Source organism: Robertmurraya mangrovi (assembly GCF_034427655.1).
Taxonomy (GTDB): Bacteria; Bacillota; Bacilli; order Bacillales; family Cytobacillaceae; genus Robertmurraya_A; species Robertmurraya_A mangrovi.
Window position 1 is genome coordinate 57,672 of the sequence record NZ_JAXOFX010000001.1, and the last position, 230,686, is coordinate 288,357.

Below are 230,686 nucleotides of genomic sequence, written 5' to 3' on the forward strand. Positions count from 1 at the left end.
ATCTTTAGATCCTGAGAGGGCTAGGGAATATCATGATGAAACCCTACCAGCTGAAGGAGCTAAAACGGCTCACTTCTGCTCTATGTGCGGACCAAAGTTTTGTTCTATGCGTATCTCTCAAGATATTCGAAATATGGCTCAAAGCGGAGAGAAAAGTGAAGAGGAAATTATTGCAGAAGGAATGAAAGAAAAGGCAAAGGAGTTTGTCGACCATGGCTCAGCCATTTATAAGTAATCATTCCCCTCATACGGTTAGTGAGCTTAAGGAAGAAATTAAAAGGCTGAAGGAAAATATTCAAATGCTTGAGTTGGAAATACAACATATTCAGAAGAACTGTAAGCATGTTTTCTTAGAGGAGCAAGGTTTTCGAAAATGTATGAAGTGTCATAAAATTGATGTCTATTACTATTAAGCTAACATTTAACCCTGCCGTTTGGTGGGGTTTTTACTATATTTAAATAGGTTAAGAAGTAATGATGGGATAAGAACGTGCATTCGCCTTTTAAAGGTGATAGAATGGTAAAAAAACGGTTGTGAGGAAAAAAATGAAGGAAATAAAATTTATACATACAGCAGACCTCCATTTAGATAGCCCTTTATTAGGTTTAAAATATCTGCCAATAGATATATTTAAAAGGCTGCAAGAAAGTACTTTTCATGCTTTAAGAAAAATAATTGATACTGCCATTGATCAAAAGGTGGATTTCATCATTATAGCTGGTGATATATTTGACGGTGAGGACAGAAGTATCCGAGCTCAAGTCCGTTTTAAAAAAGAAATGGAGCGCTTAGAAAAACATAATATTAGTGTTTTTGTCATTCATGGTAACCATGATCATTTAAGTGGGAATTGGACAAAGATTGAAATGCCGGAAAATGTATTTGTTTTTGGAGAGAATGTAGAAGTAAAGGGTTTCAGCACTTCCCATGGTGTTACAGCTAGTATATATGGCTTCAGTTATCCTGTGCGCCATGTATATGAACGGAAAATTGACTCTTATCATAAGGAAATGGATGCAGACTTTCATATTGGGATTCTTCATGGAAATTTAGAGGGTGGAACGGACCATGGAAATTACGCACCATTTCAACTTAAAGACCTAATGGATAAAGGGTTTGATTATTGGGCTTTAGGTCATATCCATAAGAGAACAATCTTATCTGAGCAGCCGCCTATTATTTATCCGGGTAATACTCAAGGTAGGCATAAAAAAGAGAGTGGCCCAAAAGGTTGCTATATAGTTACACTAAACGAATATCAAAGTGATTTAACATTTATTGAGACAAGCGATGTTATTTGGACGACTGAAAACATTGATGCAAGGGATTGTAAAACATTTGATGACCTATATAGACTTTGCCTACAAACAATGGACGGTTTACGTAAGGAAGGAGTTGGACAGTTACTGAACTTTAGTATAGTGAACTTAAATAATGAATTCTTAAACCTTCAATATTTAAAAGATGAGTTGCTGGACGCTTTACAAGAAGAGGAGAAAGTTGAAGATAATTTAATATGGCCCTATAACATCGAACTAGAGGAAGCGGTTGGTTGGAAACGAAATGAGCTTGCTTCAGAATCAGATTTTTATGAAGAAATCTTTAGGGTAATGGATGGATTGCAAAATATAGACGAAATGGTTGCTTCTTTATATGAACACCCAGTAGGAAGAAAGTTCTTACAACCACTAACTACAGAAGTAGTAGCTTCCGTTAAAAAGGAGGCAGAAAAAATACTAATCCAAGGTCTACTGAAGAAGTAGGGAGGGAGTTATAAGTGAAATTAGAGGAAATTCATATATACGGATATGGAAGACTGGAAGATGTATCTATAAAAAGTTTGGGAGATTTCCAAGTATTTTACGGTCAAAATGAAGCAGGTAAATCAACTATAATGTCATTTATTCATAGCATCCTTTTTGGTTTTCCAACAAAACAACAATCTGATTTAAGATATGAGCCGAAAAAAGGAACAAAATATGGTGGGAAACTAGTAGTAACTTCTAAACAGGGGAGAGCAACGATTGAACGAGTTAAAGGAAAAGCGGTTGGAGATGTTAGTGTTTGGTTGGACGACGGTACGATAGGTGGGGAAGAGCTTCTTAAAGAAATCCTTAGCTCTATAGATAAATCACTATATCAGTCTATCTTTTCATTTAACCTACATGGTTTACAAAATGTCCATCATATGAAGAGTGAGGACTTAGGTAAATTCTTATTTTCGACTGGGGCATTAGGGTCTGACCGTTTGCTTACGGTTGATGCTGAATTACAGAAGGAACTTGAATTGCGTTTTAAACCAAATGGCAAAAAGCCCCTAATTAATGAGAAACTTAAAGAAATAAAAGATGTATACAATGAATTGAAAAGAACGGAACAGATGAATGCACGTTACAATCAATTTTTACAAGAGAAGGAATCTTTACATAAAGAAATTTATAGTCTGAATGAAAAAATAAACAGATTAGAGAAAATGAAGAGTCAACTAGAGGAATGGGAGAAGCTGTCCCCAATTGTTAAAGAAAGCTTGCTGTTAAAAGAGGAATTGGACCAAACAAAAAAAGCCCCTTATCCAGTTGATGGAATATCTCGGTTAGATCAAATTAATCAAGTGATTACACCACTCACCGCACAAATGAAAACGATAAAAGAAAGAATTAGGAGTATTACAGACGAAATAAAGGCAAATGAACCTAACTATCATTTGATAGAAAACGAAACAGTGATAACTGCAGCGACTGAAAAAATGCCCTTATATGATTCTATCTTGGAACAATTAAATGAGTGGGAGTTAAAAAAACAGCAGCTAGAAGAAGAAATTAGATCAATAAGAGAGAAGCTACACATCCCGATTAATGAAGAAAATATTGTAAATGTAAACACAAGTATCTTCATGAAGGAGAAGACCGCTTCTGCACAAAAGAAGCAGCAACGTCTTAACGAGAAAAAGGAAGAGCTAGAAGAATTATTTAATTCTGAAAAAGCTGCTTTGGAAATGCTTGAAGGAAGAATGGAACAGATAAAGAATGAGCTTTTACCTAAATCTGAAAGAGAGAAGCTGGAGGAAAATGTTGCTAATATAGTAAAACAAGAATCATTAAATAGAGACCTTCAGGAGATTCAAGAGAAAATTCAATTCTACAAAAAGAGTAGAGAAGATGCTACAAGACGGAAAACACAAAACTTTAGGCAAGGGATCATGTTTGGGTTCATTTTTACTCTTTTAATTGGCTTTGGGATTTGGAAAACAGAGTTGCTGCTATCTGCATTTGGGGCAGTTGGAATTATATATGTCTTCAGTTTACTGTTTAAGAATAATCAATTGAATGAACTAAAAGATTTAGACAAAAAAATAAAATTATGCCTTCGTCAAGAAGAGGAACTAAAACAAAAGGCCAATATCAATTTGCCAAACTATGAGTGGATGGAAAAACAACTGAGAAGAGACAAGGAGTTGCAGGAACAGTTAACTTTGTTACATAGTAAATGGTCTCTTCAAAATGAACAGTATGAAAGAGTCATTAAAGGGTTTGAAAAATGGGAATTAGAAGTGACGGAGCATGAAACTTTTTTAATAAATTTAGGGGATGAATTATTTCTCCCTAAAGAAATAGCACTAAGACATTTGCATGAAGCTTTTTTACTAATTGAGAAACTAAAACATCTTATTAGTGAGCTTCATCGTATGGATGAACAAATCAAGAAGAGACAAAATGAATTATTGTCTATAACTAGTAAAATAGATGAACTAAAACAAAAATTCTTAAAACAGCAAAACTATGGCATTAAAGAGTCAGCGTTACTTTTAAAGGAGCAGTTAAAAGAAGAACTAGAAAAATATAATAAATATAGCGAATTGAAGAAAAAGTTGAACGAACTTGAGGAAGAATGCATCGTTGTAGAAAGTGATTTCAAACATATAAATGAAGAAAAGCAAGAATTGTTCAAATTAGCAAATGTAGAGACTGAAGAGGAATTTCGTATTGTAGGGCAATTAGAGGAAAAGAGAAAAAGTACTTTAGCTAGACTTCATGAACTGAATCGAAATGTACAGCTTTCCTCTCTCTCTGAAGATACAATCACTTTTTATTTGGACAAGGATGCTAACAGAGAAAGGCAAATTTTATTAAATGAACTATCGGAGACACAAGAAAAACGTTCAAGTTCGATTGAAAGGCTAGCAGAGGTAAAGCATGAAATCAGTGTCATAGAAGATGGGGGAACATACGCTGAAACTTTACATACCTATAAACAATTAACATTTGAATTAGAGGAAGAAGCTAGGGAATGGGCTACATATATGGTGGCTAAAGAAGTTATGTCTAAGACGGTTCAGAAATTTAAGGAAGAACGCCTCCCTAATATGCTAAAAAAAGCAGAAAGTTATTTACAGTATCTTACTGATGGACAATATGTAAGAATCATAACAAAACAGGACAGCAACGGGTTTCTAATTGAGAGGAAGGACCAAACCCTTTTTGAGGCGAATGAACTTAGCCAAGCAACAACAGAGCAAGTGTATGTTTCACTAAGGTTAGCGCTTGCTACAACTGTATATAAGAAATTTCCTTTTCCCATTATTATCGATGATAGCTTTGTTAATTTTGATCATGTAAGAACAGAAAAAGTAATTAATTTATTGAAGGAAATGACAAGTAACCAAATTTTATTTTTTACATGTCATAAGCATTTACTTACATACTTTACTAGCTCTGAGATCATTCATCTTGAGAAGAGTAAAATAATCCCTATTCAATCTTAACAGGATAGGGATTAATGTTTACTCTAACTAACTGAAAAATCAACCCCGTACAAAATTTATGATATACTAGTTTCATAGAAGGGAGCGTCGATTCTTAATGACTAAAGGAATCCTCCATTATGAAGTAGGAGAGCAAGTTGAGAAATTCCTATTAATAAAAAATTCTACTAAAGGAATTGCAAGTAATGGTAAGCCATTTTTAACGTTAATTTTTCAAGACCAAAGTGGGGATATTGAGGCTAAATTGTGGGACGCTTCTGATGAAGATGAGAAAAGGTATAGCCCGCAGAGTATTGTAAAGGTTCAGGGAGATATTCTTAACTACCGTGGACGTAATCAATTAAAGCTAAAACAAATACGTCCATCCACTCCAACAGATGCTGTTAAGTTAGAGGACTTCTTAGAGTCAGCACCTGTTAGTAAAGATGAAATGAATAGTAAGATTACTCAATATATTTTTGAAATGAAAAACCCTAACATCCAAAGAATTACCCGCCATTTACTAAAGAAACATCAAAATGCTTTTATTGAATTTCCTGCAGCAACGAAGAACCATCATGAATTTGTTTCTGGATTGGCGTACCATGTTGTGAGTATGTTAGATTTGGCTAAAGCCATTTCTGACTTGTATCCTAGCCTTGATAAAGACCTATTATACGCCGGAGTCATTTTGCATGACTTAGGAAAGGTGATTGAGCTATCTGGCCCAATATCAACCACATATACGGTTGAAGGCAATCTATTAGGTCATATCACGATTATGGTTACTGAAATTGGGAAGGCTGCGGATGAGTTAGGAATTAGCGGAGAAGAAGTCATGATCCTTCAGCACATCGTACTTAGCCATCATGGAAAGGCTGAATGGGGAAGTCCGAAGCCGCCATTAATTAAAGAAGCAGAAATCTTACATTATATTGATAATTTAGATGCAAAAATGAACATGCTTGATCGTGCTCTAGAAAGAGTAAAACCTGGAGAATACACGGAAAGAGTGTTTGCTCTAGATCAGAGATCATTTTATAAACCTACTTTTCATAAATAAAAATTCTTAGAACGTCTCGATGGTTGAGGCGTTTTTTTTATGAGCAAATAATTATTCATATTTCCTTATTTACTGAATACATTTTAATTAACAAGTGGACAACCTTATTTTTACTGGAGGATTGAAAAATGACTATTCCTATTTGGGTTTATATTATTGTAGCGGGGATCATGGTTAGTGCGGTGATGGCCATTAAAACAGGCAAAGAAGAAAGACAGCAAGAAAATGAAAGCATTGAGAAAGAAGGAGAAGTTTACATGCAAAGACTAGAGAGAGCGCGTGAAGAGCGCACAAAGGAGCGTTCTCTAGGATAATCATTCCTATAAGCATACAAAAAGGGTCCCACGTCGGAACCCTTTTTGTTTACTCATTATTGTTGGACTTCTTCTGTATCTTTCTCAAGAACGCCTTTTAAATCCTTGTCGTTAATTTTTACATTAGCATTTTTTAATTCACGTTCCATAGCTTCATTAATAATCGTACCATCAAGTTTAGACACTTTTACTTTATAAACAACTTCATCTTTCATATCTTCAAAAGATTTCTTTTCTTTTTTATCAGTTGTTTGGATGATATGGTAGCCATGCTCTGTTTTAACAGGTTCACTAATTTCGTTTACATCAAGTGCATAAGCCGTTTCTTCAAATTCAGGACTCATTTGCCCAGGACCAAACCAAGGTAATTCTCCACCTTGTGCAGCTGAACCAGGATCTGTTGAGTATTCTTTAGCTAAATCCTCAAATTTAGAACCGGTATCTAGTTTCGTTAACACTTCTTTTGCCGTTTTTTCATCTGCAACTAAAATATGACGAGCTTTTACTTGAGGCTTGTAATTATCATAGTATTCTTTAAGTTCTTCATCCGTAACTTCGATATCCTTTATAGCTGCTTTCTCTTGAAGAAGGCCTATTCTGAATGTTTCTCGTAGATCATCTTCACTATCATACCCATACTGAGCAAGAGCTGTTTCAAAGTTAGCACCTAACTGCTCTTTAAGTTCATTAATTTTCTCGTCCAGCTCTTTATCTGTCACTTCGTAGTTTTTAGAAAGAACTCTTTCATATACAAGCTCCTGAAGGGCTTGTTCACCGTACTTTTCCTTCATAGCTTCATATAGCTCGTCCTTTGTAATATTGCCCGCTTTAGACTCTACAACGGCTTCTGAGTTAGTGTCATTGTTACATGCTGCTAAACTGATAACCCCTGCTGCAAGAGTAAGGGAAAGTACCCATTTTTTCATGCTGAACATCTCCTAAACGTTAATTTCTTGGTTACCTTAAACCACAACCATTACTATATCACAACTTGAATAAAGAACAAAAACGATATCCATTGGTTAAGGAATTATTTTACAAAAATGAGCATTTAGTTTTAGATAGTCCTGTTTTTTCGAAAATCGTAGTTTTTGCATATAAACCTAGCCCGTTCCTTTCCGCAGGGAGGAAGTCAAGCCTCCTCGACGTTCCGTCTGTGGGGTCTCGACCTTTCCTCTATTTCCTGCAGGAGTCAAGTGCCTTCCGCTACAATCCACTCAGTGATTCAAATATTGCAAAAAGAGTCATCTATCATCAAATCTTCCCAAACAAAAAAAGAACACGGTTTATCCGTGTTCTTTAAAGATATGTACCTAGGTTTAAGCAAATAAAATTTCAATATATGAAGAGATAAGTAATATAGTGACAAGTATATTTATAGTCCTAAATACTTTTGGTTGACGCTCTTCAGGTATTTCCTTTTGTAAGCAAAGGGAATTAGTCATCCTATTAATATTGTATAATATAAAAATGGCAAAAATAATAAATATGGAGATCATCAACGAATCCCTCCTAATCGGCGATTTTTTCTCTAATATTTAGATTACCAAATATTTATAAAAAAAGAAAGTCAGAAGGGTTCAATTAAGACGGTCTACTAATCAATATTTCAAACCCTTCATCGTTTTCTTCAATAAAAGAGTGTCTAGGAGCAGTTAATATATTCTTAAAACAGATAAAGTCCGAAACACACAGACCAGTATGGAAAGCTATAAGTATAGTAAAATAATGTGCGTAATGTGGCAATAAAAAACATGTTGATATTAATACGGCATTAATAATGATAAAGGGCATTAATAAAGCAAAAATAAATAAATTCTTTGATATAGGTTCGCAAACTTTAATGTTTATTATTGGAAAAATAAATAATCTAAATTCAAATTGTTTTTTTACAATCTTACCTAAATGAGCAACAGGTAAGAAATGTAGAATTTTATGCAATGGATAAAGTAAAAATAAACCGATAAGAAAAAAAACAAAATGGTTATCGTAAAAGAAATTTTTAGGAATAATTAAATAAGTAACCGGTACATAAAGTAAAATAAATGCAAACAACGTTGTTAAGGAAGACAATACAAATAGTCTTTCTGTTCCATATTGTTTAGAAAAGTTAATCGTCTTCCAGCAATTCATCGTCTCAGCCTCCATAAGGAGAGAATAATTTTTGAGTTATTTTTGAGCCTATTCATAACTACTTATGATACTGTACGACGAAAGAATGAAAAAATCAATAGTAATTTACACGTGCTTTTCATTTCATTTTTAATGGATATTATGTAAAATGTTAGCGATAATGTTAAAGAGTTCGAGTGGAGCATATATAAGGAAATGGTTAAATTTGATTGATTGAAAAGAGGAACAATAATGAACTATGAAGAGTTACTGGAGAAGATAAAACGGTTAGAATATCACCAAACCTTATTAGCGCAGATGGTTTCAACAAATAAATTTGGCTTTTATCAATTAGTTATTGAAAAGTCACTACATAAAAATGAAGTAGAGGATTTTTATAAACTTTGTGAAAAAATGCACATAAAGTTAGAAGAACAGAAAGCGGAAGGATTTGTATACTTTCATCCGCTTTTAGAAGAATTCAAATCAAATTTACATCCAAATCTTCAAGCAGAAGAGGTAGTAGAAGTGTGTCTAAACCAACATTTATTCGTGCCATTAATGTTAGAGTTTAAGAAATATCTTTAAAAATTAGACAACTTCCTGAGATGAGTTCCTCTTACGAAGCTTACCATCTTCCTCAACAAACTCGCTATCAATGTTTGTAAAAGATTTCTCGAATATTTCCATAAAGTCATCACCATAAATATTACGAATGATTGCCATCATCTCAATAATATCTGGAAACTTTCCATACAGTTCTTTTAGTGGCATCGCACCGGAGAAAGCTGCATTTTTATCTGGCTCATAACTTTCCATTAATTTAAGTAAAACGCTTTCACCTTGTTCCGTTAACTGAATATAAGTATTTCTTTTGTCACTTTCTTTTTTAGAGAAATTCAATAATCCACGTTCTTCTAACTTTTTCGAAAAGTTAAAAGCAGTAGAGACATGCATTACTCCAAACTTAGCAACATCTGAAATAGACGCACCGTTTAGGTGGTAAGCGATCCAAAGAATGTGATGCTCATTAATGTTTAGATCAAAAGGTTTAATCCATTGCTGCCAATCTTTTTCTACTGATTTCCATAAAGCTTTACTTAATTGGGCAATCCTTTGGCTAAAAAGCATTGCTTCTTTCATTGAATACTGTTTTTCTGCCATCCCCTAATTCACCTACTTTTATTATTCAATAGACTGTTTCTTACTAATCTAGTTTAGTGTCTAGTAAGAAAATTTTTTTCTCTATTATCATTATGCCAATAAAACAAAAATTAATAAAGATAAAATTTACAAAATTTTTAGAAATTTAGAAATAGGTACGGTTAAGCCTTTTTTAAAAGGCTTATATGTTATATAAACTTTATAAAAGTATCGTACTCTATATTTAACATAATAAGTTTTGTAGCAAGAGATTAAGAAAAGTTACATCTAATTTTATTTATTAACTAATATACTCTGATCTGCTTGTATTTGAGACTCCAGTTCGTTCACAGTTTCTTGAATGGAGTTTAGTTCAAATTTTAATTGTTCTTGGTTAGGGTTAATATCTTCCTGCCAATCAGCTAGTAAGATTTTTACATCGGAAATAAACGTAGAGATAACCTCTTTCCCTTCTTTTGTGGCGGATGTAGTTGAATTTTTTAAATCCAATAGACTTATCTTTAAATCTAAAAGCTGGTTTCTCCACTGATTACTATTTTCCTTAATGTAATTTCTAGTTTCCTTACCTGAAGCAGGTGCAGATAATAGGGTTGTAACACCAGCTGCAATTCCCCCAACTATAAATCCAAGCAATAGAGTTTTTGTTTTCATCTAATCACACCTCTCATATACTAAATCTTTATATATAGGTTGAATTTATTTTATCCTAATAATATTTAAGTACAATCACTTTGAAAATAACTAGGAGTTTATAACATTCAAAATTCTACAAGAATCTTTAAATTCCTTTATTTTTGATTTGAAAATGATAAAAATATTTAAAGTATCCAGTGATTTTTTTCAGCGTTATTTTCCAAAGTTATTATTTTAATAATAGTATTATGTATATTTTCTAATTGAATAAGTAAAAACAATGTATCTTCATAGGAAATCACCATCTCGCATAGGATGTATTATTATCCGACTATTTAGAGTATTTATATGTATAGTGATACACTTAGAGGAGAAGGAGTGAAGGGAATGTCAGGAGTGACCTTCGCATTTTTTACAATCAGTATTGTGCTGTTTCTCGGAACATTTTATCATGTTATAGCCATTCAGAAACCTGGATTCTATCCTCCGAAGGTAGTTTTAAAAAAGAGGGCAAGTGCACTGGCAAGCGGTGGGGGAGTATTTCTTTTATTAGGAATTATCTTTTATAGTTTCCAGTGAAATTTTCATATGAAACAAAAAAAGAACCCAAATGGGTTCTTTTTAGCTATTAATTACTTGTTGATTAAGTTTAGTTCTCTTAGTGATAGTAACCGCAACTGGGTATAGAACAACCATTACGATTGTGTTAACGGCTGCTGTAGGTAAAACAACGCCTCCAAACAATGCTACAAAAGGTCCTGGAAGACCCACAATGAAGTAGGCTGAAGTTAAAAAGACGATACCAGATATAACGGTACCAACGGCAGTTAAAATTGCTACGCTAACAATGGAAGTTTGGAATTTTTTAAGAGCTAAAAATAGTCCAAAGAAAACAAATGCTGTTAAAGGCTTATCAAAAATATTTGGGAAAAGTCCTCCTGGGAATGTTGTAGTTATACCTGAAATTAGGCCAGTAACAAGTCCTAGCAGTAAAACATTCTTCTTTTCCGCAAAAAGGATAATACCTAAAAACATCATGGTTAGCATCATGTCTGGCTTCATTCCCAAAATTAAACCAGGCACCACCGCATGTAATACAGCACCCATTCCCACTAATAGTGAAAGTGCAACAAGATTCTTCGTATTCATTTCTCATCTCTCCTCTGCTAATCTAAGCTTTGACTCTTCTCGTGTCCACGAAAACAGCCAACTGTATGGGCTTCTCCTATAGTGCACTCATTGCCTATAGCGAAAAGCTTGAAATCATTATAGCATAGATTACTTTGAAACCGGAAGTTAAAAAATTCTGTCAATTTATTTTATTTTCAGCTACACAAAAATAATTTAGTAACCCCTCTTAAATTGTTCCATAAACTCAGCAAGCTTGGCAACATGTTCTAATGGAACGGCATTGTATATAGAGGCACGGCAACCACCTACTGAACGGTGACCATCCAATCCCACAAAGCCATCTTCTTTTGCTTGGTTTAAGAAGTCTTTTGTCATTTCTTCAGTGGGCAAGGTAAATGTAACATTCATTTTTGATCGACTGTCTAAATGGGCATGACCTTTATAAAAGCCGCTACTTTCATCTATGACATGATAAAGTAATCTAGCTTTTTTATCGTTTTTCTCAGCAAGTCCTTCAATTCCACCTTGGTCTTCAACCCAATCTAAAACGAGCTTCAGAAGGTAGATTGAAAAAGTGGGAGGGGTATTAAACAAGGAGTTATTTTTTCTATGTGTTTCATAATTTAACATGGTTGGAAGACTATTTTCTGAGCGTTCAAATAAATGATTCTTCATTATGACAACTGTCACTCCAGAAGGGCCAAGATTTTTTTGCGCACCTGCATAGACCATATCAAATTGATTTATATTTATGGGTGCACTTAGGATGTCACTAGACATATCCGCAATTAGTGGAACCTTTAATTGTTCTGGAAAAGAGTTCCACTGGGTTCCGAAAATGGTGTTATTACTTGTTATATGGAGGTAGGCGGCATTTTCGGCTATTTGATTCAAATCTAGGGAAGGGATCCTCCTGTAGTTTTCATCTTTAGAAGACGAAAGTACAGCTGTATTTCCTAGCTTTTTTGCTTCTTCTAAAGCCTTTTCAGACCATACCCCAGTTAAAACGTAATAGCCAACCGTATCTTCTGTGAGTAAGTTCATGGGAACCATAGAAAATTGGAGACTCGCTCCACCCTGTAAGAATAAAACTTCATAGTCATCAGAGATATTCATAAGCTTTCTTAATTTCTTGCTTGCTCCATTATGTATCTCTTCGTATTCTTTGCTTCGATGACTAAGTTCCATTACTGACATGCCTGTACCTTGGTAATTCAGTAAATCTTTTTGGGCCTCTAGGAGAACAGTTTCAGGGAGAGCGGCTGGCCCCGCATTAAAATTAAACGTTCGATTCATCTTTTCTTCCCTCCAAATATAAACTTAGTTTTTTATAAGTTTAGAAAATATAAGCTTCCTGAAGTTAGACTACTGTCTAGCTTCAGCGCCCAGCGACTAGTGGACTTCGCTCCTCTCCCTACGATAAGTCAACATCGAATCGCTCACGCTCTTCGTGTTTCCTTTATCTCAGTCGAGGCGCTCCAGTCCATACGTCGCTAAACAGGGCGCTTCCGCTTTTCTTATTGTGACGCGTCAAAGAAGTAAAGATATTAATAGTACTATCCTAACAAAAAAAATGAAACTGTAAATACTGAATTTTGAATATTTTGGTTAATCGTTACTAGAACTTTATGAAGAAAATGGAATTAATATTTATGAAGACTTCCTGAGAAAATAAGAACAAAAACAACAATGGAGGGTTTAACGTGAAAAAAGAAAATTATAAAGTTAACCAACCAAACATTTTAACAAAAAGAAAGGCTACGAAAGAGGAATTACTAGAATTAAGTTCGACTGGTTATGGATTAGTATCTGAAACTAATAAGAATGGATTTGAAGAAAGCGGACAGAATTCATCTTGTGGTGGTTTATAATAAAAGAGGCGTCTAATAAAGCTAGACGCCTATTCCATTTCTAACTAAATTATTCTTCTAAAGCGTCAATAGAAACAAGTCGCTTTTCATCATGTGTTCCACGGGCATGTACCGTTGCCATACTAGAAGTTTCATCAATGTTCTCAATCCAAACCGGGATTCCATGATAGTTTACGGATATTTCGTCGTCTGAAGCTAATATTTCCTTTACACGATTTAACTCCACTTATATCACCTCGGATACTAATATCCCCATCCTATACAAAAAACATGCTTTTCAGATTTTCTGAAAAGCATGTCCTTATTATAGAAGTTTTATAAAAGTGACTTTAAAAGCACTCTTAAAAGAGCCACTATGAGAGATTATTTTCAATATTTTTAGCGATCTCTTGTAGTTTTTCAGGTGTGTAATCACTTTGATTGGATTTCCAAACAGCTCCGAAACCATCACCCTCACCATAACGTGGGATTAAGTGCATGTGGAAATGAAAAACAGTTTGTCCTGCTTTTTCGCCATTATTGTTAACTAAATTCATTCCAGCGGGGTTAAATGCTTTTTTGATTGCATTGGCAATAGTAGGAGTTACTTCGAACAGGTTTTTTGCCATTTCAGGAGTTAACTCATATAAATTTTCTTTATGTACTTTTGGGATAATTAATGTGTGTCCTTTGGAAACTTGACTTATGTCTAGGAATGCTAATACAAATTCATTCTCAAAAACCTTTGCTGAAGGAATTTCTCCTTTGACAATCTTACAAAAGATACAATCACTCATGATTAAGACCCCTTCCACATATAATTAAACTTAATAGTGTATTTAGGATAGTTTACCATATATATGCCAATGTAAAAAAGAGAAAAGCAGGATTCGCAAGGAATCCTGCCGTTTCTGAAGGGGAATGCTTTTTCAATACGTCTATATCAGGTTACCCTCTTTTGCAAACACCTCATTTATTAAATGATTTGTGTTTTCTACAGAGTTTGTAAAATCGATCCTTTGTTCAAGCGTACCATCCCCTTATTGCTTTATAGGTTTCACAACTTATAAAGATTGGTGATAGTCTTTTACGAACACCTCATTTATTAGTAAAATGTGGTACGGATCTAGATCTTAGGCTTCAATTGCTTTGTGCAATGTCACCATCCCCTTATAGGAACGTCCTGAAAGCTTATTTAGAAAGGAAACTGTCTGCGATAGACACCTCATTTCAAAATTTAGATGATTAAATCATCTGTTGTTTCCCCTTCATAGATTAGAATGCCCGGTGTGAAGTTTTATATTCACAAGAAAACATATTTTGAAATAATTTTTTCGTTCATTGTTTTGATAGGCTATTTGTAGCATTTAGGTAGAGTGTAGAAGTGGCAATAAGATTTTTAAAGTCATTTGTAGTATACTCATAAAAATGATACTTTTAAAATTTGGAAATACATACATAGCAATGCTTAGGACAGAATTTGGGAAGGACGTTGGTTTATGACATTATTAGAGATTAAACATGTAACGGGTGGATACTCAAGGAATCCCGTATTGAAAGACGTTTCTTTTGATGTAAAGGAAAACGAAATTGTTGGTTTAATCGGATTAAACGGTGCAGGCAAGAGTACAACTATTAAGCATATTATTGGCCTGATGGAACCACATAATGGGGAAGTTACGATAAAGGGTAAAAACTTTCAAGCAGACAAAGAAGCCTACAGACGTGAATTTACCTTTGTTCCGGAGACACCAATTTTATATGATGAACTGACTCTAGATGAACACTTAAGAATGACAGGAATGGCTTATGGCATTGATGAGAAAACATACAATGAAAGAAAAGAACTTCTATTAAAGGAATTTAGAATGAGTAAGAGGCTAAAATGGTTTCCCGCTCATTTCTCAAAAGGGATGAAGCAAAAAGTTATGATTATGTGTGCCTTTTTAGTACAACCATCCCTTTATATTGTGGACGAGCCTTTCGTAGGTTTAGACCCACTCGGAATTCAATCCTTACTAGACCTCATGAAAAAAATGAAAGAGAATGGTGCAGGGATTTTAATGTCGACCCATATTTTAGCTACTGCCGAAAGATACTGTAATCGATTTGTTATCTTACATGAAGGTAGTGTAAGGGCAAAAGGTACGTTAGAGGAGTTAAGAGAACAATTTGCCATGCCAAACGCAACATTGGATGACCTCTATATTCAATTAACAAAGGAAGAAGATTATGTTTGATGCAAATAAGCTTTGGAAGGAAAGACTAGGTACTGCGAGTAAAGAGTTAGGGAAATATTTTCGCTATATTTTTAATGGGCACATTGTGATCGTTCTTGTATTTTTATTGGGAACCGTTGCTTTTTATTATCAGGAATGGGTAAAAACTTTGACACCCGAATTTCCAGCTGCCATCCTTATGGCTCTGTTTTTAGCGGTTCTGTTAACCTATAGCCCAATCTATAGCTTTCTAAAGGAAGCAGACAAAATTTTTTTACTACCTTTAGAAAATCGTCTAGAGCCTTATTTTAAATCTTCAATCATCCTAAGTTTTTTCATTCAAGTGTACTTTTTAGTTCTTGGTCTTGGCGTATTTATGCCAATTTATGCACAAGTGAATAATGGAGACTTCGGATCCTTTTTCATGTTTCTTCTATCTCTTTGTGCAGTTAAATTTATAAACATTCTCATTAAGTGGAGAGTCCAATATTATGTTGAAGTGAATGTACATCTTGTTGACTCCCTCATCCGTTACTGTTTAAATGGAGTTTTTCTGTTTCTGTTATTTTCAAATGCAGGATACTTATTTCTTGGTTTGATTTTTGTGATTTACTTATGTCTGTACTTATATTATCGCAGCCAAACAATGCTAAAAGGATTGAAATGGGAGTTCTTAATTGAACAAGAAGAAAGAAGGATGATGTCCTTTTATCGCTTAGCCAACTTGTTTACAGACGTTCCAAAATTAAAGGACCGAGTAAAAAGAAGAAAATGGTTAGACTTTATATCTGCTTCTATTCCTTACAAACAAGATCAAACTTTTTTACATTTGTTTGTAAACACCTTTATAAGAGGTGGAGATTACCTAGGTTTATTTGTTCGGTTAACGGTGATAGGAGGATTGGGCCTCTATTTAGTAACATTTGGTTATGGACAAATTTTGTTTGTTATTCTGTTTTTATATTTAACAGGATTTCAGTTGCTACCATTATGGAATCATCATCAAAATAAATTATGGATTCAGCTGTATCCTGTTAAAGACAAGATAAAAGGTCAGTCGTTCCAAAAGCTGATGGTTCGCTTGCTTGGAGCACAAGTCATATTATTATCGATTCCCTTGTTCTTAAAAGGTGAATGGGTAATAGCAGGATTATCAATCATAGCAGGTATGTTATTTAGCTTTTTCTTTGTTTTTGTATACAGTAAAAATAAACTTCAAATTTAAAACGATGGAGGTGGTTCAATAGAACTGCCTCCATTTTTAGCGTGATGAAACTATATGATTTTTGATTCGTATTATGTATCAAATGTATTTAAAGGAAGGGTTAACAATGAACGAATATGAATTACATGCCTATAAGGAAGTAGAGGATTGGAAAAGAAATTTACTAAAGAAACCAAGATTAATTAATCGGCTCTCAAAGAAAGCTCAAATAAAGATAAATGAGATGATACCGGAAAAAGCTCATCATATCGTAACTGAAAGCATTAGAAAGATGGTTCAAGCTACACTAGTTGGGTCAAATTTTATTACGAAAAAAGAGGAACGATCAGGTGCTACACTTGCTGATAGAGACAAGTTATTACAAGAGAAGATGAATATATACCGAAAAACGGCTGCAGTTGAAGGAGCAGGGACTGGTGCTGGAGGAATATTATTGGCATTAGCCGATTTTCCTTTGTTATTGTCTATAAAAATGAAGTTCTTATTTGAAGCAGCAACCGTTTATGGTTATGACACAGATGAGTATGAAGAGCGTTTATTCATTCTTCACATTTTTAAATTAGCTTTTTCTAGCGAGGAAAAACGAAAGGAAACTTACTATATTATTGAGAATTGGGAAGAGCACAAGAAGCAATTAGCCGATATGGACTGGAGGGAGTTTCAACAGGAGTATCGTGATTATATTGATTTTGTCAAAATGCTTCAACTAATCCCAGGCTTAGGAGCGATTGTTGGAGCTTATGCCAACTATAATTTACTTGATCATTTAGGTGAAGTAGCGATGAATTGTTATCGATTAAGGTTATTAAAAACATCCCCGAAGGCATTTTGATGCTTTGGGGATGTTGGTTATTAATCTCACTTTTTCTGATATTCTAATGCAGCTGAACCAAGTGTTTTTGCTGCCACTAAAAGCGACTTCTCGTCGATATCAAATTTTGGATGATGATGTGGATACGCAACTGGAACATTTTCTGGTCTAGCTCCTGTAAAGAAGAAAGTACCTTTTACATGTTGTAAGTAATAAGCAAAATCTTCTCCACCCATTTGTGGCTCTGTTTCTTCCACTACAGTAACATCAGGGATATTAGTAGCACATTGTACTAAGAAGTCCGTTTCTTCAGCATGGTTCACCACCGCTGGATACCCTTTATGATACTCATATTCAAAAGTGCTATTAGCAGCAAGACATGTACCTTGAACAATTCTTTCAATTTCTTTTTCAATGAATTCACGTACGTCTTCATTAAAGGTACGAACGGTTCCGATTAGTTTTGCTTTGTCGGCAATCACATTAAAAGCATTATCGGCAACAAAAGACCCTACGGTTACGACAGCAGAATCAACGGGATTCACTCTACGGCTTACAATTTGTTGTAAGTTCATTACTAGTTGTGAAGCAGTAACAATGGAATCCTTTGTTTTATGGGGTTGTGCACCATGACCTCCTTGGCCTTGAATTTCAATTTCAAAGCGGTCAGCAGCAGCCATGATCGGACCTTTGCGATACTGAATTTTACCTGTAGGTTCGCTTGCCCATAAATGAGTACCAAAGATGGCATCCACTCCCTCAAGACATCCATCTTCAATCATGGTTACCGCACCACCTGGGGCATATTCTTCGGCATGTTGATGAATCATTATATAATTTCCTTCTAGTTCCTCACGCATTTCATGTAGCACCTTAGCTAGTACAAGTAAAGTGGCTGTGTGGCCGTCGTGACCACAAGCATGCATGACACCAGGAATAGTTGATTTATAAGGTACATCTTTTTCGTCGTTAATGGGAAGAGCATCAAAGTCAGCACGTAAAGCAATAGTCTTTCCTGGTTTACCACCGTAGATTTTAGCAACAACCCCATTTCCACCGACCTTGTCTCTCACTTCAATTCCAAGGTTTAAATAATAATCTTTTATGTAATTGGGGGTCTTTACCTCTTGAAATGATAATTCAGGATGTTGGTGTAAATATCTTCTGATTTCAACCATTTCATCGTAGTAATTTTCTAGTTTGGTAAAAAGGTGTTGAAGCATATATTCTCTCTCCTTATTATGGTATATTGTTCATAATGTGATTTTATAATTTTCTGAAAAATATATTCACAAAAATATAAAAATGATTCTAAATAAATAGTATTATATCATTCTTTAGTTGTCTAAAGGAAAATGAAAGTTTTGGCTTTAAGGTTTTCACTACAGTAGAAAAGGAGGTTTTGTGATGGGAGTAAGATTATCATCTAAGTTAACAATGGGATTATTATTGATTGCTCTTGTTACGTCTATACTATTAACAAATATAGTATTAAGCGGTGAGGAGTTAACTGTAGATACGAAAGTAAGGGCACTAATCATATCCCTTTTTGGGGAATCTACCCAAGGATTTTTTAGTACCATAACTCCCTTAGGAGATAAAATTGGTGTAATCTCCGTAGGAATACTATTTTTATTATGGCTATGGTGGAAGAGTCGAGATTATATTGGTTTAGCCGTTGGTATAGTTGCTGTAGCTCTGGGGAATGAATTAAATAAATTTCTAAAAGCAACGATTGGGAGACCTAGACCAGAGATGGAATATCTAGATCATGTTGAGAGCCTAAGTTTCCCAAGTGGTCATGCAATGATTGCTATTATTCTTTACACATACATCGCTTATTTTTCTATTAAACAATTGAAAAAAACAGCTGTCAAATGGATTATAGGACTAGCAGCTAGTGTAGTCATTATGCTAATTGGCATTAGTAGAGTCGTTCTTCAAGTTCATTATCCTACAGATGTAATTGGAGGATTTGCCATAGGTTACATTTGGATTGTATTATTGCTCTTTGTTTATGAATGGGTAACGATGAAAATGAATGTGAAAAAAGATAGAGACATATCACTGTAGCAGGTAGTCTCTTTATATATTTATTGTAAAATAAGTTGTTCATATATAGTTGGTCCTATTTACAAAAGTCTAATAGATAAGATTATAAATTTATTTGGAGTGAGGGAAATGACAGTACAAGAAGGATATGTTGAGGTTACTGGTGGAAAGGTTTGGTATCAAATACATAATCGAGAATTGACTAATACACCACTAATCGTATTACATGGGGGACCTGGTTCGTCTCATTATTCATTACAAGGATTAAAAATTCTTGCTGAAGATAGACCAGTTATCTTTTACGATCAATTAGGATGTGGAAATTCGGATCGTCCTAATGAGTCTTCTTTATGGAATATTGATCGATTTGTCGAAGAACTGGCTCAATTAAGAGAAGCTCTTTCTTTAAAGGAACTACATATTTTAGGTCATTCATGGGGGACAACCCTTTTAGCTGCCTATTTGTTAGAAAAGCCAACTGGTGTTAAAAGTGCTATTTTCTCTAGTCCTTGTTTAAGTGCTCCCTTATGGGCGGAGGACCAAGATTATAATAGGACATTATTACCTGAAAGTGTTCAGGAAACGTTAAAAGAATGTGAAGAGAATGGCAAAACCGATTCAGAAGAATATAAAGAGGCAACAGCCGAGTTTAATAGACACTTCGTATGTCGACTAGACCCTTTACCTGAGTTTTTAAAACATGGTGCACACTATAGGAATCCAGAGGTTTATAATATTATGTGGGGACCTTCTGAATTCCACGTAACAGGAAATTTAAAGGACTTTGACTGCACTTCTAGATTAAATGAACTGTCTATTCCTTCTCTATATACATGTGGACGTTACGACGAAGCTACACCAAAGTCTACTCAATATTTTAGTGAACTAACCCCAAATGCAAAGTTTCATGTGTTTGAGAATAGTGCTCACATGCCATACATAGAAGAACCTGAAGAATATGTAACGGTGATTAGAGACTTTTTAAACGTAAATGACTAAATATAGTACTCGTTAAGCATATTTGGCTTAACGGGTTTTTTAATGCCCCAAAAAATGAAAAGCATATACTCCGTCTAGAGACGGATATAAAAACACTCTATAGGTTGTTCATTTCTCAAGGAAAATTGGTATGATTGTAATTAATAGATACTTTTAGTGAAGGAGAAATATACATTTCTCTAGAATACAGATTTCAGTATAGAAAGAAGGGATTTCCTTGAGATACCAGACAATCAATCAAGTTTTATTTGCGGGCTTATTATTAACGGTGGGAATAGTCCTACTGTTAGTGAATATAGGTGTCATTTCCTTGGAAATAAAAGATCTTTTTGTCGGTTTTTATCCATTTGTGCTATTAGTTTTAGGGATTGTAGGATTAATTAATTCCTTGAGAAAGAGAGAAGGAGTATTTGCTAGTCTGTTTTTAGTTATATTTGCAGGTTTATTAGTTTTAGATCGGTTAGCCATTATTTCTTTTGGCTTTTGGGATGTATGGAAGCTTTGGCCATATATTATCATCTATCTTGGTTTATCGATGTTATTTAAAAAACGGACGATTAAAGTTCACTTTGAAAAGGACCTACCTCTAGATACTTATAACGAAGAGACCTATAAGGATGTAAACAGAAAAATCTCTAAAAAAGGTTTTTCCATTGGTGATGTCAATTTAAAAAAAGCTAACTGGTCGTTAGAACCAATGGAAATCTACAATACGATTGGAGATTATTTTATTGATTTTAGCAAGGCTTATATTCCTGAAAGAGAGACAAAAGTAAAATTAAATGGCTGGATTGGAGATGTTAAAATGATTGTCCCAGAAGATATACCGGTCATGATTCAATCGCGTATAAAAGTAGGGGATATAAGAATTTTTGACAATCAATCTGAAGCGATAAATCGGACATTATTTTTTAAATCAAAGGGCTATGATGAGGCAACGAGAAAATTAAACATTACAGTGGAATTGAAAATTGGTTCCATCCGAATAGACAAAGTTTAGGAGAACAATTATATGAAAAAATACGGTATCCGTTTTTGGTTTATTCAAAGTTTCATAATGATGGGACTAATCTGTAGCTTAATTTTCTTTGTAGGACTCCAAATATACATTTTTAATACACAAAAGCCTTTACTAGACATCTCCATGACCTTTTGGTTAACGCTTTACATATTGGTTATTTTGCTACTTGTAGGAGCGTATTTTGGAATAAGAGGTAGCTATTTAATTAAAGGAAGATTAACGGATATCTACTTGTTTATTTCGACATTAAGAAGTGGCAAGCTGTCAGAAAGAATACCAAACTTTGAAAAAGATGAAATTGGGTTAATCACTGAAGAGTTAAATCATTTAGCTGAATATATTCAGGAACAAGTACATTCTATGCAACGACTAGCTGATGAGAAATCTTCCTTAGCTCAAACAGCACATACAGCAGCAGTTATGGAGGAGAGACAGAGATTAGCTCGTGACCTCCATGATGTAGTTAGTCAGCAGCTATTTGCTTTAAGTATGATGTCCTCTGCAACTTTAAGAATGTTTGATATAAATAAAGAAAAAGCACATGCACAGTTGAAAGAAATTTCTGAAATTGCTGCAAAAGCTCAAGGGGAAATGAGAGCATTATTACTCCATTTACGTCCTATACAATTAACAGATGATAGTCTTTGTGATGGGGTTATTAAACTCATTCAGGAACTGAAGGGGAAAACGAACCTTGATTTTCAAGCAAGCATAGATGAAATTGAACATATTTCAAAAGCCACAGAAGAGCATTTATTTAGGATTATCCAAGAAGCTTTGTCTAACATCTTACGGCACTCACATGCTACTAAAATTAAATTAACTCTAACGGAAAAAGAGAATTATATCTATTTGTTCATTGGTGACAATGGAAAGGGCTTTGATCCACAAATCGATCGGGTTGCCTCTTATGGGTTAAAGACGATGAGAGAAAGATGTGAAGAAATAGGGGGGATTTTTACGATCCGTTCCAAAGAAAACGAAGGTACATATATAGATATTAGAATACCAAGAACGGGGAGGGTATAAATTGATCAGAGTGGCGGTAGTAGACGATCATGAAATGGTTAGAAAAGGAATTATCTCATACTTAATTACAGAGCCTGAAATTGAATTAGTGGGTGAAGCTAGCAGTGGTCAAGATGCAGTTAAGCTTGTCTTAAAAGAAAGACCAGATGTAGTTTTAATGGATTTATTAATGGAGAATGGAACCGGAATTGATGCAACAAAAGAAATTCTAAAAGAGTATACAAATTGTAAGATAATTATTATTACAAGCTTTTATGATGATGAACAAGTTTTTCCTGCTATTGAAGCGGGGGCGTTTAGCTATATGCTAAAAACGGCAACAGCAGAGGAAGTGGTTCAAGCTATCAGGAAGGCAGCAATGGGAGAAGCGGTTATTGAACCAAAGGTAGCCAATAGAATGATGACGAAATTTAGAGCTCAAGAGAAAAAGCCCCATGATGATTTAACTGAACGGGAATTAGATGTTTTGAAGTGTATTGGCGAGGGCATGACCAATCAAGATATAAGTGAAGAGCTGTTTATTGGTATAAAGACAGTTAAAACCCATGTTAGTAATATTTTAAGCAAGTTAGGTGTAGCCGATCGGACACAAGCTGCTGTTTACGCAAACAGGAATGGAATCATAAAGGGAAGTTAAAAGTTAAAGATTATAAAGCAACTCGCTAATTCATGTTAGCGAGTTGCTTTAGTTTTATTCAATAGTTATCTGATACTTCGTCACATAAGAAGGTCTAGGAAAGATACTCTGCTTATCGATTCCTTCATCCGTTCCTCGTTTTTTATGTGCTCTTTCATAGGCTTTTGATTGTTGCCAATTTAAGAAATCACTCTCTGATTCCCATAAAGTTAGAATTACATAAGTGTCAGTAGAAAGGGGGCGTAAGACTCTAATGGCCGCAAATCCCGGTTCGCTGTCAATAAGGCCGGCACGATTTTTAAATCGATATTCGAACACAGGACGACCTTCATCCGTTACTGGAATGTTATTCAAGACAGCAAAGGAACCTTTACTTAAATCACCAGAGGAATCAATCGCTTCATATTGCCTCGGTTCGTTGAAAATAGTTTCTCCGTTCGTTTCATGTAAAAGAAGAGTGGTATCTTCATCTTGCATGAGGATTAAAGTTTCATTTGTGTACTTGTCCTGTAACTGTTTTAAATATTCGTATGTACCTGATGTAATAAATACGTTCATATTTTATTCACTCCCCCTAAAATGGTTCTTATACTACTTCCTATTATACCTTTCCATTTAATTTGGTGTATAATCCTAATGCTTTAGAAAGTTCTACTCTCTTTATGGAATAATAAAAACGTCAATTTTTTGACAGTTGGTTTGGTTATCTATACAACGATAGTAGAAAAGGCTATATTAGAAGAATGTACATAACTTGTCTGTTTTTATATTTTTGAGGTTTATATTAGAATAAGTTAAAGAAATGTCTTGAAAGGTGGAAAATGAATTCATGGTTAGAGAAATAAATGATACGTTCCTAAGAGCTGCTAGAGGGGAAAAAACGGATTATGTTCCTGTCTGGTATATGCGTCAAGCTGGTAGATCACAGCCTGAATATAGAGCCATTAAAGAAAAGTATTCTCTATTTGAAATTACACATCAGCCAGAACTTTGTGCTTACGTAACTAGATTACCTGTTGAGCAATATGATGTAGATGCAGCAATCCTATATAAAGATATTATGACTCCACTGCCAGCTCTTGGTGTCGATGTGGAAATTAAATCAGGAATTGGTCCAGTCATCGATAACCCTATTAGGTCACTTGCTGATGTAGAGAAATTAGGAGAAATCAACCCTGAAGAGGATGTACCGTACGTATTAGACACGATTAAATTACTTACTACAGAGCAATTATCTGTTCCTTTAATCGGTTTTGCAGGAGCTCCATTTACTCTTGCTAGCTACATGATCGAAGGTGGTCCTTCGAAAAATTATAATAAAACAAAAGCTTTTATGTATTCTGAGCCTAAAGCATGGTTTGCGTTAATGGACAAGCTGGGAGAAATGACAATCACTTATGTAAAATCACAGATTAAAGCAGGTGCAAGAGCCATTCAAATATTTGATTCTTGGGTGGGTGCTTTAAATGTGGAAGATTACCGTTACTACATCAAACCAGTAATGAGCCGTATTTTCTCTAGCTTAAGAGGAGAAAATGTACCTTTAATTATGTTTGGTGTTGGAGCGAGTCATCTGGCATTAGAATGGCATGACTTACCTTTAGACGTAGTTGGGTTAGACTGGAGACTTCCAATTGATCAAGCCCGTCAAATGGGAATTACAAAGACGGTTCAAGGTAACCTAGATCCAGCTATATTATTATCTCCATGGGAGGTAATTGAAGAGAGAGCAAAAGCTATTTTAGATAAAGGAATGGCTCAGCCTGGTTATATTTTTAACTTAGGTCATGGTGTATTCCCTTCTGTAAACCCTGATACTTTGAAAAAGCTAACGACATTCATTCATGAGTATTCGGCATCTAAATTAAGTCAATAACACCTAACACAGAGCATTTCAATTGGTAAAATGGATAACTTTTTGGCACAATAGGTGATTAGAAACGAAATTTAATGAGGTGTAATCATAAATGACAAAGAAAAAAATGGGTTTACTAGTAATGGCTTACGGAACTCCATATAAAGAAGAGGACTTAGAGCGTTATTATACGCATATCCGCCACGGGAGAAAGCCGTCACCGGAGATGCTAGAAGATTTAAGAGATAGATACGAAGCAATTGGAGGAATTTCTCCTCTTGCTAGTATTACATTAGACCAAGCTAAAAGTCTTGAAGAACATTTAAATGCTATTCAAGATGAAATTGAATTCAAGATGTATCTTGGGTTAAAACATATTGAACCTTTTGTTGAAGATGCTGTTAAACAAATGCATGAAGATGGAATTGAAGAAGCGGTAAGCATTGTTTTAGCACCTCATTTTTCAACATTTAGTGTTAAATCTTATAATGGTCGTGCGAAGGAAGAAGCTGAACGCCTAGGTGGACCTCAAATCAATTCTGTTGAAAGTTGGTATGATGAGCCTAAATTTATTCAGTACTGGGTTGATAAAGTGAAGGCAACTTTTGAAACGATGCCAACAGAGGAAAAGGAGAGTGCAGTTTTAATAGTTTCAGCACATAGTCTCCCAGAGAAAATACTACAATCAGGTGACCCGTATCCAAATCAGCTACAAGAAACAGCAGATCTAATTGCAAAAGGCGCTGGAGTTTCAAACTATGCTGTTGGTTGGCAAAGTGCAGGGAATACCCCAGAACCTTGGTTAGGACCGGATGTTCAAGATTTAACAAGGGAACTATATGAAGAGCATGGATATAAAGCATTTGTTTATACTCCAGTTGGGTTTGTATCTGACCATTTAGAGGTTTTATATGATAATGATTATGAATGTAAAGTTGTAACGGATGAGTTAGGAGTTAGCTACTACCGTCCAGAAATGCCTAATGCCGAAGAGTTGTTTATCGATGCAATGGCTACAGTTGTTTTAAATAAGCTTGGAAAATAATTTTTAAGGCTAGTTCAATAAACATATGGTTGTTTATAAAAAGTGAAGGAGGCACTTGTATTTTTATAAAGGGTGCCTTTCTTTCATAGAAACAACAAATGAAACAGGAACAGCCCATTTTTAATAGAAAAGAAGGCGATTAACAGTGGTGGAAGGTAAAAAGAAGGTTGTGATAATCGGGGGAGGAATCACGGGGCTAACAGCAGCATACTACTTGCAAAAAGAAGTACGAGAGAAGAGTCTACCTTTAGAAGTAACTCTCATTGAGTCAACACATCGTCTTGGGGGTAAAATACAGACACTTGTTAAGGATGGCTTTGTTATTGAGAAAGGGCCGGATTCATTTCTAGCGCGTAAACAAAGTGCTTCTCGTTTTGCTAAGGAAGTTGGAATGGAAGATCAACTAGTAAACAATACGGCAGGAAAATCTTACGTATTAGTAAAAGAAAGACTTCATCCAATGCCTGGTGGTTCTATTATGGGGATTCCAACACAAATTGCTCCCTTCATATCAACTGGTTTATTCTCTACCACGGGCAAGTTAAGAGCTGCTGCTGACTTTGTTCTACCAAAATCTAATCCTGCCGAGGATCAATCACTCGGGGAATTTTTTAGACGCAGACTGGGGGATGAGGTAGTAGAAAACTTAATTGAGCCTTTATTATCTGGTATTTATGCCGGTGACATTGATCAGTTAAGTTTAATGTCGACTTTCCCTCAATTTTATCAAGTAGAACAAAAATATCGAAGTTTAATCCTAGGTATGAAGAAAGCTACACCTGCACCTAAGAAAAGCCCTAATTCTACAGGTAAGGATAAGGGAATATTCCTTACTTTCAAAAAAGGTCTACAATCATTTGTAGATGAAGTTGAAAGAAGATTAGAACCAGGGTCGGTTATCAAAGGTCACCGAGTAGAAAGAATTCGTAAAACGGAAAGTGGATATGAATTGTCCATTAATAGTGGAGAAACGATGCGTGCGGACAGCATCATCGCTGCCACGCCACATCATGTAACGAGCGCGATTTTTTCACAATATGACTTTTTTGATGTGTTTGAACGTATGCCGTCAACTTCTGTAGCTACCGTTGCTTTATCATTCCCTAAAGAAGCAATCAAAAAAGATATTGAAGGTACAGGATTTGTTGTATCGAGAAACAGTGATTATACGATTACTGCCTGTACTTGGACACATAAAAAATGGCCACATTCTACACCGGAAGGTAAAGTGTTATTACGTTGCTATGTTGGTAGAGCTGGAGACGAAGCGGTTGTTGAGTTGTCAGATGATGAGATTGTAAAAATTGTTCTTGAGGACTTAAATAAGACGATGAATATTGAGATGGATCCGGAGTTGGTTGTTGTTACACGTTGGAAAGACTCCATGCCTCAATATACAGTTGGTCATAAGGATCGCATTGCGAAGGTAAAAGAACAGGTAACAAAGGAACTGCCTGGTGTATTTTTAGCTGGAAGTTCTTTTGAAGGACTAGGGTTACCAGACTGTATTGATCAAGGGGAAGAAGCGGTCAAGAAAGTATTGGACTATATCAGTAAATAATGATAATGAAAAGGAGAATCCAATTACTGGATTCTCCTTTTTGAATTTCTAGAAAAAAACCAGTCAAGATTCATTTGGCTGGTCGTAATAGATATATGAATATTCAGTCTTTTTGTTGTAAAAAATTAGATATCTGTTACACCCATGCAGCTGTCACATTGATTGCCGTAACACTCATGTTGTTCTTCAATCTTGTTGCCACATTTTACACATTCTTTTGGTGGTAAATTCTTAAAAAACTCAACGATGCTTTGAATCATAGCTTTTGACCTCCAATAGTTTGAGATGTTTTGTTATTACTATTATTGTATTATAACAGATTATAAAATGTCAATGTTTTTGTGAAACTGTTATAAAACACCTATTTTGCTGGAAATACGAAAATATTAAACCTAATTTTAGTAATTGGTTCGGAAATATTGCAATGATGTATTAGAAGGACAAGCAAATCTTTCGGAACCTGGTAAAAAGTTAACAAGATCCTTATCATAAAAAATGCAAAAATAGGCATAATCAAATATAGTTAAGGTAGAAATTTATTTATAGATAGTTAATTCTGCTTAATGATACAGAAGTGAAAATTAGAGGAGGTAATACAATGAAACTAATTACTATTGGGAGTTGGGGAGGGTACCCTAAAGCCAATGAAGCTAGTTCTGGTTACATACTTGAACATGAGGGTTTTCATTTATTAGTGGATTGTGGAAGTAGTGTCCTATCTAAATTGCAAAATTTCATACAGCCGGAAGAACTAGATGCAGTTATCCTTTCACATTATCACCCGGATCATATTGCCGATATAGGAGTATTGCAACATGCAAGGCTGATACAAGGCTTCTTAGGAAAGGAAATGGAGACTCTTCCTATTTATGCTCATACTCTCGATGAACCTGAATTCGCAAAACTTACATATAAAGATATTACAAAAGGAACCCCTTATGATCCAAATGGAACATTGACAGTAGGACCTTTTCAAATCCAATTTTTAATGACCAATCATCCAGTGCCTTGTTATGCAATGCGCTTTGAAGCGGCTGGTAAGTCCATTATCTATACTGCCGATACATCATTTAAAGAGGGATTTATCCCTTTTAGTAAAAATGCAGATTTACTTTTATGCGAATGCAATTTCTATTCAAATCAAGATGGGAAAAATGCGGGACATATGAATAGTCATGATGCAGGTCATTTGGCAAGCGAGGCAGCTGTAAAGCAGCTAGTTCTAACACATTTGCCACACTACGGTAATTTACCTGACTTAATTACTGAAGCATCTCAAAAATATAATGGATCCGTTTCACTAGCAGAGTATGGACAAACAATTGAACTGTAAGGAGAAATAAAGATGTTATTTATTGATAATAAAGGGATTACTAATCCAAAGATTAATTTAGCTATTGAGGAATATGCACTGAAAAATCTAGATATAAACGAAACGTACTTACTTTTTTACATAAATGAGCCTTCCATTATTATTGGAAAAAACCAAAATACGATTGAAGAAATTAATACGGAATATGTTGAAGAACAGGGCATTCATGTTGTCCGCCGCCTTTCTGGTGGCGGAGCGGTTTATCATGACTTAGGAAATTTAAATTTTAGTTTTATAACAAAAGATGACGGAGAAAGCTTCCATAATTTTCAGAAATTTACTGAACCAGTAATTGAGGCTTTAAAACAGCTTGGAGTAAATGCAGAGTTAAGCGGAAGGAATGATATATTAGCTGAGGGTAGAAAGATATCTGGCAATGCCCAGTTCTCCACAAAAGGTAGAATGTTCAGCCATGGTACGTTACTATTTGACTCCGAGATTGATAGTGTAGTATCTGCTCTTAAAGTAAAAAAAGATAAAATTGAATCAAAGGGTATTAAATCCATAAGAAGCAGAGTGGCTAATATATCTGAGTTTCTTACGGAAAAGATTACAATTGAAGAGTTTAAATCATTAATTCTACAAAGTATTTTCGGTGGCTTAGATCAAGTACAAGAATACAAACTTACAGAAGAAGACTGGAACAACATTCACAAGTTGTCAGAGGAAAGATATCAAAATTGGGATTGGAATTATGGGAAGTCACCTAAGTTTAATCTACAGCACTCACATCGTTTCCCAGTAGGACAAGTTGATATTCGACTAGAAGTAAATAAAGGTTTGATAGATCATTGCAAAATCTACGGAGACTTCTTCGGAGTAGGCGACGTATCCGATATCGAAGAAAAACTCGTTGGACTAAGATATGAAAAAGCAGAAATTGAAAAGGCACTAGCAGATGTCAATCTCAAACACTACTTTGGGAACATTGAGAAAGAGGAATTTATTAATCTTTTATACTAAGGTTTTATGAGGTCCGATATCATTAATTGATATCGGTCTTTATTTTAGGTTTTTGAGTAAGGAGTATCAAAAAAGTTTTTAATTACTGAGTGGATTGTAGCGGAAGGCACTTGACTCCAGCGGGATATAGAGGAAAGGTCGAGACCCCACAGACGGAACGTCGAGGAGGCTCGACTTCCTCCCCGCGGAAAGCAAGTGCCTGGAGCGGAAAGGAACGGACAAAATAAATGCACCAGCCGATTTTATTATTTAATATGTAATGGTTAGTGCTTAGAAGACTATATTAATAGAATAAATTTCTAGTTAAATATAGAAATACCATACAAAAAATTTAGAAAATTCATTTATGTATGCGTTTTCTCTTGAATACATAACTTTCTTTCAATATAATATATTTAGAAAATTTTTTATTATAAACTGAATGACTATTCATTCAATGCCAAAGGGGATGGGATGATGAATTTATCTTCTCAGTTACAAGAGACAGCCAAAAGGCTGCCAATGAAGCCAGCCTATTATTTTATGGACCAATCTAGTACATATGCAGAACTAGATGGGGCAATCACGAAGTTTGCATCTGGTTTAGAAAAATTAGGAGTAAAAAAAGGAGACCATGTTGCCCTACTATTAGGTAACTCTCCATACTTTGTTATTGGTATGTATGGTGCACTTCGCTTAGGTGCAACAGTTATTCCAATTAATCCAATTTACACTCCAGATGAAATTGGTTACATCTTAAATAATGGAGATGTAAAAGTAGTCATTGCTCTCGATTTATTAGTTCCATTAGCTGAAAAAATGCACAGCATGCTACCGAAAGTAGAAAATTACATTGTTTGTGAGACTCCTCAGGGGAAAGAATCTGGTGTAGATGTTAGTACACTATCTGTTTATCCTAAATTAAAAGCGTTTACACATGTTGTTGGAAGCGGGGATTTAAGCTATAAAGGCCCAGAACTAGATGATGATGATGTAGCCGTTATTCTCTACACTTCAGGTACAACTGGTAAACCAAAAGGTGCTATGTTAACACATAGAAATCTTTATAGTAATGCAAAGGATGTTGGAGACTACTTGCACATGAGTGAAGAAGACCGTGTCGTAACTACTTTGCCAATGTTCCATGTTTTCTGTTTAACGGTAGCTCTAAATGCTCCTCTAATGAATGGAGCAACCATTTTAATTGATCCAAGATTTAGTCCGCAAGAAGTATTTAGGTTAACAAAGGAATACAAGGCAACGGTGTTTGCTGGTGTTCCTACTATGTATAACTATCTATATCAATATGAGGACGGTAACCCTGAAGACTTACAATCTTTAAGACTATGTATTTCTGGGGGAGCTTCTTTACCAGTATCTCTATTGAAAAACTTCGAGAAGAAGTTTAATGTCCTTATTTCTGAAGGCTATGGATTGTCAGAGGCTTCACCGGTTACATGTTTTAATCCACTAGACAGACCTCGCAAAGCTGGTTCAATTGGACCTTCTATAGTCAACGTAGAAAACAAGGTTGTTAATGAACTAGGGGATGAAGTGGCAGTTGGCGAAGTTGGTGAATTAATCGTTCGTGGACCAAATGTGATGAAAGGCTATTACAAAATGCCTGAAGAGTCTGCTGTTGCTATTCGAGACGGTTGGTTATATACAGGGGACCTTGCAAAGATGGATGAAGACGGGTACTTCTATATTGTTGATCGTAAGAAGGATTTAATTATCGTAGGTGGTTATAATGTTTATCCTCGTGAAGTAGAAGAAGTTCTATATAGTCACCCTGATATCATTGAGGTTGCCGTTTTAGGTGTTCCAGACCCTAACTTAGGAGAAGCAGTAAAAAGTTATGTAGTAAGTAAGAATCCTGAGTTAACAGAAGAAGATGTCCTTCAATACTGTAAGGAACACATAGCAAAGTATAAGATTCCTAGTTCAGTAGAATTTTTAGAAGAACTTCCTAAAAACACAACAGGTAAAATTTTAAGAAGAGCATTAAAACAACAAGTTTTACAAACAAAATAATCGGCGTAAAAAAAGAAGATTCGGTTATGAATCTTCTTTTTTCTATATTAGCCTTCAAATTTCTGCTTTGGATAAACAGGTAGTTTTTTCGGTTTGACTGAGACACTTTTTGAATAAAAGCTATGCAACAGCATTCCAAGTGTAATAACGATAATTCCTACTATTTCAATGCCAGTAGGTAAAGGGCTAGAAAGTAATAGCACTTCTCCAACAATAACGAAAAGAACCTGAGTGGACTGTGTCGCCTCTACTGAAGCCAGTTTTCCTTGATGTTCCCGTACCCTGTCAGTTGCAATAAAGAATAGTGTAGTAGCGATGATTCCTGAACAGATTGCTACTATTAATGATTGAGTGATTTGATCGGTAGAGGGTGCACCTACCTTAATAAATCCATATATACTTAAGATAATCCAGAATGGGACAGTAGCCAAGGTCATTCCAAAAACGCGTTGAAAGGTATCGAGCCTTCCTCCACATACCTCCATCATTTTTCGATTTCCTAATGGATAAGCAAATGCTGCTAGGACAACAGGTAACACTCCAACTAACAACTGAGTAGCGGTAATATCTAAAGCTTTGTTATATTGAATGAGCACCACCCCAAATAAGATAATGAGTGAGATGCCTAATGCGGTGAAAGGAATCTTTTTCCGTATTTTAATTACACCGTTTTGAGTATTAATATTTTCAAAGAATAATGGGGCTAATAAAGTGCCGGCAACGATGGTCAATTGCCATGTTGCAGCAACTAGCCAGCCGGGTCCGTAGGCTGCAGCATATGTAATCGGCGCGTAAAATAACACGAATCCAATAAAACTCCAACCAATCCACTGGAAGGGATGTTTAGCCATTTCTTTCAAAACAACTTTTAAGTTTCTTCTAAAAAGTACAATGAGTAATAAGAAAGGTACCATGAATAAGAATCTAAGTGATGAACTCCAAATCCAGCTTCCACCTGAAAGCTCCATGGAACGATTCAATATAAAGGTAACAGCAAAGAACATAGAGGCTAATACACCAATGAGTATCTCCCTCAAGTACATCCCCTCCGAAATAAAATTATTTTTTTATTATAAATCATTTCTAACAATTATAAATATTTCGAATGATAAAATAAATATCTCTTTCATTATATTTGATAAGCCTAAATTTTGTTATAAAATATTTCTTTTTAAAATAAACTGAAAGGGTTTTCATGGGAAGTCACGAATTGAATAAGAGTGCAAAATAAAAGGATACATAATGAAAAGGGGTTGGAAACAATGAGTTCAATTTTATTTGAAGTGAAAGAGCATGTAGGAGTTGTAACCTTAAATAGACCTGATGCATTAAATGCCTTCAATTACGATACTCTAGTTGAATTACAAAATACAGTAGAGAAAATACGCACGGATTCAAGTGTTCGAGTCGTTATTTTTACTGCAGGTGGAGATAAAGCATTTAGTGTTGGTGCAGATCTTAAAGAAAGAAAATCTCTTTCACCAGAAGAAGTAAAAAGAAATGTATATAAAATTGGAGATGTATTTAACGCTATAGACCAATTACCACAGCCAACTATTGTAGCTATAAATGGTTATGCATTTGGTGGTGGAATGGAGCTTGCTCTGTCATGCGATTTCCGTATTGCTGTTGCTGGTACAACTATGGGGCTAACTGAAACAAGTCTAGCTATTATCCCCGGTGCAGGTGGAACTCAAAGGCTGCCTCGATTAATTGGTCAGGCGAAAGCACTTGAGTTAATTTTAACGGCTAAAAGGTTAAGTTCAGAGGAAGCATTAGCTTACGGTCTAGTTAATAGAGTGGTAGACAGAGAACAATTAATGAATGCTAGCTTTGAACTAGCGGGACAAATGTTAGCTAACGGTCCGATTGCCTTACAACAAGCAAAATTTGCTGTTAAGCAAGGAATGAATGCAGACTTACAAACAGGATTAAATATTGAACGTAAAGCATATGAAGTGACGATACCTACTGAAGACCGTGTAGAAGCATTGGCGGCATTTAGTGAAAAAAGAAAGCCAAACTTCCAGGGGAAATAAGAAGATTTAGAGATTTAAGAGACGGAGTAACTCTTTCTTTGAGGGTTATTCGGTCTCTTTTTTTATGATAGTTTTTTAAATTTTTTAAAAATTACTTGTATATCTCTCTAATCCCTTATATAATTCTATTAAAATAATTTAGCGCATAAAAGCTTAAAAGCGTTTAAGTGAGATAGTGTATAAAGGGGGATAAAGGGATGTTGAAAAAATTAAAGCAACTAGCGGCCGTAAGTATAATGGGGACATTGTTATTAAGCGGATGTGGATCAAGTGAAACAAATAGTGATTCCTCAAATGGTGGAGAAAAAACGTATAAGGTTGGAGTCACTCAAATTGTGGAGCATCCATCTTTAGATGCTGCACTTGAAGGATTTAAAAAAGCTCTTAAAGATGCAGGTTTAGACGTAAAGTACGACGTTCAATTTGCACAAGGAGATCAAAATAATAACCAAACCATTGCTAATAACTTTGTTGGTGATAAAGTGGATTTAATTTTTGCCAATTCTACTCCTAGTGCATTAGGGGCATTAAATGCAACGAAAGAAATTCCAATTGTGTTTACATCAGTTACGGATCCTGTAGGTGCTCAGTTGGTTAAAGCAATGGAAGAGCCAGGAAAAAATATTACAGGCACAACGGATACACATCCCGATGCTATCCCTAATATGGTGAATTTTATTAGTGAGCAAACAGAGGGTAAGTCAATAGGATGTATTTACAATTCAGGTGAACAAAACTCAGTTGCCCAAATCAACCTTGTAAAAAAAGCAACGGAATCTAAAGGATTGAAGCTAGTAGAGGCAACAGTTGCTAACTCTTCTGAAGTTAAACAAGCAGCTGAGTCCCTACTTGGTAAAGCTGATTCCATCTATATTATCACGGACAACACAGTTGTATCTGCACTAGAATCTGTTGTTCAAGTAGCAAATGATAATGACTTACCACTATTTGTTGGAGAGTTAGATTCAGTGAAACGTGGTGGATTTGCTGGTTACGGATTTGATTATGGTGATATCGGTTATGAAGCAGGAGTAATGGCAGCCAAAATTTTAAAGGGAGAAAAGAAACCTTCTGAACTTCCAGTACAATATCCACAAAATCTAAAGCTATTAATAAATAAAAAAGCAGCCCAAGAAATGAACATTACGATTAAAGAGGAATGGAATGAACTAGCGGAATTTATTGAGTAATGAGTTTGGGGCTACGACTTTTGTTTGAGCCCCTCTTATTTTAAATCGCCCTAAAGAGTCTCAAAAGTGCTTTTTGATAGAAAGGAAGATTCGATGTTTACTGCAATATTCGGCTCCGTTGAAGCAGGAGTTATATATGCCTTAATGGCTTTAGGAGTTTATTTATCTTTTAGAATATTAGATTTTCCTGATTTGACGGTTGATGGCAGCTTTGTAACGGGAGCGTCTGTTGCTGCAATCTTAATAGTTGGTGGTACAAACCCAATTGTTGCCACTCTAGCAGCCGTAATAGCAGGCTTTCTTGCTGGGTGTGTAACCGGTCTATTACATACAAAGGGAAAAATTAATCCTTTGTTATCAGGAATTTTAATGATGATTGCTTTATACTCTATTAATTTAAGAATTATGGGGAAATCCAATGTTCCTCTTTTACAAGAAGAAACGATCATGACGAAAATTACGAATCTATGGCAAGGCTTAAAGCTTGATGAAATGGCGGGGACATTGTTAAGTTCTGTAGGGCTCGCAAATTTTGTTCCTAAAACATGGGGAATCTTATTCATTATGACTCTTTTAGCCTTACTCATTAAAGGTATGATTGATTGGTTCTTAAAAACGGATATAGGATTAGCTATTCGAGCGACAGGTGATAACGAAACCATGATCCGTAGTTTTTCAGCTGATACAGACTTATTAAAAGTGTTAGGATTAGGGATTTCTAATGGCTTGGTTGCTTTATCAGGTGCGTTAATTGCTCAGTACAACGGGTTCAGTGACGTTGGGATGGGAATCGGTATGATTATTATTGGGCTGGCCTCCGTTATTATTGGTGAAGCAGTCTTTGGTGCTAAAACCATTATAAGAGCTACTCTTGCGGTGATAGGCGGGGCCATTTTGTATCGCATCATTATTACTTTAGCTCTACGAGTAGAATTTTTAGAAACAGGTGATATGAAGTTAATTACAGCATTTATTGTTGTTTCTGCATTAGTTATACCAAGGTTATTTGACCAACAAAAAGAGCGACAAAAAAAGAAAAATAGGTTACTAGCGTCTAAGAAGATACAAATTCCAGCAAATGAGAAAAGTGGTGAAAAGCTTGCTCCAGTTAAATCAAATATATAAGGTGTTTAATGAAGGTACGCCCGACGAAAAAATCGCAATAGACCATTTAAATTTATGCTTAAAAAGTGGTGATTTTGTAACTGTCATCGGAAGTAATGGTGCGGGGAAATCGACTTTAATGAACATTATTTCTGGAAAGATGACTCCTGATATAGGAACGGTAGAAATAGATGGACGTGATGTAACGGGAATGAAAGAACATAGGAGATCCAAATTAATTGGACGTGTGTTTCAAGATCCTATGGCTGGAACTGCGCCATCAATGACTATTGAAGAAAACTTAGCAATTGCCTATGCAAGAACGCAGACGCGTGGACTTACATTTGGAGTCTCTAGAAAAAGGAGAGAGTTCTTTAAAGAAAAATTAGAGATGCTACACCTTGGATTAGAAAATAGACTAGAAGCTAAAGTCGGGCTTTTATCTGGGGGAGAGAGGCAAGCTTTATCTCTTTTAATGGCCACGTTCACGGAACCAAAAATACTTCTTCTGGATGAGCACACTGCTGCGCTTGACCCTTCCCGTGCAGAACTCATTAGTGAACTGACGAAAGAAATTGTTAAAGAATTTAAGTTAACTACTTTAATGGTCACTCATAACATGCAACAAGCATTAGATTTAGGGAACAAGCTCATTATGATGGACAAAGGCCAAATCATTTTTCATGCTGATGAAAGTGAAAAGCCTCTGTTAACAGTAGAAAAACTCTTACTTGAATTCCAGCGAATTAGAGGGGAAAAGATGAGTAGTGACCGTGCTGTGTTAATATAGGTTGTTTTTGGATTCCAAATATAGTAAAAAACACATGGAAACATGTGTTTTTTGCTGGATCAAGGATAATACATAACTGCCTGATATGTAGTCATTCCTTGATTAATATTTTTGTATGTGTGTCTTTTATTGGCTAAGAAACGAATAGATTGACCGGTTGTTAAAATAAAATGCTCATCACCGATTATCATTTCTAGCTGACCGTTAGTTACCGTTACGTATTCCTCGACACCTTCATTATGTTTGTCGGATGTATGTTCTACACCCATTTCGAGTTCGACAGTAAATATCTCAAACTTTTTTCTTGGGTCAAATGGAAAAATTGGATAAACTCTATAATTTCCTTCACATTCTATAATCGGATTTATATTATTCTGTTTAACAACGAGTACATCGGAGGGTTCTTCTTTTATTAACGAAGAAAAAGAAACTTGAAGTCCTATAGCAATTTTCCATAAGGTAGTCACGGTTGGATTGGATTCACCACGCTCTATTTGTCCCAACATAGCTTTACTTACTCCTGTTAAATCTGATGCTTGGTCTAAACTAAATCCTCTTATTTTTCGAATGCTCCTCAAGTTTTCGCCAATATTTTTCTGAATATTTTCCATTTTTTCCTCCAAAGATATTGTTTAATATAACGCACGTATGTATAATATGATATATCAAATGAGTAGTATACTATACTTTTATTATATTATACTGTTTAAATGGAGCTAAAGAAAGTTGAATTTTCGGTAATATTCTTTTTTACTAGGGAGTTTTAATCACAAAAGTTAAAGGTGGTGGAACGTAATGAGTGAAGTATTAGCTAGAAAAGTGCCTTCTGAGTTTAGAAAAGGAATTCAAGCAGGAATTAGTATCGGAATTGGCTATTTTCCAATCGCTATAACATTTGGTTTACTTGCAAAAACAACAGGGTTAACGGTTGGAGAAACGGTGTTAATGAGCTTGTTAGTGTTTGCAGGAGCCTCTCAATACATTTCGTTAAGTTTACTTACACTCGGAACAGGAATCTTTGAAATTGTATTGACTACTTTTATAGTAAACATAAGGCATTTTCTCATGTCAGCTTCCCTAAATGAAAAGTGTGAGGAAGATCGAACACTAATTAAAGCGACATATTCCTTTGGAATCACAGATGAAACTTTCTCTGTAGCGGCACTTAAGGAAGGGCAAGTTTCAACTGGCTTTATGTTTGGAGTTATTTCTGTTTCCTATTCGAGTTGGGTGATTAACTCTGGACTAGGGCATATCGTAGGGGGGAGCTTACCGCAGACTCTTCAGGAAAGCATGTCTGTTGCTCTTTATGCAATGTTTGTTGGCTTACTAGTTCCATCAATGAAAAAGAGTACGAAGGTAGTGTTTTTAGCAGCTCTTGCAGCAAGTTTTAACACAATCTTTACTTTAACAAAAGTATTATCAACCGGTTGGGCTATTGTATTAGCCACCATTTTATCGGCTGTAATTGTGGAATTCATTTCTACAACGAAGAGAAGTAACCAAGGAGGGAAAGAGGTTGCATAGTGAAATTGTTTGGATGATCATTGGAATGGCAGTCGTTACCTATGTTCCAAGAATGCTTCCATTTGTCTTATTCCGAGGCAAAGAATTACCTCCGTTCATTCAAGGGATACTAAAAAATGTACCGTACGCTACATTAGGTGCCTTAATATTCCCAGGCATTTTATTTATTCAAGAAGATATATGGTACGGCCTCCTAGGAGCCGCAGCTGCATTCCTTGCTGCTTACCTAGGAGCGAATGTAATAGTAGTCGTTTTAGGTTCTATTACTGTTTTATCTATTTACTCTTATTTCTTTTAACCTATAAATACCCATGTTGATAATAGCACTGAGTTGATTGGAGCGGAAATCAACGGACGAAATTTAAAGTTATCCTAGTTATTTACAGTTTCCTGCCTGCTGGTTCTATAAGAATCAGCATTTTTTATTGGGAATTAAGAGAAGCTAAGATATAGTTCTAAATATCAATATTTTAACTAAAATAATTATAGGGTTGTACAAGCGTGAACCGAAAAAAATTTTCAGGGGGGAATAGGATGGCCAGAAAAATAGGCTTTTACGGCGTATTAGCATACGTTATATACGCACTCTTCATATACTGGTATTTGTTCTACTTCGCAAACACAAGCTTACCTTTTGAGTATGAAGGTTCTAAAGCAGATCCAGCAACATTTATGAATGGAAGAGAACTAGTCTTGAGTGAGGAATACTCAAAAATTAGAAATATTTTATTTTTCTTAGCAACACCCTTTGAGTGGATATTTTACTTGCTCATTTTGCTGTTTGGATTATCAAAAGTTTTTAAAGACTGGGCTGACAAGTCTACAAAATTTAAATTCCTTCAGACAACCATCTATGTAGCTTGGCTAACCTTTTTTTCATTTATAGCAACCTTTCCAATTGGCTACATTAGCTACTCTTTATCAAAAAAATATAATATTTCTACACAAACCTTTTCTTCATGGATGAAGGACGAATTAATTGATTTTTGGGTAAGCTTCGGTACGATGGTTATTGTTGTTTCTGTCCTTTATTGGATTATTAATAAAAGTACTAAGAGGTGGTGGCTATATGCTTGGCTAATTTCCATTCCTTTTACTTTGTTTATGATGTTCCTTCAACCGGTCGTTATCGATCCGCTTTATAATGATTTCTACCCTTTAAAAAATAAAGAGTTAGAATCAAAAATTTTACAATTAGCCAGTGAAGCCAATATTCCAGCTGAACACGTATTTGAAGTAAACATGGCAGAAAAGACCAACGCTTTAAATGCTTATGTAACAGGAATAGGTTCTAATTCTAGAATAGTTTTATGGGATACAACATTAAATCGCCTAAATGATAATCAAATTTTGTTCATTATGGCACATGAGATGGCACACTATGTTGAAAAGCACTTATATATCGGAATTGCGGGTTACCTACTCTTATCCTTACTGGGACTTTATCTGACAGCCCGTATTATGGATTATGTTATCGCTAGATGGGGAGACTCTTTTAAACTAACAAAGGTAAACGATGTCCGCTCTTTACCATTACTGTTAATGATTATTTCCATGTTAATGTTCATCTCCAGTCCACTGTCAAATACGGTTTCGAGATATCAAGAAACTCGAGCAGATCGTTATGCGATTAAGATGACAGACGATACGGAAGCAGCTATAGGTACATTCCAGGAGCTTTCTCGAGCAGGATTAAGCCAAGTGAATCCACCTTTGTTAGTAAAAATATTTAGGTATGGTCATCCCACTATGTTAGAGAGAATTTCAATGATTGAGGAATATGAATTGGAGCAGAGAAATAAATAGGATCTAATTAGAGCTGTTACTTTGTGACAGTTCTTTTTAGGTTACATTCCTTTACACAAAAATAAACCCCCAGATTCGGGAGTGAGGGGAAGTTGCTTCTTTTTCTATGTTCCAAAGCGCTTTGTTAGTTTTTTGTACTCATTTGAGAGTCGCAAGAATTCAGTTTTGTTGCGAAGGTCAATTGCTTGATCAATTTTAGCTGTAAGTTTTTCTTTTTCGGCTTTTAATAATGCTTCCGACAACACCATTTCAATGTACAAATCTAAAACATAAGATTCTTTTGCCTTTTTCTTCATTGCACCGGATTTCATTAACTCTGTATAAGATTTCTCCTTCATGGAAATCACCCCTGATGCTTTTTAATATTATATGGAGTTTTTTTGATTTAATCAACGGAATTTTTAAAAAAATCAGAAAATATTTTTCTATGAAGGTAAAATGTGAAAACTTTCTGAAAATTTATATGATTACCATGAAAAAAATGTAAGAAGTGATAATATAAAGAAGAAAAATAGCGTAGGAGGTAGAAAAATGGAGAAAAAGATTATTGAAGAGTATGAGATAAATTCAAGTACATTAATTATTTTTCCTCTTAAGTATGGTAGCAAGGTGTATTCCAAGATTATTGAGCTTGAAGAAGAGTTTATCTCTCCATTTAGACCAATTGATATCATAAAAAAAAGTTGTATCTTCTTTGGATGTAGTTATGAAGGAAGAAAAGAAGGAACAAGACAACTAATTGGAATTACCCACAAGGTTCCTATCTCAATATCCCCAACGAACTTCATATATTTTTTCCCAACCACATCCCCAGAAAATATCCAATGCATCTGGATTGCTCATGAGCATATTATTGATTTCAAAAAAGGTAGTAAAGACACAACGAATGTTACATTTATTAATAAAGCTTGTGTGGAAGTCCCCATTTCCTATACTTCTTTTCAAAACCAGTATTTACGAACAGTCTTATTGCGCTCAAAGCTTTCTCAAAGACTCGAGGAAACTACGTGGGAATTCTATACGAAAAGACAAAAGGCATCTGAAGAGAAGTCCAATTATCTTACAGCTGGTAATCGAAAGTGGCATGAGAGAAGTGGAAGCATATAGGAAATACCGCCGGTCGCAAAAGGCTTGAACTGGTTTAGTTGAGGAAGATATAACTTTAACTTTACAACAACTCAACTAAGCTAGTTTTCATTGTGAACCAGTTTAGAAAAAAACTTTATTTGTGGCGCTTATATAAGTAGTATTGCATTAATTCTTGTACTCTGTTTCTCAATCTTGGATTAAAGTAGTTATGGTGCTCCTCATAACCTTTATATAAAAAGGTAAACATGGTAAAAGCCTCATCTCTCTTAGCTTCAAATACTTTTAAATTATTTCTCTTCATATATTGCTTTACTTCAGCCAATTCCCTCTGAATTACCTTCATTGTCTCTTCAACTAATTCTAAATAGGGCTGTTTTAACTTAAAGGGACTCTCATGAATGACGAGTAAATCTTTGTTTAAAACGGTCAAAACCATCGGTAAATAAATAGCCTTTTCTAATATGTTTCGATCATCTTCCGGAATTCTAGTCATATGATCAAGCTCCTATATAAAATTAAACCAGAACATCTGTTCGATAATATAGTACAAAAAATGGTCATAATAATCAAGGTGTTTTTTCTAGTCTTTAGTCTTAACCCTAAATTTGTAAAGTTTGTTGCCTTTAACAACATTTGAACCACCGAACGGAAAGGAACGGGCAAGATGTTCTAGGCAACAATTTATTAACCAAAAATTAGCTATGAAAAATTTAAAAAATCGGAAGGAATAAATATTTCTAGTATCGAAATAAATAGGAGTGTACTAAAGGAGGATGACCCACATATGGAAAAGCAAAAGAGAACATTAACGGCAGAAGATTTATATCATTTAAAATCATTAGCTGATCCACAGCTAGCAAAGAACGGTTCCGATCTACTCTATGTTGAAACAACCATGTCTAAAGAGAAGAATGATTATGTATCCAACTTATATTACATAAATGTTGCTGAAAAAACGAATCCTGTTCAGTGGACTTATGGAGAAAATAAAAATCATTCCCCTCGCTGGTCACCTGATGGCAGCCAAATCGCATTTGTTTCAAATCGAACAGGAAAAAATCAAATATATATTTTGCAAAAAGATGGTGGAGAAGCTAGACAGGTAACCAATAGTACGAACGGGGCAAGCAACCCTGTTTGGTCACCAGATGGGAGTAAAATTGCTTTCAGTACCTCTTTAAAATCAGATGAAGCTCTACTTTTAGAAGAAAAGAAAGAAGAAGAGAAAGGGAATCTAGTTCCTCTTGTTGTTGATAAGATGAAATATAAATCTGATGCTTCCGGTTTTTGGAATGGAAGATTTACTCAAATAGCTGTCGTGGATGTAAATACAAAAGAAATGGAACTGTTAACCAGCGGAGAAAGAGACTACTCACTTCAAAGCTGGTCACCTGATGGAAATTATATTGCTTTAACGGCTGATTTCAGCGAAGAATTAGATCATTCGTTTTTATCAGATGTCTATTTATTAGAAGTCTCTACTAAAAATCTTCAAAAAGTTACGAACAGTACAGGATATTTTGGCAGTGTAACCTGGTCTCCTAACAGTAAATTTTTGGGGATGATTGGGCATGAGAGAGAATTTGAAAATGCAACCTTAAGCAAAGCTTGGGTTTATAATGTTGATAACAAGAGCCTTAATTGTCTAACAAGTGAAACAGATTTATTAGTTGGGGACCTAGCGATTGGGGATTTCCAACAAGGAGCTGTTACACCTGGACTATTATGGGGGGAAGACAACGAAAGTTTCTATTTCCTAGCAACTGACCATGGTAATACGGTTGTATATTATGGTTCAGTTAATGGCGAGTTATATCCGGCTTTACTTGACCAGCAGCATGTTTATGGTTTAACAACCGGTGGCAACATTAATCAAGCTGTGGTAGCTATTAGTAAAGCACAATCACCTGGTGAACTATTTTATTTAGATGTACCAACAGGAGAATTAACACAGCTTACAAACGCTAATGCTTCGTTCCTAGATGAGGTTCAATTAGCGAGTGTAGAGGAAATTGAATTCAAATCTAAAGATGATTGGGATTTACATGGATGGTTAATGAAGCCAGCTAATTTTAAAGAAGGCGAGAAATATCCTTTAATCCTAGAAATTCATGGTGGACCACATGCTATGTATGCAAATACTTATTTTCATGAGTTCCAAACCTTAGCTGCTGAAGGTTATGCTGTGCTATACATTAACCCAAGAGGAAGTCATGGATATGGACAAAAATTCGTTGATGCCGTTCGTGGGGACTATGGTGGCAGAGATTATGCAGATGTGATGGAAGCAGTTGACTATGTATTAGATCAATTTGACTTTATTGACGAGAACCGTCTTGGGGTTACGGGAGGAAGCTATGGCGGGTTCATGACTAACTGGATAGTTGGCCACACGAACAGTTTTAAAGCTGCGGTAACTCAGCGTTCTATTTCCAACTGGATTAGCTTCTACGGAGTAAGTGACATTGGATATTACTTTAACGAATGGCAAATTAAATCTAATTCCTTAGATGATATTCAAACATTATGGAAGCATTCTCCATTAGCATATGTTGATTCAGTAGAGACACCATTATTGATTCTTCATAGTGAAAAAGATTATCGTTGTCCAATTGAACAAGCGGAACAATTGTATATCGCTTTAAAACATAAAAAGAAAACGACTAAATTTGTTCGTTTCCCTGAATCAAACCATGAACTATCAAGAAGTGGAAAACCAAACTTAAGAATGGAAAGACTACACCATATTAAGAATTGGTTTAATGAGTATATTAAGTAACATTTAAAGTGGACCGCAAAAACCCTGTAAGGGGTTTTTGCGGTTTTTTAGTTACTAAAATAGGAGTTCGCTAAAAAAATTAGCTTTTCGCAAAATTAGTTGGATTTTAGCAAAAAAGATTCATTTTCACAAAATTATTGTGATTTTTGCAAAAAAATTAAATTTCCGCAAAAATGACTAAATCGCGCGTATATCCGAACTACTCATAAACAATAGCTGAAAAAAAATATTGATTTTGGTAATCTTAAGAAGATACGAAATACTGCTTAATACTACTAACCATCTCATACGTGAAAATTATGTATAAAGAGAAACTTTTTCTGTAAGAAATCAGTCTTATATAGCGAGTCTATATTGAATTTCTAGAAACGGAAGGTATTAACATGAGGTCAGAACGACAAGAATATCAAAAACAGAAGAAAAAGAACAGAAAGTGGAAAAGATTTTTCACAACGATTTTTATATTATTTGCTGCTGTCTTTGCATATGGTTTTTATCAATATAAGCAGGGGGTTTCTCAGTCAACAGAAAGAGCAAATGTACAAAAAGTGGATTATGAATTCAACGGTGATGTTGACCAAGAAGGCGGTACCAATATTTTATTATTAGGAAGTGACTCAAGAGGAGAGGAAAAGGCTCGAGCGGATACCATTATGGTTGCTAGGTATCATCCTGATAATGGAACTTATAAGTTAATTTCGTTTATGAGAGATACCTATCTTGAAATACCAGGTTATGGACAGGGAAGAATAAATACTGCCTTTCTTAAAGGGGGACCTGAACTAGTTAGGGAAACCTTGAAAGCTAATTTTGGGCTCGACTTACAATATTATGCAATCGTTGATTTTGAAGGATTTGTTCAATTAGTGGATGAAGCATTTCCAGAGGGATTAGAGATAGACGTAGAAAAAAGAATGTCAAAGAACATTGGTGTAACGCTAGAACCAGGTCTACAAAGGCTTGATGGAAAACATTTGTTAGGTTATGTTCGTTTTAGGCAAGATGCAGTTGGAGATTTTGGAAGGGTAGAAAGGCAGCAAAAAGTAGTAAAGAAGATTGCCGAAGAACTGACATCCATCCAATCGGTACCTAAACTTCCTAAGCTAGTAGGGGTAGTTACTCCGTTTGTTAATACGAATATGGATGCTGCAGACATGGTATTTATCGGTAAAGATTTTATTACAAGTGGCAATAGAGAAATTAGTTCTCTAAGAGTTCCTGTAGATGGAGCTTGGCAAAATGCAAATATTAATGGTGCTTCCGTTTTAGCAATAGATGTGCAAAAAAATAGAGAGGCCATTCAAGGATTTATTTCTAAATAGCAGTACTCCCCATTTACTTATAGATGGGGAGATCATTAATGTTCTCATATTGAATGATGAGGTGTAGAATAAAATAAGAGTATCGATAAAGAAGTATGATGTTTGCCGTGTGGTTTAAACTAACCATAAATAATCATCATGCACAAGTCGTTGTTTCTGATTCGAGGAGATATTAAATGGATTTAGAATTGTTTAGAGAATGGTTTTCACTAGAAAACATAATGGACTTAATAGAAAAATACCGTTCCTTTGGTCCATTTCCAGGGATTTTGTTACCCATGCTAGAAGCCTTTTTTCCGTTCTTACCATTATTCTTATTTGTGCTGGCTAATGCGAATGCTTTTGGACTTTGGCTTGGGTTCTTATTTTCATGGATTGGAGCTTCTATTGGAGCATTAATTGTTTTCCTCATCTTTAGAAGGTTCGGTCAAAAGAGAATATTGCTTTTTTTGAAGAGACATCCACAAGTACAAAAGCTTATGTCTTGGGTAGAGAGACATGGTTTTGGTCCACTTTTTCTTCTTCTATGTTTTCCTTTTACACCTTCTGCAGTAGTTAATATTGTAGCAGGACTGTCTAATATTAGAGTAGGGCAGTATATGTTTGCGGTTTTAGCTGGGAAAATGGTCATGATATTTACGATTAGCTTTGTTGGCTATGATATTCGCTCTCTCATTACGCAACCTGTTAGAACAGCAATCGTAGTTTTAATTATTGCGATATTGTGGTATGTAGGTAAGAGAATAGAATCTCATATAAATAAAAGTACGGAACATGAAAGGCAAGCTGGTTAATTTAATTAAAAGCAATAATCATTTTATTAAACTTCAAATTGTCTTCTAGTAACGTCCGTTCTTTATTGGCAATGGAGGAGATCACTTTTGAATGAAATAGTGAAAAAAGAAAGTCTAGAATGGGTAAAGGCTTTAGTAATAGGAATCATTATTTTCGTTTTCATACGAGCTTTTTTCTTCTCCAACTATGAGGTAGAGGGTGAGTCAATGATGCCTACCCTTCAAGATGGGAACAAATTGGTTGTAAATAAATTAGGTTATCAAGTAGGAGAGTTAAACCGATTTGACGTCATTGTGTTTCACGCAAACAAAGAAGAAGATTATGTTAAGAGAATTATCGGCTTACCTGGTGACAAAATCGAATATATAGAAGATCAGCTGTATATAAACGGAGAAGAAATTGCAGAACCATTTTTAGAAAAATATCGAGATCAATCATTAGACGGACGTCTTACAGGAGACTTTACTTTAACTGAACTAACAGGAGAGGAAACAGTACCCGAGGGTAGCTTGTTCGTGTTAGGTGATAATAGACTAGGTAGTTGGGACAGTCGCCACTTCGGATTTATCTCTGTTGAACAAGTAGTGGGTAAAGTAAACTTGAGATACTGGCCACTTGATCATGTGGCGGTTTCTTTTTAATAGGTTCTTTTCGTAAAAATTATTGCTTTTAAACATTGAATCATTGAGTGGAGCGGAAAGGAACGGGCAAAATAAGCGCAGCAATTTAAAAAATTACAAAAGACCTTATAAAAAATCACTACGACTCGAGTTAATTCGAGTCTTTTTTTATTTGTCATATGTTAAAATAATTAGAAAATTAAGGAAAGGAGGATGATGAGCGAATTATGTTAGTCATTAAGACAAAATTAATTGCCCCTAAAATTAAAGAAGATACGATAAGAAGAGCAAAATTAACAAAGAAAATGAAGGGGATTCCTAATCATCCTCTAACAATTATTCATTCTGGTGCAGGTTATGGGAAAAGTACAGCATTAGCTTTGTATGTATATGATCAGTATTCCTCTTGCTGTTGGTATTCAACTTCAGCAACAGACGACGATATCATTCCATTTCTAACCTATATCATATCATCTATTCAAACAGTATATCCGACATTCGGAACGGAAATTAAGTCATTTATGAACGAAATGGACCACTACATACGTGAGGAAGATTTGAGTTCGCTTTGCTCGTTATTTGTTAACGAGCTCTTATCTCTAGAGAAGAAGATTACATTGATTATTGATGACTATCATCAGGTTGAACATTCCTATAATATTAATCGTTTTATGGAAAGGCTTCTTGAACATATACCTGAACAGCTAAGTATGATTGTGTCTAGTAGGAGCAGACCACTATGGAAGCCATTAACAAAGATGAAGGTGACGAACCAACTTTTAGAAATTACGAAAGAAGATCTCTCTTTATCAATGGACGAGATAGAATTACTCCTTTCCGATAATTATGATTTGACTATTAATGAAGAAGAGTTAAAACAGATTTATAAAATTACTGAGGGTTGGGTTATCGCCCTTGGAATGATTGCTCAACAAATTCAACATACGGAAGATATTCATTCCTTCTTATCTAAGCCAGGAGGGTCTTTACAAGACTTATTTCAATATTTAGTGATGGAAGTGTTCTCAAAGCAACCTCCGTTAATTCAACAATTTTTAGAACAAACGAGTGTCTTAGAAGAACTAGATGAAGACGTGTGCGATGTCGTATTAGGGATTACTGGTTCCGCTGGGATGTTAGAGCAGTTACTCGAAAAAAACTTATTTATTCAGCGTATTGGTGAAAAGCAATATAGATACCATGCTCTCTTTAAGGAATTTCTTGAGAAACAATTTAGAAAAAATCAACCGCATAGTATACGGGTTTTACATGAAAGAGGGGCCAGGTATTATGAGAAGCTGAGAAACTGGGAAGGAGCCCTTTTACACTATGAAAAGATAGGTCATGTAGAAGCGATTGCTTCCATTTTGAATGATTATGGTATTACGATGCTTGAAAGTGGCAAGGTGGAAAGTTTATATGAATTATTGATTAACCTACCAAATCCTGAAAAAGATCGCTTTTATACTCTATGGTTTTTACAAGGAGAAGTACATAGATATCGCTCTCTATATAAAGAGGCTGAATTTTGTTATGACCAAGCTTTCACGGGGGCTGACAAAAAGGGAAATGCTTTAGAAAAGAGTAAGGCTTTAGAAGGTAAGGCAAAAATCTACTTGGATACGATCCAGCCTTATAATGCTGAAAGGTATCTGTACCAGGCAATTGAAATTCGTGAAAAGAGTGAATGGAGCTCTGAACAGGATACAGGAAAATTATATAGGCTTCTAGCTGAAAACTTGATTAATTCGGGGCATGCTATCAAGGCAGAAAAATGGTTGAAACGTGCAAGAGATGCAAGTGTAGACCTTGGTTATGGGAATCTTCAAGCAAGGCTATATTTAAGAACGGGGAGATTAGATGAAGCGAAGAATGTCCTTTTTTCCGCCAGAAAAAATCATTCTAATGGGCCAATCATTTCTAAACTTCCACAATCTCACCGAGAGACTGATTTATTGTTAGCTTTAATTGAAGCGCTTACAGGGAATGGAGTTGAATCTAAGAGTCTAGCACAGGAAGGTATTCAGAGCGGGGTTTCCTCTCAGTCTCCGTTCGTCGAGGCATGCGGATGGATTCGAATGGGCCATGCTGTTCAGCTGTTAGATCAATACGACCTAGCATTAGCGGAAAAATGCTATGAGACCGCCTTGGAAATTATGGACCGAATTCGTGTAGAGCGAGGAAAAGCGGAAGCCTTTATGGGTCTGTGTATTTTATATGGAAATAAAGGGGATTATGAAAGAGCCATTGAGGTAGGAATTTTAGGTTTACAAGAAACTGAAAAAGTGAAAGACATTTGGCTTTCTTCGTTAATCAAGCTATCAATGGGGATTGCCGCTATTTATAATAATCGATTGTCCGAAGCATCAATTTACTTGAATAAAGCAGAAACCATGTTTCAAAATTGTCACGATGAATTTGGAAAAATGTTAACTTATTTTTGGAAAGCCTATCTCTCATTTGTACACGAAGAGACTGAACAATTTGAATCATACATCACTCTTTTTTTAAAACAGGTTCAACTAAAAGGCTTTGAATTTATTTTTCATAAGAGAAGTATTTACGGACCGAGAGATTTAGAGATGTTTGCTCCACTACTAATAGAGATTCAGAAACGTAATATATTTCCCGACTATGTAACGAAGCTATTACAGCATAAAAGTATCGCTAACTTGGATTCTCATCCGGGATTTACTTTGAGAATTCAGACGCTTGGTCAGTTCAGGGTATGGTTAGGAGAAACGGAAGTAGAAGAACGAGATTGGCAAAGAGGGAAAGCCAAGGAGCTATTGCAATTATTTTTAACGAATCGAAAACACTTTTTTCCGAAAGAAGAAATCTTGCAGCTCATTTGGCCGGAACAAAATGAAACCAGTGCAGCAAGGGACTTTAAAGTAGCACTAAATGCCTTAAACAATGCACTTGAACCCCACCGAAAGCCAAGAGCCAATCCATTTTTTATTATGAGAGACGGAACCTCTTATGGAATTAATAATAAAGCAGGTATAGAACTGGATACAGTTATTTTTGAAGAATGGATAAGAGTGGGACTGGCAGAACAAGACATTGAGCAATCCATTCAATGTTTGGAGAAGGGGCTACGTTTATATAAAGGAGATTATTTACCTGACAGAAGGTATGATGACTGGTGCTTAAACGAAAGAGAAAGGTTACTTGTCTACTACTTAAGGGGTGCAGAAAAATTAGCACAACTAAGTGTTCGTAAGGAAAACTATGACCAAGCCATTCACTGGTGTGAAAGTATTCTTAAAAAGGATAAAACATGGGAAGAAGCTTATCGTTTAATTATGTATTGTTATTATCGAAAGAATAATCGACCGTATGCGATTAAATGGTATCAAAAGTGTTGTGAGGTTCTTGAAGAGGAGTTAGGTGTTTCACCACTAGAACCTACACGCCACATGTACGAAATGATTATGGAAATGAAAGTGAATGTATTGGACTAATGAATCGTATATACACACTTGACGAGCCTACAATTTTAACCGGGCTCGTTTTTTTCTAACTTCCTAATGATTTGTAACTCGTTTGTAACCACGAAAAATTATGATAAATCCACAAAGAAGTAACCAAATTTCAAGGGGGAAGATGAATGAGTTCAGTAAGGAAACATTTTGCTTTTATTTGCTTACTCGTTTTTATGATGGTTTTTGCTAGTGCATGTAGTTCTGATCAAACAGGAAGTTCTGATTCCGGCTCGAAGGATAAGGAAGAAACAAAGAATAGTGAACCTATTAAAATTGGGGTGCTAGCATCGCAAACAGGTGGACTTGAAGCTTATGGTAAACAAACATTAAGAGGATTTGAACTTGGTCTTGAGTACGCGACAGGCGGGACAATGGAAGTAGATGGTCGTAAAATTCAGTTCATTGTAGAAGATACTGAGACAAAGCCAGAAGTTGCGGTTCAAAAAGCTACTAAACTTTTAGAAGATGATGAAGTTGATTTCCTTGTTGGTTCATCTAGTTCTGGTGACACACTTGCTGTATTACCACTGGCTGAAGAGTATGAAAAAATTATGGTTGTTGAGCCTGCAGTAGCTGATAGTATTACAGGTTCTGAGTTTAATAAATATATTTTCCGTACAGCACGTAACTCTTCTCAAGATGCAGTTGCAGGCGCAGCAGCTATTGCGAAAGATGGAGTAAAGATTGCCACGTTTGCCCCAGATTATTCATTTGGTAGAGATGGGGTAGCTGCATTTAAAGAAGCGGCAGAAAAGCTTGGAGCAGAAATTATCCATGAGGAGTACGCTGATCCAGCTGCAACAGATTTTACATCTAATATTCAAAAAGTAATTGATTCAAAGCCAGATTATTTATTCGTAGTTTGGGCTGGAGCAAACTCTCCTTGGAACCAAATTGCTGATATGAAGGTTCAAGAAAAAGGAATAAAAATTTCTACTGGAGCACCTGACATTGCGGCACTAACAACAATGGAGCCATTAGTTGGCATGGAAGGTTTCTCTGTTTATTATCATGACCTTCCTAAGAACGAAATCAACGATTGGTTAGTAACAGAACATAAAAAGAGATTCAACAACGAGTTACCTGATTTATTTACACCAGGTGGTATGAGTGCGGCTATCGCAATTGTAGAAGCAATCAAGAAAACAGGTGGAGACACGAACGCTGATACACTGATTGAAGCAATGGAAGGAATGAGTTTTGAAACTCCAAAAGGAAAAATGACTTTCCGTCCTGAAGATCATCAAGCCCTTCAGTCTCTATATGCTGTTAGATTAGAAAAGAAAGAAGGCGTACCATATCCGGTACCTGTATTAATTCGTGAGCTTTCTCCAGAGGAAACGGCTCCTCCAATTAGAAATTAGTTCATTAGTTTGACACTACGTTAGTGATGTATCTTTGAATCCAACAAGATGACAAGATACGGTGTTGTAGGGTCTGGTAAAAATCTTAGCATTGATTTTTACTTGGCCCTTCTTTATTTAAAAGGTCAGAGCACATATGTATTTCTTAGAAGGTGGTGTTATTTTGAGCTTAATAGAAACAAAGGATTTAACGATAACTTTTGGCGGTCATACAGCGGTAGATGGAGTCAACTTAACCGTAAAAGAAAATCAATTTTTATCGATTATTGGGCCAAATGGAGCAGGGAAGACAACATTCTTTAACCTTTTAAGTGGGCAGCTTGCGCCAACAAAAGGGGAAGTATTTTTTCGTGGGGAGAATATCACAAAGCTTTCGCCTACGTTTAGAACGAGGAAGGGAATCGGCAGATCTTTTCAAATTACGAATGTTTTCCCGAACTTAACTGTGTTGGAGAATGTTAGATTAGCCGTTCAATCACAGGCAGGAATTCGTTATAAGATGTTTTCACATTTTAAGAAGTTTAAGAATCTAGAAGACCAAGCAGTAGAATGGCTTAAAATGGTCATGCTTGATAATAAAAAAGATACGTTAGCGCTTAACTTAGCGCATGGAGAAAAACGGAAGCTAGAAATTGCAATGTTACTAGCTTTAAACACAGAAGTTCTGTTACTCGATGAACCGACAGCAGGTATGTCATTAGAAGAAGTTCCCGCTATCCTTGAGGTGATTAAGAAAATTAAAGCTAAAGGAGATCGGACAATTCTATTAATTGAGCACAAAATGGATATGATTATGGATTTATCTGATTCAGTTATGGTGCTTTTTAATGGAAGATTATTAGCCACAGGGACACCAGAAGAAATAATGAAAAATGAAACTGTACAGTCCGCTTATTTAGGAGGTCTTTATGATGAGCGTGCAATTGAAGCTTGATCAGGTTGAAACGTATATTGGGCAATATCATATTTTACAAGGCATTAATTTTGAAGTGAGAAAAGGAGAAGTAACCGTTCTACTGGGTCGAAATGGCGCAGGTAAAACGACTACCCTAAGAACAATTATGGGCTTGAACCCAGCATCTAAAGGAAGTATTACTTATAACAATGAAGAAATCAAAAGCTTACCAACCTATCATATCGCACAAAAGGGAATTGGGTATGTTCCAGAAGATCAAGGGATTTTTGCCCAATTAACGGTTGAGGAAAATATGAAAGTAGCAATGAAGTCGGAAAATGATGAGACGAAGGAACGTCTAGCTTATATTTTGAATTTATTCCCTGATTTAAAGAAGTTCTGGAAAAAACATGGTGGTCTACTAAGTGGTGGACAGAAACAAATGCTTTCTATTGCAAGAGCGTATGTAAACGATAACGATATGCTCTTGATTGATGAGCCTAGTAAAGGTTTAGCACCCATCGTGGTGGAGAAAGTAATGGATTCCATTATGCAAATGAAAGAAAAAACAACGATTGTTTTAGTAGAGCAAAATTTTATGATGGCAAGCACGATTGGAGATCGTTTTTATATTATCGATGATGGACGTACCGTTCATGATGGTCCAATGAATGTGTTAAAAGAAGACGATGAAATGAGAAGAAAATATTTAGGGATTGCATAAGGAGAGGAGGATAGGAATGGAGCTGTTAATTAATTTAACGATTAATGGGCTAGCAACGGGAATGCTCATTTTCTTATTGGCTGCAGGTTTAACTTTAATTTTTGGATTAATGGACGTATTAAACTTTGCTCATGGTGGGTTATTTGCATGGGGCGCCTACAGTGGTACTTGGATTTATGCAACAACTGGTAGTTTTGTCATTGGAATTATAGGTGCCATTATTACTGGACTTATCCTGGGTGTTGCAACAGAAAGATGGATTATTAAACCGGTTTACGGTAATCACATACAGCAGATTCTGATTACACTTGGGCTGATGCTCGTGTTGTCTGAGATGTTAAAAGTAGTTTGGGGACCTAATCAGATATCCGCAACGGCTCCTAGTTACTTAGCTGGAAGTTGGGAGATTGGTAACGTCATTATTATTAAGTACCGTGCTTTTATCATTGTAGTAGGTCTTTTAGTATTCTTAGCTGTTCAATATATTTTAAAGAATACGAAAATTGGTTTGATTGTACGTGCAGGAGTTATGAATAAAGAAATGGTTCAGTCTTTAGGGATCAATATTCAAAAAGTATTTATGCTTGTCTTTATGATTGGGGCAGGGATGGCTGCTTTAGGTGGAGTGTTACTTGCACCATATTCAGGAGTAATATATGCAGAAATGGGACTCGAGTTTGCTATTTTAGCCTTCATCGTTGTTGTTATAGGTGGAATGGGTAGTTTCCCTGGGTCTATTCTTGCTGCTATCTTAGTTGGACTATCGGGATCCTTTATGGCTTATTATGTTCCAGATCTTGCTCTTGCTGTAAACATGTTATTAATGGCAGCGGTATTAATCTTTAAGCCTTCAGGATTATTTGGATTGAAGGGGTGAGAAGGATGAATGTACTAATGAAAAATAAGAAAAATGTCTTTTATACGCTTATTGCTGTACTGCTTCTAATTTACCCATTCATAAATGATTCTCGCTCCATGATGATTTTATTTACTCAAGTGTTTATCTTTGCGATTTTTGCGATGAGCTATGATTTATTACTTGGATATACAGGGATTGTTTCATTTGGGCATGCGATGTTTTTTGGTATAGGAGCTTATACGATAGGAATATTCATGAAACGGTTTGAACCGACGATTCCGTATTTAATGCTAGCGGTTTTGGTAACGATTGTTTTGACTGCATTGTTAAGTTATTTAGTAGGTTTACTCACTCTCAGATTAAAGAGTCATTTCTACGCCATGTTGACATTGGCATTTGCTGGATTGTTTCTCGTTTTAGCTGAAAAGTGGAGAACAATGACATATGGGAATGATGGATTTACTTTCAGGGTACCAGACTTATTTAAAGATAGATTTGATTTTTATCTTATTTGTTTAGTTAGTATGATTGTTGTTTTTATCCTATTAAATCGCTTTACGAATTCACCATTAGGGAGAGTACTGCAAGCGATTCGTGAAAATGAACAGAGAAGTGAGTCACTTGGTTATAGTGTTCTTCAGTACAAAATTATTGCAAGTGTCGTTTCTGGTGTGATAGCAGGGATTGCTGGTATTTTATACGCTATTTCCCTTCGATTTGTTAATACTAGCGTGTTTACAATGGATATAACGCTTGATGCATTGTTAATGACAATTATTGGTGGAGTGGGAACTCTAGTTGGGGCCATCATCGGAGCTGGTCTAATTGAATTTGCCCATCACTGGTTAACTGAGTTAGCTAAGGTTCATTGGATCTTTGAACGATGGATCATTTTCTTTGGAATTATATATATTCTAGCTGTTATGTTCTTCCCACAAGGGATTGTTGGGACACTAAAGAGCCTAAGAACGAAATCCTTAGTAAAAAGACAGCGAAACCTGGAACCAAAAGATAAAAACGAAAAGGCTGCTGGATAGGGGGAACCCAATTGGAACAAAAGCAAATTGCCTCATTTGTCATTCGATTTCAACTAGTTGACTTTGATACAGCAACAAAAGAAAAACAGTGGCGGATTAAAGTGACTCACGTTCAAGAGGATGAAGAGTTGTTGTTTGAGACATCGGAAGAAGCCTTGAATTTTATGAAACAAGTAGTGGGAGATTCTTAAGTAAGTAGGTGAATTTTTGTGAATATTGGAATCGTAAGTACAGGTACTTATATTCCTGAAGCGTTTATAACAGGGGAAGAAATTGCCAAAGAAGCAGGAATCCCGGTCCATGTTGTGGAAGAGAAGATGGGGATTAAGAAAAAGCCAGTACCTTCTGAAGATGACCATACATGTGAAATGGGAATTCGGGCGGCTAAAAAGGCAATTGAAAAAGCGGGAATTGACCCATTATCCATTGATCTAATTATTTATATCGGGGAAGAGCATAAAGAGTATCCTTTATGGACAGCTGGAATTAAGCTACAGGAGGAAATTGGTGCTCATAATGCCTGGGCTTTTGATGTAGCTCTACGCTGTGGGACTACAGTGATGGCCATTAAGATTGCTAAAAACATGATGCTGGCAGATCCAAGTATTAAGATTGTATTGCTGGCGGGCGGTTACCGAAATAGCGATTTTATAGATTACAAGAATGAAAGAACTAGATTTATGTTTAATCTAGGTGCAGGTGGAGGGGCTTTGCTTTTACAAAAAGACTATAACAAGAACCTCATTCTAGAAACAGAAATGATTACGGACGGATCATTTTCGGAGGATGTGGTAGTCGTTGCAGGTGGAACAAAAAATCCTCTTACAACATCTAATTTACATCTTCATAAGTTAGATGTGCTAGATCCGGTTGGAATGAAAAATAGATTAGAACAGAAATCAATGGCTAACTTTCTAAAAGTCATTAGAGAATCAGTTGGCAAAAGTGGATATAGAGAAGAAGATATCCGTTATGTGGGAATGCTTCACATGAAGAGATCAGCACATGAATATGTATTAAATGAATTAGGCTTGTCGAACTCCCATTCCATCTATTTAGAAGAATATGGTCACATCGGACAAATGGATCAAATACTTTCGTTAGAACTTGCTGAACAACAAGGGAAAATAAAAGATGGAGATCTTGTTGTTTTAGTTAGTGCCGGAATTGGCTATGCATGGGGGGCAACAACGATTCGTTGGGGAGAGTGAATGGTATGACTTTAAAAGAGAAAGTCCAACTCAAAAAGGTAGAAATACCAAACGGGGAAACGATTGCTTATCGTGAAAGGGAAGGGGGAACAAAAAACCTCCTGCTCATACATGGAAATATGACCTCTTCTAAGCATTGGGATGTATTAATAGAAAAGATTGATCCGGAATTCAAAGTGTTTGCAATGGATATGAGGGGCTTTGGAGAATCCTCTTATAATCAAGCAATCTATTCTATTAAAGAGCTTTCTGATGATATTAAATTATTTGTTGATGAAATTGAACTATATGGTTTTTCGATTGTAGGTTGGTCATTAGGAGCTCCTGTTTGTATGCAATTTGTGGCGGATTACCCTGATTACTGTAACCGATTAATCCTACTTGCTCCAGGTTCAACGAGAGGATTTGCAATGTATGCGCCGAGTTCGGAACAACGTTTAGAAACATTTGATCAAGTAAAAATCGATCCAACGAAGGTTGTACCAACAGAAACCGCTTATCGTAAGAAAGATCGAGCGTTTTTAAAATTTGTATACGATGCAGTAATTTATACAAAAAATCAGCCGGATCCTAACCGTTATGAAGAGTATTTGGATGACATGTTAACACAAAGAAATTATGCTGAAACGGTGCATGCACTAAACCAATTTAATATTAGTCATGAACATAATGGGTTGGTGCAAGGAAATGGCCTCGCTAGTAGTATAAATATTCCTACTCTTGTTTTAAGGGGAGACCATGATTTAGTCATAACCGAACAAATGACAAAAGAAATTTTAGATGACATAGGAGAAAACGCGAGATTTGTAGAATTAAAGGATTGTGGGCATTCTCCGTTAATAGATGATTTGGACCAACTGCTTGAAGTGATGACGGAATTTTTAGATTAAAGAGTAGTTGATTTGTCTTTGTGGAAATGTTTATTGAAATTTATTTAGGACAGGAATCTGAATTAATATCAGAATTTTTAGAGTAATGTGGAGGTTTATGAAATGAGATTAGCTGAAAAAGTAGCTATTATAACAGGTGCAGCAAATGGGATTGGATTTGCAGCTGCCGAAGTGTTTGCTCGTGAAGGGGCAAAAGTGGCGTTAGCCGATTTTGATTCGGATTTGGGTCAAACGAGAGCAAGTGAACTTAAAGATAAGGGCTATGATGTAGCTTTTATTCAAGTGAATGTTGCGGACCGTAACAGTGTAGATTCTTTAGTAAAAAATGTGGTCGACCACTTTGGTGGAGTAGACATATTGGTAAATAATGCAGGAATCACAAGAGATGGAATGCTAGCAAAGCTCTCTGTAGAAGATTTCCAGCAAGTTCTAGATGTGAACTTAACGGGTGTATTCCATTGTACGCAAGCCGTTTTACCAGCCATGTTAGCTAAGGGAAGCGGAAAAATCATTAACACTTCGTCTGTGTCAGGAGTGTATGGAAATATTGGTCAAACGAATTACGCCGCTACTAAAGCCGGAGTGGTTGGAATGACAAAAACATGGGCGAAGGAACTTGGCCGTAAGGGAATTAATGTGAATGCGGTTGCCCCAGGTTTCATTGCAACAGGCATGACGGCAAAGGTTCCAGAAAAAGTAATTGAGCAAATGAAGATGATGGTTCCACTAGGTCGTCTAGGAAATCCGGAAGATATTGCAAACGCTTACCTGTTCCTAGCTTCAAATGAATCCAACTATGTGAATGGTACAGTCCTTCATGTAGATGGCGGGATTATGATGTAATCACAAATAACAAAGTTTTTCCAATGAAAAAAGCAAAAAAAAGCGCTGACATTAGCGCTTTTTTGGCATTTACAAATAATTGAAAGTGAGGAATCCTCCATGAGAAATGTAGTAATAACTTCAGCTGTACGTACCCCAATTGGAACATTTGGTGGTGTTTATAAAGACCTACTACCAACCGATTTAATCGTACCTGTTATCCAAGAAGTTGTGAAACGTAGTAATCTGCAAAATGATGAAGTAGATGAAGTGATTTTAGGACATTGCATCCAGAGAACAGACCAGCCAAATACAGCACGCACAGCTGCACTTTTAGCTGGATTAGCTGATACGACGACTGGATTTACAGTACAAAGACAATGTGCTTCTGGAATGCAAGCGATCATTTCTGCTGCACTGCAAATTCAGTCTGGAATGTCTGATATCGTTGTTGCAGGCGGAGTGGAGGCAATGAGCTCCAGTCCTTATGTATTAAAGCAACATCGCTGGGGAGCTAGGATGCAGCATGGTCAAATTACCGATACCGTTTGGGAAATTCTTGAGGATCCTATCCATAACATCATGATGGGAGAAACGGCAGAAAATTTAGCTGATTTACATGAAATTAGTCGCGCCGAACAGGATGAAATTGCATTATTAAGTCATCAAAGAGCAGCCTATGCGATTGAAAATGGACACTTTGATTCACAACTGGTTCCTATAACGATAAAAACACGCAAAGGTGAAACGGTCATTGAAAGAGATGAAAACCCAAGACCTGATATTACTTCAGAAAAGTTAGCTAGTTTAAAACCTGTATTTCGTAAGGATGGGACGGTTACAGCAGGAAATTCATCCAGCTTAAATGACGGTGGAGCCGCTCTTGTTTTAATGTCTGAAGAGTTAGCGATGGAGAAGGGACTTACTCCTTTAGCTAAAATCGTTGGTTATTCCGTTGCTGGAGTAGATCCGAAAGTAATGGGGAGAGGGCCTGTTCCAGCGGTTAAAAAAGGGTTGCAAAATGTAAATTGGACTCTTGAAGAAGCAGATTTAATTGAAGTTAACGAAGCTTTTGCAGCTCAATACCTGGCTGTCGAAAAAGAGCTTGGTTTAAACCGTGAAAAAGTAAATGTAAACGGAAGCGGAATTAGTCTTGGTCATCCTATTGGCTGTACCGGAGCAAGAATCGTTGTAAGCTTAGTACATGAACTCAATCGTAGAGGTTTAAGTAAGGGAATTGCCTCATTATGCGTTGGCGGGGGCATGGGTGCTACTGTATTTTTAGAAACTTGTTAATGTGTGAGGGTTCTTTCACTCTTTGTGGTGGAGGAGCTCTTTTTTTTGTTTATGCAAGGTCCTTATTTTATTGTTGAGTTGTGTTTGTGAAGGGATTTTTGCGGAAATCTGATTTATTTTGCGAAAAAGTGATTATTTTTGCGAAAACCAAATTTATTTTGCGAAAATCAAGATAATTTTGCGAAAATCCCATTTTTTTTTGCGAAACTAAATCCATACAGGATCCAGATAAAAAAGAGGCATATTTTCCTCGAATATATTATCTGAATAGTCAATATATTTATTTAATGTAAGCGCTAACAATTTTATTTAAAAAAGGAGGTCATTATGTCATTAACTAAAAAGATTCTGTTAGGTATGGTTCTTGGGATTATTGTCGGACTTATTTTAAATCTGGCTGTACCATCGGCTTTTGAGGCAGTAAATTCTTACTTTTTATATCCATTAGGGAAATTATTTATCAATCTTATTAAAATGCTTGTTGTACCCATTGTCATTGTTTCTTTAATATTAGGAACAGCTGGAATAAGTGATCCGAAGAAGCTTGGGAGAATTGGTTTTAAGACCATTACTTTTTTCTTAGCTACAACTGCAATTGCTCTTGTTTTAGCAATTGGGATGGCGCTGTTAATTAAGCCGGGGACTGGAAGCTTCCAATTAGATGGGGCTACCTTTGAGGCGGCAGATGCACCACCAGTCGTTGATACACTATTAAATATTATTCCAACGAACCCATTCGGGGCGATGGTCCAAGGGGAAATGCTTCAAGTTATTGCCTTTGCCATTATCGTTGGATTTGGGCTAGCTCGACTTGGTGAGAAGGTTCAGGGAATCATGAAATTAGTAGAGCAGGCAAATGAGGTTCTAATGTATTTAGTTCAGGCAGTTATGAAGGTCGCTCCATATGGTGCTTTTGCCTTGATTGCAACAGCAATAGGTGGTCAAGGAATGGAAGCTATCCTTGCCATGGGTAAATATATGTTTGTTGTACTTTTTGTTTTATTATTACATTTAATTGTCACATATGGAGCATCTGTAAAACTTCTTGGAAAGATGAATCCAGTTAGTTTTATAAAAGGATTCTCACCTGCGATGGTAGTAGCTTTTAGTACTTCTAGTAGTTCTGCAACCCTTCCTGTATCAATGGATGCTGCCCAGAAAAAATTAGGAGTTTCGAAAAGCGTGAGCGGTTTTGTTCAACCGTTAGGTGCAACGATTAATATGGATGGAACAGCAATCATGCAAGGGGTAGCAACCATATTTATTGCTCAAGTATACGGTATTGACCTAAGTTTAACTCAGATGCTAACCGTTATTTTAACAGCTACACTTGCGAGTATTGGTACAGCTGGAGTTCCGGGCGTTGGACTAATTATGTTATCTATGGTATTAACATCCGTAGGTCTACCTGTTGAAGCAATTGCCCTTGTATTAGGAGTCGATCGATTACTAGATATGTGCCGAACAGCGGTGAATATTACGGGAGATGCGGCTTGTGCTGTCATCGTTTCTAAATCGGAGGAAGGAGAAAAGGCAGCAAGCTAAATTTTAGGTGAGGTGGTCCCGAGTTGAAAAGGGACCACCTTTTTCATCGTTTAGGAAATTATAAAATACTTCGCATTGTGGATAACTTTTTAACATTGAGTGTCCCCGTCCAGCTCCAGCGCTTTTGTTCTGTGGTTGTCTACATAATGCACCAAACGACCTGTAACTAACTTGTAACTCTCACCAATTAAGATAATCTCATTATAATTAAGGGAGAGATTATGGTGAGGTGGGAACTCGATTGGCTTGAAAATAGGGCGCGATTAGCACCAGATTCAGAAGCCGTTATTGATGCGGATATTAGCATGACTTGGACATATAGTGAACTAAATAACCGCTGTAACAGGGTGGCGAACTGGTTAGTTGAAAAGGGAATTAGAAAAGGAGATCGGGTTGCTCTTCTATCTCCAAATGATATATGTTACCTTGACTTATTATTTGCTTGTGGAAAAATAGGAGCCATATTCGTTCCGTTGAATTGGCGTTTATCTACAAGCGAAATTAGATATATCTTAGAAGATAGTACTCCTAAACTGTTAGGTTATCATTCTAGTTTTACAAAAACAGTGGCGGATTTAAATGAAATGAATATGGAACTTTTTAAAGTAGAAAAAGAGAGTTACTTTAAAGATTCAGGGTTTACTAGGGATATTCCTATATCAGAAGAGGATCCCTTAGCTATCATTTATACAGGAGGGACAACTGGGAAGCCGAAAGGAGTGGTGTTGAGTCATCGTTCTATCCTATGGAACGGGCTAAATACCATTCTGAGCTGGAACCTAACTAGTGAAGATACAACTTTAACTTATATGCCCATGTTTCATACAGGGGGGTTAAATGCCTTATCCATACCGCTTTTAATGATTGGTGGAAAAGTGGTTATTGCTAAGGAATTTGACCCTCATTCAGCCATTTGCTATTTAAACAAATATCAATGTACCATCGTTTTATTTGTTCCTACGATGTACCATATGTTGGTGGAGACAGATGAGTTTAAGGGGACAGAATTCCCTACCATAAAAGCCTTTTTATCTGGTGGAGCCCCTTGTCCACTAGAAATATATGAAGCTTTTAATCAAAAGGGGCTACAGTTTAAGGAAGGGTACGGTCTAACAGAAGCTGGTCCAAACAACTTTTTTATTGAAACCTGGATGGCAAATGAAAAACGGGGATCTGTTGGGAAGCCGATGATGTTCAATCAAATCCAACTTTTAAAAGAAGACGGAACGGTTGCAGAAAATGAGGAAGTTGGGGAAGTTCTAATAAAGGGGAAACATTCATTTGAGTTTTATTGGAAAAATGAGGATGCTACAAAAGAAACGTTAAAACAAGGTTGGCTTCATACAGGAGATTTAGCGAAAAGGGATAACGATGGCTATTTTTATATAGTAGGTAGGAAAAAAGACATGATTATTACGGGTGGAGAAAACGTCTATCCACTAGAAGTTGAACATTGGATTGCCGCACATCCCGAGGTATCTGAGGTCGCTGTTGTAGGTTTACCAGATTCTAAATGGGGTGAAATCGTAACAGCCTTTATTGTGTTAAAAAACAATGCGTCTTTATCGGTAGAGGAAATTAAAAATTATTGCTCCTATAAACTTGGTAACTATAAAATCCCTAAAAAAATAATTTTTATAAAGGAACTTCCTAAAACACATGTCGGTAAGATTGATAAAAATCAGCTTAAGCAGAGTGTGGAAGCTAAATAAATGAATTTAATGAAGCGCGGGTCATCCGCGCTATTATTTTTTTATTGAGAATTTCGTATACTACCTAAAAGTGTATATCCTGAAATTAGATTGAATAAGAACATTGCAAGAAGTAGAAGCATGACTTGGTGAAAGCCCAAAAAGACAACGACTAGAGGAGCTATACTTGCACCTGTCAGCAAAATAAATGAATAAAGCGAAAGGGCTTTTGCCCGATGCTGCCCACCTAATGTTCCAACTAGTGTAATAACGGTTGGAAGTAGTAAGGAAATGGAGGCGACAAAGAATACTGAAAAAATTATTAATCCAATGAGATTATTAAACAAATACATTCCAAGTAAACTACTTGCTGAGAGGGTAAAACCTGTGAACATGGTCTTTCCAATTCCATAACGGTCAATAAGTCTGCCTGTGAATAAGGATAAAATAGCGCCAATAAGGCCAACTGCTCTTAACGTAAAGATTTCTTCAACAGTCCCATTATAAAACCGCCCAATAGAATCATAGAGTGCTACGAAAGAAAAGAGTAAAGTAAAAGTAATTCCATAGCATTTGATAAGGTTCTTATTTTTTAATAACCGCCTAAAAATGTTGAAGATTCGTTGGTTTTGAACTTCGGGTGGCTTCGTTATTGGCAAAAAAAACATAGAAAGGACAAAAAGAATAAAGTAAATAAAAGCAAAGAAATAATAGACAAAGTTCCATGAGATAAACATAGTGAAAGTAGAGCTTATTAACTGTCCTAAAATTCCTGCAACTAAAAAGCCAGTATTAATGAACACTAATAGGAGTGTTCTTTTTTTGGGTGAAAATAGGTCGAAGGAATAAGCAAAAGCAACTGGTGCAAAGCTTCCAAGAGTGAAGCCTTGAATGGAACGAGAAATAAATAGACTAATTAACTCGTTGGATAAACCAACTGCTAACGTAGAAATGGAGGATGCTAAGAGACCAAATACAATCGTTCTTTTACGACCAAAACGGTCAGAAGCTGGCCCGAAAAATAAAAGTCCGCTTGCATAGAAAAAACTGAATAATGTACTAGCAATAACAATTTGGCTATCCTTCATTTGAAAGTCAGTTGCTACCACTTCGTATATGGGAATTAATGTATAGATGTTACTGGCTACAAAGATACCAGTGATCGTTAAAATAACGGAAGTTAGTGTAAGAACCCATTTAGATATCATTTCATCACCTTCCTCCTATACAGTATGCATCCGTTTTTCTTAAGGTAGGTTGTATCCATCTTATTACATTGTCTTAAAACTAATTAAAAACACTTGATTTTACTTAAGTAAAAAACTTATAATTACTTATAGGAAAAAGTCTTACTAAGAGTAGGTTGAAAAATGTACCAAGAAGAAAGACTAATCGCGATTTTAGATTATTTAAAAGAACATAAACGCATTTCAATTGAACAAATTTGCTCCCTCTTGGACGTATCAAGGGATACAGCAAGAAGAGATTTAGTAAGGCTAGAAGAAGAGCAATCAGTCATTCGAACGAGAGGGGGAGCTATTCTTCCCACTGCACATCTAGAAATAAAGGATTACTCTAATCGTTTACAAACCGTTTCTAATGAAAAGAAGTTAATCGGCAAAATGGCTTCTACATTAGTTAATCACACAGATTCAATCATTCTAGATGCCTCTACCACCGTTCAAGCTTGTGCAGAGCAGTTAGGAAATGTCCCTTGTACAGTCATTACCAACTCGATTAATCAAGCAGATATTTTATCGGTCAATTCAAAAGTTAATATTCATCTTTTGGGAGGAGAACTGCACAAAGAGCACCGTTTTTTATACGGTACCTCTGTTGTAGAAAAACTTTCCCACTTCTACGTTGACACGGCTTTTATTGGCGTGGTTGGAATTTCCGAAAGTGGTCTAACGATTGCACATGAGGAAGATGGGCAAGTAAAGAGGAAGATGATTAGTCAAGCAAAACAGGTCATTGTACTGGCAGATCATACAAAAATAGGAGTGACTGGATTCTATCGTTTTGCCGAACTAAAAGATATTGATTTACTTATCACCGATCAAACACCCGATTCTGCATTTGTGAAACTACTCCATGAACATCATGTAGAACTGTTAGTAACCGATAAGGGAGTGAAGTAAATTGGTAAAATTAATTGCCATAGATCTTGATGGAACTTTATTAAATAATGAAAATAAAATTAGTACAGACAATTTAGATGCCATAAAGCATGCTATAACCAACGGAATAAAGGTTGTAATTGCGACCGGGAGAGCGCATTTTGATGTTCAAACGATTTTTAAAGATACGGGGATTAGTACTTGGATTATTGCTGCGAATGGAGCGACTATTCATAATCCAGAGGGCGAGCTTGTACACGCTGTTCCAATTGAAAAGAATCTTGCTATTCCGATTTTAAAATGGCTGGAAGAAGAAGAGTTTTATTATGAGGTTTTTAGTAATGAGGCCATCCTAACACCTCAAAATGGCAGGGAACTTTTAGCAATAGAGATGGATCGGATAAAAAGTGCGAATCCGCATGCAGATATTGATAAATTACGAATGGCTGCAAAGAAACAATTCAGTCAAACAGGATTTCGTTTTATTGAATCTTATCAAGTTATTGAAGAAAGTAAATGGGATATCTATAATATTTTGGCTTTCTCTTTCCATGAAGAAAAACTTGAAAAAGGTTGGGGGATGTTTAAAGGTTCTGAAGGGTTGACGATTGTTACTTCAGCCAATCACAACTTTGAGCTTGAACATCATGATGCCTCTAAAGGAAATGCCATTCAGAAATTAGCTAAACAGTGGAACATAGATCTTTCAGAAGTAGCCGCTATTGGTGATAGTATGAATGACATGTCCATGTTGAAAGTGGTAGGAAGAAGTGTAGCAATGGGGAATGCTCGAAAAGAAGTGAAAGAGATTTGTAAAGAAATCACATTAACTAATGATGAAAATGGGGTAGCGCATTTTATAAATAGCGTAACTACGAGGGTAAAAACCATCTAAAATAACTAATAATAGATTGGCGTAACTTTTCCATTAGCGATAAGGCGTTACAATTCTTTTTATTATAAAAGAAGACTGATTTCTCTTAAATTGGGAAACCAGTCTTTTTACATTTACACTTATTTTCTTGTAAAACCTTCTTCTTCTAAATACTGTAAAGCCTCCATGTATGAAGAAAAGACATTCTCTAAATTTAGTCCAGAATAAATATTCCATGTATCTTCTTCACTAATTAGGATCAGGGTTTGGTTTTCTTCGTTTACCCATCGTTCTTCATCTGCATCTCCAATGATTGCTTCTTCCGCTGCTGGACGAGGGGAAAGAGATTCAATTGATTTTTCGATGATAGAACGTAATTCCTTCTCGGAGAAATCTCTAATATTAACAAACCCTTTTGCATCTGGTTCATATTCTTCTAAATATTCAGCGTATACAAATCCGTTTCCATTTGGATGAAGATGATAGACTACATTTTTCTTTTCCGTGACACTTTCTTCATAATGAAAGTTGATTCTACCTAATGAAACGTCTTTCCTTTGAAGCTGTGGAAAAGATTCAATAATCGCTAATTTTTGTTCAAAAGTTAACATATGGCCTCCAAAAAATAAGTAATTCTAATTTCTAGTTTATCTTTATATGTACAGATTATCCCATTATAGCATAGTAAAGGGGGACAGTCCCTCTTTATTCAACTAAAGCCCCCCAGAATGTAACAAAGCCTGATTGAATAATTTTGCTCCCTGATGTGTTAATATGTTTAAAAGGAAGTTCGATTGGAGGAGGTATAAAAATGTCTGTTCGATTGATTGTAGGACGTTCTGGATCAGGAAAGACGTCCTTTTGTGTGAACGAGATGCAGGAAAAAATGTTACAAGCCCCTGTTAGGGATCCCATCATCTATTTAGTTCCAGACCAAATGACATTTTTATCAGAATATAAATTAATTACAAGCCCCGGACTAAGTGGGATGATACGTACTCAAGTATACAGTTTTACCCGACTCGCTTGGAGAATTCTGCAAGAAACGGGTGGGATGAGTCGTTATCATTTAAATAGTGTTGGAATAAGCATGTTGATTAGAAAAATTGTTGAAGATAAAAAGGATGAATTAAGGCTTTTTCAACGTGCCGCAGATAAAAACGGTTTTATCCAGCAGATGGAACAAATGCTAACGGAATTTAAACGTTACTGTGTAAAACCAGAAGAATTAATGGAAAAACGAGAAGGTTTTTTTGGAAGTGAAGGAAACGACAAGGTTTTGCATGACAAGCTTCATGACCTTGAATTAATTTATAAAAATTTTGAAGATGCCCTATTTGGTAAATACATTGACTCAGAGGATTACTTCCGTCTATTAACCGAAAAGGCAGCACTCTCAGAGTATTTAAAAAATGCAGAAGTTTATATAGACGGTTTTTATAGTTTTACACCTCAAGAATATATGATTGTTGAACAATTGATGAAAGTCTGTAAAAAGGTAACCATTACTTTTACGTTAGATACCCCGTTTAAACATGAATCACCTGATGAACTTCATCTCTTCCGTATGTCAGGGGAAAATTACCAAACCATTTACGAAATTGCTAAGTTGGCTGGCAAGCAAGTAGAAGAGGTACTTTTAAAGGACCAATTGCGGTATACACATCACTCTTTAACACATTTAGAGAGTTACTTCGATAGCAGACCTGCATTTCCATACGAAGATGGGGCCGTAGTTACTATTGCACAAGCAGTGAATCGTAGAGCAGAGATTGAAGGAATCGCCAGAGAGATCCTTCAACTAGTACGAGAACAAAATTATCGTTTTCGCGATATTGCCTTGCTCATGAGAAATGGAAATGAATATCGAGATATTATTGAAACCGTTTTTCATGATTACGATATTCCATTCTTTATTGACCAGAAACGAACGATGTTAAATCACCCCTTAGTGGAGCTAATTCGCTCAAGTCTAGAGATTATTAATGGCAACTGGAGATATGAGCCTGTCTTTCGTGCGGTGAAAACAGAACTGCTCTACCCGCTCAAGATGAACCCTTTACGAATACGAGAAAAAATGGATCGTTTAGAAAATTTTGTTTTAGCATATGGTGTTCAAGGAAACAAGTGGACGAAAAAGGATCGCTGGATATATCGAAGGTTTAGAGGGTTAGAGCTAGAAAATGTTGTACAAACAGACTCTGAAAAGCAAGTTGAACAAGAGCTGAATGAATTAAGGTTAATGATTACGGCTCCTATTTTACGTTTATCAAGAAGATTAAAGAAAGCGGAGAATGGAAGACACCTATGTGAAGCTGTTTTCTTGTTTATCGAGGAATTAGACATTCCTGTTAAGCTTGAAAAATGGAAACTCGAGGCTGAAGAACAAGGAAATCTTGTCCAAGCGAGAGAACATGATCAAGCGTGGAATGCCATTATGGAATTATTAGATCAGTTCGTTGAGATGTTGGGAGAAGAACAGGTTTCACTCAAGCAATTTGCTTCTATATTAGATGCAGGGATGGAGTCTCTTAAGTTCTCCCTAGTTCCACCAGCATTAGATCAAGTTTTGGCAGCTGACCTAGAAAAATCACGTTTATCAGATGTAAAAGCTGCCTTTGTTATCGGCTTAAATGAAGGCGTATTACCTGCTAAATTCTCTGAGGGTGGCTTGCTTGCAGATGAAGACCGTGAAAACTTACTAACTAGCGGGCTGAAGATAGCTGCTAGTAGTAAAACTAGATTGTTGGATGAAGAGTTTTTAGCGTATAAGGCTTTTACGACACCTTCAGAGCAGCTATTTATCAGCTATCCAATGGCAAATAGTGAAGGAAAGGCTCTCATGCCATCTTCCTATATTAAAAGAATGACAGATTTATTTCCAAATGCAAGAGAGCATTTTTATATGTCTGAGCCTTCTGAATTACAAGAAGAAGATCAGCTTCAATATGTTGCTACCGAAAATACAGCGTTACCTTATTTAACGGCACAGCTGCAACTGAAAAAACGAAATTATCCCATCTATGATTTTTGGTGGGATGTATATAACCACTATACAAATAGCATGAAGTGGAAAGAAAAGGCGAGAAGAGTACTTACTAGTTTATCTTATGTTAATCTCTCAAAGAATCTTTCAGAAAATGTTAGTAAGGAACTGTATGGAGAGGAAATTCAAACGAGTGTCTCTAGAATGGAGCTATTCCACGGGTGTCCGTTCTCTCATTTTGCTCAGCATGGTTTAAAACTTAGAGATAGACAAGTTTTTAGATTAGAAGCTCCTGATATTGGGGAACTCTTCCACGCTGCCCTAAAATATATTGCCGAAACGATTACAAATAAACAATTATCTTGGAATGAAATGACAAGGCTCGAAATTGAAAACTTAGCAAAAGAAGCAGTTGCCACATTAGCACCTAAACTTCAAAATGAAATTCTCTTAAGCTCAAACCGTCATCATTATATTAAGAGAAAGCTCGAACAGATTATTAGTAGGGCTTCCCTTGTATTAAGTGAGCATGCAAAGGCTAGTGGGTTTGCTCCAGTTGGCTTAGAGTTAGGGTTCGGTCCGAAAGAGAATATACCACCTCTGGCGTTTTCGTTAAAAAATGGAACAAAGATGCAGCTAGTTGGTCGAATTGACCGCGTTGATAAAGCAGAGGATACGAGTGGAGTTTTCTTAAGAGTTATTGATTACAAGTCAAGCTCAAAAGACTTAAATATGAACGAGGTTTATCACGGGCTTGCTCTTCAAATGTTAACGTATTTAGATATTATTATTACCCACTCTAGTGCCCTAATTGGGAAAGAGGCAGACCCCGCGGGAGTTCTGTATTTCCATGTTCATAATCCAATGATCAATGCTTCAAAAATGCTTACATTAGATGAAATTGAAGAAGAAATTTTTAAAAAGTTTAAAATGCAAGGGTTGTTACTAGGAGATGAACAAGTTATTCGTTTAATGGACAAGACCCTCGAGTCAGGTGACTCACAAATTATTTCTGCAGGAATTAAAAAAGACGGAACTTTGTCTAAACGCTCAAAAGTGGCTAGTAAAGATGAGTTCAACCAGCTTAGGTCATATGTCCGAAATATGTATGTGAAAACGGGTAACCGTATTGTTGATGGAGCAGTAAACATTTCACCATATAAAATGAAGGACCGAACGCCATGTACATTCTGTTCCTTCAAGCCTGTCTGTCAATTTGATGAATCACTAGATAATAACCAGTACCGAGTTTTGCAAACACAGTCTAAGGAAGATGTTATGGAGCAAATGAGAAAGGAGATGGATGGTCATGGGGAAATTAGTGATACCGCCAAAGCCTGAGAACGCCACATGGACAGATGATCAATGGAAGGCAATTATGGCAAAAGGACAGGACATTCTAGTTGCTGCCGCAGCAGGTTCCGGTAAAACGGCTGTTTTAGTAGAAAGAATGATTAGTAAAATTCTATCTTTAGATGATCCCATTAATGTTGATGAGCTACTAGTTGTAACTTTTACAAATGCGTCAGCAGCCGAAATGAGACATCGTATCGGGGAAGCGCTCGAAAAAGCCATAAATGAGAACCCAACTTCAAAACATCTTAGGAAACAACTAAGTCTATTGAACCGTGCTTCCATTTCTACGCTACACTCTTTTTGCTTAGAAGTGATTAGAAAGTATTATTACAGAATTGATTGTGACCCAGGGTTTCGAATCGCTGATGAGACAGAAGCACAGCTTTTAAGAGATGAAGCGATGGAAGAATTATTTGAGTTAGAATACGGAACGGAAGGCAATGAGGCGTTTTATTCCTTAGTTGATACCTTTACAAATGACCGAAGTGACTTAGCTCTTCAAGATATAGTTAGGGAATTATATGACTTTGCAAAATCCAATGCCTCTCCTAATGATTATTTAGATTCGATTGTCCAGATGTATGACGTTAAGGATGATCAATCGATTGAAGAATTACCTTTTATCGATTCGCTGTTATTTGATATTGAGCTTCAACTAGAAGGAGCAAAACAACTTTTACATCGAGGGCTTGAATTGACAAAGCAACCTGGTGGTCCTGCACCCCGTGCGGATAACTTTCTTGATGATTTAAATCTAGTTGATGGAATGATCACAGCCAAAAATGATTCATGGGAGAAGTTATATTTTGCTATGCAATCATGGTCATTTTCTAGAGCGAAAACATGCCGTGGAGACGAATACGATAAAAATTTAATTGAACAAGCTCAAAAATACCGCGAGAAAGCAAAGAAAATTTTACAAACGATTCAAGGCGAGCTATTCTCACGTAAACCAGAAAGCTTTATTCGGGATATGAAGGATATGCACAAGCATATTTTTACATTAGTGGAGTTGGTTAAAAAGTTCTCCATTCGATTTGAACAAATGAAAAGAGAAAAGGGCCTTGTTGATTTTGCCGATTTAGAGCACTTTTGCTTGCAAATCTTAGGAGAAAGTATAGACGGAAAGCTTGTGCCGACCGATGCAGCTTTATCCTATCGAAAACAATTCAATGAAGTGTTAGTGGATGAATACCAGGATACGAATATGGTACAAGAATCCATTCTTCAACTTGTCACAAAGGAAGGAGAGGAAACGGGTAATCTATTTATGGTTGGTGACGTAAAGCAATCCATCTACCGTTTTAGATTAGCGGAACCGAACCTTTTCTTAGGAAAATACAATCGTTTTTCCATTGACGGAGATGTATCTGGTTTAAGAATTGATTTAGCTCGAAACTTCCGTAGTCGAAAGGAAGTACTAGACGGAACCAATTATATTTTTAAGCAGCTTATGGGTGTTAAAGTTGGAGAAATTGAGTATGACGATAGAGCAGAACTCGTAAAAGGAGCCCCTTATCCAGAGGAGGAGGCTTATCCAGTTGAACTATTATTAATTGATCAGGAAGAAGAGGAATCGGACTCATCTGAAGATCATGAGGAAGTAGAAGCAGCCCAGTTTGATGTAGAAGAGATTAAACAATCTCAACTAGAAGCAAAGGTCATGGCATCAAAGATTAAAGAGCTGATTTCTAACCGTAAAGAAGTTTATAATCCTAAAACGAAATCCAATCGTCCTGTTATGTATAGAGACATTGTTATTCTCCTTCGTTCCATGACATGGGCTCCTCAGATCATGGAGGAGTTTAAGGAGCAAGGAATTCCAATTTACGCTAACCTTTCTTCAGGTTATTTTGAAGCAACTGAAGTAGCAATCATGATGTCCTTATTAAAAGTTATTGACAATCCGTATCAGGACATTCCTTTAGCTTCGGTGCTTAGGTCTCCAATCGTAGGGCTAGATGAAGAAGAGTTAGCAATGATTAGGATTCAAAATAGAAGGGGAACTTTTTATGATGCATTAAAAATGTTTTGTGACGTTAAATCATCTGAACAAACAGAAGAATTGCACGAGAAAGTTCGAAAGTTCCATGAACAACTTATTCATTGGCGAACTAGAGCTAGGCAAGGTTCGTTGTCTGAATTAATTTGGGAGCTTTTCAGAGATACAAGGTTTTACGACTTTGTTGGTGGAATGCCTGGTGGTAAGCAGAGACAAGCAAACTTAAGAGCCCTATACGACCGTGCTCGTCAATATGAAGAAACATCATTTAGAGGATTATTCCGATTTCTTCGTTTTGTTGAAAGAATGAGAGAAAGAGGAGATGATTTAGGGGCAGCAAGAGCACTTGGTGAACAAGAAGATGTCGTTCGGATTATGACTATCCACAGTAGTAAAGGATTGGAGTTTCCGGTTGTGTTTGTCGCGGGGTTAGCTCGCCAATTTAATACAATGGACTTGAAAAAGGCCTATATGCTTGATAAAGAATTTGGGTTTGCTTCCAAATATACAAACTCGGAAAAGCGAATTTCTTATCCTTCCCTTCCACAGCTTGCCTTTAAGCGTAAAAAGAAACTTGAAATGTTAGCGGAGGAAATGCGTGTTTTATACGTAGCGCTTACTCGAGCAAAAGAAAATATCTATCTATTAGCTACATTAAAAGAAGCAAATAGGAAGTTGGAAGAGTGGTCACAACATTCCACAAACACAGATTGGTTGTTGAAAGAATATGACCGAGCATCCGCTAAAAGTTATTTAGATTGGATTGGGCCATCTTTAGTTAGACATAATGATTGTCATGCTCTCCAAGTGAATGGAATGGTACCGCTAATCCCAGCTGAAATTGCCAGTCATCCTTCTTGTTGGAAGGTCCATATTGTGAAGGCAAATGAGGCTGTAAATGTAGTTGAAGAAGAATTAGATACACAAGATGAATGGATGGAAAAGGTTTATTCAGGTGAACAAATACCCCTTGAATCAAATTGGAAAGAAGTGGTAGAGCAGCGTTTAAATTGGAATTACGAGTATAAAGGTGCTGCATACCATTTATCCAAACAATCTGTATCTGAAATAAAACGTCAGAGAGAAATATCAGATGAAGATAGTGGTAGTGAATTAAAAAAGAAATTTAAAAAACCACTTCTCAACCGTCCAAGGTTTATGCAGGAAAAAGCACTTACTCCTGCAGAGAGAGGTACCGCTATGCATATGGTGATGCAACATGTAGATTTTACAAAGCCTGTTACAACAGAAGTTATCCAATCTCAGCTAGAGGATATGGTTACTAGAGAATTGTTAACAACGGAACAGCAAGCTGCCATTGATATTAATCAAGTTGTTCAATTTTTTGAGAGCGAGCTTGGAGCAAGAATGATAAGAGCAGCATCATCTATAAAAAAAGAAGTACCTTTCAGTTTAGCTTTTCCAGCTAAAGAGGTTTACCCCGATTGGAAAGGGGATAATGAACCTATTTTAGTGCAAGGAATTATTGACTGTATATTTGAAGATGAAGAGGGAACCGTTCTTCTTGATTTTAAAACAGATGGAATTCATGACCGTTATAAAGGTGGGTTTGAAGAAGCTAAACCTATTTTAGAGACTCGTTACAAAGTTCAAATGGAATTATATACGAGAGCACTAGAAGAAATTTTAAAGATACAAATAAATGAAAGATACTTATTTTTCTTTGATGGTGGACATACAATAAAACTAGATAAGGAATAATATGTGTACCGGCAAAGGGATCTTTGCCGGTACTTTTTGTCATAAAGAGGAGGGGAGAATGGTATGGGAAAGAAAAAGTCGTTAGTGGGCACCTGTGAGCTATGTTTGAGAGAAGAAGTTGAGGTAACTGTGCATCATTTAACGCCGAAAGAGTTAGGGGGGACTTTTCTACCGACTGCTCTTCTTTGTTATCCATGTCATAAACAAATCCATGCTATTTATACAAATGAAGAATTAGCTGCTAGAATGAATACGATTGAAAGGCTACGAGATGATGAGCAGCTTAAAAGTTATGTAAAATGGATTAATAAACAGCCTGCATCTAAGCTGATAAAGGTTGTTAAGTCGAATGATAGAAAAAGAAGAAGTAAAAAATGAAAAATGTTTTGCTACTCCAATTTTATGAACATTTAATGGCCCAATCTTGGTGGAAGAGTCAATTAGAGGAGTACTAAAAAAAACGTCCACATAGGACGTTTAGATGGTGAATCCATATAGTTACTTTAAGTCATAAATTAGAGCAATTTCTTTCCGGTAATGGTCTAATGCATCAATGTTTTCGAAGTTGGACAACATTCCTTTAATAACAGGTATACGAGGATGTTCCTTTTGAATCTCCTCTTCTAATACATCGAGTGAAATCTCCAGTGCTTGTTTATTATCAAATTGATCTATTTCTTGTCTAATATTTTTTAAAATGGTTCTTATATCTGAAGTGTTTGATTTCTGATTTGTATGCTTAAACAGCATGTTCACTTTTTCTTCCGATAAGAATGATTGATCACTTGAAATGTCTTTCACAATACTATCCATTCGACGGAGGATAAAATGTGTTAAGTCATTTAAATTAAATTTTAAAGGCGCAAATAGTAGTAACTTAATATAAGAGTTATAAAGACCTTCTAACATTAAAGCTAGATCCCATAAATGATGTTCAACAACACTACCATATATGGAAGAGAGACCATTGTGAAAAAAGCGATGGGTGGCTAAGTGTTCTTTAAATAATAGCTCTTTAATCGTGTCATTTCTTGGAATGGCTTGTTCTTTAGATAGCATAATAAAAAATTCTTTATGTTCAATAAACGTACCTGACAAAACGTTTAATTGTTTAATAAATTTTTCTCTTGGAGGCATGTCTTGGTCTTCAAACTTTGATACATTATGGTGAATTGTACCAAAGCAAAATTGCAAGATGGCTAACAGAAGGTCATCTTTTGATTTGAAGTGTAAATAGAATGCACCTTTTGAGATTCCACTTTCAACTGCGATTTCATGGACAGAGGTAGAATTAAAGCCTTTACTGGCAAAAAGCTTCATCCCTGTTTCAATTATCGCTCTTTCCTTCTCATTCAAAATAAATCCCTCCAACTTTTCCTTCAGCATGAATATGATTCTTTCTTTTATATAATTCGTTACCAGAGTAACAAATACGTCTGTAATTTTAAAATTCAACCTTATGACTGTATAGTCATAAGGTTGAATTTGTGACTGGTAAGTCAATGCTAGAGGATACGACAATAAAAGTCAATGTTAATCTAGGAGAGAGGAGAGAGAATGAATTAGACAGGTGTAGCTAAAACCCTAAAATCGGACACTTATAAAAATGTCCGATTTTAGGGTTTTACTTCCTTGAATATTTGCAACTGACTCACATTTACATTATCTCATTCACTTGCAATGTTTCGTTAAGTCGTGGATAAGTTACTTGTATTAAGCCTTGGTGGAAGTTTACTTGAACAAATTGGGCTTCAGTTGGCTCTGGTAAAGTAATTAGCCTCTCAACTTTTCCGTAGTAACGTTCTTTTTTTACTTCCATTTCTGTTGGAAATAATGGTTTAATTGTACCTTCGATAAATAGATGTGTTTTAGATTTGAGTGAAATATTAATATCATTTGTACTTACACCTGGAATTTCAATAATAATACATATATGAGTGTCATTTTTGTAGATATCATAACGAGGAAGATTTTCTCCTTTTTCAAAGGTTTCAAAAAACTGTTCAGGAGACTGTTGCTTAAAGGCATTCCACCAAAAATCATTTTTTTGATAATTATTCGTAAACTCAAGCCATTTTTTCATCTTTTCCAAATCCATACTGACTCATCCTTACATAGAAAAGATTAATATCCAAACTAAACTTGGTTTGAAATAGGTAATGAAGGGTTCCCAATTTGGTCCTGGTCACTAACATCTGGATCAAGAATAGCGGTATTTAATTGGGCGGAAGAGGGAGAGAAATCACCTAGAGAGAAATTTGCACCAAATAACTTTGTATTACCTGTATGGCTATTGTGAACAGTGGGGCCAACGTCTACATTACCGTTTTGTTGAATTCCATTAACTTTAATATTAAAAACATTTATTTGATAAGGCATAATTTCCTCCAATTAACCTTTTTATAGATACGGATTTTTTAATGTTGGGAAAGGAACAGGAACACCAACATTATCTGTATTCCCATATTCAGACTGATCATTTACGTCAGGGTCAATATAGATATTTTCCATCATAGCTTCTGAAGGGGAAGTGTCTCCATAAGTAGAATTAAGTCCCTGAGACTTATTATTTGAAGTATGACTATTGTGGATAGCTTCACCAATAGTTACCGACCCGTTTCCTGATATACTGTTAATTTTTATAAAATACAAATTGATTATGGTTGACATACGGTTCACCCTCGAGTTGTCTTTAAGGTACTATATGCATCAGAAGGCATCTAGGTTCGTGTAATGAAATTTAAGGTACAAAACCGCTGCCGTTACTAATAAGCTCATCGTACAATACTCTTTCTCCACCTAAAGCTTCTATAGCATTTCCGAAGGATTGTATCCAATCACCTGTTATAGCTGTTCTTTGTCCCTCGTAAAGAGAGGCTTGATCTTCAGCGTTGAGTTGGTTTAAGACACCAATAGCCTCAATTAATTGACCGATTGCTTGAACCCATACCCCAGCAACAATTTTCTCCTCTCCAATGCTTTGTTCTCTTAAGTAGAGTAATTTTGTTAAGGCAATAGCTTCCGAAATTTGGGCAATTGCCTGGAACCATAAATTGGCTGCAACTTGTTTTTTTAGTTGTAGAATTACCAATTCTTTTTCTTCGTTATTTTCTTTATATTTAGATGAAGGTTGTTCTTTTGGTGGGGAGTTATTCGGAGATCCTTTTGTCATCTGATTATCACTCCATAGCATTTAAACTCTATGATTATTCTTATTCGATTAAAGTTATTCTGTTATTGTTACCTATTGGAATTCCGACCACGTTTTAAGAGTTAATTTAGTTTTAGTAACTAAGAATAGATATAGCAACTACTTAAGAAAGAGCTTGGCACCCCCAAGCTCTTTCCATTAACATTTTCTAAGATGTTAAATAAGAAGGGTAAAAACTTAATTATTTCCAACAGTCGGTTGATCAATTAAGTTTGTATCTACATGATTGCTCGCACTAAAGCCACTGTTAGTAATGATAAAACCTCCAGTATTTAATGAACCGGAGCCAACTGTTGACTTTGAGTTACTTTTAGGAGATATAACGAGAGTATCCCCAAATTGAACAATACCCCCACCTACATTGACTATTTGTACAGGTCCAATAATAGCCGGCATATAAAAACATCCTTTTCAATCTATTTAAGCCCTATGATTATACATATATGCAATCATGGCCTAGTGTGTTCAGTCCGGAGCTTGGTCTGTTTTTGGCAACAGTTGTCTTATATGTTTAATACGAGCTTCCATATTAATATGCTTACTATTACCAACATGCAAAACAGAAGAAGATGAGAAGGCGATCACTTGAATATTATTTACTTTAATAATGGGATTGAGTGGATGTGATTGGAAGGTAAGGGGTTCAGTAAGTTGAGGAAGAGGAATAGGTATTGAATATATTGGGTAATTCCTAAAGTTCCCCTCCCGTCCAAAAAAGAGTTCCCTTTCTCTTTGTACAGCTAAGGCTCTATTTAACCCATTTATTATTGTTGAATCGCCAATTTGAAAAATAGATGAGAAAGCAAACCCATCAACTTTTATCCGATCTACAGAGGAAGTTCGTTGTAACATTTAACGCACTTCCGGAGCAAGAGGCACAAATGGACCAATAATTAATGATTCAGCTGGAGTATCAAAAACGGAAGAAAGTTGAATAGTTTGCACATCACCAACCATTAGTATAGAAGAACTAGATACCCCAATAATTCTAATATTACCTACTCCTATGTCTCTGTTATAAACTTGAAAGTTCATTCTTGTTTCATTCCTTTCACATTGTCCGGCAAATGGCTGATGAAGGCATAAACTCCATTTTGAATTTCTTTCTTTAGTAGTTCTATAATTTGTTCATTAGATTCAGGAGAAGTGTATTCTCTTCCTTCGTTTGAAAATTCTTTTAGGTAGTATTCGATTCGATTTGGAATTTGTTTCTTAATATCGTCTCTAATAAAATTTAGATAAGACTCATCTACAGTTGTATTTAGCTTAGAGAGGGTACCCTTAAAAACTTCAGGTAGTTCGTTTTCTAAATATGCCAAAATCGAATCCTCTAATTCCATTACTCTACTTAAATGCTGTTTTGGAGAATAAGGTATAGGAATACCTGTACTATTATTATTAGCTGTTCCATTCTGATTTGCAGTTCCAACATTAGGGTTACCCCCGGTATTAGGGGCATTACCCATCCCGTTATTTATAGAGAAGTCATCAATATCTTGTAGGTCAGAAGGATTTAACCCAATGTTTAAAGTACCTTCGAGATTCTCCACTTTAAGTTGATCAAATTTATATTCCATTCTTTCAATTCGAACAGGAGGCCTTTCTTTTACGATAACCATCTCTTTTCGAAGAATTTCAACAGTCTGTTCCAACTTTTTTATTCGCTGCTCCTGTTTTTGTACAAAGTAATGGAGTTGGTTTAAATAACTATAGAGATCGTTCATACGAGCCACCTCATTTCTCTTTATTCATACCCCTAGTTGGTGCAGCTAGTGGGACGGATGGAGCTTCTAGATACGTGCCAGTATCATCTTCTAAATCGGGCTCAAAGATTAAATCCTCCCCAACTGCAGTAAAAGGGGTATCTGGTGACGGTGCTGGGCCTGTAAATCCACCTGTATTATATAAAAATGAGGCAGGCTTAATAATTCCTGCACTGCCTATTTGTAAAACGGAGGAGTTAGATATCCCCCCAATTTTAATTAGGTTTATAGAAATGGATTGTTGTATATAAAAATTAGCCAACCATTTTCACCTGCCATTATACGTTTAAATAATTCCCTTGATCAATAACATCTGGGTCGTAAGTGTTTGTGGAGCTAAGTTTGTTATAAACCTTTAATCCGTCACCTGTATTAAAAGATCCAGCTCCAGAGAACGTTTTTGCATTGGAAAGTGGCATAATTTTATAAACATCCCCAATGTTGAAGACTGAACTGCTACCAATTGAGATTACTTGTGCTACTCCAACAATAGCTGGCATATTTAACACCCTTTTTTTTAGATTCTTTTATATCGTATGAATGAGCACAGTAGATGTGATTAAAAAGCCCAAATTAAATGGGTGGGTTTGTTCACAAAATGTTCATCTTAATGTTATATAACAGACAAAATTCAACACTACCTGTCTTAGTTTTATGTTAATATTAAGTATATTTAGAATATTTAAAGAAATGCAAGGAGGAAGAGAGATGAATGTACCTTTAGTTCTAACCGATTTTTTAGACCGAGCTGTTTCTTTATATGGCACAAAAGAAGCGATTTATTGTGATGACAGAGTGTTTACATATAACCAATTAAAATCTAGAGTGGACAGGTTATCACACGGTTTAAATAGGCTTCATGTACAAAAGGGAGACCGAGTCGCATACTTAGCCCCTAATACGGTTGAAATGTTAGAAGGTTTTTATGGAGTTTTTCAAGTGGGCGGTGTGATGGTTCCGTTAAATATTCGCTTAAAACCTGAAGATTACTTGTTTATCTTAAACCACAGTGAAACAAAGGTTTTATTTGTAGACCAGGAATTGTACCCATTAATCCTACCGATAAAAGAAAAGTTATCCACGGTGGAAAAAATAATCGTCCAATATAAGAACCATGATACAGCTGAAATTGGATATGACCAATGGCTATCGGAACAGAGTAATGAGAAGTTTGAAAAAGTAGAATTAGATGAAAATGATGTCTGTAGCTTGTTATATACAAGTGGAACAACTGGAAATCCAAAAGGTGTTATGCTCACACATAGAAATAATTACATACATGCTTTAAGTATTCAACATCATTTAAGAGTAAGAGACGAAGATGTTTTGTTACATGTCTTACCTATGTTTCACGTTAATGGATGGGGGTCTCCTTTTTATTATACAGCCAACGGTGCAACGCAGATTTGCTTAAGGAAAGCCACTCCAGAATCGATCTTTCATTCATTAGAGAAACACAAAGTTAGTATTATGCATATGGCACCAACCGTTTTAAATACATTACTTCAATATTATGAGCAAAATGTGCCTCAAATTGAACAAGAGGTTCGAGTAGTGATCGCTGGTTCTGCACCACCACCTGCTTTTGTAACCCGTGTGGAAAAAGAGCTAGGGTGGGAGTTTATTCAGGTTTATGGAATGACAGAATCTTCTCCACTAAGTACCATCTCTACTATCCGTTCACACCTGAAGGATTTACCATTAAAAGAACAATATCGAATGAAAGCTAAAGCGGGCCATTCTGTGATTGGCTGTACGGTTAAGGTTGTAGATGATAATGGGGATGAAGTTGAGCATAACGGTAAATCCATTGGAGAAGTGGTAACCAGAAGTAATGGAGTTATGAAAGGGTATTGGAAGAATGAGGAAGCCACAATGGAAACGATACGAAACGGCTGGCTGCATACTGGGGACATGGCAACTGTCGATGAATATGGGAATATTGATATTGTAGACAGGAAAAAGGACGTTATTATTAGTGGAGGAGAAAATATTTCTTCAATAGAAGTAGAAGGTGCCTTATATGATCATCCAGCTGTATTAGAAGCAGCTGTAATTGCCGTTCCACATGAGAAGTGGGGAGAAACTCCTCATGCATTTGTCGTATTACGACCTGGACAACAACTTTCTGAAAAAGAACTAATTCAATTCTCAAGAGAAAAGCTAGCCCATTTTAAAGCAATAACAGGAGTCACTTTCGTTGAAGAATTACCAAAAACAGCATCAGGGAAAATTCAGAAAGTACACTTAAGGAATGATTATTGGGAATCAGAGGGGAAAGTAGGACGCTTTGTAAATTAAAAGAATATCTAAACTCAGGACTGTTTCTTTATACAGAGACAGTCCTTTTCATGTGATTTAAACAAACTTTGGATAGAAATTTTAATTCACACATAGTAAAATAGATTTTTAATTACCAAACTATGTAAAATGATTTCTTATATCAAAATTACAAAATTATTATACAAGTGTTTTTTTCCTAAGGATTGCTAGTAATTACACATTATGTAATTACTACTGAGTTGATTGGAGCGGAGGGTACTTGACTCCTGCGGGGATAGAGGGAATGGGAGACCCCACAGGCGGTAAGCCGAGGAGGCTCCCATCCCTCCCCGCGGAAAGCAAGTACCCGGAGCGGAAATCAACGGGCAAAATAATAATTAAAACAAACTACGTAATACAAACTATATTATTATTTATTAAAGGAGGCGTTACATTGGAAAAACTAAATTCGATTCAACCCCAAGAGAGAATTATATCTATGGATATCATGAGAGGGTTCGCTATTTTTGGTATCTTTCTAGTGAACATGATATCGTTCCATTCACCATTTTTGTATATAGACCCTTTAAAATGGTGGGATGGTACTTTGAACACGGTTACCTATAGTTTTATTGATATTTTTGCACAAGCAAGCTTTTATCCATTATTCTCTATGTTATTTGGCTATGGATTAGTCATTTTAAGAGAAAGAACATTAGCGAAAGGGATTAATTTTGTGGCACTTAGTGCTCGAAGACTTACCTTACTGTTAGGTATTGGTTGTATTCATGCATTCTTAATCTGGCATGGAGATATATTAATAAACTATGCTATTTTCGGCTTTATTCTTTTATTGTTTCTAAGATTATCTGGAAAAGCTATGATGATTACTGGTGCACTATTGTATATAATTCCTAATATTTTATTCGGTCTATTAATAGTCGTTAGTATCATGTTTGCACCTGAGGGCGAACTTGACCTCACAGATATGCAGTCGGCCAATCGTTCACTCGAAACTTATCAAAATGGCAGCTTTGTTGATATCACCGAACAGCGATTTGAAGACTGGTACTCAGTTAATAATCTAGCTAACTTTATTATTATGTTTTTTAATATTTTCCCTTTATTTTTGCTAGGTGGTGGTGCTGCAAAATTAAAGTGGTTAGAAAATGTTCGGAAATATAAAAAGATGTTTACCATCATCGTTATTACTACACTCATCTTAGGATTAGGGATTAAAGTAGCGCCGTATTTGTTTGAAAAGAACTTGGCATTAGAATTTTTTCAAGACTTCTTTGGTGGAAGTTTATTGACTATTGCCTATGCACTAGGTATTGCTTTACTAACAGAAGTCGTTTCTACTAGAAAGGTTATCACTATCTTTGCACCTGTTGGGAAGCTTGCTATTAGTAATTACTTATTTCAATCAATCGTTTCAACGACTATCTTTTATTCATATGGTTTTAGGTTATACGGTCAATTTTCTGTATTTCAGGGAATCCTCTTAGCTCTATTCATTTTCTCCATTCAAGTGATCATCAGCCATATTTGGATTAAATATTATTTATATGGTCCGGTAGAATGGCTATGGAGAAGCTTTACTTATATGAAATGGCAAAAACTGAAAAAGTCAAAAGCTTAGGAGTGAAAGCATGAGATTCGTTACGGCTAAAGATGAAATGGGAGTTTTTGTAGGTTTAGTATGTGAGTCAGGTGAGCAAGTTTTACCTTTAAGTAGAGTTGAAGAGAGAAGTGTAGGTACCCATGTCTTACCCGAGACGATGGTAGATTGTATTGAGATGGGAGAAGAGTTTCTTCTAAAAGTAAATGAAATTAATAGATATATAAAGGAAAATGCTTTGGAGTATCTATATGTACCTATTACGAGTCTTACTATTTTAGCTCCTATCCCTAGACCCACAAAAAATATTTTTTGTGTAGGTAAAAACTATGAAGAGCATGCGATTGAGATGGGAAGTAAAGAAGATATCCCTGAGCATGTAATGGTGTTTACGAAAGCACCAACAACAGTAGTGGGGCCAAATGAAGCGGTTCTAAATCACTCTAATATTACTTCACAATTGGATTATGAAGGTGAATTAGCCGTTGTTATTGGAAAAAAGGGGAAAGGTATACCAAGGGAAAAAGCCCTCGATTATGTTTTTGGATATACCATTATTAACGATATAACAGCAAGGGATTTACAAAGCAGACATAAGCAATTTTTTATTGGTAAAAGTTTAGACACTACTTGTCCGATGGGGCCATGGATTGTTCATACATCAGAAGTGAAAAATCCTAATAACCTTGAAATAAAAACTTTTGTTAATGGAGAGTTACGTCAAAATTCAAATACGAAACACTTTATCTTTCCGATTGAAGAAGTAATATCCGTTTTGTCACAAGGTATGACTCTTGAGCCTGGAGATGTGATTGCTACAGGGACTCCAGCTGGTGTAGGAAAGGGGTTTAAGCCTCCACGCTTCTTGAAGGCAGGCGATGAGATCAAAATTGAAGTAGAACAAATTGGATTCCTAGTGAATCGGATTGAATCATAGTTTCTACAGCATCTAAATTTTAGGTATTTCGTTTTTATTATGGTATGATAGTAACCGGGCTGCTCGATCATATGTGTTTTTATATACTGTTTATATTGAGAGTAATTAACGAGATAACGGTAGTAATAACATCGAAATGCCTTATGATTCTATCTATTTCTCAGGGAGGGTAAACTTATGACACATGCCCACATTACAACATGGGTTTTAGCACTAGTTTTATTTTTTGTTGCATTAAGCCTTCATAAAAGTGGAAAAGCAAAAGGGGCAAAAATTGTCCAAATGATTTTACGATTATTCTATTTACTCATTATTGCAACTGGAGCTTTATTACTACATAGTATTGCAAGTATTAGTATAGAATACGTATTAAAGTCATTAATCGGAATTTGGGTTATTGGTTCATTAGAAATGGTGTTAGTAAGAACAGCGAAGGGTAAAGAAACAAAAATTGCATGGATTCAGTTAGTTATTTCCCTCGTAATTGTTTTATACTTAGGTTTAAAACTACCTCTAGGGCTTTACTTATTCCAATAATTACAAATTAATCGACAAATTCTAAAAAAAGCTGCCAAAAAGGTAGCTTTTTCTATTTTTTCATGTTCTGTGCAAGGTAAATATGGTATTTTAGAGGTAGGATATTTTTAACAATAATATAAATGGTGGTTGCTGATGGCTAAGACAATATCATGTATATATAAAAGTGAAAGTCAATTACATAGGTTTATAGACAGCCATGAATTATGTGACTATCCTAACCTCCTTGTACAGGTGTTTTCTGGGAATGGGGATAGAGATAACCTGAAAAAAGTCCAACTTGAAGTGAATGGACTCCTACCCCAGGTAACAATGATTGGCTGCACGACATCAGGCGAAATTCTGAATGGCAATATAGTAGAAGATGAAATCGTTCTTTCATTTACTATTTTTGAAAAGACAGAACTAAAATCTATTATGCTTAACTTAGATGAATATAGTAATAGCTATGATTTAGGAACCAACTTAGTTAGGAAAATATCTTCTTTTGATACTAAAGCCATCATTCTATTTATTACAGACTTCTCAGTTGATGTCCCTTTGCTACTAGAGGCCATACATAATGAGAAACAAGATGTGGTTATTGCTGGTGGAGTAGCTGGAGATAATGGTGCTTTTAAAGAGGGACTAGTATTCACAAACCATGAGCTTACAAACCAAGGTGTTGTAGCAGTAGCTTTAAATAGTGAACAATTAAAAACAAAGACTTTTACAAACTACAAATGGCAAGAAATAGGGAAATCTTTTTCTGTAACGAAAGCTAGTGGGTCCACCATTTATCAAATAGATCAAAAAAAACCGATTCAAATTTTAAGACATTACCTAGGTGATGATTTTGTAAACGGACTCCCTCAATCGGGGGTTGAATTTCCATTTATTCTAGAGAAAAATGGGGAGAAGGTTTCCGTTTTTATAACAAGAGTTTTGGCTAATGGGGCAATCGAGGTCAATCGTGTAGTTAATGAGGGAGAAACCATTACTTTTGCCTACGCAGATTTAAAAGAAATTGTTGAACATACTCTCCATGAATTAAAACAGTTATCAAAAACAAATGTAGAATCTATCTTTGTTTATAACTGTATGGCACGTAAGAAGTTTTTACGGGACTTTACGGAAAAAGAATTAGAGATGCTTAACCAAATTGCCACTACATCTGGGGTTTTCTCATATGGGGAAATTAGTAACAAAGAGGAAAACCGACCACAATTAGTGGGGCATTCTTTAACTTATTTAGCACTTAACGAAAGTGATACTAAGGATAAACAAAATACTTTTTCATTCCAATATGATATACCTGAAAACATGAATACGATCGTTTCCTTGACACATTTAATGAAGGCATCACAGCATGATATAAAAATGCTAAACGATCATTTAACGATTTCTGAACAATATTATCGATCTTTATTTGATAATAATGCTGATTTCGTTTACTCAACAGATTTAAAAGGGAACTTTACTTCTGTTAACCCAGCCTTTGTTGAAACTTTTGGTTTTAATGAAAAAGAGATTATAGGAAATTCCGCGCTTAAGTATATTAAAAATGAAGATATAGCTAGGGTACGGATGCATTTTTATCGTGCTTTAAAGGGAAAAGAGCAATATTATAATATTGAAATTCCAACCAAGAGCGGAGAAGTGTATTTATTCCAGATAAGAAATATTCCTATTACGATACAGGGAGAAACAGTTGGAATCTATGGAATTGGTAGGAACATTACGGAGCAAAAGAAAATAGAAGAAAAAATTATCCAGTTGGCATACTTTGATCAAGAAACAGGCTTGCCGAATCGAATGAAATTTACAGAAAAGCTAGAGGAATTTCTTCAAAGAGCGAAAAAGAAAAAACGTATGCTCGCTGTAATGATTATTGATATGGATCGATTTAAAATCATCAATGATAGTTTAGGGCATTACGCGGGTGATGTCATTCTCAAGGAAGTAAGTGAGAGAATTCAAAAAGTCTTGCCAAGCGGTTCATTTTTTGGAAGATTCAGTGGTGATAAGTTTACTTTAGTATTATCGAAGAATGTCAACATGGAAGAAGTAATGAAAGTTGCTAATTCTATTCTTTTTGAAGTGGCCAAGCCTGTCTATTACAAAAATCAAGAGTTTGTCGTTACAGCCAGTATTGGGGTAAGTCTTTTCCCGAATGATGGCTTAGACGAAAACACTCTTATGAAAAATGCTGACATTGCAATGAATCGTTCAAAAAATCCTGGGGGGAACAGGATTACTTTCTTCTCCAACGAAATGAACGAACAGGCAATGGCGCGCCTAGAGTTAGAAAGTTACTTGAGAAAAGCACTGCAAAAAAATGAGTTTTACTTATGTTATCAGCCATTAGTCGATCTTGCTACTGGTAAAACGTACGGAAGTGAAGCACTGATTCGTTGGAATCATCCGAAGCTTGGGTTAGTATCTCCAATGGAATTTATCCCTCTTGCGGAAGAAACGGGACTGATTGAAGAAATCGGAAGCTGGGTTTTACGAACAGCTTGCATGCAGAATAAGAAATGGCAGTTAATGGGGATGCATGATTTATCCATTTCTGTAAATGTCTCTGCTAATCAATTTAGTCAGCCGGGGTTTTTACGCGAAGTAGTAAAAGCGCTGGATGACTCAGGGTTAGAGCCTGAGTACTTAACACTTGAGTTAACCGAAAGTATTATGCTTAGAAACATTGACTACAGTATTTCGGTCATGAAGGCATTGCAAGAACTTGGAGTAAAAGTTTCTATAGATGACTTTGGAACAGGATACTCATCATTAAGTTATTTAAAGAACCTACCTATCAACACATTAAAAATAGATCGTTCCTTTATTAATAATCTGCGACTTAATACATCTGATATAGCCATTGTTAAAGCCATCATTACAATGGGACACGGCTTGGCTGTTAAAGTAGTGGCTGAAGGTGTAGAAACAAAAGAACAAATTGAGTTATTAAAAGAATTAAAATGTCACTATGCACAAGGGTATTATATTCATAAACCGTTGTCGTCCGACGATTTTGAAAAGGGCTTATTAGCAACCCCACAAACAAGCTAAGAGACGATTTTACGGGTTACTGCTGAGCGGAGGGAATATCATGTCTAGTGTTTGGGTGATTATTATCTTAATCACTGTGATGATTGCGTTTATAATAACCATCCAGATCATCGCAAAGCAACAGGGACAAACTATTTTAACTAAGAAAGATGTCCTAAAAGCATTGAAGGATAAGATAAACATTGCAAGTAAGGATAAGGATGAACAAAGATAGTCTGTCAATATGGCAGGCTATTTTGTTATCCACTACACGATTGATTAGTTGTTTAGGGGTATGCTTTAAAAATTTAGGTATAGGTGAGAAAAATGATTCCTTTTTATATTCGTTTTATGATTATAGCAAGCCTGTGGGGGATCATGATTTACTCACCAACGAGTAAACATGATGTCTTTCTATTTTTATTATGTGCTTTTTCTTTAGCGGTATATTTCTTAATACCCGTTATTACAAAAAAGTTCATATTTATTAACCTATTGCTAGTAGGCTCGTTTTTTTACTGTTTGATTATTGAACCACAATTGCATTCTTATTTCTTTTTGTTCATGCTTTTATATGTATTTGATTTGGCTTTTTATATGAAACCTTTCCCATTCCTAGTGAATTTAGTAGTCATTCATTTATTTTTCTTATTTGGGTATTTTCAAATGGAAACTCATTTCATAGTAATCTATTTAAATATACTATTCTCATTGGTCTTATATAAATTAAATTCTTATTACTATGAATCTTTAAATAAATCTACGTTGTATGAACAATTATTAGAGCAATTTCGTAAGATTAAACGACAGTCCATAAAAAACGAACAAGTAGCTAGACAAGAAGAGCGTACTCGAATGACTAGGGAAATCCATGATTCGGTTGGACATAAATTAACAGCGTTAAGTATGCAAATTGAAATGCTTCTCATGAAAGAGAAAAGCGAGATGCTGCAAGGGATGAAAGTGACAGTTGGAGATTGTCTGGAAGAAACTAGAAGGGCTGTAAGAGCTTTGCATCATGAGGATATAGAAGGGCTTTCATCGGTTATCCATTTGCTTAGAAAACTAGAGTCGGAGAGTCATTTGAGGGTGAATTTTACAACGAAACATGGGGTCCTAGGAATCTCTTTATCAAATAAAAATAATATTGTTTTATATAGGGTAATCCAAGAATCCTTAACCAATGCAATGAAATACGGCCATTCTCGAGAAGTAGAGGTTACTTTAGGAATCTCTCCAATAGGTGATTTATTATTTAGAGTTATGAATCATTATCATTATTCAACTCCTATTAATGAGGGATTTGGGCTGAAAAATATGAGAGAACGAGTAGAGGAAATAGGTGGGGTACTTCATGTTTATCAAAAAGATGAAGCCTTTATTGTTGAAGGAACCATACCTATAGAGAGGTGAGAATTATGATTCGCATCCTTTTAGTTGAGGATCAGAGTATTGTTAGACAGGGTTTGAAAATGATTTTAGAACAAGATCATGAATTTAAGGTTGTAGGTGAAGCTGAGAATGGATTAGAAGCTTTTGAATTTTTAATGGACCATGCTGTAGATGTAGTGTTAATGGATATACGTATGCCGGTAATGAACGGGATTGAGGCAACACATAAAATAAAAAGCCGCTATCCTCATATTAAGATTATTATTTTGACAACCTTTAATGATGAAGAATATGCTCTTCAATCGTTAAAGGAAGGTGTCAATGGATTTTTATTAAAAACCTCTGACGGTCCCAAGTTAATTCAATCAGTTCGCAGTTGTTTAGAAGGAGGAATTGCTATCCATGAACAAGTTGCAGCCAAAGTCATGCCGAGACTTCTTGAAAAACCTGTTACAAGAGAAATAAACCTTGATTTAACAACAAGAGAACTAGAAATCACCAAGCTTGTTGGACACGGAAAAACAAATAAAGAAATATCTGAAAGTCTATATCTTTCAATCGGTACAGTTAAAAACCACATCACACAAATTCTGCATAAATTAGACCTACGAGACCGAACACAACTCGCCATATTCGCTGTTAAAAATGATATATTGTGAACCTACTAGGATATGTCAGATGGCATATCCCTTTGTTATTTATGATAAATTTTATTGACGTTTAGGAAATTATATTACTTCGCATTGTGGATAACTCTTTAACATTGATTGTCCACGTCCAGCTCCAGCGCCTAGCCCCTCGAGGTCAAATAACCTTCAACCCTAAAAGTCGAAAAGCAGACTTTTAGGGTTGAAGAACATTTGCTTGTCGGGGCTGACCGAGGCGCTTGCGCTTTTGTACCTTCCTCTGAGTTGATTGGAGCGGAGGGTACTTGACTCCTGTAGGAATAGATGGAAAGGGAGACCCCACAGGCGGCACGCCGAGGAGGCTTCCATCCATCCCTACGGAAAGCAAGTGCCCGGAGCGGAAATCAACGGACAGGCTAGCTAAATTAAAAAATGACTCAAGTCATAGTTTTATCTAACTATAATGACTTGAGGTAGTGGGGAATAACTGCAAACTGAAATATAGTTAGAATAACAAGGAGGGATTGCAATGTTAGAAGTTGTTGAACTGACTAAACATTTTAAAAATAATAAAGCTGTTAACGGCGTTAATTTATATTTAGAAAAAGGAGAAACTGTTGGCTTATTAGGTCCAAATGGAGCTGGTAAATCAACAACCATCTCGATGATTTCGTCCCTAGTAAAACCATCTAGTGGAGATATTAGGCTGCGAAATGAAAGCATCATAAAAACACCAGAAAAAATGAGGAAAATCCTTGGTGTTGTACCGCAAGAAATTGCACTTTATATGGAATTATCCGCAAGAGAAAACTTAGAACTATTTGGGAAGATCTATAAAATTCCGAGCAAAGAGCTAAAAAATAGAATAGATGAAGTATTAGAAATTATTGGTCTGAAGGATAGACAGAAGGAACTAGTCAAGACCTATTCGGGTGGAATGCAAAGAAGGCTAAATATAGGAGTGGCGCTGCTTCATGAACCTGAACTCATTATTATGGACGAACCAACCGTTGGTATTGATCCTCAATCTAGAAACTATATTCTTGAAACGGTAAAAAGATTAAATACAGAGAAAAACATGACAGTGCTCTATACCAGTCACTACATGGAAGAAGTAGAGTTCTTATGTGATCGTATTTATATTATGGATCATGGGAAAGTAATTGCATCTGGTGAGAAAGAAGAAATTAAAAGTATTCTCTCAGCAGAGCAAACCATTGCTATAAAAGTGGAAATGTTAAAAGGGGAATTTGTAGAGTCTTTAAAAATTCTTCCAAATATTAGAAATATATCTATTAAGGAACCTATTGTATCCATCATTGTTCCGAAGAAAATTAATATATTAAAAGACTTATTTAAGGTTGCGGAAGAGTCAAACACCAATATTATATCTGTTAATATTGAGACCCCTTCGTTAGAGGATGTATTCCTCCATTTAACTGGTCGGCAATTACGTAATTAAGGGGGGAGGTTTTAGGTATGTTACGTCAAATTATAAAAAAAGACTTACTTTTGTTTTGGAGAAGGCCAAGAGAATTAATTCTTCTACTTTTAATGCCATTTATCTTAATTTCTATTTTGGGGACTGCATTGAGTTCTATTAACGATGGAAAAACACCTGAAATCAATATAAAGTTAGCCATCGTTCAAAAAGACGATGCTGAAGAGGGAATCTCCGCTGTTATCGAGAAATTGGATAAAATGGGCTTAGCTGAGGAGAGAAAAAGTGCAGCTATCGAGGGAATGAATCAATTTAATCCCATTCAAATTTTACTTAATGATGTGTTAAATAGTGAGGAATTAAAAGACTCGATTAAAGTAGAAATATATGAAAATGAAATGAGTTCTAAAGAAGAACAAAAGTACAGTGGTACTTTGGAGATACCAGAAAACTTTTCAGCCCAGTTTTATCAACATGCCTTTTTGGGCAGTAATAATGCCCCTCAGCTATTATTAAAATTGAACGAATCAAGCCCCTTGGAGGCAAGTGTCTTAAAGGATATATTAGCTAGTTTCCAAGAAGAGCTTACTCTTTGGTCCGCTGTTCATTCTATTGGGATTAATGGGGAGGAATTGCAGAAAAAGATTAGTCAAGAAATAGAAGATATTAGAAAGATAGAAAGTGTATCAAAGAAAAATACAATCAATAATGTTTCGTATTATGCGATTGGAATGAGCGTCATGTTTATTTTCTATGTGGCATCAAAAGTTGCAACATTCTCTTATGAACAAAAAGAATCCGGGATATTTGGAAGACTGTTACTAGCCAATGTACCTGCTCATATATTTTTTTCTGGTATTTTTATTTCTACGTTTATATTAGCTTTTATACAAATGAACATCTTGTACGGTTTGTCGGCTATCTTCTATGACGTTACTTGGCCAAACTTACTCAACTACTTTGTAATCACTATTTTAATGTGTATTATGATTAGCGGCTTTGCAGTATTCTTAAGTTCTATATGTTATAGAGTAAATTCTGATCATGCATCACAATTATTTTCGAACTTTTTAGTTCCTGTATTGGCTTTTTTAGGAGGAAGTTATATCCCAGTATCACAACTAGGTGCAAGTTTTGAGAATATATCCAAGTTTTCACCTGGGGGAGCTGGAACTTCAGCTTACTTCAAAGCCATGCAAGGTTATTCATTAGAGGATATCTTAACGCAAATGATTACGATACTTGCTATTACAGTAATACTAGTTATTTGTGCTGTATTTATTCAACCGAAAAGAGGTGAGTCTGTGTGAGAGGCATATTATGGGGAAAGTTTAAATTGCTCCTAAGAAAACCAGGCCCTTTTATCGCAACTACAATTATTTGTATCGTTTTTGCCTTTTTAACAGGCACGTCATCACAATCAAAAATAGAAATACCTGCTTATAGCACTTTACCTGAGAAAGAGATAAATGAGATTCTAAAAGACTTAAATAAAAGTGAATCATTCAGCTTTGTCATTAAAGATGAGAAAACAGTAAAAAATGCAGTTGCTGAAGGAAAGATAGATGCGGGATTACAACTAGAGAAGAATAAATTTACCATCTTTCATGTGAACTATACTCAAAACTTCTACTTAATTAATCAATACGTTGGTCAATATTATGAACAGGCGTTTCAAAATCAACAGATCCTAGATGCTGCTAACCATTCAAAAGAAGCAGAAAGAATATTAAAGAATATTAACAAGAATCCTATCTTTGAATTATCAACCAGTTCCTATAAAAATGAGAGTGATTGGGTGTATAATCCTGGGCTTCAGTCACTATTCGGTTTCACATTGTTCTTTGCTGTTTACACGGTAGCTTATAATGTGGTTGAGATTCTAAAGGAAAAACAATCAGGAGTATGGGATCGGTACATTTTATCACCAACCTCTAAGATATCTATGTATATAGGAAATCTCTTATATAGCTTTATAAGTGGATATATTCAGATTGTACTCATCTTTGTAGTGTTTAAGTTTGGGGCTGGAGTAGATTTTTATGGTTCTTTTTATAAAACACTTATATTAATTATTCCTTACCTCTTTGCTATCGTTGCCTTATCTATATTGTTAACAAGTTTAGTTAAAACGATGGGGCAATTCAATGCATTAATCCCGTTGATTGGAGTAAGCTTTGCCATGCTCGGAGGTGCGTACTGGCCAATAGAAGTGGTCACATCAGACATTTTAATAACAATTTCAAAATTTGTACCTATTACGTATGGAATGGAAATGTTGAAAGGTGCAACCATTTCTGGTTTATCCTTTCAAGAATTGCTTTATCCAATTTCCATCTTAATCTTAATGGGTGTTGTTATGATGGGTATTGGTATTCGCTTAATGGAGAATAGGCATGTATAACGTGTTTAGTGTTTATTTAAGAAGAATATAGGTTAAATAGAAAAGGTGGCTACATAATTTAAGCCACCTTTTCCTATGAAGTGATTTTCTCAATCACCATTCGTTTACCTGAGTTTAACGTAAATTCAAAGCGGTCATTTCGTTTTTCATAATAACAGAAATGATGTTGAACGCTGCAAATTTCGTCTTGGTTATCAAATATTAAGAAATTCACTCCATTTTTCCGGTCACCATCATTTAAAAAGGTTAGATGATTATAGCAATAAATACAGTCATAAATTGAAAATTTCAATGAATTTAGATGGGTAATAAATTGATAAAAGGAATCATCTGAGATTTCCTCTAATAATCTTTCTAGTGAGTAAATTAAATGTTTACGAATTCGAACATGGTCGTGATTTTTCAAGAAAACCATTTCGTCACCAAAAGTAATTTTTCCTCCATCAAATAATATACCTTTTTTCCAGCGATTAAATCGAAAAACTTCAACTTCCTGATGGAGGTACTCATCTATTAACGATGCTTCTTCCGTTTCATCGTCGAAGAAAACCCATTGGTCATTTATGCATTCAACTGTTCCTTCTGTAAACGCCCGGGTTTGAAATTCAAACAGTTTTGTTCGTTGCTGTCTATTCATTGTTTACCTCCGTAAAGCTGATTAGTGACATACCACCCGATTAAAGGGGAGCAAAAAGTTATAGTGCTAACTAATAAGAATGAAAAAGGTTACCTCACATTTCTTTGTTGACAACTTGGAATTATTTTAAACTCTTATTGAAAAGGACAATTAACTTTTTTTAGGGCCCGGCATAGGATATATACATGTTCATGGTGCCCAGATTCAGGGATGTTCCGCTCGGAAAGGATGATGACAATGTGTGGAATTACAGGCTGGATTGATTTTCAGAGAGACATACGAAAAGAACACGGAACAATTGAAAAAATGGCAGAGACTTTAACGAAACGTGGTCCAGATGATACGAATGTATGGACCAACACACACGTTGGATTCGGTCATAAAAGATTAGTTGTTGTTGACCCAGAAGGCGGAAAACAACCAATGATTAAAGAAAAGCACGATAACCGTTATACCATCTGCTATAACGGAGAGCTCTATAATACAGAAGATATTAGAAAAGAGTTACTAATAAAAGGATATTCGTTTAAGGGACATTCTGATACTGAAGTTCTATTATCAGCCTATATAGAATGGGAAGAAAAATGCGTTGATTATCTAAATGGGATATTTGCCTTTGCTGTATGGGATGAGAAAAAGAATCAGTTGTTCATAGGAAGAGACAGACTAGGTGTCAAACCTTTATTTTACTCTGAGACTAACAAGGGGTTAATATTTGGATCGGAATTAAAAGCAATCTTAGCTCATCCAGAAATAAAGGCAGAACTTGATCGTGAAGGGCTATCTGAAGTATTTGGGCTTGGACCATCAAGGTCACCTGGTTCAGGGGTTTTTAAAGGAATTAAAGAATTAAGACCAGGTCATGCCTTAAAGCTATCTACAAATGGCTTGAAACTTTGGCGTTACTGGAATGTGAAAAGTGAAGTTCATAAAGACTCTCTTGATGAAACAGTAGAAAAAGTCCGTTATTTGTTTACAGATGCAGTAAAAAGACAACTCGTTTCGGATGTTCCTTTATGTACGTTCCTTTCTGGTGGTGTGGATTCAAGTGCCATAACGGCAATTGCTGCAAAAGAGTATGAAAAAGAAGGAAAAGGTCCACTTCATACGTTCTCCATTGATTATGAAGATAATGATCAGTTTTTTAAAGCGAATGAATTTCAGCCAAACTCCGATGCTGCCTTTATTCAAAAGATGACAAATGAGTTCGGTACGATACACCATAGCTCGATTATCACTCAAGACCAGTTGGCAGAGCATTTAATTGAAGCAGTCCATGTGCGGGATTTACCTGGAATGGCTGATATTGACTCATCTCTTTTATGGTTTTGCCGTGAGATTAAAAAAGAATATGTCGTTAGTCTGTCAGGGGAATGCGCGGATGAGATTTTCGGAGGATATCCATGGTTCCATCGTAAAGAAGATTTACAAAGAGGTGGGTTTCCGTGGATGAGATCGATTCAAGAGCGACAAAGCTTACTAAAGGAAAACTGGCGCAATAAACTAAACCTTGAAGATTATATGATGGCCAAATACAATGAGACGCTAGCAGAGGTTCCTAAATTAGATGGTGAAAGTCCTGAGGAAGCAGGTAGAAGGGAATTATTTTATCTGAATCAAATATGGTTTATGACTACATTACTCGACCGTAAAGATAGGATGAGTATGGGAGCAAGTCTAGAGGTTCGTGTACCTTTTGCAGATCATAGATTAGTTGAATACGTTTGGAATATACCTTGGGAAATGAAAATGCACGGAAACAGAGAAAAGGGGTTACTCAGAAAAGCTCTTGAAGGGATCCTTCCTGATGAAGTTCTTTATAGAAAAAAGAGCCCGTACCCGAAAACTCATAATCCAAAGTATACAAAAGCAGTTCAACAGCTACTCGGTGAATTCCTGGAAAACCGCTCATCCGTTTTATATGAATTCTTTGATAAGAATAAACTAAACCACATCCTTGAAACAAGAGGAGAAGCTTTTAAAGAACCATGGTTTGGTCAACTAATGACAGGTCCACAATTATTAGCCCACCTAGCTCAAATTCATGTATGGTTCCATGATTATAATATTAATGTCGTAGATTAACAGTTTAATATTAAGTGATTAGAGTCTGTACAGAGATTGTATGGGCTCTTTTCTTTTTTTGTGGACTAGAGAGTTTAAAATTGTCACAGTCAGCACTCTTTTGTATAATCTTTGTATAATATATGTATAACGAAGAAGTATAGGGGGCTGAGTGGTGAAAAAGAAAATAGTTGTAATCGGTGCAGGACCCGGGGGACTAGCAGCCTCCATGCTTCTAGCAAGCAAAGGCTACGATGTTGAAGTATATGAAAAACAGCCACACGTAGGTGGAAGAAACGGAGCAATAAAACTAAAAGGATATACTTTTGACATTGGTCCAACCTTTTTAAGTATGCCTCACATTGCAGAAGAGTTATTTGAAGTAGCTGGCCGTAATCTTCACGATTATTTAGAGTTAAAAGAATTAAAGAAAATGTACGAATTAATTTTTACTGATAAAAAGGTTCAAATGTATAGAGATAAAAACAAAATGTTTGATGAAATTGAAAAGCACTTCCCAGGAAATGGTGAAGGTTATTTACGATTTATGAAGGAAACACAACGGAAGATGGATACTTTAACTCCTATTTTACAAAACAAGATGGATTCACTAATTCAATACTTAAGCCCGAGAGTGTTAAAGGCAATCCCGCAACTTTCGTTAGGAAAGAGCCTCTATGATGTTTTAAGTCAGTATTTTAAAGATGAACATTTAAAGCTAGCCTTTACTTTCCAGTCAAAATATTTAGGAATGTCACCATGGGAATGTCCGGGTGCCTTTTCTATTCTTTCCTTTATGGAACATGAATACGGAATTTATCACCCGATTGGAGGGCTTAATCAACTATCAGAGGCAATGGCAAGGGTGACAAAGGAATATGGAGGAAAAATTCACTTAAACAAAGGTGTAAAAAGACTAATACTAGATGGGCGAAAAGTAAAAGGAGTTCTTTTAGAAACTGGTGAACAAGTGGAAGCTGATGAAGTGGTTATCAATGGAGACTTTGCCCATATCATGACACACCTCGTTGAACCAGGTGTCTTAAAGAAGTACACATCGGAAAAACTAGAAAAGAAAAAGTATTCTTGTTCCACCTTCATGATCTATCTAGGAATCAACAAAACTTATAAACTTCCCCATCACACCATTTGTTTTGCAGATGATTACAAGAAAAATGTGGAGGAAATTACAAAAACGATGAGTCTGTCAGAGGATCCATCAATTTATATACAAAATGCTTCTGTTACTGATCCGACCCTTGCACCTGAAGGGAAATCTACTCTGTATATATTAGCACCTGTTCCAAACAATATGAGCAAGATTGATTGGGCTACACATGAGCAGACTTTTAAAGAGTTAGTACTGAAAACAGTTGAGGAAAAAACAGGCTTTAAAGGCTTAAGGGATGTTGTAGAAGTGGAAAAGGTGATTTCCCCAAGGAATTGGGAAACAGAAATGCTCGTATATAAAGGGGCAACTTTTAACTTAGGGCATCAGTTAAGCCAGATGATGGTATTTCGTCCTCATAACCGATTTGAAGAATTAGAGAATACTTGGTTAGTAGGAGGAGGCACTCACCCGGGAAGCGGGCTTCCAACGATATTAGAGTCTGCTCGTATCACAACAAAGATGATGATGAAAGAGGATGGAGTATCATTTGAACCGTCACTACAACAGGGAATGGAGCAGGCTTTATGAGAGTAGCCATTATCGGAGGTGGCATCGGCGGAATGACCACTGCTCTCCTTCTCTCTAAAAGGGGAGTAGACGTAACGATTTTTGAAAAAGAAGACCATTTAGGAGGAAGATTGTCTTTTGTAGAGGAAGATGGATTCCGAGTTGATAAAGGACCAACCATTGTACTTTTACCAGAAATGATAAAGGAGATCCTCTCGGAAGCGGGAGTAGACTCTAGTAGCTATGAGCTGATAAAGTGTGATCCGCTATATAGAATTCATTATCCAAATGGAACTGATTACATTAAGTATGCTGATCCAAAACAGCAAATAAAAGAGATCCAGGAAAAGTTTCCTCGGGATGTAGATGGATTTATTCAGTTTATGAAAGATATGGATGTTCGGTTTAAACTGGGAAAGAAAAAAATACTAGAAAAATCTTTTATTAGACAAAGCGACTTTTGGAATAAAGAAACCATTCAAACACTAGTAAAGTTAAAAGCTTATAAAAATGTATTTAAACAACTATCTCAATACTTTAATGACGAAAGGTTAATGATCTCCTATGCTTTACAGACTCTTTACATTGGGGGGAATCCTTTAAGTACTCCAGCTATTTATAGCCTAGTATCCTATAGCGAGCATGAGCATGGAATCTATTATATAAAAGGTGGGTATGCAAGTATAGTTCAAGTATTAGAGAAAGAATTGAGAAAAAGAAATGTTACCATTCGCTTAAATTCTAGAGTGGAAAACATAGAAACAAGAGGTTTTAAGGCTGAACATATAAACGTAGATGGAAAGAAGGAAAGTTTTGACCAATTTGTCCTTAATGGAGATTTTCCAATCGCGGAAAAACAACTCCTACAAAGGGAACAAAATTACACTCCATCTTCTGGATGCTTATTACTATATTTTGGGTTAGACAAAATATACGAAGACCAGTTACCTCACCAATTTTTTATCGGTGAAAACTTTGTAGATTCTATGAAGGATATATTTGAAAGAAAGCAAATCCCAACTCATCCTTCATACTATACGTTCAATCCTACTGTCATAGATACTACACTGGCACCATCTAATCAAAGTGTCCTTTATGTATTAGTTCCTGTTCCTTCAGGCAGCCATATAAATTGGTCTGTACAAGGCAGATTGTTAGCAGAAAGAGTCATTAATCATATGGAAGAGAACGGTTTTAAACAGATCAGAAAACATATAAAGTGGCAAAAAATACGAACTCCAGGAGATGCAATATATGAAGGGTTATTCTCTGGCGGAAGTTTTGGAATAGCGCCAACCTTATTTCAATCAGGTGTTTTTAGACCGCAGCTAAAACCTTTTAAAGAGGATAATATATTTGCTGTTGGAGCTTCCGTTCATCCGGGTGGAGGAGTACCGATTGTTATGCAAGGAGCTAAATTATTAGCCGACTATTTGCTAAGAGAAGATATACACAATACGGAGAGAGAGGAAGTGAGTTATGTTGGATCAAATAGCAAAGGCATATGATGATTGTGAAGAAGTCATTAAGAAAAACTCAGCAACCTTTTATAAAGCTTTTTCGTTTTTACCTTCGGAGGAAAAGAGAGCGGTTTGGGCTATCTATACATTCTGTCGAAGAGTGGATGACATCATGGATGAAGGACTAGAGCCTGAGAAAGAAATACTAGTGTTTGAGAAGGAATTTGACCTATTCAAGAAAGGAAAAATAATCAAACATGATTTTATGTGGCTAGCCCTAGCAGATGTATTTTCTAAATATCAAATGGACATCAGACCATTTGAAGATATGATTATTGGGCAAAAGATGGATCTAATAAAAAACAGATATGAAACGGTTGAAGAAGTACTACACTATTCTTATCATGTGGCTAGTACAGTAGGTTTAATGCTCCTCCCCATTCTTGCACCTGGAAAAACAGAAATATTAAGAAGCGGAGCCATTAAACTAGGATTGGGCATGCAAATCACGAATATCCTTCGTGATATTGGTGAAGATTTGTTAAAAGGAAGAATTTATGTTCCATCTGAATTGTTTGAGAAACACCATTATTCCTATAAGGAGTTTCTTCAATTTGATGTAAATGAAAGATTTATAAATATAGTAGAAGAGTTAGCTAGGTTAGCAGACAGCTATTATAGTGAGGCACTTGAAACAATTGATGAATATCCTTTATATTCTAGAACACCAGTTAAAGGGGCAGCTTATTTATATAGAGCAATTTTAGATGAAATAAGAAAAAATGGTTATAACACGTTCCAAAAGAGAAACTATGTAACAAAAGAAGTAAAAGACCAAATCATTGCTATGATGTAGACTTATTAATCTTTTATAAAAAAAATAAGAGCTTGGCAAATACCAAGCTCTTAAATATTAATTAGCTTTTTTTTGTATAAACGAGTAATTGACCCATACTCTAGATCGCCAACGCCATAGCATTAGTAAACCTCTCAACCATTCATCTGCAATGAAAGCAATCCAAACCCCAATCAGACCAAGAGCAAAATAGATTCCTAGAATATACGATAGGGTTACACTGACACCCCACATTGATAGAATCCCCATATAAACTGGGAACTTTACATCACCTGTTGCTCTAAGAGAATTAATGATAACTAGATTAAATGAACGTCCAGGTTCAAGTATAATCGTTAATAATATAAGTGTACTACCTACAGCGATTATTTCTTCATTACTAGTAAAAATCCCCATTAATTCCTTTGAAAAATAGGAAAGTAGAATAGCGCAAAAAGCAGAAATTCCAATAGCATATCGAAGACTCTTAAGACATCTTTTGTAGGCTTCTTCAATTTTGTTTTCACCGATTAAATAACCAATTAGAATTTGAGTCCCTTGGCTAATGGCAATACCAAAAAGTAAAATAAACATCATAATATTTTGGGCGTAAACCCTTGTAGTTAAAGCTTCTGTACCAATAGTAGCAATGAAGTAAGTAATCACCATTTGAGAAGAGTTATAAGATAAATGTTCTCCAGCTGAAGGGATTCCTATTTTTAAAAGGTTTTTTAGGTGTTTCTTCGGAAAACTAAATAGCATTTTCACCGGTAAACCACCAGGTACACGTTTGTATAAAACCACAATGGATACAATCAAACCAATTAGCCGGCTAGCTGTTGTGGAAATGGCAACACCCTCAACTCCTAAAACAGGGAATCCGAATGGGCCAAAAATGAATAGGTAGTTTCCGATTACGTTTAAGATGTTCATTCCAATTGTTATGTACATGACATCTCGAGTGAAGCCATAGCTTCGAACAATACCTCCAATGGTCATGATTAAGGCTTGAACGAATGAAAAACCACCTACAATGACTAGATAGGAGTGTGCCTCCTCAATTAATTCCTCTGGCAAATCCATTAACCTAAGTAAGGGTTTACTAAAAACAAAAATAATGGCGCTTAGAACCAACCCGAATATTAAGTTTGCTCCTAGGGAAACTGCAGAAATCTCTCCCGCATCTTTAAGATTTTTAGCTCCGATATTTTGAGCAATAAGAATGGCTGTACCTGTAGCCACAAACCCGAACATAACAATGATTAAGTATAAGATTTGATTGGCAACCCCAACGGCAGCAACTGAGTCATCAGAATACTGTGAGAGCATTAATGTATCCGCATTTCCCATCAGCATATGAAGAAGTACCTCAATAAAAATAGGCCATGTTAGGGCGAAAAGAGTCATCTTTTTTACAGAATCATTTTTTTTCATGTTTCCCCTCCTTTTTCCAGGGTGTAAAAAATCTTAAATGTATGGAGTTAGATCTATATCTTAGGAGGACAAGCTCCATAGACATAAAAAATAAAACAAGCAGTCTTAAACCATTGGCTTAAGACTGCATTAATAATAGAATGTTATTTTAACAAAATATTACTGGGATTTAAAGGAGAATGTTTTGGTATTCTTTCCGATTAAAAAGCAAGAATGGAATAATCATATGCTTTTAAATGAACGGATAATTGATCTGCCTCAGCAGCATATTCACGTTTCTCTTTTAAATCTGTCATTTTTTTACCCTTTAAGGAGAAAGGAAGGGAATACTCTAACTCATTGGAAGTTGGATTCATTAACACAACGATGGTTTTATCTTTGCTTTTTTTCATAAAAGCAATACAAGCTTGCTCATCCGATGTGTCTAAGAATTGGAATGAGCCCTCATTTGCTAATAATTTCTCTGATTTACGTAGTTGAAGGAGTCCTTTTACATGATTACGTAAATCCTCGTTCCACTCTTTTTTGTCCCAAGGCATACATGCTCGGCATCCAGGATCCATTTCCCCGCGTAACCCAATTTCGTCACCATAATAAATGCAAGGTGTGCCTATAAAGGTAAGCATAAAGGTATAAATTAACTTAACTTTATTAAGGTCATCCTTACATTCAGTTAGAATACGGGGAGTATCATGACTTCCAACAAGATTGAAAGCTGCTTCATTTACGTTTTCAGGGTATAGTTGGATTACGGATGTCATATTTTCTACAAATTCTTTTGCAGTAATGGTTTCTTTGGAGAAAAGATTTAACACATTCGTTAGGAATGGATAATTCATAACGGCATCGAATTGATCTCCTCTTAACCAAGGCATCGAATCATGCCAGATTTCACCTAAAATATATAGGTCCGGTTTAATTTCCTTAACAGCTGTACGGAATTCTCTCCAGAACTGATGATCCACTTCATTGGCTACATCTAATCTCCAACCGTCAATGTCAAATTCACGTACCCAATATCGCCCTACTTCAAGTAAGTAATCTTTAACTTCCTTATTCTGTGTATTAAATTTAGGCATGGACTTTTCAAATGCAAATGTTGCATAATTCGGACGCTCGCCACCTTTTAAAGGAAAATCAGGTGTATGGAACCAGTTAGAGTACTTTGATTGTTCCCCTTTTTCTAAGACATCCTGGAAAGGTTCAAAGTAGAAACCACTGTGATTAAATACAGCATCTAGCATAACTTTTATACCGTTCTCGTGACATTTTTTGACTAGTTCTTTAAACTTTTCTTTATCTCCGAATTGTGGGTCAATCTCTAGATAATCGATTGTATCGTATTTATGGTTGGAATGAGCCTTAAATATAGGTGTGAAATAGATTCCTGTTATCCCTAAGTCTACTAGGTAATCGAGATGATCAATAACTCCTTGAAAATCCCCTCCAAAGAAATTGTCCCTAGCAGGCGGCTCACTTGCCCAAGGTTTTGAACCTTTAGGATCGTTTGTAGGATCCCCATTACCAAATCTCTCAGGGAAAATTTGATACCAAACAGTGTCTTTTACCCAGCTAGGAGCTCTAAATACCTCACTTGTATGTAGAAATGGAAAACTAAAATAGTAGCCAGGATCTTCAGGTGCTGTTGAAAAAAATCCTTTTTCTGTATATAGAATGGTTTCACTAGCACTAGTTAATAGAAATCCATAACGAATTCTTCGATGTTCTGGTTTAATCTGAATTAACCAATAATCAAAGAGAGTATCCGTTCCGATTTTTTCTAATGAATCTTTATGAGAAATCCATTTCCCGTCAACCCACTCATACTGATCTCCGTAATAGAGTTCAACTGTATCAACATTATCTCTTTTCGTTCTTAATTTAATATGTAATGATTCCTCATCATAAGGGTAAGCAAATTGATCGGTAGGACGGTGATATACGGATGAACGTTCTATCATTTAAAAACTCCTCTCTATGCAATCGGTTGCATTTTCGGTTATCCTTTAAAAAATATCAGATAATATTTCTAGCTTCAAGTGACAATTCCATAAAATACAAAAATAATTTTATGTGAATTTTATTTGAAAATAGTTGTCAAAATAGAAAATGCACGTATAATTAAGACTATAGTTTGTGCAATCGTTTTCACTTAGTATGCATAATATGAAGATTGCCTAAGTAATATGATTTATAAGGAAACTTCTATTTCTGTAAAATCTTGTTAGCGTTTTCAAAGTAGTGTATCCTAGTAATTTGTGCAATCGTTTGTACTACTAAAAATGACAAAGAAAAAATTTGGAGGGGTCAATAATGAAAAAAGCTTTATCGCTGTTCATGATGATCGTACTAGTATTTGGTGTTCTAGCAGCATGTGGTCCAAATCGTGCTGAAGAACCAAAAGAAACAGAACCAACAGATAGTGCAACTGGTGAAGAGCCTGCAAAGCCAGAAAAACTAGTAGTTTGGGAAGATAAAGATAAAGGGATTGCTTTAAAACCTGCTATCGAATCTTTCGAAAAAGAATATGGTATTAAAGTAGAATATAAAGAATTAAACATGGCTGATAAAATCCGTGACCAACTTCGTTTAGACGGTCCAGCTGGAAATGCTCCAGACGTAGTTACACTTCCACATGACCAAATTGGTCAAGTAGTAGTTGAAGGTCTAATTGATGAGATTGAAGTAGATCAAGCAGTTCTTGATACTTTCACTGAAGCTTCAGTTAATGCTCAAATGTATGACGGTAAATTATATGGACTTCCAAAGTCTACTGAAACTCCAGTATTCATCTATAACAAAAAATTAATGCCAGAACCACCTGCAACTTTTGATGAGCTATATGAATTCTCAAAAGATTTCACTAAAGGTGACAACTATGGATTCTTAGCACTATGGGATAACTTCTATTTCGGTTATGGTATCATGGGTGCTTATGAAGGTTATGTATTCAATAATGAAAACGGTGCTTTAAACCGTGATGATTTAGGTCTTAACAATGAAGGTGCTGTAGAAGGTGCAGCATACATTCAAAAATGGTATAAAGAAGGTCTATTCCCTAAAGGAATCATCGGTGAATCTGGTGGATCTGCAATGGATGGATTATTCAATGAAGGTAAAGTAGCAGCAGTAATGAATGGACCATGGGCATTCCAAGGTATGAAAGATGCTGGTATTGATATCGGTGTAGCACCACTTCCAACATTACCAAATGGTAAACCAGTTAACACATTCATGGGTGTTAAAGGATGGCACGTAACGGCATTTACTGAGCACAAATACTGGGCAACTAAATTAGTAGAGCACATTACTAATGCTGATAGCGCTAAACAACGTTTTGAATTAACACAAGAAATTCCTCCGGTTAAATCTTTAATCGAAGATCCAATTATTGCTGATAACGAAGCAGCAAAAGCAGTAGCAGTTCAATCTTCATATGCAGTAGCTATGCCAAACATTCCAGAGATGGGTGAGGTTTGGGGTCCAATGGCATCTGCATTACAACAAATTGCTTCACAAAAATCAGAGCCTAAAAAGGCACTTGATTCAGCTGTAGATACAATCAAGAAACAAATTGAAACAAACCATAAGTAATACCGTTATGTAAAATTGATAGGCGGTTCCTTAGGGAATTGCCTATCATTTTCTACTAATAGGCAAACGATTGCACAAAAAATATTCTCCCTCAAGTTAGAAAGGGGAAAGGTTTAAATGGAAACAGAAAAGAAAAAAGTAACCAATCATAGAAAAGTAGCCCTAGCTCTATCGATTATCCCGGGACTAGGTCAATTTTATAACAAACAGTTTTTAAAAGGTTCCATATTTTTAATTTTAGCAGCATCATTTCTAATTGTATTCGGAGACATACTTAACATGGGATTCTGGGGTCTCTTTACCCTAGGGGAAATACCTAAACTAGATCATTCTATCTTCTTGTTAATCGATGGAATTATCGCTTTAATTATCACCGTTTTGGGATTAGGAGTTTTAGCATTTAATCTCTACGATGCCTATCAAAACGGAAAGAAACGTGACAATGGTATACGTTTAAATTCAGTTCGAGAACAATACCACAACTTAATTGATAGTGGTTTTCCATATTTAATGATTTCACCGGGTTTTTTACTTCTAATCTTTGTTGTAATTTTTCCTATTATTTTCGTTATTCTTTTAGCATTTACAAACTACGATCTATATCACTCTCCACCAGCTAAATTAGTAGACTGGATTGGAATCCAAAACTTTATCGATATTTTCAGTATTGATATTTGGCGTAATACGTTCTTTAAAGTACTTGGATGGACAATCGTATGGACATTCGGTGCAACTACTTTCCAAGTCGCACTAGGTATGTTCCTAGCCATTCTTGTAAACCAAAAAGATTTAAAAGGTAAAGCAATCATTCGAACATTATTAATTTTACCTTGGGCAGTACCATCTTTCGTTTCAATTTTAATCTTCTCAGGGATGTTCAATGAATCTTTCGGTATCATTAATAAAATGATATTACCCGCAATCGGTATCGACCCTCTTCCATGGATGACAGAGGCATTCTATACTCGAGCTGCCTTAATTTTAATACAGGGATGGCTTGGATTCCCATTCATTTTTGCAATGGTTACGGGTGTTCTACAATCCATTCCAGATGATTTATATGAAGCTGCAACAGTTGACGGTGCAACAATCTGGCAAAAGTTCACTAAAATTACATTACCTTTAGTTTTATTTGCTACTGCACCAATCATGATTACACAGTACACGTTTAACTTTAATAACTTCAACGTTATTTTCCTATTCAATAATGGTGGTCCTGCAGTTCCAGGACAAACCGCTTGGGGAACAGACATCTTAATCTCTTGGATTTATCGTTTGACGATGACATCCGCACAGTACGGTAAAGCAGCAGCAATAACGATGATTCTTTCAATAATAGTTATTACTGTAGCCTTATGGCAATTCAAGAGAACGAAATCATTCCAAGAAGAGGATATGATGTAATATGAATATGAAGAGAAGTAAAATCATTAGACTAACGCTATCGTACTTAGTTATAGGGATTATGGCTGTTATCGTCATTTACCCATTATTATGGATTGTAGGGTCATCGTTAAATCCAGGACAAAGTTTATCCGGTTCTACCATGTTTCCAAAAAATCCAACAACAGAACACTATAAATATCTTTTTGATTTAGAAAAAAGTAATTATTTACTTTGGTATTGGAATTCAATGAAAATCAGTATCATCACTATGATTTTAACGGTTATCAGTGTGAGTTTAACGGCGTACTCTTTCTCAAGATATCGTTTCGTTGGACGTAAAAATGGTTTAATTACATTCCTAATCCTTCAAATGATTCCGAACTTTGCCGCTTTAATTGCAATCTTCGTATTGGCTAATCGTACAGGATTAATTGACACACACTTAGGGTTAATCCTTGTATATGTTGGTGGTCAAATTCCTATGAATACGTATTTAATGAAAGGTTACTTAGATACGATTCCTAAAGAGTTAGATGAATCAGCAAAAATTGATGGAGCAGGACATTTACGTATTTTCTTCCAAATCGTTATGCCACTTGCTAAACCAATTTTAGCAGTAGTTGCCTTATTCTCATTCATTGCACCATTTGGTGACTTTATCTTAGCTCGTATCTTACTAAGAACAGATGAAAAGTTCACCCTTTTAGTAGGATTGTACGAAATGGTAGCTAAACAATTTGGTAATGAATTTACAAAATTCGCGGCAGGTGCCGTATTAATCGCTATTCCAATCGCTGCATTATTCCTTATTTTCCAAAGATACTTTGTTTCAGGATTGACTGCAGGGGGAACAAAAGGCTAATCTTATAGGCGTGGAGTTTTAATTTATAGGCCACTAGTAACCACATTTAATATAGTGGAAACTAGTAGCCTTTCTTCAAAATGACAAATAAAGGAGGAACGGAGATGAAGAAAAGTTTACTTACTCTCATCTTAATTCCGTTTCTTCTTTTTTACGCCCTCCCCGTAGGAGCAGTTGAAAAAGAAGAGCGAAAATGGCAAGACGAAACAATTTATTTCTTAATGGTAGACCGCTTTAACAACAGTGACTTTTCAAATGATTTCAAGGTAGACGCTGAAGATCCTCTTGCTTATCATGGAGGAGACTTTGAAGGAATCATTAATAAGTTAGATTATCTTAAGGACATGGGGTTCACTGCCATTTGGATGACTCCTATCTTTGATAATGAAGATAAAGGGTATCATGGTTATTGGATCAATGACTTCTACAATACAGAAGAGCATTTTGGAACAATAGAGAAGTTTAAACAACTTGTAGATGAAGCACATAAAAGAGATATCAAAATTATTCTAGATTTTGTTGTCAATCATGTTGGACCTAATCATCCATGGGTAAATGACCCGGAAAAAAAGGACTGGTTCCATGAACCGAGAGAAATATTTAATTGGGAAGACCCAGAAGAGCTTGAAAACGGGTCAATCTTTGGTTTACCAGATTTAGCACAAGAAAATCCGGAAACTAGAAAATATTTACTAGATGCAGCTAAATGGTGGATTGAGGAAACTGATATCGATGGTTATCGTTTAGACACAGTAAAACATGTCCCTCTTGATTTTTGGGAGGATTTTTCGAAAGAAGTGAAGTCTGTTAAAAATGATTTCTATCTATTAGGGGAAGTTTGGCACGAAGACCCTAATTTTATTTCTAAATATGAAAAGGTAGGGATTGATGGGTTCGTTGATTATCCATTGAACGAACACTTAAGAAATGCGTTCCAAAAACCAGACCAATCACTTTCTTGGTTATTTAATGTATGGGAAAGAAATCAAACGACTTATGAAAACCCTTACTTAATGGGGACATTTATGGATAATCACGATACGACTAGATTTACAAGAGATGCTATTTCCAATAATCAGCATCCTGGTCCACGCTGGAGATTAGCACTAACCTACCTGTATACGAGTCCAGGAATACCCATTGTATACTACGGTAGTGAGATTGCTCTAGACGGTGGTACCGATCCAGATAATCGTCGCCAAATGAATTTTATGACAGACAAAGAATTAATAGAGTACATTACCAAAATTGGGGAAGTGCGTCAGAAGCTACCTTCATTAACAAGAGGAAGCTTTGAAGTATTATTTGAAGAACAAGGAATGGCTGTTTATAAAAGACAATATAAAAATGAAACAACCATTATTGCTATTAACAATACTTCTAAGACTCAAAATGTTGTAATTAATTTAGAACAGGATAAACAGCTACGTGGCTTAATCAATGGGGATTTAATTAAGAGTAATAATGACGAATATAAGCTAATTCTTGATCGTGAAGAGTCAGAAGTGTATGTATTAACGGAGAAGTCCGGTTTAAATTTCCCTTATTTTATTGTGATGGGAGCTGTTTATACAGCATTTGTTGTGTTTATCTTCCTTCTATGGAAAAGATCAAAACGAAAAAAAACCGATAAACAATAAAATAAGTAGATTTTAACAAAACATACAAAAATTTTACAACGCAAGGATAGCTATTTTTCGTATACTAATAGTAATAAATTTTCATGCTCTTTTAAGGGCATGAAAATTTTACATTCAAATTAAAACGTTTTCATTTACTGTGTAATTGATAATAAAAATATAGATAAGATGGCTGGCTAAAAAGGGGAGGAAAAGATGGCTGTAACAATTAAAGATGTAGCAAAGCTTGCCAATGTAGCACCGTCGACGGTTTCCCGTGTCATTGCAAATAGTCCTCGAATAAGTGAAAAAACAAAGCAAAAAGTAAGGGAAGCGATGGAACAGTTAAGCTATCACCCAAATTTTATCGCCAGAAGCCTTGCAAGTCAATCTACACAAACGATTGGTCTTGTTATGCCTAGTGCAACTGATGTTGTTTTTCAAAACCCATTCTTTCCAACTGTTTTAAGAGGTTTGAGTGAGGGGGCCCATGAAAAACAATATGGTCTTTATATGACTACTGGAAAAACAGACGAAGAGATATATGATGGTGTCGTCCAAATGGTTCAAGGAGGAAGAGTGGATGGAGTTGTTCTACTTTATTCAAAAGTAGAAGATAAAATTCTCACTTACCTACAAAGTCAAGACATACCTTTTGTTGTAATAGGAAAACCGTTTAAAAACGTGGAGGAAATTACCCACGTAGATAACGATAATTTTAGAGCAACAAAAGAAGTAACGGAATATCTAATAGGACTTGGGCATGATCATATCGCATTTGTTGGTGGTAATTTGAATTTTGTTGTGACTATAGAGAGGTTACTGGGCTATGAAAAAGCTCTACGCGATCACCATATTCCTTTAAATAATGATTATATCGTACACGAACAATTTCTAAAAGAAGGTGGACAGGAAGCAGTACGTGAATTGCTATCTTTAAGTACACCTCCTACTGCTCTAGTTGTGGCTGATGATCTCATGGCATTGGGTGTTTTAAATACTTTAGATGAAATGGGTATTGTTGTCCCAGAAGATATATCTATTGTGAGTTTTAACAATGTCCTTTTATCAGAAATGTCTAGACCTCCATTAACATCTGTAGATATTAATATTTTTGATTTGGGATATGAGGCAGCAAAAAGTTTGATTCAAATGATTAAAAATCCAAAAGAACCAACTAAGAGAATTATTATTCCATACGAGCTGATTAAACGTTATACTTGTTCACACCCAAATATAGAGAGAACAGTTCAAGTTTAAGATGAAACGGCAATACTTCCGTATTGCCGTTTCGTATTTCGTTCTTAATTACCCGTTAACGATTGTACCACCATTCACATGGAGAATTTGTCCACTCACATAAGAGGAATCCTCACTAGCTAAGTATACATAGGTAGGAGCAAGCTCATATGGTTGTCCTGCGCGTCCCATAGGAGTGGTTGAACCGAATTCAGAAACTTTCTCAGAGTCAAAAGTCGACGGGATGAGTGGAGTCCAAATGGGCCCAGGTGCAACCCCATTTACACGAATCCCATTACCAGCTAAAGACTTTGCTAACGAACGGGTAAAGGATACGACTGCTCCTTTTGTAGAGGAGTAATCCAAAAGGAGTTCATTCCCTTGATAAGCAGTTACGGAAGCGGTATTGATAATTGAACTGCCTTTTTTTAAGTGAGGAAGAGCAGCCTTCGTTAAATAGAAAAAGGAAAAGATATTGGTTCTAAATGTTTTCTCAAGCTGTTCAGCTGTGATATCTAATAGACTCTTTTGCGGATGTTGTTCAGCAGCATTATTAACAAGAATATCGATTTTACCAAACTCCTTCATGGTTTGGTTGACTATGTTTTTGCATACTTTTTCCAATCCGATATCATCAGGAATTAAAATACACTTCTGCCCTTCAGCTTCAATAAGCTTCTTCGTTTCCTTTGCATCCTCATGCTCATCTAAATAAGAGATGACAACATCGGCCCCTTCTTTAGCAAAGTAAATAGAAACTGATTTACCTATTCCACTATCTCCACCGGTAATAATAGCCACTTTATTTTTCAGTTTACCCGAGCCTTTATAATGATTATCTACTGATGTAGGCTTAGGGGTCATTTCCGATTCTACACCAGGCTGTTTGTCCTGATGCTGTGGTGGAAATGTCTTTTTGGACTGATTGCTACTCATAGACAAATCCCTCCTAGAAATACATACCACTTTAGTATGAGAAAAACCTTGGAAAATATAATCAAAAAATAAAATAAAAACGACTGAGAGGTAATCAGTCGTTTAGTATTTCTTATCGATAATTCACAAATTGAACATCTACTGTTAAGTCAGCTTCTTTTACAAGAGCGATGATTTTTTGAAGATCGTCACGGCTCTTACCGGTAACTCGCACTTGGTCATCTTGGACTTGGCTCTTTACTTTTACACCACTATTTTTAATAATAGTGTTAATTTTTTTTGCATTCTCTTTATCTATTCCTTGCATTAATTTGGCTCTTTGACGAACGGTTCCACCTGATGCACCCTCAATTTTCCCGTAATCCAAGTTCTTAATAGGAACTCCTCTTTTAATTAGCTTACTAAATAATACATCTTTTAATTGTCCTAGCTTATACTCGTCATCAGACACTAAAACAAGCTCTTCTTTATCAAGAGAAACGTTACTTTTACTGCCCTTAAAATCATAACGAGTTGAAATCTCCTTCATAGTAGCAGTAATCGCATTAGTAACCTCAGACATTTCTACTTTAGACACAATATCAAATGAACTTTCCTTAGACATAATAACCTCCAATTCCGTTAACACTCGTTAACAACAAATATAATTTCACATTATGCCTCCATTATAGTAAAATATAGCAGTTCAAACAACTTCTTGGAATATTGAGTGTACATCAATCATTTAAAATGATTAAATACAGTAAATTGTTTAATGATTCACTTGGTTATGTAGAAAGATAATGATATAACAATAATCCATAATGAATACTATTAGTTTGTTGTTTTATTGGGTTCTAACTTTTAACTACAGAGTTGATTGGAGCGGAAGGCACTTGACTCCTGCAGGATTAGAGGAAATGGGAGACCCCACAGGCGGCACGCCGAGGAGGCTCCCAATCCTCCCTGCGGAAAGCAAGTGCCTGGAGCGGAAATCAACGGACGCAGTTTAAAAGCCACATCAATAAGTGGAGATCAAAAATAATGGACATAAGGAGGAATTTTTTAATATGTCTTTAAATGATTACATAGGACAGGTTATTAACTTAACCGTTGAACGTGAGGCTGCATTCGGTTACTTTTTATCAAACGACGAAGTAGAAGAAGATGTATTACTGCACAAAAATGATACGGACCGAGAATTCGCTGAAGGGGATGAGGTAGATGTATTTCTGTATACCGACTCTCAAGGTAGAATTGCTGCAACAACAACGATACCAACCATTACAGTTGGCCGATATGACTGGGCAAAAGTAAGCTCCGTAAAGTCAGATCTAGGTGTATTCATTAATATTGGAATTAACAAAGATATACTACTTGGCATAGATGATCTTCCTGTTCATCGTTCAGTATGGCCTGTTGAAGGTGATCTTGTTTATATCACTTTAAGAGTAAACCGAAATAACCGTATATACGCCAGACTAGCTACTGATCCCATCATCGAAGAAAAAATGATCCCTGCCACTCGTACAGACTTCAATAAAAACATCCAGGGACACATTTATCGAACAGCTAAGGTAGGCAGCTGGATTTATACGGCTGAAGGCTTTAAAGGGTTTATCCATGAATCACAGAGAAAAATAGAACCTCGTTTAGGACAAAAAGTAGAGGGACGTATCATTGATATAAAAGAAGACGGAACCATCAATGTATCCTTAATCCCTCGAAAGCAAGAATCATTAATGGACGACTCAGAAAGAGTGTACCATTACTTAATGTCAAGAAATGGAGCTATGCCTTATTGGGATAAGAGCATGCCTGAGGATATTGAAGAACGCTTCCAAATGAGTAAAGGGGCATTTAAGAGGGCTCTAGGTAAGTTAATGAAGGAAGGAAAAGTCTATCAAGAAGAAGGCTGGACTTATAGTAAAGAAAATAATGAAGAGTAAAATAGATGAGCCGTCCTTTTTGGGACGGCTCTCGTTATATTATAGATGATCCGTTTTCTTTGAATACTGGTTTTTACCCGCTTTACGATTTTTCTCTCTCATCATGTTTTTTTCATGGCGTAGAGCGTTATTGTCTTTTGCTTTTTTATCGTTATCAGAAGTATGTGGCATAAAAATACCCCTTTCTGTTCTCAAAATGGTATTGCTCCTTAAAAGAAGCTCTTCCATATTTTCTAACAAAACAGAAGGGAGTATGTATGACATATTAAGATGGAAGTTTATTTAAGAAGAATATGGAAATGGAACCTGGTCCCGTATGTGAACCTACAGCTCCCCCGATAGATGAAATAAAAACATCTTTAGTCTGAAACTCTTCTTGAACTAACTTTTTCATCACTAAAGCCGTTTCTTCATCGTCAGCATGGCTTATTCCTACTGTTTGAATATCAAGTGAATGACCACGTTCTTTCATAAGCTCTATTATTCGACGAAGTAATTTTTTCTTTCCACGAATCTTTTCAATAGGTACTAATTTCCCATCTTCTACATTTAATAATGGTTTAATGTTTAGAAGTCCTCCAAGGAATGCTGAGGCTTTTGAAACCCGGCCTCCTTTTGCTAAATACTCTAAATCTTCGACCGTAAAAAGATGCTCCATATGCTCCGTACGGAATTTAACATCTCTCAATATTTCTTCCTTTGATTTATTTTCTTTAGCCATAGTAGCTGCTGATTTTACAACAAGTCCATAGCCTAAAGAAGCACATTTACTATCAACAATCGTTAAGTTGAAATTTGGATACTTTTCCTTTACTTGTTCAAGGATCATAACAGCCGTTTGATATGTACCTGAAAGTTGTGAAGAAAATGCTATGTATATACCGTCTTCGTTGTTTTCAGCCATTTTTGTGAAGACTTCTTCAAAACCTAACGGAGAGGCTTGTGAAGTTTTAGGAACATGACCCTCGCGAATGGCATTGTATACCGTTTTGGGGTCAATCGTTTTTAAATCCTCGTATTCTGTATCATTCAGATGAACCTTTAAAGGAAATAGCTCAATATCATATTCTTGATAAAAACTTAATGGTAAATCACTAGCGCTGTCAGCTAGAATCTTGACTGACATAAACCATCACCTACTTTTTAAAACTTATTACTAATTAGTTTAAAGAATAATTGTTGGAAATACAATTAATTGTACTGAGAATACTAGAAATAGGGTAACAAATTAATAACAATGGTTTTGGTGAATAATGAAATCATTGACTACCTATTCTGAAAACGACCGGATACTTTTAGGAGGGATCGTTATTCTTCATGTAAAGAAGATTATTGTCGTATTAATTGGTGCCGTTTTAAATGCAATTGCGATGAACTTTTTCTTAATACCTGCAAACGTTTATGCAAGTGGGTTTACTGGTACAGCCCAGTTGCTTTCAAGTATTTTCGGTGGATACATCTCTACAGGAATTCTTCTTTTCATTTTAAATATACCTGTGACTATTTTAGGGTGGTTTAAGGTAGGGAAATCTTTTACTATCTATAGCTTTTTTAGTGTACTTTCGATGTCTATTTTTCTTGAGGTCATACCTATTATTGGTGTCTCTCAAGATATTCTTTTGAATGCTGTTTTTGGGGGAGTAATTGCAGCAGTTGGTGTTGGGCTTACTTTAAAATGGGGTGCTTCTACAGGTGGAATGGATATTATCGCAATGGTTTTATCAAGGATGAATGATAAGCCAGTTGGTACATACTTTTTCACGCTTAACAGCATCATTATCATATCTGCTGGTTATTTGTATGGCTGGGAAAAAGCTCTTTATACACTTGTTGCTTTATATGCTTCTACTCGTGTCATTGATGCGATTCATACAAGGCATGAAAAACTTACAGCTATGATTATAACGAAGAAAGCAGATGAATTAAAACAAGCTATTTATTCAAAACTGGTTCGAGGAATAACAACTGTTCCAGCAAAAGGCGCTTTCACAAATGAAAACAAAGAATTAATGATTATTGTCATTACTCGTTATGAATTGTTCGAATTAGAGCAAATTATTAAGGAAGTAGACCCAAAGGCTTTCACCAATATTGTCCAAACAGCGGGAATTTTTGGGTTTTTCCGCAGGGATTAAAAAATGGAGGGAAATATGAAACGAATACTAATACCAATTTTTACTTTATTGCTAATGATTCCACAGGTTGTATTTGGGGCAGAAGAGAAACAAGAGACAGGGGACTATTTGTTTAGTCTAACCCCATTAGCTGGACCAGAGAGTATTGAGTTTGAGTTAACCGTATTGAATAATAGCACAGAAGATTTACTTTTTGAGTTCAATACATCACAACTATACGAAATTAAGGTGTTAAACGATAAAGGCGAAGAAGTGTACTTGTACTCTAAGGACAAATCGTTTACTCAAGCTCTTCAAACGTTGGTCATAAAGCCGAACGAAAAGAAAACATGGACGGAAAGTTGGAACTATCAAAAGAATGGTAAGAGAGTGCAAGCTGGAGAGTATAAAGCTAGAGGAGAATTACTAGCTAGAAAAATCAATCAAAAACCAATTTCTGACCAAACTCGGCTAAGTTCTGAAACACCTTTTACCATTCCTGCAGAAAATCCAGTATTTAAGAATATAAAAGTAACAGGTGAAGAGGGGCAATACACTATTACAGGAGAGGCTAGACCTAATCAAAAAGTATTTTATTACACGGTGGAAGACGGCCATAATCAATATGTAGAAGAGACCGAGGTAAAAACAACCAAATCATTTCCAAGCTGGGAGCAATTTAAAATACAAATAAGTATCTCAAAGAATAAACTGCCAACGAATGCTTCTTTAATTTTAAATTTATATGAAAAAGATAAAGATGGAAACACTATCCATACTTATCCCGCTCTGCTCCAAAGGTTATAATCAAAAAGCTGGCACTTTCAAAAGTGCCAGCTTTATATACATTTGTGTTAAACTAATTGATCAAGCTCGTTTCGCATTTCTCTCAACTGTGCCTGTTCGGCCAGTGTAGAGTTTGCATACGCAGAATTTAAAGCATTTTTTGCACGCTCAATAGAATCATGTTGTCCACTTCCCGTTGAATTCTTTGCCATTTCAACGCTGCGTCTAGCTTCTTGGAATAGTCGGTTACCCATTATATTCCTCCAAGTGATGATTCTTTGACGTTTTCCATTTTGCGTGCTTCAGCTTCTGCATAAGTTGTATGATAAGGGATGCGTTCATCATGTTTTGACACACTATCAACACCTTGTTGGACAAATCGTTTTGACTTATTACGTTTACCCATCGTTAAATCCCTCCATCCGAGCTTTTTGAAACAGCATTGCCGCTTCCTTATCTAGTATGTGCTTTAGGTGAAGCGGATAAAATGGGGAGTTAATGGATTTACTTGAATTATTTTGACAGGAATATTTAAAGGGCTTTTAAATTTAAAAAGTCATTTAAATATTTTGCAATTCCATCTTCTTCGTTGGTTAATGTGATCTCATTTGAAATATTCTTTAATTCCTCAATTGCATTCCCCATGGCAATTCCTCGACCCGCAAACTCTAACATTTCTAAATCGTTGTCCTCGTCACCAAAGGCGATTATTCGTTCTTTTGGGATATGAAGGTAGTCTGATACTGTTTTGAGTCCAATCGCCTTATTAAGGCCTGTTTTTACAATTTCAATAACATGCCAAGGTGCAGCCCATCGGCGGTGATCAATCACTTCTGCGTGTACATCTGATAAATGATTGCGGATAGATTTTACATGTTCCTCATCTGTATGAATAAGTAAGCTTGTTGGATCATCTTTTAAAAATCTCCTAATATCCCCTGTAGTTATGGATGGTTCACCTAGACCAAAAATATCCATTAACTTTTCATCATGATAATGGAAATAAACATCATCAATTACCTCAGCAATAATATTGTGGAACTCAAAGGATTGACATGCCTCAACAATATCTTTAGCAACCCCCATATCTAAAGGCGTATGATAGGCTCCCCAGCTATTTTGTAATGGATGGTGTACAAAGGCTCCATTGAAATTTACTATCGGTGTATTTAAATTAAGTTCTTTATAATACATTTCACTAGAACGGAAAGGTCTTCCAGTCGCTATCATAACGATATGACCTTCCTCACGCGCTCTCGCAATTACTTTTTTAGTTGTAGATGAAATGGTTTTATCATCTTTTAATAATGTTCCATCTAAATCTAAGGCGATAAGATGTTTTTCTGCCATAAAAAAAGTCCTCCTCGTTCGTTCGTTAATATAGTTAGTGTAAAAAAACTTATGTATCTGTTCATTATGTTCTTCACTCTAAACGGGCGCTTCCGCTTTTCTTTTAAGTCTAAAGCTTTGAGAATTTAAATGTCTACATGTTACACTTGAAATATAGAAACAATTTACATTTCTTTAAAGACAAGTTGTATATACAATGTACGTTTTAAATTTTTTACTTATACACAATGTTAACAATTTTTTCAGTAAAACATAAATATATTGCCTTATTTTTATCACGAAACATTTGAATATAGTGGTGTTTTAAAGTTAGGGAGGGTAAAAAATGATTGTTGTAGAAAATAAACGTATAGGAGAAATACCGTTATTACACCTCGCTCAAAAGGAACTTTTTGATGAGAAGTTACCGTTAGTCATTTTTGTTCATGGCTTTACTAGTGCAAAGGAACACAATCTCCACTATGCATATTTGTTGGCTGAAAAAGGCTTTAGAGTGGTATTACCTGAAGCTCTTTATCATGGGGAGCGAAAACCGACTTTAAGCAAACACGATCTAAATATACGCTTTTGGGAAATTGTTTTAAAAATGATTGATGATTTAGATTTAATTAAAACCTACTTTGAAGGTGAAAATAAAATAGACAGTCAAAAGATTGGGCTTGCTGGGACCTCAATGGGAGGGATCGTTACTTTAGGAGCTTTAACTAAATATCCATGGGTAAAGTCAGCAGTTAGCTTAATGGGTATGCCCTATTATGAAAAATTTGCTCTTTGGCAGTTAGAAGAATTAAAAAAGAATAACATTACACTTCCATTAGCACAAAGTGATTTAGATCAATTATTAAATCAATTAAGGGAGCTTGATTTAAGTCTTCAGCCTGAAAAATTAGCAAACAGACCATTATTATTCTGGCATGGTAAACAAGATACAGTTGTCCCGTATCATTTTACATACCAGTTTTATAAAGAGATTAAGACTCTATATAAGAAAAATCCTGAGTATCTACAGTTCATTTCGGATGAACATGCAGATCATAAAGTAAGTAGAGATGGAGTACTTAAAACGGTAGAATGGTTTGAAAAGCATTTACTTTCCTCCGATATGATGTACATCACTTCCCTAGGAGAGCCATCTAGCATAAAATAAGGATGAGCCTTATGGTTTATTAATCAGAGTTTTTAAAAGAAATAAAGGAGTGACAAAATTGGATCAAGATTTAAAAGATAGTATGATGGGTGCTTTGGAACTTGTAGTGGATCCAGAGCTTGGTATAGATATCGTTAATTTAGGTTTAGTTTATGATGTTGATTTAGACGAAGAGGGAAAGGCAACTGTTACGATGACATTAACTTCAATGGGATGTCCATTAGCAGGAACGATTGTTGAACACGTAAAAGATGCATTAGCTGACATTCCGGAAGTGAAAGAAACTGAAGTTAATATTGTTTGGAATCCACCTTGGTCTAAAGAAAGAATGTCTAGATATGCAAAAATTGCTTTAGGAATTCGTTAATAAAAAATATACCTCCAGCCGCAGAAGCTATTTTCTTTCTGTGGCTTTTTTGTCGTGGATTAAACCGATTGTGAGGTACTTCACACATTTATGAGAAAAAGTCTTTTATAATTAGGTTAGGTTTAATGCTACTTAACATGAAGACACAATATAGGGGTGCATAGTCATGCATATAAATAGAGATTTTAATAAGAATCCTTTTATTGTTATTTGGGAATTAACTCGGGCCTGTCAATTAAAATGTTTACATTGTCGTGCTGAAGCTCAATATAGAAGAGATCCAAGGGAGTTAACTTTTGATGAAGGTAAGGATTTAATCGATCAAATATATGAGATGAACAACCCAATGCTTGTTTTTACTGGCGGGGACCCGTTAATGAGAAAAGATGTTTTTGATATAGCAGAATATGCGGTCAAAAAGGGTGTAAGAGTGTCAATGACTCCGAGTGCAACCCCTAACGTTACGAAGGAAGCAATCGAAAAAGCTAAGAATGTAGGTTTATCTCGTTGGGCCTTTAGTTTAGATGGACCAAATGCAGAAATACATGATCATTTTCGTGGAACTTCAGGTTCGTTTGACTTAACGATAGAAAGAATAAAATATCTACACGAATTAGAAATACCTATCCAAATAAATACCGTTATTTCGAGGTACAACAATGACTATTTAGATGAAATGGCAAAGCTTGTAGAAGAGTTAGAATGTGTTCTATGGAGCGTGTTCTTTCTAGTACCTACTGGTAGGGGACAAGAGAAGGATATGATTTCACCACTTGAGCATGAGAAAGTATTTTTATGGCTACAAGATTTAAGTAAAAAGGTATCTTTTGATATAAAAACAACTGCAGCTCAGCATTATCGCAGGGTATTTATCCAACAAAAAATGAGAGAAATGAAAGATCATGGAGAAGAAATTCAATATTTAGATGCGCTCACTCAACAAGGGTTAACAGGATCCATTGATGGACTGGGAAGAGCGCCAAAAGGTGTAAATGATGGAAATGGCTTTGTCTTCATCTCACATATTGGTGATGTTTATCCTAGCGGTCTTCTACCTGTTAAAGCGGGTAATGTGAGAGAGCAACCTCTTGCCGAAATCTATAGAGATTCACCAATCTTTAAGGACTTAAGAAATCCAGATAAATATAAAGGAAAATGTGGGCAATGTGAGTATCGTTTTGTATGTGGGGGTTCTAGGTCAAGAGCTTATGCATTAACAGGTGATTATTTAGAAAGCGAACCATATTGCATCTATATACCAAAGGCAATGAGAAAGAAAACGGTATAAAAGATAAAAAGGAGGGTTTCACCAACTGGGAAACTCTCCTTAAATAATTATTCAATACTACAATAAATATCCGGGCAATTTTCACACCCGATTTCATTTTTCAAAAATTGTAAGTCACGTACAACGATTTTCCCTTTACTAATAGAAATAACGTCTGCTGATTTTAATTCATTTAAAATTCTATTCGTACTTTCACGGGAAGTGGCACAGAAATTCGCTAATTCTTGATTGGTTAAAGGTAAATCAATAAGAATTCCTTCGCTTGTGGCAATTCCATAACTATTTGTCATTCTTATGAGTGTGGAGTAAAGAGCTCCTTTTTTCCCGTTTAAAACTAGGTCTCGAAATTTCGTCTGCGTTTTACGAAAGTGGTCACTCATCCATTTCATAAACTCAAATGCTAAAGCACTATTATGGAACACCTCTTTTTCGAGTGTCTCTTTTCGAATTGCAAGTATTTCTCCTTGTTCTAATACTTTTGCGCTTAAAAGATACTTTGGATTATCTGTAAATAAAGTTAACTCTCCACAAATGTCGTTCTCTCCACAAATGCGTAAAGAAAGTTCTCTTCCATCTGCAGTGATTTTACTAATTTGAACTTTACCAGAAAGGACGATATAAAGCTCTTCTGCTTCCATACCCTCTTGGAATAAATATGTTCCCTTTTTAGTTTTAAACTTTCGATCCGATAGGTGAAGTAATTCTTTAATCTCAATAGAATGTGTAGATTTTAGTTTGCCTGTCATCACCGTCACCCCTAACTATCAATATGGTTTTTATATAAATGCTCTGACTCAAATGTCAGAGGCAAAATGATTTATTTATTTGGATCTTTTCTAAAACCTTGTTGCTTCTCACATATATAAATTTGCCTATAAATTATACATGCTACATTGGTTTAAAAGGTCATTAGTTTTAGAAAAAGCCTTACCATCTAAATTTGTAGCACTCTTTAACTATTTAAGGGTAAAAATCGGCTTTTGGATTTTTACAAATAACAACAATCATTACGATAACAGCCATTTATTTTTATAGAATGAAGGATGGGGAGGATGAAGTCAATATCATTGAGAGTATGTTAACAATATGTTCACCTTTATAATATTATTTTTGAACAATTGATGACATTTGGTATATCTTTGCTCTAACCTAATACGTTTTTGTGTAAAAAAAGAGCTACGAATCATCGTAGCTCAGGCAATCTATGCTTCTATATATCTAGGGAATAAAATGTTGTTTTCTAAATGTACATGCATGAAAGTTTCCCCTTCAAGTAGTTCTAATCTTTTGTAGACTAAACGATATGTTCCACATGCGTCTAATGGAGGAGTAAAATCGGAAGTGATTTCACGTAACTCTTTAAGAATAGCACCAGCATGGTCATGTTCTTTTTCAAGTTCCTCAATTTGTTGAATGATTTGCTCTTTATTTTCTACGTTCGGATCTTCTAATTGCTGAAGTAAAGGAAAGACGATTTCTTCTTCTTTAGCTGTATGCTCTAGTAGTTCTCTCTTTAATTCGTAAAATAATTCGTATACTCTTAATAACTCAGGACGGTGTTCACCATGAACTCTGGATACTTTAGTAACATAAGGACTTAAATTTGTTAGTTCTTCTTCAAGGGGACGGTGGTAATGGTCTTTAATATGGTCAATAATTTTATCCGATGCTGATTCTGTCCAAACGGATAAATCTTCTTCCATGCCTTCATTATCAATAAAAACTTGTTTAAGTTCTTCCATTAATTGCTTTAGGTCTACCGATTTTTCGCTAGCTGCTTGTTCTAGTGGGATATTTCCTCCACAACAAAAATCGATGCGATATTTTTTAAAAAGGTCAGCTGCTTTAGGCATTTCATTTACAATATCCTTAACTTTTGATTCTACTGTGAATGGAAAATTCATTTAAATCTCCTCCTATAGGTAAAGGCTCTACTAGTTAGTTCGAATAGTAGCCTGTTGTTTACACTCTTAGAATAATGGAATCCTAATGTTAATGAGGTGATGAGCGTCACACATTTTGTTTTATTCTCGATTAAATTGTGACAATTTTTAGTGTAGGGTTGAAACAATTGTCTTGTTTATTGATTTCGTGTAGGTTAATAATATGTATGGAAATAATACATAATTGAAAAAATAGAAGCCCGAATAATTATGGGAGTTGATTAAATGGTAGAAAGAAGAATGCCTATACCAGTTGGTGAGGCAGTTTCAAAGATTATGAATTATAAACGAAATGGTGAAACCGAGTTTGTGTCAATATATGATAGTTATAATAGATATTTATCGGAAGACTTAGTTGCAACACATGATGTTCCTCATTTTGACCGTTCTCCTTATGACGGATTTGCTATACGTTCGGTTGACAGCTCTGAAGCATCATTAACTAATCCCGTAGAATTTGAAGTTATAGACCACATTGGGGCAGGTATGGTTACAACAAAGGAAGTAGGTCCCTTTCAAGCTGTTCGAATTATGACAGGTGCTCAAATGCCTAAGGAATGTGATTGTGTTGTTATGCTTGAACTCACCACATCTTCTGAACGTGAAGATCATACGTATATGTCAATAAAGCGCTCATATAAGAAAGGAGAAAATGTCTCTTTTAAAGGTGAAGATGCCAAAAAGGGGGATGTTCTCGTAAAGAAGGGGTCAAAAATCAATCCAGGAATTCAAGCGATATTAGCAACATTTGGCTATGAAAAAGTGCCTGTTGCTAAAAAGCCATTAATAGGACTTTATGCAACGGGGACTGAACTATTAGAAGTAGAGGATGAACTTCAACCTGGTAAAATTAGAAATAGCAATTCACATATGATCTGTGCACAAATTGAAAGAGCTGGAGCGGCTGTTAAGTATTTTGGTAAATTACCTGACGAATTCGATACTTGTTATGAGGCTATCAAAAATGCAATAGATCAAGTAGATATTCTAATTACTACTGGTGGGGTCTCAGTAGGTGATTTTGATTATTTACCCGCTATTTACGAGAAATTAAATGCAAAAGTCTTATTTAATAAAGTGGCCATGCGTCCTGGTAGTGTTACAACAGTGGCAACTCTAGAAAATAAGATTTTATTTGGGTTATCAGGAAATCCATCAGCTTGCTATGTTGGGTTTGAGTTATTTGCTAGACCGATTATTCATACTATGTTGTTCTCAAAGAAACCACATTTGAGGAAGGAAAAAGCAATACTTGAAGTTGACTTTCCGAAAGCTAATCCATTTACAAGGTTTGTGAGAAGTAGATTATCTATTCAAGAGGGTAGGCTTGTGGCAGCACCAAGTGGTGTAGATAAATCAAATATTGTTATGAGCCTAGCTGGGGCCAACTCCTTTATCGTGTTACCAGGTGGTACAAGAGGATTTACGGCAGGCGATGAAGTCGAAGTATTATTGCTTGAAGATACAGTAGGAAGCGAATGGCCGTGGTAAAACCTGTTATTTTTCAGGTAGTTGGCTTTCAGAATAGCGGAAAAACTACCTTCTTAAAAAATCTAATAAACATGTTGAGTAAGGAGAGCATTAAGGTTGTAACGATCAAGCACCATGGCCATGGAGGAAAACCTGAGGTTCCAGAAGCTAAAGACTCCTCTCAGCATATTGAAGCTGGTGCCGTCGTTTCATTGGTGGAAGGTGAAGGACGACTGATCCTTCAAGCGGAAATGGAGACGTTCGGACTAGTAGAAAAAATTCAGCTAATCTCTTTTTTTAAGCCTGACATTATTTTAATTGAAGGTCATAAATTTGAAGATTATCCTAAGGCTGTGATTATTCGAAATGAGGAAGATGTCACACTCCTAAATAAATTAAAGAATGTCCAAGTGATATACTTTTGGGATGAGGAACTTATGGTAGGGATTGAATTTGAAAAGATTCCTTCATTCCATAAAGATGACCCAAATGGGATTGATTGGCTCATGGGGTCTATTAAGGACTTTCAGTTGAAAAATGTTTAGCCTAACCAACCTCATAGGTGCTTGTTCATAAAATAGTTGAAAAAAATTAATAAATTTGTCAAAAATGTAACTTTTGTCACTGATTCCTTTATCATTCCTTGTTACTATAATTCAAGGGGAATATGTTTGATTTATAGAGGATTGGGGTGAGAATAGTGGAGATGTTACCGTTCATGCTCTGGATTATTTATCCTTATATGGTAGTGGCTATATTAGTGATGGGAGTAATATGGCGAATGGATACGACCAAACTACATGAAGGGGAGCAAGTTTATAAGAAGCAGAGCCTATTGGTAGAACGAGCCTTGAGCGCGTTACTCGTTTTATGCTTGTTAACAGGGTTAGGTGTGTTTGCTTTTTATAATATTTCTGATGATCCAAAGCAGCTATTACATTGGGTCATAAGTTTAGCTTACCTTGAGCCGGATATGGACTTAATACGTAATATTTCTTTCCTTTCTCGCTTACATTTTATTTTAATTCTCACTCTTTTATTAGCTCTATCTTTTACAAAATATTTATCGTATTTAATAAAACCACATTTATACTTAAGGAATAGATTCATAAAGAAGTTACAGTAAAGCTGCCAATTAGAATGGTAGCTTTTTGTTTTTATTTGAATGTGATGTGCCTCACATACTCTTCAAACTAATTATTTTATAGTAGAAGTAGGTTATAACAAGGAGTGAAACCTATATGAAACTATTTTTGCCTAAACAACATGGGGCATGGGCTATGCTATTTATCCCTTTTTGGTTAGGGGGATTTTCAGGTGGACTTATTTGGCAGCATGTACCGTTTTTCTTTGGTTGGCTGTTGTTATACTTAGCGACCTATCCAGCACTACTTTTATTTAAAAAGAAAAAGAATAAAGCGTCTCTTTATACAAAATGGACAATTATATATATGGTACCTGCTTTACTCTTATTATTAGTGCCATTAGTTACTCGACCTACTATTATTTACTTTGGATTTGTAATGATACCCTTCTTCATTTTGAATGCTTATTATTCTAGTATAAATAATGAAAGAGCCTTACTAAATGATATTAGCGCCATTATAGTATTTGGAATAGCAGGTTTAGCTAGTAGTTTTTTAACATTGGGTGAGTTGAATGAGTATTCTATCATTGTTTTTATATCTACTGTTTTATTTTTTCTGGGAAGTACTTTTTATGTAAAGACAATGATTCGTGAGAAGAAGAGTAAGTTGTACAAGGGAATTTCATGGGGGTATCATAGTTTACTTCCTATTATGTGGATAGTAAGTGGTTTTTCGTGGGTTGCGCTAGCATTTATACCAAGTCTTTTAAGAGCCATATATTGTTATGGTAAACCGTACTCAGTTAAGAAGGTCGGAATACTAGAAATCGTGAATGCAGTTCTATTTTTTATTATTCTGTTAATAGCAATGATGATATAAAAAACTCAGCTATAAGCTGAGTTTTTTCATTCTACATTGCATATGTCAATTGGACAGTTTTCGCAGTCAATTTCTATTTTTAAATATTCAAGATCATGTATGGTGATAATCCCTTTTTCAATAGAGATCACCTCGTTTTTTCTCAAATCACTTAGCAAGCGGTTAACTACTTCCCTGGAGGTTCCACAGAAGTTGGCTAGTTCTTGATTGGTTAAGGGAGTGTCAATCATAATTCCCTCAAGACATTTCATCCCATAGCTATTAGATAAGCGGATTAAAGTCGAGTACAGAGCTCCCTTTTTTCCATGTAGAATTAAGTCTCTAAACTTTGTCTGTGTTCGTCTATATTGCCCGCTAAACCATTTCATAAATTCAAGTGCAAGAGCATGGTTTTCTCCGAGCTTTTCTTCAAGTTCTTTCTTAGAAATGACCGCTACTTCTCCACTTTCATTAATTTTAGCATTTAACATATAGTTTTGGTCTTCGCAAAAAATGACGAGTTCACCGATCAAATCTCCTTCAGAACACATCCGAATCGTAAGTTCACGTCCATCGGGAACCATTTTACTAAGTTGAATTTTACCACTAAGGACTAGATATAGTTCCTTTGCAATTTGCCCTTCGTGAAAAAGGTATGTCCCTTTCTCAATTCTTCTAATATGGTTAGCTGTTCGCAATAATTCTAGTAATTCTGTAGATAATTGAGTGTATGACTGCATATTTTAACCACCTTTTTATTGGAAGGAAGTTCTTCGCTAGTTTAACTATAAAGATAGTGTGAAGTGAGAGTCAACCTTACAATGTTTTTATTTTAGTAATATTGTCCTGTTTTCAAAAAGAAGACAAATTTAAAAAAATAGTAATTCCGTTATAAAAGAAAAATTTTCAAAAATTGGGTTGATTTTATAAACTGACCTTCTTATAATAAGAGAATCGATTTATAAAAATTAATTTTAGTAAATAAATATACATTAGGTGTGAGAAAGGATAAGGTTATGAAAGTATCAATAATAGGGGTAACTGGATATAGTGGGGTTGAACTCCTAAGAATTTTACATTCACATCCTGTATTCGACATACACTCTATCCATTCTACAAAAGTTGACCGTTCCATTTCAGAGGAGTATCCTCATATGCTACACATTATCGATAAGAAAGTGGAGGATATTGATTTTGACCGGATTGGAGAAGAAAGTGACGTAGTATTTTTAGCAACGCCATCAGGAATATCAAAGAGACTGGTAGAACAACTGATTGATAAGGATATTAAAATCATTGATTTATCTGGTGATTTAAGGCTGAAAGATTCAAGTGAGTATATTCAGTGGTACAAAAAGGATCCTGTTAAAAACTCCATACTAACTGAGTCTGTGTACGGACTCAGTGAATGGAATGAGGAAAGCATTCAATCAGCCAAGTGGATAGCTAACCCTGGTTGTTACCCGACAGCAACCTTACTAGGTCTAGCACCAGTCATTATAGAACAATTTGTAGAGCCAGCCTCTATTATTGTTGATGCAAAATCGGGTACTTCAGGAGCTGGAAAAACCCCATCTAACGGGACCCTTTATACAGAAGTGAATGAAAATCTAAAAATTTATAAAGTAAACGAACACCAACATACGCCAGAGATTGAGCAGCAACTAAGAATGTGGAATGGAGAGATTAAGCCCATTACATTTTCCACCCACCTCTTACCTGTTACAAGAGGGATTATGACAACGATATATGTTCAATTAATAGAAGATTTGGACACTGATAAACTTATAGATTTATATAAAAACACCTATGAAAAGCATCCATTTGTTCGAATACGCCCTAAAGGTACTTTCCCTGCCATAAAGGAAGTATGCAGTACAAATTATTGTGATATTGGCCTGCATGTTGACAAGCGAACAGGGAGGTTAACCATTGTCTCAGTGATTGATAATTTAATGAAGGGTGCTGCAGGTCAGGCCGTTCAAAACGCAAATATTATGTTTGGATTAGATCAGCAAACGGGCCTTAATTTTAGCCCACTGTACCCATAAGGAGGAATAGGTGTTGGAAGCTATATCGGTGTGTTTACAGGTTAAAGAAGTGAAAGAAGGAAGTATTATTACTCCACGTGGTTTTCAAGCAGCGGGAACGCACGCCGGATTAAGATACACAAAGAAGGATATAGGAATGATTACAAGTGAAGTTCCCGCTTCAAGTGCAGCAGTCTACACCTTAAACACCTTTCAAGCAGCACCTTTAAAGGTCACACAAGAGAGCATTGGTCAGGAGGGACTACTCCAAGCAGTTGTTGTAAATAGTGCCTGTGCTAATGCTTGTACTGGTGAAAGAGGACTGAAAGATGCCTTTAAAATGAGGAATTTGGCAGCTGAAAAGCTTTCTATAAACCCACATTTAGTGGCAATTGCCTCAACAGGAGTGATTGGTGAATTCTTGCCAATGAATAAAATCGAAAAAGGAATTGAAGAAATAGAAGTAGGTTGTTCTATACAGCATTCCAAAGATTTTGAAACAGCTATATTAACAACAGATACAGTGACAAAGAATTGCTGTTATTCAGCTGAGATTGATGGTAAGACCGTTTATATGGGAGGAGCAGCAAAAGGCTCTGGGATGATTCATCCCAATATGGCAACGATGCTTGGTTTTATTACTACAGACGCAAACATAGCTCCTGAGCATTTGCAGTTTGCTTTAAAACAAATAACAAACCATACATTTAATCAAATTACCGTTGATGGAGATACTTCCACAAATGACATGGTTCTTGTAATGGCAAATGGTTTGGCTGAAAATGATTCCCTCTCTCCTAACCACAAAGATTGGGAAACCTTCATTCAATTACTAACTAAAACGAGTGAGAGCTTAGCGAAACAGATAGCTAAAGATGGGGAAGGTGCAACCAAATTAGTTGAAGTAGAAGTAATCGGCGCAAAGTGTGATGAAGATGCAAGAAAAGTAGCTAAACAAATTGTTGGTTCTAACTTAGTTAAAACCGCTATCTATGGAGCAGATGCAAACTGGGGAAGGATTATTGGAGCCATTGGTCAGTCACAGGCAGCAATAAATAGTGGCACAGTAAATATAAAAATCGGTCCCATTGCCATGTTACAAGATAGCGAACCGCAATTGTTTAATGAAGAGGAAGCAAAAGATTATTTATCAAACGATTTGATTCATATATTCGTAGATTTACAAATGGGTAATGGGAAGGGTAAAGCTTGGGGATGTGACCTTTCTTATGATTATGTGAAAATAAATGCAAGTTATCGAACATAAGGAGTGGGAGTGTGAAAAAGGTATTAATCAAATGCGGAGGAAGCATTCTAGATGAGCTATCCCATGACTTTTTTTCGAGTTTGCATGAGCTAAAAAAGTCGGGATATGAAGTGGTCATTGTTCATGGTGGTGGTCCAGACATAAATAAAATGTTAGAAAAATTAAACGTGACTCCAGAATACGAGAACGGGCTTCGAAAAACAAATGAAGAAACGTTGCAAGTAGTTGAAATGGTGCTCAGTGGACAAACAAATCGTAAGCTTGTTCAATTATTGGAAAGTCATCAACTAAAGGCATTTGGCATTCACGGAAGCGATAATGGAATTCTTCAAGGCGAGTTGATTGATCAAAAAAGGCTTGGTTTTGTAGGGGAAGTGAAGGAAGTAAATGACGAGATTATTCATCACCTATTACAAAAGAATCTAATACCGGTTATTACACCAATCGCCACAAATAAACTTGGTCAAAAATTAAATGTAAACGCTGATTATGCTGCAGCAGCTGTTGCACATGCACTTGGAGTTGAACATTGTATTTTTGTGACAGATGTAGTTGGAATCTTGATTGATGGAGAATTAGCCAGGGAACTCACTACTGATGAAGTAGAAGATAATATTACAAATGGAAAAATTTACGGTGGAATGATTCCAAAAGTTCAATCTGCTTTGGCCGCTCTTGAAAAGGGAATATCAAGTGTCATGGTTGTCTCAGGAAATAGTCCGTTTTATCAGCAGGGAAAATGGCTGGGTACAAAGATTAAAAGAAAAGAGGTCATGACTAAATGAGTCATTTGTTTCCAACATACGCACGAATGAACATTGAACCTGTCCATGCTGAAGGATGCTATATTACTGACAAAACAGGAAAGAGATATATAGATTTCACATCAGGAATTGGTGTATGTAATTTAGGCCATCAGCCACCATCTGTAAAATCAGTCATTGAAAAGCAATTAAACCAATTCTGGCATGTGTCCAATTTATTTGAACAAGAGGGGCAAGAGGTAGCAGCAAAATCACTTGCGGAAGCCGCAGAAATGGACTCAGTCTTTTTCTCCAATAGTGGGGCTGAAGCAAATGAGGGTGCCATAAAGCTTGCTAGAAAAGCAACGGGCAGATCCAAAATTATTACATTTGAAAAGTCATTTCATGGAAGAACCTTTGGAGCGATGTCTGCAACAGGGCAGGATAAAATTAAACAAGGTTTTGGACCTATGTTAGAAGGTTTTGTCTATGTTCCTTTTAACGATTTTGAAGCCCTTGAAACGGAAATGGGTCAGGATATAGCAGCCGTTATGCTTGAAGTCATACAGGGTGAAGGCGGTTTGTATGTAGGAAGTGAATTGTTTTTAAAACAAGTAGAATCTTTATGTAAACAATATGGTGCCTTACTTGTTATTGATGAAATACAGACTGGAATTGGGAGAACGGGTAAACCATTTGCCTTCCAACATTTCAACTTAAATCCTGATATAGTAACGTCAGCAAAAGGATTAGGTAGTGGTCTTCCCATTGGTGCCATAATCGGAAAAGAGTATTTAAATGAATATTTTGGTCCAGGTAGCCATGGTTCTACTTTCGGTGGAAATCCAATTGCCATTAGTGCTGCTAATCAAACAATGAAGGAAATTTTTAATCAGGAGTTTCTCCTAAAGGTAAATGAGAAAAGTGAATTAGTCTTTTCTTTGTTACAAAGTCAACTAAATCGTGAATCTATTGTTAAAGAAGTTAGAGGTCTTGGACTAATGATTGGGATAGAACTTGCTTCTCCAGTCCAGCCTTTATTAACTGTTTTAAGAGAAAGAGGAGTGCTTGCACTTCCGGCTGGGGACACCGTTTTAAGATTATTACCACCTTTAATAATGAATAAAGAGGAGCTTGAAGAAGGGATTACCATTATTTGTAATACTATAAATGAAATGGTTTATGCATAAGTAGGTTTGAATTTTTTTTATAATAAAATGAATAAATATTTATTTGTAGAAATAAGTATACAAACTAATTGAGGTGTCATAATGAAAGGCTATTTGCAATTAGAAAGTGGAGACATCTATGAAGGCAATTGGCTAACCAATCACATTCTAGAGGATGTTAGTGGAGAAATCGTCTTTTTTACAGGCATGACAGGATATCAAGAAGTATTAACAGACCCATCATATAAAGATCAAATTATTGTTTTTACCTATCCGTTAATCGGTAATTACGGAATTAACGAAGAGGATTTTGAGAGTAATAGACCACATGTTGCTGGTGTTATTGTGTATGAAGCAAACGAAGAGGCGTCGCACTACCAAGCTCAATATACTCTTAAACAATACCTTCAAAAATGGAATATTCCATTACTGAGCCATATCGACACAAGGTCGGTTGTGAAGAAAATTAGAAATTCAGGATCGATGCCTGCTTTGTTAACGAAGAGTTACCCTAAGGAAATTAACGTTCCGAAACTATGTGAAGACAATAAAGTGTCCAAAGTATCCACTAGTCAGTTTGAAACTTTTGGTGCAGGGTCCATTCATATTGTTCTTATTGATTATGGTAAAAAGGAATCTATTTTATCTTCTTTGCTTGAGAGGAATTGCAAAGTAACCGTTATTCCATACCATACTTCATTCCAAATGATTAGAAAAATGAATCCAAATGGAATCCTACTGTCGAATGGTCCTGGTAATCCAAAAAATTTACAATCCCATTTGCCTACAGTGAAAGAGTTAATCACTCATTACCCAACCTTAGGAATTTGTTTAGGTCACCAATTAGTTGCCTTATCACTTGGAGGAAATACGAAAAAACTACTCTTTGGTCATAGAGGAGCTAATCATCCTGTCAAAGATGAAAAGAACAATATCGTGTTTATGTCATCGCAAAATCATAGTTTTTATGTAGATAAGGATAGTTTAATAGGTACAAATTTAAAGGGTCGCTTCTATAATCTTCATGACCAATCAATTGAAGGTTTAGTTCATGACTACTTACCCATTCAAACGGTACAGTTCCATCCAGAAGCAAACCCTGGCCCAGCTGAAGGAGCTTACGTATTCGATGAATTTTTAAATATGGTTAAAGAAAACAATAGGAGCAATGTCGCTTATGCCTAAAGATCAAAATGTTTCTACCATTCTAGTAATCGGTTCCGGCCCAATCGTCATTGGTCAGGCAGCGGAATTCGATTATGCCGGTACACAAGGTTGTATTGCACTTAAGGAAGAGGGTTACAAAGTTATTCTAGTTAATAACAACCCAGCCACCATTATGACCGATTCAACTTTTGCTGATCGAATCTACTTTGAACCATTAACAGTAGATGTGTTAGAGAAAATCATTCAGAAGGAACGTCCTGATGGCTTGTTAGCTACATTAGGTGGGCAAACAGGGTTAAATCTAGCTTTTCAGCTCCACGCAGCGGGTATTCTCTCCAAATATGGAGTGAAAATGCTCGGCAGTTCAATTGAATCGATAAAAAAAGGGGAAGACCGGGAAGCTTTTCGAGAGCTCATGAAAGAGTTAAATGAACCCGTACCGGAGAGTCAGATTGTTCATGCGGTAACAGAAGCACTTGAATTTGCAAATAAAATCGGCTTTCCCATTATTGTTCGCCCTGCCTACACGCTAGGCGGAACGGGGGGAGGAATTGCAGGGAGCTTAGAAGAACTTTCAAGCTTAGTAGCTGGAGGTTTACAAGAAAGTGCCATCGGACAATGTTTAGTTGAAAAGAGTATTGCTGGATTTAAAGAAATTGAGTATGAAGTAATGCGTGATAAGGCTAACACTTGTATCACGATTTGTAATATGGAGAATTTTGATCCTGTTGGTATTCACACGGGAGATTCTATTGTCGTTGCACCTTCCCAAACTTTAACGGATGAAGAATACCAAATGTTAAGAAGGGCTTCTATTAAAATTATTTCAGCTCTTGGGATTGTAGGAGGTTGCAATATTCAATTCGCTCTAGATCCTAATAGTAAAAAATATTATTTAATTGAAGTGAATCCTAGGGTGAGCCGTTCATCTGCATTAGCTTCTAAGGCAACAGGGTATCCAAATGCTAGAATGGCTGCCAAACTTTCTGTAGGGTATACACTTGCCGAGCTAATTAATCCCGTAACAGGGGACACGTTTGCAAGCTTTGAACCTACTTTAGATTATGTAGTGGTTAAGTTTCCAAAATGGCCATTCGATAAGTTTCCTACCATTAATCGAACACTCGGAACGCAAATGAAGGCGACGGGGGAAGTAATGGGAATTGATCGAAACTTTGAGAGAGCCCTTTTAAAAGCCGTACATTCTTTAGAAATCAATATAAATGATTTAAAACTTCCTCGTTTAAATGGACTCTCTGTCACTGAGTTATTGGAGTTATTAAACCAACAAAGTGACGAGCGATTTTTTATTCTACTTGAACTACTTCGCCAAGGTGTTCATATGGAAGCTTTACATGAGGAAACGAAGATTGATTTATTTTTCTTAAGGTATTTAAAGAAGCTTGTTTCATTGGAAAAAGAAATTGAATCGGTTAGTTTCGAGTCTGTTTCCAAGGAACAGTTGCAGTTATATAAAGAAAAAGGTTTTAGCGATGCTTATTTGGCTATTACGTGGAAAGTAAGTGAAGCCGAATTAAGAAGTAAAAGAAAACATATAGGAGTTATACCAGCTTATAAAATGGTAGATACGTGTGCAGCTGAGTTCGAAGCAAAAACAAATTACTACTATTCTACTTATTTTGGAGAGAATGAACAAACTAGTTCCAATAAAAGAAAAGTCCTCATCATTGGGAGTGGGCCGATACGAATTGGTCAAGGTATTGAGTTTGATTATTGTTCTGTTCATGGTGTGTATGCCACTAAAGAAGAAAATATTGAAACGATCATGATTAATAATAATCCAGAAACCGTTAGTACGGACTTTGCAACTGCCGATCGCTTATATTTTGAACCACTAACGGTTGAGGATATTTTAAACGTATTAGAAGCAGAAGAAATGGATGAAGTTATTATTCAACTTGGCGGACAAACGGCAATTAATTTGGCGAGTGAGTTAGAAAATTATGGAGTAAAAATTTTGGGTACCAAGTCTTCAACGATTGATCTATTAGAAGACAGACAATTGTTTTATGAATTATTAGATACTCTTAAGATTCCTCGTTTAAAAGGAAACGTTGTTTACAATGAAGAGCAGCTATTTGAAACAGTTAAAAATATTGGTTATCCCGTTTTAGTAAGGCCATCTTTCGTTATTGGTGGAAGAGGGATGGAAGTGATGAATACCGATGAAGAACTATCTCATTACTTAAATAGTGGGTTTGCTCAATTTCCTTTCCTAGTAGATGAATTTTACCGTGGAGGAGAAGCGGAGATAGACTTAGTGGCTGATGGTGAAAAGGTGTTGGCACCAGTGGTTATGGAGCATATTGAACAAACAGGTGTTCATTCGGGAGATAGTATGTCATTTTTACCCGCAATGACTATCCCGAAACAGGTACAAGAAACAATGCTACAATATGCAGCTGAAATCGTTCAAAAACTAAATTATAAAGGATTAATGAATATTCAATTCATCTTTAAAGACGAAAAAGTTTACGTTCTGGAGGTTAATCCTAGGGCAAGCAGAACGGTTCCGATTGTAAGTAAAATGACAGGTATTCCACTTGTGCAAATTGCGACAAAAATATTGCTCGGGAAATACATTCTGTCGAATGATGACGTTAGAAACAATTTAATGTCCATCCCGTTTGTTTGTGTAAAATATCCTGTATTTTCTAATTATGCTTTAAAAGGTTTGGATTCTAAACTTAGTCCAGAGATGAGATCTACTGGGGAAGGAATTTGTTTAGGGAAGAATTCCGAAGATGCTTTAAGGAAAGTATTTCATAAAGAATTAAAAAACATAGAGTCAGGTACCATTTTTGTAGAAGCCGCAGTTAGTGAGTTTGAACAACTATTACAACAAAGTAATATTACGATCCAACAAATAAGTGATTCTTCACAGCTAAACAAAGAAAAAGCACTTGCTTACTATAATCCTGGACATTTGAAAAACGATAAACTTTTAAGAGAGACTGCTACGAAAAACAGAATCATGACTTTTACAGAGGAGGAGAGTTTAAAAGCATTTATTACAGCTTTAAACTGTCATTCGTTCAATGTTCATTCTATAGAAGATTGGCATGAATTATTAGGAGAGGGAGTGAAGGCTAGATGATTATAGCAAAACCGAATCAAATTGACGGAAGTATTAAAGGTAAAGACTTACTAACATTAGCAGATTATTCACCAGAAATTATTAAAGGGATACTAGCTAAGGCGAAGAAACTAAAGAATGCTGCACGATTAGGTGAAGTGACTAATCCTTTAAAAGGGAAAATTCTTGGAATGATCTTTGATAAACCTTCTACTAGAACGAGAGTTTCTTTTGAGGCAGGAATGCTTCAGCTTGGTGGCCATGCATTATTTTTAAGTGGTCAGGAATTACAATTGGGTCGTGGAGAGACTATTGCAGATACGGCAAAGGTTTTATCACAATACGTAGATGCTATTATGATTCGAACGTTTTCTCATCAAACGGTAGAAGAGCTGGCTGAACATGCAACAATTCCCGTCATAAATGGTTTAACGGATATGTATCACCCATGCCAAGCACTTGCTGATTTATTAACCATTCAAGAAGTAAAAGGAACACTAAAGGGTTTAAAGCTTGCATATGTAGGAGACGGAAATAATGTTGCTCATTCTCTTTTGATTGTTGCAGCAAAAATGGGAATGCATATAGCAGTAGCTACTCCGGTAGGCTACGAGCCAAATAAAGAAATTACCGAGATGGCTCAAACATTTGCACTAAGCAGTGGAGGAAAGGTGACCGTAACGAATAGTATAGATGAAGCTATTCACCAAGCTGATGTCATATATACAGATGTGTGGACTAGTATGGGCCAGGAAGAAGAAAATGAAATCCGCCTAGAAGTATTTAAGGACTTTCAAGTTAATGAGGAGATTTTAAAAGGAGCAAAGGAAGATTATATGTTTATGCACTGCTTACCAGCTCATCGTGGTGAAGAGGTAACAGCTGATGTGATAGATGGAAAGCACTCCTATGTTTTTCAGCAGGCAGGAAATCGACTACATGCTCAAAAGGCATTATTGGTAGAAATCCTATCATAAATAAAGAGGGGAGTGTAAAACGGATACACTCCTCCTTTTTTATGAAAGAAAATACACTAGCGGTCCTGCAATAAAGCAATAGATAGCAAAAATCTTTAGATTTCCTCTTGCCATAATTCCCATAAACCATTTTAGTGAGAAGTAAGAGGCAACTAATGATGCAACGAATGCTAAAGCATAGGGGATAGCTAACTCGCTAATATTCGGATCTTGAAGGATATCGTTAAAGCCTAAAATCATTCCACCAACACTTACTGGTATGTATAGTAGGAAAGAGTACCGTAATGCTGTTTCCTGTTTCATCCCTAATCCCATGGCAGCAACAATGGTAGCACCAGAACGACTAATTCCAGGGATTAGTGCAACAGCCTGTGCCAAACCAACAATAATGGCATCTCTAACGGAAAGGTCTGCATCATTCTTTCGACCTTTTAAGTTACGAATAAGCCACAGAGCAAGCCCTGTTACTAATAATGTAATACCAACAGTTTTAATGGATGCAAGGTTTTCCTCTATAAAATCACCAAATAAAACACCTATAAAACCAGCAGGAATTGTACCTATAATTAAGTATATAATAAAGCGAAAATCAGCTTTAGCATGTTCATCTTTCGTTGTCACATAGGCGATTCCATTTTTAATTAATCTTATTATATCTTCTCTGTACACAATTAATACGGCAAATAATGAAGCTGTATTCACAAGAAGAGCAAAGCTTAATCCTTCAATTTCCAACCCTAGAAAGTATTGAGCAATTTCTAAATGGCCACTTGAAGAAATAGGAATCGGTTCAGTAAAACCTTGAAATAAACCTAGAACAAAGTATTTTAAAAGTACTAATAAATCTTCCACAAAGACCTCCCGTTTTACAATGATTTGTACTACATCATTTAACTACACATCTTTTTTTGTGTAAAGGGTTTTAAGGACTAAAGCATATTCTTGAACACTCCACTGCTAAAAAGATCATGACAAATAACAGTAAAATGTTCCTTTCATGAACAGGACAGAAACGGTCATCCTAATAAGGACATCCAATGAAAGGAGTGTTAATCATGGGACAAAGTCGTCATTTCCGTGCAGGTAAAAAAGCACCGAATAATGGTTATTATATAGAAGTAGGTGAAGAGGGCGACGGAGTAATGAACCCGAAGAAAATAAAGCTCAAAGCCGGGGATCGTTTTCCTGAAAACTCAAACCATAATCGTCATTGGACATATACGAGAAAACCTTAATATGCACATCTGAGCCATCCTATACGGGATGGCTTTACATATGAAGAATTTGGATTATAATAAAAAATATAAAGGTCAAAAAAGGTCAGGAGGTTCGAATAATGGATTTTAACCACATGACGGAGAGTTTACAAACAGCTTTTCTAAATGGACAATCCATTGCCATCAAAAATTCTCACCAAGAAGTAGATGAAATACATCTTTTCCTAGCATTAATGGAGTTAGAAAATAGTCTAACGATGTCTATATTAAACAAACTGTCAATATCTATAGAGCCATTTAAAAACGATTTGAATCTTTTACTAAGGAAAAGGCCTCAAGTGTCCGGTAGCGGGGCTGAACAAGGAAAATTATATATAACCAGTAAACTTCAAAAAATTATGACTGATGCAGAACAACAGATGAAAAACTTCCAAGACGATTATGTTGCTGTTGAACATGTTTTACTAGCGATTTTTGAGAATCAACAATCTGGTATTAAGGATTTATTTAATAAGCATCGAGTTAATAAAGAAGATGTAATTAAAGTAATCAAAGAGATAAGGGGGAATCAAAGGGTGACATCTCAAAATCCAGAGGCTACTTATGAGGCATTGAAGAAATATGGTCGAGATTTAGTGGAAGAAGTGAAGTCAGGTAAAGTGGACCCTGTCATTGGAAGGGACACAGAGATTAGAAATGTAATACGTATTTTATCTAGGAAAACGAAAAACAATCCGGTGTTAATTGGGGAACCTGGTGTCGGTAAAACTGCTATAGTGGAAGGGTTGGCTCAAAGAATTGTTAGAAAAGATGTACCTGAAGGATTAAAAGATAAAACCATCTTTGCTTTAGATATGAGCGCACTGATTGCTGGAGCAAAATTTAGAGGAGAGTTTGAAGAGCGTCTTAAAGCAGTTTTAAATGAAGTGAAAAAAAGTGAAGGTAAAATATTGTTGTTCATCGATGAACTTCATACCATTGTTGGTGCGGGAAAAACAGAAGGAGCAATGGATGCTGGAAATATGCTGAAGCCGATGCTAGCTCGAGGAGAGTTGCATTGTATTGGGGCCACTACATTAGATGAGCATCGTAAATATATTGAAAAGGATCCTGCCTTAGAACGTCGTTTTCAGCAAGTATTAGTTCAAGAGCCTGATGTAGAAGATACAATCTCAATTTTACGTGGATTAAAAGAACGGTTTGAAATCCATCATGGGGTGAATATACACGACCGAGCGATTGTCACAGCTGCTACACTATCTGATCGCTATATTACAGATCGTTTTCTACCTGATAAGGCGATTGATTTAATTGATGAAGCTTGCGCGATGATTCGAACAGAGATTGATTCCATGCCAACGGAATTAGATGAAGTAACTAGACGTGTAATGCAGTTAGAAATTGAGGAAGCGGCATTACAAAAAGAACAAGACTTCTTAAGTAAAAATAGACTGCAAAGCCTGCAAAAGGATTTGGCTGACTTACGTGAGAAGGCTAATGCGATGAAAGCAAAATGGACGTCAGAGAAAGAAAGTATTCAAAAGGTACAAGAAAAAAGAGAGTCTCTAGAGAAATTGCGTAGAGAATTAGAGCATGCTGAAAATAATTACGATTTAAATAAAGCTGCAGAACTAAGACATGGAAAAATTCCTTCCTTGGAGAAAGCACTAAAATCACTGGAGGAAGAGGTTAGTAAAAAATCTGAGGAGCGACTCTTGCGTGAAGAAGTAACGGAAGAAGAAATAGCTAATATTGTTTCTAGATGGACAGGTATCCCACTCGCTAAATTAGTTGAGGCAGAACGGGAAAAGCTTCTCAGGCTTGAGAACATACTTCATGAAAGAGTAGTAGGTCAGCATGAAGCCGTAGAGTTAGTCTCTGATGCTGTACTAAGAGCAAGAGCAGGAATCAAGGATCCTAACCGTCCAATTGGATCATTTATTTTCCTCGGTCCAACAGGGGTTGGAAAAACCGAACTAGCCAAAGCATTGGCTCAATCCTTATTCGATAGCGAAGAGCAAATCATTCGTATTGATATGTCCGAATATATGGAGAAACATGCAGTATCTAGGTTAATTGGCGCACCTCCTGGATATGTAGGTTATGAAGAGGGTGGACAACTAACTGAAGCAGTGCGAAGAAAGCCTTACTCTGTTATCTTACTTGATGAAATCGAAAAGGCGCATCCAGAAGTGTTCAATATTTTGCTACAGATGCTTGATGATGGTCGTATCACAGACTCTCAAGGCCGTACAGTTGACTTTAAAAATACGGTTATCATTATGACTTCAAATATCGGATCACAGTATTTATTTAATGAAAGCCACCCAAGTGAGGTTACAGAGGAAACGAGAGACAAGGTCATGTCTCAATTGAGAGGACACTTTAGACCGGAGTTTTTAAACCGCGTCGATGAAATCATTCTTTTTAAACCGCTTGCCTTGAGCGAGATTAAAGAAATTGTTACAAAGTTAATCAATGAATTGCAAAATAGATTAGCCAATCAACATGTTCAATTAAGTATATTAGATGAAGCGAAAGAATATATTGCAGAAAACGGATTTGATCCTATATACGGTGCTAGACCTTTAAAAAGGTTTATACAGCGTAATGTTGAAACCTTACTTGCAAAGGACATTATTGCAGGGAAAATTAGAGACAATAGCTCTGTTCAAGTTGTGCTTGAGGAAGGTAAAATTCATTTAAGGATGGTTTAACAGAAGCTCTTGACCTCTTTATACTTATACTACTTAAAGTAAAATAAAAAAAGTCATCCTGTTTGTCAGGGTGACTTTTTCTAAAATAAACTTCAGGCAAAGGAATATAATTAATGTAACCCTTCTTTACCTTTAGGTTCAGGAATGATTGTAGAAAGAACAAATACTAAGATTGTTGCTGCTACAGCCAAAATGCTACCGGTTACAAAATCAAATGTAGTTCCAATCATAGAGCTTACTACGTAAGTTACCATTTGAACTAATAGGAATGTCCAGAAGAAAGTCCAAAAGAATTGCAACGTATTCACCTCTTACTATTTAAAATTCCTTTTCCATCTTACCACATAAAGAAATAATAATAAACGCTAAATTCAATTCATTTATAGATTACCCCAATTATAAAAGGATTTTCAGTCACTCAGCATTAATACTTGTCATTATTTTATACAGACAATTCTCTAAATAATAGGCAAACTCCCTTTCGTTTTATTTGAACCTTCATACATTATAATGAGCAAATTATGCTAAAGGAGTTTTTAGTATGGAGAACCGAAACTTTAAACTGGATACAGAATGGAATATGATTCATTATCCCAAGAAGCCTAAAGGTTTCGGTGTACTTATTTTGGGAGATGAAAGGCATTTTGTAGATGAGAAATCGAGCTTTTGGATTCAAAATGAAGGGAAATTTGCTATTATTAACAAACTAAGAGACGAAGGTTACACCATCTTTTACTCGAATTTGTATGGGAAAAATTGGGGAAGTGAAAAAGCAGTACATTTAGCAAAACGACTTTACGAATATATGATTAGAACAGAAATTATTAATTCAAAGATTCATATTATTGCTGAAGGAATGGGGTCTTTAGTAGCTATAAAATTATTATCTGAAATGGAAGAAAAGATTAGATCATTAGTTTTAATCAATCCAATTCTTTCGTTAAAGCATCATCTTGAACAAGAGAAAGAACGTAAATTCTTTTATAAGAAACTAATAAATGAAATCTCTTTTTCCTATGGAAAAGAGACTAAACAAATGGTGGAGTTAATATCACAAAGCATAGATGCCCCAACAAATTTGAAACCTGATATCCCAACAAAAATTATCCATGTTTTAGCTGGAAATCGTGCCTATAAGCAGTCAAACTTACTCAAGCAGCTATCGGTACAATGGGAAACTGAAGAGGCACCTATCAATATTTGTTATATGCTTCCTGAAAAGAAACAACAAATTGGCCAGCAAGTCATTAAATTCTTTAATGCCCATGAAAAGATCCTGTAATTAGGCTTGAATGAGTAGTTTATGACAGGTTCAGACTTTTACAAATGATGGACGAATGCAATTGAAAGATATATTCATACCTCTCTGAGCATAAGCTTTCAAAAAAGCTGTTTTTAGATGAGAGTAACAGTAACAGTCTAGGTAATGACTGTTAACAAAAACTCAAAGTAATAACAGTTTTTGAAGCTCTCGGGGAGGAGAAAATAGATGGACAAGGCTGTAATAATAAGACCTTTTGGTTTTCTTGGGTTTCACCTATGTATGAAATTACTTGATGAAGGAATCGAAGTAGTTGGGATTCATATCGGGGGCTCTAGTCATTCATCTTCGTCATTTGAAGAGAAGAGAATGGAGATTGGAAGAAATGCTAATTTTATTGAAACGGATTATTTAAGTGAAGAGCTAGAACATACCAGCGTTATTTTTATAGATGCCTATGATTTATACTTTAGAGGAAACAAACAGGAGATACTTATTTATACTAATATCATTAAAAGTATTCAAAAAAAGACTACAGGTAAAATCATCTTTCTACTACCCAATCAAATATTGTTAGAGAATAATGAAGTGCACAATAAACACAGACATATGCTAACTACAAACTCAATTCAAGAGATATATTTACCGACTGTATTTGGTCCATGGCAGCCTGAGGAGTTTACTTTCCAACATTTCTTAGTAAGTAAGCTCAAAGGAAACAGTGAATGGACCGTAAATAAAACAGAGGATACCGAAGATGCAATATTCGTAAGAGATGTGGTAGAAGCCATTTTTGAACTTATAACGAATAGTGATGAAAAAATTGTAATAAAACATCAAGAAAAAAATAGCTGGTACGAATGTGCTCAGTACTTAAAGATTCCTACTAATCAGGGGAATAACAAAAAATTGGTTAGTGAAGGAAATATTAAAATTAAAAGAATTCAACCGGGTATTACAGCAGAGGAAGGCTTAGAGGAACAAAAGAGACAGATTAAGCATTTAATTGAGGAAAGATAAAATTTAAAAATATAGGCTGTCTTTGAGTAACAAAGTTTTAGAAAAGAGCCAAAATATAAGACAATAAATTGGCTAAAATAAAAAAGTATATGCTAAACTCTTATAGGCAAAATACTAGTCTGAAAAAGTTCTTTTCTATCTTAAGGGTTAAAGTTAGAATGAAAGAGATTAGTTATGATACCGGGACGAACTATATTTTATATATATGTAGAGGGCGTGTTTTCTTTACTAAGGAGCGAACAGGAATGTATAAGTTATTGACTCGTTTCGGGATTTTCTTTTTATGTCTTTTCTTGCTTACTGCTTGTGGACAACCTATTTCAAGTGGGAAAATACAAAAGGTTGGTCTACTCGTTCCTGAAACAGTGAACGATCAAGTATGGGGCACGAAAGGATATAAAGGACTGTTGAAAATCCAGTCACGGTTTGATGTTGACGTTTATTATAAAGAGGGAATGAATAGTCAACTTATTGTAGAACGGGCAGTGAAAGAATTTGACCAAAAAGGTGTAAATTTGATCTTTGGACATGGAAATGAATATGCTGAGTATTTTAATGAAATATCCGAAAATTATCCTCATATTCATTTTATTAGCTTCAATGGAGATGCTAAGAACAGCAATACCACTAGCCTCAATTTTGAAGCATATGCAATGGGTTTTTTCGGTGGAATGGTTGCTGCTCATATGACAAAGACAAACCAATTAGGAATTATCGCTGCCTTCGATTGGCAACCTGAAATACAGGGATTCAGAGAAGGAGCATTGTATTATAATAAAGATCTCTTGATTGATATTGGTTACGTGGGCCATTGGGATGATGACCCTAAAGCGTTAGAAATTTTAGAACAAATGATTGATAAAAATATCGATGTTGTTTACCCAGCTGGTGATGGATACAATGTGCCAGTTATTGAAAGGGTAAAAGAACTGGGGCTCTTTGCTATTGGTTTTATTTCCGACCAAAGTGATTTAGGGGAAACGACCGTGTTGACTAGTACCGTTCAGCATGTCGATGTTTTGTATGAAGTGGTTGCAGATAAATATAATAAAAATAAGTTGAAGTCAGGGAATCTTTCTTTTGATTTCCAGGATGATGTCATTTCTTTAGGAAAGTACAGTCCACTTTTAGACGAAAATTTTGTACAAACACTAAATAAACAAATAAAAGAATACAAAGAAACAGGTATTCTGCCAAATAAGAAGGAGTAGTCAAAATGTCAAACCAAGATAAAACTATGGAATTTATGCAGATTGCGATGAAGTATTTACCTGAAGCAAAGCAGCAGCTTGAAGGAGCGGGCATTGAATTATCAATGGAAATGATTCAACCTTTCATGACTTTATTTACAAAAGTAATGAATGACGCTTATGAATTAGGAAAATCAGATGCATTAAAAGAAATGCAAAAATAAATAAAAATGCTGCCGCAAAAATTGCAGGCAGCATTTTTATTACTATTTCTTGTTTAAGAACTGCTCAACAATAGGTTTAATTTTGTTGAATAATGGTTTTAATTGACCTGCTGAATCTATTAACTGGTCAACATGCCCCATCAATTCTATATAATTAACATTTTGAAGAATATGCCCTAGTGATTGTTTATTAGACTCCTCTGAATGTGGATGTTTGCTAAAGTTAAACGGATGGTCATCTCTATTAGAAGTAGGTTCTTCATGGTGTGGTAACCTTCTACCGAATAACCAATCCCCGTGATAATCTTCATGTGCATCATTACTTATATTCCTTTTTCTAGGATGACCAAACATGAAACTGCTAAAAGGATCGACTGGCACTTCTTCATCGTTTGGTTCATTTTTAAATTCCATTTCTTTGGAATTTTTTACATCCTCATTATCCATTGTGTTTTCCCCTCCTTTTATGAAGGAAAATCATTTATTTATATGGGTTATTAAAATGGTAATTATTATCTCAAAAGGCTAGTACTGTCCACCTACCTTCCCCATTAACTTAATCTCTTTATAATAACTTATGATTAATGGGTAATAGCGGTCTAGACAGGTGTACATAGTTACTATTGTTTTCATTTTAAAAGGGCAAGAGAAAAATAGTTGCTAATCTGAAAAGGAATTGATAAAATTTTAGTACCAAGTCATAATAATTGATAATAAAACAAGTGATGATTTTGTGAAAGAAATATCATTAACCTATAAAGGGGTTGACATTAATGAATGCAGGGGTACTAGGTCTTGGCAGATGTTTACCAGAGAGAATTTTAACTAATAAAGAAATAGAAACTATGATGGATACGTCTGATGAGTGGATTAGAACTAGAACAGGTATAGAGGAGCGAAGAATTGCAAGCGATGAAATGGATACATCAGATTTAGCTTTTGAAGCAGCTATGAATGCTATAAAAGATGCAAACATTTCACCTGATGAAATTGATTTGATTCTTGTGGCAACTGTAACTCCAGATCGCCCTTTTCCTTCCGTTGCATGTATGCTTCAAGAAAGACTAGGAGCTACTCGTGCAGCTGCAATGGATATTAGTGCGGCTTGTGCTGGCTTTATGTATGGAATGATCACTGCTAAGCAATTTATTGAGACAAATAGTTATAAGCATATTTTAGTAGTAGGTGTTGAAAAATTATCTAAAATCCTTGACTGGAATGATCGTAATACAGCAGTTCTATTTGGAGATGGTGCAGGTGCGGTAGTGTTAGGACCCGTTTCTGAAGGGAGAGGGATCTTATCATTTGAACTAGGAGCAGACGGTTCTGGAGGGAAGCACCTTTATCAGGATGAGTATGTCATCATGAATGGCCGAGAAGTGTTCAAGTTTGCAGTTAGACAAATGGGTGAAAGTAGTATAAATGTTTTAGAAAAGGCAGGTCTTGGGAAAGAAGATGTAAATTTCCTTATTCCGCATCAAGCAAATATTCGAATTATGGAAGCGGCAAGACAGCGTTTAGAATTACCGGAAGAAAAAATGTCAAAGACGGTTCACAAATATGGAAATACATCTGCGGCTTCAATTCCTATTTCCTTAGTAGAAGAAGTTGAAGCAGGTAAAATAAAAGATGATGATGTCATTGTAATGGTTGGATTTGGTGGCGGTTTAACTTGGGGTGCCATCGCTTTACGTTGGGGTAAATAAAATTAGTAGTGATTGATTAAATACGTTCAAGAAAAAAAGGAGATGTGTAAAATGACGAAGAGAAGAGTTGTTGTTACAGGTATTGGGGCTGTAACTCCACTTGGTAATGATATAGATACAACTTGGAGTAATATTGTCGCTGGAAAATCAGGAGTAGGTCCTTTAACAAGATTAAATCCAGATGATTACCCAGCAAAAGTTGTGGCTGAAGTGAAAGAATTTAATGTAGAAAATTTTATTGAGAAAAAAGATGCTAGAAAAATGGACCGTTTCACACACTATGCTGTGGCGGCTTCATTAATGGCAGTAAAAGATTCTAGTCTAGAAATCAATGAGCAAAACTCTCATAGAGTAGGAGTTTGGATTGGTTCTGGAATTGGTGGAATGGAAACATTTGAACAGCAATATGAGACATTTTTAAATAGAGGATACAGAAGAGTAAGTCCCTTCTTTGTTCCAATGATGATTCCTGATATGGCAGCGGGACAAGTATCGATTACTATTGGTGCAAGAGGCTTTAACTCTTGTACGGTAACAGCATGTGCGACAGGTACAAACTCTATTGGGGATGCTTTTAAAGTCATTCAGCGTGGAGATGCAGATGTAATGGTAACGGGTGGAACAGAAGCCCCAATTACGAAAATGTCTATGGCTGGTTTCTGTGCAAATACGGCACTCTCTACAAATCCAGACCCTAGCACAGCTAGTCGCCCATTTGACAAAAATCGTGACGGTTTTGTAATGGGAGAAGGTGCTGGTATCGTAGTGTTAGAGGAGTTAGAACATGCGTTAGCTCGTGGTGCAAAAATCTATGCTGAAATTGTTGGATACGGGGCAACTGGTGATGCTTATCATATTACAGCACCAGCACCAGGTGGAGAAGGTGGAGCTCGTGCGATGAAAATGGCCCTTGAAGATGGAGGTCTAAATCCTGAAGATATTGCTTACGTAAATGCTCATGGGACAAGTACAGACTATAATGACAAGTTTGAAACTTTAGCGATTAAAGAGGTATTTGGGGATCATGCATACAAATTAGCTGTTAGCTCAACTAAATCAATGACAGGACATTTACTTGGAGCTGCTGGTGGCGTAGAAGCAATCTTTACGGTTCTGGCAATTAAAGAAGGTATTTTACCACCAACGATGAACTATGAAACTCCAGATCCAGAGTGTGATTTAGACTATGTTCCAAATCAGTCTAGAAAGCAAGAAGTGAAGGCTGCTATAAGTAACTCCCTAGGGTTTGGTGGACATAACGCTACAATCGCGTTTCGTAAATTTGAAAACTAAGTTTTAGAACGGGGATAACCCGTTCTTTTTTTTGATTAGATTCTTAACAGAAACTCTACTACCCCCAAAGAAAGCCATTATAGGCTGTCCTACGCTTTTTTTATCACGGAAGAACCATGACATACATAATCTATATATAAGTATGTTTAAACAGGTGGAGGGGGTTGTGTGTAGTGGGGGTAATTAGAACGGATGAATGGTTATCTAAGGATTTTCAAGATCCTTTAGAAATCTGTAAGAATTGGTTGAAAGAATTTAATGAGACTGACCCTGAAAATATTTATGATTACCTATTATCATTTGGTATGTACAAACCGAGTAGGAGCAGTTGGTATGTATTCCAAGAATTAAATAGAAAAAAAGTATGGGAAGTGACTGAAAAACTGCTAAATAAATATCAGAAGATGTGGGATGGCCCTGACATATCTATCTACATTTTTCCAATGAATCAGATTTACAGACAAACCCCTGGTAAGGGTGTAAATAAATCGGGGATTTCTTTTAGAGATAGAATGTACTTATTTCTTACACCATTTGATGATTTTAAAGAATTAGAAGCATTATTTATTCATGAATATCATCATGTGTGTAGGTTAAATAAACAAAAAAAAGATATAGATGATTATACATTGCTAGATTCAATGATTTTGGAGGGACTTGCAGAATTTACCGTGTTAAAGTACTGCGGAGAAGATTATATTGCACATTGGTGTAAATATTATACAAATAAAGAATTGGAGAATTTTTGGAATAAATTCCTTAAGGAGGGAATAAATGTAAAAAAAAGGGAGGCGCTGCATGACCAACTGCTATATGGATTTGAAGGCTATCCAAGATTAGTTGGATATGCAACCGGTTATCAGATTGTTTGTGATTTTATGCATAGAAAAAGCTTTTCTACAAAAGCAACTTTTCATTTGGAGTCCGAAATTTTTAACAAAAAAAATATAAAATTTTCATAATATAAAACGCTTTAAAGCCCTAAAATGTGGGCTTTTTTTAAATTGCCAAAAAAATGAACTTTAACAATTATGAAAAAAATCTTGCAATTGTAACGAAACTGTAATAGTATTTTAATCAAATACAATGAATTGACTGAATAATTCAAAAAAGAATTTAAGAGGTGTCCCATGAGCGCTAAAACTCTTACCAATAGAGAAGCACCTTTATTAGAGGTGAAGAACTTAGAAACTGCTTTCTCCATAGACGGCACATACTACAATGCTGTAGATAATGTATCATTTACGGTAAAGCCTCGCCAGATCGTCGGTATCGTTGGTGAATCTGGATGTGGAAAGTCGGTTATGAGTCTTTCAATTATGAAGCTCTTACCAAAAGGAATTGGCAAAATTAAATCCGGAGAGATTTTATTTAATGGTGTTCATTTAGAACAAATGAACGATAAAGATATTAATAAAATACGTGGTAAAGATGTCGCTATGATTTTCCAAGAACCAATGACATCACTTAACCCAGTATTCTCCATCGGATTCCAATTACAAGAAGTATTGTTTAATCATATGAACATTTCTAAAAAGGAAGCTAGATTAAAAAGTATTGCTCTTCTAAAGAGTGTTGGAATCTCTAGACCAGAAAAAATCGTTGATGAATATCCACACCAATTATCTGGTGGTATGAGACAAAGGGTTATGATTGCTATTGCAATTGCTTGTCAACCCAAACTATTAATTGCGGATGAGCCAACAACTGCACTTGATGTAACAGTTCAAGCCCAAATTCTTGAACTTTTAAAAGAAATTCAACAAGTAAACGATATGTCCGTTATCTTAATCACGCATGACCTTGGTGTAGTTGCTGAAATGTGTGATGACGTAATTGTAATGTATGCAGGGAAAATTGTAGAACGTACTGATGTTGATACACTATTCCATGATCCAAAGCATCCTTATACTAAACTACTAATGGGCTCAATTCCAAAAATGGACGAAGATGTAGAAGTTTTAAGTTCAATCAAAGGAATTGTACCATCATTAAAGAATATGCCTAAACTGGGCTGTAAGTTTGCTGCACGATGTCCTGAAGCGATGCCTGAATGTTTAAGTATAACGCCTCAATTAGCTGAAACAGATGAAGGTCATGAAGTTTCTTGCTTGCTATATGAAACGAGCAAGCCGAGAGAAGGAGTGCAAGCATAATGAGTACTAATGTTAAAGAAAATATCCAGATTAAAAAAGATAAAAGCACAAACGAAATATTACTAGATGTTAAAAACCTAAAAACCTATTATCCTATCAAAGGTGGAATCTTACGTCGTACAGTAGCAGTTGTAAAGGCTGTTGACGATGTATCGTTTGAAATCAGAAAAGGTGAAACACTTGGACTAGTAGGGGAATCAGGTTGTGGTAAATCTACTACTGGAAGAACGATTTTAAGATTACTAGATCCGACAGACGGACAAATCATGTTTGATGGTCAAGACATTACGAATCTATCAGGAACTTCTCTAAGAAAAATTCGTAAAGACTTCCAGATGGTCTTCCAAGATCCATATGCATCATTAAACCCTACAATGATGGTAGGACACTTAGTTGCTGAGCCAATCCGTAACTATACGAAAAAAACGCAAAGAGAATTAAAAGCAGAAGTACTTGAATTACTAAATAAAGTAGGATTACCTGAGGATGCCTACTACAAGTATCCACATGAGTTCTCAGGAGGACAACGTCAAAGGATTGGTATTGCTCGTGCACTTGCACTTAAGCCTAAGCTAATCATTGCTGATGAACCTGTATCAGCACTAGACGTTTCTGTTCAATCGCAAGTACTTAACTTGTTAAAAGAGCTACAAGATGAGTTTGACTTAACCTTCCTATTTATTGCTCATGATTTAAGTGTTGTAAAACATATGAGTGATAGAATTGGAGTTATGTATTTAGGAGGATTAGTAGAGGTAGCTGAAAAAGATAGTTTATATGCTGAGCCATTACATCCGTATACTCAAGCACTAATTTCAGCTATTCCAGAGCCTGATCCACGTAAGAAAAAAGAAAGAATTATCTTAGAGGGCGATGTACCAAGTCCAATCGATCCTCCAAAGGGCTGTACATTCCATCCGCGTTGTGCGCATGCTAAACCGGAATGTTCAATTACAAAGCCTATTTTAAAGGAGGTGAAGCCTGGGCATAGAGTCGCTTGTCACCTATATAACTAATGCTTTTTCAAAAAAATAATTTTCCGGGGGGAAAACAATGAAAAAATCAGCATTTTGGCTAGTCTCTGTAATGCTAATCATGTCGCTATTCTTAGCAGCATGTTCAAAAGAGACAGGCACTGAGAAACCTGAAGAGAAAAAAGAAGATGATAAAAAGGCTGCAGAAATTAAACCAGGTGGTAAAGTTACATTTGGTTACACTCAACCATTCAAAGGTGTTTTATCTTATGCATACTATGAAGGACAAGATGATGTAAACGCACTTCAATTTATGCACGAAGGATTAATCGCAACTAACGATGAGCTTCAACCGGAGCCAAACTTAGCTGAGTGGGAATTCAACGAAGATAACACTGTTGTAACTTTCAAACTTAAACAAGGTGTTAAATGGCATGATGGCCATGAATTAACTGCAGAAGACATGGAATATGCTTGGTACTTAATCGCTGACCCTACTTATGAGGGAGCTCGTTTCTCTAACGTAGCAATGATCAAAGGTGCTCAAGAGTACCACGATGGTAAAGCTGACAAAATCGAAGGTATTAAGTTAATCGACGATTACACAATCGAAGTATCAGTTATTGAAGCACAAGTTAACTTACTTGATAACATCTGGTCTATTCCAGAACCAAAGCACTACTATGGAGATATTTCTTCTAAAGAACTTCCAGATTCTGACCAAGTTCGTAAAAACCCTATCGGTGTTGGACCATTCAAGGTTAAAAATATCGTAGCCGGTGAAATGATCGAGTTCGAACGTTATGATGACTACTGGCAAGGCCCTGCTCACTTAGATGGCGTTGTTTACAAAATTATTGATGGTTCACTTGCACAAGGTTTATTACAAAATGGTGAGATTGATGTAATGCTTGCTCCATCTGACCAATGGCCACAAATTAAGGAACTTGCAAATATCAACCCTGTAACAATTGATGCTTTATCTTACAGCTATATCGGTATTGACCAAGGTCGCTACGATACTAAAGCTAAAAAAGTAGTAATGGATAACCCTAAATTCTCTAACAAAAAATTACGTCATGCTATGGCACATGCTATTGATCGTCAAGCATTCGTTGATGCATTCCGTAACGGTTTAGGTAAACCATTAAACGTTCCATTCCCATCAGTATCTTGGGCTAAAATTGATGATTCTCAAATCAATCAATATGAGTATGATCCAGAAAAAGCAAAAGCTTTACTTGATGAAGCTGGTTATAAAGATGTAGACGGCGACGGTTTCCGTGAAGATCCAGAAGGAAATCCGTTCACAATTAACTTCGATGCAATGGCTGGTACAGAAACAGCTGAAGCACGTGCTCAATTCGTTATCCAATCATGGCAAGAAGTTGGCTTAAATGCAAAACTTAACGGCGGTTCATTAAAAGACTTTAACTTATTCTATGACACTATCGAAGCAGATGATCCATCTGTTGAAACATTCCACGGTGCATGGGGTCTTGCAGCTGACCCAGATCCAGCTGGTATCTGGTTATCAACTGACAAGTGGAACATGTGGAGATGGGCTAACGAAAAGTCTGATGAGTTAATCAAGAAGGGTGTTCAATTCCCTGAAGATACAAGCAAAGATGTAACTGAGTACCGTAAAGAAGTTTATGCTGAATGGCAAAAACTTGTAAACGATGAACTTCCAGTAATCTTCTTCGAACAACGTGAAGATGCTTGGGCTATCAACAAACGTGTAGGCGGAGTTAAAGTAACACCATTTAACGTTGACGAATTCCACCTATGGCACATTGTAGAGTAATAACAATTCATTAATGTTTGATAAGGGGAATGGAAATGCTACAATACACAATTCGAAGACTCATCGGAATGATTCCAATAATTTTCCTTATCTCAGTAGTGGTTTTTTCCCTGGCAAAGCTAATGCCAGGGGATGCCCTATCTGGAAAGATTGATCCATTAAACTCAGATCCAGAATATATTGAATCAATGCGTGAAAAGATGGGCTTAAATGACCCGATTCACACTCAATATTTACGCTGGATGGGTGGAGTGGTACAGGGAGATTTTGGAGATTCGTTTGTACACAAACGTAGTGTTATGGAACTAGTTGGTGACCGACTACCAAACACAGTAATACTAGGAATTTCAGCTCTAATAATTACTTACTTTTTAGCATTCTTAATGGGACGTTTCTCAGGTAGATATGCATATAGTTTTGGGGATTATTTGATATCAGGTTTTAACTATTTAGCACTAGCAATACCAAGTTTCGTCGCTGCCTTAGTAGCAATTTATATTTTCTCTATTCATTTACAATGGGTTCCCGCTTCAGGAAGTATTGGGTCTGGAGTAGAGCCAGGAACGTTTGAATATTTCTTAAGTAAAGCAAAACATACTATATTACCAGCTCTTGTTTTAGGAGCAATGGCAACTGCATCTTATACACAGTTTTTGCGTAATGATATGATCGAAAGTTCTCGTAAAGATTATGTTCGTACTGCAAGAGCTAAAGGTACGAAAGAATCAACGATTTATAATAAGCATATCCTAAGAAATTCAGTAATTCCAATTGTAACTTTATTAGGATTTGATATTGCAAGTATCTTTGGTGGTGCAATCATCACTGAAACAATCTTTACTTATCCTGGAATTGGATATTTATTCGTTGAATCAGTAAATGCTCGTGATTACTCTGTAATGATGGCAATTGCTATGATGTTAACGATTTTAACACTAATCGGAAATTTAGTTGCAGATATACTATACGGTTTAGTAGATCCGCGTATTCGCTTAAGTTAGGTAGGTGAGAGTAATGGAACCAGTAACACAACCAAGTTCAAAGGCTGTTGTGGAACCACCACAACCTGTAAAAAGCCAATCACCCTGGGCTCTCGCCCGCCGAAAGTTTTTTAGAAATAAAGTGGCTATGATTAGTCTCCTTTTTCTCATTACTGTTACAGCATTATCAGTATTAGCCGAGCCTCTAACAATGCCAGTAGAGCAAACAGCTAAAATTAATTTAACTCAAATGAGTAAAGAACCATCAGCTGAACATTTCTTTGGAACGGACAAGTCAGGAAGAGACGTTTTTGCAAGGGTATTACATGGTGGTCAAACTTCTTTAATGTTAGCATTTACTATTACCATTTCAGTTATAACAATTGGAACAATTGTTGGTGCAACCGCTGGATTCTTTGGTGGTTGGGTTGATAACGCATTAATGAGATTTACTGACTTTATGATGAACTTCCCGTTCTTACTTTTCGTTATCGTTTTAAAATCGATTTTCTTAGAGTCAAGTACAGGGACATTAATCTTCGTCATAAGTGTTCTGAGTTGGACAGGTACTGCCCGTCTAGTTCGTAGTAAAGTAATGGCTGAGAAAGAAAATGAGTATGTTTTAAGTGCTATTTCAATTGGATGTTCTCCAGCGAAAACAATATTTAAGCACTTATTACCGAATGTAATGTCAACAATTATTGTACAAGCAACAATTACACTTGCTGCGATGATCGTTGCTGAAACGGGTCTTAGTTTCTTAGGCTTTGGAGTTCCAATTAACATCCCAACTTGGGGTAACATGCTTCAGGATGCTAGAAGCCCAGACGTTCTAACAAGCAAATGGTGGATTTGGATGCCGCCTGCAACAGTCTTAACATTAACAATTCTTTCAATAAACTTCATTGGTGAAGGATTAAAGGATGCCTTTAACCCTAAATCAAACAGATAAAATCTACCATTCCAAAATGGTAGATTTTTTTTCGCATTTTTGGGATTAATCATTCTTTTGATAAACATATTTTAGTTAACCATTCATATATATGATAAAAATGGACAAGTTTAGAGGTGATTGTTTTGGGATATCAAATATTAAACATAGGTAAAAAACAATGATCTTTAGGCTATTTATTTTGATTATTGGGTTTGGAATCGCTGTTTCTGGTGGTATTAGTACCATTGCATATTTAAATTTACTTACTACTGGACATGGTTTAATGGAATATTTAAGTTTTATTACTCATAGAGCGGAATGCTATTTATTGCCAATTGGAATAGTAGTAATAACGATAAGTATCTATTTTCCTAAAAGGAAAGAAATATAAATCAATTTTGGAATAGAGTATCAATTTAGGAATAATTTTACGGTTGACTGCCCATACTGTTTGACAAACAGATACTGAAGTGAGGGGTTAAATCATGTTGTATCTTCATGATGTTTGGGTAAATTGGTTTGAAGGCGAAGAGAACGGCTATAATGTTTGTCATTTTCATGAGTGGAGAAAAGACGATGGTGTGGAGCTACTTGATCAAGTTCCTCTATTAAAGGTGGACTCAACTTTATTTAATTACATAGAAAACGATTTATCGGAACTTCCACAACAATTACTTGATGATGTATTTCAAAAAGCGTATTTAAGAAAAAATCATGAAAGAATTCAAATGGAATACTGTTTTGTTGTTACTGACGGAACGGAAATAATAGCAGTAGATACGATAGGATATAATATACCTATAAGAAAAAGTAGATTAATACCGAGACAAGAACAATTAGTATTTGAAATGGTAGAGAATCATGATATAACCTATTATCATTTCAATTTCCATACTTCGGATAAAGAACACCATATCCTTTCACCGGAACCTGAATTAATGAATGGGTTAACTAGAAAGGAAAGACAACTAAAGCAGTTATTGTTTATGGCATTGGACCAATTACATTCATCTGAAAATGTAGCTGAAGTAAGATATTGGTTTACGGAATGGAGCCCTGATCAATATCCTAGTATTCAGCACTTAGATTTTGAAGAAGCATGGGAACAGCTTTTTGAACAGACTAAATATGGTTGGACAAGCAAACATGCCAACTTTTGTGAAAATATTATAAAAGGTCAGCCATTTTTTGAAAGATTATGGGAAATGGAACATGGCCCTAAAGTAAATTAAAATGGAAAAAAGGAGCAGATTTCTGCTCCTTTTTTTGGTATTACTTCCTCTTCTTACGTCCTAACCCCATAGCATTTTCCATTTTTTTAACCATTTTACTAGCAACTAAATTTGCCTTATAAGCACCTTGGTCAAGAATGTCATCAAGCTCAGTAGATTCCATTAATTGATAATATTTTTCCTGTATGGGTGAAAAAGTGGAGATAACCACTTGAGCCAAATCACCTTTAAAGTCCCCGTATCCTTTGCCTTCGTATTCTTTTTCAATATCAGAAATTGGTCTTCCAGAAAGAATTGAGTAAATAGATAAAAGATTTGAAACACCTGGTTTATTTTCTTTGTCAAATTTAACGACACCTTCAGAATCTGTTACAGCACTTTTAATCTTTTTTTCAATAACTTTTGGATCATCTAAAAGGGATAAGAATCCTTTCTGGTTAACATCAGACTTACTCATTTTCTTCAAAGGATCTTGAAGAGACATAATACGTGCTCCTACCTTTGGAATTCTAACATCTGGTATGGTAAAGATTTCATTATACTTTTTATTAAATCTTTCTGCTATATCTCGAGTAAGCTCTAGGTGCTGTTTTTGATCTTCTCCAACAGGAACAATATCCGTGCTATATAATAATATATCTCCTGCCATTAGCGGTGGATACGTTAATAATCCAGCTGGAATAGCCTCTTTACCTGAAGATTTATCTTTAAATTGAGTCATTCGTTCCAGCTCACCAATATATGAAACGCATTGTAACATCCAACCTGCCTGTGCATGAGCAGGTACCTCTGACTGAATAAATAGAGTTACTTTCTCTGGATCAATACCTACGGCAATATACATAGCCGCTAAACTTCTGATGTTCTTTCTTAGTTGTTGCGGATCTTGTGGGAGTGTAATCGCATGCTGATCAACGATACAAAAATAGCAGTTATACTCATTTTGTAAATCAACAAATTGTTTCATGGCTCCAATGTAATTTCCTAGTGTAATTGTTCCACTTGGCTGTATACCGGAAAAAATAGTTTGCATATAAATCCTCCTATTATGTAGGTTACCTTGTAAAAGTATAACCGTTATTTGCAATAAATTTACGTCATATAAAGTGTAGTAAACCCAATTAGGTAATGAAAAAATAACTTTTGTACTGAGTGAATATTTACATCCAATTTGGAAAAATATAACCATACACCATGATTTTACCCAAAGAAAAAAGACCATTCGTATCCTACTTAATAGTAGGGACGAATGGTCCGCGTTGCCACCCTAATTACTCATACTTGAGTCACTTATACCATGATAAATAAACATGGTTCCTTTAACGCAGGTAAACGTCTGTTACTAATGATCAAAATGGATGTTCATAACAGAAGCTCAAAAGTCCATTCCATCTATTTGGATGTTTGTTTTCACCAACCACAAACTCTCTATAAATCCAGAAATAAATGTACTACTCTTTATCATTGCTTAATATTACAATTTAAACTTATTATAATTTAAAACTTTTCTGATATCAAGTACCTATACTTGAACTACCCTGAAAAAACAATACATTTTATAAATAATAGATAAACAGTGCTGCACACATAATAGCTAAATTTATCATTGCTACTATAAATAAAGGAGAGTAGTTAAATGAAACCACCTGAGATAAGGGTCTCATTTCTTCAATCGAACTTCTAGATTCTCCTTTTCCAGCAAAAACTAATCGAAAGGATTTTGTTACATTATCAAAGAATCCTGATCCCATTGAAAAAAAGATAAGGGAAGTAAAAAGAAATAGACTCGATATGTAAAATGAAATGTTTATATAGTGCAATAAACTCAAGTATCGATAAACAATTAAAGATAACAATATGATGACTGCTTGTGATAAAAAGAAGGTATAACTAATGACTTTTGTGTTTTTTGACATAGGTTTAATCTCCTGAAAGTTATTTCCAAATAATGTTTGCTATTTAAATATATGGAATAATATTATTTAAAATTATTTCAAAAAATTAAATAATTTTCATGAATCCTTATTTTATCAGAGTTTTATCCTTATTTTAACCCAAAAAAATTATCTTATTTAAAAATATTTATCAAAATTATGTACAAACTATGATTTATATGTATAATAATTTGTGTACTAAGTTTTCAGAAAACAAAAATAACATCTTAGGGAGGCTTATCGATGAAAAAGTCAAAATTTTCATTGCTTTTAGTTCTTTCTCTAGTTCTAAGCATGTTCTTAGCAGCATGTTCAGGCGGACAGAAAGAGGAAGATACAGGTACTGGTACTGATAAAGGTACAGATGCTGCTGGTGAACTAGCAGATAAACAAGAAATTACAGTTCTAGAGTCTGCAGAGATTCCATCATTAGATCCTTCATTAGTTGAAGATGCTGTTGGTATTACTATTTTAAATAATATCAACGAAGGTCTATATCGAATTGATCAAAACCAAGAACCGGTTCCTGCTCTTGCTGATGGTGAGCCAGAAGTAAGTGAAGACGGATTAGTTTACAAAATTAAATTACGTGACGCACAATGGTCAAATGGTGACAAAATCACAGCTCAAGATTTCGTATACTCATGGCAACGTGCAATTAACCCAGAAACAGGATCTTCTTATGGTCCGTACATGATGATGGGGAAAATCAAAAATGCTACAGAGATTTATGAAGGTAAAGCAGAACTAAGTGACTTAGGTATTAAAGCGTTAAGCGATAATGAGTTAGAAATCACTTTAGTAAAACCTAAAACATATTTCAAAAGCTTAATGGCATTCCCAACTTTCTTCCCATTAAACCAAAAGTTTGTTGAGGAAAAAGGTGATAAGTTTGCTTCAAGCTCTGAAAACTTATTATACACTGGTCCATTTTCGTTAGCTGATTGGACAGGTACTGAAGATGTTGAGTGGACATTATTAAAGAATGATACTTATTGGGATAAAGATACAGTTACTTTAACAAAGATTAATTACAATGTATTAAAAGATGCAGTTGCTGCAGCTAACGCTATTGATGCTGGAGAAGCGGATATTTCAACAAAACTTTCATTACCAGAAGTAATTTCTTTATATGAAGGTGACCCAAGATTAGTAAGATGGTTAGAGCCTACAATTTTCTGGTTAAAATTCAACCAAGAAACAGAAGCTTTAAAAAATGTTAACATTCGTAAAGCTTTATCAATGGCGTTTGATAAAGATGCTCTAGTAAACGATGTTTTACAAAACGGTTCTTTAGCTGCTAACTATGCAGTTCCTACTGAATTCGTTAAACACCCTGATACAGACGAAGATTTCCGTGCAAAATATGGTGATTTCAATAAGTTCAACCCTGAAGAAGCTAAAAAGTTCTGGGAAACTGGTTTAAAAGAGATTGGAAAAGATTCTCTTGAGTTCACTTACGTAAGTGGTGACTCTGAATCAGCTAAGAAAATCGATGCTTTCATGAAAAATCAATTAGAAACAAACTTACCTGGATTAAAAGTTAATATTAAATCTGTTCCATTTGCTACTCGTTTAGAGCTTGAAGATAAACAAGAGTATGATCTTTTACACAGTGGTTGGGGTCCAGACTACCACGATGCGATTTCTTTCTCTAACCTTTGGTTAACTGGTGGAGGAAACAACAAAATGTCTTACTCTAACAAAGAGTATGATGCTTTAATCGAAGCTGCTGAAGGTGATTTAGCGAATGATCCTGGTAAGCGTTTCGAGGCATTCCAAGATGCAGAGAAAATTCTTTTTGAAGATGCTGCAATTGCACCTATTTTCCAACGTGCAGCAAATAAATTAGTTAACGAGAAGGTTGAAGGATTCACTTATCATTTAAATGGTCCTGACTACTCATTCAAGTGGACTAAGTTACAAAAATAATTACCAATGATTTAAAATGAGATATCACTTATAATCTTCATAGGAGAGAGTATATTCGCGTAGATATACTCTCTCTTTCCCTTTTCGAAAATTGTCGAAAGATGAAGAATATTCTTTATGTTTTATAATAAATTAGGAGGTGCACTTATGGTTAAATATATAGGTCAACGTATTTTTTATATGTTTATTACCTTATTCATTATTGCATCGGTAACGTTCTTCTTAATGAAATTAATCCCTGGTTCACCATATGCCAATGCGGCAAAACTACAACCTGAGCAAGTAGAAATAATGAACGAAAAATATGGATTAAATAAGACGGTACCTGAGCAATATGTTATCTATATATCAAACCTAGTAAAAGGTGACTTAGGTACATCTTTTCAGTTCGGTAACCAACCTGTAACAGATCTATTAGCAGCTCGAATTGGTCCATCAGCACAATTAGGTTTTCAAGCTATGCTGTTTGGTAGTTTAATTGGAATCCTACTAGGTATTGTTGCTGCATTAAAACAAAATACATGGGTGGATTATGGGTCAACTTTTATTGCGGTAATCGGTAAATCAATCCCATCCTTCGTATTTGCTGGATTGCTTCAATATTATGTAGGGGTTAAATTAGGCTGGTTCCCAGTAGCCTTCTGGAAAGGACCTGAATATACAGTTTTACCTACAATCGCTTTATCTATGTTCCCAATTGCGATTGCTGCTCGTTTTATGCGAACCGAAATGATTGACGTTTTAGGTTCTGATTATATTACACTTGCAAAAGCAAAGGGTGCCAATTTCTTTGAAATCGCATTTAAACATGCCTTACGTAATGCTTTAATTCCTGTTATTACGGTATTAGGTCCTTTAGCAGTTGGACTAATGACAGGTTCTCTAGTAATTGAAAAGATTTTTGGTATTCCTGGACTTGGGGAGCAATTTGTTAAGTCTATAAACGTGAATGACTATTCAGTTATTATGGGAACTACTTTATTATTCTCGTTCCTATTTATCTTTATTATCTTAGTCGTTGATATTCTTTACGGAATTATTGATCCAAGAATACGTCTAGCGGGAGGGAAAAAGTAATGGCTAACATTAATGAAAAAATTTCAAAAGACCAATTTGAACCCGCTAAATTCGACGCTTCAAAAAGTGAACAAATATCTAAACCCAGCTTGAACTTTTGGCAAGACTCCTGGATGCGTGTTAAAAAGAACAAAGGTGCTATTATCAGTTTAGTATTGATCGCAATCATTGCTATTTTTGCACTAATTGGCCCTTCACTTAGTAATTTTGAATATGACAAGCAAAACACTAGTCATGCAAACTTACCACCACGTATTCCTGCACTAGAAAATGTAGAATGGTTACCTTTTGATGGTACTAGAACGTTAAAAAACGGTAATGTAGTAAATGTGTACGAGCAGAAGAAAATTGAGGAGTACTATTGGTTTGGAACGGACGGTTTAGGTCGTGACCTATTCTCTCGTGTGTGGAAAGGTACTCAAATTTCATTATATATTGCTTTCTTAGCAGCATTCATTGATATGGTGATTGGTGTTGCTTACGGTTCTATCTCTGGTTATTTTGGTGGTAGATTGGATAATATTATGCAACGTATTATCGAAGTTCTATCAGGTATTCCAAATCTAGTAATTGTTATTCTAATGATTCTAGTTTTAAAGCCTGGGATTATCTCTATCACAATCGCTTTAACGATAACAGGTTGGGTAAGTATGGCTCGTGTTGTTCGTGCCCAAGTATTAAAAATGAAAAATCAAGAATTCGTTTTAGCATCTAGAACTCTTGGTGCTAGCCATGCAAAAATTATTTTTAAACATTTGATTCCTAACTTAGCTGGTGTCATTATTATTAACACGATGTTCACTATTCCTAATGCCATCTTCTTTGAGGCATTCTTAAGCTTTATCGGTCTTGGTTTACAAGAGCCATTTGCTTCATTAGGAACATTAATTGATGATGGGTTTAGATCTATGCGTGCATTTCCGCACTTAATGTTTATTCCTGCGATTGTAATGAGTGTGATTATGATTGCGTTTAACTTAGTTGCTGACGGTTTACGTGACGCTTTAGACCCTAAAATGAGAGATTAAGGCGGTGAATTAAATGGAAAAAATTCTAGAAGTTAAAGACCTTAATATATCTTTCCATACCTTTGCTGGTGAAGTAAAGGCAATACGTGGTGTTAACTTTCAACTTAACAAAGGTGAAACGTTAGCCATCGTAGGTGAATCTGGTTCTGGTAAGTCAGTAACTAGTAAGAGTATTATGAGACTTTTACCTGAAAGTAATTCTGAAATTAAAAACGGTGAGATTCTTTTTGAAGGAAAGGATTTAACCAAATTATCCGATAAAGAGATGCAAAAGATTCGTGGTAAAGATATTTCGATGATTTTCCAGGATCCGATGACATCTTTAAATCCAACCATGACAGTTGGAAAACAAATCATGGAACCAATTATTAAGCACCAAAACATGGATAAGTCTTCTGCAAAAGAAAGAGCCATTGAATTACTTCGTTTAGTTGGTATTCCAAAGCCAGAAGAGCGTTTTAAACAGTATCCACACCAATTTTCAGGTGGTATGAGACAAAGGGTTGTTATTGCAATTGCTCTTGCATGTAATCCTAAAATATTGATTGCAGATGAGCCAACAACTGCACTTGACGTTACGATTCAAGCTCAAATTTTAGAACTTATGAAAGCTCTTCAGAAGAAAATTGATACATCGATCATTTTCATTACTCATGATCTTGGTGTTGTTGCTAATGTTGCTGATCGTGTTGCTGTCATGTATGGTGGTAGAATTGTGGAAATCGGTACGGTTGACGAAATCTTTTACAACCCTAAACATCCATATACATGGGGACTAATCAGTTCTATGCCAGATTTAGATACAGCTGAAGATGAATTATATGCTATTCCAGGTTCACCTCCAGACTTACTAAATCCACCTAAAGGTGATGCATTTGCACCGCGTAATCAATTTGCGATGAAGATTGATTTAGAAAAAGAGCCTCCTATGTTTAAAGTATCAGATACTCACTATGCTGCAACTTGGTTACTACATCCGGATGCACCAAAAGTAGAGCCACCAGCTGCCGTTCTTAAGAGAATGCAACAGTATCCTGGAGTTAAATAGATAAAAGGAGGTAAGAATTCAATGAAAACTAGAAAAAAACTGCTAGAAATTAAAAATCTTAAACAACATTTTAACGTTGGTAAACCAAACGAAGTTAAAGCAGTTGATGGTTTAACTTTCGATATTTATGAAGGTGAAACACTTGGTCTAGTTGGTGAATCTGGTTGTGGTAAATCAACTACTGGTAGAACCATTATCCGCTTGTACGATGCAACAGATGGCGAAATCATATTTGACGGCGAAAATATTCAAGGGAAAAAATCAAAAGCTGATTTAAAGAAATTTAATCGTAAAATGCAAATGATTTTCCAAGACCCTTATGCTTCATTAAACCCTAGAATGAAGGTTGCTGACGTAATTGCTGAAGGAATCGACATTCATGGTTTAGCTAAAACTAAAGAAGATCGAATGAATAGAGTAGTTGAGCTTTTAGAAACGGTAGGACTAAACAAAGAGCATGCGAATCGTTACCCACATGAATTCTCTGGTGGACAAAGACAGCGTATAGGGATTGCTCGTGCACTAGCTGTAGAACCAGATTTCATTATTGCGGACGAGCCTATCTCTGCTCTTGACGTTTCAATTCAAGCTCAAGTAGTAAACTTAATGAAAAAACTACAGCGTGAAAAAGGTTTAACATATTTATTTATCGCCCATGACCTGTCAATGGTGAAGTATATAAGTGATAGAATTGGAGTTATGTATTTCGGAAAGCTAGTGGAGCTAGCACCAGCTGAAGAATTATACAAAAACCCAATGCACCCTTATACACAGTCACTATTGTCAGCTATTCCATTACCAGATCCTATCTCAGAACGTACTCGTAAACGTAAAACTTATGATCCAGCCATGCACAACTATGCTGGGGGTGAAGCGGTTGACTTTAGAGAAGTCGCTCCTGATCACTTTGTTTTATGTTCTGAAAAGGAATTTGAACAATATAAAAAACAATACAACAAATAATAAAAACGATCTCAGTTTCGAGATCGTTTTTTCTTTGAAACAGGAAAAGAAAAACGTTAAAAATAGAAAGAGATTCTTTAGAAAAAACGATATAGTATGTACTTTTTATCGCGGCGTTGACTTTAACACTTTTGTACGTTAACGCACTTTGCTTTCATCTAATATCATACAATAATTTATAGTAAAATACTATTGTAAATTTTAAAATTATTAGATAATTTACAATGAAATTACATGAATTATATAAACATCAATAAAAAAAGCTATCTGAAGTCGATAGCTTTTAAATCACTTAATTTTCATAAGTATTGAGTTGGTAAGGTTATTTCTTTTTCCCACCAACGCTTTTCCAACCTGTTTGGAATCTTGCGGATTGGTCTACGAATTCAGTTTTACGTTTACCTCCGAAAAGTCTTTCTCCGATTCCGTTAGTAATAACACCAATTAATGCAGTAATTCCAATAACAAGTATAGCGACTATTGTTAGATCCGTTATGTAACCAACCATGATAAACCCCCATCTTTCTTTTTCACAGTTGAACTTTTCTGTGATCAAATTTAAAAATTATTCTATCTTTATTGTAAAAGACTTTCGGTTGTATTAAAAGGGGGAATTCTACAAATACTTCGGTTAGTGTAGAAATTTTAAGTTTTTTAAGATTAAGACAAAGTATAAAAGGGAAGATAATAATTAGACAAAATGCTAAGTTTATCGGTTTAAATATACTAATAGGCGTTTTCATGTTAGAAAGGTGCCTTTTAATAAGGAGTTTAGATTCATGCATTGGTATGAAAAATTAAACAAATATTTCCCCATTGAAGAAATGAAGTCTAGAGAACATATGGAAACTTTACTTAGAGAAAGAGGGGACATCTACCACAAAGATGAGGGTCCACTTCATGTTCTTATGTATGTAGAACTTGATTACTTTGTTTTTATTGATTATTTATTCGTTTCCAAAGATGCTCGTGGTCAGGGGCTTGGTCATAAATTAATGGAAAAACTGAAAAAGAAGGGGAAACCTATTATTCTTGAAGTTGAGCCAATTAATTACGAAGATACGGATACAGAAAAAAGACTGCGGTTTTATAAGCGTGAAGGATTTGAGCATGCTAAATCCATTGGATACGAAAGAAGATCTTTAGCAACAAATGAAATTAATGCAATGGAGATACTATATTGGGCTCCTAATAATGAAAGCGAAGAAATGATTTACGATGCGATGAAAAAAACGTATGAAATGATTCATACGTATAAGGACAAACAGATTTATGGACAGTCCTATCAACCGGTTGAAGAGGTATTAACATTTGAAGAGGACCGAGACAGAGAAAATTTATTAGAGGATATTTAATTATGGGGCAGTCACATGAGTGACTGCTCTATTGTTTTTAGGAAGTAAAAGCCCTTAGAGGTTTATGACCTAAAAATGGGGGTAAAGTTTAATTAACATAACAACTATGTACATATAAAAGAACACACTACCGAAACACGTCATTATAGAAATATAAGTACTTTTCAAACAGTAAGTTTTAAATTTTGAAAAAAAATGAAACCTTTAGGCATTTAATACGTCTAATATATAGGACAATCCAATTATAAATTCTCTAGGTTAAATTTCTTTTGACCTATATTAGAAATATTTTAAAAAATTCTTAAGAAAATAAGGTGAGTTTAGGAAATAACTGGGGAATAACCATACGATAAATACGGGTAGTTACAGCGATAACAAGGATTTTTTGTAAGAAAACGTTATCATGAAAAAGAGGGTATCATTTTCTCAATTAGTGTTGTATAATTAATAATAGGAATTACTTCTTTAAAGTAATTCCAAATTAAGTAAGACTCTAGTTTAGTTAATTCAATATCAAACTATAGATTTATAATTCGTTTTATAGAAGGAGTGTGGAATTGTAAATGGTCACATTATACACTTCACCTAGTTGTACATCTTGCCGTAAAGCAAAGGCTTGGTTAGAGGAGCATGAAATTGGGTACACTGAAAGAAATATTTTTTCAGAGCCTTTATCTATTGATGAAATAAAAGAGATTCTTCGTATGACGGAAGATGGAACAGATGAGATTATTTCGACTAGATCAAAGACGTTCCAAAAGCTTGATGTTAACTTAGAGTCAATGCCGCTTCAAGATTTATTTGAACTTATTAAAGACAATCCTGGATTACTCAGACGTCCAATTATTATTGATGAAAAACGTCTTCAAGTAGGATATAACGAAGATGAAATCCGTCGTTTCCTTCCTAGGAAAGTACGTACATTCCAACTTCGTGAAGCACAGCGTCTTGTTAACTAAATGTAATGGACCTTCGATATAGTATCGGAGGTCTTTTCCTTTTCTCCATAAAGTGGTGAGGAAAAGAGCCAAATGAACCTCACTATAGATGAAAGACTAATTTATTGTGACTCTTGAATTTTTCTGATAAGATACTACAAATAAGCTTTTTTAAAATTTGTACAAGCTATAGAAAAAATCTTTCATAGTTACTAATTAATAACCTTATGTACCTATGTTTCATAGGCATGAGATGGTTTTTCGAAAATTGAACAATTTTATTTCCCTTTCCTCTCTGTTTGTCATAAAATAAAAGTACAAGGTAACAATACTATTTACCACATAATTTTACAGTAATTTGATAAATATGAAGGTAAAGGGTAACACGTTTCTGCATGGGGGTATATAGTCCCTTCCAATAATGCAAGAAGGGAGAGGTTACTGGTGGAGATTGAACGTATTAACGATAATACCGTGAAGTTTTATATTTCATACGGTGATATAGAAGAAAGAGGCTTTGACCGTGAGGAGATTTGGTACAATCGTGAGAGAAGTGAAGAACTTTTCTGGGAAATGATGGATGAAGTTCATCAAGAAGAGGACTTTATTATTGAAGGACCTCTTTGGATTCAGGTTCAGGCATTAGATAAAGGGCTTGAGGTATTAGTAACAAAAGCTCAATTAACGAAGGATGGACAAAAATTTGATTTACCACTATCCGATGAAAAGCTGAGGGACCTTCCTGTTGATGAACGAATTGAGGAGTTATTAGACCAGCATTTCAATTCGAAAAACAATGAACAAGATGAACCTTATGAGGATACGCTTGAATTCCTTATTACTTTTAAAGACTTTGAAGATCTAATCTCACTATCAAACAGAAATATTTTAGATTCACTTATGACAAAGTTATTTAACTTTGAAGGCAAATATTATTTATTTGTTGAGTTCCCTGAAAATCAATATGATGAAGATGAAATTGATAACAGCCTAAGCATTCTACTTGAATATGGCCAGGAGACTCAAACAACGATTCATCGTGTAGAAGAATACGGGAATCTTATTATTTCAGAAAATGTATTCTCTGAGCTTAGAAAGTACTTCAAATAAACTTCCGATTTCAGTAATGAAATCGGTTTTTTGTATTCAGCCATTCTAAAATAAGACTCAGATTAGACAGCTTGTTTAATACTAACTTTTTAAGGGAAATCAATAAAATATTAAATCTAAATTTCATGTCAGTTATAGAAGGTGAAACGAAATGAAAAATACAGTTAGAGTTATGATTTTTTTAGGGGCAATTGTTTCTTTCTACTTTCTATTCCCGCATTACTTAAGTGGAGGGTGGTTAAGATACTTTAGTATTGTTATCACACTATCCGTTGTTTTTATAGGTTTTATCATATTTTTTGAAAACCGCCATCCGACTCAAACCCTAACTTGGCTTATCGTTCTTGGCAGTTTCCCGTTAGTAGGTTTTATCTTCTATTTGTTATTTGGTAGGAATTATCGAAAGGAAAAAATGTTTAGGAGAAAGTATTTTCTTGATAAACAAGCTTTCCTACAGTTTGGGGGAGAAAATGACCCAAAAAGTGTAGAAAAAGTAAATCAGATGGATCAGGATCAAAAACGTCTTTTTTACTTAGCTCAAAAGCTTGGAAATAGCCCTATATCCTTTGGAACATCTACAAAAGTATTAACAAATGGGGAAGAAACTTTTTCGAATATTCTCGAGGCTTTAAAAGGAGCCACACATCATATTCATTTGGAGTATTATATTGTTCGCCATGATGAACTTGGAGAAAAAATTAAGCAAGTACTAATTGAAAAGGCTAGAGAAGGAGTAAAGATTCGTTTTTTATATGATGCAGTTGGCTCATGGAAACTGTCTAGTCGCTATGTAGAGGAAATGAGGAGAGAAGGGATCGGTATGGTACCATTCGGTCCTGTGAGAATGCCTGTATTAAATAGTAAATTTAATTTTAGGAATCATAGAAAGATTATTGTGATTGATGGAAGTATTGGGTTCATGGGTGGGTTAAATATAGGTAACGAGTATTTAGGTAAGGATGAACACTTTGGTTTTTGGCGAGATACCCATCTTTGGCTAAAAGGGGAGGCTGTTAGAACATTACAGCTAATATTTCTACAGGATTGGTATTACATGACGAATGAGAGTTTCTTGACTGCCGAATATTTATCACCTCAGCTTGAGGAAAATATTCATGGAGGGGTCCAGTTAATTGCGGGTGGACCTGATAATGAGTGGAGTGTTATTAAGAATATATTCTTTTCTATGATTACCTCAGCGAAAGAGTCAGTTTGGATTGCATCACCCTATTTTATCCCAGATGAAGATATTTTCTCAGCCATTAAGATTGCTGCTTTAAGTGGAATTGATGTACGTATTCTAGTACCACAAAAACCCGATAAGAGAATTGTATTCCATGCATCTCGCTCTTATTTTCCAGAGTTGCTTGAGGCGGGGGTAAAGGTGTATGAGTATAAGAAAGGGTTCATGCATAGTAAATTTATTATCGTTGACCATGAACTTGCATCAATTGGTACATCGAATATGGATATGCGTAGTTTCCACTTGAATTTTGAAGTGAATGCTTTCCTTTATAAAACTAGAAGTACAGAGAAGCTCGTTCAGGAATTTTTAAAGGATTTAGAAGATACCAATCAAATTCAAATGGGTGAATTTAATAAAAGGCATTTCGGTCTAAGAATCCTTGAATCTACTTCAAGATTACTTTCACCATTATTGTAAAGCTGGGTCTAAATAAAGACTCAGTTTTTATTTTTTCTTGGAGGTATTTACAGCCTTAAGGGAGAATGTAAACTCTGAACGAAAGGAGTGAATTTGCTTGCTTACCGCTAAAAAGAAGGGCGGAGAAATGCTTTCATTAGGTGAAGTGAAGAACAAAGACCAATTGCTTCACATAAAAAAGACAGAAACATTTTATTGCCCACAGTGTGAAGAGAAGGTGATCTTAAAGACTGGGTCAAAAAGAATTTGGCATTTTGCGCATGAAAGAGGATCTGAATGTACCGAACAATATGACCGGGAGTCTGAGTATCATATGTTGGGGAAACTAAAGTTATATAAATGGTTAAGAAGTAAAGGAATACCAGCGGAACTAGAAACATACTATCCCATTATTAAACAAAGGCCTGATATCACCTTTTTATATGAAGGAAAAACGTATTGCATAGAATATCAGTGTTCGACTATTAGTGAAGAAATCTTTATAAAAAGAACGAAAAATTATAAGCGTCACCAACTAATTCCGATATGGATCCTTGGTGGCAAAAACATTAATAGAAGGCAGCAATATAAACTCTCTCTTTCTAACTTTCATTATTTGTTCGTTCAAACAACGTATTCCTCAAATTCTTACCTACACTCCTACTGTCCAAACGCTAACCAATGGGTAACATTAACTCATCTACAGCCCATTACCACTCGAAATACTTTTGCTCATTTAGCAATCACTTCTTTAGAGAACGTACCTTTATCCGAGCTTTTCAATCCTAGTGTAAAAAATCATTTATCATTTATAAGCTGGAGAGAAGAAATGAAAAGGCTAAAAACAACTATTTTAACGAGTAAACAGGCTTTTCAGGATCCATTTTTGAAAGAACTGTATCAGCATCAGCTAAATCCTTTGTTATTACCCCCCTATATTGGTATTCCTTTAGGTAAGAGCTATATGATTGAGACACCCCCACTAATTTGGCAGGCTTATTTTTTTATTGATAATTTGCTTGGAAAACAGATGGGAAGTCAAATAACCTATCATAACGTTTATTTAAATTTTATAAAGAGAATTAGGCTGAAGAAGATAAAGGTAAGGGAATTACCTTGCATTGACAAAGCTATACTGCCATGTCTTGTAATTGATTATTTATCGAAGCTAGAACAATTAAGTGTTTTAGAGAAAATTAATTCAAACACGTATATATGTAAGCAAACCATTGTGATTCCTAAGACCCTGGATGAATTACAAGTAGAAGAAAATTTAATATACCCCTTAATTACGACGAATTCTTCTAGAGAGAGGTTTTGAAATTAATTCTGAACAAAAAAGCTTATTATAAATGTTTACGATTGAATAGACATAAACTATAGGAGGTGTCCTTTGGTATTTATAAAATCATTGTGAAAACAGTCACTAATAAAGAAGGAATATTAGAAGGAAAAGTAGAAATTAAAGGATGTAATATTTTTCGTAAAGCGAAATGTTGAAATGGAGGGTCATGTATGACAAACGAAACAGCGGTAAAGAAACTTCCAACTAGAAGTGAGATTAATTTAGATTATACATGGAAACTAGAAGATATTTTTCTTACAGACCAAGCATGGGAAAGAGAGTATCAAGAGGTTAGTAATCTAATCCCTGGTATCGGTACGTATCAAGGCAAACTAAGTGAGAGTGCAGAAACTCTTTATAAAGCGTTACAGTATCAGGATGAGATTTTAGAGAGAATTGGTAAGCTATATACATACGCTCATATGCGTTATGATCAAGATACAACGAATTCATTTTTCCAAGGTCTTGATGACCGTATTAAAAATCTCTACTCACAAGTGGCTAGTGCGTTAGCTTACATTGTTCCAGAAATTCTAGCTATTGACGAAGAAAAAGTAAATGGATTCCTTAAGGAAAAAGAAGAATTAAAATTGTATGAGCAAGCTTTAAAAGAAATTAATTTACAAAGACCACACGTATTATCTGCTGAACAGGAAGCACTTTTAGCTCAAGCTTCTGAAGTGATGAACGCTTCAAGCAATACGTTTGGAATGTTAAATAATGCAGATTTAGAATTTCCTCATATTAAAGATGAAAATGGCGAAGATGTAGAGATTACTCATGGAAGATACATTCGTTTCTTAGAAAGTACAGACCAAAGAGTACGTAAAGACGCATTTAAAGCTGTTTACGATACGTATGGTAAGTATAAAAACACGTTCTCAAGTACATTGAGTGGAACAGTTAAAAAGGACAATTTCAACGCAAGAGTTAGAAATTATAATTCTGCTCGTCATGCGGCTTTAGCAGCAAACAATATTCCTGAAAAGGTTTATGAAAACTTAGTTAATACCATTAATGATAACTTGCATTTATTACACCGTTACGTAAAACTACGTAAAAAAGTGTTAGGGTTAAATGAGCTTCATATGTATGATTTATTTACACCGCTTGTAAAAGATGTAAAAATGGAAATTCCTTATGCTGATGCGAAGGACCTTATTTTAAAAGGATTAGCTCCTTTAGGTGAAGATTATCAAAATGTACTAAAAGAAGGCTTTGATAATCGTTGGGTAGATGTTTATGAGAATAAAGGAAAAAGAAGTGGAGCTTATTCATCAGGTTCATATGGAACGAACCCATATATTTTAATGAACTGGCAAGATAACGTGAATAACCTATTTACTCTTGCTCATGAATTTGGACACTCTGTTCATAGCTATTACACACGTAAACATCAACCATACGCATACGGAAACTACTCAATCTTCGTAGCAGAAGTAGCTTCAACATGTAATGAAGCTCTATTAAATGACTACCTACTAAAAACAATTGATGATGAGCAGAAACGTTTGTATTTATTAAACCACTATTTAGAAGGCTTTAGAGGTACAGTTTTCCGTCAAACAATGTTTGCTGAATATGAGCATCTAATCCATCAAAAAGCACAAAATAATGAAGCTTTAACAGCTGAATTATTTACAAAAGAATATTATGAATTAAATAAAAAATACTTTGGTGAAGATATTGTGATTGATGAGGAAATCGGTCTAGAATGGTCAAGAATTCCTCACTTCTATTACAACTATTATGTTTACCAATATGCTACAGGGTTTAGTGCTGCAACAGCATTAAGCAAACAAATTCTAGAAGAAGGTCAACCAGCTGTAGACCGTTATCTAGAGTTCTTAAAAGCCGGAAGCTCAGACTATCCAATTGAAGTGCTGAAAAAAGCTGGTGTTGATATGACTAGCTCAAAACCAATCGAAGATGCTTGTAAAGTATTCGAAGAAAAACTAAACGAAATGGAAAGTTTACTTTCATAAAATGATGTTGAAAAAGATCAAACCTATAGGTGGTTTGGTCTTTTTTGTTTGTAAAAGTCTCTTTTTTGTGAAGTTGTTGCTTTATTTATAGGCATTTAGTTGATTGGAGCGGAAATCAACGGACAAACTTAATGAAACCAACCCAATATAACAATCGATGCGAGAAGTGTCCCCTGAAATTTTTACCATTTAAATGACTGAGGTCACTACTAATCATTTTTTTCTTTTTCTATAATCATGTATAGTGAGTCTGGTTAGGAGGGTAAATTTTCCTGGTTAAATTTATTAGGCTGATTTCACAAAGTTTTAAAAAAGAGCCAATTATTAACAAATCTTAAACAATGTTTAAATCTCGTTTAATTTCTATGAAAGCTATTTTTAATTTTATTTAACCATGATATTATTCAGAAGTTGTTATTAAATGGATATATTTTGAATAGGAGGAAAAAATTATATGTCACATATAACCAAATGGTCATTTGGGAATAACGCGGCTGTTTCATTAATGACAGTCCTCATTCTCATAATAGGGGTAGTAAGTTACTTTACTCTCCCAATGGAATTCTTACCATCAGCTGATAATCCACAAGTTACGATTGTAGCGGTAGGGCAAGGAACAGATTCAAATACAATGGAAACAGAAGTCACTTCACCATTAGAAAGGGCTGTTGCTGGAGTTAAGGGAAAAAAGTCAACCTACTCTACTACTGGGGATGGATTTTCAAAGATTGATATTTTGTTTGAATCAGGAACCGACATGAAGCAAGCCAAACAAGAAGTAAGTGAAGCATTATCGAATGTTTCCCTACCACCAAACGTCTTGAAGCCTTCCATTACACAATTGAATACATCAGCAATACCAGTTTCACTCATTGCAATTACTTTTAAAGATGGAATCACACCAGAAAATATTAAGTTTATTAAAGAAAAAATTGAACCAAAGTATAAGGACATTAAAGGAGTTTCCGGCTTACAAGTCTCTGGTACAGAGGAATCATTCGTGTCAGTGAAGCTTGATAATGAGGAACTGACGAAGAAGCAAATCCCTATTCAAAGTGTGATGGGAGTTCTTCAAGGGCAGAACACAGCAGTTGCTTTAGGAGAAAAGATCATTAATGATAAAACAAGTAATATTAAAGTGATCGGTGATTTAACAAGTCTCGATAAATTAAAGAAACTGTCAGTAGCACCTGGGGTAAATTTAGAGGATGTAGCAAAGATAGAGTTAAGTAAACCAGAAAATGTAGTCAGCCGTTTTAACGGGGAAGATACTATTGATATTGCGATAACAAAGGATAGTAACTCTAATGCAGTAAAAGTTAGTAAAGACATTGACAAACTTACAGCAGAAATAAATAAAGAGTATGACAACTTAGAAGCAACTATCTATGTGACTTCAGCAGAAATGGTTGAATCCTCTGTTCATTCAATGGTAAAGGAAGTTCTTCTTGGTGCATTATTTGCAACGATTGTGATTATGATTTTCTTAAGAAACATTCGATCAACATTTATTACAATTGTCTCAATCCCGTTATCATTATGTTTTACGTTGTTCTTACTATCTCGCTCAGGAGTTACCTTAAATATTTTAACTCTTGGTGGGGTTGCTGTTGCTGTAGGACGATTAGTAGATGATAGTATCGTAGTAATTGAAAACATTTTCCGTAAAATGCAAAAAGAAAAGTTCTCTGTTCAGATGGTCATTGATGCGACAAAAGAAGTGGGCGTAGCCATTACAGCTTCTACGTTAACTACGGTGGCTGTATTTTTACCACTTGGCTTTGTAAATGGGAGTCTGAAACAATTTTTATTACCTTTTGCTTTAACCGTAACGTATTCTTTACTAGCATCATTGATTGTGGCGATTACCGTTGTACCTCTTATGAGTGCAGGGTTACTTAAAACGACTAAGTTGCCTGAACATAAGCCAGCTGTTCGCTTTACGAAATTGGTGACATGGTCCTTAAATCATAAATGGGTCGTTTTATCACTAGCCTTTATATTATTTGCAGGATCGATTGTGACATATTTTATGATGCCGAAAGGTGCAGTTGATAACTCAACAGCGGATGGAGTAGCTGTAACTCTTAGTTATCCAGTAAACACACCGATTGAAGAAGTGAAAGAAAATGCACTGAAATTCGAAGAGGAAGTCTTAAAGAAAGAAGAAATTAAATACTTATTCACACAAGTAGGTAGCACAGCCGAAGCAGCTAAGAGTGGTTGGATTAGCCCTCCTACTGAGGCAAACTTTACGATTTTATTAAAAAATCAAGATGATACCGATCGAATGATAAAAGAAATCGAGGAGATTGGTAACAGCTACTCGGATGCAAAATTCACTGCAGCTCCAGCTTCCTTTATGATGGGTGCAGCAAGTACTAATATTACTATTGATATAGTGGGAGATAATATTGCTGATTTAGAAGCTTCTGCTAGTGATATTGAAGAAAAAATAAAAGATATTAAGGGAATTGAAGAAGTAACAACAAACCAAGATGAGAAGAAGACGGTCTATTCTTTAAAAGTTGACCCTACAAAAGGCAACACAGAACAAGTGGCTCAACAGTTAGGAGTTATGTTAAATAAAACTCCTATCGGTACGGTTACGTTAGATGAAAAGCAAACAATGGTGATTCTTGAGCCAATCATGGATACAAAGTCTACAGAAGATTTAGAAGAAACACCGATTATGACTGCTACAGGAATGGTACCCGTATCTAAAGTGGCTACACTTGTCCAAGAAGATAAACCAACAACTATCTTCCATAAAGACGGTGAAACTTATCTACAATTAGCGGTATCTGTTGACCCAGCTAAATTATCAGATATTAATAAAGAAATTACTCTTGCAATATATGGGGATAAGAAAGAGAACAAAGAGATGGAGTTTCCAGAAGGCGTAGAGGTCTTCATTGGTGGAGCAAGTGTACAACAGGCGGATGACTTTACAGACTTATTTATGACCATGTTTATCTCTGTAGGTTTAGTATTCTTAATCATGGTTATCACATTTAAATCGTTTAGAGCACCAATTGCTATTCTATTCTCTTTACCATTAGCCGCTATCGGAGCTATTTTAGGGCTATTAGTAAGTGGAATTTCGGTTGATATCACTTCTCTATTAGGGGCTTTAATGTTAATTGGAATTGTCGTAACAAATGCTATCGTTCTATTAGATCGTGTGAAACAAAATGAGAAAACCATGATAATTCGTGATGCAATAGTGGAAGCGTCGGCTACAAGAATGCGTCCCATTATTATGACTGCTGTAGCTACCATTAGTGCTATGTTACCGCTATTATTTAAAAAAGCCGAAACAGGAAATTTAGTATCACAAAACTTAGCGGTTGTAGTTATCGGTGGTTTAGCAATGGCAACATTACTAACATTAATTGTCATCCCATGTATTTATGAGCTATTCCATTTTAGAAAATCGAAAAAACAAAGACTAAAACAACAACAGAGTCATCAGATTGCGGGTTAACAAGGAACTAGTGCTTTCAAAACCCTCTAAACCTTTTTCGATTATTTAAAAAGTTGAAGAACACAAGAAAAGAAATAAAAAGAATAGGAGAAGTAATTAGGATTGGTAATAAATTCATTAACCCTAAAATATTTAAGCAAAAAGATATTATAATGAATGAAAGAATTAGCCATAAATTGAATTTTTGCATTCTTACCAACTCCTTTTACTTTTGGGGAAATAATAGGGACAATCTGATTCGTTACTATAATGTATTCAGTTGTCCCTGTAAACATACTATGATTTTGACAATATTGTGAAATGAAACACAAACTTCTTGTCATTTGATTTTAAATCATGATATATTTTATATGTGAAGTTTATCACTAACAAACATATACCCCTTTGTTTGACCCGTGAAAATTTCTCCCATCCCCTTTGTTCGTATTTAATATAGAAAAAGGCCTTGCAGACAACCGGTTTGCAAGGCCTTTTTCGCTGTATCACATTTTTTTAAAAAAACGTGCTTATAATAAGCACGTTCATTACAAATCATTATATCGCCAAAATACTCCGTACTTAGCAGGAACTTGCTCAACCAATTGCTTTAACTGAAGCTTTTTCATTTCCCTATCGACTTCAGTCACGCTCATATTATAAACGACAGCTATTTCCTTTGAAGCAACGAGCTGATAGTATTTTAGAAATGCCTCAATAGGGGGAGGAGAGCATCTTTCAGGTTTGTTTGGTAACATTTCCTCTAAAATTTGTTCGTATATTTCATACGGGTAATATCCGGTTATTTTAATTCCTTCTTCTTCAATATTTTCGTTAAAGAAAACAAGTGTCGGTATTTCTTGTACGTCCATTTCTGCTGTAATCTTCAGGTCGCATTGAAAGGCCTTTGCAGCACTTTCAGAATGGATATCCGTTACAAATTCCGTTACGTCCAACCCTGCTTCTCTTGCACATTCTTTTAATACATCAAAATTAGAGATATTTTGTTTATCTAAAAATAACCGTTCTTGTAATTTTCTTAAAAAGCGGATGCCAGCTCGTCTTCCCTGGAGTTCAGCGGCCTTAATAGCGACAGATGCAATATGGGGAGATGATACCGGATTTTCAAACCATAGACTGCCGTCGCATGACATTCCTGTTCGACTGGCCGTTTTCTCCCAAAGGTCTGCAATCGTTTCAAACTTTTGCTTTCTTGCTAAATTTAATGTAGCAATACGACCGCTCAACACATGCTTTATTGAAAAATAGCGCCCATATTCAATTTGAAGCTTCTTAATAATAGGTTCTAGTGCCCAACATTCAGGACAGAGTGGGTCGATAAACAAATAAATCTCAATCGGCTTTTTTTCATTGCCGTGACAATAATGGGAAGATGTTGATTCGTTCATGGTTTCTCGATTCTTCACGAATGCTCACCCTCAGGTTTAGCCATTTCTTCTGTATTAATCATATGTTGGGCAGTGAGGACTAATCTTGAAAAGAAATCTTGTCTAAATGGTCCTTCCAAGCCAACATCATCCATTGCCTGATTCATACAGGATAACCATGCTTTAGCACGAGTCTCCGTAATTTCAAAGGGCATATGTCGTGCACGCATCATTGGATGTCCATGTTCAGATGTATAAAGAGGTGGACCACCAAGATATTGAGTCATAAATTGTTTTTGTTTCCTAGCCGTTTCTGTTAGGTCATCAGGAAAAATAGGGGCTAAATCCGGATGCTTGCTAACATGACTATAAAAAATATCTATTAAACGGTGTAACTTTTCCTCACCGATTTCCGTAAATGGTGTAGTCATTTTCTCGTTCATGTAAAAAACTCCTTTTAATGAGTGAGTTTAAAAATTTGTTCTTAGTATATTGTTTCATCAAGAAGTACACGAAGTAATAAGTGCAAGTTCATTTAAGTTATTCTTCATATTAAATGGACTAAGGGCCTGATGTAAAAGTCGATAGTAAAATTTTTACCAATCACTTGAGTTTTCTTTATTTTATCAATGAGTAAATGATATCTCAAACAATAGGCTCAGATACATTATAAATAGGAAGAAAAAGAGTAAAGTGTTTTTTACAATGAATCGATAGAATCACGTTAAAATCTTGTAAGCTTTAATCAATCTTTTATTTAATGTACACAAAAAGTCCATCTGTTACAAACAACAGATGGAGAATTTATTTGTCAAATTTATACTTGGGGTCGATAAGACTGTCATTCTTTTTTGTATAAAACTATTTTGTCCGTTCCTTTACGCTCCAGGCACTTGCTTTCCTCGGGGAGGAAGTCGAGCCTCCTCGCCGTTCCGGCTGCGGGGTCTCGACATTTCCTCTATATCCCGTAGGAGTCAAGTGCCTTCCGCTCCAATCCACTCAGTGGTTCAATTCTAAATAAGAGCAACCATTTATTTATAAAAAAGCCATCTTTTTTAAACTAAATCACGAGTAATTTTAGCTACATAGTTTTGTGTTTCTTTAAACGGGGGGATTCCACCGTACTTTGATACATTGCCAGGCCCCGCATTATAGGCTGCAAGTGCTAGTCTCAAGTTTCCATCGTATTTATCCATCATGTTTCGTAAATACTTACTTCCACCCATAATATTTTCACGAGGATCAAAAATGTTTTTTACTCCTAATCCTTTTGCGGTTTCAGGCATCAATTGCATCAATCCTGAGGCACCTGCTGAGCTAACTGCGTTTGGATTAAAATTAGACTCGTATTTAATCACTGTTTTAATTAAGCTGGTCGGCAAATTGTACTTTTCTGCTGCTTCCTCAATAATTGCATCAAATTCAGAAGGCTTATGATTGACTAACTTAGTAAGTTTGAGTGGAGGAAGACTTGATAGACCGTTCATAGGAACAGTCGGGTTAGTAACTGCTTCTCCTAATTTTAAGGTAGGATTATTTAACAATGGATTTGCACCCTCTAGTAACACTTCGTCCATCATTTCCTGAAAAAGAGAAGAACTATTTGATGTAGGAGAAGTACTTTGAAAGTTTTGAAGTGCTTGTAATTGAAACATAATTTTAAATTTTTCGACGTTCATATTTTATCTCCTAAGTTTCATAACTGTTTATATTTCGCTTCATAAAATCGTCTAACTTTATTAAGTGTTTTTCTAATAGGAATATTTTGATCTTGTAACAACTTGACATAGATCTCTTGACCTAAATCATACTGATTCACTTCATATTCTAACTCATAATCGTGTTGATTTAAATAGTAACTGTAATCCAAAACTAGTAACCCATCTTTGTATTCAAACTCTACTCTTTCAGTGGTTAGTGTACCGAAGTAAGTAAGTCCAGAAAAGTCTAAATCGATCTTCATTAGTTGACTCTTAATAGGTCCATCAACTAAAGTCCCATTGCTGATCATAGCTTCGGCTTCTTCTTTAGAGATCACCTGGTTTGTCTCAAGGATTCCTTCATTCAATGGCTCCTTTAAGGTCATTTCAAAGGTATCATTTTTCTCTCTTATTCTTAAAGCACATTTGTTGTCTTTTAAAATAAATGTAGGTGTATCGAAATAGTGATTAACTTGCTTTCTGAACATAGAATCTTCAATATGAAAATAGGCTTTTAACCGATTAAACTCTTCTTTAGTAAGTAAGTTTTTAAATTCAATTTCTATTTGTTGAGACACGCTACTCTTCCTTTCAAATGCAATTCATTTCATTATCACTTTTTCTAGATAAAACTTCAATGTACTTCCTAAACTTCTCCCCCCCTTAAAGTGGGATAAATGATGCACATATGATAAAATAATGAAGAACTTGGAGGTTGAAATTCATGAGAGAAAAAATTATTGTTACAAATGCAGTATTAAATGAAGATACATTACTGTTAGAGACGGACACACCGATAAGTGATTTAACAGTTACGGGTCAAATGCTCGTTGATTCTGACCAATTTGCGTTTATTTACGTTGCAGAAAAGAACAATGAATATACATATATCGTACTAGGTGAGTCAGTTTGGTCAGCGATGAAATCTGCATTAAATAACGACCTGCCCGTTTTTATTAAAAAAGAAGAAGTGGCTTTGGAGTTAACAGGATTTCACGAAGAACTTTCTTATTTAGTTGAGAACATTAAAGGAAACAGTAATTACGGAGAAGAAATGGTTTCGAAAGTGGAGGATACATTTTAGATTTTTCCACTGTTCATCCGTACAAAGAAAAGTAAATATAGAGAATCGGATGAGGTGAGGTACGTGAATTGGGATCAGTTTTTAGCACCTTATAAGCAAGCAGTTGAAGAGTTGAAAATTAAGTTAAAAGGAATGAGGAGTCAGTTTGAGCTTAACTCTTCTCATTCACCGATTGAGTTTGTTACAGGTAGGGTAAAGCCAATTGCCAGTATTCTAGATAAAGCAAATCAAAAAGCGATACCTTTAGATAAATTAGAAACTGAAATGCAAGATATTGCGGGACTTCGTATGATGTGTCAGTTTGTTGATGACATTAAGAGGGTAGTGGAACACTTACGAATTCGAAGTGATTTTGAAATAGTCGAGGAGAGAGACTATATCTCCTATAATAAAGCGAGTGGTTATCGTTCGTATCATATAGTCATTAGCTACCCTGTACAGACTATTTATGGAGAAAAGAAAATTCTTGTTGAAATTCAAATTCGTACGTTAGCAATGAATTTCTGGGCGACCATTGAACATTCACTAAATTATAAATATAAAGGTCAGATTCCCGAAGATATAAGAGTTAGACTGCAAAGAGCCGCGGAAGCAGCTTTTAGGTTAGATGAGGAAATGTCTCTTATTCGTGGGGAGATACAAGATGCACAAGCCTTTTTTACAAGAAAAAAGGAATCCCAACAAGAAGGCAATAACTAAAGATGAGGAAATAAACTATTGAATGAAGATACGGATATCCAAATAGAGGAGCAGAATAAACGATGAAATTTGCTATCACTTCCAAAGGTGACTCACAATCGAACACGCTAATGCACAAGATGAGAACGTATCTACTGGACTTTGATTTAACTTATGATGAAGATCAACCAGACATTGTTATTTCCGTTGGTGGGGATGGCACGTTGCTTTATGCTTTCCATCGTTATAGCAGCCGATTAGACCGAACTGCCTTCGTTGGTGTTCACACCGGACATTTAGGCTTCTATGCGGATTGGGTACCAGAGGAAATAGAGAAATTAGTCATTGCTATCGCCAAGACACCTTATCAAGTAATTGAATATCCCTTATTAGAAGGAATCATTCGCTACCAGCATGGTGGAAAAGAAACCCGCTTCTTAGCTCTAAACGAATCAACGGTCAAAAGTGTTGAAGGGACTCTTGTTATTGATGTGGAAATTAGAGGACAGCATTTTGAACGTTTCCGCGGTGACGGGTTATGCTTATCAACTCCTTCTGGGAGTACCGCTTATAATAAAGCATTAGGTGGAGCCATATTACACCCGTCTTTACCGGCCATCCAATTAGCTGAAATGGCTTCTATTAATAACCGAGTATTTCGAACGGTAGGGTCTCCATTAGTTCTGCCTAATCATCACACTTGTATGCTTAAACCTGTGAATCGAACAGATTTTCAAATAACAGTTGATCATTTGACCTTACTTCATAAAGATGTAAAATCAATCCAGTTCAGAGTTGCGGACGAAAAAATCCGATTTGCAAGATTTAGACCGTTCCCATTTTGGAAAAGAGTACACGATTCTTTTGTCGCTGATAATCGATAGGAGTTACCAAAATCATGTCGAGGTTTAGATTGAGATGGGATATTGATTCCCGCGATGAAGGTAGTCTTATTAAAGAGTTTTTGAAAGAGCATGAAATTTCTAAGGCCGCTTTAACGGATATTAAGTTCAAAGGCGGATATATTTCGGTTAATGAATTAGAAGTCAATGTCAGGTACCCATTGAAGATGGGTGACAAGTTAGAAGTTATTTTTCCAGAAGAAGTACCAAGTGAGGGGGTTAAGGGGGAGAATATCCCTCTAACCATCCTTTACGAAGATGAATATCTTCTTATAGTCGTAAAACCTGCTGGAATGAGTACTATCCCGTCAAGGGAACATCCAACTGGGAGTCTCGCAAATGGACTAGTTGGTTATTATATAAAAAATCAAATACAAGCAACCTCACATATAGTCACAAGACTGGATCGAGACACTTCTGGTATCGTGTTGATTGCTAAACACCGTCACGTGCATCATTTGTTTAGTAAGCAGCAAAAAAGTGGAAGGGTCAATCGAACATATGAGGCATTGGTTGAAGGTACTTTTTCTGAAATAGAAGGCCGAGTTGTTCAGCCGATTGGAAGAAAAGCAGATAGTATCATTGAGAGGGAAGTTAGACCTGATGGACAATATGCCAGTACGAGGTATAAGGTATTAAGTCAGTTTCCTAATCATGCCCATGTAGAGTTGAAACTTGATACGGGAAGAACTCATCAAATTAGAGTGCATATGTCTTATTTAGGCCACCCATTGTTAGGTGATGATTTATATGGCGGTTCGGTTGAATTGATTAACCGTCAAGCTCTTCATTGCCGAGAGATATCATTCTACCACCCGTTTTTGAAAAAAAGTTTCTCCTTTACTGCAGCTTTACCTATGGATATGCAGCAACTATTACTAGAAGATAGAGAGGATGCTTAAAGCGCATCCTCTTTTCATATGTGACAACTAATCAATTGACCTAAATTTCTCTGCCACAAAAGGCAAAGAAGAGGGGACCTCCACTATTTCTAACTCCGGGTATTTTAAAGCTGTTAAATTACCACCAAAAACGGCTCCAGTGTCAATATTATAAGTATTATTAATGATTCGCACCTCGCTGACTGGGGTATGTCCATATACAATGATTCGGTCACCATTGTATTTTTTTGCCCAATCTCTTCTAACAGGGGTGCCATCTGGATTTTGTTCTCCCGTTATATCTCCGTACAATACAAATGTTTTCACTTTCGAATTGTTCTTTCCAATTAAATCACCACGAATCCCCGCATGAGCGATGACTAATTTCTGGTTGTCGAGGACTTGATAAAGAGGGGCTTTCTCATACAGTTCGATAAACTTATTCCTAATACTTGCTTGTTCGCTCTTTGATAAGGCTTCATATTCAGCGACTGTTGTTTCTAATCCATGAGTAATTTGGACTTTATTCCCCTTAAAATAACGATAAAGCTTGTTGCAATGGTTACCTGGAACATAATAAGCGGCATCATGTTGAACAACGAGACCCCATACGATTTCAATTACATTTAAAGATTGTGGCCCTCGATCTGTTAGGTCACCTACAAAAGCTAATTTCCTCCCATCTGTATGGATAGGGAAGCCTGAGTCCCATTCATAACCTAGTTTCTTAGTTAGTATATTAAATTCCTCGTAGCAGCCATGTATATCCCCAATAATATCGAGTCTCATATGTATCCCTCCTGAGCGATAATTATATCTATATCTTGTCATAATCAATATCAAAAAATAAGTACAGGATTTTATTATAAGGCTTGATGCATGAAACCAAGTACAAGTTCTGCTAGTATAAAAAGAAGGTTTAGGGAAGGAGGGAAGTAGCACAGTTGCTTACCATTAAAAAAAATCCAATCTTTACAAAATGTGGTTTTAATAAAGTGGAAACGATAGAGACGAAAGCGATAAATTTGAAACAGTTGGTATAAGCTTCATTTTTTAAGGATTTGGATCCAATGTTTGAGTAACAATAATCAGTACTAGCTAAATAGAGTAGAGAAACGTTTAAATCTGGAATAATAACGGGTATAAAGAGTTCAATCAATTTTTTGAAATAAGATGATAGGATTGAAATCTTCCTGTATTTTTTTCATAAAAGCAGATTAGTCCAAGTTGTCCTGAAATAATAATAGATAGTAATGTTTCCTCTTCTCAATAGTCAGTATAAAATACTTTTTTGTTAGCCCTTATTTTAATCTAAGGAGGATTTTATTATGGAGCATGGTGCATCAGTTGCATCTCTTGTTATTGTAATCATAGTTGCTTTTTTAACTCCAATCCTTCTGCATCGTTTCAAGTTGAATTTTATCCCAGTTGTGGTTGCAGAAATTATTGTTGGTTTAATTATAGGAAAAAGTGGTTTTGATATCGTTCATGATGATATGTGGTTAGAGACCTTATCGACTTTAGGATTTATCTTCTTAATGTTTTTAAGTGGATTAGAGATTGATTTTTCTGCTTTTAAAGGTGGAAAGAAGAAGGGTGCCCTTCCAAATGGAAAGCCAGAACCAAATACATTCACCGTTGCTATGATAGCCTTTATTGGAATATTTGTCGTGTCACTCGGTTTATCTTATCTATTTGTTTTGGCTGGGTTTATAGAGAATGCCTTTTTAATGACATTGATCATCTCCACCATTTCATTAGGGGTTGTTGTACCGACTTTGAAGGAAGCCAACTTAATGAAAACGAATATTGGTCAGATTATCTTACTAATTGCTGTTATAGCCGATTTAGTCACGATGATTTTGTTAGCTGTCTTCGTTTCTCTTTATGATGGTGGGGAAGGAAACACTTGGCTTCTCCTATTATTATTTGCGGCAGGTGTTGCACTGTACTTTGTTGGTAAAAGGTTTCAGAATAACCAGTTTGTTGCAGGTCTTTCAACAGGAACAACACAGATTGGAACAAGAGCCGTTTTTGCTTTAATCATTGTATTAGTCGCGGTATCGGAAACGGTTGGAGCAGAAAATATCTTAGGGGCCTTTTTAGCCGGGGTACTCGTTTCTTTACTTTCTCCAAATCAAGAACTTGTTCATAAACTAGATTCATTTGGCTATGGATTTTTAATCCCCATTTTCTTTGTAATGGTTGGTGTGGATTTAAATATATGGGCTCTACTAAGTGATGAAAAATTACTTCTTCTTATTCCATTGTTATTAGTAGCTTTATTATTATCTAAAGTTATTCCTGTATTGGTTTTAAAGAAATGGTACGAAATGAAGACTGTACTAGCTTCAGGCTTTTTGTTAACTTCCACTCTTTCATTAGTGATTGCTGCTGCTACCATTGGAGAGCGTATGGGAGTAATTACAGCGGAAATGAGTGGTACACTTATTTTAGTAGCGGTTCTAACGTGTGTAATTACGCCAGTATTCTTCAAAAAATTAATGCCAAAAGAAACGATAAAGGAAAAGAAATTAAAAGTCGCCTTTGTCGGTGCTAATCAATTAACTTTGCCAGTTTACAGAGAATTACAAACTAGATTGTATGAACCGGTTCTCTATCATACGAAGCAGGAAAAATCAGATAAACAAATTGCTGAATCTTTGTTTGATATCGTTGAAATTCCTGACTTTACTATTGCCAGCATATCTAAGACCGAGGCGATAGAGGCTGATATTGTCGTTATATCTACAGGTGATGAAAAAACAAATGAATCTTTAGCTATTGGTGCGAAGGAATTGGGAGTGGATCGAGTTATTGCTCGAATAGAAACCCCAGAAATTGAGGAAACGTTAAGATTAAAAGGAATAGAAGTCTTTTCTGTCCTTCTATCACAGAAATCTCTCCTCCGTGCACTTATTGAATCACCTAGCTTAATGAATATTTTAACCAATCAAGAAACAGGTCTTTATGAGATTCGCTTAATGAATGCACATTTCGACGGGATGACATTAAGAGAATTTCCATTTACAGGAGATGTCATTTTCGTTCGGATTTTTAGAGGTCATGATTCAATCGTCCCTCATGGAGATACGGAGCTTCAGATGAATGACCGACTGATTGTCACTGGAACAAAAGAATATGTAAATGAATTAAGACGAGAACTAGAGTTTTGTGAATAAGAAATAAACGAGTCAGCTGCATTTAGCAGGGCTCGTTTATTTTTGTCCTCTTTTCAATGAAAATGAATTGTATGCTTTTCTTTTTTACTAGAATATTGTAGTATTAGTACTAGGTGCTAATAACATGTATTAATTTATAGGAGGATATATTCATGACACTTTCTTTACAGGGAAAAAACGTTGTCGTTATGGGTGTTGCAAATAAACGTAGTATTGCATGGGGAATTGCGAGATCTCTTCATACAGCTGGTGCTAGACTAATTTTTACATATGCAGGTGAAAGATTTGAAAAAGGTGTTCGTGATTTAGTAGAGACACTAGAAGGCGCTAATGACTCTATTCTATTACCATGTGATGTGACAAGTGACGAAGATATTGTAAAATGTTTTGCTAGTATTAAGGAACAAGTAGGAACGATTCATGGGGTTGCTCACTGTATAGCTTTTGCTAACAAAGAAGAGTTGCAAGGGGAATATATGAATACGACTCGTGATGGCTTCTTATTAGCTCATAATATCAGCTCTTATTCTCTAACAGCCGTTGCGAAGGAAGCAAGAGGATTAATGACTGAAGGCGGAAGTATCCTAACTTTAACTTACTTAGGCGGAGAGCGTGTAGTACAAAACTACAATGTCATGGGAGTGGCAAAAGCTTCTTTAGATGCTAGTGTAAAATATTTAGCTTCTGATCTAGGCCAGTACGGAATTAGAGTGAACTCTATTTCTGCAGGACCAATCCGTACATTATCAGCAAAAGGTGTCAGTGATTTTAATAACATCTTAAAAGAAATCGAGGAAAATGCACCTCTAAGAAGAATTACTACCCAAGAAGAAGTGGGTGACGCTGCATTATTCTTATTTAGCGATCTTGCACGTGGAATTACTGGGGAAAACCTTCACGTCGACTCAGGTTATCATATCCTAGCTCGATAATTTAAATGGCCCGCTTATTTTTATAAGCGGGCTAACTGTTTTTATCGGGGGGTAAAAACAATTTATAACATAAAATTTTAGACAATAGCTTTATAATAAACGATTTACAATCGATTTTTTCAATATTTCATGTTTATCCATAATGATAATGGTGTCATTGAGCCCAACAATGTGGGTTTTTGTCTCAGGTTGGACAAACATTCGAGTATGAGAAATTTCCTCTTTAATGAAGTTAGGTATTTCCATTACAGGATAGTTAGGTTGAGCAAGGTAAAATCCTTGGCCACAATCTATACCGAGTTCAATTACTTTTTTTAATTCCTCAGATTTTTCAATTCCTTCTGCAATAATCGTACTTTTCATTTTTTTAGCAAATGTCACAAAAGCATCTAATATATTTATTTTTATATCATTTTGATGGATATCACTTATTAAGGACCGGTCTACTTTAATAAAGTCAGGCATAATTTCCGAAATGGCTTGCAATGAGGAATATCCCGCACCTGCATCGTCTACAGCAATTTTAAAGCCCTGAGCTCTATAATGGTTCAACACTTCTCTAAATGCAGTAAAATCCTCAATAGCACTTCTCTCCGTAATTTCAAATACAACATTAGAAGGGGAAAGATTGTATTGCTTTAGTAACTGGATCGTATGTCCAGGAGTAAAATCTGGATCATGAACCACTTGAGAATTAATATTTATGAACAACTTCTCATTATTATTTAATAAGGTAGGACTATGTTTAATAGCCAGTTCTCTTGTAGTTTTTTCTAATGCGTATAAAGAACCGCTTTGTTCTGCATATCCAAATAACTCTAATGGTGAATGAAAGCGACTGTTTTTTGGACCTCTAGTTAATCCTTCATAGCCAAAAATAGTTCCATCGGTTAAATTAACAATAGGTTGAAATAACATACGTAAATTTCTGTTTAGAATAATGCTGCGGAATTCCCTCCTGCTCTCTAATTCCATAGGTATATCTGGATCAATCAAAGAACTTTGTTTTTCCATGAATAAGCTCATAGCTGTTTTCCTCATTCCTCTTATAATTCCATAATTCGACATTAACAAAAATTTGTTAAGAAAAAATGACCGAATTGTAAATTTTTTGTAATGACTTTTTTAAATACATAGGCAATGGGAAAACGGGACATTTAATTAAATCGAGAAAGAACTTCAGTAAACGAAAAAGCTGTTGTTGCATACATATAGGAAGAACCAGTTGTTTGGAGGTGTGTAAAAATGAAAGAACATACGAAAAAGAGAGAGCCCCTATTATATATTCATCAGCCATCCTTTCAGCCCCCTAAGCCAATGATGCAAGAAACCTATTCTGCCCAAAAAGCAATCAAGCAAAAGAAAGAATGGTTAAAGAAGCAGAAGGAACAAGAACAAAGGGAGTTAAAGTTTAAGGAGCAAGAATTACAGATACAGGAAAAGCAGGAAAAGAAAAAGGAGCCCTTTAAAGAAGAACAGAAAGTGTTAGAGGTAGGGAACTCCACACAAGAAACTGCCCCAATTAAAGAAAAGAAACGGAAAAGATTCTTTTTAGAAAGCTTAGGAGAGCCAGGATTTTTTGGAGCTCCTCTATCGGAAAAAGAAGTAGTTGTTCAAGAACCGATTTTTAGCAAGATCAAAAAGGAAGAAGCAATTCCAGTCACAACAAAAGAAGAAGTTCAGGAGATTGTTCAAAAGTATAATGAACAGGTAACCATGAAAGAAGAACCGACTTCAACAGAAGTCAAGCAAGAATCGTCTGTTAAACGAGTCAAAAGCTTTAGAGAAATGACAACATTAGAAAGACTCGATTACTTATTGAATTTCCCAAAACAACTTCCTCCAGTTCCTTGTCTATTCCAAACAGAAGCTAAAGGTTTAAAAGGATTCCTTGTAGGAAAAACGGAAGATTCGATTGAAGTAAAGTTAATGGATAAGTCGAAAACGCATGTCGCTATAAGCGAATTAAAAGAGGTTAGAATGTTAGGGTTTTAAGATAATGAAACAATTTATATGAACAAAAGCTAGCCAGTCTACTTTGTATGACTGGCCAGCTTTTTTGTTCAAAAAGGCTCTTTTCTAAAACTATATTGCTCATTACTTGTTAAAAAATACCTATTAAGAATTTATCATTCACTGGTTTTAAAAATTTTATCTGTTTTAGAAAAAGCCTTACCATCAAAATTTGTAGTACTCTTTAGCTACAATAGGGTAAAAATTGGTATTAAAATTTTTACAATATTAACAATCAATTACGAAAACAGTTAAAAAAAGAATGCGTAAGAGCTATCCATCTCTTACGCAATCTTTTCTTCTATTTTCATGATTTAACTACTAATGAATTAGTTGTCGCAGATGTTTAGGTCTACGTCAGCGATACATTGGATAGCACAGAAGCATGTTAGATCTACTGTGATACAGTCGTTTGTAGCTACAAATCCTTCTACTTCACATACTGCGTTTAAGTCGATGCAGCATTTGTCTTTGTAGTCACCTGTTAAATCAACTGTTCCACCGCCAGTTGTGATTGGGCGTAATACTCTTAAAGTTGCACAGCAGTTATCAAAGATGTCTTCTACGCGGAAGAAAATAGACACACATGAGCAGTCTCTTCCTCTGAAGAATGCATGGAAAGGAGAACCGTCAGCCGTCTTTAAAACAAATACACGAGTATCTGCTCTCTGAGCTCTTGCTGGTGATACTAATGCTCCAAGGGGCTCTTGGAAACAGTTAGTAGGACATTCACATACATCCTCTGCAGCATCCTGAATATCTTTTATCGCTCTTACAACTTCGCATACGCAATTTGTTCTGGCGCCTAGTACATCGTTATCTTTTTTTCCACAACCCATTTATAATTCCTCCTTGTTTTTCTAGTTGTGATACTTACACTAATAACATATTGCACTAGGGCCTGTATGGTAACGGACAAACGCCTTTTTTTTAAAATTGGGCGTGTAATTTGACTAGGAGATGATCTGAAAATGAATTTTTCCTTATTAGAGTTACTCATCATTTCACTGGCAAGCTTTCGTCTAACGAGGCTACTTGTATTTGATAAAATTACTGAATTTATAAGAAATCCTTTCTTTGAAGAGATTACGGAATTAGACGAAAACGGAGAGGAGGAGGTTTACTACATTCCTAAGAAGGGATTCATTAAAGGGTTCATCGGAGAGTTGTTGAGCTGTTATTGGTGTACAGGAATTTGGTCCTCCATTTTTCTTTGTGTATCCTATCTACTGTGGCCAACAGTAGCCACCCCTTTATTGCTGATTTTGGCTGTTGCTGCCGTTGCTGCTATTATTGAAACTTTAGTTCAGCGGTGGATAACCTAAGTTAATGATTTTTTAAAGGAAGTAGACTCTCGTGTATACATGTAGAAGGGCTTTAACATAAGCTAATTTATCAGTAATTTTTTACGTAAATAGCTTTTCTTATATATAGCCTAAAACGGAGGAGTCAAGAATCATGATGAATAACAATAAGAAGAAAACATCAGCGCCATCACCAACACCAGCCAAAGTAACACCGACAAAAAAGGAGAAGAGAAAAAAAGGTTGTGGATGCGGGAAGAGGAAAACGGATAAATAGGTTCACTACACCCTGCTTAATAATTAGGCAGGTGTTTTTTTGTTTAGAAGATTTTAATAGCTAATTTTTTATTAAAACCAATAAATCCCCCCTTTTTACAATAGTTGGAAGGTGATGCTTAATGATATCATTCATAATTTATTATGGTTTCGAGGAAAATATATTTTATATTAAGGCTTTTTAAATAAGACAACAGGAAGGGAAGCTAATGAAAAAAACAGCTACATTAATGCTTACTATTTTTTATCTTGTTTCACTGTCAGCTTGTAATAATGATGGGCCGAAAACAAGTGGACTGGCGCTTTTGCAGACCACCCATCCTAGTCCAACCATTTTATCAGAGAATAAAGATAAAGAGATGGATGTTGCTAAGGATGTTGAAAGGGAGATATCAAAGTTTAAAGAACTTTATGATGTGGCTGTCATAAAGAAAGATAAGGAAATGTTAGTAGCTTATAAAGTAAAACATTTACAACGTTTCCGTATGAAGCAAATTGAGAAAAAAATGACAAAATTACTTGAGGAAAAATACCCAAAATACACGTTTATAGTTTCGAGCGATTATAAGATATTTTTAGAAGCAGTCGAGTTACATGAAAGTATGAAAAACCCAAATTATTCTAAGAAAAAAGCGAAGGAACGCTTTGATCGAATTGTGAAATTAAGGAATGAGTTAACATAGAAAGGAGGCCCTAAACTTGGGTAAAAAGAAAATGACACCAGAACAACAAAAATATAAAGAACTTGAACAAAAGTATGAATTAAAAAGACCGGTTCTTAAAAATTGTTTAAGAGCTTTTTTAGTGGGTGGACTGATTTGTACCATAGGACAAGCCATTTCTTATTTTTATATATACTTTTTTAATTTTACAGAGCAAACGGCAGGGAATCCCACGGTTGCAACTATGGTTTTTATTTCGATGTTATTAACTGGCTTTGGCGTATATGACCATCTTGGGCAGTTTGCTGGTGCAGGAAGTGCTGTGCCTGTTACTGGCTTCGGTAATGCAGTTATTTCAGCAGCGATTGAACATCGAACTGAAGGATTTGTCCTTGGAGTCGGTGGAAACATGTTCAAGCTGGCAGGGTCAGTCATTCTTTTTGGTGTCTTTTCTGCCTTTGTGGTTGCGCTCATTAAAACCATTTTAATGCAGTGGGGGGTGTTATAGATGCTACAAGGAAAACAATCATGGGTATTTAAAACCCGTCCTGTCATAGTTTCTACAGGGGTAGCAGCTGGTCCATTTGAAGCAAAAGGTCACTTAACCGAGGACTTCGATATTATTCATGAAGACCTTTGGATGGGGGAAGACTCTTACGAAAAAGCCCAAAGAGTGTTAATGGATGGAGCAGCGGAAACAGCTCTTAGAAAGGGAGAAGTATCGAAGGAGCAGGTGCAATTTTTTATAGCAGGTGATTTGATTAATCAAATTACTCCTTCAAGTTTAGCTGCAAGAACTCTTGCCATGCCGTATTTTGGGATTTTTGGTGCATGTTCGACCTCAATGGAGGGCTTAGCTTTAGCTTCATTTATTATTGATAATAACGGTGCGAACTACATTCTAACAGGAGCTGCCAGTCATAATTCGGCTACAGAAAAGCAATTTAGGTATCCAACTGAATATGGTGGTCAAAAACCACCAACTGCACAATGGACGGTTACCGGTGCGGGTGCTGCCTTACTAAAGAAGAATGAACAAGAAAAAGGCATGTTGGTTACCACTTCTGCTACAATTGGTAAAGTCATTGATATGGGAATGACTGATCCATTTAATATGGGCGGAGCGATGGCACCGGCTGCAGCAGATACCATTACCGCTCACTTTAGAGATTTAAATATTGATCCTTCCTACTATGATCTAATTGTAACAGGAGATTTGGGGAAGATTGGACAGGAAACTACTTATGAATTATTGATCAATAATGGTCTGAATATTGACGAACAAAAATTTAGAGATTGTGGATTGATGTTATATACGGAAGACCAACCGGTTCAATCAGGCGGAAGTGGGGCAGGATGTTCAGCCACTGTTTTATATGGACATCTTGTTAAACAAATGAGACAAGGGGTATATAAAAGAATCCTCGTTGTTGCAACGGGCGCCTTATTATCACCATTAACCTTTCAGCAAGGTGAAAGCATTCCATGCATTGCTCATGCGGTTTCAATCGAAATGAGTTCATAAGGGAGGAAATAAGAATGTTACCAATGTTTTTTTGGGCCTTCGTGGTTGGAGGGACTATTTGTGTCATTGGACAGTTACTATTCGATGTGGCTAAATTAACTCCCGCTCATACATTAAGTCTTTTAGTTGTCATTGGTGCTATTTTAGATGGGCTAGGGTTATATGAACCTCTAGCCGATTTTGCAGGAGCGGGAGCAACGGTACCTATTACGAACTTTGGAAATACACTCGTTCATGGTGCTTTACAAGAAGCAGAGCAACACGGAATTATTGGAGTTTTAACAGGAATGTTTGAAATAACCAGTTCAGGGATCTCAGCTGCCATTGTATTCGGTTTTATTGGTGCATTAATATTTAAACCAAAAGGATAATTAATTTTTGTCCTATTTTAGGACAGTGCCTATACAAGCTTTTGTCCCCTTACATAGATTATATTGAGTCTAATGTAAAAGTGAGGTGACATACATGGGCTACGGATATGGCGGATACGGCTACGGCGGTGTTGGTGGTGCTGGTTACGGCGGTTCAACTTTTGTGTTAATCGTTGTACTATTCATCTTATTAATCATCGTTGGTGCAAGCTTTTACAAAACTTGCTAGTACCACAGAATAGATAAACACCATTCTTGATTAAGAGTGGTGTTTATCTTTTTTTAGCCATTATTGTAAAATAAGTTTTTTACAACATTTAAATCACTGAGTGGATTGTAGCGGAAGGCACTTGACTCCAGCAGGAAATAGAGGAAAGGTCGAGACCCCGCAGACCGGAACGGCGAGGAGGCTCGACTTCCTCCCTGCGGAAAGCAAGTGCCTGGAGCGGAAAGGAACGGGCAACATATATATAAATCTTTTATAGAGATAAAATCTTAACAAAGTTAATAAATACGCCTTGTCCAAATAAATCACATTTTTCTCCTTGCTTCATAAGATAACAGTAGTTCGAAAAGGAGGCGTGGTTTTACAATATGGATAATCATTTATTTAAGAATATTGAAAAGAAAACGGGCGTTAATATGAAGGATATTTTTGACTTAGCTAATTCTTTGCAAAGTGCAAATTTCAAAGATGAAAATACGGTTCGAAACGTAATAAAAAGAGTTTCACAAATTGCTAACAAACCAGTTCCAAAAGACATGGAAGACAAAATTGTAAAAAGCATTGTTGCAGATGGAAAGCAATTGGACTTTAACACAATTGCAAAAATGATTAATAAAAAATAATAGTTAATCATTATATGCTCTTTTCAACAATAGAATCGGAAAGAGCAAATTACTTACTTGGATGGTAAAAAAAATCGCCAGCTATAAACAAAGGAAGAAGCTTACCTTGTCGAGGAAAGCTTCTTCTTTTTAATCACTATTTTTTTACTGGTTGAAGGAATCTTGACATGTAGGCTTTTTTGCCTCGGCGTTTTTCTGGTACAGAGATGTAGAGCTGCTCCATTGCCCGAGTGACAGCCACGTATAAAAGACGTCTTTCTTCTTCTAGTGGCGCTTCGTCTCCATTTCGGTATGACTCAAGAGCATAGTCATGAGGAAGGCTGCCATCAACAGCTCCAACAATATAGACAATTTTATACTCCAGCCCTTTGGCTCGATGGATGGTACTTAAAGTAATGGCATGTTCTCTTTGCTTGCTTAAATTTTTTATTTCTTTATTCATTGCCGTCATATGTGCAACGTGATCTAAGAAATCATCGATGGATTGAAAGCTTCTTGCTGCTACCTTTAAATCACGGATGTCATCTGACCCTCGTTCTAATTTATTTCCTTCGTTTCCACGTTTCTTTATAAAGTCACCGTATCCAAGCTCTTTTTCTATGACCTCAATGGCTGACATAGGAGATAGCTTGGAAAGTGATCGTACAACCGAAACGAGCTTTTTTAATTTTCTCTCTTGAAAAGCGTAACCAGTCTTTACCTCTGTTAGACATTCTAATAGGGAACAGTCTTTTAGAATGCTATTTCCTTTAATTTCAGTTAATACACTTTGTTTAACAAATAATGAAGGCAGAATATCTTTAATGGCATTTTGATCATCTTCATTAAAACTTAATCGTAAAAAAGCTAGCATTCCTTTTACGATATATCGCTCATAAAAAGGTTCAACATCTTGGTCAATCCTGAAAGGAAGGCTGGAGTTGGCTAGCCTTTCAAAAATGGCTCGGCTTCCTGTATTTGTTCGGAAGAGAATGGCAAAATCATTGGGCTCATATCCAGCTTCTATTTTTTCTTGGATATCCTGAATAACCATCGTAGCTTCTTCTTCTTCATCATAAGGAAAGAATAAAGTAGGAAGGCGGTCATTCAAGAATTGAGCATTCATTTTTTTGGGACGACGTTCTTTATTTTTATCAATAATACGATTAGCAGTGGAGACAATTTCATGACTTGAACGATAATTCTCATTTAAGATCACTAACTTGCCATCTGGAAAATCATTTTCAAATTGAAGTAAATACTTCGGATCACTGCCACGAAAGGCATAAATGGATTGGTCATCATCACCTACTGCGCAAAGATTCTTCGATTGATTTGAAAGCATCCTCACTAATTCATACTGCACCTTATTAATATCTTGAAATTCATCAATAAGAAAATATTGAAAGCGATTTTGATAGGTTTCTAGGAGCTTCGGATTCTCTATAAATAAGTGATAACAACCTAACAGCATATCATCAAAGTCAAACAACTGTTGCTGTGTCTTTAATTTCTCATAATGCTGATAAAGAAAGACTACTTTTTCTTCCCAGTCAGATTCAGGTTTTACTTCATGTGGAAGAGTTAAGGAGTTTTTCCAGTAACCGATTTGCTGTAACGCTAGATCGTAAGCAAATTCCTTTTCATCTAAATTAAGTTCTTTTCCGCCATCTTTAATGATTTGTTCTTTTTGCCACTCTTTCTTTAAGAGTTTATTAGATGACCACTGATCAGGGGAATGAAAAGAAAGGATGCGATAGAAAATACTATGAAACGTCCCTGTTAGTAATTGATGAATTTGTCTGTTGTTCATTAGCGGATAGTTTGAAAGTCGTGATTTCATTTCTGAGGCTGCTTTTGCTGTAAACGTTACAAGCATCATTGTACGCGGGTCAATTTGTTTTTCGTTTAGCATATATGCCGTCCTTGTGGTTAATACACGAGTTTTCCCACTTCCCGCACCAGCAACAATTAAAAGTGCGCCGTCTACATGAGTAACAGCCTTTAACTGATTGTTATCAAGATGTACTCCTTGCTCTAAAAGAAGTTGAAGGTATGGTTCTTGTCGGTTTACAAGATTAGTAGTTTTCTGTTCAAAGGTTTGAACGGATTTTACTTGTCTAGCTTCTTTAAACACATTCGGTACCTCAGTCGAACTGATTGATCTTGAAACAGGAATTTTAAATCCGTTTCTTTCAACATATTCAGTCTTTTCTGTTGTTTGGTTACTAGTATGTATAGGATCCTGGCAGGGAGCATTTTTCGTAATGATGTGATAAAAATAAGGTTTTTTTTCAATACCTAAATATAAACGAACTTGTTCTCCACATACTGGACACTTAAGTTTACCCTTTTTTCCTTCATCAAATATGGTTTGAAAGGATTCCCTATTCAGTTCGTCAAGTTTGATTAATGAAGGTCCATGATTGGCTGTGTTCATTTTTTAACCCCTTAGAAGAAAAGTTCTATATGATTCAAAAATACTATATGTAAATATGAATTAATTACTATTAATTAAGAAATCACTATTTTATTGCTAGTTCTAGAGATGTGTTTTGCGAATATACATAAAAAATAAGACAAACCTTATCATATCAAAACGTATACATATTCTAAAGGGATAATTAGAAATGTTTCATTTTTCCAAAAGGGTAAAAATATATATAACTAATATTAAAGAATTGAAAGAAGGTGAAGAGTTGGGGTATATTGCACCGGTAAACCACTATCAATATAGTCAGTACGCTGAGAGAGATTTAAGAAAGCCTCATGATCCTTTTCATTTTGTACCAATAAATAAGATTAAGCCTTTAAAGAACCAAGAATTTCAACCATTTACAAAAGAGGAAGCCGTTAGAAAACCTCACAACAAATCTAAATCTTTACAGAAGAATAGAAGATTTGACATAGAAAAGGCTTATAGTGAAATAACAGGGAAGGGAAAGTATTTTAGTGAAAGTGTATAAGGTTAGCTTCCACTTTCATACTTTTGAACGTACAAATCTTCCCCTTCTTTCCATTCAGCATAAAGGACATCTTTTATTCCATGTGCCCCAGTAATTCTCACTTCCGTCTCTAGTCTTTTCGCATCCCAGTTAACAATCCTAAGATTGTCATGTTCAATTTCTCCGTCTAGTATTAAAGCTAAAGGTAAAGTTTGCGGTTGTGTAGGCAAATTTAAATCTGTTGGTGTAACAGCAGAATATTGTGATTTCTTTATCACGCTCAAAGAACCATTTGCTTCTAGAATCGCATATTCACATTCACGTATTGAAAATATATCTTTCCCTCTGAGCAATTGCTGTAACTGATTTAAATCCAGTCTACATTTTTTTAATAAGTTATAATCAATCTTTCCTTTATAGATAATAATGGAGGGGGTACCTTCGAGAACGCTTCTGTATTTTCTAGACTTCTGGGTAGCCACTTCGGTCGTGTATATTAACAATCCCCATGCTGTAACTGCAAAAATAATTTTAGAAATTCCAATGTTTTCGTCGTATAATGCATTTCCTACTAGTTCGCCAAGAACGAGTGCAGAGATAAAATCGAATGGTGTTAATTGAGTAATTTGTGTTTTTCCTAACAACTTGGTTAAGAGAAATAAAGCGAAATAACCAACCACCAATTCTACAATTATACGGACAAACTCCATCTCCAAAACCCCTTTAATTTTTTCTTATGTATAGACCCAATTAGTTGTTATTTTTGGCAAAAACTTAAGATATTATTGGAGAAATTAAAAACTCTTGCCTAAATAGACAAGAGTTTTTCTAAGTAAGTAAATCGATTATTTGAGGAGAGACTCCATGATTATAGATTTTTTTTCATTGTTCTATGTGGAATGCCTGCATCCAGAAATTCCTCTGATACAACTTCGTAACCTAAGCCACTATAAAACGGGATGGCGTGTGTTTGAGCGTTAAGCTTTAAAGAGGAAATTCCTTTGGCCTTAGCAAAATCTTCAATCGTATTCATGATAGCTTTACCGGAACCACTTTTTCTTTTATTAGATAGCACACAGATTCTCTCTACTTTTCCATATCCGTCAAGAACTCTAAATCTTCCCGCACCAATAGGTTCATTATTATCATAAAGAACGAAATGGTCGGATTCAGATTCATGCTGATCAATTTCTTCTTCCATTGGTACTTGTTGTTCCTCAACAAATACAATTTTTCTAACAGTAAAAGCATCTTCTAGTTCTTGATCGTTTGTTACTTTTCTAACTTCCATTGTTACTTATTCCTTTCCAAAACGAAATGTTTCGTAGACAGTCCAAGAGCCGTTTTCTAATTGATATAAAAGGTGGAAGCGGTCAACAACCTCTTCGTGATTAACCATTTGCATTCGAATGGACCCATAAACATCTGAATGCTCATCATTAGAAAGTTTCTGTCCAACTGTAATATGAGGAACGAAGGAATACTCTGAAGTTTCTCCGATTTGTAAAGCATCAATTGCCTCATGAATATCTTGTAATTCTTGAGTTGGCTCAACCTTTAAATAAATGACATTGTTTACTGGTTGAAATGAACTAAACTTAGGGACATTGATATGAAGTGGATTGAATCTTTTCGCAACTCCATGTAATTTCTCTGCAATCTCCTTAATTTGTTCCTCAGAAACGTCAAATGGTCCTTTTAACGTTAAATGCGGTGGAATTAAGGCATAATGTGGATCATATCGCTTTCGGTAAGAATTCGCTAAGTCTTGCAGTTTTTTTGATGGAAAAATAACAATTCCAAATTTCATAGCAATACCTCCAATTACTATCATTTTTAACTCTAATAAGCCCATGTAAAAAGTTATTAAATATTATAACAAATTTTCAAAAAATATTATATTAATTATACTCTTATATCATTTTAAAAAGCACGGGTTCTTATGACTAATTTGTAATTTTTTCCTAGTCCTTACTAGGCAAATCCCTTAGTAGTGTTATCTAACGTATCTATACGCATACACCAATATATTAATCACCCTAGAACATTTGCTTAAGAGCACGTTTTAAATCTGGTTGCCAATATGTCCAAGTATGATTTCCATCGAACTCTTCATAGAAATATGGAAACCCTTTATCTTTAAAAATTTTGGATAACTCACGATTTGGTGTTAAGAAATCCTTGTTCTGATCAGTAGAAGTTTTAACTTCTGTTTCTTCCTTCCCGATTACGTGGTAAACAGAAACGAGGTGAGGTTGATTAAACTTAGTTATATTAGATATCACGTTTTCATTTACGTATGGTGATTGAAGAATCACTTTACCAAATGTATGTGGATATTCAAGTGCTGTCATTAATGAGACGGTTGCAGCAAGTGAGTCACCGATTAAGGCTCTGCCCATTCCCATTTGGTAGGTCGGGAATTCCTGGTCCAAGAATGGAACGAGTTCATGAGCAAGGAAACGTATGTATGCTCCGTGTTGATCCCCTTTAGGATGATATTTACGGCGGCGATCTTCAATGTTTTTATAAGGCACACCTATAATAATGGTGTTCTCCATTTCTTTATTTTGTATTAGTTCATCTGCTAGACGTCCAATTCTTCCTAATTGGAAGTAATCGCGTCCATCTGAAGCTATCAATAAAGAGTATTTATATAAAGGTGAAAAATTAGCAGGAAGGTAAACGAGTATTTGAATATCCTCTTGTAATTCCTTACTATGAATGGTTAAATCTTTAATCGATCCCTTTGTGTATTCCATTTTTAATTCCTCCAGAAAGGTTATAGAAAAATACCTAAAGTTGTATTCCAGTTTGTACTGGCTTTTAACACTTTTTAACAAGATTGTAACATATGTGTGGGAGAAATGCCTTTTTTCCATACTAAATACACCTTACTAATGAACTGTATGTTATAATATGGTATTTACTGTGTTACATTTTAGCGGCCAAATTATATAGAAGAAAAACGGATTATTTAAGGGAGAGATATTTAGAGATGAAACGTGTACATAGTCAACTAGTAACTGAAGCTGCGAAATCAGCATTAGTAGAACGAGGAGTATCTATAGAAGCAATCGCTGAGATTGTCTATGAAATGCAAATTCCATATAATAAAAATCTGACTTTATTTGATTGCATTGAGAGTGTAGAAAAGGTTCTACTCAAGAGAGAGCTTCAACACGCTATTTTAGTTGGGGTAGAATTAGACAAGCTTGCTGAACAAAAGAAATTATCAGAACCACTTCAATCCATTGTAGAATCAGATGAGGGACTATTTGGTGTAGACGAAACCATTGCATTTGGAGCAGCACTTGGTTACGGAAGTATTGCCGTTACTACATTCGGCCATTTAGATAAAAATAAGATTGGGATTATTAAGGATTTGGACACAAAACGAGGGGATAAGGTACATACATTCCTGGACGATTTAGTAGGAGCAATAGCCGCAACCGCTGCTGCTAGGATTGCACACCGCATACGTGATATAGAAGAAGCGCAGGAAACAGAAGCGGAAGTAGTTAATAGTTAAAATAGCATTTACATTATTAGCTGGGAAAAGGTGTTAGTCATACGGTAAATGCATAATTTATGTATAAAAGTCCCATCATTATACATATAGTAAGAGCTACTAAAGTAACTTTTTCATATAAAATCAGTAGATTTGACAATTTACTAATATGTTGTGATAGAATAAAATACGTAAGTCTGTAACTTTATAAAAGGGGGAATTGTCATGAAAAAGAAAAGTTTTCTATTAACGACAATCTTACTGTTAACGCTTTCAATGGTTCTTGCAGCATGTGGCGGCGGAACTGACAAAAAAGAAGGCGGCGGAGCAGAGGGTGGAGAAAAACCGAAATTCATCAGCATCGTAACTGGTGGTACGGGTGGTACATATTATCCATTAGGTGGTTCATTTGCTTCTATCGTTCAAGATGCAACTGGCATCGACACGAATGCTGAAACATCTGGTGCATCTGCAGAAAACATGAACACGTTAAAAGATGGTAAAGCAGAAATTGCTTTCTCGCAAACTGATATCGCATCATATGCAAAAAATGGAGAGTTAATGTTTGAAGGTAGTAAAGTGGAAAATGTTCAAGCAATTGGAACACTTTATCCTGAAACAATCCAAATTGTTACAACTAAAAAATCTGGTATTACTTCAGTAGCAGATTTAAAAGGTAAGAAAGTTTCTATTGGGGCTCCTGGTTCAGGTACAGCAGCAAACGCACAGCAAATCTTAGAAGTACATGGAATTACATTTGATGATATTCAAAGACAAGATCTTTCATTTGATGAGTCTGTAGCTGGAATCCAAGACGGTACAATTGACGCAGCATTCGTTACTGCTGGTACGCCAACTGGTGCAGTAGAAGGTTTATCTGCAACTACAGAAGTAGTAATCCTTCCAATCGAGCAAGACAAAATCGATGAACTACTTGGTAAATATCCATTCTACATTCAAGATGAAGTACCTTCTGGAACTTACGGTCTAGCTAGTGCTGTTCCTACAGTAGCGGTTCAAGCTATGTTAGTAGTAAGAGATGATCTTTCTGAAGATGTAGTATATGACATTACTAAAGCTATTTTTGAAAATTTAAATAAAGTAACTCATGCTAAAGGTGCTTTAATTAGTGCTGAAAAAGCTCTAAATGGTGTTGGTATTGAAGTACACCCAGGAGCTCAAAAATACTATGATGAAAAAGGTATTAAAGCTGAGTAATCGTTAAAGTTTTAGCTGGATATGACCGGTGTAGCCCTTGTATAGGTAGCTTACACCGGTCAAATTCAATTTTAAGAGGTTTTTTTCAGAACTTTTTAAACTTATTTTGTAGATTTTTCTTTGTTCCACGAAGTATTGGTGTTAAATAAACCAATCCTTAATATATTTAGGCGGGGTTTACATGAGAAAGAAAATTTATTGTAAATGGACTATTTTGTTACCCCTCATCCTTACAATCATCGCAATCTTGTTTTTCATTCCTTATAAACAAGCACTAGTTTTTCAATATCAAAACACTGAGGAAGTGCTTGTCTATCTCCCTTTCTCAAAGGATTATGAATTTAAAATTAAATACACACACTCCATCCATTTGTCAGATGTGGTGGAGTACTTTACAATAAATGATAAAAGCCAAATGAAACTATACGAGCTCGAATATGAAGATTTTGCAATAGGAATGCCAGAAAACGCTTCTGGTGATGAGATTTTCGAGCAAAAAAATGGGAAATATTATATAAAAAATATGAACCGTGAGTTTGATTCCATTGATATGAGAATTGGCCAAGTAAAAGCAAACCATACTCTCATCTATAAGAATGGAGAATTTCCGCTTAAAAAAGTTATAAAACCAGGAACATGGGTACGTATGAAAGTAGAAAAAATCAATCTTTTTGAACAAATGAAAGGAGTGAGCTTACTTGAGTAAAAATGGAGAAATGTTATCTCAGGAAGAACAGCAAAAATTACTTGAAAAATATGATCCAGAAGCCGGTACTAGGAAGTTAAAAGGTATACTTGGTTGGGTTGTTTTTTTAGGTTTATTATCATTTTCCCTTTTCCAATTGTACACAGGAATATTTGGAATGCTAACCGCTCAGTTGCAACGCTCGATTCACTTAGGGTTTGCTTTAGCACTAGTATTCTTACTATTTCCTGCTCGTAAGAAGGACCGTGGCAAAAAACATAAAGTAGCATGGTATGATATTATTTTAGCAATTTTAGCAATTGGTGTGGGTGCCTACTGGCCGTTAATGATTGATGAATTAGTCATGAGGGTAGGACGATTAACGGAATTAGATTTTTATGTTGGTTTAACTGCGATTATATTAGTATTAGAAGCTACTCGTCGTGCTGTAGGTTTGCCAATTACAATAATAGCTGCTGTTTTCTTGGGCTATGCTTATTTCGGACCTTACATGCCGGGCTTCCTTGCCCATCGTGGATTAGAGCTTGACCGAATTGTACAAACAATGTTCTTTACAACAGAAGGAATATTAGGAACTCCACTAGGGGTATCCGCTACATTTATATTCCTATTCTTGTTGTTTGGTTCTTTCTTAGTAAAAACAGGCGTTGGACAATATTTTAATGATCTAGCTGTTTCAATCGCTGGACGAAGTGTTGGCGGCCCGGCGAAAGTAGCCATTTTCTCTAGTGCCCTACAAGGTACGATTAGTGGAAGTTCTGTTGCCAATGTTGTAACTTCGGGATCTTTTACTATTCCAATGATGAAAAAACTGGGTTATAGAAAAGAATTTGCTGGTGGAGTAGAGGCAGCTGCTTCTACAGGTGGACAGCTTATGCCACCAATTATGGGTGCTGCAGCATTCTTAATGGTTGAGTTTATTGGTGGTATCACATATTGGGAAATTGCTAAAGCGGCTGCAATCCCGGCTTTACTTTATTTCACTGGAATTTGGATTATGACTCACTTCGAAGCAAAGAAAATTGGTTTACGTGGATTATCCAAAGAAGAAATGCCAAACCGAAAAGAAGTACTAAAACAAATATATTTATTGACTCCAATTCTGGCTGTTATCGTGTTATTAGTTTCTGGAATGAGTGTTACAAGAGCCGCATTATGGTCCATTGTAATTACCATTTTAGTAAGTGCCATTCGTAAAGAAACTAGAATTGGTTTTAAAGGAATGATTGAGGCACTAGTTGATGGTGCAAGAACAGCGCTAGGAGTTGCAGCTGCTACTGCTGCAGCCGGAATTATTGTTGGTGTTGTAACAAAAACAGGTCTAGGTTTAAAGCTAGCAAATGGATTGTTAGACCTTGCAGGTGGAGCATTAATTCCTACATTAATGTTAACGATGGTAGCTGCTATAGTGTTAGGTATGGGTTCACCTACAACAGCGAACTACGTTATTACATCAACTATTGCTGCACCAGCCATCATTTTGTTAGGGGTACCTGATTTATCAGCACACTTATTCGTATTCTATTTTGGTATTATTGCTGACATTACACCTCCTGTTGCCTTGGCGGCATTTGCAGCAGCAGGAGTTTCAGGAGGAGAACCAATTAAAACAGGGGTTGATGCTGCTAAACTTGCCATAGCTGCATTCATCATTCCTTATATGTTCGTTTTATCACCTGAATTATTAATGATTGATACAACATGGACTTATTTAATTTGGATCATATTCACAGCACTAGCTGGAATGACCGCAATTGGTGCTGGTGTTATCGGTTATTGGATGAGAAAGCTACATTGGTCGGAGAGGTTATTAGGAATTGCCGGTGGATTGTTACTCATTTATCCGGAAGGTTTCTCAGATATCATTGGTTTAATCATCTTTATTGCAATGATTGTACTTCAGTATGTCATTAAAGGGGATAAACCAAAAGCACAAACAGCGAACTAAAAAAGTAAATATGTTTTAAAGAAGCTTGAGGAAAACTCCTCAAGCTTCTTTATTTTCTAATCATGGTTAAAAACTCAGCAGAGTCTGTAGAAAATTCACTTTGTTTAACAAACCCAAGCTTCTCATACAAACGTATTGCTCTTTTGTTAAAGGATGCCACCGTAAGTCGAATGGGAATATCTTTATTTGATTCTTCTAATTGGCCTAGAAAGAATGTGCAGAAATCATACCCATTGCCTTTTCCTACAAGATTAGGGTCCATACCAAGACCAATATCGATAAAGGGATCATCATAGACACCATACTGTTTCCCCGTAGGGACTTGTGCTGATAGACCCGTGCAGAAAAAACCAATTAGAGCTTCTTTTTCATCGATTACAGCGCGATAAGAACCATTCATTAGCTCTTTCAACGACTCCTCTGTCACTTCATTATTATAAAAGTCATAAGGTTTATCATACTTCCAATAAAGAATTTGTGTAGCGAGATTTTCAGTCATCTCATTGACGGCCAATAGCATAATACATAATCAACCTTTCTACCTTAAATTGTCATTTTAAGTTTATCATATTGATATTTAAGTAGAAATGGCTTTTCGATCTTGAAAAATAGCTTAACCAAGATTTCTTCTATAATTTGTTAGCGGCATTAGCGATAGGATATTTTCTATTTTAAACAGGCGTGTTTGTTTTCGTAAATGGCAATATGCACGGATGGTGAACTCATTTATTTCCCTGACTATAATCCTTCTTTGAGTAATTTGGTTACTTGATGAAAGATAAATCATTTCAAGGGGAAGGTTTTCCTCTACTGAACGAAGGAATAATCTTTTCATTTAACCACTTCCTTACTAAGGAGTAAATTAATATCTTACTCTTATTATATGCGAACATTAGTTCTTTATACAATATTTTTACGAATGTTTGTTCTGTTTTTTGTATTTAAGGAAATACGGCTCTGTAAATTTGACATTTTTATAGATATAATGAAAAATATGTCATTTAGTAGGACTATTTGCGTGAGTTTCTTATAAAGTATTTAGGACCTAATTTTCATAACCGATATTAGGAATATAGGAGATATTCTTCAGAAGGTAATAAATTATCAGCTTTTAAAGATAGATTACGTTCTTACTCTTAGCGACTAGTTTACTTCGCTAAACAAGGGCTCTCGCGCTTTTCTATGTGGAGGTAGGTGTAATCTGCTTCTAACATACTAATCTATTTGTCTTTAGGATAAAAGTCGGTCATCAGTGATTATGTGTGTATTTGATAAGAAGCAAGAAAGGTGTGAATGATATGAAAAAAGTGGGGAAATCTGTCATTTTAACAACGGGTATTCTACTAGGGGGGACTCTATCTTCAATTTTTCCAGTAGGATTAAACCAAGTTGAAGCAGCAAGCGAGCAGATTAAGTTTAGTGTAACCTCTTATGAAACTACTACGAATTTGAATTTAAGAGCAGGTGCAGGAACTCAACATAAGCTACTATTGACCATTCCTAAAGGAAAAACAGTGACTTCCACTGAGAAATTGGGTAGTTGGTATAAGGTAACATATAAATATAAGGTAAATGGATCGGATGTTTTAAAAACAGGATGGGTTTCAGAATTATATTTAAAGAAAGTAAAACCAACAGCTGGAGTAGCTTCAAGCAGTACTGAAAAGTTTACAAGTACGAAATTTAAAACTACTGCTGGTTTAAATTTACGCACAGGAGCAAGTACGAAAAATAAAACCATTCTAACCATTCCTAAGGGGAAAGTTATTTCAAGTAAAGAAAAGAAAGGTAATTGGTTTAAAGTTTCCTATACTTACACTTTTAAAGGTAAAAGTGTTACGAGTACGGGTTGGGTTAGTGGAACGTATCTGAAAGAATACTACAAGACATCTACTGTTAGTGAAACATATTACTTTACTAAAAAGTCTTCAAACTTATACCCAAGTCCAGACACAAAGAGAAAATCGTTGGTTAATATTGAAAAGGATAATGGTTTTTTAACGAAACAAAAGGTTGTCAATAGTATTGGTCAGACTTGGTATAAAGTTTCATTTAATGGAGCTAATTACTATATTCGTAGTACGGATGTTAGCAAAAAAACAAAACAGTCGTTTCAAGTAATGAGCCTCCAAGCTAGTGAAGATACCTTTCTCTATCAATCTTTTGGTAAGGTACACGGTAAAATCAGTAGCATTCCAAAGGGGACGATCCTTACTACGCAAAAAAGTATCGGGGACTGGTTTGAAGTAGAGTTCAATGGACAAGCAGGGTATATTTATAAGGGAAATGTTCAAACTTATTCAAAATATAATGAGGAGACGATATTAATCGTTAAAAATTATGTAGCGATAGCGGATGTACTTTTAAGAGATGTTCCTAATGATAGTGCCAACCCTTTAGTAACGATACCAAACGGGTCAAAATTAATCCCTACTCACCAAACGGAAAATGGTTGGTTAAAGGTTCAATACGAAGGGAAAATTGGTTATGTACACCCATCTTATTTAGAGGAAGTTGAGGGACCGGTTAATCCTACAGAACCACCAAAGGATTTTACCGAGGCATCTATTCCGGCCAAAACATATCTTGTCACTAGTAGTCTAGAAGTGAGACAAGCAGCTGATACTGCTACAAATAGTTTAATAGTATTACCGAAAAATACAATTGTAATTCCAACACATAAAACCTCAAATAACTGGTTTAAGGTAACTTACGGAGGAAAAACAGGATATGTCTCTGGAACTTCTATTCAAGAAGTTAAAACAGGTGATCCTCTAAACGGTAGAGAAGGGTATCAATTTATCGATTTACGTACGAAAGCACCTGTAATGGCATCCCAAATTGATCAGTATATTGCGAGTTATGTGAAATTAACTGGGAAAGCAAGTGTATTAACAGGTGCTGGGAAGTATTTTATTGAAGCAGGGAATAAATATGGCGTTAATGCCTTATATCTGGCTGCACATGCCATTCATGAAAGTGCTCATGGTACTTCAGAGCTTTCATTCGGTAAGAATAATTTCTTTGGTTTTGGTGCTTATGACTCAGCTCCATATTTGTCAGCACAACGTTTTCCTGATGTCCAATCAAATATTGAGTTCATTGCTCGAGAAATGAAAGCAACTTATTTAAATTCAAAGAATTGGAAATACAACGGAACATACCTAGGTTTTACTACAAAATCAATGGATAATAAGAGAATTGACTCATATAGTGAGGGCATGAATTTTTACTATGCAACGGATGAGAATTGGGGTAAAAAGATTGCTAAACATATGGAGAACATGCTTCCATTCGATAAAGCCTATTACACAAATGCATCAGTTGATACAACTGTTCCGTCAGCACCAGCAGTTCCAAGTGGAAGTGATATTTTTGCAGCCGATATTACAGCAACCGCTAAAACAGATCTTATCCTTCATAGCAAAAAGGGAACGAAGGATTCTGTAGGCAGGATAGTAAAAGACTCAAAGTTTACTATACATGAAAAAACGAATGATTTTTGGGTTCGTGTTAGTGTGGAAGGTAAGGAATACTGGATAAGTGATATTAAATTCTATGAATATCAAAAGTATTTATCGGTCCATAATCTTGGTAGAGTATACAATACTTCAACCCTAAATGTACGTTCAACACCAAATATACCTTCAAATAATGAAAACTTAATTGGTTCCCTTCCTCTTAACACCTATGTTCATATCGTTTTACAAAAAGATGGAACATTAAAGATGGATAGTACGAAAAAGTGGTATGAGATTAAGCTTAACGATGGCTCGACTGCATGGGTTAGTTCTTCATATATTAATAGAGAGCTTAAATAGATTAACAAATAGCTGATAAAAGGCTTTGTCCTTTTATTGGCTTTTTTTGTATGATTTTAATATAAAGGAAGGAAAAGGAGATACAGGAATTTATTCTTATTCGAGCTTAACAGGTTACTCTAAAAAGTGCTTAGCTAAATAACTATACCTAGAAAAAATTGTATAATTTATCTCATAAAAGTGTTGTTTGAAGAAACATTATACGAACATTGTCGTTATTTGCTCTATAAACCTTTAAATCTATATTATTTTGTAAGATAATAGGAAAGGTGCATAATGAAAGACTATGGAGGTGTTGCGATGGTCCCTGTTACTAATACTATTCTGACGATGGAACTTTGAGACGCTACGGTAATAGGAATGTAAAGGGTGTGAATGCATGATGAAAAATTTGTTAAAATCAGTCGTATTAACGACCAGCTTGACCATGGGGATAACAGCAGCAACAACTGGATTGGTAGGCATTCAGTCAGTTGAAGCAGCTACAACAGTAAAAATCTCCAAAACAGCTTACCAAACAACAGATAATTTGAATCTGCGAAAGGGAGCTGGCACAAATTATAGTAGAATACTTACGATCCCTAAAGGGAAAACGATCTATGCCACAGAAAGAAAAGGTACTTGGTATAAGGTATCTTATACCTACAAGTCAAACAACAAATCAGTTACAAAAACAGGTTGGGTTAGCGGTTCTTACATAAAAAAGAAAAGTACAAGCAGTGCCTCAACCAAAGCTAGTTCGACAACAACTATTAAAAAGACAACCTTTCAAACTACGGTAAACTTGAGAATGCGTACAGGGCCTAGTACGAATTACAAACAAGTCTATGTCATTCCAAAAGGGAAGACAGTTACTTCAAAAGAAAAAAAGGGTACTTGGTACAAAGTTTCTTATACGTATAAATCAAACGGTAAAAGTGTAACAAAAACGGGCTGGGTAAGCGGTAAGTATATTAAGGAATACTACAAGTATACGAGTACTAGCTCTGCTTACTATTGGACCAACAAACCTACTAAACTATATTCTACTCCGGATAGGAAAAAGCAGGCCCTAGCAAGTGTAGGTACTAACAACGGATATAGGTCTACTCAACAAGTCGTCAATTCTCTCGGAGAAACATGGTACCGAGTAACATATAACGGTAAAAATGCTTATGTCTACAGTAAAGATGTAAACAAATATTCAACTAAAAAGATTGATCAGACAAAATTAACTGCTACCGAAGATACATATGTATATGCATCTTATGGAAGAGGTTCAAAAAAATTAACCAAGGTTACAGAAGGTGATACATTTACTTCAACCTATATGGTCGGCAAATGGTATAAAGTTTCATTGAAGGGTGACACAGGATACGTTTTCAAAAGTGAATTTAAGGCTACTGAAATGGAAGTATTAAAAGAGGAAGAAATCGCTAGTAAAACACATATCGTTGATGTGAACCTGAACTTAAGAAAGTCTCCAAACGAAGATGCTACTATTCTTGGTACAATTCCAGCTTATAAAATAGTATTTCCTACTCACAAGGTATCTAACGGTTGGTATAAACTAACTTATGGTGGGAAAACAGGTTATGTTTCAGGAGATTATATTCAAGAAGTTAAAACGGGGAATCCATTAACTACTAAAAAAAGCTATCAGTTCATTGATTTAAGAACAAAATCACCTGTAAAGGCGTCACAAATTAATAATTACATTGAGAAATATGTTGAATTAACAGGCAAGAAGAGTGTATTAACAGATAAAGGCCAAGTATTTATTGATGCGGGTAATAAATATGGTGTTAATCCATTATTCTTAGCAGCACATGCTATTCATGAAAGTGCTTATGGTACATCAGCTATTTCACTAGGCAAATACAATTTATTTGGCTTTGCAGCTTATGATGCAGCACCATATGTTTCTGCTTATCGTTTCAAAAATGTTGATGCAAACATTGAATATATTGCTAGAGAGTTAAAAGCTACTTATCTAAATTCTAGCAACTGGAAGCATAACGGATATCACCTAGGATTTACAACAAAGACAATGAAGAATGCTAGAATAAACGAAGCTAGTGAAGGGATGAACTTCTATTATGCTAGTGATCAAAATTGGGGTAAGGCTATTGCAGCACATATGCAAAAAATGCTTCCATATGATCACAGCTATTATAGTAAAGCTGAACCTAATACAACCGTTTATACATCACCATCCATTCCATCTGGAAGTGACAAGTTCCCAGAAGAAATTTTAGCCGTTGCTAAGCAAAGCCTAACTCTAAAAGAGAAAAAAGGAAGTAGCACGACCGTTAAAACGATTAAAAAGGGAACTGAGTTTTTCATTGCTGAAAAGACAAATGATTTCTGGGTAAAAATAGTCTTAGAAGACGAAGTGTATTGGACAAATGATATAAAACTACACCAATATAAAGAATATCTTTCTGTCATCAATCTTGGAAGATCTAAAACGGAAGCATTAAACGTCCGTGAAAAAGCAACGACAGCGAACAATACGCCAATAAATAAGATAAAAATGAATCAGTATGTTCACATCGTACTGAACAAAGATAACAAGCCTACAATGGATAGCTCAAAAACATGGTATAAAGTAGAATTACCTGATGGGACTAAGGGTTGGGTAAGTGCTCAATATATAGCATTAGAGCTAAAATAATTTGAAAGCACTACTCTTAAACGGAGTAGTGCTTTTTAGTGTTAATAATTTAGTATCTATGAGATGTAATATTATCCATTTTTAAAATTAAATGATAAAATAGAGAAAATATATTATATTTCTAGAGGAATTATATGAGTAAAATTGTATTTGAAGCTGTAAATGCTGAGAAAGTAGTGGAAGGTTTTCCAATATTAAAAAATATAAACTTACAAATTAGAGCTGGTGAGGTAATCGCTATTGTAGGTGCAAATGGTTCTGGTAAAAACAGTCTTTTGAACCTGATAGGAGCCATCTATGATCAAACCAGTGGTGTGGTAAATCGTTATGCAAAAAAAATTGGTTACGTTCCAATGAATTTACCTGATAGCATTGAATTTAAAGTGGAGGAATACCTATCTTTAGTGGGGAGAATGAGTGGTAGGGCTATTAAAACACTTGTTAAAGATATTCATCATTATGCGGATATTTTTAAGATTACTCCTGATTTAGTCTCTACTTTGTCTTCGTGCTCGAAATGTACGAAACATAAAGTCTGTATCATACAAGTACTTCTAAATAATCCTAAAATTCTCTTATTAGACGAACCTTTTTCGTTTATCGAAAAAGAATTCCAATTTGAATTATTCCACCAGTTACTAAGTATTAAGGGGGATAAAACAATTGTCTTTACCGTTAGTGAGGAGCTAGTGTTTGATAAACATGTAGATAAGATTATTAATGTTAAAAATGGAGAGATTGTTTCCATTCAAGAGACTCAATTGAATCACTGAATTTTCATGTGAAGAAAAGTTGATTCTTTCTATATGGACGAGCGGGTCCTTAGATAGAGTTGACTTTTTTGTTATAATCAGTATAATTATTACATATTCATTAATTTAGATCTGATAGTTCAGTGGGAGAATACTTCCTTGACAGGGAAGGGGTCGGGGGTTCGAATCCCTCTCAGATCATAAACACAGTTGTATCAATGGTTGAAAGCAGTTTCACTACATTGAAAAGTAATGTGGTCGCAGACAAACCTATTACAACCCCGATAAACCACTTCACAAATTATGTGAGGTGGTTTTTTTTATGTTATTAAAGTTTGCAATTAATGACTTTCTAGACGACAGAGAGTTCAAAAATGTTACCCCTAATACTTTGAGTAATTACAAAAATATCTTAGGACAATTTCACGATTTTTGTGTTGAGAATGAAGTTGTAAATGTTGAAGATGTTACCCTTAATGTTGTTAAAAAGTTTATTCTCTTCTATCAGAAAAAAGGGAATAACGCTACTTCCACAAACTCAAAGCTTCAGCGGATTCGTGCCTTTTTTAATTTCATGATTGAAACAGAGGTTATACAAAAGAATCCTGCCAGTAAAATTTCAAAGGCAAAAGAAGATATTCGTATTGAAGTCTTTTCTGATTACCATATTAAGCAGATGTTGAATTATTACAGACGTATTAAACAGAGAGAGAAAGTGTTTTGGGCTTATAGAGACCATACTATCATTGTGATTTTACTAGGTACGGGAATTAGACTTTCTGAACTTACCTCATTAAAATGGGCAGACATTGATTTTGTAAATCAAACACTATCTGTTTTCGGGAAAAATAGGAAACTGGAGTCTATTCCTTTAGCAGAAAAAGTAATAAAAGAATTATCAGCATATAAAATTTACTGTGAGCAACAGTTCGGTACTGATAAAGTTAAATCCTTTGTTTTTACTGATAGAGACAATCAAGGATTAACAGCGAACGCAATTAAGTGTATGTTTAAACGATTATCTAAAATAATGAATTTTAAAGATGTTCGTTTATCTGCTCATACGTTTAGGCACACCTTTTGTCAAAAGTGTATACATGCAGGTATGTCTACATTCGCTATACAGAGATTAATGCGTCATAGTTCGATTGTTGTTACTGAAAAGTATGCGGCTATGTGGGGGAATGATCTAAAGGAACAAAACGAAAAATTTAATCCTCTTAACACACTCAATCTTTAGCTTATTTATGAGTGATTATTAATTTATGACCTCAGCTTACAGTAGGATAATTGTAGGCTGTTTTCTTTCAATTCGCTAATCTTATATCACTTTTATAAAATTAGGTGGTACAATATTCCTAATAACCTATTGTCAGTTGCTAGATGGAGAGGAATATAATGAGAACAATACAGTTAGTAAAGGATTTACAATATAATAAAAAATATGAAACAATTAATGGTCAATTAAATTATGACAATTATTCATATTACCTTGACAAACAAGACCGAATACTCTATGAAGCAGAAGAAGTATGTGAATTATCTGATCAAGGTATTCTAATTGTAGAAAATATTGTTGAAGGCTATAAACAATTATTCATAGAGAGAAAAATTATCCCAACAGAAGCACAACTTAATTTTGCTAGGACTACTGCTAAAATTCTTATAGGGAAATTGAATAATAAGAGAACAGTACCAGTAATTCCTGCTCCTTGTGGATTTGGAAAAAGCACTATTACCTACGTCTTTTTAAGAGAAGTGTGCAAAGCAATGAGCAATGGATTAATTACAGAAGGGTTAATTATTGTAACTGACAAATTAAGTGAACTAAAAAAAACTCATTCTGATTTAGAGAAAGAAATCGGATTTTATAAAATAGAAAAAACAGAGAACGGTAAAGAACTTGAAACTTCTTTTACATATGTGTTAGAGGGTTGGACTGATAGAAGTTTTGAGGAAGGAGTTTGCTTAAATAAAAAAGTTAAGTATTATAAAAATGGAATGTGTAGTAATGAAGAATGTTCATTTTATAAAGACTGTAAGATGTCTAAGCAAAGGACTATACAACAATTCTCACCAATACTTTTGATGACAAATGCTCGACTTGAAACATTTGGTGAAAGTATTAATCAGTATAACTATTACATTGATAAAGAGGGAAATAAGCAATCTAGAACAATGATTATTAATGACGAAAAACCCAAAATGATAAATAGTATTCGAGTTTCTATTCCACTAATAAATGATATAGAAAAAGAGTTATTTACCATTCCAGTTAAGAATGAGTCAGAGCAGAAAGAGAAAATTCAATTAATATCAAAATGGGACTATATAAGGTCAAGAATTAGGGACACTATAAATCTCTATTCTACTAGTTATGAGAGGTTTTTAGTTTCTAATATTAATGATGATGAAATACTATTAAATGATAATGATTTTATGTATCTTTGGAACAAGCTTATGAAGAATAGATATAAAAATGAATTGGAGCATATTCACACTGTATTAACAAAGGGTGGAATGTTTTGTGATTCAAAAAATAAGAACGGTATTTTTATAAGTACTATTTCAATGAAAGAAATTATTAATGAAGATTATAAAACTGTAATATTTGATGCTACAGCATTAGTTGATCCAGATTATTCAAGCGTGGGTGTTTATGAACAAATTATAAAGTACATTGATATTGAAAGTGTTAGAACTTTTGAGAATGTTACTTTTAATTTCTACCAAGCTCACAAAATCAATAAATCAACATTGAGAACTAAAGAGTATTTAACAGCAGCTTGTGTGAAATTTATAGAAACTATACCTAAAAATGTTATGACATATGTTGTTACCTATAATGAGGTTGCTCCTAAAATGCTAAAAAAATTAAAAGAAGGGAATAAAATCCTTATTAAAGGAAATGAGAATGAATACTGGGGTAATTCAAACAAAGTTGAACTAGTATCCTATGACGATGATACTTTATTTTATTTTGGTAATACAAAAGGAAGCAACAAAGCAAAAGATTGTTTGCAAATGGTTCAAATTGGATGGAATACACTACCTGATTACGAATATTCAATAAGATATCTTTGTACTAATTTCAGTCAGGAAAGAATGGATGACATCTTTCAAAAATGCTCAAAACCTGAAATAGCAGAGAGATTTTCAAAGTCTTTGGTTCATGGAGAAGATTACAAATTTGATAATCCTAATTTGTACCTTTTACAAAAATATTCAATGGTAACAGACTTTATCCAAGAAGTATTCAGAACAAAACTTAGAAATTATAATTTTAATGGTAAGGTAGAAATCCATTGTTTTCAGTCAGACTCAGTTTTAATTGGAATGGTTGAACAATTTTTTCCTAAATGTAATATTAACATTTTGTATAATGAATTAAGTTGCTTCCAAGAGGAAAAGGTTACTTCTAGGAAAAACGGTGACAAAGCAACACTATTGCTAAATTTTGTTAATAATTGGGAAATTGGTAACCAATATACCACTAAGGAAATATGCAAAGCAACGGGATTGACAACTAATGATATTGATAATTTAAAAAGAAAGAATACATTTTTTAAGGAAACGTTTGAAAAATATAAAGTCAAAAGAGGTATTTTTATTAAAAAATAATAGGTTAATAGTTATCGTATATTTTCTTATTATATAAATATAAAGGATTGTACGATAGCGACTTTTACAATTGAATTGTGTTTGTTATCGTTAACTTGGAAATGGATTTGGAATGGGGGTTTGGGGGAAATACCTAGCGTAAAGTTTTGAATGTTCTTCTCAAAACTGTCGCTTTCCCCCAAGGTCTAGTTTATGCTTTTACGCTACAATTTAGATTGACAGTAAAGTTATAGTTTGTATTTGTAGGGTATGAGCAATTAGTGCTTGTGTCCTTCTTTTATTTGTTCAGATAATAGGTCGACTTTTCATTTTAGAGGGAGGGGACAGGATTGTTCCCAAGAGTGTTGAATTGTATTAATTGAGAAATAATGTCTTCCAATTAAGAATGGCTGTTACGATACGATAGATGAATCAACTTAGGAGGATGCTAAGGTTTTTAATTCTTTATTTGTAGGGGTTTAGGATTCAATATCGATACTCTTTGCGAAAGATATGCTCGTAATATAAAAGTGCATTTCTCCTTTATATATTGCACTTTTATAGGATCAGTCGTGGTTTTATATGATGGTACTGGTTAATCAATAGGTTATGAGGATTTGCCATGTATAAGTGTGAGTGTTCATGCTATGTATTTAATACTTACTGAAATGTAATTTGAACTTTTTTGGAATTTACTCTTTGAAGCAAACACATTAAGAAAAAAATTTAACTCAATGGCTAAATGCTGATTTGCTGATTTAATCTTTTAACTCCTCTAAAAAAGTTGATAAGAATAAGACTTGTCGGTTTATTTCATAAAAGATATTCATGCCTTTGTAGAGGGTTTAATAGGTGATAATAGGCATGGTTAGAGGTTTGCTTCAACTGTCAGTCAGGGGTTATTGAAGAAAATAATGCAATAATGATCTTAATTTTTATTGAGAAATCCTCTATAAAAACTGAAAGAATTTCATATCAATAATCATTTCTTAAATTATGAAGTAAGTTTTATAAGAAAATATTTACAGTAATACTAAAGAATTGTATAACAATATATGTGGCAATTTGGAAGTATTAAGGGGACATGATGGTATGAATAAATTATTAGTATTGTTTTATTTAATTGTGATTGGAGCATTAGTTGGTTGTGTTTCTACTGGAACGTCGAACCCAACACAATTAACTCCTGAAAAAATAATAGAACAGAAAGATATAAAAGCTGGTATAGAGTACATACAAAAACAAAAAAAAATAGCTAATAATCAGGACTTGTTAGATGTGTATAGTTTTATGTTAGAAGAAGAGTCCATTGAATTTTCCGAATTCATAGCAACCTTTATTGTTGAAGGGCTGTTTAGTCCAGATAATTCTAATATTCTTTCACATATTAATTTATTGAAACAACTAAATAATTCTTTTGGGGAAATCGAGAGTTTAGTAAAAGTTTATGATGAAAATAACAAACAGATTCAAAGTCAACAAAATAATTTGAAAGAATTGAAGGCACTAGAAAACAGTTTAAGAGATAATATCCCGTTTGAAGAAAACATAAAATTAGGTTGTTGTGGTATATATACTGAATATGCAATGCAACCAATTCAAAAAGTTTCATCTAATCAATATGTAATAGTACCAGCTAGGGGGTATGATGGTAAAAAGTCAGTCCTTTATACAAATACTACAGAATTAATCTCTAATAATGAAGTTATCATGGATATTCTTCATATAGGGGAAAGAAGTTTTAAAATGGAAAATGGTTTTAATGAAATGTTACCCGTGTTATATGAATTAACACCGGAATTAAGAGAAGATATAAGAGAACTTTTAAAAGCTTTGGAAGATATTCAGACTTTAGAGGCATCACTTAATTATCTAAGAAACCTAGTAGAATCTCAGAAGAAAGATATAAAAGTAAAAACAGAGAATTTAGTAGGCATTACAACAAATAGTAAGGAAACGTTAAAAATTAATAGCAATATAAAGGTTAATTTCGAAGATTTAGAACAAGCAGTTCTATACGATGTGGATGTAAACAAAGTTCAATGGTACTTGAAAACTTATAATGATATTGAAAAGCTATCAAAACTACTAAGGGATGTCACTTATTTAAGCACTGATCGAAACGGATACCTATACAATGAAATAGGAAAAATGTTAATTGATAAGGGTGCTGACCCAAACTATATAGATGAACAGGGTTACTCGCTACTTTCCCATACAGTTTATAGGCAAAATATCATCTTAACTAGGCAATTAATAGAAGCTGGTGCAGATAAATCATTTATTCAATCTGATGGAAAAAGTTTAATTGAAAGTGCGGAAGAAACTGAAAATGAAGAGCTAATTCAACTTTTTCAATAAAAAGATGAGGTAATTACCTTATCTTTTTTTTACTTCTCCTTGAAAATTTATACTAACAAGTGAGAAGTACAAACACTTTATTAAGGATTATATAACAAAGAGAGTGTCATAACTTAAAAGTATTGACACTGATTTATTGATACAGTATTCTCAAGGTATACAACGGTGTCATAACTTAGTGTCTTAAATATAAAGTGAAATGAGAGTGAATATCATGACAATTTACGGATATGCGAGGGTGTCCAGTAAAAACCAGTTAGACGGAAACAGTTTAGAACAACAAGAGAAAGAATTAAAGGAAAATGGTGCGACTGATATATATAAAGAACAATTTACTGGAACAAAAATAGATAGACCAGTATTTAATGAATTATTATCTAAACTAGAAAAAGGAGATACGTTAGTAGTAACAAAATTAGATAGATTTGCAAGAAGTATGACACAAGGAAGTGAATTGGTCAGTGAATTAATAGAAAAAGGGATAAGGGTGCATATTGTTAACATTGGAATTATGGACAATACACCCGCAAGTAAACTTATTAAAAACATATTTTTTTCATTTGCAGAGTTTGAAAGAGATATGATTGTTGAGCGTACTCAAGAGGGGAAAGCTGTTGCTCGACAACGTGAGGATTTTAGAGAAGGTAGACCAAATGTATATAGTAGGAAACAAATTGAACACGCTTTAGGTTTACTAGAAACCAATTCTTACAAACAAGTTGAAGATATGACAGGTATTAGTAAGAGTACATTAATTAGAGCTAAGAGAAAACGAATACAAAAAAACATGTAGTTTAGTTTTTCGACTAAATTAAATTCGATTTTTTTTGTAGTACCAGAAGGTGTGTCGAAGATTCTACATTGTTTATTAAGTAGTTATATTTAACAATAAAACCACATAATTGGTTTGTTTTATCTAATAATATTGGTTGCAAACTTTTACCAAACATAAGATATTACGTGGAAATTCAAATAGCTTTATAAAATTATTATGACTAAACATATAGAAATCTTTATAGTATAATTTAGCCATAAAAGGGAATAGGAGGTAGATAGGTATGGAATGTAAAAATTGTAATAGAGAGATGGCACTAATTATAGAAGAAGATGGATATAGACAATGGGAGTGTAGGGGTATAGACCAATTTGAAACAGATGAAAATTGTGGTACATATTTAGAACAGAGAGAAGAGAATGGTTGGAAAAAAGAATGGAGAAAAACTAAAGATAGATAATGTGTCCATTCAGGAGGGATATATTCTCTCCTCTTTTTATGGATTATGGGACTAACTGTATTAAAAACAATTTATAAAGTTAGTAGGCAGAAAGATGGTTACATAGGATATTAGTAGGGTTGCACCTGTTAATCCCGATTTTGATTTAATGGGATACTTAAATGCTATAACTACAAGTTGCAAAAACGCTAATAGTGGGCAGTAAATTTATTAGTCCTCAAACTATAGATAAGTGAGAGAATTTAGCACTTAAGATAGAAATAATGGATTATAAAAAAACTTAATGGAATCTTAGTAGACTGTTAAAAGGGGTATGACACTATTTATTAGATACAATATAGGTAAAATAGTTGGTTAGTTCTATGGGAGAGACCTATTTTGTAATTAATATTAAATTTTATTATGGGGGATTAAAAATGAGGGAAAGAGTATTTGCAAAGGACAATTTTAATGCCTTTGATTTTTCTATTGAAGATTTAAAAAATGGAAATATAGATTCTGAGTATATCGATGAAATTGCTAGTAAAACGTGTGTGTATATTCAATATACCTCAGATAAGAAGAAATATTACATAGGTGAATCTGATCAATATTTAATTAAAGGAAGTAAAAAAGGTCGTTTTTATGAACACCTTCAAGAAGACGATAGTGTAGCTGGAAATATAACTTTCAATATGTTTGATAGGGTATTAATAATTAACAGTCGATTTCTTAAAGGAAATGGTAAGGTTTTAGAAACAAAGTTATTAAAATATATTGATACAGAGTTTAAGGTAATCAGTGGTAGGACATTAGTGAATAAAAGAATAAATCAGCCGCATGCAGAAGAATTATCTCAAGATATAGAATTGAAATTATTTCCGGAATTATGGGTATTTTTGAAGGAGAAGGATTTTGTTAAAAACGATTTAACAGAGGTTGAAAAAAATCCGATAAAATATTACTCTCCTTTTGGTAAATCATTCGATGATATTCAGAAGAAATCTATTGAAAGAGTAATAGAAATTGGTCAACTTACTAGTAATGAAAGTCGATTTTTAATAAAAGGTGAGCCAGGAACTGGTAAAACATTTATAGTTGCTACTGCTGTAATTGAATTAATAAGATTAGGTAAGAAGGTTGCGATAATAGTTAATCAGTCTTCTATGTCAAAAATATATAAGGAATTATTTAACTTAATTCCAAGTTCTAAAAAACCGTTTATTGGTTCCTTAGCTACTTTTGAAAATAACCTTAAAAATAACCACATTGTATTAAGTGATTTTTCAATGATAATTGTTGATGAAGCCCATAGGTTAAAACAATCACAAGGAAAACATAACTACTTACCGGGTACTTATGTATTAGATAGGAATAACATGGAATTAACTGAATTAGATGTCATTGAAAGATACGGTCTAAATATTATTCTAATGTATGATGAATTCCAATTGATTAGAGACAGCGATATAGATATTCAGAGATTCAAAGAACGTGTTAGAGGTTACGAAGAAATAGAATTGGAAGTTCAATATAGAATACAGTCTACAAATATCTCTGCAGAGAATTATACAAAGGGTTTGAGAAATCTACTCCAGTTAGAAGATGTTAAATATGACAATTCAATATTCGGTAATGGGTATAATTTTAAAATTGTGAATTCTTTATCCGAATTAGTAGACTATATAAAGCAAAAGACAAATTCAAGTAATAAGAATGCAAGATTATTAAGTGGATTTTATAAAGAATGGATCTCTAAAGGAACAGATGCATTTGAATGGAGGGAGGCAATATATGGAGTAAATCTCAAATGGAATACACCTAATGATAAGTTAGGAAAGAAGAATTGGCTTACTTATACTTCAGAGAGAGAACTACAATTTAAAGAGGTAGGATGTATCCATATAGCTCAAGGTATGGATTTGGATTTCGCTGGGGTTATAATTGGCAAAGATTTAGACGTTATAACAGATACTAATGGAGAAGAGATATTAGTTGCTAATAGAAAAAACTACTTTGACACTAATGGTATTCCTATTAATGGAACAGATGTAAATAATGAGAGATTAACGGAATATATAAAGAAAGTATATTATATTTTATTAACTAGGGGGATTTATGGTACAGCTGCATACTTTGAAAACCCTCAAGTTAAAGAGTACTTTCAAAAAAAACTATTTGACCAATAAAGAGTAAAGTAGTATAAAACGATAAAAGTGTAAGGCACATTAATTATTAATGTGCTTTTCTAGTCTCCTATAAAACACAGAGACCTCAAAAGGGAATTAATCAATAATAATACTTTACTGTCATTAGTAGTATTATTGCAAAATGAAAACAGGGAATTTGAGAGTTTTCCTAACGATTCTAATAATAACTCTTATTAACTTCTATTAAATGGCATTTAAATAATAAACGAAATAGGTGTAATAATGGAAATAAGAGAACTAACGAATAAAGTAATTCAATTTAGAGATAACCGTCACTGGAAACAATTCCATAACCCAAAGGATTTAGCGATATCGTTATCACTTGAAGCAAGTGAATTATTGGAGAATTTTCAATGGAAAAGTAGTAATGAAGCAGTGGAAACAAAAATTGAAAATATAAAAGATGAACTTGCTGATATACTTATATACAGTATGTTATTAGCGAATGAACTAAATTTAGATATAAATGATATTGTTTCCAAAAAGATTGAAAAGAACGAAGTGAAGTATCCTATTGAAAAAGCGTATGGTGTAAATACTAAATATAAAGACCTATAGGAATTCTTTGCATTTTCTAATTAAATGGAGTTCCTAACAGCCATCCAGCATACAATGCAAAAATGGATCGTGACAAGGACGGTTATGCTTGTGAAAGATAAATATAATTAGTACATTGAGGTATGTCTATAAGGCATATCTTTTTATATCCTTTCAAACTAATTTAAAGCATGCTACAGACGTGTAAGACCTTCAGGTAGTTACCCTATAATCTTAACGTATAGCGGTTGAGGAATGAAATGATAAGCAGAATCGACGTTGAATTGATTCTATTAGTAACATATCTTACTTGAATGCATATAAGCGTCATAGAGAAGACGTTATTTATTAAAATATTATATTGTTTTAATAGGCTTGATGGCTTAGAGCAAATCTGAAAATTAAATAGGGGGCAAAAAACAACATTGTGGTATGTCTATTCACTGCAAAAACTTAGAGCAGTTTAGGGAACACCGACGGAGTAATTTTGAGTTTATACGATATATTATTAAATTGACACACTTAAGAATGGGATAATTTGCTATTATTAAGTAGTTCTTATTAACTAGTAAAAGGGAGGAGAATAAATGATGAATAAAAATTTATTTAAAAACATCATTGCAGTAGTAGTTCTACTAAGTGTTTTATTACAAATGACAACTTCTTCATCTTCAGCAGCAACCAAAAGGGAAACGAAGAGTTTTTTAAGGGACAGAACATTGGTATATACATATCAGTATTTCGACGGAAATAGTAAAAGTTATGAAAGCTTTAGATTTTCCTATGAGGAAAACAAGTCTTATAACTGGTTTACCAAGGATGGGATTGAATTATGGGAATCCCAAACCAAAACCGAATATTTTCATGGTGGAGGTTATGGCGGAGGTCATTACATGAAGAGAAATGCTAGAGTAGGAGATAAAATATATTCGTATGGTTCTTCTGAAAAATACTATGATGGTAAAATAATAAGTGTAAATGCAAAGGTAAAAACGAAGGCAAAGGTCTTTACAAACTGTACAATTATTAGGGAACAAGATGGAGATAAGAGATATTATGCACCCGGACATGGCATAGTAAAAGAAGTCAATGCTAAAGGTGAAGTAGTAAAGCAGCTTTATTCTTTGAAAAAGGTCAATTAAGTTCAGCACGATGATAAAATAGACTTAATTAAAAAGAGCTACTTATATTGATGTTAATCGGATATCACCACCAATATTGAATGGTTCAAAAGAGTAATAAGGAGATAGTTTATGAAGAAAAGTATTGTTTTAAAACTTACGTTAGTACTTGTATTAATGATTAGCTTGTTTTTACCTTATTCAACTACAACAACCAATGCAGCAAGTAAAGAGACAGCAACAGTTAATGTAAAGGCAGCGGATGTTAGAGAAAAAGCATCAATTAAATCTAAGAAACTAGGAACGTTAAAAAAAGGAACAAAGGTAACTGTATACGAAAAAACAAAGAGTGGTTGGTCTAAGATCAATTATAAAAAGCAGTATGCGTATGTAGTAACGAAGAGTTTGGAGTTTACGAGTAAGAAACAAAAAGAAAGTTATTTAATGGATACTAAAAGAACTTATGTTTATAAACTAGGTATTGATAAAAATTACGTAACATTAAGTTATGGTAATAAAAATAAAAATGGATATAATCTTTGGACGGGTAAAGATATACGCCTAGAAACTCATGCAGAATGGGCAAAAGAAACATCAGAAGGTCTTTTTTTTGGATTGGGTGATATAAATGCCCCTAGAGAAGATGTTAAATATATTTCATATCCTATTAAAGTCGGTAAAACGTGGTCGAGTTTTGATCTTACTTTTCATATTAGTTCTATAAATAAGACTATTAAAACCCAAGCAGGTACATTTAAAAATGTTATCGAAGTAGAATGTTACGCTTATGATCATACAGATGATGAAGTGAAACATTTACAAACTTACTATTTTGCTAAGAATATAGGCATAATTAAATTAATAGACAGTGATAAAAATATGATTAGTGAACTAGTAAAAATAAGTGAATATGATTAAATTTATATGAGTAGCATGAATTGGCTACTCTTTTAGTTGTGTCTTTGAAACTAATTTAATGCGTGATACAAAAGAGACTAAAAAAAGAGTATGAGAGGGGGTAACATATCGGGGAGTATATTACACATTGGGTATATCTACCAATACAGCCAATTGTTATGCACTTCATGCCAAAGTAAGTAACGGAGCGGTTATGTTTAAGTGTTTAATAGTTACATTTAAGGGGTATTTTGGTAAAATATATTAGTTAAATATAATTAGTAAAAAGGAGAGGAAGTAACATATGAAAAATTTATGTATATTCCTATTATCTATTGTATTGTTTGTTAGTGGTCAAACCATCACTCATGCGGTAGACACCTCTAATCCAAAGCCTACAATATTGTTGCATGGTTTGAATGGAGGTTCGGATACTTATAAGGTAATGAAGAAATCATATGAAGATATTAACTATGCTGTAGGGGAAGTATTAGTCAACAAAAATGGAGGTATCAAAACGACTAAGGTTGCAAAGGTGACGAAAACAATTATTCATGGCCCTGGAAATGAAGATGGAAGGGGAGTAGTAACTCCACTAGTTGTTAGTGTAGTATTTGAAAATAATAAGGATTCCATAGCAAACCAGGCAAAATGGGTTAAAAAAGTTTTAACTGAAGTGAAAAAGACATATAGAACAAATAAAGTTGATATAATTGCTCATAGTATGGGTGGATTAACTGCTACAAAATATATCTTAGATACTGGTGGAAATGATATTGATACCTTAATCACGTTGGATTCTCCAATTCTGGGTTCAAAATTGCCTAGTTTTTTAAATGCCCTTAAGATAGTAAACAGAGATTTACGGGTGGCTATAAAATCAGCACAAGAAACATTCCCTTCTTTAGTAGACCTTCAAATAAACTCTAAAGCCATACAGGATCTTTATAAAAGAAGAAGTAAGTTTAATAAGAACATTAAAGTGATTAGTTGGGCAGCTACTAAGAATGATTTTAAGATAATTAATACCGTTTCTACAGGGAGTGCTCATGGATTACAGCATTTCACGAAGAATATAAAATTATTTGTCATGGATACTAATCATTCTGGGATTCACGATCTTCCAGCAGATCCATTACTAGCTTATTCAAGAGGTAATTAATATTATATTGATATTGGTGCTTGTATAAGGGCTTTTACAACTGATTAAATCTGTCAGGTTCTCCAGTCCTAAAGCAGTAATACAACAGGAAAGCAAACTGCCAATGACTATATTATGTAAAACAGCAGCATTACTAGGAATCTGATTACAATACTAATGCATTATTCCCTAAGATAACGATGGTGATAATGATTATGATCCTACCTGGAAAAAGAGAAAAGTGATTCTTAAATTTGGGTGATATTTAAGATGAGAAAATGAGGTAGAAATATATTTCAAGTACCAGGAAATCCAGTTTCTTTAAAATTCAATTGGGATAAAATAGTTAGGATCAACATTGTAGAATATTTTTATGTTGTAACATAAGCCTTTAAAACTCCTAATAAAACAAATTAATATATTATAAATAATAGTAAAAGGTTCTTATTGAAAGTAATTATATTGACTTCCGAAGAACCTTTTATAATTTTTTCTATTTATACATACCCTTATTATTCTTCTTCGCATAACTCATAGCAGAACGAATTTTACTCTCATACTTATAAGTTCCGTAGTCATAAAAACCTTCTACTAATCCTGCCTTAGTAATCATTTCTTGATGTAGTTTACCATCAATCCATACCCAAGCTAATAAACGATCATATTTATCATAAACATCTTTACCATCTGTTTCTAAAACTATCTTTTTAGCTTTCTTTAATTTAGAACAGGTATAGCTAGCAGCCTCTTTCCCAAATGCTTCTTTTTGAATTGTACTCTCTGGTGTATCAATGAATAAAAAGCGAGTTTTATAGACTTTACCGTTGATTTTGAAGTTAGCAGTATCTCCATCAACACATTTATCTAACTTAACATCAGTATACTTTTTATTAATAACAATTTTACCCTTAGGAACAACAGTTTTAGGGGCTGTACCTGTACCAAGTTTATATCCTTCTAGACTAAGTTTACTTGTAGTTAGAGTGTTTTTACATTTGTTACTACTGTACTTCTTAATTAATGAAACTAATTCACTCTTAGTCTTTGCTTTTTTTGCTAGAGATGTAGGCTTATGTAGTTCATAAACACAATCAGCAGTACGGAAATGTCCCCCTAATTTGTCCAGTCTTCCTCTATGTGCTTCAGTCTGCTCAGGAAAAATGGATAACAATAAGAGTGAAGTGATGATAATTAAGGATAAAGTTAACTTTTTCATTTTATTCTCCTTAGATTTAATTTACAAAAATTCTACCATAAAAATGGGGAAATAACAGATATTCTAATATTAATATTCATAATTTGGTCACAAGGTTTTTAATAATAAATGTCAAATATATCTTCTTAAAAAGGGAGGTATGTTTATGAAACATCACTGTTCTATTTGTTTAAAGCAGCTAAAGAAGGATCAACAAGTTTACATGGATGATTTTTACGCAATTAAACATCCAGAGTGTTTCGAATGGAATCCTGAATACATCCTAGACAAAGGTACTTTTCAAGAGATTGTTATTAAATATCCCAAGTATTTTAAAGACTTCAATGTATAACAAAAAGCCCTTCCGTTTTGGAGGGGCTTAATTTTAATATTACAGTTACCTGGACTCGTAGCCTTCAACGTAAACTATAGGTTTCATTGGGTAAAGATGGACTCTTATTGGAATTACAATTCCATATCCTAAGTCCTTATCTCGAGTATATGAGGAGTTTGAGTCCAATGCTTCGATAATAATATCAATTATAGAGCTTGCTAAAGCTTCTCGTATATATTTATTTGTTATTATATCAGTTAGAACAGAATCAAATAGTTTAACCGGTTTCTCTTGAAATTTAATAAACTCCTGTGTGGCTGAATGACTAAGATAGAGGTTAAATTTCAAAGTTATACCTTTTTGGTATGTTTTAAAAGCTACTAACTCTTTGTTTGATTCAAAACCAATCCACCTATATCCACGATCGGTAATTATTTGATTCCATTGGTACGAAGATAATACATTCCCTGGCTTAATATAGCCATCTGCTTTTTTATCCTGGGGACTGCTAAAATAAGGTTTTTTAGTTGGAATTTGTAGCATCCAGTCCTCCACTTTTAATGGTAACTCCGAGGTATGAAATTTGAGCCATTTCTCATAAATTTTTTTGTCTTTTTTTATAAATATTTTATACATTTGTTGAGTTACCTTTACTTTCTGTGCACGCATAATAGTATCTTCTTTTGTACTCCATGGATATTTGTAGATTGGTGTAGGTTCACTAAGTGTAAGTGTTGGTAGGTCATTCACCGATTCAGCAAAAGCGTTCAACTTTGGAGAAATCCCAAATAATAACATTGAAATCAAAAGTAAAAAAAAGAATTTTCTCATCCTATTTCCCCCTTCAAAAAGTCCCTTCAAGGTAGTTATATTTTAATGGTTAGAAATAAATGCTTTGAATTGTAAAATTCCAATTTATTTACATATGCTGTGAGTTTAGTAATAAAATTCCCTATATAAGAATATTGTGAGAATGTAAATAGAATACATAAGGGGGAAGGATTTATTGAAAAAGCAAATAAATTCATGGTTCACTATCTGCATTATTGCTATGTTGTTGTTCTATATCCCAACTGCATCTAGTGCAAGTGGTGACAGTGTGTCCGATTTAAAAAAACAAATCAGTACCTTAAAGAAAGAATTAGCAAAGGTGAAGAAAGAAAACGCAGAATTCAAGAAGGTAACAAAACCGTTTTCTGGTGGTATCTATATTGATGGGGTAAAAGAGAGATCAGCCTCATTCTTAACATACAAAGGGAAAAATTATGTTTCGTTAGAAGATGTAGTACCTGCCTTAAGAGGTGGAGGAGAAAATGGATATAAGTTTGTTAGCAGCAAAAAACAATTATATGTAGGGGTATTTCCTGTAAAAGGTGCAATACAATTAACCAACTACCCTTATTACAACTATTATGGTGGCGTAGTTTATAATAATGGAGGGAAAGGATACACGATAAACGGAGAAAGGTATATAACTGGAATAAGTGGTGTTAATTATATTGACCCAGAGGGGATAATATTCAAAGTAAAACAAAAATACAAATACTTAAACTTTAAAGTAGGAGCCCAGGATGGTTCCAAGCCTTACAAATCACAAATATCGATTAAAGCCGATGGTAACATAATCTACAATAGTGGAGATTTAGAAATACAGGAAGATGCAGTGGATGTTTCGCTCGATATCGCTGATTATGATGTTCTGACTATCGAGTTTGATGGTTGGGATTATTCACACCCTGTAATGGCAAGTCCAATCCTAATACCTAAGTAATACAAATACAAATACAAATACAAATACAAATACAAATCCTAAAACTAATATCAAGTAGCCCTTCTCATCCGAGAGGGGCTTATTACATACCCTTATTATTCTTCTTCGCATAACTCATAGCAGAACGAATTTTACTCTCATACTTATAAGTACCGTAGTCATAAAAGGCTTCCACTAATTCCGCTTTTGTAATCATTTCTTGATGTAGTTTACCATCTAACCAAACCCAAGCAAGTTATTTTATTGAAAAGAAAGAAATGAATTGTCCTTCCTGTATGAAGGGCGTTCTTATACAAAATTTTTTAATAACCATGGATCTTATCGTAAGCATCATAAACTATCCAATTTGAATCTTTATTATATAAAAATGCATATTTTGTTCTTTTACCTATCATTCCGCTGTCGGAAAAATATTGGGAGATAGTTAAATAGATGGTTCCTTGTTTCTCATAATAAGAAATCTTGGGTTTAGTTTTTGCGGAACTATAATCCAAACTCAAGTACCAATCAAAATGTGGAAGCATATTACTTTCAATCTCAGTGGGCTTTTTTCGATAAGTATTGTTCCCGTTTCTATCTTTGCCTATAACATAAAAGTAATCTTTGAAAAACTTATCAATATAAGGTTTAGTATGGTTTGGTTTCATTATTTTATAGATATCTTTTTTTGTATTACCTTTTTCAAAAGCTGAATATTGTATTTCATTAATATTATCAATTATTTTACTAACCGATTTAATAGATATCTTTAATGGAAATATCAAATACTTATTACTAATATATGCTGTCTTTTTCTTATACCTAATTTCTGCCCATTCTTCAGTTTGGGAATATATTTTTACTTTAGTTCCATTTTTTAAAGTTCCAATAATTTTATATTTTGCACCTGCCCCATTTCTAACATTAAGTTTCCCATTTTCGAGGCTCACAATTGCCGTTTTAGTAGTATTTCCTTCAACAATAGTTCCATAGTTTAACAGGTTAAATATAATTAAAAATATAAATAGTAATTTTATATTAAACTTCAAAAATAAAACCTCCCAAATCCTAATCAAAATATTGGTTGTATCTTATATGTTTAAGTTCTTTATTAATATTATCTAATTTTTGATTCACCTTTTTTATTTCAATAATTCTGTCATTTAGTTGTTTTTCCGCCTCCAGAAGGTTTACACATTCTTTTAAGGTATCTGCTCTGTGGTTATTAATGTCTGAATAGAATTTATTCAAAATGTTAAGATTCCAATACGTTTGTGGAATTTTACTCCAGAGATGAAGGGAATTAGCAACTATATTTAGTTCCTCCCGTTTTCTTTTTATATCCTTTGCATGAATCTTTAATAGTTTCTTTTCCCTTAAATGCTTATATGTTTTATCAATGATAAAAAGTACAACAAAGTTAAAAAATATAGTGATTATAAAGTATGTTACTATTTCATATTTCTTACCGTGAAAATTGAAAAAGAAATAAACTATAGCAATGTAGGAGGTTACATTCAGCAATGTAAAGAAAGGGGCGTTACCTGGGGTTGTTAGTGATTTAATTTCTTTCTCCTTATTTATATATTCTATTAAACATGAACTTGTAAAGTCGATATTTTCGAGTAGCCCACTCCTAGTTTTAATACTAGGAAATAGGGACTTTTTACAATTCCCACAAATCGCTTTGTTCTTCATCATATCATCTGTAATTCGCAATCGATTTAATTTATTGCAATGGACACATTCTATCATTAAAACACCTCATTCCTTATTGTATATATAAGTTTAGTGATAAATTATATGCATGCTCTTGGTAAATATTTCATTTTATTATGTTTAGTGGGATTGATCAAAGTAATGTAAAGATTTAGCCGTTAAGTATGAGTTAGTTGAAGTAATCAGTTAAAATATCTCTCTAATGAGTCTGTATATTAAAAGTAATTAATAATCCAATGAGATAAGTGAATCAGTGTTAAGTGCGATGCTTCTTCTGTATTAATTTGAATATGTTGATAGTTACATAATATATATTTTATGTATCTTAAAAAATAGAAGGGATTCGATGAGAAAAGTCATTATTATATTTCTATTGCTAATGATAGTTACATACAATTACCACCTAATTAAATTTCTATTTCATGCTACTCTATTACTAGAGGTGGTAAATTAGATGTTCATTTCACCAATGTTACTACAAAAATCAGATCATCCTCTTGATGATTATAATTATATAACTGAACTTAAAGCAGATGGGTTTAGATGTATCTGGACTAAGTTTAATAATAAAGTAAGAATATATACACGTCACAACAATGAGATAACCGCTATGTTTCCTGAACTTCAAAACATACCAATTCCAGATCGAACAGTATTAGATGGGGAGATTATAGTAACAGATAACGAAGGTAAACCAGATTTTGAAGCGGTTATGGAGCGGTTTAAGTCGAAGAAATCAGTGCATGAGATAACCTTTTTTGTATTTGATATCCTTTATCATAAAGGTGGGAAAGTAACAGATAAACCTTTGGTTGATAGAAAAGAGCTTTTGGGAAAGGTTATTCCTGAGGACTCTACACTTCTTACAAAAGTAAAATGGATTGAAGGGAATGCTATATCCTACTTTGGTCTGGTAAAGCAGAATGGGCTAGAAGGTATAGTTATGAAACGAGCGGATTCAAAGTACGCTATTAGCAAAAGGAGTCATGAGTGGCTTAAAGTCATTAACTATAAATACACTAATGTTGTCATTTCTGGTATGAGAAAAGATGAGTTTGGTTTATTACTGTGTTCAGAGGATAACGGAAAGATAAAGCCAGTAGGTGTAATGGAGTTTATGCCACAGAAAGACAGAATGAAGTTTTACCAACAGTATCAAGATTTGATTGTTGACGAAGATAAGAAGTTTATCTATATAGAACCTAAACTTAAATGTAAAGTTAAATTTAGAAACTATACAAAAGCAAGGTTGTTGAGGATACCTTCTTTTGTTGAATTTATATCCTAACGTCTATCTAACATGGGTAGGCTTTTTTTGTTTTATTAAATAAAATGAGGGAAATTATGCCATTGATTTTGTTGAATTATGGTATTAATATATTAATAGTTCTAAAGAAATGGGTAATAGTAACTATATATTATAGGTTAAGGATCAGGTTTATAATTTTTAATAAGGGGATATTAGGAATGTTTTTTAATCGTTCAAAATCATTTCAAGTTAAAAAAGCAAGACGTTCTGCAATGTTCAAACGTGCATTTCAGAAAACAGTTACAGCAAGTGCTATAACAGCAATGCTAATGGGGACAGCTGCACCAACAATTTCACACGCATACGTTCAACCTCAAATAGTTCAAACTGTGAATGGTGACTATGAATTAAAAGTGCCATCTGGAATGAGGGTAGACAATCTTCTTGGTTTATTAGAGGAAATTCCTAACGCAATTCCTAGCACATCAGATGTGATTGATGAAGATTCAGGCGCAATTTATGGGGGAGATACACTAGTCAGAAGAGGAATGATAGCAACCGTTCAAGTTGACATGACACTTGTAGAAGTTAAATTAATCTTCCCTGACGAAAAGGCATACTATACCGATTCAAACGGAGTTATGCAAACATCTATAAATGTTACTCAAGGAATGACGGTTAGTCAATTACAGGAACAGGTAACTCAACAAATCTTAAAAGGTCAGACAGCAGTTTATCCATTGATATATGACCCTCAAGGTGTTGGTGGTGAACCTAATCCAAATGGTTTGGTCAGATCTGACATGGAATTATACCTGCATTTTGCAGACGAAACTTCTCATACTCAAATTTTATTAAACTTCCCTTCAACACCACCAACCCCTACACCAACACCGACAACGGGTGACAGTAGTGGAGACGAGGGTGGTAACACAGGTGGAGAAGACAATTCTACATTACCTTCATACCAACCAATCAAAGCACCGCATGGAATGACGGTACATCAAGCACTCCAAAAAGTAGATGAATTAAATATCCTTAATCAAAGTGGTGCACTTGTAGTCAATAGACTTGATGATGACAGTTTTGTAGATGGCGATGCTCTTGTACAAATGGGGTATGCAGTTTTAGTTCAATTAGAAGGTGGACAAAACATTTATATCGATTTTGTATTCCCACACCTAAAAGAATACTACAGTGACAAAAATATCAATATTCCTGTAACTGTAGGGATGAAAGTTTCTGAATTGCACTCGTACATTAGAGATAGTTATCTAGACGGTAATATTAGTCCAGGGATTATGATTAAAGATACGAACGGTGATATGGCATTATATGAAGAAACTGTGACAGAAGGATTCACTGCTACAGTTATGTATTTCTTAGGTGGAACAACAGACCTTAATTTAGTATTTCAAACCAGCAGTGACATCGTGACATCACCTATCGAAGTTTCTGTCGATAAAAAGATTATGATTATCGATAATTTAGTTAATCATATCCTCGAAATTGTAAATACAGATAGAAATGTTGCAGAGCAAATTACTCAGGATGCAATTAAAGTATACAATAGTACCGATACTTTAATTGAGGAATCTGATTATGATAAACCAATAAAAAAATCTGACAAAGTCATCGTTACAATTGGTGATTCAGAAATTGATATTGACTTAAAGTTCACTGAATACTGGACTTACTATAATGGAGATAAAATGACAGTCAAGAGTATTAAAGATATGTACAAACGTGATGGGTTAGATGCAAGTATAGTACTAATCTCTAACACTCAAGAAACTGTAGCTGACGATGTAATCTTTGATAGAAAAATACATGCTATTGGAGTTGAAAAAGCTTGGGAGTATCCAACTAGAGTGTGGGAACTCTCAATGGAAATCGGTTCAACAACAACTGTAAAAAATGTAAAAGATAATATCCTTGCTTGGTATGGATTTGATGATGTCACAATAACAGATTTAACTGATAGTAGTGATGTTACTTCTCAAGACGAATTAGTTATTGATATCGACAAGCAC

222 protein-coding genes, 1 tRNA gene, 1 pseudogene and 1 other annotated feature (2 of these 225 only partly in view) are annotated in these 230,686 nt (G+C 35.1%); of the genes and pseudogenes, 157 read left to right on the forward strand and 67 right to left on the reverse strand.

Going from position 1 to position 230,686, the window contains the following annotated elements; all coding sequences use genetic code 11:
* The 6 genes from thiC to SM124_RS00425 all read left to right on the forward strand — a co-directional run.
* Window positions 1-235, forward strand: partial view of a phosphomethylpyrimidine synthase ThiC gene (gene thiC, locus SM124_RS00400; RefSeq protein ID WP_322444507.1) — the 3' end only. The gene continues 1,538 nt to the left of window position 1, outside the view; only the last 235 of its 1,773 coding nucleotides appear in the window; the start codon falls outside the window, past its left edge; its stop codon occupies window positions 233-235.
* Window positions 213-413: a hypothetical protein gene (locus tag SM124_RS00405; protein WP_322444508.1), complete on the forward strand. Its 201-nt coding sequence runs from the start codon at window positions 213-215 to the stop codon at window positions 411-413. The genes thiC and SM124_RS00405 overlap by 23 nt, the downstream gene beginning before the upstream one ends.
* A 133-nt stretch (window positions 414-546) precedes the next feature.
* Window positions 547-1,764: a metallophosphoesterase family protein gene (locus SM124_RS00410; RefSeq protein WP_322444509.1), complete on the forward strand. Its 1,218-nt coding sequence runs from the start codon at window positions 547-549 to the stop codon at window positions 1,762-1,764.
* Between the two features lie 14 nt (window positions 1,765-1,778).
* On the forward strand, window positions 1,779-4,763 hold the full coding sequence (locus SM124_RS00415; protein ID WP_322444510.1) for an ATP-binding protein: 2,985 nt from the start codon (window positions 1,779-1,781) through the stop codon (window positions 4,761-4,763).
* A gap of 97 nt (window positions 4,764-4,860) precedes the next feature.
* Window positions 4,861-5,805 carry a 3'-5' exoribonuclease YhaM gene (yhaM, locus tag SM124_RS00420; protein WP_322444511.1) on the forward strand — a complete coding sequence of 315 codons (945 nt, stop codon included), beginning with the start codon at window positions 4,861-4,863 and terminating at the stop codon, window positions 5,803-5,805.
* Window positions 5,806-5,933: 128 nt separating this feature from the next.
* Entirely contained in the window at window positions 5,934-6,119 is a 186-nt protein-coding gene (locus SM124_RS00425; protein ID WP_322444512.1) for a sporulation YhaL family protein, read from the forward strand.
* Between the two features lie 56 nt (window positions 6,120-6,175).
* Here SM124_RS00425 and SM124_RS00430 read toward each other — a convergent pair whose 3' ends face one another.
* The 3 genes from SM124_RS00430 to SM124_RS00440 form a co-directional block, all read right to left on the reverse strand.
* Window positions 6,176-7,045 carry a peptidylprolyl isomerase gene (locus SM124_RS00430; protein WP_322444513.1) on the reverse strand — a complete coding sequence of 290 codons (870 nt, stop codon included), beginning with the start codon at window positions 7,043-7,045 and terminating at the stop codon, window positions 6,176-6,178.
* A gap of 393 nt (window positions 7,046-7,438) precedes the next feature.
* Complete coding sequence (locus SM124_RS00435; RefSeq protein ID WP_322445026.1) at window positions 7,439-7,618, reverse strand: hypothetical protein; 180 nt, start codon at window positions 7,616-7,618, stop codon at window positions 7,439-7,441.
* 85 nt (window positions 7,619-7,703) lie between these two features.
* Complete coding sequence (locus tag SM124_RS00440) at window positions 7,704-8,252, reverse strand: DUF3267 domain-containing protein (RefSeq protein WP_322444514.1); 549 nt, start codon at window positions 8,250-8,252, stop codon at window positions 7,704-7,706.
* Window positions 8,253-8,483: 231 nt separating this feature from the next.
* Between SM124_RS00440 and SM124_RS00445 the strand changes: the two genes are divergently transcribed.
* Complete coding sequence (locus SM124_RS00445) at window positions 8,484-8,819, forward strand: DUF1878 family protein (protein ID WP_322444515.1); 336 nt, start codon at window positions 8,484-8,486, stop codon at window positions 8,817-8,819.
* Between the two features lie 3 nt (window positions 8,820-8,822).
* Here the strand turns inward: SM124_RS00445 and SM124_RS00450 are convergent, their stop codons facing one another.
* Both SM124_RS00450 and SM124_RS00455 read right to left on the reverse strand, forming a co-directional pair.
* Window positions 8,823-9,395, reverse strand: coding sequence for an HTH-type transcriptional regulator Hpr (locus SM124_RS00450; RefSeq protein ID WP_322444516.1), 573 nt, complete (start codon window positions 9,393-9,395; stop codon window positions 8,823-8,825).
* A gap of 273 nt (window positions 9,396-9,668) precedes the next feature.
* On the reverse strand, window positions 9,669-10,046 hold the full coding sequence (locus SM124_RS00455; protein WP_322444517.1) for a YtxH domain-containing protein: 378 nt from the start codon (window positions 10,044-10,046) through the stop codon (window positions 9,669-9,671).
* Between the two features lie 369 nt (window positions 10,047-10,415).
* Here SM124_RS00455 and yhzF point away from each other — a divergent pair, with 369 nt between their 5' ends.
* Window positions 10,416-10,607 carry a membrane protein YhzF gene (yhzF, locus tag SM124_RS00460; protein WP_322444518.1) on the forward strand — a complete coding sequence of 64 codons (192 nt, stop codon included), beginning with the start codon at window positions 10,416-10,418 and terminating at the stop codon, window positions 10,605-10,607.
* 42 nt (window positions 10,608-10,649) lie between these two features.
* On the opposite strand, the gene SM124_RS00465 is transcribed toward yhzF, so the two are convergent.
* Window positions 10,650-11,177 (reverse strand): tryptophan transporter, encoded by a 528-nt coding sequence (locus tag SM124_RS00465; RefSeq protein ID WP_322444519.1) that lies wholly within the window; start codon window positions 11,175-11,177, stop codon window positions 10,650-10,652.
* Between the two features lie 195 nt (window positions 11,178-11,372).
* On the reverse strand, window positions 11,373-12,455 hold the full coding sequence (gene serC / locus SM124_RS00470) for a 3-phosphoserine/phosphohydroxythreonine transaminase (protein WP_322444520.1): 1,083 nt from the start codon (window positions 12,453-12,455) through the stop codon (window positions 11,373-11,375).
* A 407-nt stretch (window positions 12,456-12,862) separates the two neighbouring features.
* On the opposite strand from serC, the gene SM124_RS00475 reads away from it, so the two are divergent.
* The gene (locus SM124_RS00475) at window positions 12,863-13,030 is read left to right on the forward strand and encodes a hypothetical protein (RefSeq protein ID WP_322444521.1); all 168 of its coding nucleotides are present in this window, start codon (window positions 12,863-12,865) and stop codon (window positions 13,028-13,030) included.
* A gap of 49 nt (window positions 13,031-13,079) precedes the next feature.
* On the opposite strand, the gene SM124_RS00480 is transcribed toward SM124_RS00475, so the two are convergent.
* Together SM124_RS00480 and SM124_RS00485 are read right to left on the reverse strand one after the other, a co-directional pair.
* Window positions 13,080-13,256 (reverse strand): H-type small acid-soluble spore protein, encoded by a 177-nt coding sequence (locus SM124_RS00480; protein ID WP_322444522.1) that lies wholly within the window; start codon window positions 13,254-13,256, stop codon window positions 13,080-13,082.
* Between the two features lie 127 nt (window positions 13,257-13,383).
* Window positions 13,384-13,806 carry an HIT family protein gene (locus SM124_RS00485; protein WP_322444523.1) on the reverse strand — a complete coding sequence of 141 codons (423 nt, stop codon included), beginning with the start codon at window positions 13,804-13,806 and terminating at the stop codon, window positions 13,384-13,386.
* A 702-nt stretch (window positions 13,807-14,508) separates the two neighbouring features.
* Here SM124_RS00485 and SM124_RS00490 point away from each other — a divergent pair.
* The 3 genes from SM124_RS00490 (at window position 14,509) to SM124_RS00500 (ending at window position 17,285) form a co-directional block, all read left to right on the forward strand.
* Complete coding sequence (locus SM124_RS00490; protein WP_322444524.1) at window positions 14,509-15,249, forward strand: ABC transporter ATP-binding protein; 741 nt, start codon at window positions 14,509-14,511, stop codon at window positions 15,247-15,249.
* Window positions 15,242-16,453, forward strand: coding sequence for an ABC transporter permease (locus SM124_RS00495; RefSeq protein ID WP_322444525.1), 1,212 nt, complete (start codon window positions 15,242-15,244; stop codon window positions 16,451-16,453). The genes SM124_RS00490 and SM124_RS00495 overlap by 8 nt, the downstream gene beginning before the upstream one ends.
* A 106-nt stretch (window positions 16,454-16,559) precedes the next feature.
* Window positions 16,560-17,285 (forward strand): EcsC family protein, encoded by a 726-nt coding sequence (locus SM124_RS00500; protein WP_322444526.1) that lies wholly within the window; start codon window positions 16,560-16,562, stop codon window positions 17,283-17,285.
* 26 nt (window positions 17,286-17,311) lie between these two features.
* Here SM124_RS00500 and SM124_RS00505 read toward each other — a convergent pair whose 3' ends face one another.
* Window positions 17,312-18,487, reverse strand: coding sequence for a M20 family metallopeptidase (locus SM124_RS00505; RefSeq protein WP_322444527.1), 1,176 nt, complete (start codon window positions 18,485-18,487; stop codon window positions 17,312-17,314).
* Between the two features lie 184 nt (window positions 18,488-18,671).
* On the opposite strand from SM124_RS00505, the gene SM124_RS00510 reads away from it, so the two are divergent.
* From SM124_RS00510 to SM124_RS00530, 5 genes are all read left to right on the forward strand, one after another.
* Complete coding sequence (locus SM124_RS00510; protein ID WP_322444528.1) at window positions 18,672-19,337, forward strand: phosphatase PAP2 family protein; 666 nt, start codon at window positions 18,672-18,674, stop codon at window positions 19,335-19,337.
* Between the two features lie 108 nt (window positions 19,338-19,445).
* On the forward strand, window positions 19,446-20,315 hold the full coding sequence (locus SM124_RS00515; RefSeq protein WP_322444529.1) for a proline iminopeptidase-family hydrolase: 870 nt from the start codon (window positions 19,446-19,448) through the stop codon (window positions 20,313-20,315).
* Between the two features lie 217 nt (window positions 20,316-20,532).
* Window positions 20,533-21,315: a cell wall-active antibiotics response protein LiaF gene (gene liaF / locus SM124_RS00520; RefSeq protein ID WP_322444530.1), complete on the forward strand. Its 783-nt coding sequence runs from the start codon at window positions 20,533-20,535 to the stop codon at window positions 21,313-21,315.
* A gap of 12 nt (window positions 21,316-21,327) precedes the next feature.
* Window positions 21,328-22,365, forward strand: a complete 1,038-nt coding sequence (locus SM124_RS00525) for a sensor histidine kinase (RefSeq protein WP_322444531.1) — start codon at window positions 21,328-21,330, stop codon at window positions 22,363-22,365.
* A 1-nt stretch (window position 22,366) separates the two neighbouring features.
* The gene (locus SM124_RS00530; protein WP_322444532.1) at window positions 22,367-23,002 is read left to right on the forward strand and encodes a response regulator; all 636 of its coding nucleotides are present in this window, start codon (window positions 22,367-22,369) and stop codon (window positions 23,000-23,002) included.
* A gap of 54 nt (window positions 23,003-23,056) precedes the next feature.
* On the opposite strand, the gene SM124_RS00535 is transcribed toward SM124_RS00530, so the two are convergent.
* Entirely contained in the window at window positions 23,057-23,560 is a 504-nt protein-coding gene (locus SM124_RS00535) for an antibiotic biosynthesis monooxygenase family protein (protein WP_322444533.1), read from the reverse strand.
* 271 nt (window positions 23,561-23,831) lie between these two features.
* On the opposite strand from SM124_RS00535, the gene hemE reads away from it, so the two are divergent.
* From hemE to hemY, 3 genes are all read left to right on the forward strand, one after another.
* Entirely contained in the window at window positions 23,832-24,878 is a 1,047-nt protein-coding gene (gene hemE, locus SM124_RS00540; RefSeq protein WP_322444534.1) for a uroporphyrinogen decarboxylase, read from the forward strand.
* Window positions 24,879-24,969: 91 nt separating this feature from the next.
* Entirely contained in the window at window positions 24,970-25,902 is a 933-nt protein-coding gene (gene hemH / locus SM124_RS00545; RefSeq protein WP_322444535.1) for a ferrochelatase, read from the forward strand.
* A gap of 145 nt (window positions 25,903-26,047) precedes the next feature.
* On the forward strand, window positions 26,048-27,463 hold the full coding sequence (hemY, locus tag SM124_RS00550; protein ID WP_322444536.1) for a protoporphyrinogen oxidase: 1,416 nt from the start codon (window positions 26,048-26,050) through the stop codon (window positions 27,461-27,463).
* Between the two features lie 125 nt (window positions 27,464-27,588).
* Here hemY and yhfH read toward each other — a convergent pair whose 3' ends face one another.
* Window positions 27,589-27,723 carry a protein YhfH gene (gene yhfH, locus SM124_RS00555; protein WP_322444537.1) on the reverse strand — a complete coding sequence of 45 codons (135 nt, stop codon included), beginning with the start codon at window positions 27,721-27,723 and terminating at the stop codon, window positions 27,589-27,591.
* A 338-nt stretch (window positions 27,724-28,061) separates the two neighbouring features.
* Here yhfH and SM124_RS00560 point away from each other — a divergent pair, with 338 nt between their 5' ends.
* The 3 genes from SM124_RS00560 (at window position 28,062) to SM124_RS00570 (ending at window position 31,811) form a co-directional block, all read left to right on the forward strand.
* Window positions 28,062-28,796, forward strand: a complete 735-nt coding sequence (locus tag SM124_RS00560) for an MBL fold metallo-hydrolase (protein WP_322444538.1) — start codon at window positions 28,062-28,064, stop codon at window positions 28,794-28,796.
* Between the two features lie 12 nt (window positions 28,797-28,808).
* Entirely contained in the window at window positions 28,809-29,798 is a 990-nt protein-coding gene (gene lplA, locus SM124_RS00565) for a lipoate--protein ligase (RefSeq protein WP_322444539.1), read from the forward strand.
* Between the two features lie 456 nt (window positions 29,799-30,254).
* The gene (locus SM124_RS00570; RefSeq protein ID WP_322445027.1) at window positions 30,255-31,811 is read left to right on the forward strand and encodes a fatty acid--CoA ligase family protein; all 1,557 of its coding nucleotides are present in this window, start codon (window positions 30,255-30,257) and stop codon (window positions 31,809-31,811) included.
* Between the two features lie 47 nt (window positions 31,812-31,858).
* Here SM124_RS00570 and SM124_RS00575 read toward each other — a convergent pair whose 3' ends face one another.
* Window positions 31,859-32,848, reverse strand: coding sequence for a DMT family transporter (locus SM124_RS00575; protein ID WP_322444540.1), 990 nt, complete (start codon window positions 32,846-32,848; stop codon window positions 31,859-31,861).
* A 225-nt stretch (window positions 32,849-33,073) separates the two neighbouring features.
* Between SM124_RS00575 and SM124_RS00580 the strand changes: the two genes are divergently transcribed.
* The 4 genes from SM124_RS00580 to SM124_RS00595 all read left to right on the forward strand — a co-directional run bounded on the left by SM124_RS00580 (window position 33,074) and on the right by SM124_RS00595 (window position 36,934).
* On the forward strand, window positions 33,074-33,850 hold the full coding sequence (locus SM124_RS00580) for an enoyl-CoA hydratase-related protein (protein WP_322444541.1): 777 nt from the start codon (window positions 33,074-33,076) through the stop codon (window positions 33,848-33,850).
* Window positions 33,851-34,047: 197 nt separating this feature from the next.
* Window positions 34,048-35,040 carry an ABC transporter substrate-binding protein gene (locus SM124_RS00585; RefSeq protein ID WP_322444542.1) on the forward strand — a complete coding sequence of 331 codons (993 nt, stop codon included), beginning with the start codon at window positions 34,048-34,050 and terminating at the stop codon, window positions 35,038-35,040.
* 93 nt (window positions 35,041-35,133) lie between these two features.
* Entirely contained in the window at window positions 35,134-36,165 is a 1,032-nt protein-coding gene (locus SM124_RS00590; protein ID WP_322444543.1) for an ABC transporter permease, read from the forward strand.
* On the forward strand, window positions 36,140-36,934 hold the full coding sequence (locus SM124_RS00595) for an ABC transporter ATP-binding protein (RefSeq protein ID WP_322445028.1): 795 nt from the start codon (window positions 36,140-36,142) through the stop codon (window positions 36,932-36,934). The genes SM124_RS00590 and SM124_RS00595 overlap by 26 nt, the downstream gene beginning before the upstream one ends.
* A 59-nt stretch (window positions 36,935-36,993) precedes the next feature.
* Here SM124_RS00595 and SM124_RS00600 read toward each other — a convergent pair whose 3' ends face one another.
* On the reverse strand, window positions 36,994-37,545 hold the full coding sequence (locus SM124_RS00600; RefSeq protein WP_322444544.1) for a helix-turn-helix domain-containing protein: 552 nt from the start codon (window positions 37,543-37,545) through the stop codon (window positions 36,994-36,996).
* Window positions 37,546-37,729: 184 nt separating this feature from the next.
* On the opposite strand from SM124_RS00600, the gene SM124_RS00605 reads away from it, so the two are divergent.
* The 3 genes from SM124_RS00605 (at window position 37,730) to SM124_RS00615 (ending at window position 40,267) form a co-directional block, all read left to right on the forward strand.
* On the forward strand, window positions 37,730-38,461 hold the full coding sequence (locus SM124_RS00605; RefSeq protein ID WP_322444545.1) for an AzlC family ABC transporter permease: 732 nt from the start codon (window positions 37,730-37,732) through the stop codon (window positions 38,459-38,461).
* Complete coding sequence (locus SM124_RS00610) at window positions 38,454-38,759, forward strand: AzlD domain-containing protein (RefSeq protein ID WP_322444546.1); 306 nt, start codon at window positions 38,454-38,456, stop codon at window positions 38,757-38,759. The genes SM124_RS00605 and SM124_RS00610 overlap by 8 nt, the downstream gene beginning before the upstream one ends.
* A 236-nt stretch (window positions 38,760-38,995) precedes the next feature.
* Entirely contained in the window at window positions 38,996-40,267 is a 1,272-nt protein-coding gene (locus SM124_RS00615) for a M48 family metallopeptidase (protein ID WP_322444547.1), read from the forward strand.
* 104 nt (window positions 40,268-40,371) lie between these two features.
* Here SM124_RS00615 and SM124_RS00620 read toward each other — a convergent pair whose 3' ends face one another.
* On the reverse strand, window positions 40,372-40,605 hold the full coding sequence (locus SM124_RS00620) for an IDEAL domain-containing protein (protein WP_322444548.1): 234 nt from the start codon (window positions 40,603-40,605) through the stop codon (window positions 40,372-40,374).
* 193 nt (window positions 40,606-40,798) lie between these two features.
* Between SM124_RS00620 and SM124_RS00625 the strand changes: the two genes are divergently transcribed.
* Window positions 40,799-41,374 carry a competence protein ComK gene (locus SM124_RS00625; RefSeq protein ID WP_322444549.1) on the forward strand — a complete coding sequence of 192 codons (576 nt, stop codon included), beginning with the start codon at window positions 40,799-40,801 and terminating at the stop codon, window positions 41,372-41,374.
* A gap of 115 nt (window positions 41,375-41,489) precedes the next feature.
* Here SM124_RS00625 and SM124_RS00630 read toward each other — a convergent pair whose 3' ends face one another.
* The gene (locus SM124_RS00630) at window positions 41,490-41,849 is read right to left on the reverse strand and encodes a YhjD family protein (protein WP_322444550.1); all 360 of its coding nucleotides are present in this window, start codon (window positions 41,847-41,849) and stop codon (window positions 41,490-41,492) included.
* Between the two features lie 291 nt (window positions 41,850-42,140).
* On the opposite strand from SM124_RS00630, the gene SM124_RS00635 reads away from it, so the two are divergent.
* From SM124_RS00635 to SM124_RS00715, 17 genes are all read left to right on the forward strand, one after another.
* Window positions 42,141-44,135: a S9 family peptidase gene (locus SM124_RS00635; RefSeq protein WP_322444551.1), complete on the forward strand. Its 1,995-nt coding sequence runs from the start codon at window positions 42,141-42,143 to the stop codon at window positions 44,133-44,135.
* Window positions 44,136-44,518: 383 nt separating this feature from the next.
* On the forward strand, window positions 44,519-45,457 hold the full coding sequence (locus SM124_RS00640; protein ID WP_322444552.1) for an LCP family protein: 939 nt from the start codon (window positions 44,519-44,521) through the stop codon (window positions 45,455-45,457).
* 176 nt (window positions 45,458-45,633) lie between these two features.
* Complete coding sequence (locus SM124_RS00645) at window positions 45,634-46,251, forward strand: TVP38/TMEM64 family protein (protein WP_322444553.1); 618 nt, start codon at window positions 45,634-45,636, stop codon at window positions 46,249-46,251.
* 87 nt (window positions 46,252-46,338) lie between these two features.
* Window positions 46,339-46,893 (forward strand): signal peptidase I, encoded by a 555-nt coding sequence (gene lepB, locus SM124_RS00650; protein WP_322444554.1) that lies wholly within the window; start codon window positions 46,339-46,341, stop codon window positions 46,891-46,893.
* Window positions 46,894-47,099: 206 nt separating this feature from the next.
* Complete coding sequence (locus tag SM124_RS00655) at window positions 47,100-50,339, forward strand: AfsR/SARP family transcriptional regulator (RefSeq protein ID WP_322444555.1); 3,240 nt, start codon at window positions 47,100-47,102, stop codon at window positions 50,337-50,339.
* Window positions 50,340-50,485: 146 nt separating this feature from the next.
* Complete coding sequence (locus tag SM124_RS00660; RefSeq protein WP_322444556.1) at window positions 50,486-51,724, forward strand: substrate-binding domain-containing protein; 1,239 nt, start codon at window positions 50,486-50,488, stop codon at window positions 51,722-51,724.
* Between the two features lie 160 nt (window positions 51,725-51,884).
* Complete coding sequence (locus SM124_RS00665) at window positions 51,885-52,658, forward strand: ABC transporter ATP-binding protein (RefSeq protein WP_322445029.1); 774 nt, start codon at window positions 51,885-51,887, stop codon at window positions 52,656-52,658.
* Window positions 52,636-53,343: an ABC transporter ATP-binding protein gene (locus SM124_RS00670; protein ID WP_322445030.1), complete on the forward strand. Its 708-nt coding sequence runs from the start codon at window positions 52,636-52,638 to the stop codon at window positions 53,341-53,343. Before SM124_RS00665 ends, SM124_RS00670 begins: the two co-directional genes overlap by 23 nt.
* A gap of 16 nt (window positions 53,344-53,359) precedes the next feature.
* The gene (locus SM124_RS00675) at window positions 53,360-54,220 is read left to right on the forward strand and encodes a branched-chain amino acid ABC transporter permease (protein ID WP_322444557.1); all 861 of its coding nucleotides are present in this window, start codon (window positions 53,360-53,362) and stop codon (window positions 54,218-54,220) included.
* Window positions 54,221-54,225: 5 nt separating this feature from the next.
* Window positions 54,226-55,239, forward strand: coding sequence for a branched-chain amino acid ABC transporter permease (locus tag SM124_RS00680; protein WP_322444558.1), 1,014 nt, complete (start codon window positions 54,226-54,228; stop codon window positions 55,237-55,239).
* A gap of 11 nt (window positions 55,240-55,250) precedes the next feature.
* Window positions 55,251-55,430, forward strand: a complete 180-nt coding sequence (locus SM124_RS00685) for a hypothetical protein (RefSeq protein WP_322444559.1) — start codon at window positions 55,251-55,253, stop codon at window positions 55,428-55,430.
* Between the two features lie 18 nt (window positions 55,431-55,448).
* The gene (locus tag SM124_RS00690; protein WP_322444560.1) at window positions 55,449-56,450 is read left to right on the forward strand and encodes a 3-oxoacyl-ACP synthase; all 1,002 of its coding nucleotides are present in this window, start codon (window positions 55,449-55,451) and stop codon (window positions 56,448-56,450) included.
* A gap of 5 nt (window positions 56,451-56,455) precedes the next feature.
* The gene (gene phaZ / locus SM124_RS00695) at window positions 56,456-57,340 is read left to right on the forward strand and encodes an intracellular short-chain-length polyhydroxyalkanoate depolymerase (RefSeq protein WP_322444561.1); all 885 of its coding nucleotides are present in this window, start codon (window positions 56,456-56,458) and stop codon (window positions 57,338-57,340) included.
* 102 nt (window positions 57,341-57,442) lie between these two features.
* Window positions 57,443-58,183, forward strand: coding sequence for a 3-oxoacyl-ACP reductase FabG (fabG, locus tag SM124_RS00700; protein ID WP_322444562.1), 741 nt, complete (start codon window positions 57,443-57,445; stop codon window positions 58,181-58,183).
* 99 nt (window positions 58,184-58,282) lie between these two features.
* Complete coding sequence (locus SM124_RS00705) at window positions 58,283-59,458, forward strand: thiolase family protein (protein ID WP_322444563.1); 1,176 nt, start codon at window positions 58,283-58,285, stop codon at window positions 59,456-59,458.
* Between the two features lie 327 nt (window positions 59,459-59,785).
* Window positions 59,786-61,003 (forward strand): dicarboxylate/amino acid:cation symporter, encoded by a 1,218-nt coding sequence (locus tag SM124_RS00710; protein WP_322444564.1) that lies wholly within the window; start codon window positions 59,786-59,788, stop codon window positions 61,001-61,003.
* A gap of 221 nt (window positions 61,004-61,224) precedes the next feature.
* Window positions 61,225-62,715 carry an acyl-CoA synthetase gene (locus SM124_RS00715; RefSeq protein ID WP_322444565.1) on the forward strand — a complete coding sequence of 497 codons (1,491 nt, stop codon included), beginning with the start codon at window positions 61,225-61,227 and terminating at the stop codon, window positions 62,713-62,715.
* 41 nt (window positions 62,716-62,756) lie between these two features.
* Here the strand turns inward: SM124_RS00715 and SM124_RS00720 are convergent, their stop codons facing one another.
* Window positions 62,757-63,902, reverse strand: a complete 1,146-nt coding sequence (locus SM124_RS00720; protein ID WP_322444566.1) for an MFS transporter — start codon at window positions 63,900-63,902, stop codon at window positions 62,757-62,759.
* A 162-nt stretch (window positions 63,903-64,064) separates the two neighbouring features.
* On the opposite strand from SM124_RS00720, the gene SM124_RS00725 reads away from it, so the two are divergent.
* Window positions 64,065-64,835 (forward strand): DeoR/GlpR family DNA-binding transcription regulator, encoded by a 771-nt coding sequence (locus SM124_RS00725; RefSeq protein WP_322444567.1) that lies wholly within the window; start codon window positions 64,065-64,067, stop codon window positions 64,833-64,835.
* 1 nt (window position 64,836) lies between these two features.
* Window positions 64,837-65,709, forward strand: a complete 873-nt coding sequence (locus tag SM124_RS00730) for a Cof-type HAD-IIB family hydrolase (RefSeq protein WP_322444568.1) — start codon at window positions 64,837-64,839, stop codon at window positions 65,707-65,709.
* Window positions 65,710-65,828: 119 nt separating this feature from the next.
* On the opposite strand, the gene SM124_RS00735 is transcribed toward SM124_RS00730, so the two are convergent.
* Entirely contained in the window at window positions 65,829-66,299 is a 471-nt protein-coding gene (locus SM124_RS00735) for a hypothetical protein (protein ID WP_322444569.1), read from the reverse strand.
* 200 nt (window positions 66,300-66,499) lie between these two features.
* Between SM124_RS00735 and addB the strand changes: the two genes are divergently transcribed.
* The 3 genes from addB (at window position 66,500) to hlpB (ending at window position 74,132) form a co-directional block, all read left to right on the forward strand.
* Window positions 66,500-70,015, forward strand: coding sequence for a helicase-exonuclease AddAB subunit AddB (gene addB / locus SM124_RS00740; protein ID WP_322444570.1), 3,516 nt, complete (start codon window positions 66,500-66,502; stop codon window positions 70,013-70,015).
* Window positions 69,984-73,754, forward strand: coding sequence for a helicase-exonuclease AddAB subunit AddA (addA, locus tag SM124_RS00745; RefSeq protein WP_322444571.1), 3,771 nt, complete (start codon window positions 69,984-69,986; stop codon window positions 73,752-73,754). Before addB ends, addA begins: the two co-directional genes overlap by 32 nt.
* Window positions 73,755-73,817: 63 nt before the next feature.
* Window positions 73,818-74,132, forward strand: a complete 315-nt coding sequence (gene hlpB / locus SM124_RS00750) for an HNH nuclease-like protein HlpB (RefSeq protein WP_322444572.1) — start codon at window positions 73,818-73,820, stop codon at window positions 74,130-74,132.
* A 120-nt stretch (window positions 74,133-74,252) separates the two neighbouring features.
* Here hlpB and SM124_RS00755 read toward each other — a convergent pair whose 3' ends face one another.
* The 11 genes from SM124_RS00755 to SM124_RS00805 form a co-directional block, all read right to left on the reverse strand.
* Window positions 74,253-75,110, reverse strand: a complete 858-nt coding sequence (locus SM124_RS00755) for a TetR/AcrR family transcriptional regulator (protein WP_322444573.1) — start codon at window positions 75,108-75,110, stop codon at window positions 74,253-74,255.
* 301 nt (window positions 75,111-75,411) lie between these two features.
* A complete protein-coding gene (locus tag SM124_RS00760) occupies window positions 75,412-75,852 on the reverse strand; it encodes an Hsp20/alpha crystallin family protein (protein ID WP_322444574.1) in 441 nt (146 codons plus the stop codon).
* A 38-nt stretch (window positions 75,853-75,890) separates the two neighbouring features.
* Window positions 75,891-76,133, reverse strand: a complete 243-nt coding sequence (locus SM124_RS00765; RefSeq protein WP_322444575.1) for a spore germination protein — start codon at window positions 76,131-76,133, stop codon at window positions 75,891-75,893.
* Between the two features lie 21 nt (window positions 76,134-76,154).
* Window positions 76,155-76,424 carry a spore germination protein gene (locus SM124_RS00770; RefSeq protein ID WP_322444576.1) on the reverse strand — a complete coding sequence of 90 codons (270 nt, stop codon included), beginning with the start codon at window positions 76,422-76,424 and terminating at the stop codon, window positions 76,155-76,157.
* Between the two features lie 70 nt (window positions 76,425-76,494).
* Complete coding sequence (locus SM124_RS00775; RefSeq protein ID WP_322444577.1) at window positions 76,495-76,926, reverse strand: DUF6944 family repetitive protein; 432 nt, start codon at window positions 76,924-76,926, stop codon at window positions 76,495-76,497.
* A 216-nt stretch (window positions 76,927-77,142) separates the two neighbouring features.
* On the reverse strand, window positions 77,143-77,361 hold the full coding sequence (locus SM124_RS00780; RefSeq protein ID WP_322444578.1) for a spore germination protein: 219 nt from the start codon (window positions 77,359-77,361) through the stop codon (window positions 77,143-77,145).
* A gap of 69 nt (window positions 77,362-77,430) precedes the next feature.
* On the reverse strand, window positions 77,431-77,817 hold the full coding sequence (locus SM124_RS00785; protein WP_322444579.1) for a spore germination protein GerPE: 387 nt from the start codon (window positions 77,815-77,817) through the stop codon (window positions 77,431-77,433).
* A complete protein-coding gene (locus SM124_RS00790; protein ID WP_322444580.1) occupies window positions 77,818-78,000 on the reverse strand; it encodes a spore germination protein GerPD in 183 nt (60 codons plus the stop codon).
* Window positions 77,997-78,689: a spore germination protein GerPC gene (gene gerPC / locus SM124_RS00795; protein WP_322444581.1), complete on the reverse strand. Its 693-nt coding sequence runs from the start codon at window positions 78,687-78,689 to the stop codon at window positions 77,997-77,999. Before gerPC ends, SM124_RS00790 begins: the two co-directional genes overlap by 4 nt.
* Window positions 78,690-78,699: 10 nt before the next feature.
* A complete protein-coding gene (locus SM124_RS00800; protein WP_322444582.1) occupies window positions 78,700-78,990 on the reverse strand; it encodes a spore germination protein GerPB in 291 nt (96 codons plus the stop codon).
* A gap of 16 nt (window positions 78,991-79,006) precedes the next feature.
* Window positions 79,007-79,228 carry a spore germination protein gene (locus tag SM124_RS00805; protein ID WP_322444583.1) on the reverse strand — a complete coding sequence of 74 codons (222 nt, stop codon included), beginning with the start codon at window positions 79,226-79,228 and terminating at the stop codon, window positions 79,007-79,009.
* A 208-nt stretch (window positions 79,229-79,436) separates the two neighbouring features.
* Here SM124_RS00805 and SM124_RS00810 point away from each other — a divergent pair, with 208 nt between their 5' ends.
* From SM124_RS00810 to SM124_RS00860, 11 genes are all read left to right on the forward strand, one after another.
* A complete protein-coding gene (locus tag SM124_RS00810) occupies window positions 79,437-81,029 on the forward strand; it encodes a long-chain-fatty-acid--CoA ligase (RefSeq protein WP_322444584.1) in 1,593 nt (530 codons plus the stop codon).
* A 415-nt stretch (window positions 81,030-81,444) separates the two neighbouring features.
* Window positions 81,445-82,632, forward strand: coding sequence for a DUF418 domain-containing protein (locus SM124_RS00815; protein ID WP_322444585.1), 1,188 nt, complete (start codon window positions 81,445-81,447; stop codon window positions 82,630-82,632).
* A gap of 10 nt (window positions 82,633-82,642) precedes the next feature.
* The gene (locus SM124_RS00820; RefSeq protein ID WP_322444586.1) at window positions 82,643-83,548 is read left to right on the forward strand and encodes a fumarylacetoacetate hydrolase family protein; all 906 of its coding nucleotides are present in this window, start codon (window positions 82,643-82,645) and stop codon (window positions 83,546-83,548) included.
* 177 nt (window positions 83,549-83,725) lie between these two features.
* A complete protein-coding gene (locus tag SM124_RS00825) occupies window positions 83,726-84,085 on the forward strand; it encodes a YisL family protein (RefSeq protein WP_322444587.1) in 360 nt (119 codons plus the stop codon).
* Between the two features lie 135 nt (window positions 84,086-84,220).
* Window positions 84,221-87,136, forward strand: a complete 2,916-nt coding sequence (locus tag SM124_RS00830; RefSeq protein WP_322444588.1) for a bifunctional diguanylate cyclase/phosphodiesterase — start codon at window positions 84,221-84,223, stop codon at window positions 87,134-87,136.
* A gap of 40 nt (window positions 87,137-87,176) precedes the next feature.
* Entirely contained in the window at window positions 87,177-87,350 is a 174-nt protein-coding gene (locus SM124_RS00835) for a hypothetical protein (RefSeq protein WP_322444589.1), read from the forward strand.
* Window positions 87,351-87,442: 92 nt separating this feature from the next.
* Window positions 87,443-88,528, forward strand: coding sequence for a sensor histidine kinase (locus SM124_RS00840; protein ID WP_322444590.1), 1,086 nt, complete (start codon window positions 87,443-87,445; stop codon window positions 88,526-88,528).
* Between the two features lie 5 nt (window positions 88,529-88,533).
* The gene (locus SM124_RS00845; protein ID WP_322444591.1) at window positions 88,534-89,166 is read left to right on the forward strand and encodes a response regulator transcription factor; all 633 of its coding nucleotides are present in this window, start codon (window positions 88,534-88,536) and stop codon (window positions 89,164-89,166) included.
* A gap of 496 nt (window positions 89,167-89,662) precedes the next feature.
* A complete protein-coding gene (locus SM124_RS00850) occupies window positions 89,663-90,595 on the forward strand; it encodes an ABC transporter ATP-binding protein (RefSeq protein WP_322444592.1) in 933 nt (310 codons plus the stop codon).
* Between the two features lie 17 nt (window positions 90,596-90,612).
* Entirely contained in the window at window positions 90,613-91,884 is a 1,272-nt protein-coding gene (locus SM124_RS00855; RefSeq protein WP_322444593.1) for an ABC transporter permease, read from the forward strand.
* Window positions 91,881-92,978, forward strand: a complete 1,098-nt coding sequence (locus tag SM124_RS00860; RefSeq protein WP_322444594.1) for an ABC transporter permease — start codon at window positions 91,881-91,883, stop codon at window positions 92,976-92,978. The genes SM124_RS00855 and SM124_RS00860 overlap by 4 nt, the downstream gene beginning before the upstream one ends.
* 73 nt (window positions 92,979-93,051) lie before the next feature.
* Here SM124_RS00860 and SM124_RS00865 read toward each other — a convergent pair whose 3' ends face one another.
* Window positions 93,052-93,615 (reverse strand): DUF2777 domain-containing protein, encoded by a 564-nt coding sequence (locus tag SM124_RS00865; protein ID WP_322444595.1) that lies wholly within the window; start codon window positions 93,613-93,615, stop codon window positions 93,052-93,054.
* Between the two features lie 237 nt (window positions 93,616-93,852).
* Here SM124_RS00865 and asnB point away from each other — a divergent pair, with 237 nt between their 5' ends.
* The 4 genes from asnB (at window position 93,853) to SM124_RS00885 (ending at window position 99,673) form a co-directional block, all read left to right on the forward strand.
* Window positions 93,853-95,700 carry an asparagine synthase (glutamine-hydrolyzing) gene (asnB, locus tag SM124_RS00870; RefSeq protein ID WP_322444596.1) on the forward strand — a complete coding sequence of 616 codons (1,848 nt, stop codon included), beginning with the start codon at window positions 93,853-93,855 and terminating at the stop codon, window positions 95,698-95,700.
* Window positions 95,701-95,854: 154 nt separating this feature from the next.
* Complete coding sequence (locus SM124_RS00875; RefSeq protein WP_322444597.1) at window positions 95,855-97,378, forward strand: phytoene desaturase family protein; 1,524 nt, start codon at window positions 95,855-95,857, stop codon at window positions 97,376-97,378.
* Entirely contained in the window at window positions 97,375-98,865 is a 1,491-nt protein-coding gene (locus tag SM124_RS00880) for a phytoene desaturase family protein (RefSeq protein WP_322444598.1), read from the forward strand. Before SM124_RS00875 ends, SM124_RS00880 begins: the two co-directional genes overlap by 4 nt.
* Window positions 98,837-99,673, forward strand: coding sequence for a phytoene/squalene synthase family protein (locus SM124_RS00885; RefSeq protein ID WP_322444599.1), 837 nt, complete (start codon window positions 98,837-98,839; stop codon window positions 99,671-99,673). The genes SM124_RS00880 and SM124_RS00885 overlap by 29 nt, the downstream gene beginning before the upstream one ends.
* Before the next feature lie 57 nt (window positions 99,674-99,730).
* On the opposite strand, the gene SM124_RS00890 is transcribed toward SM124_RS00885, so the two are convergent.
* Together SM124_RS00890 and SM124_RS00895 are read right to left on the reverse strand one after the other, a co-directional pair.
* The gene (locus SM124_RS00890; RefSeq protein WP_322444600.1) at window positions 99,731-101,086 is read right to left on the reverse strand and encodes an MATE family efflux transporter; all 1,356 of its coding nucleotides are present in this window, start codon (window positions 101,084-101,086) and stop codon (window positions 99,731-99,733) included.
* Between the two features lie 200 nt (window positions 101,087-101,286).
* Window positions 101,287-103,044: an alpha-glycosidase gene (locus tag SM124_RS00895; RefSeq protein ID WP_322445031.1), complete on the reverse strand. Its 1,758-nt coding sequence runs from the start codon at window positions 103,042-103,044 to the stop codon at window positions 101,287-101,289.
* A 355-nt stretch (window positions 103,045-103,399) separates the two neighbouring features.
* On the opposite strand from SM124_RS00895, the gene SM124_RS00900 reads away from it, so the two are divergent.
* The 5 genes from SM124_RS00900 (at window position 103,400) to SM124_RS00920 (ending at window position 109,807) form a co-directional block, all read left to right on the forward strand.
* Window positions 103,400-104,680 carry an extracellular solute-binding protein gene (locus SM124_RS00900; protein ID WP_322444601.1) on the forward strand — a complete coding sequence of 427 codons (1,281 nt, stop codon included), beginning with the start codon at window positions 103,400-103,402 and terminating at the stop codon, window positions 104,678-104,680.
* A 117-nt stretch (window positions 104,681-104,797) separates the two neighbouring features.
* Complete coding sequence (locus SM124_RS00905) at window positions 104,798-106,084, forward strand: carbohydrate ABC transporter permease (RefSeq protein WP_322444602.1); 1,287 nt, start codon at window positions 104,798-104,800, stop codon at window positions 106,082-106,084.
* 1 nt (window position 106,085) lies between these two features.
* A complete protein-coding gene (locus SM124_RS00910) occupies window positions 106,086-106,928 on the forward strand; it encodes a sugar ABC transporter permease (protein ID WP_322444603.1) in 843 nt (280 codons plus the stop codon).
* A 104-nt stretch (window positions 106,929-107,032) separates the two neighbouring features.
* Entirely contained in the window at window positions 107,033-108,568 is a 1,536-nt protein-coding gene (locus tag SM124_RS00915) for an alpha-amylase family glycosyl hydrolase (protein WP_322444604.1), read from the forward strand.
* Between the two features lie 195 nt (window positions 108,569-108,763).
* On the forward strand, window positions 108,764-109,807 hold the full coding sequence (locus SM124_RS00920; RefSeq protein WP_322444605.1) for a LacI family DNA-binding transcriptional regulator: 1,044 nt from the start codon (window positions 108,764-108,766) through the stop codon (window positions 109,805-109,807).
* Between the two features lie 48 nt (window positions 109,808-109,855).
* Here the strand turns inward: SM124_RS00920 and SM124_RS00925 are convergent, their stop codons facing one another.
* Both SM124_RS00925 and SM124_RS00930 read right to left on the reverse strand, forming a co-directional pair.
* Window positions 109,856-110,722 (reverse strand): SDR family oxidoreductase, encoded by an 867-nt coding sequence (locus SM124_RS00925; protein WP_322444606.1) that lies wholly within the window; start codon window positions 110,720-110,722, stop codon window positions 109,856-109,858.
* Between the two features lie 112 nt (window positions 110,723-110,834).
* Window positions 110,835-111,326 carry a YajQ family cyclic di-GMP-binding protein gene (locus SM124_RS00930; protein WP_322444607.1) on the reverse strand — a complete coding sequence of 164 codons (492 nt, stop codon included), beginning with the start codon at window positions 111,324-111,326 and terminating at the stop codon, window positions 110,835-110,837.
* Window positions 111,327-111,771: 445 nt separating this feature from the next.
* Between SM124_RS00930 and SM124_RS00935 the strand changes: the two genes are divergently transcribed.
* Entirely contained in the window at window positions 111,772-112,650 is an 879-nt protein-coding gene (locus SM124_RS00935) for a CvfB family protein (protein WP_322444608.1), read from the forward strand.
* 39 nt (window positions 112,651-112,689) lie between these two features.
* Here SM124_RS00935 and SM124_RS00940 read toward each other — a convergent pair whose 3' ends face one another.
* Window positions 112,690-112,821, reverse strand: coding sequence for a DUF3941 domain-containing protein (locus tag SM124_RS00940; protein ID WP_071976845.1), 132 nt, complete (start codon window positions 112,819-112,821; stop codon window positions 112,690-112,692).
* Between the two features lie 94 nt (window positions 112,822-112,915).
* Entirely contained in the window at window positions 112,916-113,776 is an 861-nt protein-coding gene (fakB, locus tag SM124_RS00945; RefSeq protein ID WP_322444609.1) for a DegV family protein, read from the reverse strand.
* 127 nt (window positions 113,777-113,903) lie between these two features.
* Here fakB and SM124_RS00950 point away from each other — a divergent pair, with 127 nt between their 5' ends.
* A complete protein-coding gene (locus tag SM124_RS00950) occupies window positions 113,904-114,785 on the forward strand; it encodes a YitT family protein (protein WP_407691364.1) in 882 nt (293 codons plus the stop codon).
* A 15-nt stretch (window positions 114,786-114,800) separates the two neighbouring features.
* Window positions 114,801-115,571 carry a BsuPI-related putative proteinase inhibitor gene (locus SM124_RS00955; protein ID WP_322444610.1) on the forward strand — a complete coding sequence of 257 codons (771 nt, stop codon included), beginning with the start codon at window positions 114,801-114,803 and terminating at the stop codon, window positions 115,569-115,571.
* Between the two features lie 47 nt (window positions 115,572-115,618).
* Here SM124_RS00955 and SM124_RS00960 read toward each other — a convergent pair whose 3' ends face one another.
* From SM124_RS00960 to SM124_RS00970, 3 genes are all read right to left on the reverse strand, one after another.
* A complete protein-coding gene (locus tag SM124_RS00960) occupies window positions 115,619-115,804 on the reverse strand; it encodes a DUF3813 domain-containing protein (protein WP_322444611.1) in 186 nt (61 codons plus the stop codon).
* The gene (locus SM124_RS00965) at window positions 115,804-115,956 is read right to left on the reverse strand and encodes a hypothetical protein (RefSeq protein ID WP_322444612.1); all 153 of its coding nucleotides are present in this window, start codon (window positions 115,954-115,956) and stop codon (window positions 115,804-115,806) included. The genes SM124_RS00960 and SM124_RS00965 overlap by 1 nt, the downstream gene beginning before the upstream one ends.
* A gap of 125 nt (window positions 115,957-116,081) precedes the next feature.
* The gene (locus SM124_RS00970; RefSeq protein WP_322444613.1) at window positions 116,082-116,900 is read right to left on the reverse strand and encodes a Cof-type HAD-IIB family hydrolase; all 819 of its coding nucleotides are present in this window, start codon (window positions 116,898-116,900) and stop codon (window positions 116,082-116,084) included.
* A 325-nt stretch (window positions 116,901-117,225) separates the two neighbouring features.
* Between SM124_RS00970 and SM124_RS00975 the strand changes: the two genes are divergently transcribed.
* From SM124_RS00975 to SM124_RS00985, 3 genes are all read left to right on the forward strand, one after another.
* Window positions 117,226-118,047, forward strand: a complete 822-nt coding sequence (locus SM124_RS00975) for an alpha/beta fold hydrolase (protein WP_322444614.1) — start codon at window positions 117,226-117,228, stop codon at window positions 118,045-118,047.
* 58 nt (window positions 118,048-118,105) lie between these two features.
* Window positions 118,106-118,414, forward strand: a complete 309-nt coding sequence (locus tag SM124_RS00980; protein ID WP_322444615.1) for a metal-sulfur cluster assembly factor — start codon at window positions 118,106-118,108, stop codon at window positions 118,412-118,414.
* A gap of 166 nt (window positions 118,415-118,580) precedes the next feature.
* Window positions 118,581-119,702 (forward strand): TIGR04053 family radical SAM/SPASM domain-containing protein, encoded by a 1,122-nt coding sequence (locus SM124_RS00985; RefSeq protein ID WP_322444616.1) that lies wholly within the window; start codon window positions 118,581-118,583, stop codon window positions 119,700-119,702.
* 47 nt (window positions 119,703-119,749) lie between these two features.
* Here SM124_RS00985 and SM124_RS00990 read toward each other — a convergent pair whose 3' ends face one another.
* Both SM124_RS00990 and ric read right to left on the reverse strand, forming a co-directional pair.
* The gene (locus SM124_RS00990; RefSeq protein WP_322444617.1) at window positions 119,750-120,448 is read right to left on the reverse strand and encodes a Crp/Fnr family transcriptional regulator; all 699 of its coding nucleotides are present in this window, start codon (window positions 120,446-120,448) and stop codon (window positions 119,750-119,752) included.
* A 456-nt stretch (window positions 120,449-120,904) separates the two neighbouring features.
* On the reverse strand, window positions 120,905-121,606 hold the full coding sequence (gene ric / locus SM124_RS00995; RefSeq protein WP_322444618.1) for an iron-sulfur cluster repair di-iron protein: 702 nt from the start codon (window positions 121,604-121,606) through the stop codon (window positions 120,905-120,907).
* Window positions 121,607-121,870: 264 nt separating this feature from the next.
* Here ric and SM124_RS01000 point away from each other — a divergent pair, with 264 nt between their 5' ends.
* The 4 genes from SM124_RS01000 (at window position 121,871) to SM124_RS01015 (ending at window position 125,082) form a co-directional block, all read left to right on the forward strand.
* Window positions 121,871-123,136 carry a molybdopterin molybdotransferase MoeA gene (locus SM124_RS01000; RefSeq protein WP_322444619.1) on the forward strand — a complete coding sequence of 422 codons (1,266 nt, stop codon included), beginning with the start codon at window positions 121,871-121,873 and terminating at the stop codon, window positions 123,134-123,136.
* Window positions 123,124-123,660 (forward strand): molybdopterin-guanine dinucleotide biosynthesis protein B, encoded by a 537-nt coding sequence (gene mobB, locus SM124_RS01005; protein WP_322444620.1) that lies wholly within the window; start codon window positions 123,124-123,126, stop codon window positions 123,658-123,660. Before SM124_RS01000 ends, mobB begins: the two co-directional genes overlap by 13 nt.
* Window positions 123,661-123,821: 161 nt before the next feature.
* Window positions 123,822-124,241 (forward strand): respiratory nitrate reductase subunit gamma, encoded by a 420-nt coding sequence (locus SM124_RS01010; protein WP_322445033.1) that lies wholly within the window; start codon window positions 123,822-123,824, stop codon window positions 124,239-124,241.
* 115 nt (window positions 124,242-124,356) lie between these two features.
* Window positions 124,357-125,082 (forward strand): YwiC-like family protein, encoded by a 726-nt coding sequence (locus tag SM124_RS01015; protein ID WP_322444621.1) that lies wholly within the window; start codon window positions 124,357-124,359, stop codon window positions 125,080-125,082.
* A gap of 26 nt (window positions 125,083-125,108) precedes the next feature.
* On the opposite strand, the gene SM124_RS01020 is transcribed toward SM124_RS01015, so the two are convergent.
* Entirely contained in the window at window positions 125,109-125,801 is a 693-nt protein-coding gene (locus tag SM124_RS01020; RefSeq protein WP_322444622.1) for a Crp/Fnr family transcriptional regulator, read from the reverse strand.
* 276 nt (window positions 125,802-126,077) lie between these two features.
* Here SM124_RS01020 and argC point away from each other — a divergent pair, with 276 nt between their 5' ends.
* The 7 genes from argC (at window position 126,078) to argF (ending at window position 135,511) form a co-directional block, all read left to right on the forward strand.
* A complete protein-coding gene (gene argC / locus SM124_RS01025) occupies window positions 126,078-127,112 on the forward strand; it encodes an N-acetyl-gamma-glutamyl-phosphate reductase (protein ID WP_322444623.1) in 1,035 nt (344 codons plus the stop codon).
* 13 nt (window positions 127,113-127,125) lie between these two features.
* Window positions 127,126-128,358, forward strand: coding sequence for a bifunctional ornithine acetyltransferase/N-acetylglutamate synthase (gene argJ, locus SM124_RS01030; RefSeq protein WP_322444624.1), 1,233 nt, complete (start codon window positions 127,126-127,128; stop codon window positions 128,356-128,358).
* A gap of 11 nt (window positions 128,359-128,369) precedes the next feature.
* Window positions 128,370-129,143, forward strand: coding sequence for an acetylglutamate kinase (gene argB, locus SM124_RS01035; RefSeq protein WP_322444625.1), 774 nt, complete (start codon window positions 128,370-128,372; stop codon window positions 129,141-129,143).
* Entirely contained in the window at window positions 129,140-130,291 is a 1,152-nt protein-coding gene (argD, locus tag SM124_RS01040; protein WP_322444626.1) for an acetylornithine transaminase, read from the forward strand. Before argB ends, argD begins: the two co-directional genes overlap by 4 nt.
* Before the next feature lie 81 nt (window positions 130,292-130,372).
* The gene (locus SM124_RS01045) at window positions 130,373-131,455 is read left to right on the forward strand and encodes a carbamoyl phosphate synthase small subunit (RefSeq protein WP_322444627.1); all 1,083 of its coding nucleotides are present in this window, start codon (window positions 130,373-130,375) and stop codon (window positions 131,453-131,455) included.
* Window positions 131,448-134,555 (forward strand): carbamoyl-phosphate synthase (glutamine-hydrolyzing) large subunit, encoded by a 3,108-nt coding sequence (gene carB / locus SM124_RS01050; RefSeq protein ID WP_322444628.1) that lies wholly within the window; start codon window positions 131,448-131,450, stop codon window positions 134,553-134,555. The genes SM124_RS01045 and carB overlap by 8 nt, the downstream gene beginning before the upstream one ends.
* A complete protein-coding gene (gene argF / locus SM124_RS01055; protein WP_322444629.1) occupies window positions 134,552-135,511 on the forward strand; it encodes an ornithine carbamoyltransferase in 960 nt (319 codons plus the stop codon). Before carB ends, argF begins: the two co-directional genes overlap by 4 nt.
* Before the next feature lie 39 nt (window positions 135,512-135,550).
* Here argF and SM124_RS01060 read toward each other — a convergent pair whose 3' ends face one another.
* Window positions 135,551-136,363, reverse strand: a complete 813-nt coding sequence (locus tag SM124_RS01060) for an undecaprenyl-diphosphate phosphatase (RefSeq protein WP_322444630.1) — start codon at window positions 136,361-136,363, stop codon at window positions 135,551-135,553.
* Between the two features lie 203 nt (window positions 136,364-136,566).
* Between SM124_RS01060 and SM124_RS01065 the strand changes: the two genes are divergently transcribed.
* Both SM124_RS01065 and clpB read left to right on the forward strand, forming a co-directional pair.
* Window positions 136,567-136,746, forward strand: coding sequence for a YjzC family protein (locus SM124_RS01065; RefSeq protein WP_322444631.1), 180 nt, complete (start codon window positions 136,567-136,569; stop codon window positions 136,744-136,746).
* Between the two features lie 101 nt (window positions 136,747-136,847).
* Window positions 136,848-139,445, forward strand: a complete 2,598-nt coding sequence (gene clpB / locus SM124_RS01070) for an ATP-dependent chaperone ClpB (protein WP_322444632.1) — start codon at window positions 136,848-136,850, stop codon at window positions 139,443-139,445.
* A 110-nt stretch (window positions 139,446-139,555) separates the two neighbouring features.
* Here the strand turns inward: clpB and SM124_RS01075 are convergent, their stop codons facing one another.
* The gene (locus tag SM124_RS01075) at window positions 139,556-139,744 is read right to left on the reverse strand and encodes a DUF2929 family protein (protein WP_322444633.1); all 189 of its coding nucleotides are present in this window, start codon (window positions 139,742-139,744) and stop codon (window positions 139,556-139,558) included.
* Window positions 139,745-139,986: 242 nt separating this feature from the next.
* Here SM124_RS01075 and SM124_RS01080 point away from each other — a divergent pair, with 242 nt between their 5' ends.
* The 4 genes from SM124_RS01080 (at window position 139,987) to SM124_RS01095 (ending at window position 143,140) form a co-directional block, all read left to right on the forward strand.
* Window positions 139,987-140,727 carry a lipase family protein gene (locus SM124_RS01080; protein WP_322444634.1) on the forward strand — a complete coding sequence of 247 codons (741 nt, stop codon included), beginning with the start codon at window positions 139,987-139,989 and terminating at the stop codon, window positions 140,725-140,727.
* A gap of 207 nt (window positions 140,728-140,934) precedes the next feature.
* Entirely contained in the window at window positions 140,935-141,726 is a 792-nt protein-coding gene (locus tag SM124_RS01085) for a hypothetical protein (protein WP_322444635.1), read from the forward strand.
* A 245-nt stretch (window positions 141,727-141,971) separates the two neighbouring features.
* Entirely contained in the window at window positions 141,972-142,937 is a 966-nt protein-coding gene (locus tag SM124_RS01090) for a BMP family ABC transporter substrate-binding protein (protein ID WP_322444636.1), read from the forward strand.
* Between the two features lie 5 nt (window positions 142,938-142,942).
* A complete protein-coding gene (locus tag SM124_RS01095) occupies window positions 142,943-143,140 on the forward strand; it encodes a ComZ family protein (RefSeq protein ID WP_322444637.1) in 198 nt (65 codons plus the stop codon).
* A gap of 42 nt (window positions 143,141-143,182) precedes the next feature.
* Here the strand turns inward: SM124_RS01095 and SM124_RS01100 are convergent, their stop codons facing one another.
* Entirely contained in the window at window positions 143,183-143,587 is a 405-nt protein-coding gene (locus tag SM124_RS01100; RefSeq protein WP_322444638.1) for a hypothetical protein, read from the reverse strand.
* Between the two features lie 326 nt (window positions 143,588-143,913).
* On the opposite strand from SM124_RS01100, the gene SM124_RS01105 reads away from it, so the two are divergent.
* The 10 genes from SM124_RS01105 (at window position 143,914) to SM124_RS01150 (ending at window position 154,222) form a co-directional block, all read left to right on the forward strand.
* Window positions 143,914-144,846, forward strand: a complete 933-nt coding sequence (locus tag SM124_RS01105; protein WP_322444639.1) for a beta-ketoacyl-ACP synthase III — start codon at window positions 143,914-143,916, stop codon at window positions 144,844-144,846.
* 51 nt (window positions 144,847-144,897) lie between these two features.
* Window positions 144,898-146,139 (forward strand): beta-ketoacyl-ACP synthase II, encoded by a 1,242-nt coding sequence (gene fabF / locus SM124_RS01110; protein ID WP_322444640.1) that lies wholly within the window; start codon window positions 144,898-144,900, stop codon window positions 146,137-146,139.
* A 173-nt stretch (window positions 146,140-146,312) separates the two neighbouring features.
* Window positions 146,313-147,101 carry a DUF2268 domain-containing putative Zn-dependent protease gene (locus SM124_RS01115; RefSeq protein WP_322444641.1) on the forward strand — a complete coding sequence of 263 codons (789 nt, stop codon included), beginning with the start codon at window positions 146,313-146,315 and terminating at the stop codon, window positions 147,099-147,101.
* Between the two features lie 168 nt (window positions 147,102-147,269).
* Window positions 147,270-148,295 (forward strand): ABC transporter ATP-binding protein, encoded by a 1,026-nt coding sequence (locus SM124_RS01120; RefSeq protein WP_322444642.1) that lies wholly within the window; start codon window positions 147,270-147,272, stop codon window positions 148,293-148,295.
* Window positions 148,295-149,311 (forward strand): ABC transporter ATP-binding protein, encoded by a 1,017-nt coding sequence (locus SM124_RS01125; protein ID WP_322444643.1) that lies wholly within the window; start codon window positions 148,295-148,297, stop codon window positions 149,309-149,311. Before SM124_RS01120 ends, SM124_RS01125 begins: the two co-directional genes overlap by 1 nt.
* Before the next feature lie 37 nt (window positions 149,312-149,348).
* The gene (gene opp4A, locus SM124_RS01130) at window positions 149,349-151,076 is read left to right on the forward strand and encodes an oligopeptide ABC transporter substrate-binding protein (protein ID WP_322444644.1); all 1,728 of its coding nucleotides are present in this window, start codon (window positions 149,349-149,351) and stop codon (window positions 151,074-151,076) included.
* 35 nt (window positions 151,077-151,111) lie between these two features.
* Window positions 151,112-152,077 carry an oligopeptide ABC transporter permease gene (opp4B, locus tag SM124_RS01135; protein WP_322444645.1) on the forward strand — a complete coding sequence of 322 codons (966 nt, stop codon included), beginning with the start codon at window positions 151,112-151,114 and terminating at the stop codon, window positions 152,075-152,077.
* Between the two features lie 13 nt (window positions 152,078-152,090).
* Window positions 152,091-153,008, forward strand: coding sequence for an oligopeptide ABC transporter permease (opp4C, locus tag SM124_RS01140; RefSeq protein ID WP_322444646.1), 918 nt, complete (start codon window positions 152,091-152,093; stop codon window positions 153,006-153,008).
* 160 nt (window positions 153,009-153,168) lie between these two features.
* On the forward strand, window positions 153,169-153,381 hold the full coding sequence (locus SM124_RS01145) for a YuzI family membrane protein (RefSeq protein WP_322444647.1): 213 nt from the start codon (window positions 153,169-153,171) through the stop codon (window positions 153,379-153,381).
* Between the two features lie 94 nt (window positions 153,382-153,475).
* Window positions 153,476-154,222 (forward strand): YjbA family protein, encoded by a 747-nt coding sequence (locus SM124_RS01150; RefSeq protein ID WP_322444648.1) that lies wholly within the window; start codon window positions 153,476-153,478, stop codon window positions 154,220-154,222.
* Window positions 154,223-154,262: 40 nt separating this feature from the next.
* Here SM124_RS01150 and trpS read toward each other — a convergent pair whose 3' ends face one another.
* Together trpS and SM124_RS01160 are read right to left on the reverse strand one after the other, a co-directional pair.
* Window positions 154,263-155,255 carry a tryptophan--tRNA ligase gene (gene trpS, locus SM124_RS01155; RefSeq protein ID WP_322444649.1) on the reverse strand — a complete coding sequence of 331 codons (993 nt, stop codon included), beginning with the start codon at window positions 155,253-155,255 and terminating at the stop codon, window positions 154,263-154,265.
* A 205-nt stretch (window positions 155,256-155,460) separates the two neighbouring features.
* Window positions 155,461-155,696: a binding site (T-box leader), on the reverse strand.
* 82 nt (window positions 155,697-155,778) lie between these two features.
* Entirely contained in the window at window positions 155,779-156,138 is a 360-nt protein-coding gene (locus tag SM124_RS01160; RefSeq protein WP_322444650.1) for a hypothetical protein, read from the reverse strand.
* Window positions 156,139-156,399: 261 nt separating this feature from the next.
* Here SM124_RS01160 and SM124_RS01165 point away from each other — a divergent pair, with 261 nt between their 5' ends.
* The 5 genes from SM124_RS01165 (at window position 156,400) to oppF (ending at window position 162,204) form a co-directional block, all read left to right on the forward strand.
* A complete protein-coding gene (locus tag SM124_RS01165) occupies window positions 156,400-158,088 on the forward strand; it encodes a peptide ABC transporter substrate-binding protein (protein ID WP_322444651.1) in 1,689 nt (562 codons plus the stop codon).
* 147 nt (window positions 158,089-158,235) lie between these two features.
* Entirely contained in the window at window positions 158,236-159,165 is a 930-nt protein-coding gene (opp3b, locus tag SM124_RS01170; protein WP_322444652.1) for an oligopeptide ABC transporter permease, read from the forward strand.
* Window positions 159,165-160,193, forward strand: a complete 1,029-nt coding sequence (opp3C, locus tag SM124_RS01175; protein WP_322444653.1) for an oligopeptide ABC transporter permease — start codon at window positions 159,165-159,167, stop codon at window positions 160,191-160,193. The genes opp3b and opp3C overlap by 1 nt, the downstream gene beginning before the upstream one ends.
* 13 nt (window positions 160,194-160,206) lie before the next feature.
* Complete coding sequence (locus SM124_RS01180; protein WP_322444654.1) at window positions 160,207-161,241, forward strand: ABC transporter ATP-binding protein; 1,035 nt, start codon at window positions 160,207-160,209, stop codon at window positions 161,239-161,241.
* A 21-nt stretch (window positions 161,242-161,262) separates the two neighbouring features.
* Window positions 161,263-162,204, forward strand: a complete 942-nt coding sequence (gene oppF, locus SM124_RS01185) for an ABC transporter ATP-binding protein (RefSeq protein ID WP_322444655.1) — start codon at window positions 161,263-161,265, stop codon at window positions 162,202-162,204.
* 322 nt (window positions 162,205-162,526) lie between these two features.
* On the opposite strand, the gene SM124_RS01190 is transcribed toward oppF, so the two are convergent.
* Window positions 162,527-162,712 (reverse strand): hypothetical protein, encoded by a 186-nt coding sequence (locus SM124_RS01190; RefSeq protein ID WP_322444656.1) that lies wholly within the window; start codon window positions 162,710-162,712, stop codon window positions 162,527-162,529.
* A gap of 271 nt (window positions 162,713-162,983) precedes the next feature.
* On the opposite strand from SM124_RS01190, the gene SM124_RS01195 reads away from it, so the two are divergent.
* From SM124_RS01195 to SM124_RS01225, 7 genes are all read left to right on the forward strand, one after another.
* Window positions 162,984-163,559 (forward strand): GNAT family N-acetyltransferase, encoded by a 576-nt coding sequence (locus tag SM124_RS01195; protein ID WP_322444657.1) that lies wholly within the window; start codon window positions 162,984-162,986, stop codon window positions 163,557-163,559.
* A 563-nt stretch (window positions 163,560-164,122) separates the two neighbouring features.
* Window positions 164,123-164,518 carry a transcriptional regulator SpxA gene (gene spxA, locus SM124_RS01200; protein ID WP_322444658.1) on the forward strand — a complete coding sequence of 132 codons (396 nt, stop codon included), beginning with the start codon at window positions 164,123-164,125 and terminating at the stop codon, window positions 164,516-164,518.
* A gap of 423 nt (window positions 164,519-164,941) precedes the next feature.
* Window positions 164,942-165,607, forward strand: coding sequence for an adaptor protein MecA (mecA, locus tag SM124_RS01205; RefSeq protein ID WP_322444659.1), 666 nt, complete (start codon window positions 164,942-164,944; stop codon window positions 165,605-165,607).
* Between the two features lie 151 nt (window positions 165,608-165,758).
* Window positions 165,759-167,270: a cardiolipin synthase gene (gene cls / locus SM124_RS01210; protein ID WP_322444660.1), complete on the forward strand. Its 1,512-nt coding sequence runs from the start codon at window positions 165,759-165,761 to the stop codon at window positions 167,268-167,270.
* Window positions 167,271-167,367: 97 nt separating this feature from the next.
* Window positions 167,368-168,570: a competence protein CoiA gene (locus SM124_RS01215; protein WP_322444661.1), complete on the forward strand. Its 1,203-nt coding sequence runs from the start codon at window positions 167,368-167,370 to the stop codon at window positions 168,568-168,570.
* A gap of 194 nt (window positions 168,571-168,764) precedes the next feature.
* On the forward strand, window positions 168,765-170,579 hold the full coding sequence (pepF, locus tag SM124_RS01220) for an oligoendopeptidase F (protein WP_322444662.1): 1,815 nt from the start codon (window positions 168,765-168,767) through the stop codon (window positions 170,577-170,579).
* A gap of 454 nt (window positions 170,580-171,033) precedes the next feature.
* Window positions 171,034-174,066 (forward strand): efflux RND transporter permease subunit, encoded by a 3,033-nt coding sequence (locus SM124_RS01225; protein ID WP_322444663.1) that lies wholly within the window; start codon window positions 171,034-171,036, stop codon window positions 174,064-174,066.
* Between the two features lie 16 nt (window positions 174,067-174,082).
* Here SM124_RS01225 and SM124_RS24160 read toward each other — a convergent pair whose 3' ends face one another.
* The 5 genes from SM124_RS24160 to SM124_RS01245 form a co-directional block, all read right to left on the reverse strand.
* A complete protein-coding gene (locus SM124_RS24160; protein WP_507185120.1) occupies window positions 174,083-174,256 on the reverse strand; it encodes a hypothetical protein in 174 nt (57 codons plus the stop codon).
* A gap of 334 nt (window positions 174,257-174,590) precedes the next feature.
* Window positions 174,591-175,451: a ClpXP adapter SpxH family protein gene (locus tag SM124_RS01230; protein WP_322445034.1), complete on the reverse strand. Its 861-nt coding sequence runs from the start codon at window positions 175,449-175,451 to the stop codon at window positions 174,591-174,593.
* A 14-nt stretch (window positions 175,452-175,465) separates the two neighbouring features.
* Window positions 175,466-175,873: a globin domain-containing protein gene (locus tag SM124_RS01235; protein WP_322444664.1), complete on the reverse strand. Its 408-nt coding sequence runs from the start codon at window positions 175,871-175,873 to the stop codon at window positions 175,466-175,468.
* A 612-nt stretch (window positions 175,874-176,485) separates the two neighbouring features.
* Window positions 176,486-177,109 (reverse strand): lytic transglycosylase domain-containing protein, encoded by a 624-nt coding sequence (locus SM124_RS01240; RefSeq protein WP_322444665.1) that lies wholly within the window; start codon window positions 177,107-177,109, stop codon window positions 176,486-176,488.
* A 17-nt stretch (window positions 177,110-177,126) separates the two neighbouring features.
* Window positions 177,127-177,708, reverse strand: a complete 582-nt coding sequence (locus tag SM124_RS01245; protein ID WP_322444666.1) for a CYTH domain-containing protein — start codon at window positions 177,706-177,708, stop codon at window positions 177,127-177,129.
* 146 nt (window positions 177,709-177,854) lie between these two features.
* Between SM124_RS01245 and SM124_RS01250 the strand changes: the two genes are divergently transcribed.
* From SM124_RS01250 to SM124_RS01265, 4 genes are all read left to right on the forward strand, one after another.
* Entirely contained in the window at window positions 177,855-178,214 is a 360-nt protein-coding gene (locus SM124_RS01250) for a UPF0738 family protein (RefSeq protein WP_322444667.1), read from the forward strand.
* 63 nt (window positions 178,215-178,277) lie between these two features.
* Window positions 178,278-178,913 (forward strand): GTP diphosphokinase, encoded by a 636-nt coding sequence (gene yjbM, locus SM124_RS01255; RefSeq protein WP_322444668.1) that lies wholly within the window; start codon window positions 178,278-178,280, stop codon window positions 178,911-178,913.
* 62 nt (window positions 178,914-178,975) lie between these two features.
* Window positions 178,976-179,776: an NAD kinase gene (locus SM124_RS01260; protein WP_322444669.1), complete on the forward strand. Its 801-nt coding sequence runs from the start codon at window positions 178,976-178,978 to the stop codon at window positions 179,774-179,776.
* Between the two features lie 14 nt (window positions 179,777-179,790).
* The gene (locus SM124_RS01265; RefSeq protein WP_322444670.1) at window positions 179,791-180,696 is read left to right on the forward strand and encodes an RluA family pseudouridine synthase; all 906 of its coding nucleotides are present in this window, start codon (window positions 179,791-179,793) and stop codon (window positions 180,694-180,696) included.
* Window positions 180,697-180,723: 27 nt separating this feature from the next.
* Here the strand turns inward: SM124_RS01265 and prpE are convergent, their stop codons facing one another.
* Window positions 180,724-181,464: a bis(5'-nucleosyl)-tetraphosphatase PrpE gene (prpE, locus tag SM124_RS01270; RefSeq protein WP_322444671.1), complete on the reverse strand. Its 741-nt coding sequence runs from the start codon at window positions 181,462-181,464 to the stop codon at window positions 180,724-180,726.
* A 539-nt stretch (window positions 181,465-182,003) separates the two neighbouring features.
* On the opposite strand from prpE, the gene SM124_RS01275 reads away from it, so the two are divergent.
* Together SM124_RS01275 and fabI are read left to right on the forward strand one after the other, a co-directional pair.
* Complete coding sequence (locus tag SM124_RS01275) at window positions 182,004-183,857, forward strand: monovalent cation:proton antiporter family protein (protein WP_322444672.1); 1,854 nt, start codon at window positions 182,004-182,006, stop codon at window positions 183,855-183,857.
* Window positions 183,858-184,009: 152 nt separating this feature from the next.
* Window positions 184,010-184,789, forward strand: a complete 780-nt coding sequence (gene fabI, locus SM124_RS01280; protein WP_322444673.1) for an enoyl-ACP reductase FabI — start codon at window positions 184,010-184,012, stop codon at window positions 184,787-184,789.
* A gap of 90 nt (window positions 184,790-184,879) precedes the next feature.
* On the opposite strand, the gene SM124_RS01285 is transcribed toward fabI, so the two are convergent.
* Window positions 184,880-185,815, reverse strand: a complete 936-nt coding sequence (locus SM124_RS01285; RefSeq protein WP_322444674.1) for an EAL domain-containing protein — start codon at window positions 185,813-185,815, stop codon at window positions 184,880-184,882.
* Window positions 185,816-186,034: 219 nt separating this feature from the next.
* Here SM124_RS01285 and SM124_RS01290 point away from each other — a divergent pair, with 219 nt between their 5' ends.
* On the forward strand, window positions 186,035-186,784 hold the full coding sequence (locus tag SM124_RS01290; protein ID WP_322444675.1) for a CotO family spore coat protein: 750 nt from the start codon (window positions 186,035-186,037) through the stop codon (window positions 186,782-186,784).
* Window positions 186,785-187,131: 347 nt separating this feature from the next.
* Here the strand turns inward: SM124_RS01290 and SM124_RS01295 are convergent, their stop codons facing one another.
* Window positions 187,132-187,641, reverse strand: coding sequence for a CotY/CotZ family spore coat protein (locus SM124_RS01295; protein ID WP_322444676.1), 510 nt, complete (start codon window positions 187,639-187,641; stop codon window positions 187,132-187,134).
* 132 nt (window positions 187,642-187,773) lie between these two features.
* Here SM124_RS01295 and SM124_RS01300 point away from each other — a divergent pair, with 132 nt between their 5' ends.
* The 8 genes from SM124_RS01300 to spoVIF all read left to right on the forward strand — a co-directional run bounded on the left by SM124_RS01300 (window position 187,774) and on the right by spoVIF (window position 191,789).
* The gene (locus tag SM124_RS01300) at window positions 187,774-188,127 is read left to right on the forward strand and encodes a DUF1360 domain-containing protein (protein WP_322444677.1); all 354 of its coding nucleotides are present in this window, start codon (window positions 187,774-187,776) and stop codon (window positions 188,125-188,127) included.
* A gap of 133 nt (window positions 188,128-188,260) precedes the next feature.
* On the forward strand, window positions 188,261-188,383 hold the full coding sequence (locus SM124_RS01305; RefSeq protein WP_322444678.1) for a hypothetical protein: 123 nt from the start codon (window positions 188,261-188,263) through the stop codon (window positions 188,381-188,383).
* Window positions 188,384-188,591: 208 nt separating this feature from the next.
* Window positions 188,592-189,065: a YhcN/YlaJ family sporulation lipoprotein gene (locus tag SM124_RS01310; RefSeq protein ID WP_322444679.1), complete on the forward strand. Its 474-nt coding sequence runs from the start codon at window positions 188,592-188,594 to the stop codon at window positions 189,063-189,065.
* 16 nt (window positions 189,066-189,081) lie between these two features.
* Window positions 189,082-189,552, forward strand: coding sequence for a stage V sporulation protein AC (gene spoVAC, locus SM124_RS01315; RefSeq protein ID WP_322444680.1), 471 nt, complete (start codon window positions 189,082-189,084; stop codon window positions 189,550-189,552).
* The gene (spoVAD, locus tag SM124_RS01320) at window positions 189,553-190,569 is read left to right on the forward strand and encodes a stage V sporulation protein AD (protein ID WP_322444681.1); all 1,017 of its coding nucleotides are present in this window, start codon (window positions 189,553-189,555) and stop codon (window positions 190,567-190,569) included.
* A gap of 14 nt (window positions 190,570-190,583) precedes the next feature.
* A complete protein-coding gene (gene spoVAE, locus SM124_RS01325) occupies window positions 190,584-190,940 on the forward strand; it encodes a stage V sporulation protein AE (RefSeq protein ID WP_322444682.1) in 357 nt (118 codons plus the stop codon).
* 94 nt (window positions 190,941-191,034) lie between these two features.
* Window positions 191,035-191,169 (forward strand): YjcZ family sporulation protein, encoded by a 135-nt coding sequence (locus SM124_RS01330; RefSeq protein WP_322444683.1) that lies wholly within the window; start codon window positions 191,035-191,037, stop codon window positions 191,167-191,169.
* 365 nt (window positions 191,170-191,534) lie between these two features.
* On the forward strand, window positions 191,535-191,789 hold the full coding sequence (gene spoVIF / locus SM124_RS01335; RefSeq protein ID WP_322444684.1) for a sporulation-specific transcription regulator SpoVIF: 255 nt from the start codon (window positions 191,535-191,537) through the stop codon (window positions 191,787-191,789).
* 136 nt (window positions 191,790-191,925) lie between these two features.
* Here spoVIF and SM124_RS01340 read toward each other — a convergent pair whose 3' ends face one another.
* Window positions 191,926-194,208, reverse strand: a complete 2,283-nt coding sequence (locus SM124_RS01340; protein WP_322444685.1) for a UvrD-helicase domain-containing protein — start codon at window positions 194,206-194,208, stop codon at window positions 191,926-191,928.
* 190 nt (window positions 194,209-194,398) lie between these two features.
* On the opposite strand from SM124_RS01340, the gene SM124_RS01345 reads away from it, so the two are divergent.
* Window positions 194,399-194,734: a hypothetical protein gene (locus SM124_RS01345; RefSeq protein WP_322444686.1), complete on the forward strand. Its 336-nt coding sequence runs from the start codon at window positions 194,399-194,401 to the stop codon at window positions 194,732-194,734.
* Window positions 194,735-194,736: 2 nt separating this feature from the next.
* Here the strand turns inward: SM124_RS01345 and SM124_RS01350 are convergent, their stop codons facing one another.
* The 4 genes from SM124_RS01350 to SM124_RS01365 form a co-directional block, all read right to left on the reverse strand.
* On the reverse strand, window positions 194,737-195,423 hold the full coding sequence (locus SM124_RS01350; protein WP_322444687.1) for a DUF421 domain-containing protein: 687 nt from the start codon (window positions 195,421-195,423) through the stop codon (window positions 194,737-194,739).
* A gap of 158 nt (window positions 195,424-195,581) precedes the next feature.
* Window positions 195,582-196,004, reverse strand: a complete 423-nt coding sequence (locus tag SM124_RS01355) for a GNAT family N-acetyltransferase (RefSeq protein WP_322444688.1) — start codon at window positions 196,002-196,004, stop codon at window positions 195,582-195,584.
* Window positions 196,005-196,010: 6 nt separating this feature from the next.
* The gene (locus SM124_RS01360; RefSeq protein ID WP_322444689.1) at window positions 196,011-196,523 is read right to left on the reverse strand and encodes a YjcG family protein; all 513 of its coding nucleotides are present in this window, start codon (window positions 196,521-196,523) and stop codon (window positions 196,011-196,013) included.
* Window positions 196,524-196,752: 229 nt separating this feature from the next.
* The gene (locus SM124_RS01365) at window positions 196,753-197,475 is read right to left on the reverse strand and encodes an alpha/beta hydrolase (RefSeq protein ID WP_322444690.1); all 723 of its coding nucleotides are present in this window, start codon (window positions 197,473-197,475) and stop codon (window positions 196,753-196,755) included.
* A 236-nt stretch (window positions 197,476-197,711) separates the two neighbouring features.
* Between SM124_RS01365 and SM124_RS01370 the strand changes: the two genes are divergently transcribed.
* The 4 genes from SM124_RS01370 to SM124_RS01385 all read left to right on the forward strand — a co-directional run bounded on the left by SM124_RS01370 (window position 197,712) and on the right by SM124_RS01385 (window position 202,096).
* Window positions 197,712-198,245 (forward strand): phosphatidylglycerophosphatase A family protein, encoded by a 534-nt coding sequence (locus SM124_RS01370; protein WP_322444691.1) that lies wholly within the window; start codon window positions 197,712-197,714, stop codon window positions 198,243-198,245.
* Between the two features lie 204 nt (window positions 198,246-198,449).
* A complete protein-coding gene (locus SM124_RS01375; RefSeq protein ID WP_322444692.1) occupies window positions 198,450-199,442 on the forward strand; it encodes a TAXI family TRAP transporter solute-binding subunit in 993 nt (330 codons plus the stop codon).
* A 181-nt stretch (window positions 199,443-199,623) separates the two neighbouring features.
* Window positions 199,624-200,148, forward strand: a complete 525-nt coding sequence (locus SM124_RS01380) for a DUF1850 domain-containing protein (RefSeq protein WP_322444693.1) — start codon at window positions 199,624-199,626, stop codon at window positions 200,146-200,148.
* Between the two features lie 10 nt (window positions 200,149-200,158).
* Window positions 200,159-202,096, forward strand: coding sequence for a TRAP transporter permease (locus SM124_RS01385; protein WP_407691367.1), 1,938 nt, complete (start codon window positions 200,159-200,161; stop codon window positions 202,094-202,096).
* Window positions 202,097-202,145: 49 nt separating this feature from the next.
* Here SM124_RS01385 and SM124_RS01390 read toward each other — a convergent pair whose 3' ends face one another.
* The gene (locus SM124_RS01390) at window positions 202,146-202,616 is read right to left on the reverse strand and encodes a GNAT family N-acetyltransferase (protein WP_322444695.1); all 471 of its coding nucleotides are present in this window, start codon (window positions 202,614-202,616) and stop codon (window positions 202,146-202,148) included.
* Window positions 202,617-202,709: 93 nt separating this feature from the next.
* Window positions 202,710-202,931, reverse strand: a complete 222-nt coding sequence (locus tag SM124_RS01395; RefSeq protein ID WP_322444696.1) for a hypothetical protein — start codon at window positions 202,929-202,931, stop codon at window positions 202,710-202,712.
* A gap of 463 nt (window positions 202,932-203,394) precedes the next feature.
* Between SM124_RS01395 and SM124_RS01400 the strand changes: the two genes are divergently transcribed.
* The 15 genes and pseudogenes from SM124_RS01400 (at window position 203,395) to SM124_RS01470 (ending at window position 222,427) form a co-directional block, all read left to right on the forward strand.
* Complete coding sequence (locus SM124_RS01400; protein WP_322444697.1) at window positions 203,395-205,917, forward strand: SH3 domain-containing protein; 2,523 nt, start codon at window positions 203,395-203,397, stop codon at window positions 205,915-205,917.
* 379 nt (window positions 205,918-206,296) lie between these two features.
* Entirely contained in the window at window positions 206,297-208,573 is a 2,277-nt protein-coding gene (locus SM124_RS01405) for an SH3 domain-containing protein (RefSeq protein WP_322444698.1), read from the forward strand.
* Between the two features lie 134 nt (window positions 208,574-208,707).
* Window positions 208,708-209,346, forward strand: a complete 639-nt coding sequence (locus SM124_RS01410; protein WP_322444699.1) for an ATP-binding cassette domain-containing protein — start codon at window positions 208,708-208,710, stop codon at window positions 209,344-209,346.
* A 108-nt stretch (window positions 209,347-209,454) separates the two neighbouring features.
* Window positions 209,455-209,526: transfer RNA gene (locus SM124_RS01415), tRNA-Val, on the forward strand.
* Window positions 209,527-209,647: 121 nt separating this feature from the next.
* On the forward strand, window positions 209,648-210,565 hold the full coding sequence (locus SM124_RS01420) for a tyrosine-type recombinase/integrase (protein ID WP_322444700.1): 918 nt from the start codon (window positions 209,648-209,650) through the stop codon (window positions 210,563-210,565).
* 158 nt (window positions 210,566-210,723) lie between these two features.
* Window positions 210,724-212,946 (forward strand): hypothetical protein, encoded by a 2,223-nt coding sequence (locus SM124_RS01425; protein WP_322444701.1) that lies wholly within the window; start codon window positions 210,724-210,726, stop codon window positions 212,944-212,946.
* A 1,071-nt stretch (window positions 212,947-214,017) separates the two neighbouring features.
* A complete protein-coding gene (locus SM124_RS01430; RefSeq protein WP_322444702.1) occupies window positions 214,018-215,286 on the forward strand; it encodes an ankyrin repeat domain-containing protein in 1,269 nt (422 codons plus the stop codon).
* 214 nt (window positions 215,287-215,500) lie between these two features.
* Window positions 215,501-216,079, forward strand: a complete 579-nt coding sequence (locus tag SM124_RS01435; protein WP_322444703.1) for a recombinase family protein — start codon at window positions 215,501-215,503, stop codon at window positions 216,077-216,079.
* Between the two features lie 265 nt (window positions 216,080-216,344).
* Window positions 216,345-216,521, forward strand: coding sequence for a hypothetical protein (locus tag SM124_RS01440; RefSeq protein ID WP_322444704.1), 177 nt, complete (start codon window positions 216,345-216,347; stop codon window positions 216,519-216,521).
* 416 nt (window positions 216,522-216,937) lie between these two features.
* Window positions 216,938-218,689: a DNA/RNA helicase domain-containing protein gene (locus SM124_RS01445; RefSeq protein WP_322444705.1), complete on the forward strand. Its 1,752-nt coding sequence runs from the start codon at window positions 216,938-216,940 to the stop codon at window positions 218,687-218,689.
* Between the two features lie 243 nt (window positions 218,690-218,932).
* Window positions 218,933-219,268 carry a nucleotide pyrophosphohydrolase gene (locus SM124_RS01450; protein WP_407691365.1) on the forward strand — a complete coding sequence of 112 codons (336 nt, stop codon included), beginning with the start codon at window positions 218,933-218,935 and terminating at the stop codon, window positions 219,266-219,268.
* Between the two features lie 23 nt (window positions 219,269-219,291).
* A pseudogene (locus tag SM124_RS01455) lies at window positions 219,292-219,369 on the forward strand (excalibur calcium-binding domain-containing protein); the annotation flags it as partial.
* A 465-nt stretch (window positions 219,370-219,834) separates the two neighbouring features.
* Window positions 219,835-220,389: a hypothetical protein gene (locus tag SM124_RS01460; protein ID WP_322444706.1), complete on the forward strand. Its 555-nt coding sequence runs from the start codon at window positions 219,835-219,837 to the stop codon at window positions 220,387-220,389.
* A gap of 111 nt (window positions 220,390-220,500) precedes the next feature.
* On the forward strand, window positions 220,501-221,286 hold the full coding sequence (locus SM124_RS01465) for an SH3 domain-containing protein (protein ID WP_322444707.1): 786 nt from the start codon (window positions 220,501-220,503) through the stop codon (window positions 221,284-221,286).
* Between the two features lie 283 nt (window positions 221,287-221,569).
* Window positions 221,570-222,427: an alpha/beta hydrolase gene (locus tag SM124_RS01470; protein ID WP_322444708.1), complete on the forward strand. Its 858-nt coding sequence runs from the start codon at window positions 221,570-221,572 to the stop codon at window positions 222,425-222,427.
* Window positions 222,428-222,899: 472 nt separating this feature from the next.
* Here the strand turns inward: SM124_RS01470 and SM124_RS01475 are convergent, their stop codons facing one another.
* The gene (locus tag SM124_RS01475; protein ID WP_322444709.1) at window positions 222,900-223,622 is read right to left on the reverse strand and encodes a thermonuclease family protein; all 723 of its coding nucleotides are present in this window, start codon (window positions 223,620-223,622) and stop codon (window positions 222,900-222,902) included.
* Between the two features lie 145 nt (window positions 223,623-223,767).
* On the opposite strand from SM124_RS01475, the gene SM124_RS01480 reads away from it, so the two are divergent.
* Window positions 223,768-223,953, forward strand: coding sequence for a hypothetical protein (locus SM124_RS01480; RefSeq protein WP_322444710.1), 186 nt, complete (start codon window positions 223,768-223,770; stop codon window positions 223,951-223,953).
* A gap of 45 nt (window positions 223,954-223,998) precedes the next feature.
* Here the strand turns inward: SM124_RS01480 and SM124_RS01485 are convergent, their stop codons facing one another.
* Window positions 223,999-224,766: a hypothetical protein gene (locus tag SM124_RS01485; protein WP_322444711.1), complete on the reverse strand. Its 768-nt coding sequence runs from the start codon at window positions 224,764-224,766 to the stop codon at window positions 223,999-224,001.
* 175 nt (window positions 224,767-224,941) lie between these two features.
* On the opposite strand from SM124_RS01485, the gene SM124_RS01490 reads away from it, so the two are divergent.
* Window positions 224,942-225,706: an NPCBM/NEW2 domain-containing protein gene (locus SM124_RS01490; RefSeq protein ID WP_322444712.1), complete on the forward strand. Its 765-nt coding sequence runs from the start codon at window positions 224,942-224,944 to the stop codon at window positions 225,704-225,706.
* Between the two features lie 302 nt (window positions 225,707-226,008).
* On the opposite strand, the gene SM124_RS01495 is transcribed toward SM124_RS01490, so the two are convergent.
* Window positions 226,009-226,734, reverse strand: coding sequence for an SH3 domain-containing protein (locus SM124_RS01495; RefSeq protein ID WP_322444713.1), 726 nt, complete (start codon window positions 226,732-226,734; stop codon window positions 226,009-226,011).
* Window positions 226,735-226,753: 19 nt separating this feature from the next.
* The gene (locus tag SM124_RS01500) at window positions 226,754-227,440 is read right to left on the reverse strand and encodes a hypothetical protein (RefSeq protein WP_322444714.1); all 687 of its coding nucleotides are present in this window, start codon (window positions 227,438-227,440) and stop codon (window positions 226,754-226,756) included.
* A 418-nt stretch (window positions 227,441-227,858) separates the two neighbouring features.
* Here SM124_RS01500 and SM124_RS01505 point away from each other — a divergent pair, with 418 nt between their 5' ends.
* Together SM124_RS01505 and SM124_RS01510 are read left to right on the forward strand one after the other, a co-directional pair.
* Window positions 227,859-228,692: an ATP-dependent DNA ligase gene (locus tag SM124_RS01505; RefSeq protein ID WP_322444715.1), complete on the forward strand. Its 834-nt coding sequence runs from the start codon at window positions 227,859-227,861 to the stop codon at window positions 228,690-228,692.
* A 179-nt stretch (window positions 228,693-228,871) separates the two neighbouring features.
* Window positions 228,872-230,686 carry the 5' portion of a hypothetical protein gene (locus SM124_RS01510; protein WP_322444716.1) on the forward strand. It continues 1,413 nt past the right edge of the window, so only the first 1,815 of its 3,228 coding nucleotides appear in the window; it begins with the start codon at window positions 228,872-228,874; the stop codon falls past the right edge of the window.

Excerpts from the sequence above, each read along its gene's own strand:
- SM124_RS00405 (WP_322444508.1), top strand. The coding sequence starts at position 213 with ATGGCTCAGCCATTTATAAGTAATCATTCCCCTCATACGGTTAGTGAG.
- SM124_RS00410 (WP_322444509.1), top strand. The coding sequence starts at position 547 with ATGAAGGAAATAAAATTTATACATACAGCAGACCTCCATTTAGATAGC.
- yhaM (WP_322444511.1), top strand. The coding sequence starts at position 4,861 with ATGACTAAAGGAATCCTCCATTATGAAGTAGGAGAGCAAGTTGAGAAA.
- SM124_RS00425 (WP_322444512.1), top strand. The coding sequence starts at position 5,934 with ATGACTATTCCTATTTGGGTTTATATTATTGTAGCGGGGATCATGGTT.
- SM124_RS00430 (WP_322444513.1), bottom strand. The coding sequence starts at position 7,045 with ATGAAAAAATGGGTACTTTCCCTTACTCTTGCAGCAGGGGTTATCAGT.
- SM124_RS00435 (WP_322445026.1), bottom strand. The coding sequence starts at position 7,618 with ATGATCTCCATATTTATTATTTTTGCCATTTTTATATTATACAATATT.
- SM124_RS00440 (WP_322444514.1), bottom strand. The coding sequence starts at position 8,252 with ATGAATTGCTGGAAGACGATTAACTTTTCTAAACAATATGGAACAGAA.
- SM124_RS00445 (WP_322444515.1), top strand. The coding sequence starts at position 8,484 with ATGAACTATGAAGAGTTACTGGAGAAGATAAAACGGTTAGAATATCAC.
- SM124_RS00450 (WP_322444516.1), bottom strand. The coding sequence starts at position 9,395 with ATGGCAGAAAAACAGTATTCAATGAAAGAAGCAATGCTTTTTAGCCAA.
- SM124_RS00455 (WP_322444517.1), bottom strand. The coding sequence starts at position 10,046 with ATGAAAACAAAAACTCTATTGCTTGGATTTATAGTTGGGGGAATTGCA.
- yhzF (WP_322444518.1), top strand. The coding sequence starts at position 10,416 with ATGTCAGGAGTGACCTTCGCATTTTTTACAATCAGTATTGTGCTGTTT.
- SM124_RS00465 (WP_322444519.1), bottom strand. The coding sequence starts at position 11,177 with ATGAATACGAAGAATCTTGTTGCACTTTCACTATTAGTGGGAATGGGT.
- serC (WP_322444520.1), bottom strand. The coding sequence starts at position 12,455 with ATGAATCGAACGTTTAATTTTAATGCGGGGCCAGCCGCTCTCCCTGAA.
- SM124_RS00485 (WP_322444523.1), bottom strand. The coding sequence starts at position 13,806 with ATGAGTGATTGTATCTTTTGTAAGATTGTCAAAGGAGAAATTCCTTCA.
- SM124_RS00490 (WP_322444524.1), top strand. The coding sequence starts at position 14,509 with ATGACATTATTAGAGATTAAACATGTAACGGGTGGATACTCAAGGAAT.
- SM124_RS00495 (WP_322444525.1), top strand. The coding sequence starts at position 15,242 with ATGTTTGATGCAAATAAGCTTTGGAAGGAAAGACTAGGTACTGCGAGT.
- SM124_RS00500 (WP_322444526.1), top strand. The coding sequence starts at position 16,560 with ATGAACGAATATGAATTACATGCCTATAAGGAAGTAGAGGATTGGAAA.
- SM124_RS00505 (WP_322444527.1), bottom strand. The coding sequence starts at position 18,487 with ATGCTTCAACACCTTTTTACCAAACTAGAAAATTACTACGATGAAATG.
- SM124_RS00510 (WP_322444528.1), top strand. The coding sequence starts at position 18,672 with ATGGGAGTAAGATTATCATCTAAGTTAACAATGGGATTATTATTGATT.
- SM124_RS00515 (WP_322444529.1), top strand. The coding sequence starts at position 19,446 with ATGACAGTACAAGAAGGATATGTTGAGGTTACTGGTGGAAAGGTTTGG.
- SM124_RS00525 (WP_322444531.1), top strand. The coding sequence starts at position 21,328 with ATGAAAAAATACGGTATCCGTTTTTGGTTTATTCAAAGTTTCATAATG.
- SM124_RS00535 (WP_322444533.1), bottom strand. The coding sequence starts at position 23,560 with ATGAACGTATTTATTACATCAGGTACATACGAATATTTAAAACAGTTA.
- hemE (WP_322444534.1), top strand. The coding sequence starts at position 23,832 with ATGGTTAGAGAAATAAATGATACGTTCCTAAGAGCTGCTAGAGGGGAA.
- hemH (WP_322444535.1), top strand. The coding sequence starts at position 24,970 with ATGACAAAGAAAAAAATGGGTTTACTAGTAATGGCTTACGGAACTCCA.
- yhfH (WP_322444537.1), bottom strand. The coding sequence starts at position 27,723 with ATGATTCAAAGCATCGTTGAGTTTTTTAAGAATTTACCACCAAAAGAA.
- SM124_RS00560 (WP_322444538.1), top strand. The coding sequence starts at position 28,062 with ATGAAACTAATTACTATTGGGAGTTGGGGAGGGTACCCTAAAGCCAAT.
- lplA (WP_322444539.1), top strand. The coding sequence starts at position 28,809 with ATGTTATTTATTGATAATAAAGGGATTACTAATCCAAAGATTAATTTA.
- SM124_RS00570 (WP_322445027.1), top strand. The coding sequence starts at position 30,255 with ATGAATTTATCTTCTCAGTTACAAGAGACAGCCAAAAGGCTGCCAATG.
- SM124_RS00580 (WP_322444541.1), top strand. The coding sequence starts at position 33,074 with ATGAGTTCAATTTTATTTGAAGTGAAAGAGCATGTAGGAGTTGTAACC.
- SM124_RS00585 (WP_322444542.1), top strand. The coding sequence starts at position 34,048 with ATGTTGAAAAAATTAAAGCAACTAGCGGCCGTAAGTATAATGGGGACA.
- SM124_RS00590 (WP_322444543.1), top strand. The coding sequence starts at position 35,134 with ATGTTTACTGCAATATTCGGCTCCGTTGAAGCAGGAGTTATATATGCC.
- SM124_RS00600 (WP_322444544.1), bottom strand. The coding sequence starts at position 37,545 with ATGGAAAATATTCAGAAAAATATTGGCGAAAACTTGAGGAGCATTCGA.
- SM124_RS00605 (WP_322444545.1), top strand. The coding sequence starts at position 37,730 with ATGAGTGAAGTATTAGCTAGAAAAGTGCCTTCTGAGTTTAGAAAAGGA.
- SM124_RS00615 (WP_322444547.1), top strand. The coding sequence starts at position 38,996 with ATGGCCAGAAAAATAGGCTTTTACGGCGTATTAGCATACGTTATATAC.
- SM124_RS00620 (WP_322444548.1), bottom strand. The coding sequence starts at position 40,605 with ATGAAGGAGAAATCTTATACAGAGTTAATGAAATCCGGTGCAATGAAG.
- SM124_RS00625 (WP_322444549.1), top strand. The coding sequence starts at position 40,799 with ATGGAGAAAAAGATTATTGAAGAGTATGAGATAAATTCAAGTACATTA.
- SM124_RS00630 (WP_322444550.1), bottom strand. The coding sequence starts at position 41,849 with ATGACTAGAATTCCGGAAGATGATCGAAACATATTAGAAAAGGCTATT.
- SM124_RS00635 (WP_322444551.1), top strand. The coding sequence starts at position 42,141 with ATGGAAAAGCAAAAGAGAACATTAACGGCAGAAGATTTATATCATTTA.
- SM124_RS00640 (WP_322444552.1), top strand. The coding sequence starts at position 44,519 with ATGAGGTCAGAACGACAAGAATATCAAAAACAGAAGAAAAAGAACAGA.
- SM124_RS00645 (WP_322444553.1), top strand. The coding sequence starts at position 45,634 with ATGGATTTAGAATTGTTTAGAGAATGGTTTTCACTAGAAAACATAATG.
- SM124_RS00655 (WP_322444555.1), top strand. The coding sequence starts at position 47,100 with ATGTTAGTCATTAAGACAAAATTAATTGCCCCTAAAATTAAAGAAGAT.
- SM124_RS00660 (WP_322444556.1), top strand. The coding sequence starts at position 50,486 with ATGAGTTCAGTAAGGAAACATTTTGCTTTTATTTGCTTACTCGTTTTT.
- SM124_RS00670 (WP_322445030.1), top strand. The coding sequence starts at position 52,636 with ATGAGCGTGCAATTGAAGCTTGATCAGGTTGAAACGTATATTGGGCAA.
- SM124_RS00675 (WP_322444557.1), top strand. The coding sequence starts at position 53,360 with ATGGAGCTGTTAATTAATTTAACGATTAATGGGCTAGCAACGGGAATG.
- SM124_RS00680 (WP_322444558.1), top strand. The coding sequence starts at position 54,226 with ATGAATGTACTAATGAAAAATAAGAAAAATGTCTTTTATACGCTTATT.
- phaZ (WP_322444561.1), top strand. The coding sequence starts at position 56,456 with ATGACTTTAAAAGAGAAAGTCCAACTCAAAAAGGTAGAAATACCAAAC.
- fabG (WP_322444562.1), top strand. The coding sequence starts at position 57,443 with ATGAGATTAGCTGAAAAAGTAGCTATTATAACAGGTGCAGCAAATGGG.
- SM124_RS00705 (WP_322444563.1), top strand. The coding sequence starts at position 58,283 with ATGAGAAATGTAGTAATAACTTCAGCTGTACGTACCCCAATTGGAACA.
- SM124_RS00710 (WP_322444564.1), top strand. The coding sequence starts at position 59,786 with ATGTCATTAACTAAAAAGATTCTGTTAGGTATGGTTCTTGGGATTATT.
- SM124_RS00715 (WP_322444565.1), top strand. The coding sequence starts at position 61,225 with ATGGTGAGGTGGGAACTCGATTGGCTTGAAAATAGGGCGCGATTAGCA.
- SM124_RS00720 (WP_322444566.1), bottom strand. The coding sequence starts at position 63,902 with ATGATATCTAAATGGGTTCTTACACTAACTTCCGTTATTTTAACGATC.
- SM124_RS00725 (WP_322444567.1), top strand. The coding sequence starts at position 64,065 with ATGTACCAAGAAGAAAGACTAATCGCGATTTTAGATTATTTAAAAGAA.
- SM124_RS00735 (WP_322444569.1), bottom strand. The coding sequence starts at position 66,299 with ATGTTAACTTTTGAACAAAAATTAGCGATTATTGAATCTTTTCCACAG.
- addB (WP_322444570.1), top strand. The coding sequence starts at position 66,500 with ATGTCTGTTCGATTGATTGTAGGACGTTCTGGATCAGGAAAGACGTCC.
- addA (WP_322444571.1), top strand. The coding sequence starts at position 69,984 with ATGGGGAAATTAGTGATACCGCCAAAGCCTGAGAACGCCACATGGACA.
- hlpB (WP_322444572.1), top strand. The coding sequence starts at position 73,818 with ATGGGAAAGAAAAAGTCGTTAGTGGGCACCTGTGAGCTATGTTTGAGA.
- SM124_RS00760 (WP_322444574.1), bottom strand. The coding sequence starts at position 75,852 with ATGGATTTGGAAAAGATGAAAAAATGGCTTGAGTTTACGAATAATTAT.
- SM124_RS00765 (WP_322444575.1), bottom strand. The coding sequence starts at position 76,133 with ATGCCTTATCAAATAAATGTTTTTAATATTAAAGTTAATGGAATTCAA.
- SM124_RS00770 (WP_322444576.1), bottom strand. The coding sequence starts at position 76,424 with ATGTCAACCATAATCAATTTGTATTTTATAAAAATTAACAGTATATCA.
- SM124_RS00775 (WP_322444577.1), bottom strand. The coding sequence starts at position 76,926 with ATGACAAAAGGATCTCCGAATAACTCCCCACCAAAAGAACAACCTTCA.
- SM124_RS00780 (WP_322444578.1), bottom strand. The coding sequence starts at position 77,361 with ATGCCGGCTATTATTGGACCTGTACAAATAGTCAATGTAGGTGGGGGT.
- SM124_RS00785 (WP_322444579.1), bottom strand. The coding sequence starts at position 77,817 with ATGTTACAACGAACTTCCTCTGTAGATCGGATAAAAGTTGATGGGTTT.
- SM124_RS00790 (WP_322444580.1), bottom strand. The coding sequence starts at position 78,000 with ATGAACTTTCAAGTTTATAACAGAGACATAGGAGTAGGTAATATTAGA.
- gerPC (WP_322444581.1), bottom strand. The coding sequence starts at position 78,689 with ATGAACGATCTCTATAGTTATTTAAACCAACTCCATTACTTTGTACAA.
- SM124_RS00805 (WP_322444583.1), bottom strand. The coding sequence starts at position 79,228 with ATGCCAGCTATTGTTGGAGTAGCACAAGTAATCTCAATTGGTAGCAGT.
- SM124_RS00810 (WP_322444584.1), top strand. The coding sequence starts at position 79,437 with ATGAATGTACCTTTAGTTCTAACCGATTTTTTAGACCGAGCTGTTTCT.
- SM124_RS00820 (WP_322444586.1), top strand. The coding sequence starts at position 82,643 with ATGAGATTCGTTACGGCTAAAGATGAAATGGGAGTTTTTGTAGGTTTA.
- SM124_RS00825 (WP_322444587.1), top strand. The coding sequence starts at position 83,726 with ATGACACATGCCCACATTACAACATGGGTTTTAGCACTAGTTTTATTT.
- SM124_RS00830 (WP_322444588.1), top strand. The coding sequence starts at position 84,221 with ATGGCTAAGACAATATCATGTATATATAAAAGTGAAAGTCAATTACAT.
- SM124_RS00835 (WP_322444589.1), top strand. The coding sequence starts at position 87,177 with ATGTCTAGTGTTTGGGTGATTATTATCTTAATCACTGTGATGATTGCG.
- SM124_RS00840 (WP_322444590.1), top strand. The coding sequence starts at position 87,443 with ATGATTCCTTTTTATATTCGTTTTATGATTATAGCAAGCCTGTGGGGG.
- SM124_RS00845 (WP_322444591.1), top strand. The coding sequence starts at position 88,534 with ATGATTCGCATCCTTTTAGTTGAGGATCAGAGTATTGTTAGACAGGGT.
- SM124_RS00850 (WP_322444592.1), top strand. The coding sequence starts at position 89,663 with ATGTTAGAAGTTGTTGAACTGACTAAACATTTTAAAAATAATAAAGCT.
- SM124_RS00855 (WP_322444593.1), top strand. The coding sequence starts at position 90,613 with ATGTTACGTCAAATTATAAAAAAAGACTTACTTTTGTTTTGGAGAAGG.
- SM124_RS00865 (WP_322444595.1), bottom strand. The coding sequence starts at position 93,615 with ATGAATAGACAGCAACGAACAAAACTGTTTGAATTTCAAACCCGGGCG.
- asnB (WP_322444596.1), top strand. The coding sequence starts at position 93,853 with ATGTGTGGAATTACAGGCTGGATTGATTTTCAGAGAGACATACGAAAA.
- SM124_RS00880 (WP_322444598.1), top strand. The coding sequence starts at position 97,375 with ATGAGAGTAGCCATTATCGGAGGTGGCATCGGCGGAATGACCACTGCT.
- SM124_RS00885 (WP_322444599.1), top strand. The coding sequence starts at position 98,837 with ATGTTGGATCAAATAGCAAAGGCATATGATGATTGTGAAGAAGTCATT.
- SM124_RS00890 (WP_322444600.1), bottom strand. The coding sequence starts at position 101,086 with ATGAAAAAAAATGATTCTGTAAAAAAGATGACTCTTTTCGCCCTAACA.
- SM124_RS00900 (WP_322444601.1), top strand. The coding sequence starts at position 103,400 with ATGAAAAAAGCTTTATCGCTGTTCATGATGATCGTACTAGTATTTGGT.
- SM124_RS00905 (WP_322444602.1), top strand. The coding sequence starts at position 104,798 with ATGGAAACAGAAAAGAAAAAAGTAACCAATCATAGAAAAGTAGCCCTA.
- SM124_RS00910 (WP_322444603.1), top strand. The coding sequence starts at position 106,086 with ATGAATATGAAGAGAAGTAAAATCATTAGACTAACGCTATCGTACTTA.
- SM124_RS00915 (WP_322444604.1), top strand. The coding sequence starts at position 107,033 with ATGAAGAAAAGTTTACTTACTCTCATCTTAATTCCGTTTCTTCTTTTT.
- SM124_RS00920 (WP_322444605.1), top strand. The coding sequence starts at position 108,764 with ATGGCTGTAACAATTAAAGATGTAGCAAAGCTTGCCAATGTAGCACCG.
- SM124_RS00925 (WP_322444606.1), bottom strand. The coding sequence starts at position 110,722 with ATGAGTAGCAATCAGTCCAAAAAGACATTTCCACCACAGCATCAGGAC.
- SM124_RS00930 (WP_322444607.1), bottom strand. The coding sequence starts at position 111,326 with ATGTCTAAGGAAAGTTCATTTGATATTGTGTCTAAAGTAGAAATGTCT.
- SM124_RS00935 (WP_322444608.1), top strand. The coding sequence starts at position 111,772 with ATGTCTTTAAATGATTACATAGGACAGGTTATTAACTTAACCGTTGAA.
- SM124_RS00940 (WP_071976845.1), bottom strand. The coding sequence starts at position 112,821 with ATGCCACATACTTCTGATAACGATAAAAAAGCAAAAGACAATAACGCT.
- fakB (WP_322444609.1), bottom strand. The coding sequence starts at position 113,776 with ATGTCAGTCAAGATTCTAGCTGACAGCGCTAGTGATTTACCATTAAGT.
- SM124_RS00950 (WP_407691364.1), top strand. The coding sequence starts at position 113,904 with ATGAAATCATTGACTACCTATTCTGAAAACGACCGGATACTTTTAGGA.
- SM124_RS00955 (WP_322444610.1), top strand. The coding sequence starts at position 114,801 with ATGAAACGAATACTAATACCAATTTTTACTTTATTGCTAATGATTCCA.
- SM124_RS00960 (WP_322444611.1), bottom strand. The coding sequence starts at position 115,804 with ATGGGTAACCGACTATTCCAAGAAGCTAGACGCAGCGTTGAAATGGCA.
- SM124_RS00965 (WP_322444612.1), bottom strand. The coding sequence starts at position 115,956 with ATGGGTAAACGTAATAAGTCAAAACGATTTGTCCAACAAGGTGTTGAT.
- SM124_RS00970 (WP_322444613.1), bottom strand. The coding sequence starts at position 116,900 with ATGGCAGAAAAACATCTTATCGCCTTAGATTTAGATGGAACATTATTA.
- SM124_RS00975 (WP_322444614.1), top strand. The coding sequence starts at position 117,226 with ATGATTGTTGTAGAAAATAAACGTATAGGAGAAATACCGTTATTACAC.
- SM124_RS00985 (WP_322444616.1), top strand. The coding sequence starts at position 118,581 with ATGCATATAAATAGAGATTTTAATAAGAATCCTTTTATTGTTATTTGG.
- SM124_RS00990 (WP_322444617.1), bottom strand. The coding sequence starts at position 120,448 with ATGACAGGCAAACTAAAATCTACACATTCTATTGAGATTAAAGAATTA.
- ric (WP_322444618.1), bottom strand. The coding sequence starts at position 121,606 with ATGAATTTTCCATTCACAGTAGAATCAAAAGTTAAGGATATTGTAAAT.
- SM124_RS01000 (WP_322444619.1), top strand. The coding sequence starts at position 121,871 with ATGGTAGAAAGAAGAATGCCTATACCAGTTGGTGAGGCAGTTTCAAAG.
- mobB (WP_322444620.1), top strand. The coding sequence starts at position 123,124 with ATGGCCGTGGTAAAACCTGTTATTTTTCAGGTAGTTGGCTTTCAGAAT.
- SM124_RS01010 (WP_322445033.1), top strand. The coding sequence starts at position 123,822 with ATGTTACCGTTCATGCTCTGGATTATTTATCCTTATATGGTAGTGGCT.
- SM124_RS01015 (WP_322444621.1), top strand. The coding sequence starts at position 124,357 with ATGAAACTATTTTTGCCTAAACAACATGGGGCATGGGCTATGCTATTT.
- SM124_RS01020 (WP_322444622.1), bottom strand. The coding sequence starts at position 125,801 with ATGCAGTCATACACTCAATTATCTACAGAATTACTAGAATTATTGCGA.
- argC (WP_322444623.1), top strand. The coding sequence starts at position 126,078 with ATGAAAGTATCAATAATAGGGGTAACTGGATATAGTGGGGTTGAACTC.
- argD (WP_322444626.1), top strand. The coding sequence starts at position 129,140 with ATGAGTCATTTGTTTCCAACATACGCACGAATGAACATTGAACCTGTC.
- SM124_RS01045 (WP_322444627.1), top strand. The coding sequence starts at position 130,373 with ATGAAAGGCTATTTGCAATTAGAAAGTGGAGACATCTATGAAGGCAAT.
- carB (WP_322444628.1), top strand. The coding sequence starts at position 131,448 with ATGCCTAAAGATCAAAATGTTTCTACCATTCTAGTAATCGGTTCCGGC.
- argF (WP_322444629.1), top strand. The coding sequence starts at position 134,552 with ATGATTATAGCAAAACCGAATCAAATTGACGGAAGTATTAAAGGTAAA.
- SM124_RS01065 (WP_322444631.1), top strand. The coding sequence starts at position 136,567 with ATGGGACAAAGTCGTCATTTCCGTGCAGGTAAAAAAGCACCGAATAAT.
- clpB (WP_322444632.1), top strand. The coding sequence starts at position 136,848 with ATGGATTTTAACCACATGACGGAGAGTTTACAAACAGCTTTTCTAAAT.
- SM124_RS01080 (WP_322444634.1), top strand. The coding sequence starts at position 139,987 with ATGGAGAACCGAAACTTTAAACTGGATACAGAATGGAATATGATTCAT.
- SM124_RS01085 (WP_322444635.1), top strand. The coding sequence starts at position 140,935 with ATGGACAAGGCTGTAATAATAAGACCTTTTGGTTTTCTTGGGTTTCAC.
- SM124_RS01090 (WP_322444636.1), top strand. The coding sequence starts at position 141,972 with ATGTATAAGTTATTGACTCGTTTCGGGATTTTCTTTTTATGTCTTTTC.
- SM124_RS01095 (WP_322444637.1), top strand. The coding sequence starts at position 142,943 with ATGTCAAACCAAGATAAAACTATGGAATTTATGCAGATTGCGATGAAG.
- SM124_RS01100 (WP_322444638.1), bottom strand. The coding sequence starts at position 143,587 with ATGGATAATGAGGATGTAAAAAATTCCAAAGAAATGGAATTTAAAAAT.
- SM124_RS01105 (WP_322444639.1), top strand. The coding sequence starts at position 143,914 with ATGAATGCAGGGGTACTAGGTCTTGGCAGATGTTTACCAGAGAGAATT.
- fabF (WP_322444640.1), top strand. The coding sequence starts at position 144,898 with ATGACGAAGAGAAGAGTTGTTGTTACAGGTATTGGGGCTGTAACTCCA.
- SM124_RS01120 (WP_322444642.1), top strand. The coding sequence starts at position 147,270 with ATGAGCGCTAAAACTCTTACCAATAGAGAAGCACCTTTATTAGAGGTG.
- SM124_RS01125 (WP_322444643.1), top strand. The coding sequence starts at position 148,295 with ATGAGTACTAATGTTAAAGAAAATATCCAGATTAAAAAAGATAAAAGC.
- opp4A (WP_322444644.1), top strand. The coding sequence starts at position 149,349 with ATGAAAAAATCAGCATTTTGGCTAGTCTCTGTAATGCTAATCATGTCG.
- opp4B (WP_322444645.1), top strand. The coding sequence starts at position 151,112 with ATGCTACAATACACAATTCGAAGACTCATCGGAATGATTCCAATAATT.
- opp4C (WP_322444646.1), top strand. The coding sequence starts at position 152,091 with ATGGAACCAGTAACACAACCAAGTTCAAAGGCTGTTGTGGAACCACCA.
- SM124_RS01145 (WP_322444647.1), top strand. The coding sequence starts at position 153,169 with ATGATCTTTAGGCTATTTATTTTGATTATTGGGTTTGGAATCGCTGTT.
- SM124_RS01150 (WP_322444648.1), top strand. The coding sequence starts at position 153,476 with ATGTTGTATCTTCATGATGTTTGGGTAAATTGGTTTGAAGGCGAAGAG.
- trpS (WP_322444649.1), bottom strand. The coding sequence starts at position 155,255 with ATGCAAACTATTTTTTCCGGTATACAGCCAAGTGGAACAATTACACTA.
- SM124_RS01160 (WP_322444650.1), bottom strand. The coding sequence starts at position 156,138 with ATGTCAAAAAACACAAAAGTCATTAGTTATACCTTCTTTTTATCACAA.
- SM124_RS01165 (WP_322444651.1), top strand. The coding sequence starts at position 156,400 with ATGAAAAAGTCAAAATTTTCATTGCTTTTAGTTCTTTCTCTAGTTCTA.
- opp3b (WP_322444652.1), top strand. The coding sequence starts at position 158,236 with ATGGTTAAATATATAGGTCAACGTATTTTTTATATGTTTATTACCTTA.
- opp3C (WP_322444653.1), top strand. The coding sequence starts at position 159,165 with ATGGCTAACATTAATGAAAAAATTTCAAAAGACCAATTTGAACCCGCT.
- SM124_RS01180 (WP_322444654.1), top strand. The coding sequence starts at position 160,207 with ATGGAAAAAATTCTAGAAGTTAAAGACCTTAATATATCTTTCCATACC.
- oppF (WP_322444655.1), top strand. The coding sequence starts at position 161,263 with ATGAAAACTAGAAAAAAACTGCTAGAAATTAAAAATCTTAAACAACAT.
- SM124_RS01190 (WP_322444656.1), bottom strand. The coding sequence starts at position 162,712 with ATGGTTGGTTACATAACGGATCTAACAATAGTCGCTATACTTGTTATT.
- SM124_RS01195 (WP_322444657.1), top strand. The coding sequence starts at position 162,984 with ATGCATTGGTATGAAAAATTAAACAAATATTTCCCCATTGAAGAAATG.
- spxA (WP_322444658.1), top strand. The coding sequence starts at position 164,123 with ATGGTCACATTATACACTTCACCTAGTTGTACATCTTGCCGTAAAGCA.
- cls (WP_322444660.1), top strand. The coding sequence starts at position 165,759 with ATGAAAAATACAGTTAGAGTTATGATTTTTTTAGGGGCAATTGTTTCT.
- pepF (WP_322444662.1), top strand. The coding sequence starts at position 168,765 with ATGACAAACGAAACAGCGGTAAAGAAACTTCCAACTAGAAGTGAGATT.
- SM124_RS01225 (WP_322444663.1), top strand. The coding sequence starts at position 171,034 with ATGTCACATATAACCAAATGGTCATTTGGGAATAACGCGGCTGTTTCA.
- SM124_RS24160 (WP_507185120.1), bottom strand. The coding sequence starts at position 174,256 with ATGCAAAAATTCAATTTATGGCTAATTCTTTCATTCATTATAATATCT.
- SM124_RS01230 (WP_322445034.1), bottom strand. The coding sequence starts at position 175,451 with ATGAACGAATCAACATCTTCCCATTATTGTCACGGCAATGAAAAAAAG.
- SM124_RS01235 (WP_322444664.1), bottom strand. The coding sequence starts at position 175,873 with ATGAACGAGAAAATGACTACACCATTTACGGAAATCGGTGAGGAAAAG.
- SM124_RS01240 (WP_322444665.1), bottom strand. The coding sequence starts at position 177,109 with ATGAACGTCGAAAAATTTAAAATTATGTTTCAATTACAAGCACTTCAA.
- SM124_RS01250 (WP_322444667.1), top strand. The coding sequence starts at position 177,855 with ATGAGAGAAAAAATTATTGTTACAAATGCAGTATTAAATGAAGATACA.
- SM124_RS01260 (WP_322444669.1), top strand. The coding sequence starts at position 178,976 with ATGAAATTTGCTATCACTTCCAAAGGTGACTCACAATCGAACACGCTA.
- SM124_RS01265 (WP_322444670.1), top strand. The coding sequence starts at position 179,791 with ATGTCGAGGTTTAGATTGAGATGGGATATTGATTCCCGCGATGAAGGT.
- prpE (WP_322444671.1), bottom strand. The coding sequence starts at position 181,464 with ATGAGACTCGATATTATTGGGGATATACATGGCTGCTACGAGGAATTT.
- SM124_RS01275 (WP_322444672.1), top strand. The coding sequence starts at position 182,004 with ATGGAGCATGGTGCATCAGTTGCATCTCTTGTTATTGTAATCATAGTT.
- fabI (WP_322444673.1), top strand. The coding sequence starts at position 184,010 with ATGACACTTTCTTTACAGGGAAAAAACGTTGTCGTTATGGGTGTTGCA.
- SM124_RS01285 (WP_322444674.1), bottom strand. The coding sequence starts at position 185,815 with ATGAGCTTATTCATGGAAAAACAAAGTTCTTTGATTGATCCAGATATA.
- SM124_RS01290 (WP_322444675.1), top strand. The coding sequence starts at position 186,035 with ATGAAAGAACATACGAAAAAGAGAGAGCCCCTATTATATATTCATCAG.
- SM124_RS01295 (WP_322444676.1), bottom strand. The coding sequence starts at position 187,641 with ATGGGTTGTGGAAAAAAAGATAACGATGTACTAGGCGCCAGAACAAAT.
- SM124_RS01300 (WP_322444677.1), top strand. The coding sequence starts at position 187,774 with ATGAATTTTTCCTTATTAGAGTTACTCATCATTTCACTGGCAAGCTTT.
- SM124_RS01305 (WP_322444678.1), top strand. The coding sequence starts at position 188,261 with ATGATGAATAACAATAAGAAGAAAACATCAGCGCCATCACCAACACCA.
- SM124_RS01310 (WP_322444679.1), top strand. The coding sequence starts at position 188,592 with ATGAAAAAAACAGCTACATTAATGCTTACTATTTTTTATCTTGTTTCA.
- spoVAD (WP_322444681.1), top strand. The coding sequence starts at position 189,553 with ATGCTACAAGGAAAACAATCATGGGTATTTAAAACCCGTCCTGTCATA.
- spoVAE (WP_322444682.1), top strand. The coding sequence starts at position 190,584 with ATGTTACCAATGTTTTTTTGGGCCTTCGTGGTTGGAGGGACTATTTGT.
- SM124_RS01330 (WP_322444683.1), top strand. The coding sequence starts at position 191,035 with ATGGGCTACGGATATGGCGGATACGGCTACGGCGGTGTTGGTGGTGCT.
- spoVIF (WP_322444684.1), top strand. The coding sequence starts at position 191,535 with ATGGATAATCATTTATTTAAGAATATTGAAAAGAAAACGGGCGTTAAT.
- SM124_RS01340 (WP_322444685.1), bottom strand. The coding sequence starts at position 194,208 with ATGAACACAGCCAATCATGGACCTTCATTAATCAAACTTGACGAACTG.
- SM124_RS01345 (WP_322444686.1), top strand. The coding sequence starts at position 194,399 with ATGTTTCATTTTTCCAAAAGGGTAAAAATATATATAACTAATATTAAA.
- SM124_RS01350 (WP_322444687.1), bottom strand. The coding sequence starts at position 195,423 with ATGGAGTTTGTCCGTATAATTGTAGAATTGGTGGTTGGTTATTTCGCT.
- SM124_RS01355 (WP_322444688.1), bottom strand. The coding sequence starts at position 196,004 with ATGGAAGTTAGAAAAGTAACAAACGATCAAGAACTAGAAGATGCTTTT.
- SM124_RS01360 (WP_322444689.1), bottom strand. The coding sequence starts at position 196,523 with ATGAAATTTGGAATTGTTATTTTTCCATCAAAAAAACTGCAAGACTTA.
- SM124_RS01365 (WP_322444690.1), bottom strand. The coding sequence starts at position 197,475 with ATGGAATACACAAAGGGATCGATTAAAGATTTAACCATTCATAGTAAG.
- SM124_RS01370 (WP_322444691.1), top strand. The coding sequence starts at position 197,712 with ATGAAACGTGTACATAGTCAACTAGTAACTGAAGCTGCGAAATCAGCA.
- SM124_RS01375 (WP_322444692.1), top strand. The coding sequence starts at position 198,450 with ATGAAAAAGAAAAGTTTTCTATTAACGACAATCTTACTGTTAACGCTT.
- SM124_RS01380 (WP_322444693.1), top strand. The coding sequence starts at position 199,624 with ATGAGAAAGAAAATTTATTGTAAATGGACTATTTTGTTACCCCTCATC.
- SM124_RS01385 (WP_407691367.1), top strand. The coding sequence starts at position 200,159 with ATGTTATCTCAGGAAGAACAGCAAAAATTACTTGAAAAATATGATCCA.
- SM124_RS01390 (WP_322444695.1), bottom strand. The coding sequence starts at position 202,616 with ATGCTATTGGCCGTCAATGAGATGACTGAAAATCTCGCTACACAAATT.
- SM124_RS01395 (WP_322444696.1), bottom strand. The coding sequence starts at position 202,931 with ATGAAAAGATTATTCCTTCGTTCAGTAGAGGAAAACCTTCCCCTTGAA.
- SM124_RS01400 (WP_322444697.1), top strand. The coding sequence starts at position 203,395 with ATGAAAAAAGTGGGGAAATCTGTCATTTTAACAACGGGTATTCTACTA.
- SM124_RS01405 (WP_322444698.1), top strand. The coding sequence starts at position 206,297 with ATGATGAAAAATTTGTTAAAATCAGTCGTATTAACGACCAGCTTGACC.
- SM124_RS01410 (WP_322444699.1), top strand. The coding sequence starts at position 208,708 with ATGAGTAAAATTGTATTTGAAGCTGTAAATGCTGAGAAAGTAGTGGAA.
- SM124_RS01420 (WP_322444700.1), top strand. The coding sequence starts at position 209,648 with ATGTTATTAAAGTTTGCAATTAATGACTTTCTAGACGACAGAGAGTTC.
- SM124_RS01425 (WP_322444701.1), top strand. The coding sequence starts at position 210,724 with ATGAGAACAATACAGTTAGTAAAGGATTTACAATATAATAAAAAATAT.
- SM124_RS01430 (WP_322444702.1), top strand. The coding sequence starts at position 214,018 with ATGAATAAATTATTAGTATTGTTTTATTTAATTGTGATTGGAGCATTA.
- SM124_RS01435 (WP_322444703.1), top strand. The coding sequence starts at position 215,501 with ATGACAATTTACGGATATGCGAGGGTGTCCAGTAAAAACCAGTTAGAC.
- SM124_RS01440 (WP_322444704.1), top strand. The coding sequence starts at position 216,345 with ATGGAATGTAAAAATTGTAATAGAGAGATGGCACTAATTATAGAAGAA.
- SM124_RS01445 (WP_322444705.1), top strand. The coding sequence starts at position 216,938 with ATGAGGGAAAGAGTATTTGCAAAGGACAATTTTAATGCCTTTGATTTT.
- SM124_RS01450 (WP_407691365.1), top strand. The coding sequence starts at position 218,933 with ATGGAAATAAGAGAACTAACGAATAAAGTAATTCAATTTAGAGATAAC.
- SM124_RS01460 (WP_322444706.1), top strand. The coding sequence starts at position 219,835 with ATGATGAATAAAAATTTATTTAAAAACATCATTGCAGTAGTAGTTCTA.
- SM124_RS01465 (WP_322444707.1), top strand. The coding sequence starts at position 220,501 with ATGAAGAAAAGTATTGTTTTAAAACTTACGTTAGTACTTGTATTAATG.
- SM124_RS01470 (WP_322444708.1), top strand. The coding sequence starts at position 221,570 with ATGAAAAATTTATGTATATTCCTATTATCTATTGTATTGTTTGTTAGT.
- SM124_RS01475 (WP_322444709.1), bottom strand. The coding sequence starts at position 223,622 with ATGAAAAAGTTAACTTTATCCTTAATTATCATCACTTCACTCTTATTG.
- SM124_RS01480 (WP_322444710.1), top strand. The coding sequence starts at position 223,768 with ATGAAACATCACTGTTCTATTTGTTTAAAGCAGCTAAAGAAGGATCAA.
- SM124_RS01485 (WP_322444711.1), bottom strand. The coding sequence starts at position 224,766 with ATGAGAAAATTCTTTTTTTTACTTTTGATTTCAATGTTATTATTTGGG.
- SM124_RS01500 (WP_322444714.1), bottom strand. The coding sequence starts at position 227,440 with ATGATAGAATGTGTCCATTGCAATAAATTAAATCGATTGCGAATTACA.
- SM124_RS01505 (WP_322444715.1), top strand. The coding sequence starts at position 227,859 with ATGTTCATTTCACCAATGTTACTACAAAAATCAGATCATCCTCTTGAT.